Annotated in this window: 179 protein-coding genes, 1 tRNA gene, 1 other RNA gene, 1 pseudogene and 1 riboswitch; of the genes and pseudogenes, 160 read left to right on the top strand and 22 right to left on the bottom strand. The window is 39.8% G+C overall.

Annotated elements, in window-relative coordinates; all coding sequences use genetic code 11:
- Positions 1 to 221 precede the first annotated feature (221 nt).
- From C4S54_RS08045 to C4S54_RS07840, 41 genes are all read left to right on the top strand, one after another.
- A complete protein-coding gene (locus tag C4S54_RS08045) occupies positions 222 to 659 on the top strand; it encodes a radical SAM mobile pair system MarR family transcriptional regulator (RefSeq protein ID WP_103869064.1) in 438 nt (145 codons plus the stop codon).
- Positions 656 to 1,354, top strand: coding sequence for a radical SAM mobile pair protein A (locus C4S54_RS08040; protein ID WP_103869063.1), 699 nt, complete (start codon positions 656 to 658; stop codon positions 1,352 to 1,354). Before C4S54_RS08045 ends, C4S54_RS08040 begins: the two co-directional genes overlap by 4 nt.
- Positions 1,330 to 2,253 carry a radical SAM mobile pair protein B gene (locus C4S54_RS08035; RefSeq protein WP_022755164.1) on the top strand — a complete coding sequence of 308 codons (924 nt, stop codon included), beginning with the start codon at positions 1,330 to 1,332 and terminating at the stop codon, positions 2,251 to 2,253. Before C4S54_RS08040 ends, C4S54_RS08035 begins: the two co-directional genes overlap by 25 nt.
- A gap of 111 nt (positions 2,254 to 2,364) precedes the next feature.
- A complete protein-coding gene (locus C4S54_RS08030) occupies positions 2,365 to 3,360 on the top strand; it encodes a serine hydrolase domain-containing protein (RefSeq protein ID WP_103869062.1) in 996 nt (331 codons plus the stop codon).
- A 50-nt stretch (positions 3,361 to 3,410) separates the two neighbouring features.
- Positions 3,411 to 4,322, top strand: coding sequence for a CPBP family intramembrane glutamic endopeptidase (locus C4S54_RS08025; protein ID WP_160110726.1), 912 nt, complete (start codon positions 3,411 to 3,413; stop codon positions 4,320 to 4,322).
- A gap of 245 nt (positions 4,323 to 4,567) precedes the next feature.
- Positions 4,568 to 5,371 carry a protein-ADP-ribose hydrolase gene (locus C4S54_RS08015; protein ID WP_103869060.1) on the top strand — a complete coding sequence of 268 codons (804 nt, stop codon included), beginning with the start codon at positions 4,568 to 4,570 and terminating at the stop codon, positions 5,369 to 5,371.
- A 40-nt stretch (positions 5,372 to 5,411) separates the two neighbouring features.
- On the top strand, positions 5,412 to 6,332 hold the full coding sequence (locus C4S54_RS08010; RefSeq protein WP_200821055.1) for an SIR2 family NAD-dependent protein deacylase: 921 nt from the start codon (positions 5,412 to 5,414) through the stop codon (positions 6,330 to 6,332).
- Between the two features lie 233 nt (positions 6,333 to 6,565).
- Positions 6,566 to 7,906 carry an ATP-binding protein gene (locus C4S54_RS08005; protein ID WP_103869058.1) on the top strand — a complete coding sequence of 447 codons (1,341 nt, stop codon included), beginning with the start codon at positions 6,566 to 6,568 and terminating at the stop codon, positions 7,904 to 7,906.
- 93 nt (positions 7,907 to 7,999) lie between these two features.
- Positions 8,000 to 8,287, top strand: a complete 288-nt coding sequence (locus tag C4S54_RS08000) for a helix-turn-helix domain-containing protein (RefSeq protein WP_200821054.1) — start codon at positions 8,000 to 8,002, stop codon at positions 8,285 to 8,287.
- Positions 8,288 to 9,064: 777 nt separating this feature from the next.
- Positions 9,065 to 9,352, top strand: coding sequence for a hypothetical protein (locus C4S54_RS07995; protein ID WP_103869057.1), 288 nt, complete (start codon positions 9,065 to 9,067; stop codon positions 9,350 to 9,352).
- Positions 9,345 to 9,524: a hypothetical protein gene (locus tag C4S54_RS16155; protein ID WP_103869056.1), complete on the top strand. Its 180-nt coding sequence runs from the start codon at positions 9,345 to 9,347 to the stop codon at positions 9,522 to 9,524. Before C4S54_RS07995 ends, C4S54_RS16155 begins: the two co-directional genes overlap by 8 nt.
- A 147-nt stretch (positions 9,525 to 9,671) precedes the next feature.
- Complete coding sequence (locus tag C4S54_RS07985) at positions 9,672 to 11,207, top strand: methyl-accepting chemotaxis protein (protein ID WP_022776416.1); 1,536 nt, start codon at positions 9,672 to 9,674, stop codon at positions 11,205 to 11,207.
- Between the two features lie 391 nt (positions 11,208 to 11,598).
- Complete coding sequence (locus tag C4S54_RS07980) at positions 11,599 to 12,105, top strand: nitroreductase family protein (protein ID WP_022776415.1); 507 nt, start codon at positions 11,599 to 11,601, stop codon at positions 12,103 to 12,105.
- Positions 12,106 to 12,397: 292 nt separating this feature from the next.
- Entirely contained in the window at positions 12,398 to 13,495 is a 1,098-nt protein-coding gene (gene ychF / locus C4S54_RS07975; protein WP_103869055.1) for a redox-regulated ATPase YchF, read from the top strand.
- 15 nt (positions 13,496 to 13,510) lie between these two features.
- Positions 13,511 to 14,377, top strand: coding sequence for a prolipoprotein diacylglyceryl transferase (lgt, locus tag C4S54_RS07970; RefSeq protein ID WP_103869054.1), 867 nt, complete (start codon positions 13,511 to 13,513; stop codon positions 14,375 to 14,377).
- Positions 14,378 to 14,547: 170 nt separating this feature from the next.
- The gene (gene mraZ / locus C4S54_RS07965; RefSeq protein WP_022774142.1) at positions 14,548 to 14,988 is read left to right on the top strand and encodes a division/cell wall cluster transcriptional repressor MraZ; all 441 of its coding nucleotides are present in this window, start codon (positions 14,548 to 14,550) and stop codon (positions 14,986 to 14,988) included.
- 58 nt (positions 14,989 to 15,046) lie between these two features.
- The gene (gene rsmH / locus C4S54_RS07960) at positions 15,047 to 15,985 is read left to right on the top strand and encodes a 16S rRNA (cytosine(1402)-N(4))-methyltransferase RsmH (protein WP_103869053.1); all 939 of its coding nucleotides are present in this window, start codon (positions 15,047 to 15,049) and stop codon (positions 15,983 to 15,985) included.
- 40 nt (positions 15,986 to 16,025) lie between these two features.
- Positions 16,026 to 16,463, top strand: coding sequence for a cell division protein FtsL (locus C4S54_RS07955; protein ID WP_103869052.1), 438 nt, complete (start codon positions 16,026 to 16,028; stop codon positions 16,461 to 16,463).
- A gap of 77 nt (positions 16,464 to 16,540) precedes the next feature.
- Complete coding sequence (locus C4S54_RS07950) at positions 16,541 to 18,781, top strand: penicillin-binding transpeptidase domain-containing protein (protein WP_103869051.1); 2,241 nt, start codon at positions 16,541 to 16,543, stop codon at positions 18,779 to 18,781.
- 17 nt (positions 18,782 to 18,798) lie between these two features.
- On the top strand, positions 18,799 to 19,767 hold the full coding sequence (gene mraY, locus C4S54_RS07945) for a phospho-N-acetylmuramoyl-pentapeptide-transferase (RefSeq protein ID WP_103869050.1): 969 nt from the start codon (positions 18,799 to 18,801) through the stop codon (positions 19,765 to 19,767).
- A gap of 25 nt (positions 19,768 to 19,792) precedes the next feature.
- Positions 19,793 to 21,163 carry a UDP-N-acetylmuramoyl-L-alanine--D-glutamate ligase gene (murD, locus tag C4S54_RS07940; RefSeq protein ID WP_103869049.1) on the top strand — a complete coding sequence of 457 codons (1,371 nt, stop codon included), beginning with the start codon at positions 19,793 to 19,795 and terminating at the stop codon, positions 21,161 to 21,163.
- 36 nt (positions 21,164 to 21,199) lie between these two features.
- Positions 21,200 to 22,345: an FtsW/RodA/SpoVE family cell cycle protein gene (locus tag C4S54_RS07935; protein WP_242973764.1), complete on the top strand. Its 1,146-nt coding sequence runs from the start codon at positions 21,200 to 21,202 to the stop codon at positions 22,343 to 22,345.
- 5 nt (positions 22,346 to 22,350) lie between these two features.
- Entirely contained in the window at positions 22,351 to 23,169 is an 819-nt protein-coding gene (locus tag C4S54_RS07930; RefSeq protein WP_103869047.1) for a cell division protein FtsQ/DivIB, read from the top strand.
- Positions 23,170 to 23,277: 108 nt separating this feature from the next.
- Positions 23,278 to 24,510, top strand: a complete 1,233-nt coding sequence (gene ftsZ, locus C4S54_RS07925; RefSeq protein ID WP_103869074.1) for a cell division protein FtsZ — start codon at positions 23,278 to 23,280, stop codon at positions 24,508 to 24,510.
- A 150-nt stretch (positions 24,511 to 24,660) separates the two neighbouring features.
- Entirely contained in the window at positions 24,661 to 25,173 is a 513-nt protein-coding gene (gene nrdR / locus C4S54_RS07920; RefSeq protein WP_022774126.1) for a transcriptional regulator NrdR, read from the top strand.
- A 144-nt stretch (positions 25,174 to 25,317) separates the two neighbouring features.
- Positions 25,318 to 26,907, top strand: a complete 1,590-nt coding sequence (locus C4S54_RS07915; protein ID WP_242973763.1) for an ABC transporter substrate-binding protein — start codon at positions 25,318 to 25,320, stop codon at positions 26,905 to 26,907.
- A 30-nt stretch (positions 26,908 to 26,937) separates the two neighbouring features.
- Positions 26,938 to 27,882: an ABC transporter permease gene (locus C4S54_RS07910; RefSeq protein ID WP_103869045.1), complete on the top strand. Its 945-nt coding sequence runs from the start codon at positions 26,938 to 26,940 to the stop codon at positions 27,880 to 27,882.
- Entirely contained in the window at positions 27,882 to 28,694 is an 813-nt protein-coding gene (locus C4S54_RS07905) for an ABC transporter permease (RefSeq protein WP_022774123.1), read from the top strand. The genes C4S54_RS07910 and C4S54_RS07905 overlap by 1 nt, the downstream gene beginning before the upstream one ends.
- Positions 28,685 to 29,485: an ABC transporter ATP-binding protein gene (locus C4S54_RS07900; RefSeq protein ID WP_103869044.1), complete on the top strand. Its 801-nt coding sequence runs from the start codon at positions 28,685 to 28,687 to the stop codon at positions 29,483 to 29,485. Before C4S54_RS07905 ends, C4S54_RS07900 begins: the two co-directional genes overlap by 10 nt.
- A 13-nt stretch (positions 29,486 to 29,498) precedes the next feature.
- Positions 29,499 to 30,254, top strand: coding sequence for an ABC transporter ATP-binding protein (locus C4S54_RS07895; protein WP_103869043.1), 756 nt, complete (start codon positions 29,499 to 29,501; stop codon positions 30,252 to 30,254).
- A gap of 174 nt (positions 30,255 to 30,428) precedes the next feature.
- Positions 30,429 to 30,845 (top strand): hypothetical protein, encoded by a 417-nt coding sequence (locus tag C4S54_RS07890; protein WP_103869042.1) that lies wholly within the window; start codon positions 30,429 to 30,431, stop codon positions 30,843 to 30,845.
- A gap of 122 nt (positions 30,846 to 30,967) precedes the next feature.
- Complete coding sequence (aroE, locus tag C4S54_RS07885) at positions 30,968 to 32,377, top strand: shikimate dehydrogenase (RefSeq protein ID WP_103869041.1); 1,410 nt, start codon at positions 30,968 to 30,970, stop codon at positions 32,375 to 32,377.
- A gap of 3 nt (positions 32,378 to 32,380) precedes the next feature.
- Positions 32,381 to 33,070, top strand: coding sequence for an epoxyqueuosine reductase QueH (locus tag C4S54_RS07880; RefSeq protein ID WP_103869040.1), 690 nt, complete (start codon positions 32,381 to 32,383; stop codon positions 33,068 to 33,070).
- Positions 33,070 to 33,621 (top strand): hypothetical protein, encoded by a 552-nt coding sequence (locus tag C4S54_RS07875; RefSeq protein WP_103869039.1) that lies wholly within the window; start codon positions 33,070 to 33,072, stop codon positions 33,619 to 33,621. The genes C4S54_RS07880 and C4S54_RS07875 overlap by 1 nt, the downstream gene beginning before the upstream one ends.
- Before the next feature lie 89 nt (positions 33,622 to 33,710).
- Positions 33,711 to 35,480, top strand: coding sequence for an arginine--tRNA ligase (gene argS / locus C4S54_RS07870; protein WP_103869038.1), 1,770 nt, complete (start codon positions 33,711 to 33,713; stop codon positions 35,478 to 35,480).
- A 15-nt stretch (positions 35,481 to 35,495) separates the two neighbouring features.
- Positions 35,496 to 36,836, top strand: a complete 1,341-nt coding sequence (locus tag C4S54_RS07865) for an MATE family efflux transporter (protein ID WP_103869037.1) — start codon at positions 35,496 to 35,498, stop codon at positions 36,834 to 36,836.
- Positions 36,837 to 36,945: 109 nt separating this feature from the next.
- Positions 36,946 to 39,444, top strand: coding sequence for a bifunctional diguanylate cyclase/phosphodiesterase (locus C4S54_RS07860; RefSeq protein WP_103869036.1), 2,499 nt, complete (start codon positions 36,946 to 36,948; stop codon positions 39,442 to 39,444).
- Between the two features lie 79 nt (positions 39,445 to 39,523).
- Positions 39,524 to 40,387 carry a DegV family protein gene (locus C4S54_RS07855; protein WP_103869035.1) on the top strand — a complete coding sequence of 288 codons (864 nt, stop codon included), beginning with the start codon at positions 39,524 to 39,526 and terminating at the stop codon, positions 40,385 to 40,387.
- A gap of 49 nt (positions 40,388 to 40,436) precedes the next feature.
- Entirely contained in the window at positions 40,437 to 42,482 is a 2,046-nt protein-coding gene (locus C4S54_RS07850; RefSeq protein ID WP_160110725.1) for a SpoIIE family protein phosphatase, read from the top strand.
- Positions 42,483 to 42,650: 168 nt separating this feature from the next.
- Complete coding sequence (locus C4S54_RS07845; protein ID WP_103869033.1) at positions 42,651 to 43,130, top strand: hypothetical protein; 480 nt, start codon at positions 42,651 to 42,653, stop codon at positions 43,128 to 43,130.
- 113 nt (positions 43,131 to 43,243) lie between these two features.
- A riboswitch (cyclic di-GMP riboswitch) is annotated at positions 43,244 to 43,318 on the top strand.
- 76 nt (positions 43,319 to 43,394) lie between these two features.
- Entirely contained in the window at positions 43,395 to 44,783 is a 1,389-nt protein-coding gene (locus tag C4S54_RS07840) for a hypothetical protein (RefSeq protein ID WP_103869032.1), read from the top strand.
- Between the two features lie 199 nt (positions 44,784 to 44,982).
- Here C4S54_RS07840 and C4S54_RS07835 read toward each other — a convergent pair whose 3' ends face one another.
- From C4S54_RS07835 to C4S54_RS07820, 4 genes are all read right to left on the bottom strand, one after another.
- Positions 44,983 to 45,207, bottom strand: coding sequence for a DUF6718 family protein (locus C4S54_RS07835; RefSeq protein WP_103869031.1), 225 nt, complete (start codon positions 45,205 to 45,207; stop codon positions 44,983 to 44,985).
- Complete coding sequence (locus tag C4S54_RS07830; protein WP_103869030.1) at positions 45,188 to 45,802, bottom strand: hypothetical protein; 615 nt, start codon at positions 45,800 to 45,802, stop codon at positions 45,188 to 45,190. Before C4S54_RS07830 ends, C4S54_RS07835 begins: the two co-directional genes overlap by 20 nt.
- On the bottom strand, positions 45,799 to 46,101 hold the full coding sequence (locus C4S54_RS07825) for a nucleotidyltransferase family protein (protein WP_103869029.1): 303 nt from the start codon (positions 46,099 to 46,101) through the stop codon (positions 45,799 to 45,801). The genes C4S54_RS07830 and C4S54_RS07825 overlap by 4 nt, the downstream gene beginning before the upstream one ends.
- 244 nt (positions 46,102 to 46,345) lie before the next feature.
- Positions 46,346 to 46,419, bottom strand: a tRNA-Met gene (locus C4S54_RS07820).
- A gap of 234 nt (positions 46,420 to 46,653) precedes the next feature.
- On the opposite strand from C4S54_RS07820, the gene C4S54_RS07815 reads away from it, so the two are divergent.
- The 7 genes from C4S54_RS07815 (at position 46,654) to C4S54_RS07785 (ending at position 54,948) form a co-directional block, all read left to right on the top strand.
- A complete protein-coding gene (locus C4S54_RS07815; protein ID WP_103869028.1) occupies positions 46,654 to 47,592 on the top strand; it encodes a phosphatase PAP2 family protein in 939 nt (312 codons plus the stop codon).
- Positions 47,593 to 47,596: 4 nt separating this feature from the next.
- Positions 47,597 to 48,901: an alpha-amylase family glycosyl hydrolase gene (locus tag C4S54_RS07810; protein WP_103869027.1), complete on the top strand. Its 1,305-nt coding sequence runs from the start codon at positions 47,597 to 47,599 to the stop codon at positions 48,899 to 48,901.
- Positions 48,902 to 49,019: 118 nt separating this feature from the next.
- Positions 49,020 to 51,305 (top strand): beta-L-arabinofuranosidase domain-containing protein, encoded by a 2,286-nt coding sequence (locus tag C4S54_RS07805; RefSeq protein ID WP_103869026.1) that lies wholly within the window; start codon positions 49,020 to 49,022, stop codon positions 51,303 to 51,305.
- 326 nt (positions 51,306 to 51,631) lie between these two features.
- Positions 51,632 to 53,248 carry an EAL domain-containing protein gene (locus C4S54_RS07800; RefSeq protein ID WP_160110724.1) on the top strand — a complete coding sequence of 539 codons (1,617 nt, stop codon included), beginning with the start codon at positions 51,632 to 51,634 and terminating at the stop codon, positions 53,246 to 53,248.
- A 2-nt stretch (positions 53,249 to 53,250) separates the two neighbouring features.
- The gene (locus tag C4S54_RS07795) at positions 53,251 to 53,688 is read left to right on the top strand and encodes a hypothetical protein (RefSeq protein WP_103869024.1); all 438 of its coding nucleotides are present in this window, start codon (positions 53,251 to 53,253) and stop codon (positions 53,686 to 53,688) included.
- A gap of 1 nt (position 53,689) precedes the next feature.
- Positions 53,690 to 54,232, top strand: coding sequence for a GNAT family N-acetyltransferase (locus C4S54_RS07790; protein WP_200821053.1), 543 nt, complete (start codon positions 53,690 to 53,692; stop codon positions 54,230 to 54,232).
- Between the two features lie 197 nt (positions 54,233 to 54,429).
- Positions 54,430 to 54,948, top strand: coding sequence for a CarD family transcriptional regulator (locus C4S54_RS07785; RefSeq protein ID WP_103869023.1), 519 nt, complete (start codon positions 54,430 to 54,432; stop codon positions 54,946 to 54,948).
- Between the two features lie 51 nt (positions 54,949 to 54,999).
- Here the strand turns inward: C4S54_RS07785 and C4S54_RS07780 are convergent, their stop codons facing one another.
- Entirely contained in the window at positions 55,000 to 56,256 is a 1,257-nt protein-coding gene (locus tag C4S54_RS07780) for a hypothetical protein (protein WP_103869022.1), read from the bottom strand.
- 140 nt (positions 56,257 to 56,396) lie between these two features.
- Between C4S54_RS07780 and C4S54_RS07775 the strand changes: the two genes are divergently transcribed.
- The 13 genes from C4S54_RS07775 (at position 56,397) to C4S54_RS07715 (ending at position 66,315) form a co-directional block, all read left to right on the top strand.
- Positions 56,397 to 57,581: an alanyl-tRNA editing protein gene (locus tag C4S54_RS07775; protein WP_103869021.1), complete on the top strand. Its 1,185-nt coding sequence runs from the start codon at positions 56,397 to 56,399 to the stop codon at positions 57,579 to 57,581.
- A 16-nt stretch (positions 57,582 to 57,597) separates the two neighbouring features.
- A complete protein-coding gene (locus tag C4S54_RS07770; protein WP_103869020.1) occupies positions 57,598 to 58,314 on the top strand; it encodes an AzlC family ABC transporter permease in 717 nt (238 codons plus the stop codon).
- Positions 58,307 to 58,612, top strand: a complete 306-nt coding sequence (locus C4S54_RS07765; protein WP_103869019.1) for an AzlD domain-containing protein — start codon at positions 58,307 to 58,309, stop codon at positions 58,610 to 58,612. The genes C4S54_RS07770 and C4S54_RS07765 overlap by 8 nt, the downstream gene beginning before the upstream one ends.
- A 43-nt stretch (positions 58,613 to 58,655) precedes the next feature.
- Positions 58,656 to 59,198, top strand: a complete 543-nt coding sequence (gene ispF, locus C4S54_RS07760) for a 2-C-methyl-D-erythritol 2,4-cyclodiphosphate synthase (RefSeq protein WP_103869018.1) — start codon at positions 58,656 to 58,658, stop codon at positions 59,196 to 59,198.
- Between the two features lie 21 nt (positions 59,199 to 59,219).
- Entirely contained in the window at positions 59,220 to 60,647 is a 1,428-nt protein-coding gene (gene cysS / locus C4S54_RS07755) for a cysteine--tRNA ligase (protein ID WP_103869017.1), read from the top strand.
- On the top strand, positions 60,632 to 61,072 hold the full coding sequence (locus tag C4S54_RS07750) for a Mini-ribonuclease 3 (RefSeq protein ID WP_103869016.1): 441 nt from the start codon (positions 60,632 to 60,634) through the stop codon (positions 61,070 to 61,072). The genes cysS and C4S54_RS07750 overlap by 16 nt, the downstream gene beginning before the upstream one ends.
- An 11-nt stretch (positions 61,073 to 61,083) precedes the next feature.
- Positions 61,084 to 61,833 (top strand): 23S rRNA (guanosine(2251)-2'-O)-methyltransferase RlmB, encoded by a 750-nt coding sequence (gene rlmB / locus C4S54_RS07745; protein WP_022774081.1) that lies wholly within the window; start codon positions 61,084 to 61,086, stop codon positions 61,831 to 61,833.
- Positions 61,834 to 62,448, top strand: a complete 615-nt coding sequence (gene sigH / locus C4S54_RS07740) for an RNA polymerase sporulation sigma factor SigH (protein ID WP_103869015.1) — start codon at positions 61,834 to 61,836, stop codon at positions 62,446 to 62,448. It begins immediately after the preceding gene.
- An 89-nt stretch (positions 62,449 to 62,537) separates the two neighbouring features.
- Complete coding sequence (gene rpmE, locus C4S54_RS07735; RefSeq protein ID WP_022774079.1) at positions 62,538 to 62,744, top strand: 50S ribosomal protein L31; 207 nt, start codon at positions 62,538 to 62,540, stop codon at positions 62,742 to 62,744.
- Between the two features lie 90 nt (positions 62,745 to 62,834).
- A complete protein-coding gene (locus tag C4S54_RS07730; RefSeq protein WP_103869014.1) occupies positions 62,835 to 63,842 on the top strand; it encodes a DUF1385 domain-containing protein in 1,008 nt (335 codons plus the stop codon).
- A gap of 22 nt (positions 63,843 to 63,864) precedes the next feature.
- Positions 63,865 to 64,707: a peptide chain release factor N(5)-glutamine methyltransferase gene (prmC, locus tag C4S54_RS07725; protein ID WP_103869013.1), complete on the top strand. Its 843-nt coding sequence runs from the start codon at positions 63,865 to 63,867 to the stop codon at positions 64,705 to 64,707.
- Positions 64,708 to 64,754: 47 nt separating this feature from the next.
- Positions 64,755 to 65,819 carry a peptide chain release factor 1 gene (gene prfA / locus C4S54_RS07720; RefSeq protein ID WP_103869012.1) on the top strand — a complete coding sequence of 355 codons (1,065 nt, stop codon included), beginning with the start codon at positions 64,755 to 64,757 and terminating at the stop codon, positions 65,817 to 65,819.
- A gap of 136 nt (positions 65,820 to 65,955) precedes the next feature.
- Entirely contained in the window at positions 65,956 to 66,315 is a 360-nt protein-coding gene (locus C4S54_RS07715; RefSeq protein WP_103869011.1) for an Hpt domain-containing protein, read from the top strand.
- A gap of 1 nt (position 66,316) precedes the next feature.
- Here C4S54_RS07715 and C4S54_RS07710 read toward each other — a convergent pair whose 3' ends face one another.
- The 5 genes from C4S54_RS07710 to C4S54_RS07690 form a co-directional block, all read right to left on the bottom strand.
- Positions 66,317 to 66,814 carry a DUF5721 family protein gene (locus C4S54_RS07710; RefSeq protein WP_103869010.1) on the bottom strand — a complete coding sequence of 166 codons (498 nt, stop codon included), beginning with the start codon at positions 66,812 to 66,814 and terminating at the stop codon, positions 66,317 to 66,319.
- Between the two features lie 43 nt (positions 66,815 to 66,857).
- Positions 66,858 to 67,694, bottom strand: a complete 837-nt coding sequence (locus C4S54_RS07705; protein ID WP_103869009.1) for a DegV family protein — start codon at positions 67,692 to 67,694, stop codon at positions 66,858 to 66,860.
- A 100-nt stretch (positions 67,695 to 67,794) separates the two neighbouring features.
- Positions 67,795 to 68,532 carry a response regulator gene (locus C4S54_RS07700; RefSeq protein ID WP_103869008.1) on the bottom strand — a complete coding sequence of 246 codons (738 nt, stop codon included), beginning with the start codon at positions 68,530 to 68,532 and terminating at the stop codon, positions 67,795 to 67,797.
- Positions 68,533 to 68,559: 27 nt separating this feature from the next.
- Complete coding sequence (locus C4S54_RS07695) at positions 68,560 to 68,853, bottom strand: DUF1294 domain-containing protein (protein WP_103869007.1); 294 nt, start codon at positions 68,851 to 68,853, stop codon at positions 68,560 to 68,562.
- A complete protein-coding gene (locus C4S54_RS07690) occupies positions 68,850 to 70,079 on the bottom strand; it encodes an argininosuccinate synthase (RefSeq protein ID WP_103869006.1) in 1,230 nt (409 codons plus the stop codon). Before C4S54_RS07690 ends, C4S54_RS07695 begins: the two co-directional genes overlap by 4 nt.
- Before the next feature lie 197 nt (positions 70,080 to 70,276).
- On the opposite strand from C4S54_RS07690, the gene argC reads away from it, so the two are divergent.
- From argC to glyA, 17 genes are all read left to right on the top strand, one after another.
- Entirely contained in the window at positions 70,277 to 71,329 is a 1,053-nt protein-coding gene (argC, locus tag C4S54_RS07685) for an N-acetyl-gamma-glutamyl-phosphate reductase (protein ID WP_103869005.1), read from the top strand.
- Between the two features lie 27 nt (positions 71,330 to 71,356).
- Entirely contained in the window at positions 71,357 to 71,800 is a 444-nt protein-coding gene (locus C4S54_RS07680; protein WP_022774066.1) for a GNAT family N-acetyltransferase, read from the top strand.
- A 10-nt stretch (positions 71,801 to 71,810) separates the two neighbouring features.
- Complete coding sequence (gene argJ / locus C4S54_RS07675; protein WP_103869004.1) at positions 71,811 to 73,034, top strand: bifunctional ornithine acetyltransferase/N-acetylglutamate synthase; 1,224 nt, start codon at positions 71,811 to 71,813, stop codon at positions 73,032 to 73,034.
- Between the two features lie 12 nt (positions 73,035 to 73,046).
- Positions 73,047 to 73,919 carry an acetylglutamate kinase gene (argB, locus tag C4S54_RS07670; protein WP_103869003.1) on the top strand — a complete coding sequence of 291 codons (873 nt, stop codon included), beginning with the start codon at positions 73,047 to 73,049 and terminating at the stop codon, positions 73,917 to 73,919.
- 47 nt (positions 73,920 to 73,966) lie between these two features.
- The gene (locus C4S54_RS07665) at positions 73,967 to 75,166 is read left to right on the top strand and encodes an aspartate aminotransferase family protein (RefSeq protein WP_103869002.1); all 1,200 of its coding nucleotides are present in this window, start codon (positions 73,967 to 73,969) and stop codon (positions 75,164 to 75,166) included.
- Positions 75,163 to 76,653: a sugar ABC transporter substrate-binding protein gene (locus tag C4S54_RS07660; protein WP_103869001.1), complete on the top strand. Its 1,491-nt coding sequence runs from the start codon at positions 75,163 to 75,165 to the stop codon at positions 76,651 to 76,653. Before C4S54_RS07665 ends, C4S54_RS07660 begins: the two co-directional genes overlap by 4 nt.
- A gap of 78 nt (positions 76,654 to 76,731) precedes the next feature.
- A complete protein-coding gene (locus C4S54_RS07655) occupies positions 76,732 to 77,349 on the top strand; it encodes a helix-hairpin-helix domain-containing protein (protein ID WP_103869000.1) in 618 nt (205 codons plus the stop codon).
- A gap of 23 nt (positions 77,350 to 77,372) precedes the next feature.
- Complete coding sequence (locus tag C4S54_RS07650; protein WP_022774058.1) at positions 77,373 to 78,053, top strand: response regulator transcription factor; 681 nt, start codon at positions 77,373 to 77,375, stop codon at positions 78,051 to 78,053.
- An 89-nt stretch (positions 78,054 to 78,142) separates the two neighbouring features.
- Positions 78,143 to 79,582, top strand: coding sequence for an ATP-binding protein (locus C4S54_RS07645; RefSeq protein ID WP_330405634.1), 1,440 nt, complete (start codon positions 78,143 to 78,145; stop codon positions 79,580 to 79,582).
- Entirely contained in the window at positions 79,579 to 80,526 is a 948-nt protein-coding gene (locus C4S54_RS07640; RefSeq protein WP_103868998.1) for a GerMN domain-containing protein, read from the top strand. The genes C4S54_RS07645 and C4S54_RS07640 overlap by 4 nt, the downstream gene beginning before the upstream one ends.
- 13 nt (positions 80,527 to 80,539) lie before the next feature.
- Entirely contained in the window at positions 80,540 to 82,822 is a 2,283-nt protein-coding gene (locus C4S54_RS07635) for a DNA internalization-related competence protein ComEC/Rec2 (protein ID WP_103868997.1), read from the top strand.
- Between the two features lie 56 nt (positions 82,823 to 82,878).
- Positions 82,879 to 83,895 carry a DNA polymerase III subunit delta gene (holA, locus tag C4S54_RS07630; RefSeq protein ID WP_103868996.1) on the top strand — a complete coding sequence of 339 codons (1,017 nt, stop codon included), beginning with the start codon at positions 82,879 to 82,881 and terminating at the stop codon, positions 83,893 to 83,895.
- 104 nt (positions 83,896 to 83,999) lie between these two features.
- The gene (locus C4S54_RS07625) at positions 84,000 to 84,653 is read left to right on the top strand and encodes a DUF1653 domain-containing protein (protein WP_022774051.1); all 654 of its coding nucleotides are present in this window, start codon (positions 84,000 to 84,002) and stop codon (positions 84,651 to 84,653) included.
- Positions 84,654 to 84,657: 4 nt separating this feature from the next.
- Positions 84,658 to 85,683, top strand: a complete 1,026-nt coding sequence (locus C4S54_RS07620) for a glycosyltransferase family 2 protein (protein ID WP_103868995.1) — start codon at positions 84,658 to 84,660, stop codon at positions 85,681 to 85,683.
- A gap of 115 nt (positions 85,684 to 85,798) precedes the next feature.
- Positions 85,799 to 86,509 (top strand): serine/threonine protein phosphatase, encoded by a 711-nt coding sequence (locus C4S54_RS07615; RefSeq protein WP_103869072.1) that lies wholly within the window; start codon positions 85,799 to 85,801, stop codon positions 86,507 to 86,509.
- Positions 86,510 to 86,588: 79 nt separating this feature from the next.
- A complete protein-coding gene (locus C4S54_RS07610; RefSeq protein ID WP_103868994.1) occupies positions 86,589 to 88,577 on the top strand; it encodes a glycoside hydrolase family 31 protein in 1,989 nt (662 codons plus the stop codon).
- A gap of 164 nt (positions 88,578 to 88,741) precedes the next feature.
- Entirely contained in the window at positions 88,742 to 89,980 is a 1,239-nt protein-coding gene (gene glyA, locus C4S54_RS07605; protein ID WP_103868993.1) for a serine hydroxymethyltransferase, read from the top strand.
- Positions 89,981 to 90,021: 41 nt separating this feature from the next.
- Here the strand turns inward: glyA and C4S54_RS07600 are convergent, their stop codons facing one another.
- Positions 90,022 to 90,978 (bottom strand): diacylglycerol/lipid kinase family protein, encoded by a 957-nt coding sequence (locus C4S54_RS07600; protein WP_103868992.1) that lies wholly within the window; start codon positions 90,976 to 90,978, stop codon positions 90,022 to 90,024.
- Between the two features lie 860 nt (positions 90,979 to 91,838).
- Between C4S54_RS07600 and C4S54_RS07595 the strand changes: the two genes are divergently transcribed.
- Genes C4S54_RS07595 through C4S54_RS07550 form a run of 10 tightly spaced genes read left to right on the top strand, consistent with a single transcriptional unit; the run spans position 91,839 to position 105,467 of the window.
- Positions 91,839 to 93,128, top strand: a complete 1,290-nt coding sequence (locus tag C4S54_RS07595) for a glycoside hydrolase family 3 N-terminal domain-containing protein (RefSeq protein WP_103868991.1) — start codon at positions 91,839 to 91,841, stop codon at positions 93,126 to 93,128.
- Positions 93,129 to 93,175: 47 nt separating this feature from the next.
- Positions 93,176 to 95,281 carry an NAD-dependent epimerase/dehydratase family protein gene (locus C4S54_RS07590; RefSeq protein ID WP_103868990.1) on the top strand — a complete coding sequence of 702 codons (2,106 nt, stop codon included), beginning with the start codon at positions 93,176 to 93,178 and terminating at the stop codon, positions 95,279 to 95,281.
- A complete protein-coding gene (locus C4S54_RS07585) occupies positions 95,278 to 96,171 on the top strand; it encodes a hypothetical protein (protein ID WP_103868989.1) in 894 nt (297 codons plus the stop codon). The genes C4S54_RS07590 and C4S54_RS07585 overlap by 4 nt, the downstream gene beginning before the upstream one ends.
- The gene (locus C4S54_RS07580; RefSeq protein ID WP_103868988.1) at positions 96,168 to 97,991 is read left to right on the top strand and encodes a DUF2194 domain-containing protein; all 1,824 of its coding nucleotides are present in this window, start codon (positions 96,168 to 96,170) and stop codon (positions 97,989 to 97,991) included. Before C4S54_RS07585 ends, C4S54_RS07580 begins: the two co-directional genes overlap by 4 nt.
- Before the next feature lie 3 nt (positions 97,992 to 97,994).
- Positions 97,995 to 99,410, top strand: coding sequence for a GT4 family glycosyltransferase PelF (gene pelF / locus C4S54_RS07575; RefSeq protein WP_103868987.1), 1,416 nt, complete (start codon positions 97,995 to 97,997; stop codon positions 99,408 to 99,410).
- The gene (gene pelG / locus C4S54_RS07570; RefSeq protein WP_103868986.1) at positions 99,411 to 100,862 is read left to right on the top strand and encodes an exopolysaccharide Pel transporter PelG; all 1,452 of its coding nucleotides are present in this window, start codon (positions 99,411 to 99,413) and stop codon (positions 100,860 to 100,862) included. It abuts the gene before it with no gap.
- Positions 100,863 to 100,875: 13 nt separating this feature from the next.
- A complete protein-coding gene (locus C4S54_RS07565) occupies positions 100,876 to 102,672 on the top strand; it encodes a CotH kinase family protein (RefSeq protein WP_242973762.1) in 1,797 nt (598 codons plus the stop codon).
- Between the two features lie 26 nt (positions 102,673 to 102,698).
- Positions 102,699 to 103,427 (top strand): polyphosphate polymerase domain-containing protein, encoded by a 729-nt coding sequence (locus tag C4S54_RS07560; protein ID WP_103868985.1) that lies wholly within the window; start codon positions 102,699 to 102,701, stop codon positions 103,425 to 103,427.
- Positions 103,424 to 104,095 carry a DUF4956 domain-containing protein gene (locus C4S54_RS07555; protein ID WP_103868984.1) on the top strand — a complete coding sequence of 224 codons (672 nt, stop codon included), beginning with the start codon at positions 103,424 to 103,426 and terminating at the stop codon, positions 104,093 to 104,095. The genes C4S54_RS07560 and C4S54_RS07555 overlap by 4 nt, the downstream gene beginning before the upstream one ends.
- Positions 104,088 to 105,467 carry a DUF4832 domain-containing protein gene (locus C4S54_RS07550; protein WP_160110723.1) on the top strand — a complete coding sequence of 460 codons (1,380 nt, stop codon included), beginning with the start codon at positions 104,088 to 104,090 and terminating at the stop codon, positions 105,465 to 105,467. Before C4S54_RS07555 ends, C4S54_RS07550 begins: the two co-directional genes overlap by 8 nt.
- A gap of 126 nt (positions 105,468 to 105,593) precedes the next feature.
- Here the strand turns inward: C4S54_RS07550 and C4S54_RS07545 are convergent, their stop codons facing one another.
- A complete protein-coding gene (locus C4S54_RS07545) occupies positions 105,594 to 106,475 on the bottom strand; it encodes a YitT family protein (RefSeq protein WP_022776385.1) in 882 nt (293 codons plus the stop codon).
- 87 nt (positions 106,476 to 106,562) lie between these two features.
- Positions 106,563 to 107,540, bottom strand: coding sequence for an AraC family transcriptional regulator (locus C4S54_RS07540; RefSeq protein WP_103868982.1), 978 nt, complete (start codon positions 107,538 to 107,540; stop codon positions 106,563 to 106,565).
- Positions 107,541 to 107,695: 155 nt separating this feature from the next.
- On the opposite strand from C4S54_RS07540, the gene C4S54_RS07535 reads away from it, so the two are divergent.
- The 10 genes from C4S54_RS07535 to C4S54_RS07490 all read left to right on the top strand — a co-directional run bounded on the left by C4S54_RS07535 (position 107,696) and on the right by C4S54_RS07490 (position 119,932).
- Positions 107,696 to 108,946, top strand: coding sequence for an L-rhamnose isomerase (locus C4S54_RS07535; protein ID WP_103868981.1), 1,251 nt, complete (start codon positions 107,696 to 107,698; stop codon positions 108,944 to 108,946).
- A 31-nt stretch (positions 108,947 to 108,977) separates the two neighbouring features.
- Positions 108,978 to 109,826 carry a rhamnulose-1-phosphate aldolase gene (rhaD, locus tag C4S54_RS07530; protein WP_103868980.1) on the top strand — a complete coding sequence of 283 codons (849 nt, stop codon included), beginning with the start codon at positions 108,978 to 108,980 and terminating at the stop codon, positions 109,824 to 109,826.
- 12 nt (positions 109,827 to 109,838) lie between these two features.
- Entirely contained in the window at positions 109,839 to 111,263 is a 1,425-nt protein-coding gene (gene rhaB / locus C4S54_RS07525) for a rhamnulokinase (protein ID WP_103868979.1), read from the top strand.
- Between the two features lie 159 nt (positions 111,264 to 111,422).
- Positions 111,423 to 112,466, top strand: coding sequence for an ABC transporter ATP-binding protein (locus tag C4S54_RS07520; RefSeq protein ID WP_103868978.1), 1,044 nt, complete (start codon positions 111,423 to 111,425; stop codon positions 112,464 to 112,466).
- Positions 112,467 to 112,486: 20 nt separating this feature from the next.
- Positions 112,487 to 113,365, top strand: a complete 879-nt coding sequence (locus C4S54_RS07515; protein WP_103868977.1) for a carbohydrate ABC transporter permease — start codon at positions 112,487 to 112,489, stop codon at positions 113,363 to 113,365.
- A 10-nt stretch (positions 113,366 to 113,375) separates the two neighbouring features.
- Positions 113,376 to 114,215 (top strand): carbohydrate ABC transporter permease, encoded by an 840-nt coding sequence (locus tag C4S54_RS07510; protein ID WP_074884049.1) that lies wholly within the window; start codon positions 113,376 to 113,378, stop codon positions 114,213 to 114,215.
- A 101-nt stretch (positions 114,216 to 114,316) separates the two neighbouring features.
- Positions 114,317 to 115,639, top strand: a complete 1,323-nt coding sequence (locus C4S54_RS07505; protein WP_103868976.1) for an ABC transporter substrate-binding protein — start codon at positions 114,317 to 114,319, stop codon at positions 115,637 to 115,639.
- 179 nt (positions 115,640 to 115,818) lie between these two features.
- On the top strand, positions 115,819 to 117,129 hold the full coding sequence (locus C4S54_RS07500; RefSeq protein ID WP_103868975.1) for an MBL fold metallo-hydrolase: 1,311 nt from the start codon (positions 115,819 to 115,821) through the stop codon (positions 117,127 to 117,129).
- A 213-nt stretch (positions 117,130 to 117,342) separates the two neighbouring features.
- Positions 117,343 to 118,230 carry a ParB N-terminal domain-containing protein gene (locus tag C4S54_RS07495; protein WP_103868974.1) on the top strand — a complete coding sequence of 296 codons (888 nt, stop codon included), beginning with the start codon at positions 117,343 to 117,345 and terminating at the stop codon, positions 118,228 to 118,230.
- A 31-nt stretch (positions 118,231 to 118,261) separates the two neighbouring features.
- Positions 118,262 to 119,932 (top strand): TMEM164 family acyltransferase, encoded by a 1,671-nt coding sequence (locus C4S54_RS07490; protein WP_160110722.1) that lies wholly within the window; start codon positions 118,262 to 118,264, stop codon positions 119,930 to 119,932.
- Between the two features lie 158 nt (positions 119,933 to 120,090).
- On the opposite strand, the gene C4S54_RS07485 is transcribed toward C4S54_RS07490, so the two are convergent.
- Positions 120,091 to 121,449 (bottom strand): MATE family efflux transporter, encoded by a 1,359-nt coding sequence (locus C4S54_RS07485; RefSeq protein WP_103868972.1) that lies wholly within the window; start codon positions 121,447 to 121,449, stop codon positions 120,091 to 120,093.
- 132 nt (positions 121,450 to 121,581) lie between these two features.
- Positions 121,582 to 122,394, bottom strand: coding sequence for a hypothetical protein (locus tag C4S54_RS07480; RefSeq protein ID WP_103868971.1), 813 nt, complete (start codon positions 122,392 to 122,394; stop codon positions 121,582 to 121,584).
- Between the two features lie 118 nt (positions 122,395 to 122,512).
- Here C4S54_RS07480 and thrC point away from each other — a divergent pair, with 118 nt between their 5' ends.
- Genes thrC through C4S54_RS07465 form a run of 3 tightly spaced genes read left to right on the top strand, consistent with a single transcriptional unit; the run spans position 122,513 to position 125,749 of the window.
- On the top strand, positions 122,513 to 124,006 hold the full coding sequence (gene thrC / locus C4S54_RS07475) for a threonine synthase (protein ID WP_103868970.1): 1,494 nt from the start codon (positions 122,513 to 122,515) through the stop codon (positions 124,004 to 124,006).
- 4 nt (positions 124,007 to 124,010) lie between these two features.
- Positions 124,011 to 124,352, top strand: coding sequence for a hypothetical protein (locus C4S54_RS07470; protein ID WP_103868969.1), 342 nt, complete (start codon positions 124,011 to 124,013; stop codon positions 124,350 to 124,352).
- Between the two features lie 26 nt (positions 124,353 to 124,378).
- On the top strand, positions 124,379 to 125,749 hold the full coding sequence (locus C4S54_RS07465) for a citrate/2-methylcitrate synthase (protein WP_103868968.1): 1,371 nt from the start codon (positions 124,379 to 124,381) through the stop codon (positions 125,747 to 125,749).
- Between the two features lie 91 nt (positions 125,750 to 125,840).
- Here C4S54_RS07465 and deoC read toward each other — a convergent pair whose 3' ends face one another.
- Positions 125,841 to 126,500 carry a deoxyribose-phosphate aldolase gene (gene deoC / locus C4S54_RS07460; RefSeq protein WP_022775309.1) on the bottom strand — a complete coding sequence of 220 codons (660 nt, stop codon included), beginning with the start codon at positions 126,498 to 126,500 and terminating at the stop codon, positions 125,841 to 125,843.
- A gap of 93 nt (positions 126,501 to 126,593) precedes the next feature.
- Here deoC and C4S54_RS07455 point away from each other — a divergent pair, with 93 nt between their 5' ends.
- The 11 genes from C4S54_RS07455 (at position 126,594) to C4S54_RS07405 (ending at position 137,659) form a co-directional block, all read left to right on the top strand.
- Positions 126,594 to 128,417, top strand: a complete 1,824-nt coding sequence (locus tag C4S54_RS07455) for an aminopeptidase P family protein (protein ID WP_103868967.1) — start codon at positions 126,594 to 126,596, stop codon at positions 128,415 to 128,417.
- Between the two features lie 95 nt (positions 128,418 to 128,512).
- Positions 128,513 to 128,721, top strand: a non-coding RNA gene (gene ssrS, locus C4S54_RS07450) — 6S RNA.
- 69 nt (positions 128,722 to 128,790) lie between these two features.
- Positions 128,791 to 129,708, top strand: a complete 918-nt coding sequence (locus C4S54_RS07445) for a YihY/virulence factor BrkB family protein (protein WP_242973761.1) — start codon at positions 128,791 to 128,793, stop codon at positions 129,706 to 129,708.
- A gap of 24 nt (positions 129,709 to 129,732) precedes the next feature.
- A complete protein-coding gene (locus C4S54_RS07440) occupies positions 129,733 to 130,905 on the top strand; it encodes an AI-2E family transporter (protein ID WP_103868966.1) in 1,173 nt (390 codons plus the stop codon).
- A gap of 10 nt (positions 130,906 to 130,915) precedes the next feature.
- Positions 130,916 to 131,125 (top strand): hypothetical protein, encoded by a 210-nt coding sequence (locus C4S54_RS07435; protein ID WP_103868965.1) that lies wholly within the window; start codon positions 130,916 to 130,918, stop codon positions 131,123 to 131,125.
- A 77-nt stretch (positions 131,126 to 131,202) separates the two neighbouring features.
- Complete coding sequence (locus tag C4S54_RS07430) at positions 131,203 to 132,306, top strand: endonuclease/exonuclease/phosphatase family protein (protein WP_242973760.1); 1,104 nt, start codon at positions 131,203 to 131,205, stop codon at positions 132,304 to 132,306.
- A gap of 93 nt (positions 132,307 to 132,399) precedes the next feature.
- Positions 132,400 to 133,659: a 6-phosphofructokinase gene (locus C4S54_RS07425; RefSeq protein WP_103868963.1), complete on the top strand. Its 1,260-nt coding sequence runs from the start codon at positions 132,400 to 132,402 to the stop codon at positions 133,657 to 133,659.
- A 24-nt stretch (positions 133,660 to 133,683) separates the two neighbouring features.
- The gene (locus tag C4S54_RS07420; RefSeq protein ID WP_103868962.1) at positions 133,684 to 135,060 is read left to right on the top strand and encodes a GGDEF domain-containing protein; all 1,377 of its coding nucleotides are present in this window, start codon (positions 133,684 to 133,686) and stop codon (positions 135,058 to 135,060) included.
- Between the two features lie 117 nt (positions 135,061 to 135,177).
- Entirely contained in the window at positions 135,178 to 135,456 is a 279-nt protein-coding gene (locus C4S54_RS07415) for an HU family DNA-binding protein (protein WP_013280467.1), read from the top strand.
- 169 nt (positions 135,457 to 135,625) lie between these two features.
- The gene (locus C4S54_RS07410) at positions 135,626 to 137,284 is read left to right on the top strand and encodes a GGDEF domain-containing phosphodiesterase (protein ID WP_103868961.1); all 1,659 of its coding nucleotides are present in this window, start codon (positions 135,626 to 135,628) and stop codon (positions 137,282 to 137,284) included.
- 126 nt (positions 137,285 to 137,410) lie between these two features.
- Entirely contained in the window at positions 137,411 to 137,659 is a 249-nt protein-coding gene (locus C4S54_RS07405) for an HPr kinase (RefSeq protein ID WP_022775297.1), read from the top strand.
- A 61-nt stretch (positions 137,660 to 137,720) separates the two neighbouring features.
- On the opposite strand, the gene C4S54_RS07400 is transcribed toward C4S54_RS07405, so the two are convergent.
- A complete protein-coding gene (locus C4S54_RS07400) occupies positions 137,721 to 138,608 on the bottom strand; it encodes a DegV family protein (protein ID WP_103869069.1) in 888 nt (295 codons plus the stop codon).
- 210 nt (positions 138,609 to 138,818) lie between these two features.
- On the opposite strand from C4S54_RS07400, the gene C4S54_RS07395 reads away from it, so the two are divergent.
- The 6 genes from C4S54_RS07395 (at position 138,819) to C4S54_RS07370 (ending at position 147,982) form a co-directional block, all read left to right on the top strand.
- The gene (locus C4S54_RS07395; protein ID WP_103868960.1) at positions 138,819 to 139,883 is read left to right on the top strand and encodes a substrate-binding domain-containing protein; all 1,065 of its coding nucleotides are present in this window, start codon (positions 138,819 to 138,821) and stop codon (positions 139,881 to 139,883) included.
- Complete coding sequence (locus C4S54_RS07390) at positions 139,880 to 141,406, top strand: sensor domain-containing diguanylate cyclase (protein WP_103868959.1); 1,527 nt, start codon at positions 139,880 to 139,882, stop codon at positions 141,404 to 141,406. Before C4S54_RS07395 ends, C4S54_RS07390 begins: the two co-directional genes overlap by 4 nt.
- Before the next feature lie 472 nt (positions 141,407 to 141,878).
- The gene (locus C4S54_RS07385; RefSeq protein ID WP_103868958.1) at positions 141,879 to 142,523 is read left to right on the top strand and encodes a manganese efflux pump MntP; all 645 of its coding nucleotides are present in this window, start codon (positions 141,879 to 141,881) and stop codon (positions 142,521 to 142,523) included.
- A 393-nt stretch (positions 142,524 to 142,916) separates the two neighbouring features.
- A complete protein-coding gene (pheS, locus tag C4S54_RS07380) occupies positions 142,917 to 143,963 on the top strand; it encodes a phenylalanine--tRNA ligase subunit alpha (protein WP_330405633.1) in 1,047 nt (348 codons plus the stop codon).
- A gap of 17 nt (positions 143,964 to 143,980) precedes the next feature.
- The gene (pheT, locus tag C4S54_RS07375; protein ID WP_103868957.1) at positions 143,981 to 146,401 is read left to right on the top strand and encodes a phenylalanine--tRNA ligase subunit beta; all 2,421 of its coding nucleotides are present in this window, start codon (positions 143,981 to 143,983) and stop codon (positions 146,399 to 146,401) included.
- Positions 146,402 to 146,482: 81 nt separating this feature from the next.
- On the top strand, positions 146,483 to 147,982 hold the full coding sequence (locus C4S54_RS07370) for an aminopeptidase (RefSeq protein ID WP_074883996.1): 1,500 nt from the start codon (positions 146,483 to 146,485) through the stop codon (positions 147,980 to 147,982).
- A gap of 54 nt (positions 147,983 to 148,036) precedes the next feature.
- Here the strand turns inward: C4S54_RS07370 and queA are convergent, their stop codons facing one another.
- Positions 148,037 to 149,086, bottom strand: coding sequence for a tRNA preQ1(34) S-adenosylmethionine ribosyltransferase-isomerase QueA (gene queA / locus C4S54_RS07365; RefSeq protein WP_103868956.1), 1,050 nt, complete (start codon positions 149,084 to 149,086; stop codon positions 148,037 to 148,039).
- Between the two features lie 200 nt (positions 149,087 to 149,286).
- Between queA and nudC the strand changes: the two genes are divergently transcribed.
- The 8 genes from nudC to C4S54_RS07325 all read left to right on the top strand — a co-directional run bounded on the left by nudC (position 149,287) and on the right by C4S54_RS07325 (position 158,846).
- A complete protein-coding gene (gene nudC / locus C4S54_RS07360) occupies positions 149,287 to 150,186 on the top strand; it encodes an NAD(+) diphosphatase (protein WP_103868955.1) in 900 nt (299 codons plus the stop codon).
- Between the two features lie 132 nt (positions 150,187 to 150,318).
- Complete coding sequence (locus C4S54_RS07355; RefSeq protein ID WP_103868954.1) at positions 150,319 to 151,254, top strand: MetQ/NlpA family ABC transporter substrate-binding protein; 936 nt, start codon at positions 150,319 to 150,321, stop codon at positions 151,252 to 151,254.
- 93 nt (positions 151,255 to 151,347) lie between these two features.
- Complete coding sequence (locus C4S54_RS07350; protein ID WP_103868953.1) at positions 151,348 to 154,626, top strand: glycoside hydrolase family 2 TIM barrel-domain containing protein; 3,279 nt, start codon at positions 151,348 to 151,350, stop codon at positions 154,624 to 154,626.
- Between the two features lie 80 nt (positions 154,627 to 154,706).
- Positions 154,707 to 155,678 carry a methionine ABC transporter ATP-binding protein gene (locus C4S54_RS07345; protein WP_103868952.1) on the top strand — a complete coding sequence of 324 codons (972 nt, stop codon included), beginning with the start codon at positions 154,707 to 154,709 and terminating at the stop codon, positions 155,676 to 155,678.
- Positions 155,679 to 155,702: 24 nt separating this feature from the next.
- The gene (locus C4S54_RS07340; protein WP_330405632.1) at positions 155,703 to 156,365 is read left to right on the top strand and encodes a methionine ABC transporter permease; all 663 of its coding nucleotides are present in this window, start codon (positions 155,703 to 155,705) and stop codon (positions 156,363 to 156,365) included.
- Positions 156,366 to 156,530: 165 nt separating this feature from the next.
- Entirely contained in the window at positions 156,531 to 157,265 is a 735-nt protein-coding gene (locus C4S54_RS07335; protein WP_160110721.1) for a lysophospholipid acyltransferase family protein, read from the top strand.
- Positions 157,262 to 157,993, top strand: a complete 732-nt coding sequence (locus C4S54_RS07330; RefSeq protein WP_146059971.1) for a hypothetical protein — start codon at positions 157,262 to 157,264, stop codon at positions 157,991 to 157,993. Before C4S54_RS07335 ends, C4S54_RS07330 begins: the two co-directional genes overlap by 4 nt.
- A gap of 1 nt (position 157,994) precedes the next feature.
- Positions 157,995 to 158,846: a 2-oxo acid dehydrogenase subunit E2 gene (locus C4S54_RS07325; RefSeq protein WP_103868949.1), complete on the top strand. Its 852-nt coding sequence runs from the start codon at positions 157,995 to 157,997 to the stop codon at positions 158,844 to 158,846.
- Here the strand turns inward: C4S54_RS07325 and C4S54_RS07320 are convergent.
- A complete protein-coding gene (locus C4S54_RS07320; RefSeq protein WP_103868948.1) occupies positions 158,832 to 159,392 on the bottom strand; it encodes a M48 family metallopeptidase in 561 nt (186 codons plus the stop codon). The genes C4S54_RS07325 and C4S54_RS07320 overlap by 15 nt on opposite strands.
- 161 nt (positions 159,393 to 159,553) lie before the next feature.
- Between C4S54_RS07320 and C4S54_RS07315 the strand changes: the two genes are divergently transcribed.
- Both C4S54_RS07315 and C4S54_RS07310 read left to right on the top strand, forming a co-directional pair.
- Positions 159,554 to 160,492 carry a phosphatase PAP2 family protein gene (locus C4S54_RS07315; RefSeq protein WP_103868947.1) on the top strand — a complete coding sequence of 313 codons (939 nt, stop codon included), beginning with the start codon at positions 159,554 to 159,556 and terminating at the stop codon, positions 160,490 to 160,492.
- On the top strand, positions 160,489 to 161,565 hold the full coding sequence (locus C4S54_RS07310) for a DUF3089 domain-containing protein (protein ID WP_103868946.1): 1,077 nt from the start codon (positions 160,489 to 160,491) through the stop codon (positions 161,563 to 161,565). Before C4S54_RS07315 ends, C4S54_RS07310 begins: the two co-directional genes overlap by 4 nt.
- Before the next feature lie 74 nt (positions 161,566 to 161,639).
- Here C4S54_RS07310 and C4S54_RS07305 read toward each other — a convergent pair whose 3' ends face one another.
- The gene (locus tag C4S54_RS07305; RefSeq protein WP_242973759.1) at positions 161,640 to 162,998 is read right to left on the bottom strand and encodes an MATE family efflux transporter; all 1,359 of its coding nucleotides are present in this window, start codon (positions 162,996 to 162,998) and stop codon (positions 161,640 to 161,642) included.
- A 121-nt stretch (positions 162,999 to 163,119) separates the two neighbouring features.
- Here C4S54_RS07305 and C4S54_RS07300 point away from each other — a divergent pair, with 121 nt between their 5' ends.
- The 11 genes and pseudogenes from C4S54_RS07300 to C4S54_RS07250 all read left to right on the top strand — a co-directional run bounded on the left by C4S54_RS07300 (position 163,120) and on the right by C4S54_RS07250 (position 173,970).
- Positions 163,120 to 163,590: a methylglyoxal synthase gene (locus tag C4S54_RS07300; RefSeq protein ID WP_103868944.1), complete on the top strand. Its 471-nt coding sequence runs from the start codon at positions 163,120 to 163,122 to the stop codon at positions 163,588 to 163,590.
- 265 nt (positions 163,591 to 163,855) lie between these two features.
- Complete coding sequence (locus tag C4S54_RS07295) at positions 163,856 to 164,953, top strand: radical SAM protein (RefSeq protein WP_103868943.1); 1,098 nt, start codon at positions 163,856 to 163,858, stop codon at positions 164,951 to 164,953.
- An 82-nt stretch (positions 164,954 to 165,035) separates the two neighbouring features.
- Positions 165,036 to 165,851: a nitroreductase family protein gene (locus C4S54_RS07290; RefSeq protein ID WP_103868942.1), complete on the top strand. Its 816-nt coding sequence runs from the start codon at positions 165,036 to 165,038 to the stop codon at positions 165,849 to 165,851.
- Positions 165,852 to 166,007: 156 nt separating this feature from the next.
- Positions 166,008 to 166,634: a GDSL-type esterase/lipase family protein gene (locus C4S54_RS07285; RefSeq protein WP_103868941.1), complete on the top strand. Its 627-nt coding sequence runs from the start codon at positions 166,008 to 166,010 to the stop codon at positions 166,632 to 166,634.
- Between the two features lie 285 nt (positions 166,635 to 166,919).
- Positions 166,920 to 167,738: pseudogene (locus C4S54_RS07280) on the top strand (ABC transporter ATP-binding protein); the annotation flags it as partial.
- A gap of 65 nt (positions 167,739 to 167,803) precedes the next feature.
- Complete coding sequence (locus tag C4S54_RS07275) at positions 167,804 to 168,556, top strand: ABC transporter permease (RefSeq protein WP_146059970.1); 753 nt, start codon at positions 167,804 to 167,806, stop codon at positions 168,554 to 168,556.
- Between the two features lie 45 nt (positions 168,557 to 168,601).
- On the top strand, positions 168,602 to 169,402 hold the full coding sequence (locus tag C4S54_RS07270; protein WP_103868938.1) for an ABC transporter permease: 801 nt from the start codon (positions 168,602 to 168,604) through the stop codon (positions 169,400 to 169,402).
- 151 nt (positions 169,403 to 169,553) lie between these two features.
- Complete coding sequence (gene cysK, locus C4S54_RS07265; protein ID WP_103868937.1) at positions 169,554 to 170,489, top strand: cysteine synthase A; 936 nt, start codon at positions 169,554 to 169,556, stop codon at positions 170,487 to 170,489.
- 94 nt (positions 170,490 to 170,583) lie between these two features.
- Positions 170,584 to 171,771 carry a MalY/PatB family protein gene (locus C4S54_RS07260; protein ID WP_103868936.1) on the top strand — a complete coding sequence of 396 codons (1,188 nt, stop codon included), beginning with the start codon at positions 170,584 to 170,586 and terminating at the stop codon, positions 171,769 to 171,771.
- A 37-nt stretch (positions 171,772 to 171,808) separates the two neighbouring features.
- On the top strand, positions 171,809 to 172,981 hold the full coding sequence (locus C4S54_RS07255) for a trans-sulfuration enzyme family protein (RefSeq protein WP_103869066.1): 1,173 nt from the start codon (positions 171,809 to 171,811) through the stop codon (positions 172,979 to 172,981).
- A 92-nt stretch (positions 172,982 to 173,073) separates the two neighbouring features.
- Positions 173,074 to 173,970 carry a LysR family transcriptional regulator gene (locus tag C4S54_RS07250; protein WP_103868935.1) on the top strand — a complete coding sequence of 299 codons (897 nt, stop codon included), beginning with the start codon at positions 173,074 to 173,076 and terminating at the stop codon, positions 173,968 to 173,970.
- A gap of 62 nt (positions 173,971 to 174,032) precedes the next feature.
- Here C4S54_RS07250 and C4S54_RS07245 read toward each other — a convergent pair whose 3' ends face one another.
- Positions 174,033 to 174,386 (bottom strand): PilZ domain-containing protein, encoded by a 354-nt coding sequence (locus tag C4S54_RS07245; protein WP_160110720.1) that lies wholly within the window; start codon positions 174,384 to 174,386, stop codon positions 174,033 to 174,035.
- Positions 174,387 to 174,548: 162 nt separating this feature from the next.
- Here C4S54_RS07245 and C4S54_RS07240 point away from each other — a divergent pair, with 162 nt between their 5' ends.
- The 12 genes from C4S54_RS07240 to C4S54_RS16105 all read left to right on the top strand — a co-directional run bounded on the left by C4S54_RS07240 (position 174,549) and on the right by C4S54_RS16105 (position 187,985).
- On the top strand, positions 174,549 to 175,733 hold the full coding sequence (locus tag C4S54_RS07240; protein WP_103868933.1) for a nucleotide sugar dehydrogenase: 1,185 nt from the start codon (positions 174,549 to 174,551) through the stop codon (positions 175,731 to 175,733).
- A gap of 445 nt (positions 175,734 to 176,178) precedes the next feature.
- On the top strand, positions 176,179 to 177,195 hold the full coding sequence (gene trpD, locus C4S54_RS07235; protein WP_103868932.1) for an anthranilate phosphoribosyltransferase: 1,017 nt from the start codon (positions 176,179 to 176,181) through the stop codon (positions 177,193 to 177,195).
- Between the two features lie 26 nt (positions 177,196 to 177,221).
- A complete protein-coding gene (trpC, locus tag C4S54_RS07230; protein WP_103868931.1) occupies positions 177,222 to 178,001 on the top strand; it encodes an indole-3-glycerol phosphate synthase TrpC in 780 nt (259 codons plus the stop codon).
- 13 nt (positions 178,002 to 178,014) lie between these two features.
- A complete protein-coding gene (locus C4S54_RS07225; RefSeq protein ID WP_103868930.1) occupies positions 178,015 to 178,623 on the top strand; it encodes a phosphoribosylanthranilate isomerase in 609 nt (202 codons plus the stop codon).
- A gap of 22 nt (positions 178,624 to 178,645) precedes the next feature.
- A complete protein-coding gene (gene trpB, locus C4S54_RS07220; protein ID WP_103868929.1) occupies positions 178,646 to 179,836 on the top strand; it encodes a tryptophan synthase subunit beta in 1,191 nt (396 codons plus the stop codon).
- On the top strand, positions 179,829 to 180,596 hold the full coding sequence (trpA, locus tag C4S54_RS07215; RefSeq protein WP_103868928.1) for a tryptophan synthase subunit alpha: 768 nt from the start codon (positions 179,829 to 179,831) through the stop codon (positions 180,594 to 180,596). The genes trpB and trpA overlap by 8 nt, the downstream gene beginning before the upstream one ends.
- A gap of 29 nt (positions 180,597 to 180,625) precedes the next feature.
- Positions 180,626 to 182,092, top strand: coding sequence for an anthranilate synthase component I (trpE, locus tag C4S54_RS07210; RefSeq protein WP_103868927.1), 1,467 nt, complete (start codon positions 180,626 to 180,628; stop codon positions 182,090 to 182,092).
- On the top strand, positions 182,089 to 182,655 hold the full coding sequence (locus C4S54_RS07205; protein ID WP_103868926.1) for an anthranilate synthase component II: 567 nt from the start codon (positions 182,089 to 182,091) through the stop codon (positions 182,653 to 182,655). The genes trpE and C4S54_RS07205 overlap by 4 nt, the downstream gene beginning before the upstream one ends.
- Positions 182,656 to 182,722: 67 nt before the next feature.
- Positions 182,723 to 183,490 (top strand): ZIP family metal transporter, encoded by a 768-nt coding sequence (locus C4S54_RS07200; protein ID WP_103868925.1) that lies wholly within the window; start codon positions 182,723 to 182,725, stop codon positions 183,488 to 183,490.
- Positions 183,491 to 183,570: 80 nt separating this feature from the next.
- Positions 183,571 to 184,266: a response regulator transcription factor gene (locus C4S54_RS07195; RefSeq protein WP_103868924.1), complete on the top strand. Its 696-nt coding sequence runs from the start codon at positions 183,571 to 183,573 to the stop codon at positions 184,264 to 184,266.
- Positions 184,263 to 185,516, top strand: coding sequence for a sensor histidine kinase (locus C4S54_RS07190; protein WP_103868923.1), 1,254 nt, complete (start codon positions 184,263 to 184,265; stop codon positions 185,514 to 185,516). The genes C4S54_RS07195 and C4S54_RS07190 overlap by 4 nt, the downstream gene beginning before the upstream one ends.
- An 84-nt stretch (positions 185,517 to 185,600) precedes the next feature.
- On the top strand, positions 185,601 to 187,985 hold the full coding sequence (locus C4S54_RS16105; RefSeq protein WP_200821052.1) for a hypothetical protein: 2,385 nt from the start codon (positions 185,601 to 185,603) through the stop codon (positions 187,983 to 187,985).
- Between the two features lie 67 nt (positions 187,986 to 188,052).
- Here the strand turns inward: C4S54_RS16105 and trxA are convergent, their stop codons facing one another.
- Positions 188,053 to 188,370, bottom strand: a complete 318-nt coding sequence (trxA, locus tag C4S54_RS07180) for a thioredoxin (RefSeq protein WP_103868922.1) — start codon at positions 188,368 to 188,370, stop codon at positions 188,053 to 188,055.
- Between the two features lie 222 nt (positions 188,371 to 188,592).
- Here trxA and C4S54_RS07175 point away from each other — a divergent pair, with 222 nt between their 5' ends.
- The 9 genes from C4S54_RS07175 to C4S54_RS07135 all read left to right on the top strand — a co-directional run bounded on the left by C4S54_RS07175 (position 188,593) and on the right by C4S54_RS07135 (position 201,007).
- Entirely contained in the window at positions 188,593 to 188,841 is a 249-nt protein-coding gene (locus C4S54_RS07175) for a GlsB/YeaQ/YmgE family stress response membrane protein (RefSeq protein WP_022774913.1), read from the top strand.
- A gap of 63 nt (positions 188,842 to 188,904) precedes the next feature.
- Positions 188,905 to 189,462 (top strand): chromate transporter, encoded by a 558-nt coding sequence (locus tag C4S54_RS07170; RefSeq protein ID WP_330405625.1) that lies wholly within the window; start codon positions 188,905 to 188,907, stop codon positions 189,460 to 189,462.
- On the top strand, positions 189,459 to 190,025 hold the full coding sequence (locus tag C4S54_RS07165; protein ID WP_103868920.1) for a chromate transporter: 567 nt from the start codon (positions 189,459 to 189,461) through the stop codon (positions 190,023 to 190,025). Before C4S54_RS07170 ends, C4S54_RS07165 begins: the two co-directional genes overlap by 4 nt.
- Positions 190,026 to 190,150: 125 nt before the next feature.
- Entirely contained in the window at positions 190,151 to 191,866 is a 1,716-nt protein-coding gene (locus C4S54_RS07160; protein ID WP_103868919.1) for an MATE family efflux transporter, read from the top strand.
- 25 nt (positions 191,867 to 191,891) lie between these two features.
- Positions 191,892 to 194,849 (top strand): AMP-binding protein, encoded by a 2,958-nt coding sequence (locus C4S54_RS07155; RefSeq protein ID WP_103868918.1) that lies wholly within the window; start codon positions 191,892 to 191,894, stop codon positions 194,847 to 194,849.
- Between the two features lie 22 nt (positions 194,850 to 194,871).
- Positions 194,872 to 195,222 carry a DUF1622 domain-containing protein gene (locus C4S54_RS07150; protein WP_103868917.1) on the top strand — a complete coding sequence of 117 codons (351 nt, stop codon included), beginning with the start codon at positions 194,872 to 194,874 and terminating at the stop codon, positions 195,220 to 195,222.
- A 226-nt stretch (positions 195,223 to 195,448) separates the two neighbouring features.
- Positions 195,449 to 198,226 carry an FAD-dependent oxidoreductase gene (locus C4S54_RS07145; protein ID WP_103869065.1) on the top strand — a complete coding sequence of 926 codons (2,778 nt, stop codon included), beginning with the start codon at positions 195,449 to 195,451 and terminating at the stop codon, positions 198,224 to 198,226.
- A gap of 22 nt (positions 198,227 to 198,248) precedes the next feature.
- Entirely contained in the window at positions 198,249 to 199,238 is a 990-nt protein-coding gene (locus C4S54_RS07140) for a helix-turn-helix transcriptional regulator (protein WP_103868916.1), read from the top strand.
- 41 nt (positions 199,239 to 199,279) lie between these two features.
- The gene (locus tag C4S54_RS07135) at positions 199,280 to 201,007 is read left to right on the top strand and encodes a GGDEF and EAL domain-containing protein (RefSeq protein ID WP_103868915.1); all 1,728 of its coding nucleotides are present in this window, start codon (positions 199,280 to 199,282) and stop codon (positions 201,005 to 201,007) included.
- Positions 201,008 to 201,338 lie beyond the last annotated feature (331 nt).

The raw sequence follows: 201,338 nt of genomic DNA, 5'->3' as shown, positions 1-201,338 counted from the left end.
ATATGAGAGACGAGGATATTCGCTTATTGACAACTATCCTCCGTATGATTGTCTTGAAGGCGCCATATGCATGGCATTAGTATTGTAAATCAGAATATAATATTAGTGAGTAGGATGATTTTTGATGACGCAGTCACTCCAATAGGCATCCCATTATAAGCGATTGACATAATTACTCCTATATAGTAGAATTCAAAAACTACTATATAGGAGTTTTTTATATGAAGGCAAATGGTGGATTTTTAGTTACAAAAGTCAAACAGCTTGGAGATCGTGTTTTCCAGAAAATTCTTTCGGAGAAAGATGTTGATGCTTTCAACGGTCCTCAGGGGAGAATTCTATATGTACTTTGGCAGGAAGACGGAGTTCCAATAAAAACAATTTCTGAAAAGAGTGGCCTTGCAATTACTTCTCTTACCACAATGCTCGAACGGATGGAAAAGAGTGAGCTCATCAGCAGAAGACAGGATGAGGCAGATAGAAGAAAGACACTACTTTTTCTGACCCAAAAGGCACGGAATCTAAAACAGGATTATGATTCAGTTTCTGAGCAGATGGGAGAGATCTATTATGATGGCTTTACAAAAAAAGAGATCATTGAATTCGAGTCATATCTTGAGAGAATCATGAACAACCTGGAAAAGTGGAGTGAACAATGAGCATTTGTATAAAAGACCAGATACAGAATATGAACCTTGTTGTCGGATGCAACGTTGGATGTGCATATTGTTATGCAAGGAATAACACAAGGCGTTTTCATATTACTGATGATTTTGATAAACCGGTTTATTACCCCTCAAAGCTAAGGATGATGGAAAAGAAAAAGCCGCAGAATTTTCTGCTGACCGGCATGAGCGATCTCTCGGGCTGGCATGAGGAATGGAGAGAGGAAGTCTTTAAAAAGATAGCAGAGAATCCTCAGCACCAGTTTCTTTTTCTTACCAAACGACCGGATCTTCTGTCTTTTGAAACAGATCTTGATAATGCATGGTTTGGCGTTACAGTTACGAGAAAGTCTGAGTTATGGCGTATTGATGCACTGCGGAGCAATGTGAAGGCAAAAAAATATCATGTTACTTTTGAGCCTTTGTTCGATGATCCGGGTAAGGTTGATCTTACAGGCATTGACTGGATTGTGGTGGGAACCATGACAGGTGCAAAGAGCAGGACTGTTAAAACAGATCCCGGGTGGGTTTATTCATTGACAGAACAGGCTCATGAACTGAACATTCCTGTATTCTGGAAAGAAGATCTTGTTCCGATTATGGGAGAAGAAATGATACAGGAAATGCCGGATGCTTTTAACAAAGTGCTGGAGGAACAGAGGATATGGAACAACCAGAAATCAAAGTAAATCATATAGAAACAAAAAGTGTAATGACAAAATCGAATACTCCTATTGGAGGATATTCGGTGAATCCTTATGTGGGGTGTCCCCATGCCTGTAAATACTGCTACGCATCTTTTATGAAACGCTTTACAGGGCATACAGAGGAATGGGGAACTTTCATGGATGTGAAAGACTGGCCTGAAATAAAGAATCCAAAGAAGTATGCCGGCCAGAAGGTGATCATTGGAACAGTTACGGATGGTTATAATCCGCTAGAGGAAACATATAAAAATACAAGAAGACTTCTGGAAGAACTAAAGGACAGTGGTGCGGACATACTTATCTGCACAAAGTCAGACCTTGTACTAAGAGATCTGGATCTGCTAAAAGAAATCAATGAAAATAGCAGACTTACGGTATCATGGTCAATCAATACTCTCGATGAAGAGTTTAAAGATGATATGGATGCGGCAGTAAGCATAGAAAGAAGGCTTGCTGCAATGAAAGAGGTATATGCGGCAGGAATTCGTACAATTTGCTTCATTTCACCCGTGTTCCCGGGGATTACGGATATAGAAGCAATCATAGACAGGACAAAAGATCAGTGTGACCTTGTATGGCTTGAGAATCTGAATCTTCGCGGAGGTTTTAAGGCAGATATCATGAAATACATTTCCGATAAACATCCGGATCTGGTGCCGCTGTATGACGAAATTTATAACAAAAAGAACCGCAGCTATTTTGAAGCGCTGGAAAAGAAAGCTGAAGAGCTGGCTAAAAAGTATGATTGCAGGTTTGTTGATAATGAAACTCCGTATGAGAGAGTAGAGAAAGGACATCCAACAATCGTAGATTACTTTTACCACGAAGAAGTAAGAGGAACTGCCAATAGTGGAAAGAGAAATGTAATACATAATCCTTGATGGAAGAATAAATAGGAATATAAAGATTTTTAAGATTTTTCTTGAAAACAATTTTTAATCATATTAGCCTTTTCTTAGGACGTCCGAATCATTCCTAAGAGGAGGCTTTTAATGACGAAAGAACAACTTCATAAATACGTTTCTGAAAGCACCAAAAACGAGAGTAACATTTGCCAGATTTATGCGATTAAAGAGGGGCTGGATGTTTATGACGACTGCTGGCACGGATTTAAGACCTTAAATGCTATGAATGTCAATTCTGTTACCAAAGGAATTATGGCGTTACTTGTGGGAATTGCGTTGGACAAGGGCTTTATCAAAAACGTGGATCAAAAGGTGATAGATTTTTTCCCTGATTACATTGTAAAGCGTGGGGAGAAGACCATATATGATGTCACAATCAGGAATCTGCTCACTATGACAGCTCCTTATAAAGGCAGGTCAGAACCCTGGAAGAAGGTGTGTACTTCACAGGATTTTACGTATGCGATACTTGATTATCTCGGAGGACGTAGCGGAATTACAGGTGAGTTCAGATATGCTACGCTTGGTATTCAGATTTTGGCAGGGATAATCGAGAAGGCAGCCGATGAGAAGTGCATAGATTTTGCCAACAATAATCTGTTTGTGCCGTTGAACCTTCCTGAGCGAATAGCGCATGGAGACAGTTCCAAAGAAGATCAGTTTGATTTTTTCATGAATAAGAATCCAAGAAAATATGAATGGTACAGCGACCCTCGGGGCTGCGTTACTGCGGGCTGGGGATTATGTATGTCAGCGAAAGATATGGCTGTAATCGGCGCTATGGTGTTGAATGATGGCCTGTATAACGGAAATAGAATCATCTCAGAAGAATATCTGAAAGATATGCTCTCTCCCCACCTCAAGCTAGGTGAACGGTTTGGCTTCATGAACTATGGCTACTTATGGTACAAACCCTATGATGATAAAGAGGTATATGCGGCGATTGGTGACAGCGGAAATATCATCTATATAAACAAAGAGAAAAAAGTGTCTGTTGGAGTGACAGGTACGTTTAAGCCGAGGATATTTGACAGAGTGGATTTTATCGAGCAAAAGGTCTTGCCTGCCATTGGCGTAGGATGACAATTTTTGAATTCCGGCATGGGATTTTGGTGAGCTTGAAAGGAGTGAAATTGAAAACACAGAAGATTGTAAATCATATGGATAAAACTGCAAAAAGCAGAAGAATACTCATTCTGTACTTAATCATAACGATCCTGTTAACCTGGCTCTTGCAATTCATGCCGATGATCCTTGGTCTGGATATTGAGAACACATCGATATCTTCATTTGATTTTGCTTCGCTGTTCTTTGGAATCGGAGGTGTAATGCCGACGCTGACCGGAGTAATCTTTGTACTCGTTTTTTACACGAAGGACGGGATAAAGGATTTCCTGAAGAGATGCTTTGTTCCCAATAAGGGATCATTAATCGCCATTTTGCTCTCGCTTGGACTGATCTGTGCGGAAGTATTTGTGACACAGATGATCTCAAGAGGATTGGGTGCTGAGAAGCTCGGTTTTGAGGGATTGAAGCTGATCGCCAAGAACCCGTTGTATCTCTTTTATTTCCTGTTCTGGGGGATAATCTCAGGTCCTTTTTCTGAGGAATTCGGTTGGAGAGGTTTCCTTACAGACCGCCTGTTCAGGAAAGAAAAGCTGATGCAGGTATCGCTGCTCATCGGATTTATCTGGGGTATCTGGCACTTTCCGCTGTACTTCTATCCGGCACAGATCCAGCATGACTGGTTTATGATCACCCCGTTATTGGGATTGCTCTTTATTGTCAGCTGCATGTCGGCAGCACTTGTTTATATGACGATTTATGTGATCGCGAAAAGAAAAGTATTTCCGATTTTCTTTTTGCATATGTTCAAGAATATCATCCTGACCGGCGCGATGATCTATCCTTTCTCAGAGACCTATAGTGTGGTCGTTGTTTTCGTTGAGATAGTAATGGATACATTGTTCTACGTTATATTCACGAGAACGCTTTTCTACAAAAAGGCTTTGGAACAAACCCCGGAATTTGATTATCTGAAGTAGGCAGGATCGTTATCTGTCCTCTGAAGCACTGTACTATGATCGCAGTACAAATACTGCTAAGTCTTCACTGCTTTCCTATGTGGAGGAAAACGCAAAAGAACTCTGGGATGCAAGCATGAAACTTTCAGGATTTCGATAAATTCCAGTTATCAGAGGAACAGGCGGAATAGAGCTTACAAGAGATCTTAAAGATATAACTTTTTATGATGTGTATCAGGCAATTGAGCCTTTGGAGGATGTGTGATATGTCTAATAATAAAACACAGGAAGAACGTCTTGATTATCTTGTAGAAGGATTCAAGGCAGATTCTGATGAATATAAGGAATTACAGACTCCAAATAGTACGGAAGATAAAAGACGAATCTTAAGGTCGCTTATGAACATCCGTATGCCAAAAGAATTGTCCTCTGAAGTAATGAAAGTACAGGATGAATATCTGACTGAAAGAGCGGCTGAAAAGGGTGTGGTGAATCTGTCAGACATCCCGGTTATCAGGGACGGACTTTCTATCTGGCAAGGAGATATCACAAGACTTTCGGTGGATGCTATTGTTAATGCCGCTAATTCGCAGATGCTGGGCTGTTTTGTTCCGATGCACACCTGTATAGATAACTGTATCCATACTTTTGCAGGAGTGCAGCTTAGAGCTGAGTGCAACAGGCAGATGAATGAACTTCGAATAAGATACGGAAGAGACTATGAACAGCCTACTGCCGATCCAATGCTCACTGATGCGTATAATCTTCCGGCAAAGAAAGTTATTCATATAGTAGGCCCAATCGTACAGTACAAACTTACTCCTGAATTGGAAAAGGATTTGGAGAACTGCTATAGAAACACTTTGGATATGTGCGCTGAAAATAGCTTGAAGAGCGTTGCTTTTTGCTGTATTTCAACAGGAGTATTTCATTTTCCTAACAAAAAAGCAGCTGAGATTGCCGTTAAGACTGTGTCAGAATGGCTCAGTGATAATCCTGGTAAGGTAGAAAGAGTGATATTCAATGTTTTCAAAGATGAGGATAAGGCCATTTATGAAAAACTAATATGATGATATGCCTAATGGTTATCAGGAAACTATAGAGAAAGGAATGAATGCTGTGAGATACTTTACTAGAAGCATGTCCTATGGTAAAGGAAGCAAAGAAGAGCAAATAAAAAGGCTTTTGCAAGAAATCAAGGAAGCAGACGCAATTGTCATTGGAGCAGGAGCTGGACTATCAACATCTGCTGGCTTAACATATAGCGGCAAGCGTTTTGAAAAATACTTCTATGACTTTGCCAAAAGATTTGGAATAAGAGATATGTATTCAGGTGGATTCTATCCGTTTCCGAGCGAAGAAATACGCTGGGCCTGGTGGGCAAGACATATTTATTTTAACAGATATATTGATGCTCCAAAGCCAGTGTATAGGGATCTTCTTAAGATGGTTTCCGATAAGGACTATTTTGTGATTACCACAAATGTAGATCACCAGTTTCAAAGAGCAGGGTTTGACAAGAAAAGACTGTTCTATACTCAGGGTGATTATGGTTTGTTTCAGAGCGTGAATCCTGCTATTCAGAAAACCTTTGATAATGAAGAGTGGGTAATGAAAGCTATGGAAGCACAAGGTTTTGTAAGAGATGATCAGGGAGTATTTCAGGTACCGATTGATGGTAAGCTACTGATGGAAATTCCTTCTGAGCTGATTCCAAAGTGTCCTGATGACGGCTCTGATATGACTATGAATTTGAGAACTGATGATTCTTTTGTTGAAGATGAAGGATGGCATAGGGCATCTGCAGCATATTCTGATTTTATTCGCAGACATGAGAATCTTCATATTCTTTATCTTGAATTGGGAGTAGGAGCTAATACGCCCGTCATTATAAAGTATCCGTTCTGGCAGATGACGCTGGCAAATGAGAAGGCGGTATATGCCTGCTTAAATTATGGTGAATCATTCTGCCCAGAGGAAATTGCAGATAGAAGTATCTGCATTGATGGTGATATTGCAGATACTTTTTAACAGTCCGATTGCCCGTTTGGCATTATGTGATCAAAGTATCAAAAATATAACGAAAAAGAACCTGCCGAAGAAGTTAATTCATCGACAGGTTTTTTTATGGAAAAATCTACGGTTATATAATCGATAAAAAGCAGAAAACTTTGAAAAAAATCGATTTAACCATGGCATATATTCTGACATGTGCTATAATGTAATCGATAAAAGTCAAAGTACTTTGAAAAAATGAGGTTTGTATGGAGTATTCTAGAGAAATATATGTTAATAGATTGATTGCGCGTAAGGAGAATGGGTTAATAAAGGTAATAACAGGAGCTAGACGTTCTGGTAAATCGTATTTGATGAATGAATTGTTTTTTAAACATTTGCTGAATACAGGTATTCCAAGCAAAAATATAATTAAGTTTGCATTTGATTCGGACGAAGATATAGATTTACTTGATGCATACTTTCCTGAAGAGCCGACAAAGATTGTTATTAATCCAGATGTGTTTTATGTGAATGCTAAGAAATTTAGGGCATACATGAAGGATAGAACAAACGATGCAGAAAAATACTATTTACTATTAGATGAAGTGCAATTGCTTGATAATTTTGTTGGAACCCTTAATGGCTTATTAAGACATACTAATTACGATGTCTATGTTACAGGCTCTAATTCAAAGTTTCTATCTTCTGATATAGCAACTGAATTTAAAGGCAGGGGTTCAGTAGTCCATGTGTTGCCGTTAGCTTTTTCGGAGTATATGCAAGGGACAGACCTGTCTCCAGAAAAGGCTTGGAGGGAATATGTTGTAACTGGTGGCATACCTCTTGTGGCACAAATGAAAAGCGAAGAAGAAAAAGTCTCATATCTGAAAGGCTTATGTGAAGAAACATATTTAAAGGATATCATTACTCATAACAAGATTAAGAAAAAAGTTGAACTTGGAGATACATTTGATATTTTGGCGTCTATGATCGGTAGTCCTGTGAATGCAAGGAGAATTACAGATACCTTTAGAAGCGTTTTGGATAAGAGTATCACTGCTGATACAATTGGTGATTATGTTGACTACTTCCAAGATGCATTTGTTGTGTCGAAGGCTAAAAAATATAATATTAAAGGCAGAAAATATATTGGTTCCCCATTCAAAATCTATTTTGAGGATATTGGTGTGAGAAATGCCAGACTCAACTTTAGGCAGATAGAAGAAACGCATATCATGGAGAATATCTTATACAATGAATTGCGTTTTAGAGGATTTAATGTTGATGTGGGAGAACTGAATGTTAGTGAAAAAACAGACAGAGTGGATGTAAATGGTAAGGCTATATATGCACAGAAATCGCTTGAAGTCGATTTTGTAGCATCAAAAGGAGGTCAGAAATTTTATATTCAATCAGCTTTGACAATGGAATCTCCTGAAAAACAGGCACAAGAAAAAAGAAGTTTGTATTATATTGATGATTCTTTTAAGAAAATAGTCGTTGCAAAAACAGGGTTGAATCCGACATATGATGACAATGGCGTAATGACAGTTGATTTATTCGACTTTTTGCTTAGTGATAAAATATTGGAAACAGAGGCGGTTTAACTGTTTTTGAGAAATATGTCTGGATAGTTGAATTTAAGGCAGACTTGGATTTAACGCAAAAATATAAATCTGATTATGAACGGAGGTATTGTCATGAGTAGTTATAAAGATTATAAAAAGAAAACTCTGCAAAATCCGGAAGTGAAAGCGGAATATGATGTATTGCAACCGGAGTATGATATAATTCAAGCGATGATTGATGCGCGCAACAGTCAACATATTACGCAGAAAGAACTTGCTGAAAAAACAGGCATTACTCAAGCTGATATTAGTAGGATTGAAAATGAAACACGAAATCCCAGCCTTGCTATGATGAAAAGGATAGCAGAAGGATTAGGGATGCAGTTGAAATTAGAGTTTGTACCAACCGTTTCAAAATGAGCCCTAATACTTGAAGAAAGTGTCACTTAGCCCTAAGTACCTTGATTAACACAAAACAAACCCGTCCGGGGATGTCAATGACAGAGAAGATTGCTCTGGTGATTGACGTGCCAGGGCGGGTTTGTTATTACATAGAGCAGTTATCTCAAACGAGGTAGCTGCTTTTTTGCGCTCATTTTGAGCCTGAAACTATTTACTTTCAGAAGGAGGTAGGCGATGAACTACGAAGAATTCAAAGACAAGGTAGTAGAAGATGTAAGAAGAGAGTTAGAGACAAGAACCGGACAAACATCATTTAAGAACCCATATCATTTATGACTCCGTCCACTAGGTCCATTCCAATGTCATTTAGATAAGAAAATGCAGTAAATGCGGAATAGGCACGCTACGTTTTTCAGATTATATAGTAGCGTGGACATCTACGTGACACCGCTTTATTTTTAGACTGTTATCACGTAGTTTCGCAATGATTTTCTGGCATTCTACGTGATACACCTCCGTTAACAAGCCTCTCCTCACGTATTTTTTCCAAATATCTGTTTAGTTTTACGTGTTCTACTACTAATAAAGAGCAGCATCTCACGTAGACGCTATAGATATCATGCTTGTTGCTCTGTCACATGGAGAAGGAAAGGGGGAACCTATGATGACAGCATTATGAGATGTTTAAAATGTTGAAAAAATAGCTCATTTATTATAATGTTGATCTGAGCGAGAGCTCTTTGGATCACCGCAGACGGGAAGAATTTCCCGTCATTTTTTTTGGAGTTAACCACGATGAGAGAACTTAGCATTTTTATAGATGAGTCAGGTGATTTTGGAGAAACAAGGGATGTAAGAGATTACTATTTAGTGACTTTTGTTTTTCATGATCAAAGTAATGATATCACTGAAAAAACTATACAACTAGAAAAAAGCGTTAAAGAATCCGGTCTGGACATCGAGTATATTCATGCGGGCCATGTTATTCGTAAGGAAGGAGTTTTTAAAGAGTATTCTTTAGACGAAAGAAGACAGAGTTCAGCTTTCTGGCAAACTGGGAAAAGCTATAAATGCAATGCTTAAAGAGCATATGGATTATCTTAAAGAATATGATAAGGTGATTGTATATTATGATAATGGGCAGAGAAAGCTTGGTTCGATTCTTAATGCTATATTCTCTATTCAGTTATCAAATGTTGAATTTAGAAAAGCCGAACCACAGAAATATGCAATTAAATGCTGGAAAGACAGGTAATACAAGGTGAAATAAATAATTCATTTCAACGCAGAGTTTTTTAATAATAATTTCAGAGATATTTTCTTATGGGAATTTGCGGAATTTAGTAAAATGGTTGTGGTAATCTAGTTAACATAAACTATTTATCTCAGGAGGTAATTATCAATGAATAAAAAATCTGCTTTTGAAGTATACCTGTCTGCGGTTTTTAAATGGGGTATTACTGCACTGGTATCGGCCTGTATGTTTGCTACAGCAATGTTCATAGTAGAAAAGACAATTGGCTTTTATCAGGTTATCCCTTGGATCGCAGTAATAATTTTCGGTATCATGGATGTGTGTTTCTTTATTACAGGAATGCTGATTCTTAAGTCTTCATTTGATGAAGATGGATATTTAAAAGATGGAAAACTTCAAATAGGAAAGATTTTCTGCTCAGTTGTTCTTATCCTTCAGTGGAACTACATTATTTACATGGTTCCGACCAGAACATTCTGGGGATTTTTATGTTTCTTCCTGATACTTATCGGATTCTTTATGGATATTAAGCTACTGTCCGTTACCGGCAGTATTTGTATTGGTTCTATGTTTATTGCATGGTTTGTCAGAGGCACAGCTCTTTTGCCAGTAAAAGACGAACTCTTTATTACAGATGTAATCATGTGTGTTGTAGGCCTTGTGCTTTCGTTAGCCGGCCTTGTAATGTTCTTATTCTTTGTTTCACACTTTTTGATTACTGCCAAAAAGGATGAGCTTGAAGAGAACAACAGGCGTGTTACAGGTGTTATGGATGCTGTTCGTTCAATATCTTCCAAGATGGTAACTGCAGGAACAACTCTTTTGGATATCTCATCAAGTGAGAGCGCTTCAGCAGAAGAGCTATCAGCAACAAGTGATGAGCTTGTTAAAAACAGTAATATTCTTGGTAATAAAGCAGATGAGAGTATGGCAAACTTGTCAGAGCTTAATGATTGCGCAAGCATTGTAGAAGAAAATGTTGAGACTGTTGAGAAGACATCTGACAACCTTCTTAAGAAGTCAAAAGAAAATGAGAAATCATTAAATGATCTTCAGGGAATAAATTCTGAAGTTTCTGATTCTATGGCAGTTACAACAGATATTGCAGACAGACTTCTAAAGGCAGTAGAAGAAATTGGAACAACGCTTGAACTTATTCAGGGAATTTCGTCATCAACAAGCCTTCTTGCTCTTAATGCTTCAATTGAGGCCGCAAGAGCGGGTGATGCTGGAAAGGGATTTGCTGTTGTAGCAACTGAAGTTGGTAAGCTTGCAGAAAACACGCAGAGCTCACTTAAGGACGTTGGCGCAATAATTGAAAGAGTTCAGAAGAACGTAGAAGAGATTACAGGACAGGTTGAGATAAATGCCAATAAGCTTGCTGAACAGAATGAACAGTTTAAGACAGTATTTGGCGACATAAGTGAAATGACTACAATGCTGAATGATTCGGTTAATGCAATTGAAGAGATGAATGAGGCACATAAACGCCAGTCAGAAATCATCAAAAAAACTGTTGAGATTAACCAGAATATCGCAGAGAGTATCAGAAGTGAGAACGAGCAGTTTGTGGCTATCAGTACCATGGCTGGAAATAATGCTACAAATACTGAGCATGTTGCACAGCAGGCTAGTGCAATCAATGACATGGTTGATGAGATTAATCGTCTTCTAAATAATTAAAAAGATGTGAGTGTCAAAAGACTGTGCCTTCTAAAAAAGAGGGCACAGTCTTTTTTATTTAATACGAGGAAATTGCGCCTTGCCGGCGCAACCTTGAATTAAAGGCCCGGACAAGACCGGGCCATGCAAAGCGGAGGTATGCAGAGTATTATTATCAGTCTACCTCATCAAAAAATTCATCATCTTCGTGCATAAAGTAAGAAATTTTTCACTGACATTTTTAAAATTCATCCCGTATAATTGAGGATGAGTTATTTAACTTATACTTAGTAAATTCGCCGGAGGAACGAGATTCATGAAATTTGCTATGTTACTGTGGAGTTTTGGATTTTTTGAATAACTGACATATCTTTTAAATAACAGAATCAATGTAGCAAAGGAGATTATAGATATGGAATTTAATAAAGTTATTCAGAAGAGAGAGTCTGTTCGTAAGTACAGCGATACAAAGCCAACAGAAGATCAAGTGAAATATATTCTAGAAGCGGGGCGCTTAGCACCAACAGCTTTTAATAAACAACCACAACGAGTGTATATACTAAAAAGTGGAGAAGCTCTTCAGAGGATGGACAGTGTTCATCCATGCCGTTATGGAGCACCGATGGTAATTCTAGTATGTTCCGATAAAAATGCTGCAAGTAATTTTCAGGGTGGAAATAGCTATTTGACAGATGGTGTTATTGCAGCAACACATATGATGCTGGCAGCAACAGATATAGGATTGGATACATGTTGGGCTGGAGTGAATGATGTTCTTAAAACACAGAAGGCTTTTGACCTGCCAGAAAACATCTATCCTATTTGTTTCCTGGATTTGGGATTTCGCGCTAGCGATTTCAAAGGTGTATCTAGCGATAAAAAAAGGAATCCAATTGATTCAATGGTAACTATTTTATAAAAAATTGCGGCGTAGCCTTAGGACGATTGTAAAGCAGGAGTCATAACCTGCCGCCGTATTTACTCCTGAAGAGGAGTATAGCGGAAAATTCCGCGTTAATTAATGCAGCGCTGTGCTGGAAAAGTCACTGCATGTTTTTACAAATCCGTCCTGACATGGTAATATATATTCGCTGTGTCAGGACTATTTTTATGTCATAATAGATAAATGGTGCCCGACGTGGTACTCGGTACAATAAGCTGAGATAACAAATGGCTTAAATAAAGCATTTTTAGAAGGAGATACATAGAAAATGAAACTAGGCATAGTAGGTTTACCAAACGTAGGTAAGTCAACACTTTTTAATTCACTTACAAATGCAGGAGCGCTTGCAGCTAATTATCCTTTTGCAACAATTGATCCTAACGTTGGAGTTGTTGCAGTTCCTGACAAGAGACTTAAACTTTTGGGGGATCTTTATCATTCCAAGAAGGTTACACCTGCAACAATCGAGTTTGTTGATATAGCAGGACTTGTAAAGGGTGCATCAAAGGGTGAAGGACTTGGAAACCAGTTCCTTGCAAATATTCGTGAGACAGATGCTATCGTACACGTTGTTAGATGCTTTGAGGATCCTAACGTAGTTCACGTTGACGGATCAGTTGATCCTGCAAGAGATATAGAGACAATCAACCTCGAACTTATTTTTGCGGACCTTGAAGTTCTTGAGAGAAGAATTGCGAAGGTTGCTAAGACTGCACGTATGGATAAGACTGCAGCAAAAGAGCTGGATCTTTTGAACAAGATAAAGGCAACTCTTGAAGAAAATAAGATGGCCAGAGAACTTGAGATCACTGATGAAGATGAACTTGCTCTTATGAATGGATATGATCTTCTCACATGGAAGCCTGTGATTTATGCGGCTAATGTTAAGGATGAGGATCTCGCCGATGATGGAGCTTCTAATAAATATGTTGCAGCTGTAAGAGACCTTGCTTCAAAGTCAGGTAGCGAGGTATTTGTTATCAGTGCTCAGATTGAGGCTGAAATTTCAGAACTTGAAGCTGATGAGAAGGCTGAGTTCCTTGAGAGCATGGGACTTACAGAGTCTGGACTTGATAAGCTTATTGCAGCAAGCTACAAGACACTTGGTCTTATGAGTTTCCTTACATCTGGTGAAGATGAAACAAGAGCATGGACAATCAAGATCGGAACAAAAGCTCCTCAGGCAGCTGGTAAGATTCATACAGATTTTGAGAGAGGATTTATCAAGGCTGAGGTTATCAATTACGAGGATCTTCTGAGAGAGGGTTCACTTGCAGCGGCAAGAGAAAAAGGTCTTGTCCGCATGGAAGGAAAAGAGTACGTGGTTCAGGATGGAGATGTAATTCTCTTTAGATTTAACGTATAAAATGTGGAGGATGTTATGCCGGATATAATGGGGAAGATGGATATTGCGTTTCCACACTTAAATATCTATTTGGAGAATGTCCCAAAGAGTTTTACTGTTTTTGGTTTTAGTATTGCTTTATATGGAGTGATCATTGGACTTGGCTTTTTTCTGGCCCTTATTCTTATTTCAAAAGTTGCCGGGGCAACTGGTCAGAACCCTGATACATACTGGGATGTGGCAACTTTTATAATTGTTTTTTCGATTATTGGAGCCAGAATATATTATGTGTTTTTTGCCTGGGATTACTATAAAGATAATCCTATCAGTGTGTTTAACATCAGAAATGGCGGCCTTGCAATATATGGCGGCGTGATTGCAGGTTTTCTTACAGCATTTATATACTGCAGGATTAAAAAAGTTAATTTCTTTTTGCTTACAGACACTATTATGCCGGGGCTTTTGCTTGGTCAGATAATGGGAAGATGGGGCAACTTTACCAACAGAGAAGCTTTTGGTGAATATACAGATAATCTTTTTGCTATGAGACTTCCTGTGGAAGCGGTAAGAAGCGGAGAGATAACTGAGCTTATGAAGGCTCACATGGTGGAAGGAACAAACTATATTCAGGTGAGTCCGACATTTCTTTATGAAAGTATGTGGAACCTGTGCCTTCTTATAATAGTGCTTTTGTATATCAAACATAAGAAGTTCGATGGTGAGATAGTTCTTTTATATCTTGGTGGCTATGGCCTTGGAAGATTCTGGATAGAAAGACTTAGAACTGACCAACTCATAATGCATACCACAGGACTTCCGGTGTCACAGATGCTTGCCGCATGTCTTGTTGTGTTTTCAGTGACGGCTATGATCATTAAACGTCTTAAAATGCGCGAAAAGTAATAAACAGAATATTTTTTTCAATGAAAAATGTCTTCTTGAATTTTTGATTCAGGAGGGCATTTTTTTTCATGGATTTTTAATAGACAGTAAGAAAAAAGTGTTCTATAATGTGTTTAGGTGGTAAAAAGTGGCAAAAAGTGGTTAAAAGTGGTAGAAAAGTGGTAAATTAAGTGGGAGCAGCATTTAAAGGCGAATATAGTCATTCCATAGATGCTAAGGGAAGACTCATAATACCTGCTAAATTCCGCGAGCTTTTGGGTGATCAATTTGTGGTTACCAAGGGCTTTGACGGATGCCTTTTTGTGTTCGCAGAAGAGGGATGGAATCAGTTTGAAGAAAAACTACAGTCCCTGCCCATGGATAAACCTGAAGCCAGAATGCTTGGCCGTTTCTTCATCGCAGGAGCAATTGATGCGGAAGTCGACAAGCAGGGAAGAATTCTTTTGCCAGCAAATCTCTTGCAACATGCAGGAATAGAAAAAGAAGCTGTTATAGCAGGTGTAGGTAATCGAGCTGAAATCTGGAGTAAGGCAGAGTGGGAGAAGGCAAGCACCTTCGATGACATCAATGGAATTGCAGCTAAGATGAGTGAGTACGGTTTAAGCATTTAAGCTGAACCTAGAAGCTTTTCGAGTCTGGTGTATGGTTTAAAAACAGTAAGGAAAAAGTATGGAATTCAAACATTATTCAGTACTCCTTGATGAGTGCCTGGACAATTTGAATATTAAGCCTGATGGAATTTATCTTGATGGAACTCTTGGTGGCGCAGGACATTCTTCACATATAGCTGAGAGACTTACGGATGGAGGACATCTGTACGGCACAGATCAGGATGAAGACGCTATCCGTGCAGCGACAAAGAGACTTGAACCTTATGAATCCAGAGTCACTATCATCAGAGATAACTATGAAAATGCTGTGGAGAGGCTGAAAGCTCTTGGAGTTACCGGAGTTGACGGTATACTGCTTGATCTTGGAGTGTCATCATACCAGCTTGATAACGCTGAAAGAGGTTTTACCTATAAAGAAGATGTTCCTCTCGATATGAGAATGGACCAGAGACAGACACTGACAGCCAGAGATATTATCAATGACTATTCTGAGATGGAACTTTTCCATATCATAAGAGATTTTGGAGAAGATAAATTTGCCAAGAATATTGCAAAGCATATCTGTATAGAAAGAGCTAAATCTCCAATAGAAACAACGGGACAGCTCAATGACATCATTAAGGCGGCTATACCAGCCAAGATGAGAGAAAAGGGAGGGCATCCTTCCAAGAGAACATATCAGGCTATCAGAATAGCCCTTAACAGAGAGTTGGATGTTTTGCAGAACTCTTTGGATGGATTTATTGATTTCCTTAATCCCGGAGGAAGGCTCTGCGTTATTACTTTCCATTCATTGGAAGACAGAATAACCAAGAATAACTTCAGGAGAAACGAGAATCCTTGCACATGCCCACCTAATTTTCCGGTCTGCGTATGTGGTAAGACATCAAAAGGCAAGGTAATAACAAGAAAGCCTATTTTACCAAGTGAAAAAGAGCTTGCTGAGAATAAACGTTCTCAGAGTGCAAAGCTTAGAGTTTTTGAAAAGATTAAATGAAATTAACTTAACTGCAATAGCAGTAAGAAGGGAGGCTAACATGGCAAATGAATACATTCGCGGAAATACCGTAAGAAAGATCAATGAACAACCAAATGAGAAAAAAGACCGCTTCCATGTGCAGGAGCCTCAAAAGAAAAATAGAAGGCGCCACCACATGAGCCTTGGATATCTTGTGTTTTTATCAATGGCAATGGTGCTTATGGTGGGAACGCTTGCATGGTACATCAATTTGCAGTCACAGATCAAGAACAGCGTTAAACATGTAGCTCAGCTTGAGAGCCAACTTAATGCATTAAAACAGGATAACGATGAGGCTTACAACAGAGCTAACGGCAATGTTGACCTTGATGAGGTAAAAAGAATAGCAATTCAGGAATACGGAATGACGTATGCCAGTGAGGGACAGATCATAACATATTCTGATGGCGGCGGAAACGACTATGTACGCCAGATTGCGCCTATCCCGCATGAATAACTTCTTAAAAAAATTTGCCCCTGGTACAAAATATGACTATAATTGAAAGGGTGTAATTGGAAGGATTTTATGTTTAGATGAAAAGGCGTAAAGAAAAAAATAAGCAGAAGTTTACTATAGGAATGAGAAAAAAGCTGGTGGTGCTATTTGTATTGGTACTACTGGCTTTCGTTGGGTTAGGGGTCAGACTTATCCTTATAACTAAGAACAACGGTGAGGAGTATCAGAAACAGGTTCTTTCTCAGCAGCAATATGATTCGACAACTATTCCCTTTAGAAGAGGCGAGATCCTGGATGCCAACAATACTATTCTTGCCTACAGCGAGAAAGTATACAATGTCATCCTTGATGCAAAGATTCTTTTAAGGGATTCCAAATATCTTGATCCTACGATAAAAGCGCTTGTAAGATGCTTTGGGCTTGATGGGGGTGATATAAGAAATTACCTTTCAGAGCATCCATCATCTCAGTATTATATTTTGGCCAAAAAACTTACTTACTCAGAAATCAGTGAGTTTCAGGGACTTATTACTCCCGGCTCTGAAACCTATGATGAAAATATTCAGGGCATTTGGTTCGAGGAGAGCTACATTCGTAAATATCCAAACGGTTCTCTTGCCAGTGACATAATAGGCTTTACTTCAAGTGACAACACTGGTATGTATGGACTTGAAGAGTATTACAACAGCACTCTTAGTGGAACTCCCGGAAGAGAATACGGATATCTTGACGATGATTCCAATCTTGAGAGAACAACTATTTCAGCTACAGACGGTGATAGCATCGTCACAACTATTGATGGTAATCTTCAGACAATAGTTGAAAAACATTTATACGAGTTCAATGAGCAGTATAAAAACAATGCCAGAGAAGGCAACGGAGCCAATAATGTAGGCTGTATCATTATGGATATCCATACTGGTGAGATCCTTGCTATGGCAAGTTATCCAAACTTTGACCTGAACAACCCAAGAGATACGGCGGCCCTTATCGGAATGCCTGCGGTTGATGAAAAAGGAAACAAAGTAAAAGGTGAATCAGTCTATGATTCCGGTGTGTACATCACTGAGGAAATGCTTCAAAACTTTACTGATGAGCAGCTCTATCAGAACTACAATGCATTGTGGAAAAATTTCTGCATTGCAGATACATACGAGCCCGGATCTGTTGCCAAGCCTTTTACTGTAGCTACTGGACTTGAGAGCGGCTCTATAACAGGTGACGAAGTCTATAACTGCCTTGGTAAGCTCGAAGTCGGCGGTTGGGAGATCAAGTGCCATAACACCTACGGTGACGGAGCTGTTTCAGTATCAAGAGGAATTGAGATCTCCTGTAACGTAGCTATGATGTATGTAGCGCAGGCTATCGGGGTTAATACTTTTACCAAGTTTCAAAAAGATTTCGGATTCGGACTTAAGACCAATATCGATCTTGCCGGAGAAGCCAGAACTGAGGGCCTTACCTACAGTGCTTCCAATATGACATCTACTGACCTTGCCACTAACTCTTTTGGACAGGGCTTTAACGTAGATATGATCGAGATGATAACAGCCTTTAGCTCGCTGATCAACGGTGGCTACTATTACGAACCTCATGTTGTAAAAAAAGTTGTGAGCAGCAGCGGAGCAACAATTAAGAATATTGAACCGAGAATTTTAAGACAGACAATATCACAGAGCACATCTGATAAGATAATAGAGTACTGTAATCAGGTAGTTGCAGGTTCGGAAGGTACAGGTAAAACTGCAAGGCCTGCAGGATACATGATCGGCGGCAAGACCGGAACAGCTCAGACTCTGCCCCGTGGAAACCATCAGTATGTTGTTTCATTCATGGGATATGCACCGGCATCTGACCCAGACATAGCAATCTACGTTGTTGTTGATAGACCCAACGTGCTTTATCAGGATGATGCCAAGTTTGCAACCAGAATAGTAAGAGCTATTCTTACAGAGGCTCTTCCTTATCTCAACTATCCTATGACAGAGGAGCTTTCTGAAAAAGAAAAGGCGGAACTCGAGACTCTTCGTGAGCAGCTTGTTACAACAGCCGTAGCGGAAGAAGAGCAGGAGGAAAATCCGGAGGAAGTTACAGAAGAGGCAGGTGAAACTGAGGAGGAGACCACTGAAGCCCCAGAGGAAAAAGAAAGAAATTCAATCTGGGAGTCATTTGACAAAGATCCTACTACGGGCTATTATGTAGACCCAAGTAACGGAAATCTTATAGATCCGGACAGCGGAAGCGTAGTTGGAGGAGATGAACTTCCTGATTTTGAGGGAGTACCGGAAGAGGCCGCTTCAGCAAGCAGTAGTAATTAAAATTTGAGGATGTAATTATGGAAAACTATTTAACCAGAACACTGATACCTGTTCTTGTATCATTCATTGTAGCAGTTGTGATCGGACCTTCAGTAATAGGCATGTTAAAAAAGCTTAAGGCAGGTCAGACAGAGCGTGAAGAGGGACTTGAGTCCCATCAGAAAAAGACCGGGACGCCAACAATGGGCGGCTTAATATTCCTTATTCCTTTCTTTATTATAGGAATATTGTACGGAGCAGCTCATAAGGAAGTTATTCCGGTGCTTATTCTCACCTTTGGTTTTGGACTCATTGGTTTTATTGATGATTATATCAAAGTAGTAAAAAAGCATAATCTGGGGCTTCGCGCATGGCAAAAGATCGTTGGTCAGCTTATTATTGTAGTTGTTTTTGCTCTTTATGTTGAGAAATTTACTGATCTTTCACTTGCTATGAAGGTTCCATTCACAGATATAATGCTTGATTTTGGATTCTGGAATATTCCAATACTGTTCTTTATCGCACTTGGAACAGCCAACGGAACAAATTTCACAGACGGAGTTGACGGTCTTTGTGCGTCAGTAACAGCAGTTGTGGCAGGATTTTTTGCGATAGCTGGAATGGTGACAGGAGCAACAGGAGCTGAGGTTATGTCTTCAGCTATGATGGGAGCTCTTTTGGGCTATCTTGTATATAACGTATATCCCGGAAAAGTAATGATGGGAGACACAGGATCCCTTGCTATAGGCGGATTTGTTACCGGAATAGCGTACGTTATGCAAATGCCTATATTCATTGTGATAGTTGGCTTTATTTACGCTTTGGAAGTTGTTTCAGTCATTATGCAGGTTTCATATTTTAAGATAACACACGGTAAAAGAATCTTCAGAATGGCCCCTATTCATCATCATTTCGAAAAAGGTGGCTGGTCTGAGACTAAGGTCGTGAATGTGTTTACTACAGTAACAATACTCATGTGCCTTATTGCTTATGCCGGTTTGAGATAATTAATGATATACGAAGGAATGTAAAATGAAAGCAGCAGATATTATTGGAAAAAAAGTACTAGTAATTGGTTCAGGTCTCTCTGGAGTCGGATCAGTAAGACTTCTTCATCAGGTTGGTGCAGTGCCAATCGTATTGGAAGAGAATACAAAGGTGACCGAAGAGGATATCAGGAAAAAACTCCACGAAGAAGATAGGGATAATACACAGATCATTATTGGAAATATCGAAGATGATGTATTAGATGAACTTTCTCTGACTGTTCCAAGTCCTGCAGTACCTCTTGATGCACCTACAGTTATGAGAATTAAAGAGAAAAATATACCTATCTGGAGTGAGATTGAGCTGGCTTACAATTTTTCCAAAGGTAAGCTGGTTGCAATAACAGGAACAAATGGTAAGACTACCACTACAACTCTTGTGGGCGATATTATGAAGGCTCATTTTGCAGATACATACGTAGTTGGAAATATAGGCGTATCCTACGCTGAAAGCGCACTTAAGATGACTGAAGACTCTGTTACTACAGGTGAGATCAGTTCTTTCCAGCTTGAGGCTGTTGATAATTTCCATGCAAACGTATCAGCAATCCTTAATATTACGCCGGATCATCTCAACAGACATCATACAATGGAATGCTATGCTTCCATGAAGGAAAATGTCACAAACAGACAGACAAAGGATGATACCTGCGTTCTTAATTATGACAATGAATATACAAGAGATTTTGGGAACAGATGCCCATCTAAGGTGATCTTTTTCTCAACAAAAGAAAAGCTCTCTGACGGATTCTTCCTTGATGGCGATGAGATCTTTATGAGTACAGCAGGTAATGCAACCAGGATCATGAACATTCATGACATGAATCTGGTTGGCCTTTGCAACGTTGAAAATGTTATGGCAGCCATAGCAATAGCTCTTTCTATGGGTGTTCCGCTTGCTACAATTCTTAATGTTGTTCGTAATTTCAAAGCAGTAGAGCATAGAATTGAGTTTGTTGCTACCAAGAATGGCGTTGACTATTACAATGATTCCAAGGGAACCAATCCGGATGCGGCTATCCAGGGTATAAGAGCCATGAGCAAGCCAACAATCCTTATCGGCGGGGGCTATGATAAAGGTAGTGAATATGATGAGTGGATTGAAAACTTTGGAGATAAGGTAAAACTTCTGGTACTTATTGGCCAGACAAAAGAAAAGATTGCAGAGTGCGCTAAGAAGCATGGATTTACTAATTATTGTTTTAAAGACAGCTTTGAAGAGGCACTTAAGTTCTGTACAGAAAGCGCTGATGAGGGTGATGCAGTTCTTTTATCACCTGCATGTGCAAGCTGGGATATGTTCCCAAATTATGAGACCAGGGGAAAGAAATTCAAGGAATACGTAAATGCGCTGTAATGTGTTCTTTTACGGTATTTGTTATGAGGGATTAAAGTGGAGAGAGTCAGGACACTAAGAAAGCCAAAAGTTGAATCATATATAGACTATAGTCTGGTTTTCATAGTTCTGTTTTTGCTGGCATTTGGACTTGTTATGCTTTATTCAACAAGTTCTTATGAAGCTAATCTGGACTATGGAGATTCAGCCTATTACTTTAAGCATCAGCTCGGACCAACAATCATTGGACTTGGAGCTATGCTTTTTATGTCCTATTTTCCATATAGGATCCTTAAGAAATTTGCTTTTCCAATTTATGTGATTGCAGCTGGAATGCTCCTTCTTCTGATTCCTCTTGGAAAAACCATCAACGGCGCTAAGAGATGGTTGTATGTTGGAAGCATATCAATACAGCCTGCCGAGGTTGCCAAATTTGCCGTAATTGTTTTTTCTGCGACACTTGTTATTTCACTTAAAAAGAAATTACTTGATCCGAAAGGCTTTGGAACAATGCTTGCGTTCCCGGCATTTCTTTCACTTTTAGTCTATGGAATTACAAAGAACCTTAGCTCTGCGATCATTATCATGGGCATAGCTGTAGTAATGCTTTTTGTGTCTACGCCCGGATATAAGAGATATGTTATCGCAGCTCTTTCTGTTTTGGCTTTGGCCACTGTAATAGTTCTTATTGTTGCTAATTCGGCAGATTCAAGTGGAATGAACTACAGATTTAAAAGAATACTTGTATGGCTTGATCCTGCTGCTTATGCAAGTGGTAAGGGATTCCAGACTATTCAGGCTCTTTATGCTATTGGCTCAGGCGGAATTTTTGGTAAAGGCCTTGGCGAGAGTATGCAAAAAATGGGCTTCATTCCAGAAGCTCAGAACGATATGATCTTTTCAATTATCTGCGAAGAGCTGGGACTTTTTGGAGCTATCGCAGTAATGCTCATGTTCCTTCTTCTTATCTGGAGATTGATGGTAATAGCCAATAATGCTCCGGATATGTTTGGAGCACTTTTGGTTATCGGTGTAATGGGTCATATTGCTATTCAGGTTATTCTTAATATCGCGGTTGTAACCAATACTATCCCTAACACCGGAATCACACTACCCTTTATAAGTTACGGTGGTTCCGCAGTTATTGTTCAGCTTGCAGAAATTGGTGTGGCGCTTAATGTGGCCAGAAATATAGGAAGATGATATAGATGGCAAAGAAAAAGCGTAGAAAAACCAGACCAAGAAAAAAGAATAATATAGATATCAGAAGTTTTTTTGAAAAGATCACAGACTCCTTAAGATATAACAGGAGTCTTTATATTATCATCGGCATAGTCATAGCTCTTTTTATTGTGGGACTTCTGGCATTTACTTACATAAGGGATAATTACACCATTACAAACGTTTATGTGACAGGTAATACACATTACACGAACGAAGAAGTCATAGATATGGTAATGACAGATAAGTTCTGTCACAATTCACTGTATCTTTCACTTAAATACAGGAATAAATCTATAGAAGGTGTTCCTTTTGTAGAAAAAATGAGTGTTGAGATAGTATCCCCTGACACTGTAAGAATAAATGTTTACGAAAAAGCGGTTGCCGGATATATTTCGTATCTTGGGCACTATATTTATTTTGACAGAGATGGAATAGTGGTTGAAAGCTCTCTGGAAGCCAGTGATGACGTTCCTGAGGTTTTAGGACTTAGCTTTTCATATGTTGTACTTTACGAAAAACTGCCAATAGATAACGAGGAGGTTTTTGAGGAAATCCTTGATATCACACAGCTTTTGTCCAAGTACAACTTAAAGGCAAACAAGATCTTTTTTGACAGTGAGTATAATCTTTACCTGTATTTCGAGGGAATTGAAGTAAGTATAGGCACAAAAGACTATATAGATGAAAAAATAATACAACTTCAGTACATTTTACCTAAACTTGAAGGTAAAACAGGTTTGCTTGAAATGAAAGATTATGATGAAGACACAAAAAACGTGACTTTTCAGGAAAAAAAGCAGTAAATTGTTGTACAAAAACAAAAATTTAAAGGAAAAAAACAGGTTGATAATTGAACAAAAAAATCGTATCATAGCTATTAGGAGTCTATGGATTATGAAGGAGGAGTTGTTTTGCTGGAGATAAAGTCAAACGAAGCAGAAAATGCCTGCAAGATAATTGTCGTTGGGGTCGGCGGTGCAGGAAATAATGCTGTAAATAGAATGGTAGACGAAAATATTACCGGTGTTGAGTTCATCGGTATAAATACAGATAAGCAGGCACTTCAGTTATGCAAAGCCCCTAAGCTTTTACAGATCGGTGAGAAGCTTACAAAGGGTCTTGGTGCCGGTGCAAAGCCTGAGATTGGCCAGAAGGCTGCTGAGGAGAGCGCAGAAGAGATTTCTGCTGCACTTAAGGGCGCTGATATGGTATTCGTTACTTGTGGTATGGGTGGCGGAACAGGAACAGGTGCTGCTCCAGTTGTTGCAAAACTTGCCAAAGAGATGGGGATTCTTACTGTTGGTGTGGTTACAAAACCTTTCAGTTTCGAAGCTCGTGTTCGTATGCAGAACGCTATGCTTGGAATATCTAATATCAGGACTAATGTAGATACACTTATTGTTATCCCTAACGATAAACTTCTTCAGATTGTTGACAGACGTACAACTATGCCTGATGCCCTTAAGAAAGCTGATGAAGTACTTCAGCAGGCAGTTCAGGGTGTTACTGATCTTATTAATGTACCTGCAGTTATCAACCTCGATTTTGCAGATGTACAGACTGTTATGAAGGATAAAGGAATTGCTCATATCGGTATTGGTACCGGTAAGGGTGATGATAAGGCAGCTGATGCTGTTAAGATGGCAGTTGAGAGTCCACTTCTTGAGACTAAGGTTAACGGAGCTACAGATGTTATCATCAATATCTCTGGTGATATCAGTCTTACAGATGCTCAGGAAGCTTCTGACTATGTTCGTGGACTTGCCGGCGATGATGTAAACGTTATCTTTGGTGCAATGTATGATGAGAATAAGACTGATACTTGCACAGTTACAGTTATCGCTACAGGAATTGATGATAAGCTTATGGCAGCTAAGCCAGCTGCAGCAAGACCGGTTCAGCAGGCAACACCTGTAACACCAGTTTCAATTCCACAGCCTACAGTTAACGTAGCACATGCTACAACTGTTACACCATCTTCAGTAGTAACTCCTATCCAGCCTTCAGTTGAGACAATTGGTATTTCTCGTGAGAACAGTGCTGCAGCTCCTAAGCCAAATCTTGGTATCAACAGACCTACAGATATCAAGAGTACAGTAGAGCCAAAGTCACTTAAAATTCCTGATTTCTTACAGAGAAAATAAAAGTTAACGAAATAGTATTAAAAAGCCTTTTGCAAATTATGCAAAAGGCTTTTATTTTTGCCAGAACAATGCTACAATAGTTTGTGTGGTTGTTTGATTTTTTCACCAATATGTAGTGGACATGTCAAATCGGGAAATGGAGGAAAAGTTATGAAGTGCCCATTCTGTGGGAAAGATGATACCAGAGTAATTGATTCAAGACCGGCTGACGATAATACGTCAATTAGGAGAAGAAGGGTCTGTGATTCCTGTAGCAAGCGTTTTACTACATATGAAAAAGTTGAGACAATACCTCTTATTGTTATCAAGAAGGGCGATGTGAGAGAACCATATGACAGAGCCAAGATTGAGGCAGGAGTGTTCAGAGCGTGTCATAAGAGACCTGTAAGTGCTGAGCAGATCACTAAAATGGTTGATGCAGTAGAGACAGAAATCTTTAATATGGAGCAGAAGGAAATCCCCAGCAGATCTATAGGTGAGATTGTTATGGACAAGATGAAGAATCTTGATCCTGTAGCTTATGTCAGATTTGCATCTGTTTATAGAGAGTTTAAGGATGTGAACACATTTATGGATGAGCTGAAGTCAGTCCTTAAGAAGGAAGCTGAGGGGACTATTACAGACAGCACAGACAAGAACACACCTCTTTTAAAGAAAGAATAAAAAGTACAAGTATTAGCCTTGACAACTTATTGTCAAGGCTATATATTTACATACGTATTGCTGCGTTGCTTTATATCATGCGCATACGTAGCGAAAAAAACAATTTCATAGGAGGAAGATTTTAGCATGATTAGAGGAGATGTTATGAGAAAGGGAGTATCATCACTTCTGATGATCGTGTTAACAACACTGACTGTTGCATTGAGTGGATGCTCAAGTGACAAGGCAGGGGAATCTGCTTCTTTGGACCAGAGCGCAGGGGCGAGCACTGAAACAGTGACTGGCACAGCTGATACAGCGTCTGAAGCGGTTGCAGATGATCTTTCTAAGCTTATCGTAGGTATACCTCAGGATATAAGCGATCTAGACCCTCATTACGCAACGGGGGCTGGAATCAAAGAGGTATTATTTAACGTCTTTGAAGGCCTTGTAAAGCCTGACGCTAGCGGTAATCTTATCCCAGCTGTAGCAAGTGAAGTTAACATTTCTGATGACAACAAGGTTTACACATTTACACTTCGCGATGGAATCAAGTTCCATGATGGAAGTCTGGTTACAGTGGAGGATATCAAGTATTCTATCGACCGCAACAGGGGCGCTGATGGAAGCGAGCCACTTGTTTCTTCATTTTCCAATATTGAAAGTGTAAATATTATTGACGACAGTCATGTGGAGATTGTTCTTACAACTCCAAACTCTGAGTTTTTACCACTTCTTACAGTGGCTATTATCCCAGAGAGCAATACAGATCCTGCTACTAATCCAATTGGTACAGGCCCTTACAAGTATGTTTCAAGCTCACCACAGGAGAACTTTATCGTTACTAGATTTGATGACTATTGGGGTGATAAGGCATACATTAAGGATGTAGTATTTAAGGTTGAGGCTAATTCAGATGCCATCGTACTTGACCTTGAAGGCGGCTCACTTGATATGGTTGCCCGTCTTACAAGTGCTCAGGTAGCTCAGCTTTCAGATAAGTTTGATATTTACGAAGGCACAATGAACCTGGTTCAGGCTATGTACCTTAACAACGCTGTAAAGCCATTTGATGATGTTAGGGTGAGACAGGCTCTGTGCTATGCAATAAGCCCTCAGGAGATTATGGATTTCGTTTCTGATGGCGCCGGAACAGAGATCGGTAGTGCTATGTATCCTTCATTTACAAAGTACTATGATCCGGCTCTTAACGACACTTATAATCAGGATGTAGAGAAAGCGAAAGCTCTTTTGGCTGAGGCTGGTTACCCTGATGGATTTACATTTACAATTACAGTTCCATCAAACTATGCGCAGCACGTTGATACTGCACAGGTTATTGCAGAGGAACTTAAGGCTATTGGTGTTACAGCCAATATTCAGGAAGTTGAATGGAATACATGGCTCAGTGATGTTTATTCTGACAAGAACTATGAGGCAACAGTTGTAGGTTTTGATGCGTCTACTCTTTCTGCTTCAGCTCTTCTTGCAAGATATTGCTCAGATTCAAGCAAGAACATGTTCAACTTTAAGAGTGATGCATATGATGCAGCTTATGCAAATGCAGTAGCAACTTCTGATGATGCTGAAAAGACCAAGTACTATAAAGAGTGTCTTAAGATTCTTTCAGAAGAGGCAGCCAATGTATATATTCAGGACCTTCCTGAGTTTGTTGCTCTTAATAAGAAATTTACAGGATATGAATTCTATCCTCTTTATGTACAGGATATAGCAAAGATCAGACCTGCACAGTAAAGATAAGTAAGATATAGCGAGGAATGCGATATGAAATATATCATCAAAAAGTTTTTTTCAATGATTGTGACTTTGGTGGTGGTTTCGTTTTGCGTATTCCTCGCTTTTAACGTTATTCCGGGTGATCCGGCCCTTAGAAAACTTGGAACAGAAGCTTCACAGGAGCTGATTGAACAGACCAGACAACAGATGGGATTAAATGACCCGCTTCTGGTAAGATATGCCAGATGGTTTGTTGCTTTTCTTCATGGAGATATGGGAACTTCCTATAACTACAATGTTCCGGTTTCGGGCATGATCATTGATAAGATCCCGATTACTCTGACAATGGCTATTATGTCATTTCTGCTTACGATTTTGGTTTCAATTCCTCTTGGAATCACTACGGCTAAACATGAAAACGGTCTTCTGGACAAGACGATCACCATAACTAATCAGATAATTATGGCGATTCCGCCTTTCTTTTCCGGAATCCTGATTACTTTCATATTTGGAATGATCTTTAAGCTGTTTACTCCGGGAGGATTCGTATCTTATACAGAAGATATGTCTAAATTTATCAGGTATCTGATTTTCCCTTCAGTTGCCATCGCACTTCCTAAGATTGCAATGACAGTTAAGATGCTGAGGTCCAGTCTTCTTGATGAGGCTGAAAAAGATTACACGAGAACGGCCTATAGCAGAGGAAATAATACAAGTGGTGTGCTTTACAGGCATGTACTTAAAAATGCCATGATACCGGTTATCACATTCCTTGGAATGCTTCTTGCAGACATGGTGGCAGGCAGTATCGTTATTGAACAGGTATTTAGTATTCCCGGAATCAGCAGGATTTTGCTGGCGAGTATCAGCAACAGGGATTATCCCGTTGTACAGGCGATCATTATGGGAATTTCAGCCATAGTTATCGTGATAAATCTTTTCGTAGATATAATTTACAGAATAATCGATCCAAGAATTGAGATAGCAGAGTGATGAAGGATTTCTTAAAAAAGCTGAAAAAAAATCCCTACATGATTGCGGGATTAATAATAACAGGGCTGATAGTACTCCTTGTAGTAGTGGGAATATTCTGGATGCCCTATGAACCTACCAAGATGAGTGCAACAGAAAAGCTTCAGGGCATTTCTTTTAAGCACCTTATGGGAACTGATAACATGGGACGTGATGTGTTCAGCAGAGTTATGTATGGAAGCAGGATCACGCTCCTTATAGCTATTGGAACCGTTTTGATAGGTGCAGGTGTGGGAACCATAATAGGCGCACTTACAGGTTACTACGGAGGAGCCTTTGATGAAGTTATCATGAGAGTTATAGATGCTCTTTTTGCCTTCCCAAGTATTCTCCTTGCACTTGTTATTGTCAGTGTATTTGGAACCGGATGGTCACAGCTTCTTTTATCCCTTGGAATTGCCTTTGTACCTAGCTTTGCAAGGATAGTAAGAGGCGAGGTTTTAAGAGTAAAGAGCATGGACTACATAGAGAGTGCCAAGCTTCAGGGAGTGTCTGATATCAGAATGATATTTGTTCACATACTTCCTAATATTAAAAATGTTTTAGCTTCTTCAATCCTTATTGGATTTAACAATGCAGTTCTTGCCGAGGCCGGTCTTAGCTACCTTGGAGTAGGTTCACAGCCTCCTTTTGCAAGTCTTGGAAAAATGCTTTCAGATGCGCAGCAGTACATGTTTACAGTGCCCAGCATATGCCTGTGCCCGGGAATTGTAATTGTACTTATGGTTTTAGGATTTTCCTTTTTGGGAGAAGGTATCAGAAGATGGAAATAATACTGGATGTAACAGATCTTCATATAGAATTTCATGATCATGAGCTTCCTGAGACTGTAGTAGAGGACTTTGATCTGATGCTTGGCAAAGGGGAAATTGTGGGCATTGTGGGTGAGTCTGGTTCAGGAAAGAGTATGAGTGCCCTGGCAATTGCAGGTCTTTTGAACAGACATTCCATGGAAAAAACAGGAAAGATAATGTTTAACGGCGACAATCTTCTTACCTGTAACAGAAATAAGCTAAGGACCTATCAGGGCGATGAGATATCGATCATTTTCCAGGAGCCGATGACTTCTCTTAATCCGGTCAAAAGAATCGGTTGGCAGGTGGAGGAACCTCTTTTTATCCATCATCCGGAGATCAGTAAGGCTGACAGGAAAAAGAGAGCTATTGCGATGCTTGAATCAGTTGGCCTTGAGAATGCAAGCGAGGTTTACAACATGTATCCTCATGAGCTTTCAGGTGGAATGAGACAGAGGGTTATGATTGCATCCGCAATGATAGGTAATCCACAGATCCTGATAGCTGATGAGCCGACCACAGCGCTGGATGTCACTGTACAGGCTCAGATTGTAGAACTTCTTAAAAAGCTTAACAGAGAAATGGGAACTTCAATTATTTTTATTTCCCATGATCTTAGTCTTGTCAGACAGCTTTGTCAGCGAGTTATTGTTATGCAGAAGGGCGTGATCGTGGAAACAGGAAATACAGAAAATGTATTTAGAAATCCGAGGGATCCCTATACAAAAAAGCTCATAGCTGCCATACCCAAAATTGATCTTGGAGATTGAAAGGTCTGCGAATATGGAAGAATCAAAGGTACTTAAGGTAGAGAACCTTAACGTATATTATAAAAACAGAAAAAGAAAGCCTTTTTCAGGGCAGAGGAAGATCCATACTCTCTATGATGTCAGTTTTGAGATGGAAGAGGGTGAGGTCCTTGCTATAGCAGGTGAGAGTGGTTGTGGAAAATCAACTCTTGCCAGGGCAATAGTGGGTATCAATAAGGATTACACCGGCACTTTATGGCAGAAATATGACGGACCTCAGATGGTGTTTCAGGATCCGTACAGTTCACTTAATCCGGCCAAAAAGATAGGATGGCTTTTGGAAGAACCGCTAAAGGTTGATAAAAAGCGTAAGTGGACGAGTGAGGAGCGCAAAAAGAAAGTCGAAGAAATCATGGGGGAGATAGAGCTTCCTCTGGAGATGCTTGACAGGTACCCTTCTCAATTGTCAGGGGGACAAAGGCAGAGAATATGTATCGGGATAGCACTTATGAGATCGCCGAGGTTATTGATCGCTGATGAGCCTGTATCAGCTCTTGACGTTACGATCCAGGCGCAGATAATGGAACTTTTGCAGAACCTTCATAAGAGACTCGGAATTTCCATTATATTCATTTCCCACGATCTTAGAGTCGTGTATCAGATAAGTGATCATGTGATGATCATGAAATCCGGAAGAGTCGTGGAATATGGAAAGACCCGCGATGTTTATAAGAATCCGCAGGATGAATACACTGTTCAGCTTCTTAAAGCTGCAGGAATCCGCCAGTAAAACGGCAATTTATTTATAAAATATAAAAAGAATTAAATTAATCTTAAATAACGTTCTGACCGCCTAAAATGGTACTTTATTCCCATATAATGGTATTAAGAGATTCAAAAAAGTATCCGATATTCTTTTTGGAAGTAATTGTGGGAATAATTACAGGAAAGGAGGCAGGACGTTATGGCATTAAATAGATTAGGAAATGGCCTTTCAGGATATAATGCATATAATATCCCGCCGGCCAGCGACAGGAGCGCGCAGATTGCTCCGGTAAAAGAAGCACAGGATACCAGCGTAGATCTCGGCGAACCTAAACAGCAAGAGAAAAAGATGGATCTTACTGTTGAGGTACCTAAAAGAGATAATGCATCCATTGAAAATGTTGCAATTTCTTTAGGAGTGTATGATGGCATTTCAGTTGATCTCTTTGGCAGAGACGGAATCGCATCAAATGATATGAAACAGGCAATTTCAGGAATGAAAAAAGATCATATCCTTCATGAGTATCAGTATTTTGTAGGAAACAAGGATATGACTGGCAAGGCAGCCAATGTTATTTCAGGGACAGAGGATGGACTTGTTATTAAACTTAACTGATATAGTTGGAATGTTGAAGCTACCGCTTGCGGTAGCTTTTTTTCGTTACTCTGACTCCCTTGCGTTACAGGTGAATAAAAGGTAAAATTTACTGAATAAGATAAGCGCGCGGGGTGAGAATTATGAACTACACAGATGGATATACAAGAACATGCGGACTCATTGGTAATCCTGTAAAACATACCATGTCACCGCTTATACATAATTCACTTGCTTCTATGACAGGGATAAATATGGTATATGTTCCCTTTGAGGTAAAAGAAAAAGAACTTAAGAATGCCATAAAAGGAGCAGTGGCTCTTGATATTCAGGGAATGAATGTCACTATACCTTATAAAACGGATGTTATTCCATTTCTTGAGGATGTTGATCCGCTTGCCAAGGCTATAGGAGCTGTTAACACTCTGGTAAGGACGGCAAATGGCGGTTTCAAGGGATATAATACAGACATGACTGGTCTTTATCATGCCATGCAGGATGAAGGAATAGAACTAAAGGATCAGACAGTGGTTATTCTTGGCGCCGGCGGTGTTGCAAGGCCTACAGCCTTTTTGTGTGCCAATAAAGGGGCAAAAAAGGTATATATACTAAACAGGACCTTTGAAAAGGCTGTCGATGTGGCAGACGAAGTAAACCTTGCGCTTGAACTTACTGATAGTGATGAAAAGGTAGTACCTATGCTTCTTGGAGACTATCGTAAGGTTTTGGAAACAGAAGATAGCTTTATTGCTATCCAGTGTACTTCAGTAGGTCTTTTCCCTGATGTTAACAGTGCTGTAATAGAGGATGAAGAGTTTTATAAGAAGGTATCTTCAGCAATGGATCTTGTGTACAGACCCCTTCAGACAAAGTTCTTGAAGCTTGCAAAAGAGGCGGGAGCCAAGACATTTTCAGGTCTTAAAATGCTTCTTTATCAGGGAATTGATGCTTATGAACTCTGGAATGAGGATAAAGGAATTAAGATATCAAAAGAGCAGGCGGATGAGATCTACAAATCTATGATGCTTGAAGTTGTGGGAGCTTCCAATATTGTGCTTGAAGGCTTTATGGGAAGCGGTAAGAGCACTGTTTCTGAACTTCTATCTGAAAAGCTGATGCTTGAGCTTATTGATACAGATGAAGTCATTGAAGACACTGAAGGCAGAACTATAAACGAGATCTTTGAGACAGAAGGCGAGGCTTCATTTAGAGAAATGGAGACAGATCTTTTGGAGGCTATAGATTCCGATCACTGGAGAGAATTTGTTATCTCCCTGGGAGGCGGAATGCCTGTAAAAGAGGAAAACAGAGAGCTTTTAAGAAAAATTGGAAAGGTTGTATACTTAAGGGCAAAGCCTGAAACAATTTTTGAGAGAGTAAAAGATGATGATAAAAGACCTCTTTTAAAAACCGAGGATCCGCTGGCAAAGATCGAGGAACTTTTAGAAAAACGCGCATCATTCTATGAAGATGTGGCTGATGTGATAATTGATACAGATGGTAAGACTCCTTTAGAGATTACAAAAGAGATAATAGATAAACTGGGTTTATAAAGAATGAACAAAAGAAATTATTCAAAAGAGCTTGAGGGAAAAATAGAGTATTTTCAGAAAAACGGTGAATATCCCAAGCTCTTATTACACGCCTGCTGTGCTCCGTGTTCTTCATATTGCCTTGAGTATTTGAGGGAGTATTTTGACATAACTGTTTTTTTCTACAATCCCAATATTACTTCTGAGAATGAGTACTCAAAGCGTGTTATTGAGGAAAAGAGACTTATAGCTGAATACAACAGACAGGTTGAGGAAAAAGACTTTGATGGGATGAATTCTGATGAGAAAGCCCGAAAGATTGAGATTCTGGAAGGCTTTTACGACCCAAAAGAGTTTTATGAAGTTACAAAAGGTATGGAGCATTTAAAGGAGGGCGGTGAAAGGTGCAGAAAGTGCTTTGAACTGCGACTTGATGAAACGGCCAGGGTGGCAAAAGAAAAAGGCTTTGATTATTTTACTACTACACTTACGATCAGTCCTTTGAAAAATGCGGAAGTTTTGAATGAAGTGGGAGAAAAAGCTGCACAAAAGGCCGGAAGCAGATTTTTACCATCGGATTTTAAAAAGAAAAACGGATATAAGCGTTCAATTGAGCTGTCACATAAATTTGATCTGTACAGGCAGGATTTTTGCGGATGCAGTTATTCAAAGGCTCAAAGGGAGCAGGAAAAACGGGAAAGAGATGGGGAGTAATGGATACAGGTATAAATGAAAATGATTTACCGGATTCACTGGTGCTTCACGATCCGATAACTGGAGAACCTATTCAAAAACAATATGATGAGAGCAGTATTGTTCTTGATCCTTTGACTGAAAAGCAGATTGCTGATCAGGAGCGATTGTACCAAAACAGGCAAATGCAGAAATGGCAGCAGACTTATGGAAAGTACTATGATTATCCTGCTGCAAAGAACTCTGCTGATAATCATGAAGTACCTATGGAGTCAGGCTATAAAATACTGTGCTTTTTGTCTCTTTTGGGATTTATGATCTCCAGGTTTGGCGGCTTTGGCTTGCTGACGAGTCTGGGCTTTTTTGGTGTCCTGAATATTATCATGGTTCCATTGCTTCTATGGTTTGTAGGAGTTATTGGATTCATCTTGATGATAGTTGCAAGAGTCAAAAACAAAAAAAGCATATTTGGTAAGATCGTCATGTGGTTATACATCATTGACTTTGTTTTGAAGGGACTCTTTGTACTCCTTATTGTTTTGGAAACATCGGGATTTTTTTGGCTTTTTTAACCATTGATAGAACAGCTTTATTCTGTTAAAATTCATTAGTCTGATTTTAAATTATGATTATTTTTTTATTATAGAAAGAAGGGTAAGTTTTGGAAAAAGTACTTGAACTCATATCAAAAGAAGTTTCTGATGCTTTTGAAGCAGCAGGATATGACAGGGAACTTGGAAAGGTAACTATATCCAACAGACCTGATCTGTGCGAATACCAGTGTAATGGTGCAATGGCCGGTGCCAAAAAGTATGGCAAGGCTCCTTTTATGATCTCTGATGCTGTAGCCGAAAAGCTCCAGGGAAATGAAATGTTTGAAAAAGTAGAGTCTGTTAAACCGGGCTTTCTTAACATCACTGTAAGCGGAGATTTTGTAAGAGGCTACATTGTAAGAATGCTCCATGAGAAGCACATGGGAGTAACTCTTCCGGGACACGAGCCTACATTTATGCTTGATTACGGCGGACCAAACGTTGCAAAGCCTCTTCATGTAGGACACCTTCGCTCAGCAGTTATTGGTGAGAGTATAAAGAGAATCTTGAAATACAACGGTTACAAGGTAATAGGCGATATTCACCTTGGTGACTGGGGACTTCAGATGGGACTTGTTATCACAGGTCTCAAGGAGAGAAAACCTGATCTTTGCTATTTTGATCCTGATTATGAAGGTGCATATCCTAAGGAAGCTCCTTTCACTGTCAGTGAACTTGAAGAGATATATCCTGCAGCCAGCAAGAAGTCAAAAGAGGATGAGGCATTTAAGGCCGCAGCCATGGAGGCTACAAAGCTTTTACAGGATGGCTACAAGCCATACAGAGCTCTTTGGCACCACATTTTGAACGTATCTGTTGCTGATCTTAAACAGAACTATAAAAAACTTAATGTAAACTTTGATCTCTGGAGAGGTGAGTCTGACGTTCATGACGTTATTCCGGGAATGGTTGACTACATGAAGCAGCACGAGTATGCATACCTCAGCCAGGGAGCACTTGTTGTTGATGTTGCTAAGGAGACTGATACAAAAGAGGTTCCTCCATGCATGATCCTTAAGTCTGACGGAGCTTCTCTTTACAATACAACAGACCTTGCTACTATCAAGCAGCGTATGGAAGAGTTCCATCCACAGGGACTTATCTATGTAGTTGATAAGAGACAGGAGCTTTATTTTGAGCAGGTATTCCGCTGTGCAAGAAAGACAAAACTCGTTATGCCTGAGACAGAGCTTCATTTTGTAGGTTTTGGTACAATGAATGGAAGCGATGGCAAGCCATTTAAGACAAGAGATGGCGGAGTTATGCGTCTTGAAAATCTCATAGCTGAGATTGATGAGAAGATGTACACAAGGATCAAGGAAGGAAACCTTGATATTTCTGATGAGGAAGCTCGTGATACAGCTCACAAGGTTGCCCTTTCAGCAATCAAGTATGGCGATCTTTCTAACCAGCCATCCAAGGATTATATCTTCGATGTTGAGAAGTTTACTTCATTTGAGGGAGATACAGGCCCTTATATCCTTTACACTATCGTTCGTATCAAGTCTATTCTTAAAAAGTACGAGGCAGAAGGAAAGAGCGCTAAGGAAGCTAAGCTTGATAAGCCTGACAGCGATGATATGAAGAACCTTATGCTTCAGCTTACAAGATTTGCTGATGCAGCAGAGAGCGCTGCAAGAGACCTTGCTCCAAACAGAATCTGTGCATATATTTATGACCTTTCAAATGCATTTAACAGTTTCTACCATGGAACCAAGATCCTTGCTGAAACAGATGAGAACAAGAAGGAAAGCTACATCGCACTCCTTGTCATCACTCTCAAAGTCCTTGAGACAGGTATCGATCTTTTAGGATTTGACGCACCTGAGCGCATGTAATAATAGAGGAATAGTATGAATAATAACCATATGTTCAGCAACAGAAAGCTTCTTCTGTTGCTGATTCCTATTATAGCTGAACAATTCTTAAACTCCCTAATGGGAATGGCTGATTCCATGATGGTCAGCAACGTGGGAGCAGCGGCTCTTTCCGGCGTTTCACTTGTGGATTCCATCAATAACCTTGTGGTGCAGGCTTTTAATGCCATGGCTACAGGCGGCGTCATTATCTGCTCAACATATATTGGACAGAAGGATATAAAAAGAGCTTCAGAAGCTGCCAGACAGGTTATCTTAGTATCTACTTTTATTTCAGTTCTTTTGATGATCCTTGGTCTTATCTTCAGAATGCCATTGTTAAAGCTCATATTTGGAACTGTTGAAGCTGACGTAATGGAAGCTGCAGGTATTTATTTCTTCCTTACAATTTTATCCTATCCAGGCGTTGCTTTGGCAGCTGCATGTAGTGCAATCTTCAGGGCACAGGCCAATACAAGACTTCCAATGAATGTAGCTATAGTATCCAACATTCTTAATGTAACAGGTAATGCCCTTTTGATCTGGGGTTTTGGACTTGGCGTATATGGCGCAGCTCTTGCGACTATGTTGTCCAGAATCTTTTCGGCGGTAGTTCTTTTGATATATCTAAGGAATAAAGAGCTTGAGATCAGCATAAGGGATTATCTTTCGATCAGGCCTGACAAAGACAAGATTCACAGAGTCCTTGCCATGGGTATTCCTAACGGCATAGAGAATTCTATGTTTCAGTTCGGTAAGCTGGCAATTCAGTCTTCTGTATCTATTTTGGGAACAACAGCTATTGCAGCTCAGTCCATGACTAATATTTTTGAAAATGTAAATGGCGTTGCCGGAATAGGTGTAGGAATAGGACTTATGACAATAGTTGGTCAGTGTCTTGGTGCAGGCAGGAAGGATGAGGCTATATACTATACCAAGAAGATGATTCTTTGGGGCTACATAGCTATTTTGAGCAGCTGTCTTTTTGCTTATGCAATCGCAAGACCTGTAACTTACCTTGCAGGAATGACTCCTGAAAGCGCGAGCCTATGTATATACATGCTTGGATGGATTACGATCGCCAAGCCTATTTTGTGGTCACCATCCTTCGTTATCCCATATGCTTTAAGAGCTGCGGGGGATGTTAAGTTTTCCATGATAGTTGCAACACTTACTATGTGGCTTTGCAGAGTAACACTTGCTACATTCCTTATCAGAGTTGTGGGAGTTGGTGCTATTGGCGTGTGGATCGGAATGTTTGCTGACTGGGCTATAAGAGGTGTTATTTTTACCATAAGATTCAGGCGTGGAAACTGGATCCACAAGGTTGTTGCGTGATCCAATAATTATGTATTCAAGATTTTATACAATTTTAATTCAATTTGATAATGAATAGAAATATAATTAAGATAGTCACTTTTTCGATAGTATTTTTAGGTAAAACCGCATGAAGAGAAAGAACTATCTTTTTTATTTAAGGTATATATTAGCTGCAATGGGAGTGGTTTGCCTTATTGCAGCTTTTGGCATGCTCGGACAACATATGCAGCAAAAAGCATTCAGGCGTATGCCGCAGATTCCTTCAGAAGTAAAGCATAAGGTGTTAGTTCTTAGTTCTTACGAACCTACGTATTTTACATTTGCAGATCAGGAAATAGGCCTTAAAGAGGGATTATATCCCAATGGAATAGAATTTGACACGGTTTATATGAATACAAAGAAATTTGGTACCGTGCAAGATATTGAGACTTTTCATGATTACTTCAAGGATAGGTTCCTCAGAGATAAAACATATGAGGGTGTTCTTTTAGGTGATGATGATGCCCTTAAGTTTGCACTGAAGTATCAAACGGAACTCTTTAACGGACTGCCTCTGGTGTTTTATGGAATAAATGATCTGCAGTTTGCCGAGGAGGCAAGCCGCAATCCTATGGCAGCTGGATTTTATGAAAAAGACTATTTGCAGGAAACTATGGAAACTGCAATGGAAAGCCTGCCTGACAGAAAAAATCTCGTCGCTCTTCATGATGAATCTGCAGCGGGAATAGCAGATATGAATATATTTTATTCATTAGCTGAAAAGTATCCTGATTATACATTTATAGATATAGACAGTTCCACCCTTTCCCAGGAGGAGCTCATACGAAGTCTCCAGAATCTGCCTAAAAACTCAATATTGTTTTATATGACTTGTTATAATGACAAGTACGGAAACAATTATTCTATGCTCAACAGAACAAGAACTGTTGTCAACAATGTGACTGTTCCTATATTCAGAAATTATTCCGGAGGCAGAGATGCGGGAGTTTTGGGTGGAACCTTTATGGATTTTAGGGTTCAGACAAAAAATGCTGCGCAGATAATGTGCGATGTTTTGAATGATGATGTAGAGATTTCGGAGTATAGTTTGATCCTGGATACTCCAAGCAGGACTGAATACAATTATCCTCTTGTTATGGAGTATGGAATCCATATAGATAATCTGCCAAAAGACACTATATATATAGACAGACCTACGACTTTTTTTGATAACTATAGTGAAATACTTCCGGTAGCATTGCTGATGATCTCATCAATGGTACTATTTATTGCTGCAATGTATGCGGCTCTTAAAAATGAGAAAAAAGTAAATGAGGCGCTTAGAGATTCAAAAGAGGAAATAGAAAATTCTCATTACAAATTGCAATATCAGGCTAGGCACGACGATTTCCTTGATGTATTTAACAGGCGAGCTATGGTTGAGTACCTCAATGACAATGTGACAATGAATCAGGTCTATTCGATAATAATGCTTGATATAGATGGCTTTAAAGATGTTAATGAAAACTATGGACATGAAGCAGGAGACAAAATTCTTAAAACTATAGCTGATCATCTGCAGAGTTTTTGTCACTCCAACGGAATGACTCTGGGAAGGTATGGCGGTGATGAATTTTTGATCTATTGTCCTTCAGAAAGGCTTGATGAGAATTCTAAGAAGATATGTGATCTGAAAAAGCTCTTTTCACAGTCTTTTACCTCAAACGGGATAAATATTGCTCTTTCTGCCAGCATGGGTATTTCCAATTCGGATGGCCTTTCATATCCCGAGCAGCATATTATAAATGCTGAGATTGCAATGTATGAAGCAAAAGAACGCGGAAGAGGCATGATATTTGTCTATGCCGACGTGATGAAAGATAAGGTAAATAACGAGGAGAAGATAAAGACGCAGTTTATAAAAGCCTTTGAAAAAGACGGCTTTTATATGAAATATCAGCCAAAGGTTTCGGCTGATACAAGGGAACTTGTGGGATTTGAAGCGCTCATCAGAATGAAAGATGGCTCCTATGAACCAAATCTTTTTATCCCTGTTGTCGAAAAGAGCGGGTGGATCACGAGACTTGGCAGACATGTGACGTTAATGGTTGTTAAACAGTTGTCTGAATGGATGGCACAGGGGAGAAAACTATATCCTATATCAATCAACTTCTCGAGTAAGCAGATACATGATGTTGGATATGTTTCTTTCTTAAAAGAGCTTTTGGATATCTATGATATAGATCCAAAGTACCTTCAAATTGAGATTACCGAGAGCCTTCTTTTGGAAAACTCAATACAGACTGACGACCTGTTCGAAGGTCTGAAGAGATTAGGAATTAAAACTCTTCTCGATGATTTCGGAACCGGCTATTCATCACTTGCTTATCTTATCTATGTCCCTGTAGATGACATAAAGCTTGATAAATCATTGGTAGACGCTTATTTGATTGATGGCAAGGATAGCTTTATTGAGGATGTTATAAAGCTTGTTCACGATATGGGCAAGACTATAACTATAGAGGGAGTGGAGTATGAGTGGCAGTATGAGAAGCTTCGCAAGTATGGAGCTGATACTATACAAGGGTATTATTTCAGTAAGCCCCTTGATCCCAATGATGCTATTTCTTTTGAGGTAAAGAAATAGAAACGGGATAAAAACGCGCAATTATGCCTTTTTCATGGTATAATAAAGTTTACAATAAATTTTTTTACGAGGAGCTAGTATGTCTTTTGTTGTATTTACGGATGGGTCGGCAAACCTTCCGGGGAAAATGTCTGAGGGGATAACTATATTGCCGTGTAGTTATATGTTAAACGGAACTGAAGTTGTGTACGAGGGAGATGTTGAGGAATTTGATGCTCATTCTTTTTATGAGGGACTTAAGAATGGCGATAAAGTTAAAACCTCGCTTTTAAATACACATCTTTTTATGGAACATTTCAGACCTGTACTGGAGAATGGGCAGGATATTGTATATATAGCTATGGCAGCTGGTATTAGCGGAACTTACAATGCTGCTATCAATGCCGCTGATGAACTTATGGAAGAATTTCCTGACAGATTTATCCATATAGTTGATTCTAAGGGCTGTGGATTTGGAAGCGGTATTTTAGCGATTAAGGCCGCTAAGCTTTCAAAAGAGGGCAAAAGCTGCAAAGAGGCAGCACAGATCTTAGATGATGCAGTGCCTCATGCATGTCAGTACTTTACAGTTGATGATCTTAATTTCCTTAAGAATACAGGACGAGTAAGCGGAGTAACTGCAAGTATCGGAACAATCCTTAATATTAAACCGATTCTTTTTGGCGACAGCACAGGTCACATTATTTCCTGCAGCAAAGTAAGAGGCAGGAAAAATGCTATAAGTGCCATAGCTGCTAAGTACTCTGAAAAGAGGATGGAAACTGAAGACAACATCGTGTGCATTTCTCACGGCGATTGCTACGATGATGCTGTTAAGCTTTCTGAGCTTGTAAAAGAGATAAATCCAAAGGCAGAGATCACAATCTGCCAGCATGAGCCTTTCTCGGGAGCCCATGTGGGACCGGGAATGCTTGGATTGTTTTTCTGGGGGAAAGAAAGATAAATAATCCTTGTTGATCATGTATGTATTATCTATGAGGGGATTTGCTTATATGATTCTTATGTTGATGAAAATGTCAGGGATATCAGCACTTTATATAGTGTTGACGGTGTTCCTGTGGAAACTTCTAAAGGACAGGAGGCAGACTTTTGTCATAAAGCTGTCTCTTGGACTTATCTATGGTATGTGTTCTGTGTTATCTACCCATTGTGCGGTGGATTATGGAGACATGCTTCTTAACCTCAGAGATGTCGCTCCACTTGCGGCGGGACTTTTTTTTAATCCTGCTTCAGGTATCATTGCAGGTCTTATCGGCGGAATAGAAAGATATATTGCGGGAACATATTTTGGTGTAGGGTCATATACGCGAATTGCTTGTAGCGTATCTACCTGTCTTGCCGGTTTTGTTGCCTGGCTTATGCATTCAAAAGTATTTGAAGGAAAAAAGCCTTCTCCTGTATATGCTCTGTTCATGGGCGCTGTTATGGAAGTTTTCCATATGTACGTGGTTTTCATAACCCACAGAGATGATATGCGAATGGCTTTCCATGTAGTAAGCATCTGCTCTGTTCCTATGATTGTATTTTCAGGAATAGCCCTTTCTTTTATGTCTATTATTCTTCAGATTCTATCCGGCGAATGGAAGAATCCTTTAAAGGATATGACGGGAGAGAAAGTATCTGTTTCCCAGAGATTTCAGCGCTGGCTCTTTTTGATAACCACAATTGTTATTGCCGGCAATTTTGCCTTTTCTTACATTATCCAGACTCAGTCTGCCTCTCAAAATGGCAGAAACAGCATAATAGAGACTTCTCAGAGCGTAAAGAACCGCTATTTTGAAGTGTCAAAAAGACTTACCGCAGAAGGAAATGAATTCTTTGAGATCATAGATTCCGACGGAGATATCATTGCCGGAAGGCACAAAGAAGATAAGCTTAGTGAAAGCACTCTTAATGCACTTTTGGAAAAAAAGGATGCGGAACTCTTTGAGGGACAGTTCTTTGAAGAGGTGTCACTTAATAAAGTCGATGGTATTGGCGTTGATATGATTCTTTTGACATATATACCTTACAGTGAGCTTTATTGGTATAGAAATGCCCAGGCATACGAATCAGCGCTGGCAGATATCCTTTTATTTACTGTTATCTACGTGCTCATTGCATTTTTGGTAAAGCAGATCGTTATCAGTAATATTGATCTTATCAATGCTTCACTTGATAAGATAACAAATGGCGATCTTGATGAAGTTGTTCGGGTAAGAAACTCATCAGAGTTTGCTTCACTTTCAGATGATATAAATCAGACAGTTGAGACACTAAAAGGATACATAGCTGCTGCGGAAAAGAGGATAGAACAGGAGCTTATCTTTGCAAGGACGATACAGGAATCGTCTTTGCCAAGGAACTTCCAGTTTGCTACTTTGAAGGATAATATCGAGATATTTGCTTCTATGAAGGCGGCAAAAGAGGTCGGCGGAGACTTCTATGATTTCTTTTTTGCCGGCCCCGGGAAACTTGCTTTTGTAATTGCTGATGTTTCGGGAAAAGGAATTCCAGCAGCTTTGTTCATGATGAGAAGTAAGACTGCTATCAGAAGCTTTGCGGAGCTTGGAAAAAGTCCTGCAGAGATAATCTTCAAGACCAACAATACTCTTTGCGATGGAAATGATGCAGAGATGTTCGTAACTGTGTGGATCGGAATCCTGGATGTGGCAACAGGCGTTATGAAGTGTGCTAACGCCGGCCATGAGTACCCTCTTATCAAACATGTCGGCGGTGATTATGAGCTGTTTAAGGATAAACACAGCCTGGCTCTTGCAGCAATGGAGAACCTGCAGGCAAGGGAATATGAGATAACACTGGTGCCTGGGGATAAAATATTTGTTTATACAGATGGTATTCCGGAGGCAATCAATGAAAATATTGTCCAGTATGGCACTGACAGACTTCTTACTACTATCAATTCTGTAAAAGACAAACCGTTTACAGAAGTTTTGCCTGCAATTTCCCAGGATATTGCAAACTTTAGAGGAAAAGCCGAACAATTTGATGATATTACAATGCTTGGTTTTGAACTAAAAAGTTTACGGAATCACTAGATATAGTATTTTTACTTTATAAATGTAATTAAATATTTACTTTATTTTATAGTTTCTTAATCGTTTTCGTGCGAAATCCCGTCTATACTAAATATAGATTTTTTGCTTTTCTTAAGTTTGGTTCGTATAAATTATAGAAGACTAAACTTAAGAGAACGGGAGGTTTGTATGAAAAAGATTGTTCGTATTAAAGAGATAAATGATATTACTTTGGCTTTTATGATGCTTGGATTTGCTGAGACTATATTTGGTGCAGCAATGCTTGGCGCAGGCCTTTGGAGTTATAGCAGAGAGATATTTTTGACAAATATAATGGTAGATGCTCTTATTCACGGAAGCGCACTTGTTTTAAACGGAAGCCTTCTCGTAACACTCTGCCTTATGTCAACATTATTTGCAGTAAGTAAGGCTAAAGTAAATATTCTTTTTTCACTATCATCATTATCTATGGCAATAGTACTGATCGGAATCATTCGTGAGCTTTGCATTGGAGAAAATGGTTTTGGACTTATCTTTTCTGTGATAGAGCTTGTAATCTGCGGAATTGTTCAGTTCGTACTCTTTACCACAAAGCGTTACCTTGGAAGAAGATCAGGCGCAGAGAACTATTCCTGGTCAAATGAAATGGTGCTTAAGAAGGTTGGATAAACCAAAAATCGAAAGTTGTTTTATTCATTTTTTATATATAATTTCTTTACAACAGGGAAATAATCTGTTATTAATGAGTATCAGTTATATAGATATCTTTTTACGTTATGAAGTTTATATATCAGCAAAGCCGGAGCAATCCGGTGACGCAAAGCTATAGGGTCTTTATGAGACAGCCAGTTGCATTTTTTTAGTCGGGAAACTGCTTGTCTTTATGGTAAGCAGTTTTTTATATTCATTTTTATTTCATGGAGGTGGATTTTAATGAAAGGACATTTAGTAGCTGCCAAAATTTTGAGTGGGCTTGTTGCAGCAAGTCTCATCGGTTCTCCGATAATTGCTTATGCTGGAACATCAGGATATGTTGGTGAAGAATCCAATGCATTTAATGATGAGACTGAAAGCGGCGAAGGGTTTACCTGGAATTCTGGCGATAGCATACTTACTTTGACAGACGATGTTGATGGTGATGTCGTGGCTGATAATGATATTACTATTACAACAAATAATGACCCTGTTACAGTTTCAGGAAATATTGAGGTAAGTACATCTGATTCGTCAACTAATGCCGATCTGACAATAAATAATGCGAACATTACTTCAGACGGTTCTATTTCTGCTGATGGAGATTTGAGGATAACAGAATCAACTGTATCTGCTGATGGCATAAATGGTGGTAAAGACGGTAAAGGAACAGATGGAGATGTTATTATCACTGATTCAAATGTAACAAGTACAGGCAGCATCGAAGCTGGAAGACAAGACCAGATGTCTTCTCATGCGCAGGGCGAATACGGAAACCATAATGTTGTTATCAACAATTCAAATGTTTCTGCTGAAAATTCTGGACGGTTTCCTATTGCTGCAGTAGGTGGCACGATTACTCTTAATGATAGCTATATATCTTCTCCTTCTGATGGGTCAATTCTTAATCAAGGTTATTATGGAACGGATATTCATGCAGGCGAAATCGGAAGAATCATAACTTCATCTGAAGACTATGCATACAAAGGAAACGTCACTATTACAGCCGGTACAAAGCCTTCATCAGAGTCTTCATCAGATTCAGGCGCTTCTAGTACAGATAGTGGAAGCAGTGCATCTTCAGATGACAATAATTCATCAAGATCAAATATAACAACCACGTCAGACTACGCTAATGTATACACATCTGATATATCAAATGGTTATTTTGCAGCTGTATCAAATGGTTCAGGTGCGGCTACTGTAGCAGTAAAAGATTCAAATGGAAAGTCAGTGAACGTTGTTGTTGACCTTAGTTCTGCAAGTGCTTCTGCGGGCAATTCATCAAAGATAACAGCAACAATAGTTCCTGCTCTTGATAGAAACGGAAATGAAAGCAACGGACTTGATAAAAACGCACAGGCTCTTAATACAGTAATAACAGAGTCCGGAAAGACTCCAATTGAAGGAGCTCTCTTTATCAGAGCATATGCAGCAGGAGTAAGCCTTACTAAACTTGAAACACCTGCAAAATACACATTTACTCTCGATAAATCTTATGAAGGAAAGACTGTAACAGTATATGTTAGAACTGTCACAGGTGAGGTTCATTCCTATGATGCAGTAGTAACAAACGGCAAAGTTCAGGTAAGTACAGAATTCTTAGGAACAGTTGCCTTTGCAATGTGAGATTGGATGGCCCTACAACCCCGTCCCTTAGGGCCATTCCTGGGGACAACAAAAAAGGAAAGCATGAATGCTTTCCTTTTTTTAGTAGCGAGAGGGGGATTTCACCCTTTAACGAAGTCCTAGAAACCACAAGAAAGGAGGATTCCAGGACTGCCAATCATCAAAGTAACCAATGAAAAAATAAAAAGTAACCAAACAATTACATATTTATTACAGCTTCTTTGAGTTCTGATTCAGTCTTTACAAAGCTGTATGGCTCATATTCACCATAAGCAGAAGGTCTGCTGATAGTCACAAGCTGTATTCTATCAAGTCCTACTTTTGAAATGAGTTCTTTTTTAAGTGCAACAAGTTCGGGACCGTGTTTAGTCTTTAATGCTACACAACCTCTTTTATTTATATCTTTAGCTACGAGATAGCACATCTTTTAACACCTCCTCAAAATCTATATCGGATTTTATATTTCCAAGTTCATACTCTTTTCGCATTATCTTACCGACTGAATTATCATATCCCTTCTTATACAGGAATGAATGTAACCAGTTATTTAATTGTCTATCATAATATGTGTTGTACTGAATTTCAATAGGATAATGGTAGTGGTCTATCTGAAAGTATACGTGAACTCCTCTGTATCCGTCATCATTTGATTTACCCATAGACATATCTGCAACTCGGAAGTTCTTTTCGTTACTTAATGCCAATATATCTGAGTATGAATCACATAGAGACCTAAAACCCAGCAAATCATTGAATACCTTTTCTGCAAGAGTATCTGGATAGTATCTTTCATATTTGTGATGAGCAGATTGTTCTGACTTTATCCTGTAGTCTACAGCTATGCTATCAAGGATTTCTCCCTGAGTGTCATAAAAGCTTATGGCATTATCTACATCCTTGAGCAGTGATGATTTATCAAAGTGATGCAGATTCTTTTTTAAGCTTATATCTAGCTCTGATTTATATGAAAGTATGCTAAGTATCTCAGTTGAGAGACCATCTTTTTCGAGCAGATTCAAATTCTGATACCATCCTTCAATATGTTTTTATAAAACTCAGAAGATTTATCAATTTCTCGTTCTTCATAGACATCCACATCCTTACCAGACAAGTCATATAGCTCATCAGCTATGCAAAAAACATCCGTAGGGTCAAAGTCTTTGCCTCCCAATACCACAATATCGATATCAGATTCTTCAGTAGCTTCTCCTCTGGCATAAGAACCAAATAGGATAGCTCCTTTGGCTGAATACTTTTTAAGGAGAGGTTTGACTAGCTCTTTGATATCATCAACTGTATATTTTTCTAATACAACCATCCTAAAATCCTCTTATCTAATAACAAGGAAACATAATCTTTACAAGCCTATTATAGCATTTCTACGGGTTTATGTCTTTTTTGAATTCAGCAATCAAGGAGAGGGAATTTTTGCTTCAAAGAAAGTAGAAAGAAGTGATTGAAAGGAATCTCTTTTAAGAATCATAAAAATGGACCATAAACTCCGTCCCCAGGTCCATTCCGGGGCAACAAAAAAGGAAAGCAAATTTGCTTTCCTTTTTTAGTAGCGAGAGGGGGATTCGAACCCTCGACACCGCGGGTATGAACCGCGTGCTCTAGCCAACTGAGCTATCTCGCCATATGGGCTTTGTCGTTCTGTCTGTCGCAGCCGACTCGTATAATATACCTCAGACTAACCGATGTTGTCAACACAATTTTTTAAAAAATCTTGGAAAAATATCTCTTAAATTTTCTGATTTATGCTTATTCAAGCATAAGTTACCCAAACACCGATTTTGAATTGTGTTAAGATATAGTAAAGTGCTATGTTTGCACTCAAGACATCATTTGTGAACGTGCGAGGAAAATTTTTATGAATTTAGTTGTTGGGAGATCATTTTATTTTGACTTTGAAGTGGCATTTATGCAATGGCTCCAAAGTGTTCTGGGAGAAAAAGGAGCAGGAATAATTTCACATTTTTCTGCTTTTGGCGAAGAAATGCTGCTTATAGGTATACTGGGATTTATATTCTGGTGCTATGACAAGAAATATGGAATTTATATTGGAATAAATGTTATGGTTGGCCTTGTTCTTAATCCTCTTATCAAGAACATTTTTTGGAGGAGAAGACCATATTTTGACCATGGTGCCATAAAGTGTTTCAGACCGGTGGAAAAAGATGCTGATCTTTATGATATTGCAGCGCAAGGATTTTCTTTTCCCAGTGGCCATTCTACAAATTCAGTTACAGCGTATAGCTCGATAGCTATGTACAAAAAGAAAAAGGCTTTTACTGTACTTGCTTTTGTTATTCCGCTACTGGTTGGCTTTTCAAGAGTGGCAGTTGGTGTACATTACCCAACTGATGTTATTTGTGGATGGCTCTCAGGGCTTTTGATAGTTCTTTTGATTCCATTTATCTTCAGTAAGGTAAATGAAAAGAACCACTGGATTGTTTATATTGTGATCTTTTTGATTTCATGTCTTGGACTTTTTTATTGTAAGACCAGCGATTATTTCACTTCTTTAGGTCTTATGGGCGGATTTTTTGTTTCTATCGAATTTGAAAAGAAATTTGTGAATTTTGAAAATACCAGAAATCCGCTTTTTTGTGTAACAAGGATAATTGGCGGCTTTGTGATCTATTTTGCAGTGAATACTCTTTTGAAACTTCCATTTAGCAAGGAATTTTTGGATTCCGGAGTTTTTCTTGCAGGACTTGTAAGAAGCATCAGATATTTTTTGGTTTCTTTTGCTGCTATTGGCTTATACCCTTATGTTTTCAGATTGGAAAAGAAGTTTAGGAGGTAAACTCATGTGGGCTTATGAAACATCTTTTTATCAGATCTATCCCCTTGGATTTTGCGGGGCACCTTTTGAAAATGACGGTGTGCTGGAGCACAGAATATTAAAGGTCATAGATTGGATTCCTCATTTGAAAAAGCTTGGCGTGGGCGCAGTTATTTTTAACCCGGTGTTTGAGTCGGATACTCACGGCTACAATACAAGGGATTATAAAAAGATCGATGTGCGCCTGGGGACAAATGCTGATTTTAAGAAGGTTTGCAAAGCACTGCATAAGGAAAAGATACGAGTTGTGCTTGATGGTGTGTTTAACCATGCAGGCAGAGGTTTCTTTGGCTTTGAAGATGTTAAGGAAAAGAAGTGGGATTCTCCCTATAAAGACTGGTTTAACATAAGCTTTGACGGAAATAGCAATTATAACGACGGATTTTGGTATGAAGGCTGGGAAGGCAACTACGATCTGGTAAAGCTTAATCTTAAAAATCCTGCCGTTACCGATTATCTTTTGGAGAGCATTAAATTCTGGATTGATGAATTTGGAATTGACGGACTTAGGCTTGATGTGGCTTATTGTGTGGATACTGACTTTTTAAGAAGGCTTCGCCATGAGACTACAGTATGGAAAGAAGATTTCTTTTTGATGGGTGAGATGATAGGCGGCGACTATAACCGCATCATGTCTGATGAACTTTGCCACAGTGCCACTAATTATGAGTGCTATAAAGGAATGTTCTCTTCTTTTAACAGCATGAATATGTTTGAAATAGTCCATTCACTTCTTAGGCAGTTTGGACCTGAGAATTGGACGCTTTATAAGGGAAAGCACCTTCTCTCTTTTGTGGACAATCACGATGTGAGCAGGATAGCAAGCACGCTTTCCAGGCCGGAGCATTTAAAACTTATCTATACGTTGATGTTCGGAATGCCTGGTATTCCCACGATCTACTATGGCAGTGAGTGGGGTGAAAAAGCTGATAAATCCCAGGGGGATCCTGCGTTGCGGCCATGCTTTGACAGCCCTGCCTGGAATGAGCTTACTGATGTGATCGCGGCGCTGTGCAAGGCAAGAGAAGGCTCTAAGGCGCTTAGCTACGGCGGTTTTTCATCGCTTCTTTTGACTAACAGGCAATGCATATTTGAAAGAGAGGCAGATGGAGACAGGATGATAGTTGTGATAAATGCTGACGAGAATAGTTTCCATGCTGATTTCAATGCAAGAGCCGGCAGGGGGAAAGATATGATAACGGGAAAAGACATTGATTTTGGCGGAGGACTTGATATACCTCCTTACACCGGATATCTTATCCAGGTTTAAATAGACACAAGAATAATATTTTGAGTCTCCATGCCACAAGCAAAAATACTTTTTCAGAGTGCTTATAAGATAATATTTATGTAGTACAACGAAAGAGTATAGGGAGGATGCTTAGAACATGAAAATCCATTTTGACAAGCTTTATAAGGATGATAGAAAAAAAGAACTGTGCGGGCTTGGTATTCCATTTCCAAAGGGCGAAGTTTCCTTGGAAAAGTATGAGTCTTTGTGCGTTATGGATAAAGACAAAGCGATACCTTCCCAGTTTAAGATAACTTCTACCTGGGAGGATGGGACTGTAAAATATGTTTTTTCAAGGTTTTTAGCTGATCTTCCGGGCAATGCAGATAAGGATTTTGAACTTGAGTTTTCAGGCAAAAAAGCTGATCTGGATGAGAAGATTGATATATGTAAAGATGAGGAACTGATATCTGTTTCTAATGGAGTTTTAAGCTTCAAGTTAAAGAATAATACAGATAATATTTTTGAAGAATTTTTTTATCAAGGTAAAAAAATAGACAGGGAGAGATTTGTGGGCCCTGTTTTATGCACAGAGGATGAAAAGTTCAAGACAGTTTTTGATGATCTCAAAGTAGTTGAAAAAGGCGAAATATACGCTGTAATCGAAGCTTGCGGCAGGTTTATAGAAAAGGAAAAACACATTTCTGGTGAGGGGATAAAATTCACCTTCAGGATATATGTGACTGCCGGAAAGCCGTGGCTTGAGTGCGCTATAAGACTTTTTAATTGCACTGATGGTGATTTTGAACCAAAGTCACTTACATTTGAAATAAAAAACAGCTCCGAGGATAGAAAAGACAAGATCAGAACAATGGTTGCAAGATCCAATTACAAGACTGCCATTACCACTGGCAATGAGGGCGAAGAGGTATCTTTGCAGATCATGGCTGAGATGCTTGAAAAGGAAGCTAATGAGCATTTTGCAGAAGTGTTCTATGGTACTTTTTTTGCTGACTGTACAAGCTATGATTCAGGAATCGGAATGTGTGCAACTGTATTTCAGGCACAGCAGAACTTTCCAAAAGCAGTAAAGGCGTCAGCTGACGGAATATGCATTTCTCTTATTCCTGATCAGGAAGAGACAAAAGCAAAGTCACAGAGTGAACCTGTGGTATTTAGCTCAGGAATGGCAAGAGAGCAAAGAATTCTACTTCATTTTCACGAAGCTGATCTTGATGTATATGAGATAAATAACAGAAGTCTTATTTATCAGATGCCTGATACACCTCAGCTTGCTCCTGAAGTTTTTGAAAAAGCAGGGATCATGCCGGATATCTTTTTACCTGAAGATAAAAAGGTTGATGACTATGAACTGGCACTTATCGACAAGGCAGATAATCATGTGCGCTGCTATGGAATGCTGAACTGGGGGGATGGACCAGATCCGGGATATACCAGCCAGGGCCGCGGAGGCGGAAGGCTTGTCTGGACCAATAACGAGTACGATTATCCTCATGCAATGTATATGATGTACGCAAGGAGTGGAATAAGGAGATTTCTGGACTACGCCAATGTGGCAGCTATGCACTGGATGGATGTAGATGTTTGTCATTACAGCAAAGACGATCTCCAGATTGGCGGGCAGTGGGAACATATAAATGGCCATACCGGAGGTTCAAAAGATGGGAATGGATGCACCGGCGTTCTGGCCTGCAGCCATGAGTGGGTCGAAGGCCTGTTGGACTATTATCATTTCACCGGTGATGAAAGAGCCCTTGAAACGGCAATTGGAATAGGCAAAAACGTTCAAAAACTCCTTGATACTCCCATGTTCAAGACTCCGGGAGAGAGCAGTGCAAGGGAGACCGGTTGGGCCCTTAGAAGCCTGTCTGCTCTTTATGTTGAGACTCATGATGAGAGGTGGCTTGAAAAGTGTGATTGGATCGTTTCTCAGTTTGAAGAGTGGAATAAAAAGTACGGGCACTGGCTTGCGCCATATACTGACAATACAACCATCAGAGTGGGCTTTATGATCTCTGTGGCTGTCGGCTCGCTTATGCGCTACTACAGAGTTTTCCCTTCGGATAAGTTAAAAGAGATGATCATGGGCGCTATAGATGATATAGTCGAGAATCAGATGAATCCTTACGGACTTTTCTATTACAAAGAACTTCCGAGCCTTGCCAGAAATGGAAATAATCCGCTGCTTCTTGAAGCAATGGCTATTGCCTATGAGCTTACAGGAGATGCTTCATATCTGGATAAGGGAATAAAGACATTCAAAAAACATATGGCATCTGCCGGATACAGTCTGGGGCAGAAAAAAATTATTGAAGATACTGTAGTTGTTGGCAGTGGAGCACCTAAGGCTTTCGCACAGGGATTTTTGCCACTTGCCTTGTTCTATACCAAGGTTGTAAAAGCAAATAAGTTGTTGTTGTAAAGAAACTATATTATAATTAATATATGGAAATACGTACCCCTATTGTTGCAATTATAGTACTTTCTATATTAATCATCATATACCTGCGCAAGACAAAACCGCAGCTTAGTTCATCGCGTGTTTTTTTGGTCTTCCTCATGATGGCTTTTATAAATATTCTCTCTGAGATAACAGAATGCTATGTATTTGTGTATCTCGGAGGATCTTATAATGTCTTAAGACGCGGTGTTCAGAATTTTTATATAGGATCACTTTTGATATGTACATATGTGATGACATTATACGTCTGTTCGAAAGTAACTATCAGAAGAGGCTTATCTGCAAGGATGAGCGCAATACCTTCTATCCCGCTTGTGGTCGGATTGATTTCGATACTTACCGGAAAAGCAAGGTATGGAAGAACTCAGACAGGCTTTTATTACAACTATGGAACTATGATAATAGTTTGTTATTTCATAGGCTTCTTTTACCTACTTGCCATGGTGCTAGGTCTTGTGGTTCATAGAAAACGTCTTAGGCGAGAAGAGTTTATAGCTCTTTTTTCAGGAGCATTAGCATGGCTTTTCCTTGCGGCATACCAGTATTATACAAAGGGAATTCAGGTGTCTTCCATAGCCATGATGGTCATGGCTCTTGTGGTATTTTTAGTCATTGAGAATCCTAAGGAACTGTTTGAGAGGGCACTTCCTAATGTGAAAAATAAGGATGCCTTTACACTGTATCTTTTGGAGAAGTATGGACTCGGGAAGCCGTTTTTCATTGTCTCTGTCATTTTTACCGGAAAGACAAGTGTTCAGACTGCAGCCAACAGAGATGAGCTCTATAAACTTCAGGCCAATGTGGCTGAGCTTGTTCAGGATAAGCTTGATATAGACAGTTATCTTTCAAACTGGAACACATTGAGCTTTGTGGTTGCTTCTCCTGAAAAGATAGAAGAGTTTATGAACATCATAAACAATTACAAAGTGGATGGTGGTAATTATAAACTTACCTTTGCTGTAATAGATGCTCTTAAGTGTGCAAAAGACGCCAATGAGGCTCTTCAGATCCTGACATATGTGTCCGGTGAATATATTTACAAACAGTCAGCGCCGAATTTGGTAATTGATGAGAGTGTCATCGACAAGATGAGGTACAGAAACACTATCGAGGATGTGGTAAGAGAGTCAGTGAGGAATAAAGCTTTTGAAGTTTATTACCAGCCAATCCTTTCGGTTAAAGACGGAGCTTTTTCATCAGCAGAAGCGCTGGTAAGACTTAAAAGACCTGATTCGGCGAATTATATTTCTCCTGAAGATTTCATTCCGATAGCTGAGAAATGTGGCCTTATCCAGCAGATTGATGATCTGGTGTTTGAAAAAGTGTGCTCTTTCATCGCAAAAGAAAATATTTCAAGCTTTGGAGTAAAGACTATCGAGGTCAACCTTTCAGGCAATGAAGTTGTTGATCATCAGGCGTTTGAAAGACTTAGCCGGAAAATGGAAAAGTACCATATCCCACCTAAGTTTATCAATTTTGAGATAACAGAGACGGCCTACATAAATAACGATGAGGCTTTCAGAGAAAATGTCAGAAGGCTCAAGGAAATGGGAAGCACCTTCTCAATGGATGATTTTGGATCGGGGTACTCTAATCTCCTTGAAATACTCAAGATGGATTATATCCTGGTCAAAATGGATAAGGAATTCATATGGAACTGTCTTGATAAGGACAGGCCGGAAAACCTGAAAATGCTTCAGTATACCATAAATTTCCTGAAGGAATACGGACTTCATATTCTGGCGGAAGGTGTTGAGACAATGGAACAGGCAAAAATCCTTATAGATAACGGAGTCGAGTATTTACAGGGATTTTATTATTCAAGACCTATTCCGGAAAAAGAATACATAGAGTTTTTGAACACACAAAAAGGGCTTTTTGAGCCAAGCATGAAAGGAGAATGATTATGAACGAGGCGTTATATGATGCAGTTTTTTGTTATGGTGAGAACAGGATAGATCCTTTTGAATACACTAATGTTGATTTTCACAGGATCATTTCTGACATGCGTCTTGTGGGCTATGAAATCTCAGCCCTGAATATTGTTCATCAGATCATGCTGGAACAGCTTGATAACCTTCTTAAGATAAAATCCAATATTATCGAAGCTACAATGGATATGGAAAATAAGGATGATTACTGCAAAGAAAAGTATGGTCTTTCTTTTAAGGATATAGATGCGCTTGATCCTCAGCATGATATTGAGTGGGATATAAAGAGCGGAAAAGTTATCTTTTTCCTTTCTCATGATGCACAGTATAAGGAGGAAGCTTATTTTATCCTGTTCAAGAAAGCGTTTGATGTGTTCACTGAAAAAACTGGTTTCAGTTACATGAGTCACTAAAATGGGAATAATACTTGAGACAAACAGGCTGATACTTAGAGGCTGGCAGGATAGTGACGCTGCCAGCCTTTTTAGGCTTGCAAGTGACGAGAGAATAGGCCTTTCTGCCGGGTGGCTTCCCCATGAGAGTGTGGGCTATAGCAGGGCGGTTATAAGGACTATTTTTAATAAAAAAGAAGTGTATGCCATTTGCCTTAAAGGTGGCAACGATGAACCTGTTGGAAGCATAGGTCTTACGCTTACGGGAAGTAAGGAGAGACCTCTTTTGGAAGGCGATGCTGAGCTGGGATATTGGGTCGGTGTCCCTTTCTGGGGAAGAGGAATAGCTCCGGAAGCGGCAAAAGAGATAATAAGACATGGTTTTGAAGATATAAAACTAAGACGCATTTTTTGCTGCTATTTTGATGGAAATGAACAGTCAAAAAGAGTTCAGGAAAAGTGCGGATTTGTGCCCTATACAATAAACGATAAAACGTACATTCCGATGCTTAAGGAAACTAGAAAAGAATACGTGAATGTGATACGCGCATCTGAGCGTATGTAGCATAGATACTGAGAATTGCACATAAAAAAGACACAAAATTATCAAAATTTTTAAACGATTAACTATTACAAAATTTGTAATAATATGTTATAATTTAGTCACGTTCGAAAAGTGCCAAAGGCACTTTAAAAAAGTCCATAGATGAAAGCGCTTTCAGACAGATACAGCAGGTTGTTTTTTTCAGAAGGAGGAACAATATGTTAAATGTAGGAGAGTGCGTTATTTACGGTAGTCATGGTTTATGTAAGGTTCGAGAGATTCTCGTACCGTCGTTTCTTGAGAGGGGAAATGAAAAAGAGTATTACATGATGATTTCTGCTGTAGATGCGGGCAGTGTCCTTTATGTTCCGGTTGACGGAGCTGAGGATAAGGTTCGAGATGTTATGAGCGCTGACGAAGCTATGGGACTTATAGATGATATCGAGGATACACCGGAGATTGAACTACTCGAGGGAAAAAAGGCTGAACCGGCCATCACCAGTGTCATCAAGCGTAACGTTGTGGAAGAGATGATGAGCCTTGTAAAGACACTTCGCAAGATCAAGGCGATGCGTGAGGCAGAGGGCAAGAAATTTGCTGCCCTTAATGAAAAGTACCTTAATATCGCTGAGAAACTCCTTTTTACAGAAATGGCTTTTGCACTGGAGACAGAAAAGGATGTCGTAAAAAGCCGCGTGATCGAGGAACTATCACATTTACCACTAGAGACTGCATAAAGCAGTCTCTTTTTTCATATCATAGGAAAGTGCTTTGCACTTAGGGGGATTTTACTGCTTAAAAAGATCGCTTATATCTAAGTACTCTGTCGAGAAATCGTATGAAGGGTTCTCTTTACAAGACACTGAAAGTGTGAAGAAAACTTTTTTGCCGGTCAGATCTTCGATTGTGCTATCGTCTGAATGGATAAGGCGTGATACATACAGGTAATTGGATGGCAGGTAGTCTTTGTAGAGTCCGTAAGAGGATGTGATTTCTCCATCAATATTAAAATCTATTTTTTCCAGATATAATCCGCTTTCGCTTTTGTTCTTGATGTACAGATAGAAGCCGTCTTTGTCATCTTTCTTGGTATAGGCGTAGATATCTGCCTGCTCATTTGAGTAGACGAGAGTCGAAGCATTTATTTCTTCGTCTGTAGGATTGCTGAGTCTTTTTGTGTCTGCTGTGGTGCTTATGGTAACCGGTTGTGACATGATCTTTCTGTAATTATAGTCCTCAGATCTTACAGCGATATCATTAAATACCATTTCTGTTATGAGGCTGTCTGTAATATAGTACATATCCTCATATATCTGAGTGGTGCTTTTTTTCTTAAAAGAATCGTACATATAAATGTAATCGTTTGATGTGGCAATGCCATTTATGGAATTACAGGAAAGGCTGAGCTTTATAGCTTTATCCAAAGTGTTTTCTACTAAAAGTCCTACTTTGACAATTTCAGATCCATCCTCTGTATAGTAAAAGCCATTCACTGTTACCTTTACTTTTCCATCATCATAGATAATTCCGTCGCCGCAGGCTGCATAGTCAGCCGGAACAAATTCATAATAGGGTTTGTCATTTAGTTCTTCATTTTTGCGATAGCGGGTATGGCTGTCAGCTATACTTATTGCAAGGCCAAGTACTAATATGCCTGTAAGGGTACCAACAAGAATAAAGATTGTTTTCTTTAACTTTTTAAGTACTTTTTTACTTTCAATTTCAGCTTTTCTTTCTCTTTGGGAAATTACTTTTTCAGTACTTTTTGAGATAAACTGTTCGCTTACATTAAATCTTGCTGACCATTCATCGTCCTTATCATAGGGCGCGCCGCAGTGAGGGCAGACCTTATTCTTTTTTGTATCGATTGAACAGCCGCAGTAGTCGCAGGAAATCACAGGTTCTTTATATTTTATTTTTTTGGCCTGTTCCTGTGCGGCCTTTCTGACCTCTTCTTCGCTGAATGCGTTGGCCTTAAGCTTGTTATATTTGACTATTAGTACAATTATGTATATCAGAATTCCTGTGAATATTAACCCCAACATTATTATCACCTTTCAGAACAATTTTTAGAAAAACAATGAATATTGTATACGCCTTTAACCATATGTTCAAGTTAATCCCGGCATGACCACAGTGACCGTTTCTCTTTATTTCTACACTTTAATGTGCTAAAATTGGGGCTATGGAAAAAATAGTGGAAATTTATTATGAAAGTGCATATATAAAGGAGTTTGATGCAGCGGTCATCTCCTGCGAAAAGAGAAAAGACGGGAAATATGATTTGATCCTTGACAGAACAGCTTTTTTCCCTGAGCAGGGCGGACAGAGCTCTGATATAGGTACAATTACAGATGCTTTTAAAAGCCATGATGTCACTCATGTATCAATAAAGGATGGCGTGATAAGGCATGTGATTGATGAGCCTTTAAATGAAGGTGAAGAGGTTCACGGCATTATTGATTGGAAACACAGATTTTCCAACATGCAGCAGCATACCGGAGAGCATATTTTTTCAGGAATCGTGTCATCAGAATATGGCTATGATAATGTGGGATTTCACTTAAGCGACACTGAAGTTACCATGGATTACAATGGCCTTCTTACCCCTGACAATATCAGGGATATTGAATTAAAGGTAAACAGGGCAATTTGGGAGAATGTCCCTGTTATATGTGAATTTCCGGATGAACAGACTCTTAAGTCATTAAATTATAGAAGTAAAAAAGAACTGTCTGGTGATGTCCGTATTGTTACAGTACAAGGTTATGATGTCTGCGCTTGCTGTGCTCCACATGTAGAGCACACCGGCGAGATTGGAATCCTAAAAGTTACGGGGCTTCAGAATTACAAGGGCGGCGTCAGAATCAATATTTTGTGCGGAAGGCGTGCGCTTGAGTATATAAATTGCCAGCAGCAGATCGTAGATGAGCTTTCAAGGCAGTTTACGACATCTTTTGATAACATTATTCCTTCGGTAAAAAAACTTTCATCTGAAAATACAGATCTTAAATCCGAGCTTTCAACTGTAAAAGAAAAGCTTATAGAATATGAGCTTAAAGAGATTCCTTCTGATAAAGAAAATGTAATTCTGGTAAAAGATGAATCAACAGATGGAAATTCTATGAGAAGGATTGTCAACTTACTTGCGCAGGGCCATGATGGATTCTGCGGAGTGTTTGCAGGATCTGATGAGAAGGGGTATAAGTTTGTCTTTTCATCCGGCCAAAAGAAAAAAGATCTGAATGAAGTTATCAAAGTTCTAAGAGAGGTCTTTGGAGCAAAGGGCGGTGGAAATGCCCAGATGATCCAGGGAAGCTTATCAGGAATAGAAATATCAGATGTTTTAGAAAAAATAGAGGAGTTGTAATGGAGATTATGAAAAAATGAGTGCTGGAACAATTAAGGATTTCAGGGATGGATGCAGGGATGCCATTCCAATCTGCCTTGGCTATATGGCAGTTTCTTTTGCTTTTGGAATAGAGAGTTCCAAAATCGGAATGTCTGTTTTTGAGGCAGTTATGACGTCACTTCTAAATGTCACAAGTGCAGGGCAGTTTTCAGCCCTTGATGTTATCGCCAGAAACGGTAGTTACATCGAACTAATCATGCTTCAGATCGTTATCAATCTGCGCTACAGCCTTATGTCTACAGCTCTTTCCCAAAAACTGGATACGCATCTTGGCACGCTCCACAGACTGGGAATATCCTATGGAGTAACGGACGAGATATTTGGTGTCAGCATATTGAAACAGGGTACGCTTTATCCTATGTATTCCTATGGCCTTATTGTCACTTCTGTTTTTGGCTGGGTGCTGGGCACAGGACTTGGAGCTACGGCAGGAGCAATAATGCCTGCCAGGATAATCAGCTGTCTTGGGCTTGCCATATATGGTATGTTTGTTGCAATCATTATTCCGGATACCAGGACTAGCAAGGCCGTTATGTATGTTGTAATATCAGCGATGACACTAAGTACAGTATTTACATATGCCCCTTTGTTAAAAGAGATTTCATCGGGCTTTAGAATAATAATCGTAACTGTTGTTGTTGCAGCTTTAGCAGCAATCATCGCGCCGGTAAAGGAGGAAAGCCATGAATAATGTTTTTTCCTACATCATTGTTATGGCGCTTGTGACATACCTTATCAGAGCGCTGCCTTTGACTCTTATCAGGAAAGAAATAAAGAGCAATTTTGTTAAGTCTTTTTTGCACTATGTTCCCTACGCCACCCTGGCAGCTATGACTTTTCCTGCAATACTTCATGCCACAGACTATATGTTATCGTCGGTAATAGGCTTTGCAGTTGCACTTGTACTGGCGCTTAATAAAAAGAGCCTTCTCACAGTTGCAGGTGCTGCCTGCGCTGTTGCATTTATAGTGGAAATATTTCTTCATTGAGATTATTATATAGTTCATAGATAGAAAGAACGAGGTAATAAACATGCGAGTTGGAATGGGATATGACGTCCATCGCCTGGTTGAAGATAGAGATTTGATCATCGGTGGAGTAAAGATTCCTTATGTTAAAGGGCTTCTTGGTCATTCAGATGCTGATGTACTTTTACATGCGATCATGGATGCACTTCTTGGAGCGGCAGCTCTTGGAGATATTGGCAAGCATTTCCCTGACACAGACCCCAAATATAAGGGAGCGGATTCATTATTTCTTTTAAAAACAGTTGGAGAGATGCTTTCAGAAAAGTGCTTTATGATTGAGAATATTGATGCTACAATCATAGCTCAGGCTCCAAAAATGAGACCACATATAGACACTATGAGAGAAAATATAGCAGATGCACTTGGAATTGATATCTCTCAGGTCAATGTCAAAGCTACAACAGAGGAAGGGCTGGGCTTTACCGGAAACGGTGAAGGAATATCCTCTCAGGCAGTCTGTATGATCAGTAGCTTTTTTGAAAAAGGAGCTACTGTATATGACAGTGAGGCAAAGTGCGCAGGTTGCGCCGGCTGCCCCAAAAATTGAGAGAATAATTGGAGAGAAAAGATGGCACATTCATTTACTTTTTATAATACTTTATCAAGAAAAGTTGAAGATTTTATACCAAGAGAGGAAGGCAAGGTATCAATGTATACCTGCGGACCTACTGTATATCATTACGCTCATATCGGTAATATCAGAACATATATCATGCAGGACGTGCTCATAAAGGCCCTCGAATATGCGGGATATGATGTAAAAAGAGTCATGAATATCACAGATGTAGGACACCTTTCTTCAGATGCTGATACAGGTGAAGACAAGATGCTTGCAGGAGCAAAAAGAGAGCACAAGACAGTAATGGAAATTGCAAAATATTATACAGATGCTTTCTTTAAAGATTTTGACGCTGTTGGAAATAAGCGTCCGGATGTTGTGGAACCTGCAACAAACTGCATTCCTGAGTTTATTCATATGGTTGAAGTTCTACTTGAAAAGGGCTTTGCATATGTAGCAGGTGGAAACGTATATTTTGATACCAGCAAGTTAGATGATTATTATGTATTTTCTTCAGATATTGAGAAAGAGCAGCTTCAGGTCGGTGTTCGTGATGATGTAGAAGAGGATGTCAACAAGAAGAACAAGACAGACTTTGTGCTCTGGTTTACAAAATCAAAGTTTGAAGACCAGGCTCTTAAATGGGAGAGCCCATGGGGAGTTGGATACCCGGGATGGCATATCGAGTGCTCATGCATTTCAATGAAACACCTTGGAGAATATATTGATATTCACTGCGGCGGCGTGGATAATATCTTCCCACACCATACAAACGAAATTGCCCAGTCAGAGAGCTATCTTGGCCATGAGTGGTGCAAATACTGGTTCCATAGCAATCACTTAAATGACAGAGCAGGTAAGATGAGTAAGTCAAAAGGCGCAGTTCTTACTGTTTCTGTATTAAAAGAAAAAGGATATGATCCTCTGGTTTACAGATTCTTCTGCCTCCAGTCACATTACCGTAAGCCTTTAGAGTTCTCTTTTGAGGTACTTGACAGCACAGCTGTTGCTTTTGACAAGCTGGTTAAGAGAGTTGCTGAGCTTAAGGAAGAGGGAGCAGTTGACGAAAGCGTACTTAAGAAGTTTGAGGACAACTTTGCAGATGCTATCTGTGGAGACCTTAATACTTCAATGGCTATAACAGTTCTTTATGATGCATTGAAAGCTGACACTAATGATGCTACAAAGCTTGCAATCGTGAAGAACTTTGATAAAGTTCTTTCTCTTGATCTTATTGGTCATGCTAAAAACATGAAGGAATCAGCTGCAAGCGTTGATCCTGAGCTTGAGGCATATGTTCTTGATGCAATCGAGCGCCGCAGCCAGGCCAAAAAAGAAAAGAATTTTGAACTTGCAGATGCTATCAGAAATGAACTGCTTGAAAAGGGTGTTGAGATCAAGGATACCAGGGAAGGTGTTAAATGGCAGCTTCGTTAAATGATTATTTTAATGAACAATTTGGAATAAAAGGGCAGGATATAAGAACTTTTTCTCCTTTGACACTGGCCTATATAGGGGATGCTATTTTTGATGTAATAGTGCGCTCTATACTTGTCAATCAAGGCAATACAGCTGTAAATAAGCTTCATTCCAGAGCAAGCTCCATTGTTAAGGCCGGAACTCAGTCACTTATCATAAGGACTATAATGGATGACCTTACAGAAGAGGAAAAAGAGATCTATAGAAGAGGACGCAACTCAAAACCACATACCAAGGCTAAAAATGCGTCAACTATAGAGTACCTTGATGCCACGGGCTTTGAAGCAGTAATGGGATTTCTTTATCTCAAAGGAGATATGGACAGAGCCTGCGAAATAGTTAGATTGGCGATTGAAAAAGCTGATCTTGATATCTTGAAATAAAGAGGAAAAATATGGAAGAAAATTTAGAAAGCAGAATCGTTGAGGGCCGAAATGCCGTTCTTGAGGCTTTTAGATCCGGTAAAGTAATAGACAGACTGTTTGTACTTGACGGATGCAAGGATGGTCCGGTTCAGAGCATTTTGCGCGAAGCAAAAAAACACAAGGATACAGTTATTTCTTTTGTCAAAAAAGAAAGACTGGATCAGTTGTCAGAAACAGGCAAACATCAGGGTGTGATCGCTTATGCGGCAGCCTATGAGTATGCTGAAGTCGATGACATTTTAGATGCAGCAAAAAAGAAGGGTGAAGATCCTTTTATCATCATTTTGGACAATATTGAGGATCCACACAATCTTGGCGCTATTATAAGAACAGCTAACCTTTCCGGAGCGCATGGAGTTATAATACCAAAGCACAGAGCAGCATCACTTACAGCAACTGTTGCAAAGGCTTCGGCGGGTGCTATCAATTACACACCTGTTGCAAAGGTTACAAATATAGCCCAGACCATCGAAGAACTTAAGGACAAGGGGCTTTGGTTCGTTTGTGCAGATATGGGCGGTACGACCATGTATGACCTTAATCTTAAGGGACCAATCGGACTTGTGATAGGTAATGAGGGCAGCGGCGTATCAAGGCTTGTCAGGGAAAAATGCGATATGATCGCTTCAATTCCTATGAAGGGCGATATTGATTCTCTTAATGCTTCAGTTGCAACCGGAGTACTTGCTTTTGAGATAGTGAGACAGAGACTTAAATAAATGAAGAATTATAAAGACTACACTGATGAGCAGTTAGTACTGAAAATTCATGATGACAACGAATCTGATGCCATAGACTATGTCATGAACAAATATAAGAATCTTGTCAGGAAAAAAGCCGGGTCCATGTATATTCTCGGCGCTGACAGGGATGATCTTATCCAGGAGGGCATGATAGGCCTTTTTAAGGCAATCAGGGACTATGATATTGGAAGAGATGCCAGTTTTATGACCTTTGCCGATCTTTGCATTTCGAGACAGATGTACTCTGCAATCGCATCCTCTGCCAGAAAAAAGCATGCACCGCTTAATTCCTATATTTCCATCTATACCACCAGGGAAGATGATGAAAATAGTGCGACGGCTATAGAAAGTATTCTGGAGTCTGATTCAAGTTCAATTCCGGAGCAGCTCATAATAGAGCAGGAAAATATCAAAGCCCTTGAAGATGCTATCGATAAAGAGTTAAGTAATCTTGAGCGACAGATACTTGATCTGTACATAACCGGAATGAGTATAAGGCAGATTTCTGCTGTGCTTGGCAGGGATCTTAAGTCTACAGACAACGCAATGCAGCGCATTAGAAAGAAATTAAAAAAATACTTGCGAAAGTAACTTTATTATGTTATATTGATATAGCTGTGCAAGCAGCGGTAACTATAGTTAATTATGAAGATTTTTTGTATATAGAGAGGTGAGAAGAGATGAGACAGGACATTCAGCCAGAATTCCATCAGGCAACTGTTACTTGCAACTGCGGTAACACATTTACAGTTGGATCAACAAAGAGTGAGATTCACGTAGAAATCTGCTCAAAGTGCCATCCATTCTATACTGGTCAGCAGAAGGCTACAACTGCTCGTGGACGTATTGATAAGTTCAACAAGAAATACGGCATGAACAATCAGTAATTCATAAAAGTGTAGAGTTAAGAGGTTGAGGCTTTTGGCCTCAGCCTCTTTTTTCCGTAATAAGCATTATCACTTAAGCGCGAGGTGAGTATGAAGAAAAGAAAAGTTAAACACTATTCAGGTATAGGCGGACAGGCTGTTCTTGAAGGTGTAATGATGAGAAATAAAGATATGTATGCTGTTGCGGTCAGAAAGCCCGATGGTGATATAGCTGTTGAGGTGGATGAGTTTCATGGCATTGCATATGGCAGTAAGCTCTTAAACATCCCATTTGTCAGAGGTGTGTTTGTTTTTATTGACTCTCTTATTTTGGGCCTTAAATCTTTGAATTATTCTTCTACATTTTATGAAGAGGAAAAAGAAAAACCATCAAAGCTTGATGAGGGCATTGATCAGGTTTCGGGAGGTCATGAGGATACATTTCTTATGATCCTTACAACGGCTATATCTTTCATTTTTGCCATAGGTCTTTTCATGATCCTTCCCTATGCACTTTCGGAAGTTATCAGTAAGTACATCAGAAATACATCTCTCGTCGCTATTATAGAGGGTGTACTCAGGATCCTTATCTTTATCCTGTATATTCTTTTGATCTCGCAGATGAAAGATATCAAGCGCTTATTCATGTATCATGGCGCTGAGCATAAGTGCATCAATTGCATTGAAAAGGGCAGACCTCTTACTGTTAAAAATGTAAGAAAGAGCTCAAGACTTCACAGAAGATGCGGCAGTAGCTTTATACTATTTGTAATGCTTGTAAGTATTATCCTGTTTTTCTTTATCAGGGTTGATTCATATTTATGGCGAATCGTGGTAAGGATCCTTCTTATTCCTGTTATTTCAGGAATATCCTATGAGCTTATAAGACTGGCAGGAAGATATAATTTCTTCCTTGTAAGAATGATCTCTGCTCCGGGGCTTTGGCTTCAGAGACTGACAACCAAGGAGCCTGACGATAGCATGATCGAAGTGGCGATAAAGTCTGTTGAGGCAGTATTTGATTGGAAGGCTTATCTTAAGGATTCTTTTGGTTATGAGATAGATGACAGCTGGCTCAATGATGAAGAGGAAACTGAGGAGCTTGAGTCCGCTAACTGATATTCTTATTTGGTGATACTTTATGAATTATAAAGAGGCTTATGAAAACGGAATAAATGAACTTTCCAGAGTCGGAATTCCAGACGCAGGTCTGGATGCACGGCTCCTTTTGGAATATATATGTAATACTAATCACAGCACTTTGTACGCCCATCCTGATAAGGAAATTACTGAGGAAGAGGAGAAAGGTTACAAGGCTCTTATAGCAAGAAGAGCAAATCGTGAACCGGTAGCCTATATTCTTGGTAACCAGGACTTTATGGGGCTGAATTTTAAGGTCAATGAAAATGTCCTTATTCCTGAGCAGGATACAGAAACTCTTGTGGAGGAAGCTTTGAGGTTCTGCGAGGATGGTATGAGGATTCTTGATCTGTGCACAGGCTCCGGCTGTATAGCTTTAAGTATTCTTAACTTTACAAATGATACTAAAGCGGTCTGTACAGATATTTCAGATAAGGCTTTAGAGGTTGCTACTTTAAATAGTGAGAATTTAGGCCTTAAGGAAAGAGCAGAATTCGTTCATGCAGATCTTTTTCCAAAAAAAGATGGAAGTAAATATGACCTTATAGTGTCCAATCCTCCCTATATAGCAAGCAGTGTAATTGAGACTCTTGCGCCTGAAGTTAAGGATTTTGAGCCCAGGCTTGCCCTTGATGGAGATGAGGACGGATTGTCTTTTTACAGGAGAATTGTTAATGAGGTTCCGGAGTATCTTTATTCTAACGGATATCTTATCATGGAAATAGGATATGATCAGGGACAGGCTGTAAAAGAGCTTTTAGAGCAGGATAATAGATATCACGACATAGAGGTAATTAAGGACTATTCAGGTAATGACAGAGTGGTAAGAGCATGCTTTTATTAGCTGAGCAGTTCTTTTGACCATGAGACTAAATAGGAATAGAGGAAGCTATGTTTGATAAGATAGAAGATATATTAAGGCGATATGAAGATATAACAATGGAACTTAATGATCCTTATGTTGTATCTGATCAGAATAAATTCAGAAACCTGATGAAGGAGCAAAAGAGCCTTGAGGCTTTGGTTGAGTGCTATCAGGAGTACAAAAAGTGTAAACAGACAATTGATGATAGTTTGCAGCTTTTAGATGAGGAGTCGGATCCTGATATGAAGGAAATGCTTCGTGAAGAGCTTTCAGAAGCCAAGTACAGGATACCGGAGCTTGAGAACCAGCTCAAGATACTTCTTTTGCCTAAGGACCCTAATGATGAAAAGAACGTTATTGTTGAGATACGTGCAGGTGTAGGCGGAGAGGAGGCAGCTCTTTTTGCTGCAGATATGTACAGACTCTATACAAGGTATGCTGAGAGGCAGAACTGGCGTGTTGAGACTATGAGTGTCGAGGACACAGGCATAGGCGGTATCAAGGATGTCAGCTTTATGATAAAGGGTGCCGGGGCATACTCAAGACTTAAATTTGAGGGTGGAGTTCACAGAGTTCAGAGAATTCCTGCCACAGAATCAGGTGGAAGAATACATACTTCAGCTATCACGGTAGCAATTATGCCGGAAGTTGAGGATGTTGAAGTTGAGATTGACATGAATGATTGCAAATTTGATGTGTTCAGAGCATCAGGTAACGGTGGTCAGTGCGTTAATACAACTGACTCTGCTGTAAGACTTACCCACCTTCCAACAGGTATAGTTATTTCCTGTCAGGATGAGAAGAGCCAGCAGCAGAATAAGGCTAAGGCCCTTAAGGTCTTAAGAGCCAAGCTTTATGAGCTTGAAGAGCAAAAAAAGCACAACAGTGAAGCGGCACTTAGAAAATCTCAGGTTGGAAGCGGAGACCGTTCTGATAAGATCAGAACATACAATTTCCATCAGGGACGAGTTACAGACCATCGCATTAATTTGACTTTGTACAAAATTGATCAGATTATGGACGGAGACCTTGATGAAATCATCGATTCACTGATTGCCGCAGACCAGGCTGAGAAGCTTGCTGCAGAGTAATTTTAAACTCAGTCTAAAATAATAATAAAATAGATAAGTCCCCGATTGAAGGGCAGTGTTAAATGGTGTACAATTATTCTAAATAGTTGATTTGTGTATTTAAATACGTTAATTCTTTTCGGTGAAAAGGAGAACTATGGACGCAGGTTTCAAGGCAGAATTAATTGAATGGGGAGTAGATTGGGACGAAATACTTGACCGATTCATGGGCAATGAGGACCTTATTGCCAAGTTTATGTTTAAGTTCCTTAATGACCAGAGCATGAGCGATCTGACTAAATATCTTGCAGAAGAGAATGTATCTGAGGCTTTTAAGGCTGTTCACACACTTAAGGGTGTGGGAGCCAATTTGGGGCTTAAGGGTTTTCTTACACCTGTTTGCGAGCTTACTGAAATCTTAAGAGCAGGTTCCATGGAAGGCTACGAGGAGAAGTACAACCAGATTAAGCCCAAATATGATGAACTTATTACAATCCTTACAAAATACAATACGTAAATTATAAGAGCTCGTATTCAATATTGTTTTTGTCAAGAAAGCTTGGGATATAGGTATCCCAGGCTTTTTCTATTTCTTTATCAAGAGTAAAAATATTGAAGGCAGTTCCGGTAGTAAGAACCATTTCTCCACTTGAGTATTTGATATTAAGCCCAAGACTTACCTGCTCGGGAAGAATATCACTGCCGGTTGTGACTATCAGTTCTTTTTTGGAAGAATTATCAAGATAGAAGATGAATTTAAATCCAAGAGGAGTTCTTTTCCCTTTTATGAGATCAAGACAAATGGGACGAAGCTCCTTCCAGGAGGAAAATTCATTTACAGGAATATCATCGGACTGGGCATCTCCTCTATAGAAATCCTTATGGATTTTCCCATCGATATGGAAAGTGTTGAAGGTTTCTATAGTGGCTTCATTAACAAGAAAAGCATCAAATACTTCGCTTGTAAGAAGTTTGCCCATAAAATCTTTTTGACGTTGTATCTTTATAGCTATCATTTATTACTGTTTCCTTTGGTATATGCAGTTTATATAGCTGGATTTAGCATGTTACTACGATTCCGCCGTCTCCTGCATATGCTGTGGCAACGCCTGCTGCGTCAACGATAAGAGTCTCTTTAAACGGAACTTTTTTAAGGATAAGGTCGCGGACTACGCAGGCTCTTTCGTAGCAGTTTACGTGTGTGATCATAAGTCGCTTCTCTTCAGGATTTTCAATCTCTGAAGCAACTATTTCTGTCATTTTAACAAGAGCCTTTCTGATGCCGATTCCCTGGCTCCTTTGCATTATCTCGCCCTTTGCGCCGATACATACGGGTTTGATGTTTAGTGTTGTCGCAACAAGAGCTTTCATTCCGGTCAAGCGGCCATTTTTCCTAAGAGTATCAAGCGAGTCCAAAACAAAGTATGTAGCCATCTCATCTCTGTATTTTTCAACTTCAATAACAACTTCGTTAAATGAAAGACCTGATTCAGCAAGCTCCATGGCTTTAAGTGCTATATTTGCCTCTCCACAGCAGGCAGAAAGGGAATCTATGATGTGGATATTCTTGTCACCTTTTTCTTCGTGAAAAAGATCTTTGCCTAAAAGCGCACTGTTGTAGCTTCCGCTGAGCTTGGATGAAAGGGTTACAACGTAAACATCATCTGCATCGCAATCATATGCGTTCATATAAAGCTCAGGTGACGGGCAGGCTGTCTTTGCACAGTTTTCAGATGCTGCAACCTTGGCAAGGTAATCTGCCTGGTCAAAGGTGTCATCATCAACAATAACGTTACCGTCTATCTCAAGAATAAGAGGAACCACCTCAAACTTAGGGTTTTTCCTATATTCAACCGGCAGGTCGCAACAACTGTCTACTACAATTTTATAACTCATAGATCCTCCCCAAAAATATACATAATACAAAATGTAGTATCGATTACTACATCATGATGATACCACGTGCATAACTGCCAGTAAACAAACGGATTATAGGTTACTTTTCTTTTGCTATGCGATCACATATTTCTCGGGCCTGTTTAATGGAGTTTCTATAGGTCAGGGTGACAGGATAGGTGCTCTGGTTGTCCATAGTAACCCTCATAAAAGCAGTTTTGGCTATATGATTTATGTTGATCAGTGTGGTATCGGCAACAGGGCAGATCTGCGGGAAAATTGCGCACTGGTCATAGAAGTTATAAATATCATCCATAATGACCTGAATTCGTCCGTCTGCAAGGTGGACGCAAAGCTCTGCACCCTTTTTTATGACGCATATTATATCGTCACCCTTGGCATAGATTGTCCCGTGTTGTCCTCTAAGCTCCAAAGTCTGAATGGGATCCCCCATCCATCTTCTTATTTCATCCATTGTAGCTGTGAGATCAGCTACTTTTATTGGTTTGTCCAGAAAAAAGATATTTGGTTCATTTATTCCCTCATCTGCAATTCTTTTTCTATAGTCAATAGTAGAAGAGCAGAGTACGATTGGGTTAGTAACGCCGTCAGCAAGCAGCATTTTTGCCACCTGACAGCCATCTACATCACTATTTACCATGTCAACAAACAGACCGTGATACATCTGCGGGTGCTGCATAAAAGCGTCAATGTTGCCATAGGAGTCGATATAGATCCTTTCCCCAAGATCCTTGAAAAACCTGTCTGATTGCCTTCCCAGAAGTCTTTCAGTCTGCTTTCTGTCTGCAATGTTGTCGTCACATACTGCTATATGCATTTTTCCTCCCCATTCCCCAAAAAACAATTAAATGAAATCAATACTGATCGGAGCTATAAATAATAATACACCAACCAATATCTGAAGCAAAAGAATAACCGGCATCCCAATCTTAAAAGACAAGTGCGCTGTCTTGTGCCTGAATAGCTGCATACCTAGGATGGACCCCAAACTTCCACCTATTATTGCAACTGAAAAAAGGGTTGCCTCAGGAATGCGAAAGGCGTTTTTACGCGCCCTTCGCTTGTCTATTCCCATTAAGGCAAACCCAATAATATTCACTAAAATGAAGTAACCTATTAAACAAGTGAGTGAATTCATTTACAACAGTTCTTTTCGGCTTCCTGCATCTTCATAGCACGTACCTTTGAAGAAAGGCCAAACAGATTTATGAATCCTTCAGCATCATGGTGATCGTAAAGGTCACCTGTCTTGAATGATGCGATGCTCTCGTTGTAGAGAGAGTATGGAGAAGTTGTGCCGGCTTTAATGATGTTGCCCTTGTAAAGCTTAAATGTAACTTCGCCTGTCACATATTTCTGTGTGGACTCGATAAATGCCTGTTCTGCTTCACGAAGAGGAGTAAACCATTTCCCTTCATATACTATATCAGCAAACTTGTTGCCCATATCTTTCTTCATTGTATAGGTATCGCGGTCTAAAATCAACTCCTCAAGCTGCTGGTGTGCTTCGTAAAGAATTGTTCCGCCAGGTGTCTCATATACGCCACGGGACTTCATTCCAACTACACGGTTCTCAACAATATCAACGATTCCGATACCGTTTTCTCCGCCAAGCTTGTTGAGTGTGCGGATGATGTCTGAAACCTTCATTTCTTTTCCGTTAACAGACTTTGGAACGCCTGCTTCAAATGTCATTGTTACAGTTGTTGGTGTGTCAGGAGCCTCTTCAGGAGTTTTGCCGAGTACTAAGAGATGCTTGTAGTTTGGCTCTAAAGAAGGATCTTCGAGTTCAAGACCTTCGTGTGAAATGTGCCAGAGGTTTCTGTCACGGCTGTAGCTTGAATCTGCAGAGAATGGAAGATTGATGCCATGAGCCTTGCAGTATTCAATCTCAGATTCACGTGAATCCATTGTCCACTTATCATTTCTCCAGGCTGCGATAATCTTTATATCAGGAGCAAGAGCCTTGATACCAAGTTCGAAACGGATCTGATCATTTCCTTTACCTGTTGCTCCGTGGCAGATAGCTACAGCGCCTTCCTTTCTTGCTACTTCAACGAGCTTTTTAGCAATGAGAGGACGAGCCATTGATGTGCCAAGAAGGTACTTGTTCTCATAAACTGCGTGAGCCATTACACATGGAACTATGTACTCATCACAAAATTCATCAACAACATCTAATATGTAGAGCTTGCTTGCACCGCAACTTAATGCTCTTTCATTCAGTCCGTCAAGTTCTTCTTCCTGACCGCAATCTATGCAGACGCACACAACATCATAATCGAAGTTTTCCTTAAGCCAGGGTATGATAGCAGTAGTATCCAAACCACCTGAATATGCAAGAATAACCTTTTCTTTTGCCATTTTTCTCTCCTCGTCTTTCTTTAATGTTTTCTCGAATTTGTTTTATCATAATATAAACCCTTTATGCACAAAATGCAACCAAAAATGTATAAATATTTAAAAATAATTAAAAACATGCATAAATATTTACATTTCCTGTTGCATATTTTTTTTATAGGTCGTATACTGAAAAAAGTTTATAGGAGGTTTCAAAAAAGATGATAAAAGTAGGAATCATTGGTGCAACCGGATACGCCGGCGCAGAAATTGTAAGACTACTGCAGGGACATCCTGAAGCAGAAGTTGTTTGGTATGGGTCCAGAAGCTACATAGATGAGAAGTACAGTAGTATATATGGAAACCTTTTTAAATTGGTAGATGCAAAATGCATGGATGACAACATGGATAAGCTTTCAGATGAGGTAGATGTTATTTTTACAGCAACTCCTCAGGGGCTTTGTGCATCACTGATCAATGAAACAATATTAAATAAGGTGAAGGTAATAGATCTTTCAGCTGATTTCAGGTTAAAAGATGTATCTGTATATGAGAAATGGTACAAGATAGAACATAAGGCTCCTGAATATATAAATGAAGCTGTATATGGTCTGTGTGAAATAAACCGGGAAAAGATAAAGAATGCAAGAATCATTGCAAATCCGGGATGCTATACAACCTGTTCGATCCTTACAGCATACCCTCTTATTAAAGAAGGACTGATTGATCCTGACTCTCTGATAATTGATGCCTTAAGTGGTGTTTCGGGAGCGGGAAGAGGTGCTAAAGTAGCAAATCTTTACTGTGAAGTCAATGAGAGCTGCAAGCCATATGGAGTTGCTACTCACAGACATACTCCTGAGATAGAAGAGCAGCTTGGATATGCTGCGGGAAAAGAGCTTGTGTTAAACTTCACACCTCACCTTGTTCCTATGAACAGAGGAATACTTGCAACAGAGTACGCATCTCTTATAAAGAAGGATGGAAAGCTTCCAAGTGCTTTGGATATAAGAGCTGCCTACGAAAAGTATTACAAGGATGAGTATTTTATAAGACTTCTTGAGGAAGGCGTTTATCCTGAAACAAGATGGGTTGAATGCAGTAATTTCGTGGATATTGGATTCAAGATCGATGAGCGCACCGGCAGAATAATCATGATGGGAGCCATCGACAACCTTGTAAAAGGTGCTGCAGGACAGGCAGTTCAGAATATGAATATTGCCTTTGGTCTTAAAGAGAGTATGGGACTTGAAATTGTTCCCTGCTTTCCATAATAAATAAAAAGTAAAGCTGGTGAAGCTATGGTTCGTACAATGACGATTGATGATTATGATGAAGTATACGCACTCTGGATGTCGATACATGGTTTTGGAATCCGTTCAATTGACGATACTAAAGAAGGTGTAGAGATGTTTTTAAAAAGAAATCCCACCACGAGTGCAGTTGACGTGGAGGATGGAAAAATAGTCGGTGCTATTTTATGCGGCCATGATGGAAGAAGAGCCTGTCTTTATCATGTATGTGTAAGTGAAAAGTACAGAATGCATGGAATCGGCAAAAAGATGGTGGAGTTTTGCTGTGAACAGTTAAAAAAGGAAAAGATCAATAAGGTCTGCCTGAATGCCTTTGTTACAAATACAGTCGGCAATAAGTTTTGGCAGAAAATGGGATGGACATTAAGAACTGATCTTAATTATTACGATTTTGCATTAAACGAAGGTAATCTGACTATATTTAATAAATGAGGGAAGATATATGAAAGAGATAACAGGTGGTATTACAGCAGCAAAAGGATTTAAGGCAGCGAGCTGCGAAGCAGGTATCAAGTATAAAGACAGGACTGATATGGCACTTATATATTCCACAGAGCCCTGTGTGTGCGCAGGGACCTTTACTTCCAATGTGGTAAAGGCTGCATGTGTCCAGTGGGATAAAAAAATAGTTGAATCCGGTAGTACTATGCAGGCAGTTGTGATCAATTCAGGAATTGCCAATGCATGTACAGGGAAAGAGGGATTTGACGCATGCGAGGCAGTGGCAAAGGCAGTTGAAAAGAGCCTAGGAGTTGAATATTTATCAGTTGGCGTCGCATCTACCGGTGTAATTGGAATGCAGCTTCCTGTAGATAAGATGACACTTGGGGTATCTAAGATGAGCGAGAGCCTTGATGATAGTATTGAAGCAGGAACTGCAGCTTCAAAGGCCATTATGACAACTGATACGGTTAACAAAGAGATTGCCGTAACCTTTGATATTGATGGAAAAGAGATCACTCTTGGAGGCATGAGTAAGGGCTCTGGAATGATCCATCCAAATATGTGCACCATGCTTGCTTTTTTATCTACCGATCTTAAGATTGAGAAATCTCTGCTTCAGGAAGCGGTAAAAGATGTAGTGGCAGACTCTTTTAATATGATAACAGTTGATGGTGATACCTCAACCAACGATACTCTCTTGTGTATGGCAAACGGTCTTGCAGGAAATGACTGTATTAGCGAGAAAAATGATAACTATGAAAAGTTTAAAGAAGCTCTTTCCTATGTCTGCACATTTCTTGCCAAGAAGATGGCTTCCGATGGCGAGGGAGCAACAAAGCTTTTTGAAGCAAAAGTTGTAAATGCTAAAAGCAAAGAAGACGCAAGAATTCTTTCAAGGGCAATTGTTGGATCAAATCTTTCAAAAGCAGCTATCTACGGCTGCGACGCCAATTTCGGAAGATTTCTTTGTGCCATGGGATATTCCGGCGCTATCTTTGATCAGAACGATGTGGAGCTGTTTTTTGAGAGTGCAAATGGAAAGATAGAAGTTTTTCATATGGGAACACCACTTGATTTTGATGAAGATAAGGCACTTCAGATCATGAAGGCTGATGCCGTAACAGTACTTGTGGACATGCATGAAGGTAACGAGTCTGCAACAGCATGGGGATGCGATCTTACATATGATTATGTGAAGATCAATGCAGACTACAGGTCATAAGGAGGATTTACTATGGATAAGGATATGGAAAGCGTATTAAAGAAGGCAGAAGTACTGGTTGAGGCCCTTCCATATATTCAGAAGTTCAATAAGAAGATCATCGTTGTAAAATATGGCGGGAGTGCCATGAGTAACGAAGAACTTCAAAAGAGTGTAATAACAGATGTTACGCTTTTAAAGCTTGTAGGACTTAAACCTATCATTGTACATGGCGGTGGAAAGGCCATCAGTTCCTGGGTTTCAAAAGTGGGAAAAGAAGCCCAGTTCGTAAACGGACTTAGAGTGACTGATGCAGAGACTATGGAGATAGCCGAGATGGTCCTTGGCAGGGTCAATAAGCAGCTGGTGACAATGGTTCAGGAGCTTGGTGTTAAGGCCATAGGAATAAGCGGAAAAGATTCAGGTCTTTTGCATGTAAAAAAGAAATATTCTGATGGCAAGGATATTGGCTTTGTTGGTGAGATTGATAAGGTTGATCCGAAGGTCTTGTTTGATCTTATTGATAATGAGTACCTTCCTGTCATTGCACCTATTGGATTTGATGACAATTTTGATACCTACAACATCAATGCAGATGATGCGGCATGTGCCATCGCAAAGGCTGTTGGCGCGGACAAACTCGCATTTTTGACTGATATTGAAGGCGTTTATAAGGATATAAACGATCCATCATCATTCCTGTCAAGACTTACATGTTCGGAGGCAGATGCCCTAATTGCCGGTGGAAATATAGGCGGAGGGATGCTTCCAAAACTCAATAACTGTACAGATGCCATAAGACAGGGCGTTAACAGCGTTCATATCCTGGACGGCAGAATAGCACATTGCCTGCTTTTGGAAATATTTACCAACAAGGGTGTTGGAACAATGTTTACAGCTGACTAAGAAGAGGCAGCAGTTAAAAAACATAATAATAAGGGAGAACTTAAGCTATGAGCGAAAAGATGAAATCATATATCGAAGAGGCTGAGAAAGCACTGCTTCATACCTATAACAGATATCAGATTGTCCTTGAAAAGGGCGATGGAGTCTATCTATATGATATCGATGGAAAAAAGTACCTTGATTTTGTGGCAGGTATTGCTGTTTTTGCCCTTGGTTACAATAACAAGGAATACAATGACACCTTAAAAGCTCAGATTGATAAGGTTCTCCATACATCCAATTATTACTATAATGTGCCGGCTATAGAAGCGGCAAAGAAATTAAAAGAAGCTTCTAAAATGGACAGAGTCTTTTTCACAAACAGCGGTGCAGAAGCAGTTGAAGGCGCACTTAAGGCTGCCAGAAAGTATGCATTTTTAAAGGATGGAAAAACTGATCATGAGATAATTGCCATGAACCATTCCTTCCATGGCAGAACTTTCGGAGCGCTTTCAGTAACAGGAAATCCTCACTACAGAGAGGCCTTTGAGCCAATGATCGGAAATATAAAGTTTGCTGATCTTAATGACTTTGAAAGCGTTCTTTCACAGGTGAATGATAAGACCTGCGCGATAATTCTTGAGACAGTGCAGGGAGAAGGCGGAATATATCCGGCAACAGAGGAGTTCCTTACAAAGGTAAGAAAGCTCTGCGATGAAAGAGATATCCTTCTTATCCTTGATGAGATACAGTGCGGCATGGGCAGGACCGGATATATGTTTGCCTGGCAGAAATATGGAGTAAAGCCTGACATTATGACAACAGCCAAGGCTCTTGGCTGCGGAGTACCTGTAGGAGCATTTCTTTTGACTGAAAAAGTTGGGGCTAATTCTCTCGTTGCAGGTGATCATGGCACTACATACGGCGGCAATCCTTTTGCATGTGCGGCAGTGGGCAAAGTACTTGATTTATTTAAGCAGGACAATATAATAGAGAATGTGAATGAGGTGGCTCCATATCTTGAAGAGCGCTTGGATGAGCTTGTTGGACGCTATGACTTCATTACGTGCAGAAGAGGAATGGGACTTATGCAGGGACTTGTCTTTGACAGACCTGTTGCAGATGTGATCAATAAGGCACTTGAAAATGGCCTTATCCTGATAAACGCCGGACCTAATATTATCCGTTTTGTGCCTCCTCTTGTGATAACCAAGGAAAATGTGGATGACATGATAGGTATACTTGATTCATGTCTGAGGAGTCTATGAGATTAAGAGTTAAGGTTTTTTCTATTGTTTTAATACTTTGTATGTTATCTGGTACGATTCTTTACGCGCAGTCCAAACAGAGCGTGTTTGAGGATTATTCTCTTTTTAACCTGAACAAGACAACTGTAAGAATATGGTACACGGACGATGCGCTTACTCCATACCTTCAGAATAAGGCGGTTGCTTATTCTGAATCACGTAGCAGAGTGCGTATCGAGCCTGTACTTGTTTCAGGTCTTGAATATCTTGAAGCTATCAACAAGGCTTCTCTTGAAGATGATAATTATCCTGACCTTTATATAATAACAAACGATTCTCTTGAAAAGGCCTATTTGGCAGGACTTGCTCTTGAGATTGACAACGGCGTTGACTTCCTTGATGAGGAGACTTTCCCTACATCTGCAGTTAATTCCGTTACTTATAATGGAAGACTTATAGCTTATCCTTTCTATTATGAGACAAGTTCACTGGTCTATAACAAGACATATCTTGAGAATATGGTAAGAGAAGAGCTCCAGGCTGAAGCTGACATGGCAGAGGGCGAGGAAGCAGAAGAAAGTGCAGAAGAGGATAGCTCTGCAGATGCTGTGGCTGAGGCTGAAGCCAGCGAGGACTCTGCTATTTCAGACAAAGAGGTTCAGGCTAGAGTTGAGGAAAAGATTCCTCATACTATTGCAGATATTTTGAAATTCGCTCAGAGCTATAACGCTCCTGATCAGGTTGAAGCGGTATTTAAATGGGATGTTACAGATATTTTCTACAACTATTTCTTTGTTGGAAATTACATGAATGTAGGCGGTAAGGCCGGAGACGATGTAAGTCTCATAGATATCTATAATTCAGATACCATCAGCTGCATGAAGATATATCAGCAGCTTAACCAGTTCTTTGCCATTGATGCAAAAGAAATTGATTATGACCAGATCGTTCAGGACTTTATTGATGGAAAAATTGTATTTACCGTTGCTACAACAGATATCCTGTCTAAGATTGAAGCAGCTAAGGCTTCAGGCGAATGTGAATATGATTTTGAAGTTGCTGACATTCCTGATATAACTTCAGATTACAAGACAAGAACCATGTCAGTTACAGACTGCATTGTTGTTAACGGATACTCTGAGCACCCTACAGAAGCTAATTCTTTTGCAAGATATCTCTTAAATGATAATTCAGGTGATATTTATAAGCTTGGAGGAAAGCCGGCGGCTCACTTTGGCGTAAACTATGGGGATAAAAACCTTGATACCTTTACTGAAGTTTATGCAGATTCAGTACCTATGCCAAAGACTATAGAGACAAGTAACCTCTGGATGGAACTTGAAATCGCATTTACCAAGATCTGGAATGGAGAAGATTGTAATTCTACTCTGAAAAGTGTATCTGAAAATATCATGACTCAGGTTACAGGTACAGCTTTTGAGGAAGAAACTCTTCCTGATCCTACAGATCTTGATGTTACAGACGGCCTTACAGAAGAGAGCGATTAATTTTTGTTTGTGCTTGCGTAATTTTTTTTAATCGACTAGAATAAAAAAGCATGGCGGGGTTCCTCTTAGGAGGAAAACATGCGTAGGTTTATATTTATACTTTGTTGCACTGTGGCTGTTATTTTGGCTGGGTGTACAAATGCCGGATATGATTCGGATATAGTTCTTAGTGATACTATGAATGATGAGGGGTCTGAAGATATTTCTGATGGGAATTGCAGCACGGGGGATTGCGCTACAGTTGCTCTGACAGAGCAGGAAAATATTGTGGTGTATGTTTGTGGTGCAGTTGTTTGTCCTGGTGTTTATGAATTACCTCCTGCTTCGAGAGCAGATGATGCAGTAAAAGCGGCAGGTGGTTTCGTCGATGGCGCAGATGATACTTATGTTAATCTTGCTGCCGTAGTCGAGGATGGCACCAAACTCATGATTCCAACTAAAGACGAAGTTAAAAATGGCCTTGTTGCAGAAAATACTGACAGCACTGATAGTTTTAGCAGCAACGGACTTATAAATATTAACAAAGCCACAAAGGAGGAACTTAAGACTATTCCTGGAATTGGGGAGAAGGTTGCCGGTAAGATAGTCGATTACCGGGAGCAGAATGGGAATTTTGCCTGCATTGAAGATATTATGAAAGTGTCAGGCATTAAGGATAAACTTTTTTCTAAAATAAAGGAATATATTACAGTTTAACAGTTTTAGAAAGCGGAGAAGTAATGAGTAAGAAAGCACTTGTAGTAGATGATGAAAAAGCAATAGTTAAAGGTATTAAGTTTAGCCTGGAGCAGGATGATATAGTCTGTGACTGTGCCTATGATGGTCAGACAGCGCTTGAAATGGCCAGAACTAACAATTATGACATTATTCTACTGGATGTGATGCTTCCCGGACTTACTGGCTTTGAAGTATGTCAGCAGATCAGAGAGTTTTCTAATGTTCCTATTATCATGCTTACAGCAAAGGGCGATGATATGGACAAGATACTTGGTCTTGAATATGGCGCAGATGATTATATGACCAAGCCTTTCAATATTCTTGAAGTTAAGGCAAGGATCAAGGCAATCATCAGAAGAACCAGCAGATCACAGGCACCTGAGAAAACTTTGACCTTTGGTGATCTTAAACTTAACGAGGCTTACAGAAGAGTCTTTGTAAAAGACAGAGAGATAAATGTTACCAGCAGAGAGTATGAGCTTTTAGAGCATCTTGCCTCTAATGCAGGAAGGGTGTACTCAAGAGAAGAGCTTTTGCACACTATATGGGGAACAGAATACCCGGGTGATGAGCGAACTGTTGATGTTCATATCAGAAGACTTCGTGAGAAACTTGAGAGTAACCCAAGTGAACCTAGATATGTACGTACAAAATGGGGCAGTGGTTACTATTTTCAGGGATGATTTAAAATAAAAGTATGAATCTTTTTTTATCTAAAGTAAAAGATATAGCTATTCAGCTCAAAATAAGAAATATTTTCAAGAGTCTAAGAGTGCGATTTTTCATAGTGGTTTCTATTACGGGATTGCTTTCTTGTTTGGTTATGCATGCCCTGATATTACAGAGCTATGAAGATCGTGCTGTCAACGTTAAATCAACGGAAGTTCAGACACAGCTTCGAATACTGGCGAACCACCTTATTACTTATAATTATCTGCAGGACACTTCTTCAGAGGTTATAAATGCAGAGCTTGATATGCTTGCAAACCTTTACGATGGCCGTGTAATGGTAATCAATGACGACCTTAAGGTTGTGAAGGATACCTACAATATAAGTCAGGGTAAGACCATTATTTCTGAAGAGGTTGTTAACTGCCTTAAGACAGGATCCAAGGGCACATTGTCAAAATATGACAGCGCAAATGGTTATATTGAGATGATCACTCCTATAGTAACAACTGAACTCATTGAAGAGGGTGATATAGCGGTGGCAGGGAATTCCAATGAGGTTGTAAGAGGAGTTCTTTTGACAAGTGTATCAACGGAGACTATTGCCAATACACTTGAAATCTTAAGCAGACGTGCCACAACCCTTGAAACTCTTATCGTAACAATTATTCTTGTATTTTCTGCCCTGGTTTCATATGCACTGCTTAAGCCCTTTGACAGGATTACAGCTGCTATCAATGATGTTAAAGCCGGTTATACAGATAAGCCCGTTGTTGGACCAAACTACCTGGAGACAGAGCAGATCATCAATGCTTTTAATGCTATGTTAAGGCGTATGAAGGTGCTTGATGACTCAAGACAGGAATTTGTTTCCAACGTGTCACATGAGCTTAAGACCCCTATAACATCTATCAAGGTTTTGGCAGATTCTCTTTTATCTCAGGAAGATGTTCCTAATGAAGTATATAGGGAATTTATGACAGATATAGGCGAAGAGATCGACAGGGAAGACAAGATAATCAACGACCTTCTTGCACTTGTTAAGATGGACAAAAAGGCGTCAGGTCTTTCTATCACATCAGTTGATGTTGTAAGCCTTACAGAAGTAGTGCTAAAAAGAATGCGTCCTATAGCAAGAAAACACAATATAGACCTCACACTTGAGAGTAACAGGGCTATCACAGCTGAGATTGATGAAGTTAAGATATCACTTGTAATCATGAATCTGGTTGAGAATGCCATAAAGTACAACAAAGAGAACGGCACTGTTAAGGTTGAGCTGGATGCGGACCATCAGTATTTTTCAATTAAGGTTATAGATACCGGAATAGGTATTCCTGAAGATAGTCTTGACCATATTTATGAGAGATTCTACAGAGTTGACAAGTCTCGTTCAAGGGAGATTGGTGGTACAGGTCTTGGACTTGCTATCGCCAGAAATGCAGTTCTTATGCACAGAGGATCAATTGATGTTCAGAGTACTTTAGGAGAAGGAACAACCTTTACTGTGAGAATTCCGCTTATCAGCGTAGGTTCAAAATGATTAAGACTATGAATAAAAGACAATTATTATACAAAAGAATAATGCCTGTTTTCATTGGAATGCTCATCATGGTTACATCTGTTTCATGTGAGAAAAAAAGTCGTGATGATTCCAGTGCTTTTAAAGTTTACTATGTAAACAGCAGCGAGACTGGGATTGTTTCGGAAAACTATGAGATACAATCTGATAAGTCGGATTCCAAAGCAGTTATAAATGAGCTTGTTACGGCACTTGAAACCATGCCTGACAGGCTTCAGTACGAGGCACCGATTGCAGGTGATATCAAGCTTTTAAACTATTCTTTGAAAGATAAGCTTCTTACGCTTAATTTTGACCGCAAGTACAATGAGCTTGGGAGAACTATAGAAATCCTTGACAGAGCTGCAATCGTCAGGACCTTTTGTCAGCTTGATGATGTGGAATATGTCACATTCCAGGTAGAGGGGACACCTATTACAGATCATTATGGAAGCGTGATTGGCAATATGTCCGCTGATACATTTATCTATAATGTGGGAAAAGAAATAAGTACCTATGAAAAGATTGAACTGAAGCTGTATTTTGCCAACGAATCAGGAACAAAGCTTGTTCCTGTCTACAGATCTGTTGTTTACAACAGTAATATTTCAATGGAAAGGCTTGCTGTAGAACAGGTCATAAGCGGACCTAATACAGATGTGGCATTTCCTACAGTAAATAAGGACAGTAAGATAAAAAGTGTAAATATTAAGGACGGAGTCTGCTATATAGACTTTGATTCAACCTTCCTGACTCAGACACAGAATGTATCTGCTGAAGTTGCGCTTTATTCAATTGTGAACACAGTTACAGAATTTTCTGATGTCAATAAGGTAGTTCTTTCCGTGAACGGAGAGCCATCATTTACCTTTATGGATTTTATGATCTCAGGTCCTTATGAGAGAAATCTTGATATTGTCGAATAATTAGGAGTTTTACATGAAAAGGCCGCTTTGCGCAGTTGCGCTTTTAATGGCGGCGATTGTCTATATTTATCTGGAATTTTCTATTTCTAGACTGACTGTATATGAGCCGGAAGAGAGTTTTACAGAGACTACCAAAGTAGTTGGAGTGGTGATCCAAAAGGAACAAAAGAAAAACTCTCTCGGCGATATATACACAGCTCTTTATCTGGTTCCAAGAAAGCCTTTAAAAGGAAAATTTGAATATATCGAATGTTATTTATCTGCGGACTCCTATGAGCCCTCTATTGGAGAGACAGTTCTTGTCTCAGGCAAGGTAAATGAATTTGCAACGCCGCGAAATCCCGGTGAATTTGACTCTCGCCTCTATTATTCAACTTTAAAAATTGCATATCGAATCAAAAATGCTTACATAGACAAAGCCAATGGTAAAAAAGATTATTTCAAAGAAAGTTTGTATAAACTAAGGCTGGTATTTGAAAGAAATCTTGATAAGACTCTTGGTGAAGAAGATGCAGCGATCATGAAGGCAATGCTTCTTGGAGATAAATCTTTTATGGATGAGGAGATAAAAGACCTGTATAAAGATTCCGGGATCATGCATATTTTGGCGGTGAGTGGGCTTCACATATCAATAATCGGAATGGGAATTTACCGCTTATTAAGGAAAATAAAGGCTCCCGGGGGATTCTCTGTGGCAATAGCACTGACTATCATGTTTTGCTATGGGGCAATGTGCGGAATGAATACATCTGCTTTTAGAGCTATTCTTATGTTTTCACTGCGGCTTTTGGCACCGCTTTTAGGAAGAACGTATGATATTTTTACAAGCCTTTCATTGGCTTTTATGCTCTTAATTTTAGAGCAACCTCTATATTTATATAGCAGCGGATTTTTGTTTTCTTTTGGAGCAATCATAGGAATTGCTCTTGTAAAGCCCCTTTTAAAACCTGAAGTTTTAAGATATGCGCCATTTACCATGAAATTTGCTGATGATAGTGAGGAAAGTCTGAGCAAAAAGGTACTAAATAAGTGTCTTGACTGTGTCTCTACATGTCTTGCGATAATGCTTGTTACTCTTCCTGTGTATACATCCTTTTATTACACATATCCAATAGGATCGATTGTCTTAAATCTGGTAGTTTTGCCGCTTATGGGTGTGCTTATGGTAATTGGAATAATCTGTATGAGTGTTGGAGCTCTCATTATTTTTGTTGGAAAAGCATTTGGTTTTGGCGCTCATATTATCCTTTTATTTTATAAAGTGTCCTGCAATATAAGTAAGGTAAATGGAGGGCTTACCTGGTACGTAGGGCACTCCTCAAAAATACAGGTTGTTATTTATGTGTTTCTCATTACCGCGTTTATAGCGTTTTTGTATTTTGAAAGGGATAACCTTGCTGGTAAAAAGTATACTCGCAGGGAGCTTATTAAGTTTGATGCATTCAAATTTTTATTTATTCTCTTTTCTGTTACAGTACTTACCTTTAGAATTCATCCGGATCTTGAAATAAATATGATAGATGTGGGGCAGGGAGATGGAATACTGATATCCTCAGGCGGGAAAAATATCCTGATTGATGGAGGAAGTACCAGTAAAAAGAACGTAGGAAAATATCAGATCATACCTTTCCTAAAGTATAAGGGAGTCGGCAAAGTTGATGTGGCCATCGTAACTCATGAGGATGAGGATCATATAAGCGGACTTTTGGAAATAATGGATGATATGGAAAAGGGAGGAATATGCATAAAAAGACTTATTCTTCCTGAAGCGTCAGTAAAATCAAGGGGAGAGAACTACGACCATATTGAAAAGAGAGCTAAGGCACTTGGCATTCCAATTTCTTATATAAACACAGGTGAAAGCTTTAATATGTCAGATATATCTTTTTTATGTCTGAATCCTCAAAAAAATATGGTCACAGAAGGGGCAAATGCCTATTCTACAGTTCTTTATATGAAGTATGGAGATTTTACAGCTCTTTTTACGGGAGATATGGAGAAAGAGGGGCTTGATAATGTTAAGAATATGCTAAAACTTAGCAGGAAAGAGGTGGCTCTTTTGAAGGTGGCCCATCATGGTTCAATGTACACCACAGATGAGGAGTTTCTTAAGCTGACGAAACCTGAGCTTGCCCTTATTTCCTGCGGAGAAAACAATAAATACGGTCATCCTCACAAAGAAACTCTTGAGAGACTAAAGAGTATAGGAGCTGCTATATACAGAACAGATGAAAAGGGCTGCATATCAGTTGAGGTAAATAATGATCATATAAAACTAAGGGGCTTTTTGGAATGAGCATTATTGGCTTTTTATACATGCTTCTGCTAGAATAGTCTACGGAGTGTGATTTTATGGCAGCTAAAACAACAGATTTTCCTGTTAAACAGAGACAACTTAATGAAGATATAAAAAATGGGGTGTTTAAGAAATGCTATCTTATCTATGGCGAGGAAGCATATCTTAGACTCCAGAACAGAGATAAACTTGTGAAAGCTTTGGGGGGCGGAGCTTCTTCCATGAATTTCACAAAGTATGAAGGAGACCAGATAAATCCGGCCCAGGTCATAGACATGGCTGAGACTATGCCTTTTTTATCTGATAAGAGAGTGATCCTGGTAGAAAACAGCGGCTTTTTTAAGAGCGGATGTCCTGAACTTGCTGATTATCTGAAATCGCCCTCAGAGACTACTTATTTCATATTCATAGAAAAAGAGGTCGATAAAAGAAAAGATATTTTTAAGGCTGTCAGCAAGATCGGCCTTGAAATGAACTGCGACACTCAGGACGAAGATACCTTAAAAAGGTGGATAGCAGGGAAGTTTGCTTCAGAAGGGAAAAATATATCTCCAAGGGCAGCTGCTTTTTTCCTTGAGAGAGTTGGAACGGATATGTCCAATATCAGTACAGAAATAGAAAAGCTTGTTTGCTACTGCATTGATAGAAACGAGATAACTGTTGAGGATATAAATGCTGTGTGTGCAGGATGGCTTACAAGCAGGATATTTGCAATGACTGATGCAATAGCCTCTCAGGATCAGAAAAAAGCCATTGATCTTTACTATGATCTTTTGGCTTTGAAAGAACCGCCGGCTAAAATACTTGCGCTTATTACAAGGCAGTTTAATATTATGCTCCAGGTAAAGGAGATGAGCGTAAACCGCAAGGACAGATCGCAGATAGCTTCAGGCGCAGGAATAGCTCCATTCCTTGTTGGAAAATATGAGAGCTGGGCAAGGGCGTATACTTTTGAGGAACTTAGAAGTGCCCTTGAACTTTGCGCTTCCAATGATGAAGCTGTAAAAACAGGCAAGCTTGATTACATAATAAGTGTAGAAATGGTCATTATAAGTGCAACACGTAAGCACTAATTTGAAAATATAGTATTTTAGGGTTATACTATACAACATATTGGCTAAATAGTTTGTAATTAAAACTATATTTAGAGGATTGATTTTTATTAATGGAGAGACGTATGGAGAGAAAAAGACCTGTACCTTATGAACTGTTCAGGCATTTTAAGGGGAATATGTATCAGATCGTTTCTATTGCGATCCATTCCGAGACAAGAGAAGAGATGGTTGTTTATCAGGCTCTTTATGGTGATTACAAAGTATATGTAAGGCCACTGGATATGTTTATGTCTGAAGTTGATCACGTTAAATACCCTGATGTAAAACAAAAATATCGTTTTGAGAGGATAGAGAGAAATTCAGAGAATGCAGAAAGGCTTGATAATGTTGAAGCTTCATCTGAAAAGATCGGATCAAATGTTATAAGCCCTGAAAAAACAGTAGAAAATAATAGTACCGACAGGGAAGAGATAAGAAAACAGTTTAGAAGCGAGCCCTATAAGCATTCTGAAGTTATGGATAAGTCCATTGACACAGAGGCTAAGGAACTGAATCTGAATCCACTTGTTATAGAGTTTATGGATGCAGATCTTGCTGTAGATAAAAACGATATTTTAACCAAGCTTCGTCCTATAATAACAAATGATATGATAGATATTATGGCCATGTCACTTGGCGTTGTTGTTAACGAAGGAGATGTGTACGACAGATACAATGATCTTAGAACCTGTCTTACAACAATGGAAAAATTTGAGAGTACCAGATTAAGGAGTTAAGAAAATGAAATTACTTTCTGTTGCAATCCCTTGCTACAATTCAGAAGGATATATGTCTAAATGTATTGAGTCCCTTCTTGTGGGCGGCGAGGATGTAGAAATTCTTATAGTAGATGACGGATCAAAGGATAAGACAGCTGAGATCGCTGATGAGTATGCTAAAAAGTATCCTACAATCTGTAAAGCTATCCATAAGCCAAACGGTGGACACGGCAGTGCTGTAAATGCAGGCCTTGAAGCTGCTACAGGTTTGTTTTTTAAAGTAGTCGATTCAGATGACTGGGTAAAAGAAATAGCTTACAGAAAAATCCTTTCTACTCTTGCGGAGCTTGCGGGAGGAGATAAGCAGCTTGATCTTCTTATCAGCAACTTTGTTTATAATAAGGTTGGTGAGAAAAGACATAAAGTTATGCGCTACAATTCAATGTTCCCAATCGAGGAGCTCTTCACATGGAAAGATATTAAGAGAACTCCAAAGGGACATTATCTTTTGATGCATTCTGTTATCTTTAGAACAAAGCTTTTGAAGGATTGTGGACTCAAGCTTCCTGAGCACACATTTTATGTGGATAACATCTATGTATTTAACCCACTTCCTTTTGTTAAGACTATGTACTACCTTGATGTCAATTTCTATTATTATTACATTGGCCGTGAGGATCAGTCAGTTAACCAGAAGATCATGCTTTCACGAATTGACCAGCAGCTTCGCGTAAATAAGCTCATGGTTGATTACTATGTAGAGAATTATGGAATGATCCGCTCTCAGAGAGAAAGACATAAATATATGTTCAATTATCTTGAGATCATTACAGCTATTTCATCAGTTCTTTTGATCACGGAGGATACTCCTGAGAACCTGAAAAAGAGAAAAGAGCTGCTTGAATATATTAAGGACAAGAACTACTGGCTTTATCTTAAGATCAGATACAGTATCGAAGGAACATATATCTACCTTCCTGGAAAAGGCGGACGAAAGATCACACTTGCAGGATACAAGCTCCTTCAGAAGATATTCCACTTCAATTAAAGATCTGAGTTAACAGATTCTTTATAATTTGTTCGGCTTGTATTACTGAAATTAAGTGATAAAATAATACGAAGTTGATATGTGTTCTTTCTAAATTGAGGAGTTTATGAAAAACATGAAAGTAAAAATTGAAGAGTGGATAGGAAGGCCACTAAACAGGGACTATTGGCATGATATGCTAAAGCTTTCAACACCTATTTTAGTGTATGGACCTATTTATCTGATGTGGTTTATCTGGATCGAGAATCACAGATTTTCACATTATGCAGTTATCCATACTGTTATCGATGATATGATCCCTTTTGTAGAAGCCTTTGTTATTCCGTATTATATGTGGTTTTTATATGTTTCACTTACGCTTTTGTTTTTTATGTTTTCCTGCGATGTAGAGGATTATTACAAAAACTTCGCGTTTTTAGCAACAGGTATGACAATTTTTCTCATTATCTCGACTTTGTTTCCAAACATGCATCAGCTAAGACCTGCTGTTATGCCAAGAGATAATGTATTTACTCATTTGGTAGCGATTATTTATAAAAGTGATACAGCTGCAAATTTATGGCCAAGTATTCATGTATATAATTCAATTGGATCCATGATAGCTATTCATCGCAGCAGACGCTTTAATAAAACAGGTAAGATAGTAAGTGATATCATAGGAACATTGATCATTCTTTCTACACTGTTTATTAAGCAGCATTCCATGTATGATGTGATCACAGCATTTATCATGGCGATCATTCTTTATCTTGTTGTGTATCATACTTCCATCTTGGAGGCTTTCTGCAAGAGAAGAGAGAAAGAGCTGGCTGTACGTTATAATTAAAAATATGACCTCAATTTCCAAAAGTATTGGTAATTGAGGTCTTTTTTAAAACTATATATATGTGTTAGGGGAGGCAGCAATGGTTTTTACTGATGAAAATGGGGCATTAGTAGCAAAAAGACAGGGTGAGACCCTTAGGATCGAAGGATGGGGAGAAGATTCGCTCAGGGTCAGAAGTACGATGTATCCGGATTTTACGGGGAATAACTGGGCTCTTGAAAAGAAAAGTGCCAGGCCTGAAGTTGTTATTTCTCAAAGGGAAGATGGACCTTTTGCAACTATCACTAATGGGCGCATTAAGGCAACTGTCAATTTTGCAGGAGTTATTTCTTTTTACAAGGATGATTCTATGATCCTTAGGGAGTATTTTAGATGCTATGGCGGCACAGAGTCCAAGGAGTCGAGGTGTCTGAAATATATTAACCGTGATTACAAGCCACATGTAGGTGGTGATTACAAGATAACTGTTAAGTTTGAGAGTAATGACGGGGAAAAAATCTTTGGTATGGGTCAGTACCAGCATCCATATAGCAATTTAAAGGGCTGTATTCTTGATCTTGAACAGCGCAATTCCCAGGTATCGATTCCTTTTGAGGTATCAAGTCTGGGATATGGATTTTTATGGAATAATCCTGCTGTTGGAAGAGCAACATTTGGCATGAATTATACTGAATGGGTTGCAGAGGCATCAAAGGAGATGGACTATTGGATCACTGTGTCTGATACTCCTAAAGGTCTTTTGGAAAACTATACAGCTGTAACCGGAAGAACTCCACAAATGCCGGAGGATCTGATGGGGCTTTGGCAGTGTAAATTAAGGTATCGCACCCAGCAGGAAGTTCTTGAAGTTGCCCATAAGTGTAAGAATGAGGGAATACCTATCGACTGTATTGTTATCGACTTTTTTCACTGGACTGTTCAGGGAGACTGGAAATTTGATGAGACCTATTGGCCTGATCCAAAAGCCATGGTAGATGAGCTTCACAGCATGGGAATAAAAGTGGTTGTTTCTGTATGGCCTAGTGTTGATAAGAGAAGCGAACATTTCTATGAGATGCTTGAGAAAGGTCTTTTGGTAAAAAATGAGCGCGGCGGTCTTCAAAATTATGATTATCAGGGCGACTGCACTATTCTCGATGCGACTAATCCTCAGACACGAGAATATGTATGGAATATCTGCAAAAAGAATTATTATGACCTTGGAATAGATATGTTTTGGCTTGATAATTCGGAACCGGACCTTGTTAAGTATGATTTTGACATGCTTAGGTATTACCTTGGACCGGGACTTGAAGTCAGCAATATCTATCCCCAGTATTATAGCAGACTCTTTTACGAGAACATGAAAAAAGAGACTGATAAACCCGTGGTAAATCTTTTAAGATCTGCCTGGGCAGGAAGCCAGAAATATGGAAATGTAGTGTGGTCAGGTGATGTGCCAAGTACCTTTGAATCCCTTAAGGATCAGATTGCAGCGGGGCTTAATATGGGGCTTAGCGGAATTTCCTGGTGGACTACAGATATTGGCGGTTTTATGACTGATGATGTAAATGCCCCTGACTTTAAGCAGCTTCTTGTAAGATGGTTTGAATTTGCAGTATTTTCTCCGGTACTCAGAATGCATGGTGACAGAGGCCCTTATGATATTGAACCTCTTGATAACAGAGATTTTGGAGGAGGCTACCTTCACACAGGCCAGCCTAATGAGCTTTGGAGCTATGGGGAGGAAGTCTATGAGATCCTAAAGAAGCAGCTGCAGCTTCGTATTGAGCTAAAGCCTTATATCAAGAGCCTGTTTGAGGAAAGCAGCGAAAATGGTTCTCCCCTTTTGAGAACTCTTTTCTATGAGTTTCCTGAAGATGAAAAGTGCTGGGAAACTTTTGATGAATACATGTTTGGCAGTTCATACCTTGTTGCACCCGTCACTGACTTTAACTGTTTTGAGAGAAAGGTATATCTTCCCGAGGGCAAGTGGAAGGATATCCGCGATGAAAAAGTTTATGAGGGCGGACAGATAATAACAGCAAAGGCGCCACTGGAATCAATTCCTGTTTTTAGTAAAATCTGAAATTGAATTTAAGAACAAAAACTCTCTGTATGCAGTTTAAAATAGCATATTGGGAGTTTTTTGTTTAGAAAAACACCTAGATTTTTTAGGGGTTATATGTTACGATATGCCATGTGTGTAACTTTAACACATTAAATTGTAAAAATGTTTAGGAGGAGCGAAAAATGTATTCACTGGAAGAAGTCAGGAAAGTGGACCCGGAGATTGCATCTCTCATCGAAAAAGAGGTTGCAAGACAGAATGATCACATCGAACTTATTGCGTCAGAAAACTGGACAAGCAAAGCTGTTATGGCAGCTATGGGTAGTCCATTAACTAACAAATATGCAGAGGGACTTCCCGGGAAAAGATACTATGGTGGATGTTTTGTAGTCGATGAAGTTGAAAAGCTTGCAATTGAGAGAGCAAAAGAACTTTTTGGCTGTGACTATGCAAACGTTCAGCCTCATTCAGGCGCACAGGCAAACCTCGCTGTTCAGTTTGCTCTGCTTCAGCCCGGAGATACCATTATGGGTATGAACCTCAATCAGGGCGGACATCTTACACATGGAAGTCCGGCTAATATTTCGGGAACATACTTCAATGTAGTTCCTTATGGCGTTGATGAAAACGGCTTCCTTGACTACGACCAGATGTACAAACTTGCTGTAGAGCATAAACCTAAACTTATCATTGCCGGTGCATCAGCATACTGCAGAACAATTGACTTTAAGAAGTTCAGAGAAGCTGCTGATGCATGTGGAGCAATACTTATGGTAGATATGGCGCATATCGCAGGACTTGTTGCTGCAGGAGTTCATCCAAGCCCATTCCCATATGCAGATGTTGTAACTACAACAACTCATAAGACACTCCGTGGACCAAGAGGCGGACTTATTCTTTGGAATCAGTCAGCTCAGGATAAGTTTAAGATCAACAAGGCTGTATTCCCTGGAATTCAGGGCGGCCCGCTTGAACACGTTATTGCAGCTAAGGCTGTATGCTTTAAAGAAGCTCTTTCTCCTGAATTTAAGAAATATGCAACAGATGTAGTAGAAAACTGCAAAGCCCTTTGCGATGGACTTATGCAGAGAGGAATCAAGATTGTTTCAGGTGGAACAGATAATCATCTTATGCTTGTTGACCTGACAAACTTTGGCCTTACAGGAAAAGAAGTTGAGGCTTGGCTTGATGATGCTCATATCACAGCTAATAAGAATACTATTCCTAATGAGCAGCAGTCACCATTTGTAACTAGTGGTATCCGTCTTGGAACAGCAGCTGTTACAACAAGAGGAATGAACAAAGAGGATATGGATCAGATTGCTGAAGCTATATCAATTGTTATTAAGAATAAGGGCGAAAAAAATGATGAAGCAAGAGCTATCATAAAGAGCCTTACAGACAAGTATCCACTTGACTGATAATAAAAAGCTTTGGACTTATAATAAAGTCCAAAGCTTTTTTAGCACATGAGCTGGAGTTTTTTCTGTAAGCATTCCAGTGTAATGTTGTCAGATTTTACTGAAACTTCACCATCGGTGTGGACCAACATGGGGAGCAGAGGTTTGATGGTGACTTTTTTAACTGTATGATGTCCGATTCCTTTTATCCAATAGTAGTTGCCAAAGAATGAGAAGGGAAGGGCAAACATCATTCGTAGTGGTGGCATGTCGCCTGCATAAACCAGATCGAACTTGCCGTCGGTTAAGTCTGCCTTTGGAGCGAAATTAAAGCCTCCGCCTTCATAGTGATGGATCATGGCAGCAATGAAAATAAAACGCTTTAAATGTATAACTTCACCGTTATCAAGCTCAATGTCACATGGTATTTTATCTGCCTTTAGAAGCTGCCTGACAGCTATAAGACCGTAAGTGAGCTTTCCAAGACCAATTCTGTTTAGAAAGTTCTTTGTACCTGATGAGAGAGCTTCTTCACAAACCGCAGCATCAAATCCGATTCCGGAACTTACGTCAAATATTCTTGTTTTTGAGATTTCTTTTTCATGCAGCCTGGACATTGGAGCTGTCATAGAATTATAAGTCAGCTTTCCAAGATCAAGCTTTCGTAGAACTTTTCCCTCAAGGATGGCATCCAAAAGAGTATCTATATTCTGGGGATAGGAGAGATCTCTTGCAAAATCATTGGATGAACCAATTGGAATGTAGCCGACTATAGTTTTGTCAAAGTCGGTGATACCATTCATTACTTCGTTAAGAGTACCGTCTCCGCCAAGGACAACTATTTTTGTATTGCTGTTTGAAGATGTTATGCTTTTAGCAAGGGCTGTCGCGTCACCTGGGCCTTTGGTCATATGAGCTGTGTAATCAATTCCTTTTTCGTGGAACTTAAGTTCTAACTTTTTCCAGATATCCTTTCCTTTTCCTGAGCGTGCTGATGGGTTCACAATGCAGTGGTACATGTCACATCTTCCTTCGTGTATTATTGGGCTATATAAAGAAGCCCTTTTATTATCATAATTATTTTATCTGATTATGTACAGAGACTTGATCCAATAATCATAAAATTCAGAGAATAATACAGATGTTTGGGTGCTTTGATATGAAAGTGTATGAGAATTGATCACTATGGAATAACACAATATATAGGCATCTTTTTGTAAGGTGAAGTAATATACAGAATTGTGCATAATGAATATACAATTAGAATAATATGCAGAATATTCAACAATAACACGCAAGATGTCAAAATAAATAAAAGAAATTAATAAAATGTGTTGACAAATCAGACGGATATAAATATAATAAAACCATCAAGTAAGAGTTACAAAAATACTTCTCCAATCAATATATAGTGAGATCGTAAATTGGAGAAAGAAAGGGAGGTACGGTCCAAAGGGATAGTTAATTAAAATATTCAGAGAAAGGATGGTACGGTCCACCAGCATACTAAGTTTTGTTTTATAAAAAAGTTTTAAGTTCGAAGTTCAAAGAAGTATCAGAATTACAGCAATTCAAGTACATGAGAAGTGGTTAGGGCATATTTAAATCTTGCAACCACAGCATATGAATGCAAATGTAAATGGAACGATGAGCTGAGAATCGGAGGAAAAGTCCATTGGACGCAGAAAATTTCAATTTAGATGATGAGTACTCGGTATAAGGGCAGAAGCAGGTAATACGATGAAGCTTCTGCCCTTGATTTTTATTTATCTGAATTTTTTGTGAATAGTGTGGAAAGTGAACGGATTGGTTCTTCATTGGGTACACAAATTATGATAAAATAAGGGATAGAAAAAGTTTTGGATTTAATGGGGATTTTATGAGTAGATTGGAAGAACAGGATTTTGATGAGAAGCGAATGGCTCGCAGGAACAAAAGAAAAAGGAGCCAGCTCATTGCATATATATCACTGGCAGTTGTAGTTATACTGATTGTTTTAGCTATTGTTTTTGGAGTTATTTTTATAAAGAGCTTATTAGGCGGAGGGAAAACGTCTGATCCTTCAGAAGAAGGCGATGAAGCTGCAACTTTGGAGAGCAGTCAGGAGATAGTCATAGAAACTCCGGAAGCTATTAGCGAACCTCAGGAAATGTCTGAAGAGGACATAATGGATGAGGTTGTATCAGATGTGATAGAGACAATGCCTATTGAGGATAAAGTGGCAGGCCTTTTTATAGTTACACCTGAACAGCTTACAGGTGTTGCTACTGCAGTCAAGGCAGGAAGCGGAACACAGGATGCTCTTTCACAATATGCTGTAGGCGGAATAGTTTACTCCGCCAAAAACATCAAGTCAGAGGATCAGATAACTGAGATGCTTTCAACCACAACTTCCATGAGTAAGTATCCACTCTTCACTATGGTAAGCGAGTGGGGAAAGGGAGCTATCAGCTCATCAATCGGTATTGATGGAATAGTGGATTATACAGATGCAGAGGCTGCTTCAGAAAATGGGGCAACAGTTGCAGCTTCTATGTATAAATATGGTTTTAATTTTGATCTTTCACCGAATATGGATATTACAGAAAATGGAGTATTTGGCACTGATGCTGATACTGTCAAAACCGTGACAGCATCACTGTCACAGGCACTTAGAAGTGAGGGAATATGGTCTTGTGCATATTCTTTTCCTAAACAGGGGAATACTTCTGATAAGATGGAACAGATTGATGACTCCACTGAAATGCTTGCAACGGGGGAATATTCATTATTTAAAAATGTTATAGATGATGGAAATGTCACAGCGATTATGATTTCAAATGCATCATTCCCGAATGTGGTTGGAGATAATACTCCGGCTTCGCTTTCATCAGTGATCATAGAAGATGAACTGAGGGGAGTGCTTGGGTTTGATGGCATAGTAATAACAGGTGCTCTGGATGATGGGGCCATTACAGAGTACTACACTTCAGATCAGGCTGCAGTCATGGCAATAAAGGCCGGAGCAGATATGATCTACCTTCCTGAAGATTTTGAGACAGCTTACAATGGACTTTTAGAAGCTGTCAATAATGGGGAAATATCTGAGGAAAGGATTACAGAATCTCTTAGCAGGATATACAGAATTAAGTATGCTGACAGGGTGGAGGAGATAACTAAGGAAAACTAAGGCGAATGTATGTGGGGAAGAAAAGTATTTAGGGAGAATAAACCGTAATGGATACCCTTGTAGTAGGTAGTAATGGTTATTTTTCGAAGGAATCCCTCGAAACTGCATTTGGAACAGACAATATAATACTTTGCGGACCAAAGCTTGAAAGCCAAAAAGAAGGTAATATCAGGTGGTTTAAAAAGTCTATCATGGGTGATGACTTTAAAACTTTGTTCTTTACCTACGGCTTCGAGCGGGTTGTATTTGTGTCGCATTTTATAAATAAGGACAGCTACGAAGTAGGTGAGATTGAGCAGCTTCGTAATGTCCTTTCACTTTGCAGAAAGACAAAAGTAAAACAATTTGTTTATGTGACATCTGATGAGGCGCTGCTTGATGTGGAAAACAGTGACTCTCTCATATACAGTTCTGTGGAATCTATCTGCAGATATTACGCTGAACAATACCAGATTTCAGTAAGAATAATATATTCTCCTCACCTGATAAGCGGGCACTATAAAGATGATTTTTGGTGCCGTATTTTTGATGCTCTTGAAAAAGGCATAATGGTTGATATAAAAGCCAGAGGCGATGAGATTGCAGACTTTTTATCTATTGATGATCTTGCTGCATTTTTGGAAAGGCTTTTTGACGGATGGGAAGAGGATGAGTATGGCTATGGATCCTATGAGACTATCTATTTGAGAAGTGGTGCAAAAACCACTTACGAAGAGGCTTTTTCTATTATCAGGAAGTTTTACCCAAAGGCAAAAGTATCTTTTACCGGATCATCTATAAAAGGACGTCACGATTACGGACAGGATGTGGCCAGGGAGTTCTATGGATGGTTTGCCAAAAAAGATGCTGTAGCTGAAATTGATGAGTATATCAGGCAATATCGCGACTTATATCATGAAAAAAGAAAAATATCAGATGTTATAAGGGAAAAGTTCAGGATAAACGGAAAGATAATGATGGTGCTTGAACTGATCCTTGGAGCACTTTTTGTGGAGGCTTACAATTATTATTCCGGCGGCAGCGTGCAGTTTAGGATGATCGATGTAAGACTTATATTTGTTGTACTTATGTCCTCTGTATATGGCACCCACATTGGCGCGATAACTGCTTTTATTGAGATTGCATCGCTGGTGTTTGCATACTACAGACAGGGTACCAACGGAATGCTGTTGTTCTATGATCCAAGCAACTGGATTCCTTTCATTCTTCTTTTGGTGACGGCAGCTGTCTGTGGATATATCAAGCAGAGAAAAGATGAGGACATTGCTTTTATAACAGATGAGAACAGGCTTGTAAAAGAGGAAAAGGATTTCGTTAACAGGCTCTATGAAGAAGCCATGGAATACAAAAATCAGTACAAGCAGGACCTTATTGGCAGCAGAGACGGTTTTGGGCGAATCTTTGATGTGGTTCAAAAGCTTAGTACCACAGTGCCTGAAGAAATCTTTGCAGAATCTATTCCTGTTATGGAAGATGTACTTGATAACAGGACAATTGCAATTTATACGATAAATGACAGCAATGCAAGGTTTGCAAGACTAAGCGTAGCATCTGAACAGATAAGTTCTACTCTTAAAAAGTCAATAAATCTTGATGACTACAGACCGGTTATAGATGAAGTTTCAAAAGGAGAGATCTGGTTTAACAGAGATGTTAAAGAGGGCTTTCCAACTTATGTTGCAGGAATAAAATCTGAAGGTACCTTAAGTGTTTTGATAATGATCTACCACGTAGAATATATTCAGATCAGTACGTATTATACGAACCTTATCAGAATTTTAAGCGGACTCATGGAGAACTTCATTATCAAGGCATGGGAATATCAGAAAGCAGTTGCTGATAAAACATATGTTGAGGGAACCCAGATCACGCAACATGAGTATTTTGTGCAGCAGTTCAATATTCAGAAAGAAATGGCTGATAATAAGCTTACTGACTTTAGGCTCTTTAGAATTATGCGAGAGAACAGGACTCTTACGGAAATTGATGAAATGCTTCAGACCAAGATTCGTAACAACGATATTGTGGGACTTGGCAGTGATAACAATATATATCTTTTGGCATCGCAGGTGGACGACAGCAGTGAAGCTATTGTATTAAAGAGATTTCAGAATATGGGGCTTAAGTGTGATGTAGTGGAGAGCGTAGGATGATAGTGTACATTTTTCTGCTCATACATTTTGTATTATGCCTTGCTGTATTTGTACTAATGAAGCTTGGCGTATTAAAAGTTGATGGTCTCATGATGATCATTGTGGTATGCATTCCGCTTTGGGGTGCTCTTTGTGCTGTAATAATCACTGTCATGATAAAGCTTGGAAAAGATGGCAATAAAAATGGTGACCTGGAGCTTATGAGAAGTAATCTTATAGATCAGTCTCTTTTGCCAAGGCAGGCAGAAGAGGCTAATAATATCGTGCCCCTTGAAGATGCTCTTATCATGAATGATCCAACGGTTAGACGATCAGTTATGATGGACGTTCTTATGACAGACGTTAAAAAATATATTCCTGTAATCAATCAGGCCAGGATGAATGATGATGTGGAAGTTGTTCATTATGCCACAACAGCCATGGTTGAACTTTCAAAAGAATATGAGCTAAAGCTTCAGGAATACAGCAGTGAGTATGCCACAAACCCCGGAAGGGAAGGACTTCTTGATGATTACATTTCTTTTATAGCGCAATATATATCAAGTGGTATGGTTCAGGGACAGCTCCTTGAAATACAGCGTAATACCTACCACCAGCTGCTGATATCCAAGCTTGCCATTAACCCCAATATCGATGATTATGAGAGACTTGTTAAGAGTCTTTTGGATTCAAAGCTCTATATCAGGGCTGACGTGGCTCTTTCTACTATGGAACATAACTGGCCTTATGATGAGAGAAACTGGCTCTTGCGCTTTAGGTATTATTACGAGACAGGTGCCAGCACTAAGCTAAAAGAAATGATAGCAGAGACAGCAAAAAGCGGTAATTATTACTCAAGAGATATAAGAGAAATAGTTAAGATGTGGGAGAAAGAGGAGATGGAAGCATGAAGAAAAAACGCTTTAATGTTTTGACAAATGTGGCCATCGGCTTTTTCGCCATGTTTTTGCTTCTTCTTATAGAGAGAGTCGGAATCCTTTATAAAGGAAGCAATGAAAGTGTAACTCTTTTGCCAACTGATAATGTTGTGCACATGAAGGAATTGCCCAGGGAAAAGAAATGTCTTTTGATAATAAACAAAGATGATGCCACAAGTAAACTGATCTATCCTCAATATGTTCAGATACTTACAGATATGAGGGTGGGTTTTGATACTATCGATATTTCGGAAGTAAAAATAAATAAGTGGCAATTATCGGGAAATGGCACAAACTATGAAACTGTCGTCATAGCGACAAGTGATTATTCTGCTATAGGAGAGGATATTCTTGTACTGACAGATTGGGTTAAGGAAGGCGGAAGGCTGCTTGTTGGTGTTACACCTGTAAGATCGGAAATCTTCGATATCATAGGCCCAAAACTTGGAATTGTTGAAATGGGAGATGAGCTTTCGGTTGTAAACGACTTTATCTCTGATGAAGATTATATGCTTGGGGCGGGAAAGACATACTATGTAGACGATGCATATGAGTCATCCTTAGTGGTGCAGCTTGATTCATCCGCCGCCGTTTATGCGCATACATCGGACAATACACCTCTTGTATGGAGCTACAAATACGGCGCTGGAAAGTTCGTTGTATGTAACTTCAGCTACGTTTCCAAAGCTTACAGAGGTATCTATTCAAGTGCCTATACTCTTTTAGAGGATGTCTTTGTCTATCCTGTTATAAATGCTTCTACATTCTACCTTGATGATTTTCCATCACCAACTCCGGCCGGTGATGGTGAATACATAAAAAGAGATTATGGAATGGGAATTGCCCAGTTTTACTCAGCTGTGTGGTGGCCCAAGGTACTTGCTCTTGGAGATAAGCACAATATTCCATATACAGGGCTTATTATTGAAACCTATGAAGATGATACCGGCGAAGAACTTCCTACCAACAAGAGCACTGCGGATTATTACTACTACGGAAACATGCTTTTAAACAAAGGAGGAGAAGTTGGTTATCATGGCTACAATCACCAGCCTTTGTGCGGCCCTGACTATGTTTATGAAGATGACATAGGATATAAGGTCTGGGAGAGCTATACAGCAATGTACAACTCCCTCGATGAACTTACAAAGTTCTCTACCGGAGTTTTTCCGGGGACTGAGCTTTCAGTATATGTTCCACCTTCAGATGTTTTATCACCTGAGGGAAGGCAGCTTATTGGCGATGAATTTCCGGGTATCAAGACTATAGCAAGTATATATTTTGAAGGCCCCGATGCTTATTCGCAGGAATATGAGGTTTCTGAGGACGGAATTGTTGAGACTCCTAGAATTGTGTCCAGCTGTATCATTGATGATTACATGAAACTGGCAGCTTTTTCTGAACTTAACTTCCATTTTGTTACTTCGCACTTTATGCATCCTGATGATCTTTTGGATGAAGACCGTGGAGCGGCTATAGGCTGGAAGCAGCTAAGTCAAAATCTTGATGACTATATGACATGGATAGATGAATCTGCTCCTGATATTAGACATCTTACAGGCTCAGGAATGGCCGGAGCAGTTCAGCGCTTTGTAAATGTTATCCCAAAGACACAGGTCGAGGACAAAAAAGTTATCATCACAACAAAAGGACTTATAGATGATGTTTATTATCTTATAAGAGTGCCGGAAGGCGGGCTTATAAGTGCAGATGGCGGGAAACTAAAAAAGTTAAACGGGACATTGTATCTTCTTGATGCATATGAAGATACTGTTACTATAACAAGGGAATAGTATATGAGAATTTGTCTTATTTTGGAGGGAAGTTATCCCTACACATATGGAGGAGTTTCATCCTGGATGCATGGCTACATCCAGGCACTTCCCGAGCACACTTTTATCCTGTGGGTAATTGGTGCTCATTCCAGAGATAAAGGCAGATATAAATATGAGTTGCCACCTAATGTTGCTGAGGTTCACGAAGTTTTTCTTGATGATGCATTAAAGGTCAGAGCAGGTAAAAAAGACAGATTCAAGCTTTCCGAGGCTGAAAAAGAAGCTGTTGAAAAACTTATAGACTGCGAGAGCCCGGACTGGAACATTCTTTTTAATATGTACCAGGACAGACATTACAATCCGGCAAGCTTTCTTATGAGTGAGGAATTTTTGGAAGTTTTGACAAGGCTTTGCAAGGAAAAATATCCATATGTGGCTTTTGCTGAAACTTTCCACACCATAAGGTCGATGCTGCTTCCTGTGCTGTATCTTCTTGGAAGTAAGGTCCCAAAGGCAGATGTCTACCATACGATTTGTACGGGGTATGGCGGCCTTTTGGCATCTCTTGGCAACTATAAGACAGGAAAGCCCATAATTCTTTCTGAGCATGGAATCTACTCAAGAGAAAGAGAAGAAGAGATAATTAGAGCCCAGTGGGTTATTCCGGACTTTAAGAGGCAGTGGATCAAGTTCTTTTACATGCTTTCAGATGTTGTGTACAAGAGATCTACGTTTATTACATGCCTTTTTGAGAATGCCAATAAGATACAGGTTGACCTTGGCGCAGATCCTGAAAAGTGCAGAGTGATACCAAACGGTATAAGGTTCGAGAGATTTTGTAACATTCCCTATAAGGAAGATGACGGCTTTGTGGATATAGGAGCAGTAATAAGACTTGCCCAGATAAAAGATGTAAAGACTCTTATATATGCTTTTCATGAGCTGACAGGAATGCGAGATAATGTAAGGCTTCATATTCTTGGAGGAGTTGACGACGAGGAATATGCAGAGGAATGCTATCAGCTTGTTGAGAGTCTTGAACTGAAAGGCATTAAATTTGTAGGACAGGTCGATGTGGTGAAATACATGGAGAAACTGGATTTCACCATCCTTACTAGCATTTCTGAAGGGCAGCCTCTTTCGGTTCTTGAGTCCTTTGCAGCCGGAAGGCCTGTTGTCACTACGGATGTTGGATGCTGCCGCGAGCTTATAGAAGGTACAAGCGGAGACTTCTATGGAAGTGCAGGCTATGTTGCCCCTCCAATGCACAGAGAAGGTCTTGCCAAGGCTATGGACAGGCTATGCAGTGACAGGAAAAGACGAATTGAAATGGGACAAAACGGAAAGAAGAGAGTAGAAAAATATTTTCAGCATCCACAGATGATGTATAGATATAATAAGTTGTACAACCTGATCGAATATGGAGTTGATTTGTAAATGGCAGGAATAGGATTTGAGTTAAAAAAGCTCTTTAGAGCCACAGGTGTTTTATCCATGCTCAAGGCTTACGGCTACACGGGCATGGTTACAGCAGGTCCTATGCTGCTTGGGGTGCTGTTTCTTTTGAGTATTAACTATATAGGGAGAGTGGCAGGACTTCAAAAGCCGGAGCAGGACCTTTTAGTCTGCATGATCACCTATTGCCTTTTGGCATCCATGATGCTGAACAGTGTCTTTTCCATGGTAATGACCAGGTATATTGCGGATCTTTTGTATGAGGAAAAAGAAAAGGATGTTCTTCCGTCAATGGAAGGAATACTTGGATTTGAGATGCCCTTCGGCGGCATTTTGTGGGGCATATTTCTGGCAAATGCAGGTATTGATCTTATGCTGTGTATTTTGAATTTTATTTTGTTCATGGAGCTATTAGTGGCCTGGACGCAGATGAGTTATCTGACTGCAGTAAAAGATTATAAAGGAATCCTTTTGTCCTACGTTTATGCGATTATCTTTTCGGTGCTCACGGCTCTTTTTGGATGTGCTTTTCTTGGAGTGTCACTCCATATACTTATGCTCAGTGTAAGCGTTGGCTATGGAGTAATGATAGTCTATGACATGATACTTTTGTATGGATATTTTCCTAATTCTATGGAAAATCACTTTGCTTTTTTACCATGGTTTGACGAGTATAAAGACCTGATGCTTATTGGCTTTTTTACAAATATAGGTCTCTTTTCACACCTGGTCATAGCATGGATGAGCGATGTGGGAATAAAGATAAAAGGCCTTTATTATGGAGCACCACAGCACGATGTGGCTGCACTCTTTGCATTTATTACCATCCTTGTCACCACCATAAACTTTGTGGCATCGGTAGAAGTTAATTTTTATCCAAAGTACAGAAAATATTATGACCTGTTTAATGGAACGGGATCTATTGTTGAAATAGAACAGGCTGAAAACGAAATGCTCACAGTTTTAGAGCATGAGCTTGTCTATACTGCAAGAAGGCAGTTCTATGCGACGGCACTTATCCTCTCGGTAGGACTTGTGCTTTTGGAAAGACTTCCTTTGGGATTTGATTCACTTATGGAAGGATATTTCAGAGTCCTTAGCGTTGGGTACGGAGCTTATGCGGTTGGAAATGTTCTTATGCTTATCCTTATGTATTTTACAGATTATGAGGATGCAAGAAATTCAGCAATTTTATTTGGAATATCTTCAACTGTTTTAAGTGCTCTTTCTTTGATGCTTGAAGTAAAGTTTTATGGCTTTGCGTTTGCATTTAGCTGCATCATATACCTTGTTTTTACACTTAACAGACTAATGAGTTATACGACAAAGCTTCCATATCATATTCTGAGCACTCAGCCAATAGTGGCGGAAAGACGTTACGGCTTTGGATGTAAGCTTTATGCATTTATAAGCAGAAATTCAAAATCTGCATAAGAAAGGTCTTTTTATGAAGAAGAAAAAGAAAAAAAGTATAGGAATATTTTTTGCTTTTATCATCATTGCTGCGGCCATCGGAGGCAGTAATTTGTACAATCTTTATTATGGCAAAAACAGTCAGTCCGAAACTGAGACCAACACCATGCTTCAGGTAATTGATAATAAACAGGAGAATGATCCGGAAGATAGCATTCATATTCGTGATGTGGACTCTTTATATGAGGATGACGGGATGGATGTTGTTACAATGTATCTTACTGTCCGAACCGGCAATGCCACTGAAGGAACCAATCACACCTGGGATGAGATAAACAGTCATTCTGCCTATTACTATGATGAGCTTGGAATAGACAGATATAAGGTGGAAGCTCTTTTACAGGTTGGAAATGAAGAGGGGATTCCTGCCGGAAGTCTGGGCTTTGGAAAGACTGCTCCCAATGCAACAGTTCAGATCAGAGGGCAGACATCCAGCAGAAGCCAGCAAAAGAACTATAAGATTGAGCTAAAAGAAAATCAGGGGAACTGGAACGGACAGACCACAATTAATCTTAATAAGCATCAGACTGACGGACTCAGATTCAGAAACAAGCTGGGATTTGATCTTTTGAAAAATATAGATCAGCTCCCGAGCCTGAGAACTCAGTTTGTCCATTTATATGTCAATGATCTCACGGATGGATATGATGATGGATTTGAGGATTATGGTCTTTACACTCAAGTTGAGCAGCTTAATAAAACGGCTTTGAGAGCCCATGGACTTGACAGATATGGTCAGCTTTATAAGGTGAATTTTTTCGAATTTTACAGATACGAAGACGCCATAAAGCTTTCTACTGATGCGGGCTATAATGTTTCAAAGTTTGAAGAATATCTTGAAATAAAGGGAGATGATGATCATACAAAGCTCATTGATATGCTTGATGATCTGAATAACTATTCGCTTTCTATAGATGATGTTCTCGATGAGCATTTTGACAGGGAAAATCTTGCTTATTGGCTTGCGTTTAACATTCTTACAGGAAATGCTGATACACAGAGCAGAAATTGTTATCTTTATAGCCCTAAGAATGAAAAAGTATGGTATTTTATTAGTTGGGATTTAGATGGCCTTTTCAGAACAGATGAGAACGAAGTTCTTGGACGTACTGACTATGGCAGTTGGGAAACAGGTGTAAGTAACTACTGGGGCAATGTTCTTTTTAACAGGTGCCTTAAATCAGAAAGCTTTAGAGATGAGCTGGATGCTGCAATTGAGGATCTTAAGGCCAATGTTATAACCGGCAGCAGAATTGCTGAGATGGTTAATGAATATACGGCAGTTGCGGATAATTATATCTGGCAGCAGCCGGATGTTACATATGAGTCACTTACTCCTGATGAGTACAAAGAGATTGCAGATAAGCTTCCGAATCTGGTAGATGCTAATTATGAGAATTATAAAAAATCTCTTGAAAAGCCACTGCCTTTCTATACCGGCACTCCTGTGATCGAGGATGGAAAGCTGACTGTGAACTGGGATGCATCCTATGATTTCCAACAGGATGATCTGTCTTACAAGGCTTATATTTCAAGAAATCTTGATGGCAGCGATATCGTTGCTTCCTATGAGGGAATTTGGACTGAGTTTAGTTGCGATGCTCCTGAGCCCGGTGAATACTTCCTCAAAGTAAAAGCTTACGATGAGAATGGCAATTATCAGGACTGTTTTGATTACTATACATCTGAAGATATTGGTAAAGTTTACGGAACATTATGTTTTTATGTGAATGCAGATGGTACAATAGACAGGTATACTGTAGAAGAATGATATTTAATAAGTGAAGCGGTGTATATATGGAAAAAACCTTTAGACATGAGTGGAAATACCTTATCAGCTATGGGGAGTTTGAAGCCTTAAAACCAAGGCTTTCTCCGTATTTCAAACTTGACCCCAATGCGATAAATGGAGAATATCTCATAAGAAGCCTGTATTTTGATGACTTTTTTAACAGTGCTTATGAAGAAAAAGATATGGGTGTATTCTTCAGAAAAAAATACAGGATCAGAATTTACAATTTTTCTGATAAAGGTATTAAACTCGAAAGAAAAATTAAAAACGATAAATATATTTATAAAGAAGCAGCAAACCTCACAAAAGATGAGGTATACAGGATAATTGACGGAGATTACGGATTTCTTTTGCAAAAGGACAATAACCTGTTAAAAGAGTTCTATGTTGAATGTGTAAGTAATGTTTTAAGACCAAGAGTTATTGTTGATTATGACAGGGCACCATACATTCATGATGGAGGAACCGTCAGGATAACCTTTGACAAAAAGGTCAGGGCAGCAATCGGAAGCTACGATATATTTGATCCCACACTTCCGACTCTCAATGCACTTCCTTCAGATAAGCTGATCATGGAAGTGAAATACACAGAGTTTTTACCGCAGCTGGTAAGGGATCTGTGCCCGCCTGCATCAAGCGAATTTACGGCTGCATCCAAATTTGTTTTGTGTTGTGATAAGACCGCTTACCTTAAAGGAAGCGATAATTATGTAGATGAGAGGTATATTATATGAGCGTTAAAGACATGATTAAAAAATCAATTTTAAATTCCGATGCGTATTCGACATACGATGTAGGAAGTATTGCAATAGCACTTTTAATTGCACTTTTGTTAGGAATTTTGATCTACCTTGTATATAGAAGATTTTATGCAGGTGTTATTTTTTCAAAGAGCTTTGCGGTAACCCTTATTGGTATGTGTGTTCTTACATGCATGGTTACTTTGGCAATCAGCACCAATGTTGTTATTTCCCTTGGTATGGTTGGTGCTCTTTCAATTGTAAGATTCAGAACCGCAGTTAAGGATCCACTTGATCTTTTGTATCTGTTCTGGTCCATAACTACCGGTATTACTGCGGGTGCTGGGATGTATGCACTTACTCTTGTAGCAGCAGTCATCATGATAATCATGATTGCTATTTTCTATTCAAGATCATCAAATGGCAAGATATATATCGCTGTTATCCATTATGAGGGAACAGAAGCCGGAGATGAGATTTTAAGAGCATTTGGTAAAAAGAAATACTTCGTTAAGTCCAAGACTATGCGCGGCGATGTTACAGAGCTTGCTGTAGAAGTTAATGTTAAGGGCGATGACTTCTTCTTTGAAGAAAAGATTAGAGACATTGACAATGTAAAAGATGTAACACTCATTCAGTACAATGGGGAGTATAATGCATAAAAGAAAGCTGATATTGCTGCTTGTATTGACTATACTTGCAGGAGTTTTAGTTGGAGCATTCTATATGTTCTTTAGTTTCAGAAAAGAAAAAGTTTTTTATTATAAGGCGGATGATGGCGTTTATCCCAATCCATATGTGGGATTTGCGCCTGATTGTGACAGCGTTGAATTGTGCCAGAACAGCACTCTTGTTTATATGAATCTTAAATGGAGTGACCTTGAGCCCGAAGAAGGCGTTTATGCCTGGGATGATATAGAGGCAGACAATCATCTGGATGAATGGAAAAAAGAGGGCAAGCACCTTGTCCTTAGATTTGTTTGCGATTATCCGGGAAGTGAAGAACATATGGACATTCCGGACTGGCTCTATGAAAAAACAAAAGACGGAGAGTTTTACGATATAGAGTATGGCCGTGGATACTGTCCTGATTACAACAACCAGATCTTTATAAGTGAACATGAAAAAGTTATAAATGAGATAGGAAGGCATTTTTCTGAAGATGGATTCCTTGCTTATGTTGAGCTTGGAAGTCTTGGACACTGGGGAGAGTGGCATACCTACTATCCTGCAGGTATTCCTAAAATGCCTCTTACAGAGACAAGGAGTATTTATGTACAACATTATGTAAATGCTTTTCCTTATGCCAGACTTTTGATGAGAAGGCCCTTTGCAGAAATGCCAGAAGACTTTGGTGTGTTCAATGATATGACAGGCGCAGAAGAGGATACTCTTGAGTGGCTTGAATGGATAAATGAGGGCGGCGTTTATAATGAGACTAAAGAGGAGAATGGCCTTAGAAGTGCTCCTGATGTATGGAATACTGCACCTGTTGGCGGAGAATTTACAAGTTCCATTCCTATGAGCACAATGCTGGGAATAGGCCTTGGGAAGACCTTATCGCTGCTTGATGATTCTCACATGAGTTTTATAGGCCCCAAAGTTCCTGAATGTCCAAGGGGGAACAACCTTCTTTCAGCATCTTTTGATGAAGTGCTTAAAAGAGTTGGTTATAGATACAGAGTCAGCTCGCTTAGCATGAAAAATGCAGCAAATAACACTACAGAAATTGAAATATCAATGACAAATGATGGCGTTGCACCGGTGTATTTTGATCTGGTGCCGTACATTTATATAGAAGATGAAAATGGCAATCTCCTGGAGAAACATCTGATCTCAATCGATCTTAAAGAACTTTGCCAGGACCAGGAGAAACAGAGTACCATAAATGTATCCAGTGATATTTTAAAGGAAACCGGAATAAAAATTTATGTTGGAATAGAAGAGCCCGGAAAAGATGCTCCTTCAGTTTATCTGACAATGGAAGCTGAGCGCGAAGGAGCAAAATCCCTTTTGTGGAGTAATCAGAAATAAAGAATAATGAAGAAGCTGTTTCATGGACTAAATTCATGGAACAGCTTTAAAATGAAGGTGTCTGCTTATCAATTAAGGATGAGCAGGCACCTTTTTTACTGATACACTTTTGGGTGTTCAAAGATTTTAGTCTCTTGGTCTCATATAGAAGTTACCCATTACTTCTTCTGTACGGATAGAGTTGATAAATGCGTTTGGGTCAATCTCTTTTATCTTAGGAATAAGCTTTCTGGTATCAGAAGCGCTTACGATAGAATACACGATCTTTTTATTCTTGTGGGCAAAAGAGCCTTCTCCGTCGATCAAAGTCGCGCCGTGACTACAGGTTGAATATATCATAGAGCAAACTTTGTCGGGCATATCGGTAATGATAAAAAGTGTTCTCTGCTGATAAGTGCGGTAAAGTACGTGCAGAGTCTGTGTTGAAACATACTGGAATATCATTGAGTAGAGGGCTTTTTCCCATCCAAACATAGCTCCGGCAATTGTGAGGACTATGACATTTCCTGCAAGGATAATAGGGAATGCATCGATTCCTTTTCTCTGTGATAAGAATATAGAAATAAAGTCCGTTCCACCGCTTGTTGCATCAACTTCAAGGCACATGGTGATGGCAACTGCATTTAAAATACCACCGAAAACTGCAACCAGAAGAGGATCATGTGTAACAGTGTGGATTGGAATGATATCTACAAAAATACCATTTGCCAAAACCATTATCATTGAAAACAATGTGAATTTCTTGCCTATGTAGCGAAAACCGATATAAACAGGAATTGCGTTCAGGCAAATATTGATAGGAGAGTAGGCGATCTGAAGCCCCAGGTATTTAAGGGCTGCCCTTTGGATAACAATTGTAAGTCCCTGTGCACCTCCCGGGATAAGTCCGCCACCATTAATGAAGGTCTGGATATTGATAGCCATTAGCATTGCGGCAAGCAGCACTACTACAAGTCTGATACAATCCCATCTTAAAGTGGTTACGATTTTCTTTTGCTTATCTGACATGAAAAAATACCTTCGCTATTTAAGAATAAAAAACTCATATGCAATTTATGTAAACAACAAATGCTCTAATAGTATATACGGAATAAACTACGAATTCAACCTGAAATCTCTAGGACTGCAACCAATTTTTCTTCTAAAGAGCCGGTGAAAAAAGCTTGTGTTGTCATAACCCACCATCACAGAAATATCAGCTATTGAAATATTGGTGTTTTTTAAAAGCTCCTGAGCCTTGTTCAGCCTTTTTGACTGCAGCAGCTCCTTGAAGGTGCTTCCCGTATTTTTCTTTATGATCCTGCTAAGAACGTAGGGGTCTTCGCCGACAGATCCCGAAAAGGAACTAAGTGAAGCATCCCTGTAATCTGTGTCTATATATCTTAAAAGCTTGAACATTATCTCCTGATCATAGGAAGTTCGCGACACGCCGATGGACTCTGTATGTTTTAGGAGATTTAAAAATAAAAGACCAATGGTTACCTGATTTACACTCTGGTAATCGGTGCTGTCTGTTCCTATCATATTCCAGATCATGTTTTCCATTATGTTCTGAATCTGTGGAATCTCAGATACTTTAAAATATAGAAAGTTTCCGTCTGCATTTTTCTTTGTCAGGCAGCTTACCAAAAAGTCTCTCAAAGGACTTTCGTTTTTTTCTAGCATTGAAAAGGCAGTGTCAAAGAATTCAGGAAGGATCATGAAATTAACAGCAATATCGTTTTCGCCTGCAGGAAGTATCTCCTGTCTGGCATGCTGGTTCATGAAAAGAAGGTCGCCCTCCTTTAAAACAATGCGCTGTCCGTCGATGATATGCGTGGTTTCACCCTGACACATATAGATGAATTCCACGTAATTGTGTGTATGAAGAGGAAAGTGAATAAAACGCACATGAGGACGCATATCTATTAATTTACCATCCTGAAGCACTCTGGAGGAATCAATTTCGTCGTGGGGAGAAGATGTCTTTTCATCACTGTAGTAAAGAGTTCTGTTGATGTGCTCCTCACCGCCTAGTATAGCCTCTTCTTCTTCTGTTATTGGACTTAATATATCAAGTATTTTTTTATTCATATTTTCATTCTATATAAAAATTTTTGCGTTTGCAAGAAAGGACGTATTTTTTGTTTTTATCAGACCTTAAATTCCTTTTGGATTTCAATTAAGCTTTATTTAGTAAAAAGGTAGTATGTGCAAGCATGCAAAGATCACGAGAAGGAGAAGGGGAAATGACAGTTAAAGAAAGATATGAAGAAGCTAAAATGCGCTATTCAAAGATTGGCGTTGATACAGAAAAAGCCATCAGTGAGCTTTCAAAAATTAAGCTCTCAATGCACTGCTGGCAGGGTGATGATGTAATAGGTTTTGATCAGAAAGGACCTCTTACAGGTGGAATCCAGACAACAGGAAATTATCCTTACAAGGCAACAACTCCTGAAGAACTCATGGCTGATATAGATAAGACACTTAGCCTTGTTCCAGGTAAGCATAAGATCAATCTTCACGCTTCTTATGCTATTTTTGAAGATGGCGAATGGGCTGACAGAGACGCTCTTGAGCCAAAGCACTTTAAAAAGTGGGCTGAGTTTGCAAAGGAAAGAGGACTTGGCATTGACTTTAACCCAACATATTTCAGCCATCCAAAGTCTGATAATGGAACACTTTCAGCTGCAGATGAGGATGTAAGAAAGTTTTGGATAAGACATGGTCAGGCATGCCTTAGAATTTCTGAGTACCTTGCTTCTGAGACAGGCCAGGTATGTATGATGAATATTTGGATTCCTGATGGACTTAAGGATGTACCTGGTGACAGAAAGGCTCCAAGAGAAAGACTTAAGGCTTCTCTTGATGAAATTCTTGCTACACCTTATGACAAGAATAAAGTTGCAGTTGCTGTTGAGTCAAAGGTATTTGGAATCGGAGCAGAGTCATATACAGTTGGAAGCCACGAGTTCTATATGAATTATGCTGCAAAGAATAACGTTATGTGTCTCATTGATACAGGACACTTCCATCCTACAGAGAATGTAGCTGACAAGCTCAGCTCAATGCTTCTTTTCTATGACAAGATGGCACTTCATGTATCACGTCCTGTTCGCTGGGATTCAGACCACGTTGTTATCTTTAATGATGATGCAAGAGACCTTGCTCAGGAGATCGTAAGAAACGGTGCTGACAGATTCTATATTGGTATGGACTACTTTGATGCAAGCATTAACCGTATTTCAGCCTGGACAAACGGAATGAGAAATTTCCTGAAGGCTCTTTTGTATGCAGAGCTTCAGCCAATGGAGAAATATACTGAGCTTCAGAATGCCCAGAACTTTACAGAGCTCATGTCACTTACAGAGCAGATCAAGATGCTTCCTGTTGGTGATGTTTGGAACTATTACTGTGAGAAGAACGGTGTAGCTCTTGAAGAGGACTGGTTCAAAGACTGCATGGAATATGAGAAAAATGTTCTTTCAAAGAGAGCATAAGTAAATATTTGGATTAAGGAGATTTTTTGAAATGAAAGTATTAGATGCTAAGTTTGCAAAGGGATTCTGCCGTATGTGCGTTGACGGTTTTTACCAGGGATGGCATGAGAGAAACGGCGGTAATCTCAGCTACAGGATCAAGCCTGAAGAAATTGAATCAGTAAAAGAGGAACTTGACGAGTCTTCAGAGTGGAAACCAATTGGAACAACAGTAAAAGATCTGGCCGGCGAGTATTTTATGGTCACAGGTTCAGGTAAGTACTTCAGAAATGTAGAGATTGATCCTGCAGCAAATGTCTGCATCATAAAGGTTGATGATCAGGGCGAGAACTACAAAATCTTATGGGGACTTGTTGAAGGAGGAAGACCAACATCAGAACTTCCTTCACACCTTATGAATCTTGAAGTGTGCAAAAAGAGAAATCCTGAGATCAGAGTGGTATATCACTGCCATCCTGCAAATACAATTGCTCTTACATACGTTCTTCCTCTTGACGGAAAAGTATTTACAAGAGAGATCTGGGAAATGGCTACAGAGTGTCCTGTAGTATTCCCTGATGGAATCGGCGTAGTACCGTGGATGGTTCCGGGCGGAAAAGAAATCGCTGTTGCAACTTCAGAGATCATGAAGAAGCAGGATGTAGCTATCTGGGCTCATCACGGAATGTTTGCCTGCGGAACAGATTTTGACATTGCATTCGGACTTATGCATACAGTAGAAAAGGCGGCAGAAGTTCTTGTTAAGGTTATGTCCATGACAAATAAAAAGAGACAGACAATTGAACCTGATGATTTCAGAGCCCTCAACGGACCATTTGGAATCAAGGTAAATGAAGAATGTCTTTATACAAAAAAGAGCGATATTATCGGCGAAGTTTAATGGAGACTTACTATGAAATACTATTTAGCAGTTGATATAGGAGCGTCATCCGGCAGACATATCCTGGCGCATATGGAAGACGGCAGGATAGTACTTGAAGAAGTTTACCGCTTTTACAATGGCATGGAAGACAAGGATGGGCACAAAATCTGGAACGCTGAAAAACTTTTTGATGACATTCTTGAAGGTATGAAGAAGTGCAAGGAGATTGGCAAGATTCCTGTGACTATGGGAATTGATACCTGGGGCGTTGATTTTTGTCTGCTTGATAAGGATGACAAGAGGATTGGAGATCTGGTTGCTTACCGTGATGACAGAACTGCGGGAATGGATGAAGAAGTCTATAAGATCGTTTCCGAAGATGAGCTTTACGAAAGAACCGGAATCCAGAAGGCTATTTTTAACACTATTTATCAGCTTATGGCCCTTAAGACAAAAGAGCCTGAGAAGTTAAAGGAAGCAAGGACCCTTCTTATGGTTCCTGACTATTTCCATTTTCTTCTGACAGGAGTCAGGAAACAGGAATATACCAATGCTTCAACGACACAGCTTCTTGATGCAAAAACAGGCGAGTGGGATCACGAGCTTATCAAAAAGCTCGGTTTTCCTGATGAACTTTTCGGAGAACTCTCCATGCCCGGAACAGTAGTTGGACCATTAAAAAGAGAAATAGCTGAAAAAGTTGGCTTCGATCTTAAAGTTGTTCTTCCTGCCACCCATGATACGGGTTCTGCGGTTATGAGCGTGCCATGCACTGAAGAAAACACTCTTTATATTTCTTCTGGAACATGGTCACTTATGGGATGCGAGCTCCCAAAGGCAAATTGCTCAAAAGAAGCTAAAAATGCCAACTTCACAAATGAAGGCGGATACGAGAAAAGATACAGATTCCTTAAGAATATCATGGGCCTTTGGATGATCCAGTCTGTGAAAAAAGAATTTGAAGCAGGATTTGATTATCCTGGAAAAAATAAGGATGATGATTATTCTTTTGCAAATCTTTGTGACAGGGCAAAAGAGGAGACTATAGATTCTATTGTTGCAGCCAATGACGGAAGATTTTTAAATCCGGAATCTATGGTAAAAGAAATCCAAAATGCCTGTCGTGAAGGCGGTATGCAGGTTCCTGTAACTCCATGGGAAATATCAAGAGTAATTTACAGAAGCCTTGCAAAATGTTACAAAGAGACAACGGAAGAGATAGAAAACATCACCGGAAAGAAATTTGACTCTGTAAATATAGTGGGAGGCGGGTCTAATGCTGTTTATCTTAATGAACTGACAGCAGCAGAAACAGGCCGCGCAGTAAATGCAGGTCCCGGAGAAGCCACTGCTATAGGCAATATTGGAGCACAGATGCTTTCAAATGGCGTATTTACAAATCTTTCGGAGTTTAGGGAGTGTGTATACCAGTCATTTGGCGTAATTAGATACTAATGATCATAATTTTTCAAAGCCCATCAGATTTTCTGGTGGGCTTTAAATTTGACATTAAAGAAAATTTTAATTTTTTATTAATAAAGTTTTTATTTTTTTGGGTTTTAATGTATAATGAAAGGCTGCACTGTAAATTTAGTTTAATTAGGGTAGGTAGAAATGGATATTAGAATTGAAAACTTAACAAAAACATATGGCAACCTTAATGCTGTAGATCACATGAATCTGAGTATTAAGGATGGTGAACTCGTAGGTCTTCTCGGACCATCAGGCTGCGGTAAGTCAACAACTCTTTTCATGCTCTCCGGACTTACAACTCCAACAGAAGGAAAAATTTATTTTGGTGATAAAGATGTTACATCTATTCCTCCAGAGGATCGTGAAATTGGACTGGTGTTCCAGAACTATGCATTGTATCCACATATGACAGTAGAGGATAATATCACATTTCCTTTGATCAACAGAGGTATGAAGAAGGCTCAGGCACGTGAGGAAGCCTTTGAAATTGCCAAAGTTGTAAAGATCGATGAATATATGAAGAGACGTCCAAGCGAGCTTTCAGGCGGACAGCAGCAGCGAGTTGCAATCGCAAGAGCACTCGTTAAAAAGCCTCAGGTTCTGCTTCTTGACGAACCTTTATCAAACCTTGATGCAAAACTTCGTGTTGCTACAAGAGAAGAGATCAGACGTATCCAGCAGGAAGTTAAGATCACAACTATTTTCGTTACACATGACCAAGAAGAGGCTATGAGTATTTCAGATCGTATCGCTGTTATGAAGACAGGTGTTCTTCAGCAGTATGAGGTTCCTCAGACAATGTATCTGAATCCTGCAAACTCATTTGTAGCTAATTTCCTTGGTATGCCTGAGATCAACAACATTGAGATCGATGTTAAGGATGGTGTTATTACTGCAGATGGAATAGTTCTCAGAAAGGGAGTATCTCTTGCTGATGGACATTACAAGGCTGGTATCAGACCTGAGTCATTCTTTGTTGATGATAACGGAGCATCTCTTGAAGTAGACAATATTCGTATGACAGGCCGTGACCTTCTCATCTTTACCAAGCTTGGAAACACTAACGTAAGAGTACTTGTACATTCATATATGCAGGTAGCTGTTGGCGACAAGTTTGGAGTATCTGTTCGTGATGGACATATTCTTGTATTTGATGACAATGAAATGCTTCTTGGCAGATTCTGATTTGGAGAAGGGAGATTATCATGGACAAAAAGAGCTTTAAGGGGTATCTCTACCTCCTTCCATCAATAATCATCATGATCTGCTTTACTCTTTATCCTTTGGTAAGAGCGATCATTATGAGTTTTTTAGGTAACTACAGTATTATCAATGATGGTTACACTTCAATTGGCTTTGAAAACTATCAGGCTTTGTTCTCAGATCCTGATTTTGGAAAGTCACTTATGAACACAGCAATCTACGTTATCTGCGTAGTGCCTGCTTCAATTATTTTGTCACTTCTTTTTGCAGTTCTTATCAATAGCTGCAAAAAGCTTAAGGCTTTATTTCAGACTATATACTTCCTTCCATATGTTACCAGCGTAATTGCTATCGGTATTGTATGGAGATGGATGTTTAACAGTAACTACGGTCTTATAAATTATGTGCTTAGTATTTTTGGAATTGAGCCTATCCAGTGGCTTAATCTTCCTGAATATGCAATGCCTGCACTTATTATCTTTGCTATCTGGAAGAGCATGGCATTTAATATTTTGATCTTCCTTGCAGGACTTCAGACAATTCCTGAAGACCTTTACAGAGCAGCAAGAATTGATTCCACACCACGTTTTCGTGTATTTACAAGGATCACCGTTCCTTCACTTGCACCTATGATCGTTTATTCAAGTGTTATCGGTATGATCGGAGCATTTAAGGTTTATAATGAAGTCTTCTCACTGTTCCAGGGCAAGGCAGGCCCAGCCAACAGTGCAATGACAATTGTTTACTACATTTATGACAAGTTCTACAACAGCTATAAATATGGCGTCGCTGCCGCAGGTAGTGTTGTATTGTTCCTGATAATACTTGCGCTTACACAGATCCAGCTCAGAGTAACTGGCGGACGTAAGGGCAAAAACTAAGGAGGGCGCCATGAAGAATAATAGAAAAGTTGTAAATATAATCGCGGAAGTTTTAAAATATGTGATCCTGGTTGCTGGTTCAGTATTTACTATACTTCCTTTCATCTGGATGATATCTTCATCGCTTAAGACACCGGCTGAACTTGTTCAGGTTCCACCTGCACTTTTCCCGGAAGTACCTCAGTGGCTTAACTATAAGTCAGCCTGGGAGGCAGCACCATTTGCAAGATATCTTGTAAATACAATCATCGTTACAATTTGCACAACAGCCGGAGTTTTGGTTACAACAGTTCTTTCTGCATTTGCATTTTCAAGATTGAACTTTCCGGGAAAGAAAACAGTATTCTCACTGTTTTTGGCAACACTTATGATTCCTGGTGAAATGCTTATCATCACAAACTACGAGACAATCATAAAACTTAAATGGATAGATTCCTATAGGGCTATGATCGTGCCATGGATCTCAAGTGCGTTCTACATTTATCTGCTTACAAGATTCTTTATGCAGGTTCCTGAATCACTTTATCTTGCCGCTAAGGTTGATAAGTGCTCAGATTTTAAATACATGATAAAAATCATGGTACCTATGAACAAACAGGCTATTTTCTCAATTGCAATCCTTAACATTATCAGTTCATGGAATGCATTCCTGTGGCCACTTCTTGTTACTAACTCACAGGAGATGAGAGTTCTTTCAAATGGTCTTGTTCGTTTCCAGACAGAGGCAGGCTCTTCAACAGAACTTATAATGGCTGCTTCATGTATTTTGGTAATGCCTATCATTATTATCTATCTGTTCCTTAGAAAGTACATCATTGAAGGTGTAACAAGAAGCGGACTTAAGGGATAATACATGACCTAAAGGCAGATATTAAGTCAGGTCAACATGGCGTAAGCCGTTGATGATACAATGTTAAGCGCCCATATGGGCAAAGAAGGGAGAATTTTCAAATGAAAATGAAAAAGTTAGGTGCAAGTATTCTTGCTACTATCATGGCAGCATCTATGCTTGCTGGCTGCGGACAGAGCAGCACACAGACATCTGAGACCGCATCTGACGCACAGGTTTCAGAAGCTACAGAGGTAGCATCTGACGCTGCTACAGCCGCTGATGAAGCAGCTGCTACAAAGTCTATCGAGCCTACAGAGATCACATTCTGGCATTACATGACAGGTAATCTTGAAGAGACTCTTACAGCACTTACAGATGAGTTCAACTCAACAAACGAGTATGGTATCACTGTTACTCTTGTAAACCAGGGATATGCAAGTGACCTTCAGACAAAGCTTCAGGCTAGTGCTGCAGCTGATGCACTTCCAGATCTTACACAGGCTTATAACAACTGGCTTACACCTTACCTTGACAAGATCGTTCACCTTGATGATTTTGTTGCAAATGATTTCGACAACTGGGATGACATTGTAGAAGCTTACCGTGGTGAGTGCTCAGAATTCGGATTCGTACACGCTGTACCATTCAACAAGTCAACATACGTTCTTTTCTACAACAAGACACTCTTTGATGAACTTGGAATTGAAGCTCCTAAGACATGGGCTGATGTAGAAGCTGACGCTAAGATCGTAAACGATGCTAAGGGAATCGCTTTCATCGGATATGATGACAGCACAGGTGCTATCGAAGCTACTCTTAAGCAGAACGGTGAGAACTTCGTTGATGAGACAGGTGCTTTATTCGATACAGACGGTGGCCGTGAGGCATTTGAGTATCTTTCAAACCTTTACAGCAACGGATATGCTCGTCTTGTTGGTGAAGACGGATACTTCTCAAACGTAATCAGCAACCAGAACATTGCCAGCTACGTTGGTTCTTCAGCAGGTGTTTCTTACATCACAGCTGACGGATGGGAACTCGGTGTAGCTCCACTTCCAGGAAACAAAGTAAACGCAGCTAACATGGCAGGAACAAACATCGTTATGTTCTCACAGGATACAAACAAGCAGCTTGCAGCTTGGGAGTACCTCAAGTTCCTTACAAGCACAGAGTCAACATCTAAGTGGGCTGTTTCAACAGGATACCTTCCAGTAAGACAGTCAGCTTATGAGACAGCTGAATACAAGGCTTACATGGCAGAGAACATCTGCGCAGCAGCTTGCTATGAGCAGTCTAAGGACTTCTTCTACTCACCAACATTCAATGCATCAAACGACATCAGAAACAGCGTTGCTCCTGCATTCGAGCAGCTTGTTCTTGACAAGGCTGATGCTCAGACTTGGTTCGACACAATCCTTAGCACAATTAACGCACAGTATTAATGATATTTGGTCATTGACCAAGGCGTATATCATTAATAATAAAAAGCATACAAGATTCACAGGGCCTTCTACTTTGTAGTAGGAGGCTTTTCTTATCTAATGGAATAAGTAATCCATGGGATAAGAAAGGCTTTCTTCATGAATGTCCTGAAATGTATTTTAGTTAAGGAGAAAGAGTTATGACTAATCTAAAGTTTTATAGTGGATTACGTGAGATAGGCGGTACAGTTGTTGCTGTAGAGACTGACAAGGCAATCTGTATCTTTGATTTTGGCTATGCTCACGCTGACAGGATAGATGATAAGGTTAAAGTCAGAAAAGACAAGGAAACAATTGACCTTGTAAGACTTGGAGTCCTTGACAGAGTTGATGGAATATATGAGGAAAAAGATGCTCATGAGCTTGGACTTAAAGCATATGGGGAAATTGATAAGGAAGTGTTTGTCATCATTTCTCATATGCATATTGATCATATGGGAGGCCTCGGAAGCCTTGCAAGTAAACTTCCTGTATATATGAGTAGAGAATCAGCAGTTCTTTATCATGAACTTGGAGTTATGGGAGAACTTGAGCTTAGAGAACATGAGAACGTTCTTCCTATTGATTATGATGCTTCTATAACCGTAGGAGATATCAAGGTTACCTGTGTTCAGGTAGATCATGATGTAGTAGGTGCCTGCGGATTTCTTATTGAGACGGGTGATGGAAAATTATGCTATACAGGTGACTACAGATATCATGGACATCATCCTGAGATCAGTAAAGCTTTTGCAGAAAAGTGCAAGGGCGCAGATTACATGATCACTGAGGGAGTTACCATAAGCTTTGGCGATGTGGATATGCTCTCACTTGAAGGTCCTGTAAGAGATAACAGTGAGTGGACTTTGTTAGAGGATATGAAAACTCATGCTAAGGAAGAGAGCGGCCTTATCGTTATCAATAATTACAATAGAAATGTTGAACGAGTTCACAGAATGATCGGAGCATTAAAAGAGTGCGGAAGAGTATTTGCTCTTGAACCAGCCCAGGCCGATTATGTGGCAGCCTTTTATCCTGAAGATTATTTTGAAGTATATCTTCCTGAAGGTGGAGAGCTTAACACTCCGTTATTAAAGGGCAGAAAAGTTGTTACAAGAAAAGAACTCATGGCTAGTGCCGGTAAATATATCCTTCAGCAGGATTATAAGAATGTATACGAGCTCTTTGACCTTAAAGACTGTATTTCTTTATACCTGCATATGGATGGAGCACCACTTGGTGACTATGATCCTTCATTCAAAAAGTTCTATGAGCTTTTGGATGTTCTTGGGCTTAATTACATAAAGTGTGGACTTGGCGGACATGCTGAGCCATATTATCTCAGAAGAACAGTTGATGAGATTGCCCCAAAGACGCTTATACCACTTCACAGCTTTAGACCTGAACAGTTTAAGTCTGATAAAGTTGAAAAGATTATCCTTCCACAAGAGGGAGAGACAATTTCATTCTAAACTATAAGACTTCACAAATTATGGATTCTTAAATCCAACATTTGTGAAGTCTTTTTATTATTCTGCACTAAAAAGGTATGAGAAACCTTTTGTTCTGCTAATTTTCATAGTAATTTAATCGCAATTTTATATATGTTAACGAGGAAAAAAGACCTATATGTTATAATGATGGCGTCAACTAAAAAACGTGCTTTATTGTATGGAGTAATGTGAATGGCGAGCAGTAATTCTTTTGATCAGTTTATTAGTGATGAAATTGAAAAAGGTAGAGGCCTGTATGTCCCTGTAAAAGCTAGCCGTTTTGAGCGTATGTTTGTGAAAAGGCATGATTGCAAGGACCTTCATCCCAATCCGGATGATGAGTTTAGTGATCCTGCCATAGGCCCAAGCTATAGAATAATATCTGACTATGAAAAAGAGTTCAGGGACAGATTAAAAAAGGGAGAGGAGCCAATAACTGAGCCGCTTATTGTTGGCAAAGTTCACCCTGAAGGCTATATGCTCATCAATGGCCATCATAGATGGGCAGCTGCATTGAAAGTTGAAATAAAAAAGGTTCCAATAAAAATCATCAACATGATGAGTGATGAGGAACTTCAAAGAATAGTTGAATCATCACAACATGATAAGCGAGTAACCATGGACCTTGACGAAGTCGTATTCAAGAGCAAATGGGACAACTATGTTGAAAAGGAGACAGGATTCCACTTTGGCTCTAAGATAAAAAAGAAAATGATGCTCGGAATTCCCGCGCTTTTCAATTATCTTACGACTCATGGCTATGACATATTTGTATACTCGTCAGAGTTCTATTCTATTGATGATATAAGACGTTACTTTGACAGGTTCTTTGTTCATGTGGATGGAATCATAACAGGAACAGGGAAAAAGAATGTAAAGTTTTCCGAGACCCAAAAGAACGTCCAGAACCTTATCAAAAACAAGTACGCCAAAACAATACACATCGACAATGACTCTGTTATTTGCACCCACAGTGGCACAGGTGAATTCGAAGAATACGACCTCGAAGTCCCAGGCTCTCTATGGTCCAAAAAGGTCATCGAGATCATCGAAAAGATTGATGCACCACCCGCAGAGTAGGCAGTCCACCCTTCAAGGAGAAAACAAAACTATGGATCTTAGATTCCCGGAAAGACCTGAAATGTTTGGTGCTTTACATTTTTCTTATATTGCTCTGACAGTATTTTTCAGCAGTATTGCGATTTATCACATCAAAAATAAGAGCGAAAAATATCTCCTGAAGCTGCTTCATTATATTGGTCTTTTCATGATCATCTCCGAAATTATCAAGCAATTATTTTGCTATTTTTACATTTATGGAAAAGAGCCCAATCTTACTTATTTTCCGTGGCAATTGTGCTCAATGGCCATGTATTTTGCATTCTTAGTTCCATATCTTAAAGGGAAAATGCAAGATGCTGTTCTTGTATATCTTAGTACGTTCTCATTTTTGGGTGGCATAATGGCTATCATACTTCCCAAAAATATGCTGCTTAGTGAAGTGTTCTTTACAACTCATTCCTTCATATATCATATTCTTATCATTATTACTTCCTTTATTGCAATGATAATTCTTAAGGGGAGAAATCTCCCGATTTTCCGTCATGCGCTTATTCTTTTCTTAATAACAGCAGTTATAGCTGAAATCGTTAACGTTCTGGGAAAGGTGTTGATAGGCGATCCTTCCCGCGAACCAAATATGTTCTACATCAGTCCTTTTTATCCGACTAAGCAAGCAATTTTGTCTGATATTGCCAGGATTTTTGGAATAATTCCTGAGGTGATTCTATACCTGCTTTTAATTGTTCTGATTGCTTATATGATTTTTATAATTGAATCTAAGACAATTTGGAAAAAGAGTGCTCCGATTCCTTCGCCACTTGTGCAGTCGAGAGCATACGTGATCAATTTTCAAAGAGGAAGAAGTATCATTGCTTTTATCGCTTGCGTGATTGTGTTTATCTTTTGCTCTTATGCGGTTATTTGCGGGCTGCTTGATGATCCGACAGAACTTCAACCTGAAAGGAGAGGAGCTCTTTTCCACTTATTCACAGTAAATGCTAATGTTTTTTCGGCGCTTGGTGCAATCATGATGGTTCCCTATGCCGTGGAGGGTATCAGGAAAAAGCATTTTACATATCCAAAATGGATTCAGGTCGTTCAATATTCGGGAGCAATTTGCACTACCCTGACAATGATCTTTGTTCTTTTTCTGATATTTCCTGTTGCAGGTTCATTCGTTGCTTTCGGTGGTATTTATGTTTGGTTGCATCTGGTATGCCCGATCATGTCGTTGATTCTTTTGTTCAGTGTTGACAGCAGTATCGAGATCACAAAGAAGGATGCTCTTATCGCAGTCAGCCCTTTCTGTTTTTATGCCATAGTTTACTTTATCCAGGTAGTCGTCATGGGTGAAGCTAATGGAGGTTGGCGAGATATCTACCGTCTTGTAGCTTATTTGCCTCCATATGTATCGGCTCCTATTATGCTGGCATTCGCACTGGGGATTGCTTTTGTTATCAGATTCTTTTACAACCGCCTCTCAAAAAGGAGGCAGCAGGCTCTGCGCCAAATGTGGGATGATTCGTTATCGCCGGTTGAAATCCGCATAGAGATGTATGGGCTTGGTCATTTTAATGGAAAAAACAGCGATATTAATAACGTTATAATTCCTATTGATATAATCCGTGATCTTTCATACAAATATTCAATTGAGATGACAGATCTCTTAAAAGCCTATAACAAAGGCCTGGTTGACGGTCTTGAAGAAAAGAATTTGTAACGAGATTCAATGTACTTACATTATTTGATTTAGACGTATTCAATAACATCCAGCTTGTTGCCATAAACTTCTAAACTCGAAATGTCACGCAAATGGTTCTCTGCGGGGACCACCTACTCTGTGGGTGGGGCGCTACTGTCAGGGATGGAGCGATGGCGTTAGAAGAGTCCTTTGCGCCAGGACTTTTGGTGGTAGCGGATGAAGGCGGTGACACCCACTATTGTCCAGGTGATGCCGGTAGATATCCATAGGCCCCAGGCTCCGAGGAAGGGAAGGGAGCAGAAGAAGGCTGGGAATATTACTCGGCCGACCATTTCTGAGATGCCGGAGATCAGTGGGAACTTTGCGTCGCCGGCTCCGTTGAGTATTCCACGGCAGACGTAGATTGTTCCTAGTGGGAGATAGAAGCTTGAAAGGATCCTCATGGCTGTTTTGCCAAAGGCTATTACTTCAGGTTCGTTGACAAATACTCTCATGAGGAAATCGCCGAATATCCACATAAGAGGGATCATGATAAGGGCGTATGTGCCCATCATTGTCATACCGACTCTATAGCCTTTCTTTACCCTGTCACCTTTTTTGGCACCGATATTCTGGCCTGAGTAGGTGGATAGAGAATCTCCAAGGGCTTTGAACTGCATATTTACAAGGTTTTCGATTTTGCTTGTTGTAGTGAAGGCGGCGATAACAACTGCTCCAAAGGAGTTGATTACTCTTTGAAGTATGACAAAAGAGAGGGCAATAAGTCCGCTCTGAAGCGCCATTGAGCCGCCTAGCGTGTAGCATTTGATTATTATATTTTTATCAAGTACAAAATCTTTTTTTTTAAATTTAAAGACCGGATTTTTTAAAAGGGCATATCCAATTGAAAGGGCTGCGGATAGAGCCTGAGCTGTTATGGTTGCTATAGCAAGTCCTTTTACCCCAAGATCAAAGTAAATAACAAAAGCAAGATCCATCAGGATATTAAGAAAACTGGAAACAATAAGGAAATATAGAGGCGTTTTGGAATCGCCGATTCCTCGCATTATGTAGGAAATTGTATTGTAAAGAGCTGTGCCTATAAAACCAATGCAGGTTACAGACATGTATATAACTGAACTTTCAAGGATCTCATCAGGAGTTTTCAAACCGTAGATTAGTACCGGACGGGACAAAGAAGCACCAAGGCAACCCACAAATATAGATGTGGCGCTTACCATAAAAAAGGCGTTGGTAATTGTTTTTCTTACACCGTCTTTATCGCCTGAACCAAAGAACTGAGAAACAATAATACCTATTCCGGTGGCAAGTCCGTTTCCAAGTGCGAAAAAGAGATTTGTTATGTGACCGGTTGAACCTACTGCGGCGAGAGCGTTGGAATCGATGAACTTTCCGGCAATAATAGTATCTACTATATTGTAGAACTGCTGGAAAATATTACCTATCATCATGGGTACCATAAAGCTTATGAGAAGGCTGAAGGTATCGCCATTTGTCATGTCTTTTGAATACTTTTTTGGGATGGGATTTGCCATTGAAACTTGTTTCTCCTAAATATGATAAAAAATGCTGCCGTGGGGAAAGAAAGAAAAACCCAGGCAGCTATTTTAGTTTAGTACATTATACTAGTATAATCTAATTAAAATGTGATATATCCATATGAAAAATTATGATTTAATGCCATTTTTTTTCAGTGCATATATCTTCTTAGGAATTTTTACCTTCACATAAAGGTCAGCATACTGCGAAGCGCTGAGATCTTCAATATAGTTTAGCTGATATTTTTTATTTACCCCGTTTTTTATAAGGATATCTGCTGCCTTATTATAGGCAATAGCAGCTTCGATTTCTGAATTGTAGACACCTACAACATAATTACTTTTAATATGTATGAAGGTCTTGTATCTGATAAAACCCTTGTGGGCAAACTGCCTTACACCGTGGTAGCGGTTTAGGATAATTATATTTTCATATCTTAGATCATAGGGATCATCATTGGCAAAAAGATAGTCTCTGCCGGATACAGCATAACTTTTTATCCCATAGCGCTGCAGGATAGAGAGCTGGCTTCCATAATCTGCGACAAAAAGATGCCCTCCGCGCTTCATGATCTTGTGGGATGAGTAGTAAAAAAGATCATCAATATCAAATTTCAAAATTTCATCAGGAGATAAGTAGTAAAGAAAATATTTTTTTTCAAGATAGATCGGATTTGGGATATATATGCCTTTGTCCCGGAAATTGATCAGTATCACGCACTTTTCAAAAGGAAGGTTCATTCCTTTTTTGTAGGAAGAAATTACAAAGTTTTCACTGTGGAGAATATAGTAGCTTTCATCATAAACAGCACTGGCTTTTTTCAGAGTCGGATATGAGCCAAGTGATATGTGTTTTCCATTAAAAACTATGGATGTTCTGTAAGACGGTGTGCCGTTTTTTAAAGCCGTCTTATACACTCCGGTATGTTTTCTTTGCTTCAAAAGTAGTCCCCCGCTATTTACTTTACTAATTCAAAGTGCTAAATTATTATGGATATACTGTTTGGCGTTATGGTATACTAACCATATCTATTTTACCAACAAAAGAGGAGTGAAGGCAATGGCAAAGGAAGTTTTGTACAGTAGCACAAGAGGAGCTTTAGGTAACATTCATGCATCTGAAGCTATCTTAAAAGGTCTTGCGGGCGATGGCGGTTTATATGTTCCGGACCATATTCCACATCTTGAAAGATCACTTAGAGAAATTGCATCTTTAAGCTATCAGGAAACAGCTTATGAAGTAATGAAGTTATTCCTCACCGACTATACTGAGGAAGAACTTAAATACTGCATATCACATGCATATGATTCCAAATTTGATACAGAGGAGATAGCTCCTTTAACAGAAGCAGACGGAGCTTTCTATCTTGAACTTTATCATGGCTCAACTATTGCATTTAAGGATATGGCGCTGTCAATTCTGCCTTATCTTATGGTTACAGCTGCTAAAAAGAATAACGTTAAAAATGAGATAGTTATTCTTACAGCGACAAGTGGGGATACAGGAAAGGCTGCACTTGCAGGTTTTGCAGACGTTCCCGGCACCAAGATCATTGTCTTTTACCCAAAACACGGTGTAAGCCCTATTCAGGAAAAGCAGATGGTCACACAAAAAGGTGATAACACATGCGTTATAGGTATCGAGGGCAATTTCGACGATGCGCAGACAGGTGTTAAAAAGATATTTACAGATCCTGAGCTTGCAAAAGAAATGGACGGCAAGGGATTCCAGTTTTCATCTGCCAATTCTATCAACATTGGAAGACTTGTTCCTCAGATTGTTTATTATGTTTATTCTTATGCAAAACTCCTCAAAGAGGGCAGAATTGCAGATGGCGACAGCATAAACGTAGTAGTTCCTACAGGTAACTTTGGCAATATCCTTGCAGCTTATTACGCAAAAAATATGGGTGTGCCAATTTCAAAACTTATATGTGCATCCAACTCAAATAAGGTACTTTTCGACTTCTTTAAGACTGGTGAGTATGACAGAAACCGTGACTTTGTACTTACAGCCTCACCTTCAATGGATATACTTATTTCATCTAACCTTGAGAGACTTATCTACCATATTTCAGGTGATAATTCTGCAAAAGATGCTGAGTTCATGGAAAAGCTTTCTAAGGATGGAAAGTATGAGATCACAGATGAGATGAGAGATAAGCTCACAGATTTCTTTGGAGGCTATGCTTCTGAAGAGGAGACATTTGAGACTATCAAAAATCTGTTTGATAAGACAGGATATCTCATTGATACTCATACAGCTGTAGCAAGCTGCGTATACAATAAATACGTAAAAGAGACAGGTGATAAGACTGTTTCAGTTATTGCTTCCACAGCAAGCCCATATAAGTTCACAAGAAGTGTTATAAATGCTCTTGGAATTTCAGAAGAGGGCAAGGATGACTTTGAACTTGCTGATAAGCTCAGTGAAGTATCAAAGGTTGAGATACCTGAGGCTGTAACATCTATCAGAACAGCTGACGTATTACACAAGACAGTAGTAGATAAAACAGAAATGGAGAAGGCAGTAAGGAATTTCCTTGGCCTGTAAGTAAATGGACACATTTAGTAATATTTTTGATATTTTGATTATTTTTGGCGGCGCTATCATAATTTATTACGCCGAGCAGATGAAAGCTAATGATATAATTAAAGTAGGAATAATGGTTCCTCCTTCAGTTAATGTCAAGAAGATGAAGGATAGGGAAGGCTTCAAGGCTTATGCTTTTCCGAGACATTTTTTACAGGGACTGATACTGATGGTATTAGGGCTTGTAGGAATCGGATGTGACTTGTATTCAAGGCCTGACCTGCATGCCATCGTTTACATTGTTGTTCTTGCTTTCTATATCATCGGAAATCTCTTTATAGAGAAAGGAAAAAAGAAATTCTACTAAAAATGCTTATATAACAGGAGGTGCGTATGGATTTAGGAAAAGGGTACTACTCGGATAACACACCGGAAATTGTTGAGTTGTCTAAGCTTTCAGAAGCAGCTGATCAGATTGAGAATGATCTTTTTATCAAATATGACGTAAAAAGAGGATTAAGAGACTTAAACGGTAAGGGCGTACTTACCGGCCTTACAAGGATTTCAGAGATCATTGCCAAAGAGGTTGTTGATGGCAAAGAAATTCCTAAAGACGGTGAGATATACTTTAGAGGCTATGATGTCCACAACCTGATAGATGCTGCAGTTAAAGAGAACAGATTTGCGTTTGAAGAATGCGCATACCTTCTCTTATTTGATAAACTTCCTTCTGGAAAAGAGCTGTTTGAATTTGAAAAACTACTTGGAATATATAAGAGTCTTCCGCCTAGCTTTGTGAGAGATGTCATCATGAAGGCTCCAAGCCGCGATATGATGAACACTCTTGCAAGGAGCGTTCTGACTCTTTATTCCTATGACGATCATGCTGATGATGTTTCACTTCCTAATGTGCTTAGGCAGTCACTTCAGCTGATCAGCATGTTCCCGCTTTTATCAATTTACGGGTATCATGCCTACAACCATTATCATGAGGGCAATTCCCTCATTATCCATCCGCCAAAGGAGGAGCTTTCTACTGCAGAGACGATTCTTTATCTCCTTAGACCTGACAGCAAGTATACAGAACTGGAAGCAAAGCTTTTGGATATTTGTCTGGTGCTCCATATGGAGCATGGTGGCGGTAACAATTCATCTTTTACAACCCATGTGGTTAGCTCAAGTCTTACAGATACTTACTCTGTTATTGCAGCTGCCATCGGCTCTTTAAAGGGACCTCGTCACGGCGGTGCCAATATCAAGGTTGTACACATGTTTGATGACATCGAAGAAAATGTAAAGGACTGGAAGGATGAAGAAGAGGTAGGAGCGTACCTTGATAAGATCCTGAATAAAGAAGCATTTGATAAATCGGGACTGATCTACGGTATCGGTCATGCTATTTATTCTAAATCTGATCCAAGGGCTATGATCTTAAAGAGCTTTGTTGAAAAACTCGCTGTTGAAAAGGGAAAAGAAGATGAGCTTGCTCTTTATGAAATGGTAGAGCGACTTGCACCAAAGATCATCAGCGGTGAGAGAAAAATGTACAAAGGCGTAAGTGCCAATGTGGATTTCTATTCAGGTTTTGTTTACAGAATGCTTGAGCTTCCTGAAGAACTTTATCCGACCATCTTTGCTATAGCAAGGATTGTTGGCTGGAGTGCTCACAGAATGGAAGAGCTTGCCAACAACGGCAAGATCATCAGACCTGCTTATATGGCTATAGAGCCCAGAAAAGAATATGTTCCTATGTCGGAGCGATAATTTGAATAACATGTAAAAAACTCACGCAGACCAAACTGCGTGAGTTTTTTATTGGCATTCTCCCAAGGAGACATGTATTTTCTGATTAGAATTAGAGGTTGTATTTTGCTGCGATAAGTGGAGCAACCTTTGAAGAACCGATACGGCTGCAGCCTGCATTTGCATAAGCAAGAGCATCCTCTATTGTGCGGATTCCGCCAGCAGCTTTGATCTTAACATCAGGACCGATGTGCTTTTTGAAGAGCTCTATGTCTTCAAGAGTAGCACCTGCGCTGCCGAAGCCTGTTGAAGTCTTGATATAGTCTGCCTTAGCTTCTGTAACGATCTTGCAAAGCTCAATCTTTTCCTCTTCTGTAAGGTAGCAAGTCTCGATGATGACTTTAAGGAGCTTGTCTCCACAAGCCTCACGGATCATCTTAAGCTCTTTTCTTACTTCATCGTATCTGTGATTTTTAACATCACTGATATTTACAACAGTATCAATTTCTTCTGCACCGTCAGCGATAGAATCCTTTGCTTCTACAACTTTAGATGAAGCTGAGTTGTAACCAAGAGGGAAACCAATAACTGTGCAGAGCTTTAAGCTGTCGCCATATTTATCGTGAACTCTTTTAAGATATGTCTGTGGGATGCATACGGTAGCAGTTCCGTATTTAACTGCTTCATCGCAAAGTGCAACGATCTGCTCCCATGTGGCATCAGCCTGTAAAAGTGTGTGGTCAATAAGCTTTAAAATATCTTTTTCTTCCATAACAACTCCTTTTTTAATAAAACAAGAATGTATTGATAATTATATACTTAAATCATAAAATATAAAATAGTGTTTTGCAGGAGGATTTATTAAATGGCAAAAGAGAATACAGTTATAAAAGACAGACTTGAGAAATTACGCGCTGCAATGGCAAAGAACGGCATTGATTACTATATTATGCCAACTTCAGACTATCACAATTCTGAGTATTCTGCAGATTTCTTCAAAGTAAGAGAGTATTTCTGCGGATTTGACGGATCTAACGGAACACTGGTAGTATCACAGAATTTTGCAGGAATGTGGACTGATGGAAGATATTTCATCCAGGCAGAGAATCAGATGAAGGGCACAGGAGTAGAACTCTTTAAGATGCTCAATCCAGGTGTTCCTACAATTGCAGAATTTCTTTTTGACAATATGAAAGATGGAGAGACATTAGGCTTTGATGGAAAAGTTATATCAACCAGTGTTGGTGAGAATTATGAGAAAAAGCTTTCCGGCAAAGCTGTAAAATACAAGATCGATAAAGATCTTGCTGAGGATGTCTGGACTGACAGACCTGGACTTCCTTGTCACGATATGTATGTACTGTCTGACGAGCTTTGTGGCAGATCATTTAAGGAGAAACTTGCAAATGTCAGAAGCAAGATGAGAGAGTTCGGAGCAACTGCTCATCTGTTGAGTAAGCTTGATGATATCATGTGGCTTACCAATCTTCGTGGAAGCGATGTTGAGTGCAATCCTGTTGCACTTGCTTATGCATATATTACTTTTGACAGATTTGTTCTCTTTGTTCAGGAAAAAGAGGTGACAGATGAAGTAAGAGCATACTGCGATAAAGAAGGCATAGAGCTAAAAGATTACCATCAGGTAATGAACTTTATCTCAGAAGTTAAGCTTGACGGAAATGTTCTTTGTGATAAGAGAAACACTAATTTCCTTACATATAAGACACTTCTTGACAGAACAAAAGAGGCAGGAGTTCTTTTAAAGAATGAGAAAGATCCTACTGAGATCATGAAGGCTGTTAAAAATGACACTGAGCTTAGAAATATCAGAGAAGTATATTTAAAGGACAGTGTTGTTCTTACTAAGTTTATTTACTGGGTAAAAAAGAATGTAGGAAAAATTCCTATGACTGAGTATACTGCAGCTGAAAAGCTCGATGGTATGAGAGCAGAGCTTCCCGGATTTATAGAGCTTTCTTTCCCTACTATCAGTGCTTACAAAGCTAATGCTGCAATGGCTCATTATGAAGCTACTAAAGATAACGCAGCAGAAGTTAAAGCTGATGGAATGCTCCTTGTTGACTCAGGTGCTACATACATGGGCGGAACAACTGATGTTACCAGAACTATTGTAGTTGGTGAGATCTCAGATGAGATAAAGAAGCACTACACAGCAACTGTAATGGGAATGCTAGGTCTTGCATCTTCCAAGTTTATGGAAGGCTGCACCGGCAGAAATGTAGATACTTTTGCAAGAATGGCACTTTGGGAAATGGGCATTGATTACAACCACGGAACAGGTCATGGAATCGGATATATGCTCAATGTTCATGAGGGACCTCACAGCATCAGATGGAGATTTAACGAGGGCATGCATGAGGCAGTTCTTCAGCCGGGAATGATCGTTTCTGATGAGCCTGGTGTTTACATTGAGGGAAGCCATGGCATACGAATCGAGAACATTGTCGAAGTGGTTGAAAGAGAAACTAACGAGTATGGAAGATTCCTTGGATTTGACCATCTCACTTATGCCCCTATTGATCTGGAGGCAATTGACAAGAAATATATGCAGCCTAAGGACATCGAAAAGCTCAATAATTACCATAAGATGGTCTATGAAAAGGTGTCTCCTTTCATCGATGATGAAGATGTAAAGAGCTGGTTAAAAGAGGCTACAAGGGCAATTTAATAAGTTTAAGTTTTCATAAAAATACTGTTAAAAAACGCGTAGACCCTTGAAAAATAAGGCATTTTGAATATAATAGAGTTAGAAGTACATAAGTACTTCTCCTGGGGTGTCCGACATCTCCTGTGTAATTTGAACCTACATTACTTTAAACGGGACTCCTACATCACCATTTTTTATGTCACGCCTTCGGCTCTGCGCATGCGCAGAACAAGCTTTGGGAGAGGAAGACAGCGATAATGGTTGCGGTAACCCACCTGGCGTTAGCTAGGAGTCAAATAACAGGAAACGGCATTTTGGGGTAAATTAGGAATCAAAAGCAGCCATGAAATATTGGCTGCTTTTTCCTTTTGTACTACAAACAGGGAGATCAGTTATGAATGTAAAAGCTGCACTTATAGCAATGGGAGTGGACTTTGCTACAAAGATGCAAAAAAAGAATATAGCAGCGTTTGCAAGCAGCACAGCTTTTTTTCTGATACTTTCATTTATCCCCCTTCTTCTTTTGGTTACATCAATACTGCCATATACCACAGCTACCAAAGAAGATCTGGTGCGAGCCATTATTCAGGCTACGCCTTATTTTGCCCATGATATCATTGTAAGACTTGTGGATGAAGCCTACATGCAGTCTCCGGCCATATTGTCGTTTTCTGCTATTATTACTATCTGGGCGGGATCACTTGGTATGCTGGCTCTTATCAGAGGTCTTAACTGTATCTACGACATTGATGAACGAAGAAATTACATCTATTTAAGACTTATTGCTTCGGTTTATACACTGGTAATGATCGTTATCATGCTTCTGATGCTGGTGCTCATGGTTTTTGGAAAACTGATAGAAAGCTTTTTTATAAATTTGTATTTGCCGGTTTCATATGTTTTCACGTTTTTAGTTAATTTTAGGTTTATACTTGTTATAGGAATTGCGCTTTTTATGTTTGCGCTTATATATACCTATGTTCCAAGTGCAAAATTTAAATTTATATATCAGCTTCCGGGAGCAGTTTTCTCAGCAGTTGTCTGGTATGTCTTTTCATGGATATTCTCTGTTTATGTTGATATGACTGACAGCTATTCTCTTTACGGAAGTCTGGCTACGCCTGTGATCATGATGTTTTGGCTGTATTCCTGTATGTATATTTTCTTTATCGGAGCTTTTATCAACAGATTTTTCCATCCCGCGGTTAAAGTCCTGTATCAGGACCATCATCAGAAAACAGTCAGGAAAAAGGCTAAAAAGAAGAGCACAAAACAACTGAGAAAACCGAAAAAGTATGATGAATTTGGATGATCATTTTCCTTTAAGGAGGTAGTTATGAAGTTCAATGGTAAGTGGTTTAAGAAAAGGTGGGTTTCCTATTCGATTGCTACCTGTTCTGCAGTTTTATTTTATATGCTGCTGTCACATCTTTCTGAAATTCTTTGTCTGTTTGAGGATTTATATGGATTTATCAAACCGGTGGTCGTAGGAGCTGTAATAGCATATATTTTTGATCCCTTAGCCCGTACATTTAACGGATCGATCTTTAAGAAGATTAAAAACGAAAAGACAAAGTGGAAACTTTCAGTTGCAACGACGATAGTTGTTATCATAGCTGCGGTAGTTCTTTTGTTTGTGGCGCTTATTCCACAGGTTGCGGACAGCGTAAGTACTTTTGCTTCGAATCTGGGATCGTACATTGCTTCATCACAGCAGTTGCTCGACAGTTTTGAAAATCAGTCCGGTAATAAGATTTTTGGAATTGATGTCAGTGGAATTGCAGATTTGGGCGAAAGAGCACTTGATAATATCAGTAAGTATTTTACAAATCAGGAGAATATGCAGAATTTTTTAGATGGATCTGTCAGCGCAGGAAAAGGCGTATTTGATTCATTGATTGCATTTATCCTTGCAATTTATCTTATGCTTGATAAGCATAGACTTATAAATGGAATATCCAGGGTAATGAATCTGATACTGAAGGAAAAGACCTATGTAAATGCTGGAGATTTCCTTGCAAGATGTAATCAGATCCTTATCAGATATATAAGTTTTGACATTATTGATGGAGTTATAGTAGGTGTTATCAACTTTATCTTCATGCTTATTGCAGGAATGAACTATTCTGTACTTATTTCTGTCATCGTTGGAGTTACCAATCTTGCTCCTACATTTGGACCTATAGTTGGTGCGATTATTGGCGGTTTTATCCTTGTCCTTGTTAAACCATGGCATGCTTTATGGTTTTTGATATTTACAATTGTGTTACAGACAATTGACGGATATGTCCTTAAGCCCAAGCTTTTTGGAGAGAGTCTTGGCGTATCACCTCTTATGATCCTGATCTCCATCATTTTGGGAGGCAGACTATTCGGAGTTGTAGGTATTCTTTTAGCTATTCCTTTTGCGGCAATCATAGATTTTGTCTGGAAGGATTACTGCCTTAAAAAGCTTGAGGAAAGAAAATTAAAGAGTTACAATAAGGATATAAAAGAAAAAGATGTATAGGAGGGGGACTATGACAGAATTTGTAGATGCTGCAATTGAATTTGCTAAGGACAAACTTGATCAGGCAATGGAAATATGGGACAGCTTTGATGAAGACAAAAAGAAACTCTTGATTGGATGTGCTGTTGCCGGCGTCTGTGTTATAGTCGTGGCTTCAGTATTCTATGGATTAGGAAAAGCAAGAGGTAAAAAACTTGCCCTTATGGAAGAGGATTTTTAAAAGAAATTTTTTAGACTTCCGTTTGCCAGGCATTCGTGAGATTCCTGGTGACGGAAGTTCTTTTTTTAGGAGGAAATGTGAAAAAGATCATTAAACCACTAATCATTACAGTTTGTTCATTGCTTGCCTTTATACTGCTGATATTTGCTACGGTACTGGGATATCTTACTTTGGATGAGTATAATCCTGCTGCTGTGGAAAAGCTCGAAGTTGAGAATTATGGCGAAAAGACTTTAAAGACAAATAAGTCCATAAGGATAATGACCTGGAATATTGGATATGGAGCCCTTGGCGACAATGCTGATTTCTTTATGGACGGCGGACAGATGGTTAATACTGCGACTCATGAAAGAGTCGAGTACAACCTTGATGGTATTGTGGACAGAATAGATGAGATAAATCCTGATATTTTAATGGTTCAGGAGATGGATCGCAATTCTACAAGGTCTCATTTTGTTGATGAGTATGAGTATATAAAAAAGAAATCCGGAAGCTATGTTGCCAAGAATCAGAGTACTTTTGCTTACAACTTCAAGGTTTCTTTTGTTCCTTATCCGATTCCTCCTATAGGAAAAGTTGAGGGCGGAATTGCTACTTACAGCTCATTCATAATAGATGAAGCTGAGAGAGTACAGCTTCCGTGTCCGTTTTCATGGCCACTTAGAACAGGTAACCTTAAGAGATGTCTTCAGGTAATGAGACTTCCTATTGAGAATTCTGAGAAAGAACTTGTTCTTATCAATCTTCATTTGGAAGCCTATGACGATGGCGAAGGTAAGATTGCCCAGACCAATATGTTAAAAGAGATTATGAAAGAAGAGTTTAATAAAGGCAATTATGTAATAGCCGGTGGCGATTTTAATCAGGTCTTTTCCAATATTGATACAAGTAGCTATCCTGTGCTTGAAGGTAACTGGGAGGCAGGCGTGATAGATGTGTCAGATTTTGGTGTCGATTTTCAGTTTATGACAGATGTTTCCAATCCTACATGCAGATCTCTTGACAGAGTGTATGCTGATGCCCAGGATAAGTCACCGGAAGCTTTTCAGTATTACGTGATAGATGGTTTCATAGTTTCAAGCAATATTGACGTTCAGAGCCTTAGAACGCACAATACAGTATTCCAGTATTCAGATCATAACCCGATCAGTATGGATGTGGTTCTTTTACCAGATACTTAAGAATAGTCGATAATTTGATATAAATAGTGACAGTTGACGTTTTTTTGAATATAATAAGAGTACATGATATTTCGTGAAAGGGGACTGGAGGAAATGGTACAGAAAAAGAAACGTAACGTTATTGTTGGACAGTCGGGAGGTCCTACAGCAGCTATCAACTCGTCACTTGCCGGAGTTTACAGAACTGCTAAGGATCGTGGATACAACAAGGTTTATGGAATGATCCACGGCGTCCAGGGACTTATGGAAGGCAGATATGTTGACCTTTCAGATCACATTCAGAGCGGACTTGATATTGAGCTTTTGAAGAGAACCCCATCTGCATATTTGGGATCATGCAGATTTAAACTCCCAGAAATCTTTGAGAACAAAGAGATCTATGAGAAGATATTTGATATCCTGACAAAACTTGAAATTGATTGCTTTATCTATATTGGCGGAAACGACTCTATGGATACGATCAAAAAGCTTTCAGATTATGCTATTATTTCCGGATCTGATATAAGGTTTGTTGGTTGCCCTAAGACAATTGATAACGACCTTGCACTTACAGATCATACACCGGGTTATGGCTCAGCAGCCAAGTATATCGGAACCTCTGTTAAAGAGATCATCAGAGACAGCTGGTCCCTTGAAACCAGTCATGGACAGGTTATTATCGTTGAAGTAATGGGAAGAAATGCCGGATGGCTTACGGGCGCAACAGCACTTGCAAGAGGCGAGGACTGTGACGGACCTGATGCAATCTATCTTCCTGAAATTCCATTTGATATGGATGCATTCCTTAAGAAAATCAAATCCCTGCTTAAAAATAAAGCATCCATCGTTGTTGCTGTATCAGAAGGTATCAGAACAAAAGATGGTAAGTATGTAAGTGATATGGACAACAACATTGAGTATGTTGATGCATTTGGACATAAGCAGCTTACAGGAACTGCAAGATATCTTTGCAATGTTGTTGCCAGCGAGTGCGGTTGTAAGACTCGTGCTATCGAGCTTTCAACACTTCAGAGAGCAGCAAGCCATTGTGCATCAAGAGTTGATATTCTTGAAGCTTACGAAGTTGGCGGTGCAGCGATGAAGGCTGCGGACGAAGGTGACAGCGGAAAGATGGTTGTTATCGAGAGACTTTCTGATGACCCTTATCAGGCCGGAACAGAAGTTAAGGATGTTCATAAGATTGCCAATGACGAAAGAACAGTTCCAAGAGAGTGGATCAATAAAGAAGGCACATATGTAACTAATGAGTTCATCACCTATGTAAGACCTCTTATTCAGGGTGATGTCGGACCAATCATGGTTGACGGTATTCCAAGACACCTTTACAGACCTGGATTCCAGGATATTTTATGATTAGGCCACCTTTTAGGAGGAACTATGGCTTCAGATAATGCAGGAATTGCGATAGTTGATGAGGAACTAAATATTATCGACGCTGATTTTGCTTTTTCTGATTATGTTTCAGACCCGGATCAAAAGAGCTTTCTATCTAATGTTTATCCGGATGACCAGCATTTATTGTATGAAATGGTAGAGCATCTCGCCAGTACAACCGGCGAGACGCTCTGCTTTCGCGTTTTTGGGAAAAACAATAATCTGTTCTGGGTGATTGCTGATTGTAAGAGAGCAGATGGCAATCCAAAGAATATTTCCATTTCATTAAAAGATGTTGAGACACTTAATGGTGGGAACAGTCGTTCCATCGACTATGGAACAGGTCTTTTAGACAAACAGGCTATAATTGATTATGCCAAATCCAGGATGGTCGAAGGAAGTGATGGCTTCTCACTATGTATCATGGACATTGATAACTTCAAGAAGATAAATGACACCATGGGTCATTCCTTTGGAGATAAGATCCTGTTTGAGGTTGGAAAAATAGTCCTTGATGTTTTAAAAAATGACGGAAAAGCCGGAAGAATCGGTGGCGATGAAATCATGCTTGTCATAAATGGCAAGACTGATTCAAATGGACTTAGAAGTTATTTAAAAGCAATCCGTGAACGTGTAGAGAAAATGCGGTTTGATAAGGATGGTTATCCACTTGTTACAGTGTCAATCGGAACGGGCAATTATCCTAAAGATGTAGATTCCTATGATAAGCTTTTTAACCTTGCAGACAAGATGCTTTATAGAGCCAAGAACAGAGGAAAAAACAGATATGTGATGTATAACCCTGAAGTTCATGGCCCTATAATAGATGGTGAGCTTGATACGATCGGAGGCATCGTGGGCTATGCCAAGCCGCAGGATAAGACTAAGCTGGTATTGGGATTTTTGGATGGATTCTTCGGGTTTGGCAATAAGACTATTGTAACTTCATTCATGCAGCTTATCGTCACCTATGAAATTGATGAAGGATATATTTTTTTCAAAAATGTAAAAGAAAGTTACATTGGCTTTAAGCGCAGGACTGATACAGGTAACGAAAATGACCAAAAGCTTGGAATGATCGAGGAACATGTAAGCAGCCTTGCATATGCGACTGACAGAGCATTTGATGAAAAATTCGATGACAACGGAGTGTTTGTTGTAGATACTCCGGAGAATCAGTTGAGGTCAACAAGTGCCTTGGAGTTCTTTAGGGACAATGGAATAAAGCATGCTTTCTTTTATAAGATGAATGAAAAGTATCAGATGGGCTACATGGCACTGTATAATACTCGAAATAATTCGCGAAAAATGCCTCAATCCGACATAGCTGACTTCACTTATCTGGGTAAAATGATCGAAATCGCCATAAATTCTAGGTAAAAAAGGATAAAAATCAGAAAAACATAGTATTTTTCTGCATTTTACTGTTGTTATGAGTACATATTAGTGGTAAAATGGGCTTTGTAATAAATAATTTCTTTTTGGAGGGAAAATTAAATGAACAAGACAGAACTTATCGATGCAATCGCTAAGGAAGCAGGACTTTCAAAGAAGGACGCTGCTGCAGCACTTAACGCATTCACAGACACAGTAACAAAGGAGCTTAAGAAGAAGGGTAAGGTTCAGCTTGTTGGTTTCGGTACATTCGAGACAACAAAGAGAGCTGCTAGAACAGGTAAGAATCCTCAGACTGGCGCAGCTATCAAGATTCCTGCATCTGTAGCACCTAAGTTCAAGGCTGGTAAGGCTCTTAAGGATCTTGTAAACAAGAAATAATTTTCTAACGAAGCTAAAGGCTATGCCATAATATGGCATAGCCTTTTTCAGTGTAATTAATTTTCAATATTTGTTATTTTATGGTTTGTATGTAATTGAAAAAAAGTATTTTTTTTTATAAAATTATATTGTGTCACACTTTTACAAAAAACATTATGAGGATGTGTCCATGACATTTGAAAGAAGTTTTGAAAATTACGTACAGATTTTATCTGAAGAGGATGTGACTCCCGAGATTTCGCCGGGAGCTCTTTCTGATGTTGCCAAGGAATTTTCTTTGCGCTCAATTGTCGCAATAGTGTCTGATTCCAAGGATTCTGATAAAGCCGGCGAACCTGATGTGGTAATACCACTATTTGGACCTGTGCCTGAAAAAGAAGCACCGGCATATCTTTTTAAACATAAAATGGCTGGACGCAAGGAAGTTACATATAATGTTTTTCTTTATGGTGATAAGGGCTGGTCAGAGGAAGAATATAAGGCTTTTGCTGTTATCATCGATATACTTTCTTTCCATATGGAGCGTTTTCTTTTATCACAGGTGGTTGAAAAGAGCGCCCTTACTCAGTATCTTACAGGTCTTCCAAATTCAGGTGGATTTGTTCAGTACGCCACTAAACTCTTTGGCACCAAAGCTATATATGAATATGATTCATTCTATTTTAATTTAAAGAGCTATGGCCTTATCAGCAGGAGATATGGGCTTGCTGAGGGTGATGAGATAATGAAGCGCTACGCGAAAAAACTCAGGGAATTTTGTGGACCTGATGAGATTGTTGCTCATTTTGGCGGCGATAATTTTACTGCGCTCATCAAAAAAGAGAGGACAAAAGAATTCCTTAAGTTCTTGTCTGCAGTACCGGTTTATGGCGAAAAAAACGGCAAGAGGGATGAATTTACCATTGCAGCTGTTATAGGTGTGTATGCTGTGGATGAGTCGTTAAAAGAGCCGGGACAGCTCATTTCAAGAGCTATCATGGCTTGTAACTATGCCAAGAATGTAGCAAATAAGCCTTATGTTTTTGTTAATAAGGCTATGAGTACCAGAATTTACAGACAGAAACAGATAGAGGACAGATATGAGGAAGCTCTTGCAAATGAAGAGTTCAGGATATATCTTCAGCCGAAGGTAGACACTATCACAGGAGAAATTATTGGTGGTGAATCTCTGGCAAGATGGTTCTGCAATGGAGTTGTTCTTTATCCTACAGAGTTTGTACCTATCCTTGAACAGGAGGGAATGGTTGCATCTCTTGACTTGTATGTCCTTAAAAAGACATGTGAATTTATTAATGACTGGAAACAAAAGGGACTACTCCCTGTGCCTGTTTCCGTTAATTTCTCAAGGAAAGACTTAAGTTATAAGCACCTTGCAAAGGAAATTATAAGGATAATCGATGAAAGCGGAGTTGAGCGCAAGATGATCCAGATAGAAGTTACAGAAACTTCAAGTGAGGATGAGAGAATACTCATGACAGCTTTCCTTGAAAGACTTAAAGAATATGGAATCGCAACCTCAATTGATGATTTTGGAACAGGATTTTCATCTCTTTCAACTCTTCGTGATTTTCCGGTGTCAGAGATAAAAATCGACAGATCATTTATAAATAACGATAATCTCAATAAAAGTGACGAAATAGTGTTAAGAAATATTATCACAATGGCAAAAGAACTAGGAGTGAGTGTAATTGCCGAAGGCGTTGAGAGAGAAGATCAGATTGAACTTTTAAAACACGTTGGATGCCACGTGGTTCAAGGCTTTTTGTATGATAATCCAATGCCGAAATCAGACTTTGAAAAACGTCTTGAAAAGAGATTTTATTCTTGATTTAATAATTTATACTTTTTTTATTCTTTTTCTGTTCACATTTTGTACACAAAGTGCTATCATATATCCTGTTGTTGCTTTTGTTGAGGCTGCGGCGTACTTATGAGATAAAAGGGGAATAAAAAAATGAAAAAAGAAGTTAGGGTTTCACTAGGGTGCAAATCACAGATTGTTCAGTTTATCAATATGAACTCAAAATCTGCTTGTGAAATCGATGTGCAGGATGGGCACAGCTACATCGATGGGAAGTCTATTGTTGGTTTATTATCACTCAATTTATTCAGACCACTTGATGTAACACTTATAGGCGACGACAAAAAGATCACTAACCTTATTAACGATTATGATGTACATCATTTACTTCTTGCTGAGTAATATCAGATGTACGGATAATTCACAAAAAGGGCCATGGTAGAAATACCATGGCCTTCATTTTTTAATCGATTCTTTTGCTTCCCCAGAAGAAGAGTGCAACTGTACCTGGGCCTGTGTGGCTTCCGATAGTTGTTCCAATACTGAAGATCTTTACTCGTCCCTTTAATTTAGGGAACTTTTCCTCAACCATATCTGCAACAGCTTTTGCATCTTCGTAACAGTCTGAGTTGGAAATGTAGCATTCTCCATCATAATCTGCACCATTTTCTGCAAGCTCAACCATCTTCTGTACCTGAGCTCTCATTACAGCATTTTTGCCACGAATCTTGGATCTTACGATCAGATGTCCCTGATAATCTACATTCATAAGAGGGCAGATATTAAGTACATTGCCAATTGTTCCGGCAACCTTTGATACACGGCCGCCTCTTACAAGGTACTTGAGGTCTGATACAAAGAACCAGTGCTGGCAGTTGAGCTTGTGCTCAATAACCCACTCATAAAGTGAATCAATTGACATGCCCTCATCTCTTAAATCTGCAAGCTTATCCATAAGAAGACCATATCCTGCTGAAGCAGCAAGTGAATCTACTACGTAAAGCTTTCTTTCAGGATATTTTTCTTTTAACTGTTCCTTTGCAATAGTAGCTGAATTAAGAGTACCGGATATTCCTGAACTAAGTGTCAGATGAAGAACATCCTTTCCTTCTTTGAGGAACTTTTCAAAGTATTCGAGATATTCACCTACACTTACCTGAGATGTTTTTGTCATTGAACCATTTGCCATCATGGTATAGAACTCTTTGAATGGAATTGATTTTCCGAGATCATCCGGAAATTCTGTTCCGTCAATTTCGAAGTGGAAACAGATATAGCTGATGTCTCTTTTGCTGAAATGCTCGTTAGTCAGATCTGCTGTAGAACAGCAGCTTAATATGTAATTGCTCATAAGCGTCCTTTCAAAATAAAAATAATCTACAAACATAATACATTATTAGCCTTGAGGTATCAAACATTTTTAGCTAAAAAAAGCGGATTGAATAATATCTAAATTACGCATTAGTTTTCTTTTATATAATTTTAAGATTAAAAAATAGCGAAATATAGTATCATTTAGTGTAGGGACATAGTGAGTATTTATGTGAGCAAGGAGATAATTATGCTCGGAAAATATAGAATATATATTCACAAATTGATGATATTGGCGCTTACTTTTGCTGCAGCCTGTGTATGTAGCGGATTTTCAAGTGGCAAAACAAATGATGAGGAGCTTGACAGCGTCGTAGACTTTGTTCATGAGTTGGATGATTATGTTCCCAAAAAGGAACGCTATAATTTTTATTTTACATATAAAATAGTTCATCCTTGGTGGGATGCGGTTGCACTTGGAATGGAAGATGCCCAAAAGAAATATTTGGAAAAAGGTATAGTGATAACCTACGAATATATGGCTCCAAAGGCAGCTTCTGAAGAGGATCAGAGAAAGAGATTAGCTGCTGCAGAGCATGGAAACTATGATGTGATCGGAGTGGATGTTGCAGATGCAAAAACCATAACACCTGTTCTTGATAAGATGGTGGATTCTGGATATAAAGTCATGACTTTTTCAAGTTCCGATGCTGAAGATGGATGTAAAAGGATCGCGTATGTTGGAAATACTCACAACTATAAGGATGGAGCTGACTTAACAGAAGAGCTTTGCCAAAAACTTGGCTATAAGGGAAAAATCGCAATACTAGTAGGAAGTCCCGGGGCTCCATGCCATGAGGAACGCGCTCAAGGGGCAAAGGATACAATAGCAAAGTATGAAAATATGGAAATCGTGGCGGTAGAATACGACATGGATTCCATAGAAAATGCATATGATCTGGCAAAACAGATTTTAAAGGAGCATCCGGATGTTGACGGATTTGTATGCTGCAATATGAGTAATCCCGTAGGTACAGCCAGAGCCGTTACCGAGCTTGGCAGTAATGCAGTGATCGTTGGAATGGATCATGACCATGAGGCTCTCAATTATCTAAAAGACGGAGTTATTTACTGCCTTGGAGTTCAGGACTGCTACTCAATTGGTTTTGATACATTACAGGTAGCGGTAAAGATTGCAGACGGAAATGTTCCGGGAGATCTTTTTCCGGAAAAGACTAATGAAACAACAACCATTATATATCAGGAAGATGCACCTGCAATGCTTGAAGTTTTATATGGAGATGCTTTGCAATGAAGAAAATAAGGATAACGGAGAAGACGTTTGCTACTACTGCTGTGGTAGGAAGTATCCTGATAGTTATCATGTTACTTGCAAATACTTACTGGGCCTATATTGAATCTGTCTCATCAACTAACCAGGCAGTTTCAGCAGTAAGTGCTTTCTATCTGAAGTCAATGGCGGACAGACGATCCAAAACTATCACAAACCTTATAGAAAACAATTTCGATTACATGGAAAAGGCAGTTAGTGTCATTGACGATGAAAAAATCGAAAATCAGGAAGATTTAAGAGCGGCGATTGGTCGAATGAAGAAGCTTCTTTCTCTTAACAGGTTTGCGCTGGTTGATGAGGATAATATTGTTTATACACAGTATACTACCTATACAGGTGGTAGCAGGCATCCTTTCCTTGCCCAGGATACTATGTCAGAGAAGATGATGATAAGTACAGTGTATGTATACGGCTCATCCAAAGAACTGTGTCTTGCTATTCCCATAGACAGATATTTTATGGGCAAGAAATTTAAGGCCTGTTTTGTTCAGATAGATATTAATGATATTGTGAATCTGCTTGCTTTTGATGATCAGGAAAGTACTAATTTTGCTCTTTATTCTCAAAATGGAGGAAATATATCCGAAACAGACCTTGGACCGCTTATTGGAAAACAAAACATTATAGAGGCAACTAAAGGGACAGTTTCTGAAGAGGAATGGAATGCATTTTGTAATGATTTTGCATCGGAAAAGGGAGGAACTCTTAATTTCACAGTGGATGGAGTTGTGGAGACTTTGTGCTATGAACCGGTAAAAGATACCGGTTGGGAACTGGTGGTTATGATACGAGAGAGTGTTATCCAGTATCACATCCAGGAGATAAGTGATAAGAGCCTTCAAACTAATCGTGCCCAGATTATTTTTTTATTAGTCATAGTCACATTGTTCTCAGGAATTCTTTTTGTAATGTTCAAACAAGTTGCTAAAGAACAACTTGATGAAGAAAAAGAAAACAGTAAAGTCCTAAAGACCATGGCCAATACAGACTCCATGACCGGCGTAAGAAATAAACATGCGTATATGGAGGCAGAATCGCAATTAAATAGCAAAATACAGGAAGGAACAATGGAAAACATTGCTCTCGTTGCCTGTGATATAAACGGTCTGAAATATGTTAATGATACAAAAGGACATGCTGCAGGAGATCAGCTGATAAAAGAGGCCAGCTCGCTTATTTGCGATGTTTTTAAACACGGATCTGTATATAGGACCGGTGGTGATGAGTTTGTGGTTCTTTTGCAGGGAAAAGGTTATGACATTAGGCTTGAGACAATAGAAGCATTTAACAAAATAACAGAGGAAAACATTAAGAATAATTCTACAGTAGTTTCAATCGGCTATTCAACGCTGATGCCTTCAGATGAACAGTTGCATGATGTATTTGAAAGAGCTGATCAAATGATGTATGAACGCAAGAAAGAGCTTAAGCGAATGGGGGCTAAAACAAGAGAATTTGCAGATGAAAATAATGAAAATACATAAAAATTTTGAGCAAGAGTTTGAATGGTGAATTGTGTATCAGTATTGACGCGAATTGTTTGAATTGTCTGATAATAAATACAATTAATAGTGAGTTGTTGACAAAATTATCATCAGATGGTATATTATATATACAATCACATTGTAGATAAAACCTATGTAGTCCAAGTGGCTTATGCTTCACGAAAGATGAACGAAGGTTTTCGGAGCGGCTGACATTCACAGCGACGGTGGCTTAAGCTTCACATTAGCCAAGGAGTGTCAAGGAGTCGCTAAAGGATGTGATTAACATAGATTCGCAAAATAAACAATTGCAGAAAGAAGAGGATAGTCCCTTGGAAATTTCAGAGTAAGGGCGGGCGTTCATAAAAGTATGGATGCCCGCCTATTTCATTTCCCAGAGCAGCGCATTTAATATAGTAATATAAGTTACATAGTGTTATAATGGTCAAATATTCGGTTAGGAGAGAATATTATGGCTAAGTATATATTGTTTGTATTTAATAGTATTCTTCTGGGTTTTGGACTGGCGATGGATGCTTTTTCAGTTTCCCTGGCAAATGGTTTTATAGAACCCAAAATGAAGAAGGGCAGAATGAGTTATATGGCTGGGATCTATGCGGGATTTCAGTTTCTCATGCCTGTAATAGGATGGTTTCTGGTGCATAACGCGGCACATCTTTTCAGCGGATTTCAGATGTTCATTCCGTGGATAGCGCTTATTCTTTTAGCTTATATTGGTGGAAAAATGCTTCTTGAGGGTATTAAGGAAAAGAAGTGTGACAGGGACGGAAAGTGTGATGGCTGCACCAATAAAGAATGTCCTAAATTCGGAAATGTTGCAGGAGAGAGTTCTCTTTCTTTAAAACTTTTGTTGGTTCAGGGAGTGGCAACATCTATAGATGCCTTATCTGTTGGATTTACGATTGCGGATTATAATGCTTTGATGGCTATTGGAAGTGCTACAATAATTGCTGTTGTGACTTATGTTGTATGCTATATAGGAATAGGTCTTGGCAAGACATTTGGAACAAGGCTTGCCTCCAATGCCAAGATATTAGGCGGAGTTATTCTGATTGCTATTGGCCTTGAGATTTTTATAAAGAGCTTTTTGGGCTGATTTTTTTGTTACGAAATTTGTGTCATTTGCTTGACTTTTATAATATCGAAACATAGAATAGTTAAGAGTATTTTTAATTTAATAATTCAAATGCAATGATGGTGTCAGATTTATATCTGAAGATGTCATATTATCCTTTGAGAGAGCAAGGGTCACTGGCTGAGAGCCCTGCAGGCTATGGTATGTACGGAAGTTTCGCACCGGAGCAGTTTTGGTGAAGGCTTTTTGCTTGTAGTCAGGATCGTAAGTCTACGTTACAGATAAAACCATTATGGTTGAGAGCCTGTTTTGACAGGAACATGGGTGGTACCGCGGTGATTGATCGTCCCTTGTATAGTTTTACAGCTATACAAGGGATTTTTTTATGATATAGGAAAACAGGAGGAAGAAATTTTGGAAAACAGCGTATTACGTCAGCAAATTGAAGCAATTCGTGAAGAAATCAAAGAAAATTCAAAGTTGCTTGAAAGCTCAAAGCATGTTTATGAGCAGAGAAAGGTCTTTTTGGATAACAAAAGCGGTAAGATTTCTGCACTGATGAAAGAAATGAAGAACATCGCTGCAGAGGATCGTGCTGAATATGGTAAGAATGTAAATGAACTTAAGCAGTGGGCTCTTGAACAGTTTGATGAACTTGACAAGAAGATGAAAGAAAAAGAGCTTAAGGCAAGATATGAAAGAGAAAAACAGGACGTTACAGAGCCTGCCAAAATGCGTTATCAGGGCAATCTTCATCCTGTAACACAGATGAGAGAGACTCTTATCGATATCTTTGAAGGAATGGGCTTTGAAATATATGAAGGCACAGAAATTGAGAATGATTACTACAATTTCACTGCACTTAATACTCCTGCAGATCACCCTGCAAGAGATATGCAGGATACATTCTATCTTAGCCCTGAGTTCCTTTTAAGAACCCAGACTTCATCAGGTCAGATCCATGTAATGGAAAACAAGAAACCACCGATCAAGATTCTTTCACCTGGTAAGGTTTTCCGTTCAGATGATGATGCAACTCATTCACCTATGTTCTCACAGATGGAAGGACTCGTAGTTGATAAGAATGTTACACTCTGTGACCTTAAGGGAGCTTTGGAGACCTTTGCACAGAAGATTTTTGGAGAGGGAACAACAACAAGACTTCGTCCTTCTTACTTCCCGTTCACAGAGCCTTCTGTAGAGGTTGACTGCAGCTGCTTTGCATGTGGCGGCAAGGGATGTAATCTCTGCAAGGGTACAGGCTGGATTGAGGTTCTTGGTGCCGGTGTTGTTAACAAGAAGGTTTTAGAGAACTGTGGAATTGATTCAGAAGAGTACAGCGGATTTGCATTTGGTATCGGTATTGAGCGTGCTACAATGCTCAAATACGGCATTAACAACATCAAGCTTTTATATGAGTCAGACCTTGATGTCCTTAAGCAGATCGATCACTACGAATAATTCAGGAGGAGAATGAAATGTTAGTACCTTTAAGTTGGCTTAAAGATTTTGTTGATATAGATTTAGAACCAAAGGAACTTGAGAAAAAGCTCTTTGACTGCGGTTTTGAAGTAGAAGAGTGCTGGGAAGTAGGAAAAGACATATCAAATGTCGTAGTTGGACAGGTAGAGAAATGTGAACCTATTCCTGATACTCATCTTCATGTTTGCCAGGTGAATGCAGGAGAGCACGGAACATTCCAGGTATGCTGCGGTGCAGACAATGTTCAGGCAGGAGGTAAATATCCACTTGCGCTTGTTGGTGCAACAGTAATTGAAACAGAGAAAGATCATGTAACTGTTATCGGTGTTGCAACTATCAAAAAAGGCAAGCTTCGCGGCGTAGATTCAGAGGGTATGCTCTGCTCAGGTGTTGAGCTTGGTGTAACAGAGGATATGTATCCGGGAGCCGGCTACAACGGACTTTTGGTATTCCCTGAGGATACAGAGGTAGGCGCTGATGTTAAGCCAATACTTGGCCTTGATGACTGGATTTTTGATGTTTCAATCACTGCAAACAGACCTGACTGCCAGAGTATTTACGGCCTTGCAAGAGAGGTTGCAGCTGCACTTGATAAGCCATTAAAAGAGATTGATCTTAGCTACACAGAGACAGATGTTGAGAACGAAGGATTTAGTGTAACTGTAGAAGATCCTGATCTTTGCCCAAGATATATCGGTCACTATGTATATGATGTAAAGCTTGGTGAGAGTCCTCTTTGGATGAAGAGAAGACTTGCTATGGTTGGTAATAACTCCATCAATAATATCGTTGATATCACTAACTATATTATGAGAGAGCTCGGACAGCCAATGCACGCATTTGACGGCAATTTCCTTGAAGGTAACAAGATTGTTGTTAGACGTGCCAAAGCAGGAGAAAAGATTGTTACTCTTGATGAGAATGAGTTTGAGCTTACAACAGACAATCTTGTTATTTGTGATGGTGCAAAGCCTGTAGCTCTTGCAGGTATCATGGGCGGCCTCAATTCAGAGATTCGTGATACAACAACAACTGTTACATTTGAAGCTGCCAAGTTCATGCGTGACAACATCCGTAAGAGCTCAAGAGCTCTTGGACAGTCATCTGATTCATCAGCTGCTTTCGCAAAGGGCGTTTACGAATATACAACTGTTATAGCAATGAAAAGAGCTCTTCATCTCATTGAACAGCTTGGAGCAGGCAAGGTTTCCAAAACTCATGTTGATATAAATACAGGAAACAGCCTCGATAAAAAGGAAATGAAGGCATCCATAAAGAAGGTTAACGGAGTACTTGGTATCGAAGTTCCTACTGAAGAGATCAAGAGAATCCTTACAAATCTTAATTTTGAGCCTGAAATAAATGGTGATGAACTTACTATTAAGATCCCTGCATATCGTGAGGATATGGAAGATTATCCTGACATTGCAGAAGAGCTTATCCGTATGTACGGATATGAGCATGTTGAGCCAACATTCCTTAAGAATTGCAGCGTTACCGTTGGTGGCAGAAACCTGAAGCAGAAGACAGAGCTCAGGATCAAGAGAGCTCTTTGTGCACAGGGAGCATATGAATGCATGCACTACTCATTCTTCTCACCAAGTGACCTTGACCTTTTGAGATTTGCCGAGGATGCACAGGAGAGAAAGGCTATAAGGATCCTTAATCCTATAAATGAAGATCTCTCACTTATGAGAACAACACTTGCAGCACAGATGATCCATGCTATTGCAAGAAACCAGAAGAAGGGTACTCTCGAGGGAAGATTATTCGAGCTTGGTAACAGATTTGTTCCAAAGGCTCTTCCACTTACAGAATATCCTGATGAGAAAGCAACTCTTTGCATCGGTATTTTCGGTGAGGGAGAGGATATCTTTACATTAAAGGGACTTGCTGAGAACGTAGCTGATGCTCTTCACATAAGCTTCAAGTATGAGCCTGCAACCAAGACTTATCTCCATCCTTACAGAACTGCAAAGATCTTATGTGAAGGCGAGGAGGTAGGATACCTTGGACAGATCACTTATGAGATCCAGGATGAGACTGATATGAGAATACCTGCTTATATCTGCGAGATAGATCTTTCAGTACTTGAAAAGTGGTATGGCAAGACTCCTACATTTACACCACTTTCAAAGTTCGCGGTTGTTAAGCGTGATCTTGCGCTTATCATGGATAAGACAGTTACTTGTGGAGAAGTTGAGGATGCTATCTATGGATCCTGCAAGTATGTAACTGATGTGCATCTCTTTGACGTATATGAGGGACTTCCTATTCCTCCTACAAAGAAGAGTATGGCATTCACGATTACATTCACTCCTAAGGATGAGGAACTTACTGATGAAGCTGTAAGCGGATATGTAGACAAGATGCTCAGAAAACTCTCATTCACAATGGGAATTGAAATTCGTTCTTGATTTGCCTGATGGCACAGTAGGTGTTAAAATAGTCATTGCTTTAGTTAGCAATGGCTATTTTATTCTCGAAAGGAGCTTAATATGAATAGAAAAAATGTTTGGGCAAATTACAATGCCACACAGCTTAAAGCTGTAGATAAGTTTGCTGAGGATTATAAGAAATTCCTTGATAATTCAAAAACAGAGCGTGAAGCAATTGATACAATTGTTAACGAGATTGAGGAAGCAGGATACAGAGAACTCAATACTTTGATCGGTACAAAGACAAAGCTTAAAAAGGGCGATAAGGTATATAGCGTATGGATGAATAAGTCAATCGCTATCTTCCAGATCGGATCAGATCCTATCGAGGCTGGTCTTAATATCCTCGGTGCACACATCGATTCTCCAAGGCTTGATGTTAAGCAGAATCCTCTTTATGAAGACAACGGATTTGCTTACCTTGATACACATTACTACGGCGGAATCAAAAAATATCAGTATGTTGCTATGCCACTTGCTATTCACGGCGTAGTTGTTAAGAAAGATGGCACAACAGTACAGCTTAATGTCGGTGAGGATGAGGATGATCCTGTATTCTTTGTTTCTGATCTTCTTATTCATCTTGCTGCAGATCAGATGAGCAAAAAGGCTTCAAATGTAATTGAAGGTGAAGCTCTTGACTTAATCGTTGGTCACAGACCATTTGTTGTAGAAAGCAAGGAAAAAGAAAAGGCTGAAAAGGCTGATAGCAAGCTTTCTGCAGGTGAGAAGTATGCAATTGCTGCTGAAAAAGAAGAAAAGGCTGAGAGTGGAAAGCTTTCAGGAGCAGTTCGCCGCGGAGTCGTAGCTCTTTTAAATGATCTATATGGAATTGAAGAAGAGGACTTCATTTCAGCTGAACTTGAGATCGTACCTGCTGGTAAGGCAAGAGATGCCGGATTTGACAGATCAATGATCCTTGGCTATGGTCATGACGACAGAGTATGCGCATATCCTTCAATGCGCGCTATTCTTGAAGCAAAGAACCTTAAGAGAACAGCTTGCTGTATCCTCGTTGATAAAGAAGAAATCGGAAGCGTTGGAGCAACAGGTATGCGCAGCCACTTCTTTGAGAATGCTGTTGCAGAGCTCATGAATCTTACAAAAGAAGGATATAATGATCTTTCACTTAGAAGATGTCTTGCAAACTCATGCATGCTTTCTTCAGATGTAAGTGCCGGCTTTGATCCTACATATGCATCAAGCTTTGAGAAGAAGAACGCTGCATTCCTTGGAGAAGGACTTGTATTCAATAAATTCACAGGTTCAAGAGGAAAATCAGGTTCCAACGATGCAAATGCAGAATTTATTGCTGAGATCAGAAGAGCATTTGAGAAGGATGGCATCATCTATCAGACAGCAGAACTTGGCAAGGTAGATGTTGGCGGTGGCGGAACTATCGCTTATATTCTTGCTCTTTACGGAATGAACGTTATCGATTCAGGCGTAGCAGTACTTAACATGCATGCACCATGGGAAGCAATCGATAAGGCTGATCTCTACGAAGCAAAGAGAGGTTATGTATCATTCCTTCAGAATATCGATTTTAGAAATGAATAAATAAGAAGACAGAGGGACGGGGTCAGACCCCGTCCCTCTGTCTTAGAATAATTATTATTTAAAGAAACATGCATCTCCAAAGGAGAAGAAGCGGTAGCGTTCTTTGATGGCCTCTTCGTATGCGGCAAGAACGTGCTCTCTGCCTGCAAGTGCTGAAACAAGCATTACAAGTGTTGACTCAGGCAGATGGAAATTGGTGATAAGCTGGTCAAGAACCTTGAATTTATAGCCTGGATAGATAAATATTGATGTATCTCCACTGCAAGCTGATAGATGTCCATTTTCATCAGCGGCACTTTCAATTGTTCTGCAGCTTGTGGTTCCTACACAGATAACACGGTGACCGTTTTCTTTTGCCTTGTTGATCTTGTCGGCAGCTTCCTGTGTGACCTGATACCATTCTGTGTGCATATGATGCTCTAGTACATTGTCTACTTTAACAGGTCTGAATGTTCCAAGACCAACATGAAGAGTAACAAAGGCCATATCTACGCCTTTGGCTTTTATATCTTCAAGGAGCTTTTCTGTAAAGTGAAGTCCCGCAGTTGGTGCGGCAGCTGAACCTTCATACTTGGCATATACAGTCTGGTACATGTTTTTGTCCTGAAGCTTATGTGTGATGTAAGGTGGGAGAGGCATCTCACCAAGTCTGTCCAGAACTTCCTCCCAGATTCCGTCGTAATAGAACTTAACAAGTCTGTTTCCTTCATCAACAATATCAAGAATCTCAGCTTTTAAAATTCCACCGCCAAATGAAACTCTTGCGCCGGGTCTTAGCTTTTTACCGGGTTTAACAAGTGTTTCCCATACATCAGCTTCTTTCCTTTTAAGAAGGAGAATTTCTACTGCAGCGCCTGTTCCTTCTTTTTCGCCCAGAAGCCTTGCAGGAATGACCTTTGTGTTATTGAGTACGAGGCAGTCACCGGGCTCGAGGTAATTTATGATCTCGTTAAACTTATGATGCTCTGTTTCTCCTGTTTTTTTGTCTACCACAAGGAGTCTGCATTCATCTCTTTTTTCCATTGGATCCTGTGCGATCAGTTCCTCAGGAAGATCAAAATAGTAATCTGAAGTTGATAAACCTAATTCTTTATTTTCCGCCATTTCTATCTCTTTTCTATATATTATTATTTATCAAATTGAAGTTTTTACTTGGAGCAATATACTTATCGTGCCACGTTATTATAGCAAAAAATTAGTGAAATACAACCTTGGAAGAAAGGATTGCCGGTGATAATATATGATGTAATATTTACAATTGAATTTTATCAGACCTAAAAGTTTTTACGTGAGAGGATATAATTATGCTACAGGATATTAAACCTTTGGAACTTAAAAATCACTATGATCCGACAATAAAGCCTGCAAATGAGGATCTTGTCATTGCGTTTGCCTGTTCTGATAATGGAAAAGAGCTACTGTTAAAAATCGATGAACCTACTAAAAAAATAGCTTATCCAACTGTGTCAGAGATTCAGGATATTTTAGGTAAGCGCAGTGCCGATGAAACTCTTATCTATATATTTAGCATAGGAAAAGAAAGGTTCTTTTTACTAAGACCAGAAATAGCAGATAAGGTTTTTGTAAAAGACGAAGTTAAATTTGTTCTGATGGCGATCTTTCGCAGAGAGTACTATAATCCTCAGCATTATGTTTATGCTGCTTATACGGCGTTTCAACTCCATGAATGGTACCAGGTGACCAAGTTTTGTGGTAAGTGCGGGGCACTTAATGAAGACCATAAGTCAGAGCGTGCAAGAATATGCCCAAAATGCGGGAATGTGATCTATCCAAGAATAAATCCTGCGGTTATTATCGGAGTTACCGACAAAGAGACAAACAAAATGATCCTGACCAAGTATAGAACCGGCTTTGCGCATAACGCCCTCGTAGCAGGATTTACAGAAATCGGTGAGACCCTTGAAGAGACGGTTAAGCGCGAAGTAATGGAAGAGGTTGGACTTGAGGTGACCAATGTCAGATATTACAAGTCACAGCCATGGGGCATTGTAAGTGATATTCTGGCTGGTTTTTTCTGTGATGTTGCAGGTAAAAAAGAAATTACAATGGATCAGTCTGAACTAAAGTATGCCGAGTGGGTCAGTCCCGAAGATGTTCAGCTCCAGCCGCTTGAATATAGTCTTACTAATGAAATGATGAAGATTTTTAAAGAAAAAGGTTATGAAGGGACATTGCAAAAATAGGACAGTGAATGCTAATGGAGATATAAGCGGGAGTTATAGCTACATACAAATCTTGGATATTTCCAATTTAGACTTTCCATTGCTATAATTTGTTTTATAATAAATAGAAAAAATTGTTGAGGAGGAATTATTATGAAGAAGAGATTTTTGACAAGTATTGTACTTGCCGGTGTTCTTGCTTTTGGAGCTCTTACAGGTTGCGGAAGCAGCGCTGAGAATGCATCACAGGCGGCACAGGACACACAGGCTGCAGAGACTACAGAACAGACCCAGGAAGCTGCACCTGCACAGACAGAGGATGGAGACAAGACTATCAGAGTTGGTGCTACACCTGTACCACACGCAGAAATTCTTGATAACATCGTAAAAGAAGTACTTGCAGAGGATGGTTGGACACTTGAAACAGTTGTGTTCTCAGATTACGTACTTCCTAATACATCACTTGAAGCTGACGAGCTTGATGCAAACTATTTCCAGACACTTGGTTATATGAATCAGCAGAATACAGACGCAGGTCTTCACCTTGCAGCTGTAGCAGGCGTTCACATTGAGCCAATGGGAATCTATTCTCAGAAATATACAGCACTTGCTGATATTCCTGATGGTGCTTCAATCGGTATTCCTAACGATCCTGATAACGGAGAAAGAGCTGTTGACCTTCTTGTTCAGAAGGGACTTCTTGCTTCAAAGGGCGGCTTTGGAACAGATGCCAACTACACAGAAGATTCTTTGACAAAAGATAAAGAGGCTAACCCTCACGGATATGTGATCACACCTCTTGAGGCAGCAAGCCTTCCACTTTCACTTCCTGATCTTGATGCAGCAGCAGTAAATGGTAACTATGCTCTTGAAGCTGGTCTTCCTTCATCATATCCTGCACTTGATATCGAGGAGTTTGACGATGAGACAACAGTTAAGAGAACAAACTTCCTTGTAGTTAAGCAGGGCAACGAGACATCTGAAAAGACACAGGCTCTTATCAAGGCTCTTCAGTCTGACAAGGTTAAGGCTTATATCGATGAGACATATAAGGGAGCTGTAATTGCATCTTTTATTGACGCACAGTAATAAGTATTAAAAACTAAAAAATATAAACAAACATAAGCCTCTCTGGTGTATGATTAGTAAGTGGTTTGCTAAAACATCGGGGAGGCTTTTTGTATGAAGGACAAATTTGTAACAGGATGGAAGTTTTTAAAAACTGATTTTGGAACAGAGCTTGAAGATGTAAGAGACAGGCTTTCTGAGTTTAAAGAGGTGGAGATACCTCATGATTTTCTGATAGATGATGCAAGAAACTTTTATACAGATGCCACAGGCTGGTATTATAAAGGCTTTGTGACAACACTTAAGCCAAGGCATTTTCTTGTTTTTGACGGAATTTATATGGACAGTACTGTGTATATAAATGGTCAAAAGGCAGGCGAGTGGAAATATGGCTATTCACAGTTCATTCTCGATATTACGGACTTTTGCAAAGTTGGAAGTAACGATGTCCTTGTAAGAGTCAATTACCAAAACCCCAATTCAAGATGGTATTCAGGAGCAGGAATATACAGAAATGTCTGGCTTTGCAGCTATGAAGATACATACATCCCTGAAAACGGAATTTATGTACATACACTTAAGGGAGATATGGGATATTTCCTTGATATTGATACAGAAATAAAAGGAGAAATAAGTAAGAATACAAGCGTTTCCTACAGACTTTTTGATGATAAAAAGAGAGAAGTTTCGCTAAATGCCACCGGCAAGAGCTTTTTTGCACGGAATGTAAAAGAGTGGTCGACAGATGAGCCAAACCTCTATACGCTGGAAGTTACTCTTTTTGATGGTAGTAAAGAGCTTCAAAGGGAAGAGGTATTAATAGGATTCAGGAGTATTTCTTTTGACCCAGATAAGGGATTTTTACTAAATGGAAAGGTCACCAAGCTAAACGGTGTTTGTATTCATCATGATCTTGGTGCTCTTGGCGCAGCCTACAATAATAGCGCAATGAAGAGAAGACTCATACAGCTTAAAGGTATGGGGGTTAATGCCATAAGGCTTACCCATAATATGTATGATCCTCAGACAATCGAGCTTCTTGACAGAATGGGCTTTATGGCCATCTCTGAAGGCTTTGATATGTGGGAAAGATCAAAGACTGAGTTTGACTACGCAAGATTTTTCCCAGAGTGGCATGAGAGGGATGTTGAGAGTTGGGTAAAAAGAGACAGGAATCACCCTTCAGTCATCATGTGGAGCATAGGTAATGAAATCTATGATACCCATGCGGATGCGAGAGGGGCGCAGATCACCAGTATGTTAAAAGAACTGGTTGAGAAGTTTGATTATATGGGAAATGCCCATCCAACCTTTGGCTCCAATTATATGCCTTGGGAGAATGCTCAAAAGTGTGCTGATATCCTGAAAGTAGTAGGCTATAACTACGCAGAGAAATTCTACGAAAAGCACCACAAAGAACATCCCGACTGGGTTATATACGGGAGTGAAACCTATTCAATAGTTCAGAGCAGGGGAATCTATCATTTCCCTTTGACAGAGGGGATTCTCTCTGACGATGACCTTCAGTGCTCAAGCCTTGGAAACAGTCAGACAAGCTGGGGCGCAGAGAGCATTGAGAGCTGCATTTGTATGGACAGGGATATGCCTTTTTCCATGGGACAGTTTATCTGGACAGGCTATGACTATATTGGAGAGCCTACACCATATCATACCAAGAATTCTTACTTTGGACTTATTGATACTGCTGGTTTTTACAAGGATGCATACTATGCCTGGAAGTCTGCCTGGGTGAGCGCTGATAAAGATCCTTTTGTTCACGTGTTCCCGTATTGGGACTTCAACGAAGGAGAAGAGGTTGATGTGAGAGTAGTCAGCAATGCTCCATTTGTTGAACTGTTTGTAAATGGAAAAAGTCTTGGAAAACAGGAGCTTACCCATGAGAGGGGAAGCGGAGACCACATCTTTGCTGATTATAAGTGCATTTATGAGAAGGGCGAGATAAAGGCCATTGCGTATGATATTTCCGGAAAAGAGATTGCGGAGCAGGTGCGCAGGTCTTTTGAAGATACGGACAGGTTTGAGATAGAATACGAAAACATTGATGAGCTTGTTTTTGCCCAGATAAGTGCTGTTGATAAGACTGGTAATCCTGTAGAAAATGCCTGCGACAGAGTAAAGGTAACTGTGACAGGAGGAAGATTAATAGGCCTTGATAACGGTGACAGCACAGATTACGACAGCTATAAAGCAAATGAGAGAGCTCTTTTCTCAGGAAAACTGCTGGCAATAGTCCAGAAAGACGGAAGTGCGGGGGATGTTTCTGTAAATGTCCAAAAAGTAAGTGACATTGTCCCTGTAAGAAAGGTTGAGCTTGTCGCAGATTCTGAGACTAAGCTTTCTATGCAGAATCCCAAGGCGAAAGTTACAGCAAAGGTCCTTCCTCAGGATGCTACAAATAAGGAAGTCTTTTATAGGATACTTGATTCCAAGGGCAATGAGTCCAATATTGCCAAGCTCTTGGTAAAGGGCAACGAGGCGGAAGTGGAAGCTCTTTTTGACGGAGAATTTATTTTAAGGTGCGAGACAAAAGATAAAGAGGGTGTTGTAAAGACTATTTCAACACTGAAATATACTGTAAGTGGCATGGGCAGATCCTTCCTTGATCCTTACAGCCTTATTCCAGGCAATGTGTTTAGTTATAGCAAGGGAAGGACTGCTGCAGGTAATGAGCACGGCGTTGCCACAGACAGAGGAAACGAAACACTTATCTCTTATGACGGCGTAGACTTTGGAATTGAAGGCTCTGATACTATTACTATTCCTATCTTTGCACTTTCAGGCGATGCCTATAAGATACAGATCTGGGATGGAATAGCAGGAGATGAGGGAGCTCTTTTGCTGGACGAAGTCATCTATCAGAAAAAGTCAATCTGGAACACCTATCAGGAGGAAACCTGGAAGCTTTCGAAGCGCCTTTGCGGTGTCCACACTATAAGTTTTGTGACCTATGACAAGATGCACATTAAGGGCTTTTATTTTGAGAAACAGCTCCGCGCCCTCTGTGAAAACATGGTTCTTGATGCTGACAGCATATATGGAGATTCTTTTACCAGGTCTGAAGGAGCGGTTGAAGGGATTGGCAATAATGTTACGCTTGGTTTTAATAACATGAATTTTGGAGATGAAGGGGTAAAAGAGATTATTCTCACAGGAAGGGCAATGGCTGGAAGCAACACTATCCATCTTCGAATGAAGAACGAAAGTGGAGAGACCAAAGAAATACTTGAGTTTCCACAAAGCAGCGAGTATACAGAGGTTTGCTTCCCAATAGAGCATAAAAAAGGCAGCTATGATATATCTTTTGTTTTTTTGCCGGGAAGTAATTTTGACTTCAAGAGTTTTAGATTTAGTGAGAAAAACTCAAAAATATGATATATTATTACATGTGATTGCAGAAAAACCGCATTTTTTGCGGGTTTTGTATGAATATGATACAACAGGAAGTTAGGAAAATGATAAAAATTCAAAATGTTAAGAAGTCTTTTAAGAACAATGAAGTATTAAAAGACATTTCTCTTGAAATAGAAAAGGGAGAGATTTTCGGAATAATCGGACAGTCAGGAGCCGGAAAGTCAACGCTGCTCAGATGTATAAACGGTCTTGAGTCCTATGATCAGGGAGAGATACTTGTAGATGATCAGAAGGTTGATATCAATGATAAAAAGAACCTTCGCCTTCTTCAGAAGAGAATGGGAATGATCTTCCAGGGCTTTAACCTTCTTGAGAGGCTTGACGTGTATGGAAACGTGGCTCTTCCTATGAAATTCTGGGGCATGAAGACCAACACTCCTGAGGCAAAAGAAAAGATCTTAAACCTCATAAAGCTTGTAGGACTTGAAGATAAGGTCCATGCCAAGCCAAGGGAACTTTCAGGCGGACAGAAACAGAGAGTTGCCATAGCAAGAGCGCTGGTGCTTGATCCTGAGTTTCTTTTATGTGATGAGGCAACAAGTGCACTTGACCCTGAGATCACAAAGGGCATACTTGCGCTTTTACAGAAGATCAACAGGGAGATGGGAATTACAATTATCATCGTAACCCATCAGATGGAAGTAGTTAAGCAGATATGTCAGAAGGTAGCTTTCCTTAGCAGCGGTAAAATGCTTGCAGTTGGTAAGCCTGAACAGCTCTTTGTATGGCCAAAAGAACGTGAGATAAGAGATTTCCTAAGAGAAGAGAGCGATAAGCTTCCAACTACAGGAGTTAATCTCAAGCTCTTTTTCTTCGGAGAGGGCAATCAGAGACCTATCGTTACTCAGATGTCCCAGGAGCTTCACACAGATTTCAACATCTGTTGGGCCAAGCTTGAGGACTTCAGAGAAGATGTTTATGGAAGCCTTGTTCTTAATATGGAGGAAAAAGACCTTGATAGAGCCTGTGCTTTCCTTGATTCCAAGGGCGTTACATGGGAGCGCATTAACTAAATTGCTTATATAGGAGAATTACAAATGTCAGGAATTTTATCAACAACAGGCATGGGAGCAGTTGTTTTCACTGCCTTTAAACAGACACTTTACATGGTGTTCTGGTCTACACTTTTTTCGGTGATACTGGGTTTTATACCGGCAATCATTCTTACGCTTACAGCTCCCGACGGACTTAAGCCCAACAAATTAGTATATGAGATACTTAGCTTTATTGTTAATGTTTTTAGAAGCTTCCCTTTCATCATTCTTTTGGTAATACTCATTCCTTTCACAAGAATGGTTGTAGGAAAGTCTATTGGAACAACTGCTTCGATCGTACCTCTTACAGTATCAGCAATTCCTTATATTGCAAGGGTATTTGAGACAAGCCTTAGAGAGACTAATCCAGGAGTTATAGAAGCTGCCAGATCATTTGGTGCGTCTAACTTCCAGATACTTATGAGAGTATATGTAAAAGAATCTATTCCAAGAATGTTAAACGGTGTAGTACTTCTCATCATTTCCCTTATTGGATATTCAGCAATGGCAGGTACAGTAGGCGGTGGCGGAATAGGTGATATAGCGATCCGTTATGGCTATCAGCAGTACAAAACAGATTATCTGATCGTATGCTCAATCGTACTTATCGCATTTGTTCAGCTTATTCAGATGATTGGAAACCATATGTACAAAAAGATGAGCTGATCATCTTAAAAATTGGGCAGTTAGAAAACTGCCCAATAAATTGAAAGCATGCCGAAAATGACATGCTTTTTTATTTGGAATTAAGACAGTTTATGTATGGCGAAGAAATAGAAAAAGAGTTATACTAATAACTTGGTTTGACTTAAAGCTATGTTGGAGGAAGATGTGAAAAGTCCTGTTTTTTGTGTGATCAGAAAAATAGTTGCTATGGTGACTCCGGTATTTAAGGCAGAAGGTGTAGAAAACCTTCCCGATGGGCCGTCGATAGTTGTGGGGAATCATTCTCAGGCCTTTGGTCCGCTTGCGGCAGAGCTGTATTTTCCCAGGAAACATTATACCTGGTGTATTTCTGAGATGATGGAAAAAGATAAAGTTGCTGATTATGCATACAAGGATTTTTGGTCAAAAAAGCCACTTCCTTTAAGACCTTTCTTTAAACTTTTTTCCTGTATTATTCCTCCGCTTTCAGAGCTCATATTTACCAATGCAGACACCATTCCGGTGTACAGAGATAAGCGTGTCATGAAGACTTTTCAAATATCAGTTGAGAAGCTTGATGACGATGCATCCGTTGTTATTTTTCCTGAGGATTACACAGAATACAATAACATCGTTCATGAGTTTCAGAGGGGCTTTGTCCATGTTGCCAAGTATTACTATAGACAAACAGGTAAGAGCGTTCCTTTTGTTCCTATGTATGTATGCCCGGAACTTAAAAAGCTCGTTTTTGGAAAGCCCATCATGTATGATCCTAAGGCAAAGTCAGATGTTGAAGCTGATAGGATCTGCACCTGTCTGCAGGAGAGCATCTCTGAAATGGCATATAGCCTGCCAAGGCACAGGGTTGTACCATATCCTAATGTGTCAAAAAAGTATTATCCGTATAATGAGAGAAAATGATGAAAAAACCAGTTGTTGATTATAGAAAACTTAGAGTATCCAATATTACAGACAAAGAATACAGACATTTGCTGCTTCTTTTAGGATGGCTTGCTTACTTTTTTATGTACTTTGTTACGGAGAGATTCATTCCCGAAAGCAGATGTCATGTAGTTCATAGCGTTGTCGATGACATAATACCTTTTAATGAGTATTTTGTACTGTTTTACGTATCATGGTACTTATTCATGGTCATCTCACTTCTTTGCTTTGCTCTGTACGATATAAAGAGCTTTATAAGAGCCGAAAAGATCATAGTGGGAATGCAGATAATATCGGTTATAACCTATATAGCCTGGCCATCTGTTCAGCATCTTAGACCTGAGCATTTTGAACATGAAAATTTCTGTACCTGGCTTCTTGGAATAATATATAAAGCAGATACGCCAACCGGCGTGTGTCCGTCCCTTCATGTGGGATATACCCTTGCAGTACTTTCGGCATGGATCGTTAGAAAAGATGTTAAAGCCTGGAAAAAAGCTCTTATAGTGCTATGGGGCCTGATGATATGCGTTTCAGTTTGCTTTGTAAAACAGCATTCATTTGTTGATGTATTGGCGGCAGTAATAATGTATTTATTTCTTGAACTTCTTTTATTTGGGAGTGAGATATCACTTGCGACCGTATTCAGGTCGGTTAAGGTATCCACATCCGACAGTTCTAAATCAGAAATAAAGGAGAACTATTAACATGGGAAAAAGAAGAATAGGCGACAGATCTGATGGAACACAGATAAGGGATATCGATGCAATGCATTATGTGATGCCACTGATGTATCCGAACAGATGTGATAACGAAGCTTATATGAAGGTCTCTGTTGATATAACTAAAACAGAAGATTATATAAAAAAGTATAACGAGGAGCATCCTGATAACAGGATTGCTATTTTTGATATCATTATCGCAGCAATGCTTAAGACCTTAAGACTTCGTCCTCAGATGAACCGCTTTATCGCCAATCAGACTATGTATCAGAGAAACTGCATAACAGCGGCATTTACAGTAAAAAAAGAGTTCAGGGATGACGGTGATGAAACTCTTGCAAGAATCGTTGCAGAAGATACTGATAATCTCGAGAGCATAAGCTTTAAAGTAAGGGAACAGATAGCGAAGTGCAAAGTTGAGGATGACGAGTCTACAGATGCTATGAATTTCATCAAGAGACTCCCTGCTAAACATGTTATTGGTGCAGTGGCAAGATATCTTGACAGGCATGGATGGATGCCAAAGTCTGTAATAGCAACGGATCCTTATCAGTGTTCTGTGGTACTTACAAATCTGGGATCTCTTGGAATGGATATTGGATATCACCATCTTATGAACTGGGGAACAAATTCCATATTTGTCATCGTTGGAACCAAAAAATTCAAGCCATTTTACGACAAAGATGGAAATGTTACCATGAAGAGAGTTATAGATCTTGCGGTTACTCTTGATGAGAGAATATCTGATGGATTCTACTATGGAAGATCACTCAGGCTTGTTCAAAAGCTCATTGAAAATCCGGAGCTTATGGAAGGAGCTTTATCAAAAGAAGTATAATTCATTCCCGTGATCTTTCAGCCATTTGCGGCGCTCTTTATAATCTGGAAGTACTTCTTCCACATGGGCCCAGAAACGAGGAGAGTGATTCATTTCTTTTCTGTGGCAGAGCTCATGAACAACGACGTAATCTATTATTTCATCCGGGGCATTCATAAGAAGACAGTTGAAGTTCAGGTTTCCCTTAGAACTGCAGCTTCCCCAGCGACTCTTTTGCATTTTGATAGTGATGCGGCCATAATCAACTCCGATTATGTCCGCATATTTTTTTACCTTAACAGGAATTATCCTTTTTGCTTTTGTGGTAAAGAGCTTTATGTCAAGTTCGTTTAGCGGTTTTAGATTGCTGTTTTCTTCAGCTTTTTTGCTTTGTCTGAGTTCCATTTTGGATAGGCTTTTTTCTATCCAGTCAGCTTTTTCACCTATGAATCTGTTTATTTCTTTTTCAGATACCCTTAGCGGTGCTCTTACAATGACTTCGCAATTTGTGGTTACTTCTATACATAAAGTTTTTCTTTTGCTTCTTACAAGTTTGATTGGTGGCATGTGTCATTTTGGCCTTTCATTTATGTCACATATAATTTAGCAGATAATTTATGAAGAGAAAAGCGGAAGTCATGTTTAATACAATTTTAATAATTTGCTTACCAAAAAATTGTTAAACTGAATTGTGTAAACAATTATGAGGAGAGGAGAAATAAAGTATTATGGACATTCAGTATTTATTATGGCTTCAGGAACTAAGAGGAGCGACAGGAGGCTTGTTTGACGAGTTCTTTAATGCTCTTTCAAAGTTTGCTGTAGAGATTCTACCGTTTTTACCCTTTGTTATCTTTTGGGGCGTTGACAAGAAATGGGGTTATATTTTTATGATCAACCAGTGGTTTAGCGAGGTTATCAATGGACTTATTAAACTCACAGTGTGCGCATATCGCCCATGGATAAGGTCAGATCTTATAGAACCGGCAGGTGATTCAAAAGTTGCAGCCACCGGTTATTCTTTTCCAAGTGGCCACACAAAAACGGCAACAACAGTTTATGGCTCAATAATTGAATGGCAGATGGATAAGAGGAAAAAAATCTGTATTCTGTGCGGAGCGCTTATTCTGCTCACTGCCTTTTCAAGGAATTTCCTTGGCGTACACACACCGCAGGATGTACTTGTTGCAATGATAGAATCAATTATCATCATCTGCGCAGTTGCTGCAGTTTATAAAAAAGTTGAAGGAAATGAAAAGGTAATTGATATTCTTACACTAGTAGGACTGATCTTCATAGTTGTATCCCTTGTCTATGTGCATTTTAAATCATATCCTATGGACTACGATGCTTCAGGGAATCTTTTGGTTGACCCTCAAAAGATGATGAATGATTTCTTTAAAGCATGCGGAGCTTTTGTTGGATTCCTTGTTGGAAGCTTCATAGAGCGCCACTATATTCACTACGAGATTCCGGTTGGTTCAAAAAATCTTCCACTTCTTGTCAGTATCGGTTTTGCCCTTACTTTTGCCTGGAAAGAGTGGTTTGCACCTGCAACTGTTGTAGCAGCTTTCGGATCTCACTGGGGGCACTTCATAGCACGTTTCATAATGATTGCGTTTGTAATGTGTATATGGCCAATTGTGATAAAGAGAGAAAGTAATTGATTGAAACATTTATGAAGAAAGAAGGGAGCATGATGAAAAGAGCTATTTCTATATTTGGAGCAATGTTGTTTTTAGTACTCGGATTACACATGAGTAGCATGGAAAGCCAGGCTGCCAATGTTCAGCCCTTTACAAGCACCCTTGATTACTCAAAGGCTGAGAACTGGCTGTATGATGGTGCGTATCCTGAAAATGGAGTTGATGTATTTATGGTAGCACCTTCTGTGGATACAAAAAGCGAGAACAATTCTTCTATGACTGACGGATATAAAAAGGCTTTTCGAAACGCAATGAACCAGCAACAGGCCATTTACGCAAACACTGCAAGAATTTATGCTCCATACTACAGGCAGGCTTCGCTGAATGCATATAGTATGACTGACACTGCGGCAAAAAAGCAGGTTTTTGAAAATGCTTATATGGATGTTTCTGCTGCATTTAAATATTATCTTAAGAATAAGAACAATGGCAGACCACTTATCATTGCCGGATTTTCTCAAGGTGCAGATATGTGTTACAGGATCCTTGAAGAGTACTATGGTGGTGATGGGAAAGAGGCTGTGGCACTGAGAGATAACCTTATAGCAGTATATGCTATCGGCTGGCCTATGACAAAGGAGATGATAGAGAAATATCCCCAGATTGTTCCGGCAAGCGGCGAAACAGACACAGGAGTAGTTGTAAGCTTTGAGTGTGAGGATGGAAATGTAACAGATTCTCTTACAGTTCCAGCGGGAACAAAAATGATCTCTATCAATCCACTTAACTGGAGAACTGACTCCAGGGTTGCACCAAGATCTTTGAACAAAGGAAGCGTTACTCAGGATTCCAAAACCGGAGCAATAACTTCTGTGGAAGTTGGAAAGCATGGGGCATATATTGATCCAAACAGGGGAACACTTATAGTTTCAAACTTAGGCAATATAGATGATTATTTTACCATTGGAGGATTATTCCCTACAGGAAGCCTTCACTTATATGACAATTTCCTTTTCTTTGTAAATCTTCAGGAGAATGTTCAAAAGAGAACAAATAGTTTCCTTCAGCAAAAAGCTGTAGATGATGCGGCTTAAATATAAAAACCGGCCAAGGACTTGAAATCCAGGCCGGTTTTTGAATTCAGGGAAGGAAGTCAGGATGACTGTACTCAAGCATGCTCTTTGAATACCTTGGCACGTACAATGAAGTATACGCTAATAGTGATGGCACCGGTAAGGAACCATGACAGCGGGTATACATGGAAGAGTGAACTGAAGTTGTGGTGCTTTGGTATGTATGTAAAAACGTAGATCAGTCTGAATACACAGGTTCCAAATATAGAAATAAGTGCAGGGAATAGTGAGCGGTTCATGCCTCTTAGGCATCCACCGCTTATTTCATAGGTTCCAATAAGGTAGTGGAAGTAGAAGGCGCTGCTTATTCTTATCATGGCATATTCGATAACTGCAGGATCAGTAGTAAAGAGATTTATCACCTGATACCTAAAGACAGACAGTATGAGGACCACAATGACTGAAGCACCAACACCGCATCCCATGCAGATCCTGAATACTTTTTTGCACCTGTCATAGCGTTTTGCACCGTAGTTTTGACTGGTGAAGGTTACAGCGGCCTGAGCAAAGCCATTCATTGCGCAGTAGGAGATGAAGTCAAAATTGGCTGCGGCAGTGGCTCCTGCAATTGCATCAGCACCAAAGCTGTTAACTGTTGACTGAATAACTACGTTGGACAATGAGAAAACTGCTCCCTGTAGTCCTGCAGGAAGACCAATTTTAAGCATCTTTATAAGATAATCCTTGTTGACACAAAGCTTTTTGAAGCTAAGTCTGAAAGTTTCTTCCTCTGTCAAAAGGAAGTAAAGAACAAGGCCGGCACCAAACATGTTTGAAAAAACGGTGGCAAGGGCAACACCTATGACATGAAGGTGGAAGATTATTACAAATATCAGGTTAAGGAAGATATTTATGATTCCGGAAAGTACCATGGCGTAAAGGGGTCTTTTTGAATCACCTTTACTTCTAAGTATAGCTGAGCCATAGTTGTAGATCATAAGTGCAGGCATGGCAAAGAAATAGATGCGCAGATAAAGTATAGCCAGATTCATTACCTCTGCCGGAGCAGCCATTAGTATCAAAAGAGGCTTGGAAACAAAAAATCCGATCACTATAAGAGAACACCCTGCGATAAGAGATACTGTAATCACAGTGTGTACGGTTTCATTGATCCTTTCTTTATGTCCGCTGCCGATTTCCATAGCTATAAGGGCATTGGCACCTACAGATAATCCCACAAAGAAGCTGATGATAAGGTTTATGACAGAAGAATTGCTGCCTACTGCGGCCATGGCCTGAGGTGAGGCAAAACGGCCTACAACAGCAAGATCCGCAGCATTAAAAAGCTGCTGGAGGATACTTGTAATAGCAAGCGGCAACGCAAAAAGGACGATCTTATCAAGAAGCGTCCCTGTCGTCATGTCAGTAATTGTTTTATTAGTTTTTTTACTCATAGTATTCATAAGTTTATTATAACATGGTAAAAAGATGGAAATTATGAATTAGTGTGTATTTTACGTGAAGAATTATTGATATATAATTAGTAACAGCGACATTTCATAAGGAGAGACTAACATGGCAGAAACAATAACGCTTACTATCAAAAAACAAAAGAACATTGCACTCATAGCGCACGATGGCAAAAAGGCAGAGCTTATAAAGTGGTGTAAGGATAACGCAGAAATACTAAACAAGCACTTTTTATGCGGAACAGGAACAACAGCCCGTATGATAACAGATGCGACAGGACTTCCTGTAAGAGGCTACAACTCAGGACCACTTGGTGGAGACCAGCAGATCGGTGCCAAGATTGTAGAAGGTAAGGTTGATTTTGTAATATTCTTCTCGGATCCTTTAACAGCAGCACCTCATGATCCTGACGTCAAGGCACTTATGAGAATTGCACAGGTATATGACATACCATTTGCCAACAACAAGGCAACTGCAGACTTCCTTCTTCATTCTTCATATATGGATGAAGAGTATGATCATGATGTTATCAATTTCAAACAGAATATTGAGCACAGGGCAGAAACATTGAAATAAAGACTTAGGAATGTAATGGAGAGTATTTTGGCGAAAATTTTTGATTATACCAAAATACTCTCTTTTTGGTTTTAGGCATAGACTATATTTCTTGTTTGATTTCCTTTTTTCATTGAAGCACGCGTATAATAGCGAGCCAAAACATTGACAACAATATAATTGCAAAAAATGTAAAACGTGTTATAATTGAAATCACCTGATTATTTACTAAAATTTGTTAGAGGACAGTAACATGATATGCTGTCCTCTGATAGGAGATTGTATTATGGCTAATGATTTTAATATCCAGGAATATATGACAAAAGGTGTAGAAAGAGTTGTTTCAGACGCAATAAAAGCAACTCTTAAAAATCCTAAGGAAAGTGCGTACATGGCAAAGTTCGCACTTGCATCCAAGGCTGCTTCCAAAAAAAGAGCTGGGCTTGAGAAGGAGGGAGAGCATATTCCACCATTTCTTATTGCCAGCATAACAAGCAGCTGTAATCTCCACTGCGCCGGCTGTTATTCCAGATGCAATAATGCAACTGAGGATACAGAACCGGTTCAGCAGCTTTCTGATGAAGACTGGCTCAAGGTTTTTGATGAAGCGGATGACCTTGGAGTCAGCTTTATTCTTCTTGCAGGTGGTGAACCACTTCTTAGAAAAGGCGTGATTGAGGCTGCAGGCAAAAAGCAGAATATTCTTTTCCCTATATTTACGAATGGAACTTACATGGCTGATAAGTATTTTGACATGTTTGATAAGAATAGAAATCTTGTTCCAATCATGAGTATCGAGGGCGAAAAAGAAGCCACTGACAACAGAAGAGGTGAGGGCGTTTATGACAAGCTTGTCTCAAATATGGACGAGCTCAATAAAAGAGGCCTTATATATGGAGCATCAGTAACTGTTACAACAGAGAATTTAAAAGATGTTTCTTCTGAGAAGTTTATAAGCATGCTCTCTGATAAGGGATGTAAAGCAGTTATTTTTGTTGAATTTGTTCCTGTTACAGAAGACTCAAAGCATCTGTCACCAGGAGATGAAGACAGAGAGTATCTGAAAAAAGAAATCGCAAGGCTAAGGGTGGAGCATCCGGAGATGGTATTTGTTTCATTCCCGGGAGATGAGAAGAACTCAGGTGGTTGTATCGCTGCAGGAAGAGGATTTTTCCATATCAATTCACATGGCGGCGCAGAGCCTTGTCCGTTTTCACCTTATTCTGACATAAATGTAAAAGAAACATCATTAAGAGAAGCAATTAATTCAAAACTCTTCAAGGCTCTTCAGAGCGAAGGAGTTCTTTTGGATGATCATGATGGAGGATGCGTTCTTTACGAAAAGAGAAAAGAAGTAGAGGCGCTCCTTGGGAATGCTGTATGAAATGTGCTTTGAAAGAATAAAAAGAGTAAATGCAGTATTCTTTATGTTGATAGAAAAAGATTAGTAGAGAGGTGTGTTCAAAATGAAAAGTTTTGTGGAACTTGTAAAGAGTAGAAAAAGCGTCAGAACATTCGATGGCAATATGCCTGATGCAAAAGTTATTGAAGAACTTAAGGCTTTTGCGCAGACTATTTCCAATCCGTACGGAGTAGATGTAAGATTCATTTTCCTTGATGCTGCTGAGCATAAGCTCTCAAGCCCGGTTCTTTCAGGTGAAAAGCTCTATGTAAGTGCTGTTGTTAAAAAGCAGGAGCATGCAGAGGAAGCTTATGGCTATAGTTTTGAGAAGCTTTTGATGAAGGCTCATGAGCTTGGACTTGGAACAGTTATGATAGGCGGAACAATGCCAAGAGAAAAATTTGAAGAGGCATCAAATCTTGGAGAGGATGAGGTTATGCCATGTGTAAGTCCGCTTGGTGTTACAGCCAAGAAAATGGGCTTAAAAGAAGTACTTATGAGAAAAGGAGTCAAGGCAGATACAAGACTTGATTTCAAAGAGCTCTTCTTTGACGGAGATTTCAACACCCCTATTGATGAGCAGTACGCTAAGACACATGGTCTTTTTGATGATCTTGAAGTTGTAAAATATGCTCCATCAGCAGTAAATAAGCAGCCATGGAGAATTGTTATAGATGGTAAGAAAGCTCATTTTTATGAGCACCATGATAAAGGCTTTGTTTCAGCCAATTACGATCTTCAGAAAATTGATATGGGAATTGCAATGTATCATTTTGAAACTCAGATGATATCTGAAATGAGAAAGCCTGTATGCAAGATTGAAGATCCGGGTATAAAGACTCCTGATCAGGTTGAATATGTAATGACATATGAATTCTGATAAGTAAATAGAAAGAGGAACAGTTTAGCTGCTCCTCCTTTTTGTTGAGTAGAAAAGCTTATATCTGCCGATAAGTTTCATGTCTTATACAAAAGAAATCACATAGTAGATAATTATTATAGAAAACGTTAATGGTGATTTTAGGGGAATAGTGATATGAAACAGATAATGGCATTTGGTGATTCCAATACATGGGGACTTGTACCAGGCTCAAGGAGTAATGAAAGATATCCCTGGGGAGTAAGATGGACAAGCATTCTTCAAAATAAGATAAGTGATGTGAGAGTTGCAGAAGAGGGGCTTTGCGGAAGAACTACCATATTTGAAGATGAGCTTCGACCGGGACGTAAGGCAGTGAGCATACTTGATCCGCTTTTGGAGAGTCAGTACCCGGTGGATGGAGTTATTCTCATGCTTGGAACCAATGACTGTAAGAGCTTTTACAATGCATCGGCCTATGTAATCGGAAAGGGAATCGAGAGATGCCTTGATATATTGGAAAAATATGTTGAGCCTGAGAAGATTCTTTTGGTATCGCCAATTCATCTTGGAGATGATGTCTGGCGCCCAGAAAAAGACCCTGAGTTTGACATGGATTCTGTAACTACAAGCAAGGAGCTTAAAAAGGTTTATGAGACCATCGCGCGCAAGAGAGGAACCGCCTTTCTTGCAGCATCTGACTATGTTCATCCAAGCTCTGTTGATGACGAACATATGGACCAAGAAGGACACAAAATATTTGCTGATGTTGTATACAGAAAGCTCGAAGAGATGATAGCGTGATTATATGGTCTTGTTGTGAGTAAGGATTTCCCTGGCAGGAATATATTTAGCAGCGTATGATTCGGATTTTGGATTGTACGCTGCTTTTACTATGTATATAATAGATACTTACCAGCCACTCACCATCAAGGAGCTATTATGAGCTATATAGAAGTCAATAACTTAAAGAAGAATTTTACAGTAAAAAAGAAACGTGAAAAAGGAAAGCTTTTTAGGGAAAAAGAAATTGTGAATGCCCTAAAAGATGTTTCTTTTTCTGTCGAAAAAGGGGAACTTGTAGGATATATAGGGCCTAACGGAGCAGGAAAATCAACCACGGTAAAGATTCTTTCGGGAATACTTACGCCGGATGGTGGCGATGTAAAGGTCGGAGGTATAGTTCCCTGGAAGGAGAGGAAAAGTCACGTTAAGAATATAGGAGTTGTGTTTGGACAGCGAAGCCAGCTTTGGTGGGATGTTCCCATAATCGACAGCTATATGCTTCTTAGGGATATATACAGGATTCCCAAGGGGGATTATGAATCAAGGTTAAAAGAGCTGACAGGCGCCCTTGATCTTGAACCCCTCTTAAGAACACCGCTAAGGCTCCTTAGTCTTGGACAAAGGATGAGGGCAGAGCTGTGCGGATCACTTCTTCACAGGCCGGAGCTCTTATTTCTTGATGAGCCGACAATCGGCCTTGATGCGGTAAGTAAGCTCTCTCTAAGGGATTTTCTTAAATGGGAAAACAGAGAGTATGGTACAACCATCATGCTCACAACCCATGACATGGAAGATATTGAGGCACTGTGCTCGAGGGTTATGGTTCTTGGGCACGGTAAAAAACTATTTGACGGAAAGCTTCAGGATCTTCTTGAGCGTTACGATACAGTTCGCAATGTGAATATTAAATATGATGGAGAGATGGCAGATCTTAGACTTCCTGAAGGAATTAAATGGAAACAGACTGAAGATGGATTTGAACTAAGCTACAATCCATCTGATTTTCCGACATCAAACCTTTTGGGAATGCTGCAGGATGCCGGGAATATCCGGGAACTTACTTTGCAGCCGGAAAATACGGATCATCTGATTGCTGCAATGTACAAGGAACTTGATCTGTAAAAAGTAAAATCAACTAACAGAGGGTGACCATGTCATATTTTACAGTTTTTAAAATGAGGCTTCGTATGGAGCTTCAATATAGAGGGGCAATGATCGGAGGAATCGCTTGTCAGATGTTCTTCGGTCTTATTCTGGTTGCGCTGTACAGGGCGCTTTATGCAGGAAAGCCCCAGTCTTTGCCTATTGAAAGTGTTGCAACTTATGTATGGTTGCAGCAGGCTTTCTTTAGAATGATGCTGGCTTCTGATTCAGAGCTGGTGGACAAGATAAAATCAGGGGATATAGCCTATGATATGTGCAGGCCTGTAGATATGTACGGATTTTACTATGTCAGGATCATGGCTCAGAAACTAATGGGAAGTATCATGCGTGCCGTTCCTATGCTGGTGATGGCTTCTTTACTACCCAAGGGATGGGGAATAAGTCTTCCTGCATCTTTACCGGGATTTTTAGCTGCTATACCGGCTCTTTTTTTGGGACTTTTGTGCGTCTGTGCTCTTGAAAATATCACTGTTGCTTTTACCATGAAGACCCTTGATCCAAGAGGAATGCAGGGACTTCTTAGTCTTTTGATGATGACCTTTTCAGGGAATCTTCTTCCACTGACTCTTTTTCCGGAAAGCTGGCAAAAGGTTATTACTTTTTTACCATATGCGCAGCTTCTTGATGCGCCCATCAGGCTGTATACGGGAAGCTTCATGCCAAACGAGGCTTTAAGGATCTATGCCATTCAGGCCTTTTGGGTGGTAATTCTTATTGCATTGGGCGAGGCTATGTGGAATGCAAACAAGAAACGCATGATAGTTCAGGGAGGTTGAGATAAGGCTAATATCAGCCTTAGCAGTTATTAGTTTGGAGAAAAAATGAATACACTACGACTATATTTTAAATCAATAGGAATGCTGCTTAAGAGCCAATTGCAGTATCCGTCTTCTTTTATCATGCAGACCCTCGCGCAGCTTGTTATGGAGGGCGGCGAGATGATGGTTGTCATCCTTATAGTTGACAGATTTGAGAGCTTGAAAGGATGGAGCGGAGGAAATCTGTATTTCTTTTTCGGGATAATGTCTGTATCCTTTTACCTTACGGAGCTGTTTGGAAGAGGAATTACAGGAGACTTCCCCTCTATGGTAAGGACTGGGAAGCTTGATACATTTCTCATAAGGCCAAGAGGAGTGCTTACCCAGGTTTTGTGCGGTGGAACAGACCCAAGAAGAATTACCTGCATAGCAGTGGGCGTGGCGGCGCTTATTATGGGAAGTAATCTTTCAGGAATTGCCTGGAGCCCCCTTAAGGTGCTTGCTTTGGTTGAGTCCATAGCCATGAGCTGCCTTCTTATATTGGGACTTTTTATGATCGAGGCAATCTTTTCTATTTTCAGTGTAAAATCCGTGGAACTGGTAAATGCTATAACCTACGGAGGGCGGAGCGCCTGCCAGTATCCAATTGATGTTTATCCTTTGCCCCTTAGAGCTCTTTTTACTGTTATTGCGCCATTTGCGCTGACAATGCACGTTCCGGCGTCCTGGATATTGGATAAACCGTTATATGGCTGGCCTGTCTGGACGGCTTTTGTTACGCCCCTTGCCGGAGCTGTTGTTTTTGCGGTGATGACAGCACTTTTCCATTTAGCCATGAGACATTACAGATCAACAGGCAGTTGAAAAAACAGAAATCTGATCCGGGATGATAAGTAACCTTTAACCCTGCCTATAACCTTTGTTTAATTTCACTTTATTTTTTTCTGTGCTAATATCAATTTATCAAAACAAACAAAGAACACAAATACATTAAGAATATATGGAGGAAATCATCATGGCAGACATCAAAGAAAGCGCATTAGAACTCATTGGGGGAACACCACTTCTTAAACTTAACAATTACAGCAAAAAGGCAGGAGCTACAAATGCAACACTTCTTGCCAAGCTTGAATACTTAAATCCAGCCGGATCAGTAAAAGACAGAGTTGCTCTTAGCATGATCGAAGATGCTGAAAAGAGCGGAAAGCTTAAACCAGGAGCTACAATTATCGAGCCTACTTCAGGAAATACCGGAATCGGTCTTGCAGCAGTTGCAGCAGCAAAGGGATACAGAGCAATCCTTACACTTCCTGACACAATGAGCGTAGAGAGAAGAAATCTTCTTAAGGCTTATGGCGCAGAGATCGTTCTTACAGAAGGCGCAAAGGGAATGAAGGGAGCCATTGCAAAGGCTGATGAATTAAACGGTCAGATCGAAGGTTCAATCATTCTTGGACAGTTTGTAAACCCTGCAAATCCTGCAGTTCACAAAGCTACAACAGGTCCTGAGATCTGGAAGCAGACAGATGGAAAAGTAGACATCTTCGTAGCAGGTGTAGGTACAGGCGGAACAATTACAGGTGTAGGCGAATACTTAAAAGAGCAGAATCCTGATGTGAAGATCGTTGCTGTAGAGCCAGCTACAAGCCCTGTACTTTCAAAGGGTGAGGCCGGTGCACATAAGATTCAGGGAATTGGCGCAGGATTTGTTCCTGATACACTTAACACAAAAGTTTACGATGAAGTAATTGCAATCGATAACGATGATGCTTTTGCAGAAGGCAAGAAATTTGCAATTTCAGAAGGAATCCTTGTTGGTATTTCATCAGGCGCAGCACTTAAGGCTGCTACAATCTTAGCAAACAGGGAAGAAAACAAGGGAAAGAATATCGTAGTTCTTTTACCTGATTCCGGTGACAGATACTTGTCAACACCATTATTTGCCGACTAATGGTTTTGCTTCATAATAATCTTCTTTCAAATATTGCTCCGGGGCTCATTTGCTTCGGAGCAATAATCATAATCAGAAATGGTAAAAAGAGCGCATGGGAAAATATAACTTTGATGAAATAATAGCAAGAAAAGGCACAAGCAGCCTTAAGTTTGATTTTGGACCGGAGAGAAAAGGAAGGGATGATCTGCTTCCACTGTGGGTTGCAGATATGGATTTTAAGCTTCCTGAAGAGATACTTTCGGATATTCAGAAAAGAGTAGCGCATGGGATATTCGGATACACAGATCCTAAGGATGCTTATAAAGCTTCACTAAGACACTGGTTTGAAAAAAGACATGGCTTTGTAATAGAGGATGACTGGAATACCATAGAACCTGGCATGGTTCATTCCATTTCGCTTGCCATAAGGGCTTTCACTAAGCCTGGGGATGCTGTCCTTATCCAGCAGCCGGTTTATTATCCTTTTATGGAATCAATAGCTTTAAATGGCCGAAAAGTGGTCAACAACCAGCTTGTATATAAAGACGGGCACTATGAGATTGATTTTGATGACTTTGAAAAAAAGATAGTTTCAGAGGATGTAAAGATGTTTATTCTTTGCAGTCCTCACAATCCTGTGGGAAGAGTCTGGACAAAAGAAGAACTGCAAAAAATGGCAGATATTTGCCTTAAAAGAAATATATATGTTTTTTCTGACGAAATACATTCAGACTTTGTGTATAGTGGTCATAAGCATGTTTCCTACATTACCCTTGGGGACAAGTATTGGAAGCGCCTTATTTTGGGAACTGCCCCAAGCAAAACTTTCAATATAGCAGGACTTCAGCTTGCCAATATAATTATTCCGGATGAAGAGACCAGAGCTGTTTTTAAAAGAGAAAACGAGGCAGCAGGCTATAGTCAGGGAAATGTCCTTGCTATGACAGCAACAGCTTCTGCCTATACAAAGGGCGAGGAGTGGCTTGATGAGCTTATCTGTTACCTTGAGGGGAATGTCAATTATCTGAGGAGCTTTTTAAAAGAGAATCTTCCGGAGGTTAAGCTCATTGAACCGGAAGGAACTTACCTTGTATGGCTCGATTTTTCAGGTATTACAGATGACCCAAAAGAACTTGAAAAGCTTATAGTTGATGAAGCGAAGTTATGGCTTGACTCCGGAGCGATCTTTGGAAAAGAGACAGCTCTTTTTGAAAGAATTAATATAGCATGCCCAAGGGCAGTGCTTGAGCAGGCTCTTTGGCAGCTATATAAGGCAGTAGAGAAGCATGGAAAAGCATGATGGATTGACGGATATTTTAATGAGAGGATATGAAAAAATGGATTGTAGTGGTTGTAACAAATGTACAGAAGTTAGATGCAGCATAGAGACTAAGTGCCAGCAGCTTGATAGAAATCTTATGGACAAATGGGGAGCTATAAGCTATCCGATCTATCAGACGGCAACTTTTGCCCATGACGGATTTGGGCAGAGCACGGGCTATGATTATACCAGAATGCAGAATCCTACCAGGCAGCAGCTTGAGTCAATTGTTGCCTATCTTGAAAATGGAAAAGATGCATTGGCTTTTTCTAGCGGAATGGCAGCAATTGCTACTGTTATGGAGCTTTTTAAGCCGGGAGATCACTTTATTATTGATGAGGATCTCTATGGAGGAAGCATCAGACTTTTTAACGAGATCAGCAAAAAGAACGGGCTCACTTATACCGCAATAAGTTTAAGTACCGAGGATATCACACCTTATATAACTGAGAATACAAAGGCAGTATATCTTGAGACGCCAACCAATCCTATGATGAATGTTACTGATATCAGGAAGCTTTCAAAGATTACTAAGGAACATGGCCTTCTTCTTATAGTAGACAATACATTTTTGTCTCCTTATTTCCAGAATCCCCTTAATCTCGGGGCTGACATTGTGGTTCATTCAGGAACCAAGTTCCTTGGAGGTCATCACGATACTATTGGAGGTTTTGTTGTTGTTAAGGACGAGGAACTTGATGAGAGACTTCGCTTTATCTATAAAACCACAGGAGCGGGACTTTCACCTTTTGACAGTTGGCTTATCCTTCGCGGTATCAGGACTTTGGCGGTAAGACTTGACAGAGCACAGCAGAATGCCCTTGAACTTGCGCAGTTTCTAAAGGAACAGGACCATGTCACAAGGGTTATTTATCCGGGACTTCCAGAACATCCGGGATATGAGATTATGAAAAAGCAGGCAAGGGGCTTTGGTGCAATGCTTACTTTTGAAGTGGACTCAGCAGAATTTGCCAAAAAGATACTTAATAATGTTCAGCTAATTTACTTTGCAGAGAGTCTTGGGGGAACGGAAACTCTGATAACTTATCCTATTACTCAGACTCACGCAGATGTGCCAAAAGAGCTTTTGGAGAAGAATGGAATAAATGACAGAGTGCTCAGACTTTCAGTGGGTATTGAAGGAATAAGAGACTTAAAAGCGGAACTTACAAGAGTTTTTTCAATCTAAATACAGCATTTATCTCTAAAAAAATATGTTGTGACATAGAGTGATTGTGGTATGATATAGCAGTACTTTTATACTTTAAAGGAGTAATGTGTATGACCATACTACAGCTAAAATATGTGATCGCTATTGACGAAGAGTGCTCCATGAGAAAAGCAGCAGACAGGCTCTATGTATCCCAGCCTGGTCTTTCAAGTGCTGTAAGGGACTTAGAGAGCGAGATTGGTATTCAGATCTTTGAGAGAGTACATAACGGAGTGGTTACAACGGCAGCAGGTTCATCTTTTATTGCTTATGCAAGGAATGCTGTTGAGCAGTTTGAGAAGGTTGAAAATAAATATTTGAATGCAGGCAGTCACAGGCAGACCTTTGCAGTATCAATGCAGCATTACACAATAGCTGTAAACGCTTTTATTGACACAGTAAAAGAGTTTGATCTTGAGGAGTATCAGTATTCAATAAAAGAGACACAGACCAGCGAAGTAATTGAAGATGTGAAGACATTAAAGAGTGAAGTTGGCGTTATAGCTCTCTCAGATTTTAACAAGAATACTTTCAAAAAAGTATTTGCAGATGCTTCAATTGAGTTCCATGATCTTTTTACAAGAGATACATATGTATATCTTCGTAAGGACCATCCACTTGCTTCTGAAGATGAGATATCCCTCGAACAGCTGCAGGATTATCCATGTATGGTATTTGATCAGGGAGACAATACTTCTTTTTACTACAGGGAAGAGGCACTTGCTACCTACGATTACAAAAAGGTTATCAGCACCAATGAAAGAGCTACTTCAATAGAGCTAATGCTTGGACTTAACGGCTATGCTGTTGGTGCCGCGATGCTCGGTGACAGCTTAAATGATTCTGAACTTACTGCAGTTAAGTTAAAAGAGGAAGAGAAGCTCACTTTTGGATATATAACCAGAAAAGGCAGTGAACTTAGTGAAATGGGAAAGGCTTTTGTCAAAAAGCTTGAAGCCTATAAGTAGAAAATAAAAATCCCTTATTTATCGTGACCATCACTTTGGGGCGGATAAATAAGGGATTTGTTTTATTTTTCGCCAAGCTTTGCTTTTTCGTCCTCAATGATCTCATAGACATCGATACGCTGCTTAAGATCCTCTGGCATTCCGATGAACAATCCGCCATAATGGTATCCGTCTTCATCGACATTGGCTCTGACGATCTTTATAAATACATGCAGAACTTCTTTTGTCCAGATGGCCAGATTAGCTTCATAGTTGTCGCCGATGGCAAGCTGTTTGTCTGTAACAAAACCTACTCCGACACTTGATGCGTCAGTGATCTTGATATCAACTGTCTCTCCATTATCTGGACCGCCTACTTCTTTGATGATAATTTCGCCGGTAAGGTCAAGTCTTCTACTACGTCTTTTTTCTTCCATAATTACCCCCGTATATTGGTATGAGAATGAAATAACGCATCTTTTTATATGATTCATTATACACTATTTATCGTGATAAGTGAAATTGTAATGAATGGGCCGCTGGTGTATAATAAGAGCTGCTTTTATATTTGAGAGCATAACATTTTTAAGGAGATCAAAATGAAAATTGCAGTAGTTGGAACAGGCTATGTCGGCCTTTCTAATTCCATTTTATTATCACAATACAATGAAGTTGTTGCCGTTGACGTTATTCAGGAAAAAGTTGATATGGTCAACAACAGAAAATCACCTATAGTAGACAAGGAGATAGAGGAGTATCTTGCAAATAAGACGCTTAATCTTTTTGCTACAACAGATGCATCATCAGCTTATGATGGAGCTGATTTTGTAATTGTTTCTACACCTACAAATTACGATGAAAAGATGAATTACTTTGATACTTCATCTGTTTTGTCAGTTGTTGAGCAGGTAAGAAAAGAGAATCCGGATGCTTATATAGTTATCAAATCAACTATCCCTGTAGGATATACTGAGGAGCTTATGGAAGAGTTCAATACAGACCATATTATGTTCTCACCTGAGTTCTTAAGAGAGGGGCATGCTCTGTACGATAATCTCTATCCATCAAGGATTATTGTTGGTTACAACACAGACAGCGAGGAAGCAGAACAGAAGGCTCATCTTTTTGCAGGAATGCTTAAACAGGGCGCTCTTAAAGAAGATGTTCAGACTCTGTTCATGAATACTACTGAGGCAGAATGTGTTAAGCTTTTTGCCAATACATTCCTTGCTCTTCGTGTTTCATACTTTAATGAGCTTGACACATACGCAGAGGTTAGAGGACTCAACACCAGAAATATCATCGATGGTGTCTGCCTTGATCCCAGAATTGGCAATTTCTATAACAACCCTTCTTTTGGTTACGGTGGATACTGTCTTCCAAAGGATACCAAGCAGCTTCTTGCCAACTATGAGGATGTTCCCAATAACCTTATCAGCGCGATAGTTGAGGCCAACAGAACCAGAAAAGATTTCATTGCTGACAGAATATGGGCTCTTCAGCCAAAAAAAGTTGGTGTTTACAGACTTACCATGAAGGCAGGCTCAGATAACTTCAGACAGTCAGCTATTCAGGGAATCATGAAGAGAATCAAATCCAGAGGCATTGAGTGTGTGGTTTATGAGCCAACACTTAAGGATGATTCATTCTTCAATTCAAAGGTTGAAAGAAACCTCGAGACCTTTAAGAAAGAGTGCGATTACATCATTGCGAACAGAATCACACCTGACCTTGAAGATGTAGTGGATAAGGTATACACAAGAGATCTTTTTGGTAATGAGTAAAAAGTTTTCAGACTTTTTTATAAAAATGCATTGACGCGTAGGAACAATCGTAGTAATATTTTATCAATTTAATAATTTAAACCAGTGAAGCGGAAGAAAAAGCGCATTTTGCACCGAAAGAATTATCTTTCCAGAGAGTCCGGGATGGTGGAAGCCGGATGGTCGCGGGGCGCGTGGATGAGCACTTGTCCTTATATGGCCCGCTGAGGGCATGGGGAAAAAGAAACTAGTTTCTCTAGTATCCGTGACGTGAGGCTTACGTTAGTAGTCGGGGATATGTAGGTATCCTGCAAGAGCACGAAGTCATTTTCGTGAATCAAGGTGGCACCGCGGATAGTGTATAAATATTCGTCCTTGACAGAAAACAATAGGTTTTTCTGTCAAGGACTTTTCTTTTGCGTGAAAAGCAGAGCCCTTGGCAGAGGCAACGAGAGGAGAATGCAAAATGATCAAAGAAGCAATCGTAAAAATCGTAAACAAAGAGGACTTATCTTATGACGAAGCCTACTCAGTAATGAATGAGATCATGAGCGGTGAGACTACACCTACTCAGAATGCGGCTTTTCTTGCAGCTCTTTCTACTAAGAGCGCAAGGGCAGAGACAACTGATGAAATTGCAGGTTGTGCTGCAGCCATGAGAGATCATGCTACAAGAGTAGATACAGGTATGGATGTGCTCGAGATCGTAGGGACAGGTGGAGACAATGCAGGAAGCTTTAACATCTCTACTACAACAGCCATCATTGCAGCAGCAGCCGGAATCAAGGTTGCAAAGCACGGAAACAGAGCAGCGTCATCACTGTGCGGAACTGCAGACTGCCTTGAAGCACTTGGAGTTAATATCGATCAGAGTCCTGACAAGTGTATTGAGCTTTTAAAAGAGGCAGGAATGTGCTTCTTCTTTGCTCAAAAGTACCACACATCAATGAAGTATGTTGGTGCTATCAGAAAGGAACTTGGCTTCAGAACAGTGTTCAATATCCTTGGACCTTTGACTAATCCGGCATCACCTAAGATGCAGCTTCTTGGAGTATATGACGACTATCTTGTTGAGCCTTTAGCTCAGGTACTTGTAAACCTTGGCATCAAGCGCGGAATGGTTGTATATGGAATGGACAAGCTCGATGAGATCTCACTTTCAGCTCCAACCAAGATTTGTGAGATAAATGATGGATGGTATAAGACATTCACCATAAAGCCTGAAGACTTCGGTTTTGAGACTTGCGATAAAAATGATCTCAAGGGTGGAACACCACAGGAAAATGCCAAGATCACTCTTGATATCTTAAGCGGAGTTAAGGGGCACAAGAGAAATGCAGTTCTTTTAAATGCTGGAGCAGCTCTTTATATCGGAGGCAAGGCACAGTCCATGGCAGATGGAGTAAAGCTTGCAGCCGACATAATTGATTCAGGTAAGGCAAAAGAGACACTGGAGAAGATCATAGAAGTCAGCAATAGATAAAAAGAGCAATGAACCGGGAGCCAAAGATGAATATCTTAGAAGAAATTGCAGAGTACACAAAGACAAGAATTGAAGAAGAAAAAAAGATAAAGCCCTTTGAAGAAGTAAAAAAGAAGGCGCTGTCACTTCCAAAGGGAGATTTTTCTTTTGAGAAGGCACTGAAAAAAGAAGGAATTTCTTTTATCTGCGAATGTAAAAAGGCATCTCCCTCAAAGGGAATAATAGCAGAGGAGTTTCCTTACGTTCAGATAGCCATGGACTATGAGAAGGCCGGGGCAGACGCGATATCTGTCCTGACTGAGCCCAAGTGGTTTCTTGGGAAGAATGAGTATCTGAAGGAGATATCAGAGAAGGTCAGTATTCCTATCATTCGAAAGGACTTTACAGTTGATGAGTACATGATCTATGAAGCCAGGATATTAGGGGCATCGGCAGTTCTTTTGATAGTATCGATACTTTCTGAAAGCCGGATAAAAGAGTACTTGAATATCTGTGATGAACTTGGTATTTCAGCAATCGTTGAGTGCCACGACGAAAAAGAAATTGAGACAGCCCTTAAGGCAGGCGCCCGGATCATTGGAGTAAACAACAGAAACCTAAAGGACTTTAGCGTTGATATAAGTCTTGGAAAAAGATTAAGGGATATGGTTCCAAAAGATCTGGTCTTTGTTTCAGAAAGCGGCATTAAGTCAAATGAAGACATAAAAGCGCTCAAGGAAATAGGGACTGATGCAGTCCTTGTAGGTGAAACGCTTATGAGAGCAGAAGATAAAAGTAAGGCTTTGGCGACACTTAAAGGAGCCTGAAGAGAGAAGAGAAATGACTAAGATTAAACTTTGCGGACTTAAAAAGAAGGAAGACATTGCTTCCGCAAATATATTTAAACCTGATTTCATCGGGTTTGTATTTTGGAAAAAGAGTAAGCGCTATGTTGATCCTGAGACAGCGAGGGACCTTAAGAATGGCCTAAACAAAGAGATAAAGGCAGTTGGCGTTTTTGTAGATGAGGATTCTGACGAAATAATAAGGCTGATAGGTGAAAAGGTCATAGATGTGATACAGCTTCATGGTCACGAGAATGAGAGCTATATAAGGCATTTGAGACTCCACACGGATAAGCCAATAATCAAGGCGTTTATCATAAAAAATGAAGAGGATATTGGTATTGCCAATGAAAGCATAGCGGACTATGTGCTCTTAGATGCAGGGCTCGGAGAAGGGAAGAACTTTGACTGGGAGCTACTTAAAAATGTTAACAGACCATTCTTCTTGGCGGGAGGTCTTTTCCCTGAAAATGTCAAAGAGGTGGTACTTAAGATAAAGCCTTTCGGAGTTGATGTGAGCTCCGGGATAGAGACGGACGGACATAAGGATGCTTCCAAAATGGGGAGCTTTGTAGCAAACGTAAGACTTGCAGCGCAGCTGTGAAAAGAGATTTAAGGAGTAGACAATGGAAAATACAAAGGGAAGATTTGGAGTTCACGGAGGTCAGTATATTCCTGAGACTTTGATGAATGCGGTAATTGAACTTGAAAATGCATACAACAGATTTAAGGACGATCCTGAGTTTAACAGGGAATTGACAGAGCTCTTAAATGAGTACGCAGGCCGCCCTTCAAGGCTTTACTATGCTGAGAAAATGACAAAAGACCTGGGCGGAGCAAAAATCTATCTAAAGAGAGAAGATTTAAATCATACCGGCGCCCATAAGATCAACAATGTTTTAGGTCAGGCACTTCTTGCCAAAAAGATGGGTAAGACAAGACTTATCGCAGAAACGGGCGCAGGTCAGCACGGCGTTGCAACTGCCACAGCCGCAGCCCTTATGGGGATGGAATGTGTAGTATTCATGGGAGAAGAGGACACAAAGAGGCAGGCACTCAACGTCTACAAAATGAAACTCTTAGGAGCAGAAGTCGTGCCTGTTACAACAGGAACTGCAACCTTAAAGGATGCGGTTTCTGAGGCAATGAGAGAGTGGACAAGGCGCATTGATGATACCCATTACTGTCTTGGATCAGTTATGGGGCCACATCCTTTCCCAACTATTGTAAGAGATTTCCAGGCAGTTATTTCAAAAGAGATAAAGGAGCAGATGCTTGAAAAGGAGGGAAGACTTCCTGATGCTGTTGTAGCCTGTGTCGGAGGCGGCTCAAATGCTATAGGATCTTTTTACAATTTCATAGAGGATAAGGAAGTAAGGCTTATCGGCTGTGAGGCTGCCGGAAGGGGAATTGATACTTTTGAAACTGCGGCTACCATAGCTACAGGAAGAGAAGGCATTTTCCACGGAATGAAGTCATATTTCTGCCAGGACGAATATGGACAGATAGCTCCTGTTTATTCTATTTCCGCAGGACTTGATTATCCGGGAGTTGGCCCTGAGCATGCTTACCTTCACGACATAGGAAGAGCAGAGTATGTGCCTGTTACAGACGATGAAGCTGTTAATGCTTTTGAATATATGTCAAAGACAGAAGGCATCATTCCGGCTATAGAATCTTCACATGCTGTAGCTTACGGAATGAAGCTGGCAAAAGAACTTTCACAGGACAAGATAATAGTGATAACAATTTCAGGAAGAGGCGACAAGGACTGCGCAGCAATCGCCCGCTACAGAGGGGAGGATATCAATGAGTAACATAAAAAAAGCTTTTGAAAACGGAAAGGCATTTATTCCATTTATAACCTGTGGAGACCCTAATCTTGAGACCACAAAGGCCTGCATATATGAAATGGTAAAGGCAGGCGCTGACCTTATTGAGCTGGGAATTCCATTTTCAGATCCAACAGCCGAAGGCCCTGTTATCCAGGAGGCTAATGTGAGAGCTCTTTTAGCAGGGACTACTACAGACAAGATATTCGACATGGTAAAAGAGGTAAGAGAAACGGTCAGCGTGCCTATGACTTTCATGACTTATGCCAATGTAGTCTATTCCTATGGGGCTGAACGATTCATATCAAAATGCAGGGAGGTTGGGATTGACGGTCTTGTACTTCCGGATATTCCTTTTGAAGAGAAGGGCGAGTTTATAGACTTGTGCAACAAATATGACGTTGACCTTGTTTCACTTATAGCACCTACATCTGCAGACAGGATATCCATGATCGCCAAAGAGGCAAAGGGCTATATTTACCTTGTATCAAGCCTTGGAGTAACAGGAACCAGAACAGAGATAACAACTGACCTTGATTCTATTGTAAAAGTCATCAGGGACAATACTGATGTTCCATGTGCCATAGGCTTTGGAATATCGACTCCTGAGCAGGCTGCTAAAATGGCTTCTGTTTCGGACGGTGCCATTGTAGGTTCCGCTATCATCAAGCTCATTAAAGAGCATGGAAAAGATGCGCCCAAGGTGGTTGGAGAGTACGTACGGAAAATGAAGGAAGCTGTGTAGAGCAAAAGCATACATATGGAGAAGACGACATGAAGATATTTCCAAGCTATGAACAGGTAAAAGAAATCGCGAGGGAAGGAAAGTATAAGGTTGTTCCGATCAGCACCGAGATCCTTTCTGATTTCACGACACCAATAGAGACTCTAAAGAGACTAAAAAACGTATCAAAGCACTGCTACATGCTTGAGTCTGCAAGTGCAGATATGAAATGGGGAAGATATACATTCCTTGGATATGAACCAAAGCTTTCCATCACTTGTATGGATGGCGAGATCAAGGTAGGAAGCCTTGCTATAAAAAGTGATAATCCATCAGATTATATAAGGCAGATATTAGATGATTACAAAAGCCCAAGACTTGAAAGGCTGCCTTCATTTACCGGCGGCCTTGTGGGATATTTTGCCTATGATTATTTAAAGTACAGTGAGCCTGAGACAAAGGTAAAAGTAGAGGATTCAGAGGGCTTTTTTGACGCAGATCTTATGCTTTTTGATAAGGTAATTGCCTTTGATCATGTAAAGCAGAAAATTGTTGTAATAGTAAATATGTTCCTGAATGATGAGGAAGAGGGTTACAATAGCGCTGTAGCTTCCATTGAAAACCTTGTAAAGCTCATCCGTACAGGTGAAAAGAAAGAAAAGCAATCAGGAAGACTTTTGGGAGATGTGACAGCTCTTTTTACCAAAGATGAGTACTGCAGCATGGTTGAAAAGGCAAAGGGCTACATCAGGGAGGGCGATATTTTCCAGATAGTTCTATCTAACAGGCTTTCTGCCCCATTTGAAGGAAGCCTTCTTGATACCTACAGAGTGCTTAGAACAGTGAATCCATCGCCTTATATGTTCTATTTTTCAGGGTCGGATATAGAGGTTGCAGGGGCTTCTCCTGAGACCCTGGTAAAGCTTGAAGATGGCGTGCTTCACACATTCCCTTTGGCGGGAACCAGGAAAAGAGGCGCCACAGAAAGTGAGGATATTGAGCTTGAAAAAGAGCTTATTGCAGATGAGAAAGAGCTTGCAGAGCACAACATGCTTGTGGACCTTGGCCGCAATGATATAGGAAAGATAAGCAAATTTGGAACTGTGGAAGTTGAAAAGCTCAGAGAAGTTGTGAGGTTTTCCCATGTTATGCATATTGGCTCAACAGTTAAGGGAATAATAAGAGATGATAGGGATGCCTTAAATGCCATAGAATCAGTGCTTCCTGCGGGTACTTTATCCGGTGCGCCCAAAATAAGAGCCTGCCAGCTTATTGGAGAACTTGAGAACAATAAAAGGGGCATATATGGCGGCGCCATTGGTTATATTGATTTTACCGGAAATATGGATACCTGCATTGCTATCAGGATCCTTTATAAGAAAAATGGCAAAGTTTTTGTAAGGAGCGGAGCAGGGATAGTAGCAGATTCAGTTCCTGAGAATGAATATGAGGAGTGCCTTAACAAGGCAAAGGCCTGTCTTTCAGCCCTTAATCTGGCACAGGAGGAAGAACTATGATCTTACTTATCGATAATTACGACAGCTTTTCTTACAACCTGTATCAGTATGTTGGAGAGATAAATCCGGATATTAAAGTTATCCGAAATGATGAAAAGACAATTGAAGAGATTAGGGCTATGAAGCCAAGCCACATCATTCTTTCACCGGGGCCGGGGAGACCTGAAAATGCCGGTGTGATAATTGACGTGGTAAAAGAGCTCTCGGGTGAATTCCCTATTCTTGGCGTATGCCTCGGGCATCAGGCAATCTGCGCAGCCTTTGGGGCTGAAATCACCTATGCAAACAGACTCATGCATGGCAAACAGTCGCTCACAGAGCTTGATGTCACATCCCCTATATTTTCAGGATGTGATGAAAAGACTAATGTAGCAAGGTATCATTCTCTTGCTGCAAATGAAAAGACATTGCCGGATGAGCTAAAGGTCATTGCAAAAACTGTTGAAGGGGAGATCATGGCAGTAAGTCATGTGTCAAAAGCTGTTTATGGACTTCAGTTTCATCCTGAATCTATTCTGACTCCGGAAGGCAAGAAGATGCTCAAAAACTTTTTGGCATTATGATAAGCTTTAACTTCTTGTTATTGTGCGAATAATAGCGGATAATGGAATAGAATAGGAGGACTGTTTTATGTGGCCAATTATAGTTATTCCGTTTTTAGGAACAAGCTTAGGCGCAGCCTGTGTTTTCTTTTTTAAGAATTCAATTGGTGAGAATCTTCAGAGGGCATTTACAGGGTTTGCTGCTGGAGTCATGGTTTCAGCTTCATTTTTCAGCTTGCTCATTCCTGCGATCGATCAGTCACAAAATCTTGGAAAGCTTGGCTTTTTGCCTGCATCTATAGGATTTGCAGTTGGAATGCTTTTCCTCTTGTGTCTGGATGTACTTGTACCTCATATGCATATGGATAGTAGTGAAGAGGGTGTAAAGTCGGGACTTAAGAGAACGACAAAGCTTGTACTTGCTGTAACTCTTCACAATATTCCCGAAGGAATGGCTGTCGGTGTAGTATGTGCAGGTTGGCTCTATGGAAGTCAGACAACAAGCTTTTTAGGAGCCTTGTCCCTTGCCATAGGTATCGCTATTCAGAACTTCCCTGAGGGCGCAATTGTGTCGATGCCACTGCTTTCCGAGGGTGAATCCAAAGGCAAGACGTTTTTGTATGGTGTATTATCGGGAATAGTTGAGCCTATCGGAGCGCTTTTAGTTGTTATGGCAGCTGGACTGTTTGTGCCATTAATGCCATATTTCTTAAGCTTTGCCGCAGGAGCCATGATCTACGTTGTAGTAGAAGAACTCATACCGGAGATGGCAGAAGGAAAGCACTCTAATATTGGAACCATTTCTTTTGCCCTTGGATTCATCATCATGATGGCTCTCGATGTGGGACTTGGCTGATTAAACTTAACAAAATTCAATCTTTTTTAAAGCTTCATTTAGTATAATATCCTTATAGCAGATATATAAGGAGATACTGGATGAAGCTTTTAATTGTTGAAGATGAAAAAAGAATGGCTGAAGCTGTTTGCGCTATTTTGAAGCAGGAGAAGTATGATGTCGATGCGTATTATGAAGGATTTGGCGGGCTAGAGGCTGCCAGGAGCAATATCTATGACCTGATAATACTTGATGTGATGCTTCCCGGTATGAATGGTTTTGAAATTGCCAGAAACATCAGAAAAGAAGGTATACAGACGCCGGTGCTCATGCTTACTGCAAAGGCTGATACAGATGACAAGGTAGAAGGGCTTGACAGTGGTGCGGATGATTATCTTACAAAGCCCTTTGAGACAAAAGAGCTTCTGGCCAGAATACGCGCTATGCTCAGAAGAAACAATATACAGAGCACGGATGATACAGGAAAGCTATCTGCCGGAGACCTTAAACTTGATCAGGGAAAATCCATGCTCATTAATACTGAAAATGGAATGGATGTCAGACTCTCAGAAAAAGAGCTTCATATCATTGAGATATTTATGACCAATGCGGGCAATATCATAAGTAAAGAGCAGCTGGCAGTAAAAATCTGGGGATATGAAAATGAGGCAGAGTACAATAACGTGGAAGTATATATTTCTTTTACCAGAAAAAAGATCCAGTATCTTGATTCAAAAATGGAGATAAAGGCAGTAAGAGGACTGGGCTATGAACTTCGCCAAAAGGAGACGTCATGATAAGACAAAACATGAGTAAACTTTTGAAGTCATCAAGAAATAAGATAATTGTGACAATCATGGGGGCTTTAGGTCTTATTCTGCTTGGCACGCTGATAATTATTTACTTTACTACTTACAGTGCTGTCTATAGGAACAGTCAGAATATTCTTAAAGTATTTACCAGTGACTACATTAAGGGGAATGGTCCCAAAGGTATTCCTGAGGATAATGCAAAGGTACCTGAGATGAGAATGATTGAAAACTCTTCAGTTATGTACCTTGTTGGTTTTTCGCAGGACGGTGAAGTAACAGATATCATGAATGACGTAAAACCTGTTATGAGTGATGAAGACTTTACGGCACTTGCAAAATCTCTTGTAGACGCCAAAAAGACAAGTGGTGTTATAGGAAGACTTATTTACTGCGTTACGGAAACTGAAGGAAACACCTATGTAGTTATGATGGATAATTCCCTTATCACCAGCAGTATGAAAGCACTTATCTTAAATACTATTATTTTTGGCTTTATAGCGCTTGTCATTTTGTTTTTTGTTTCGTTAAAAGTTGCAGACAAGATAATGCAGCCTATTGACGAAATGTATCAGAAACAAAAGCTTTTTATTTCTGATGCAGGTCATGAACTAAAGACTCCAATATCAACAGTAAGTGCCAATGCAGAGCTATTAGAACGTGAAATAGGGAAAAACAGATGGCTTGACAATATAATATTTGAAAATAAGAGGATGAAAGAGCTTGTAAAGGAGCTGCTTGACCTTTCAAGAACAGAAAATGTAAGTATAGTCAGAGAAGATGTGGACTTGTCTAAGCTTGTAACAGGCGGGATGCTTCCTTTTGATTCTGTTGCTTTTGAGAAAGGTCTTTTGATCGAAAGTGATATAGCTATGGATATCCATGTAATGGGAGATGCAGGCGAACTCGGTAAACTTATTTCTACTCTCATTGATAACGCTATATCTCATGCTGAGATTTCTGAGGCAAAAGAGAAAAATGTAGTGATCAGCCTTTCGCGAAATGAAAAAAATGCTGTTTTTAAAGTTTCCAATCCCGGAAAAGAAATCCCTAAAGAGGACAGAGAAAGGATATTTGAACGCTTTTACAGGACAGACAGTTCCCGTAATCTGAATGGTCATTATGGCCTTGGACTTGCAATAGCTAAGGCAATAGTAATGAACCATAATGGCAGCATAGAAGTTGAGTGCAGGGATGGGATAACAGCTTTTGTTGTCAGGATACCAATTGCCCGATAATACTTTTTTTAAAAATCCTTCAAGCTTTCTTAAAGCTTTATTATTTATCATATGACCATCAGATGAAAACATATGGAGGTCAAAATGAATAGAAAGAAAATTCTTGCACTTATTGCAACAGCAGCTGTTACAGCACAGGTGATAGGCTGTGGCAGTACTGATACAACTACTTCAACTACCAGTGAAGCTACTACCAGTGAAAATACGACAAACTCAGAATCAGAGGAATCTCAAGCAGAAAGTACTGCTGATACTAAAGGAGCAGAGAGTGAAACAAAGGTTTCTTCATTGCAGGCTACTTCACAGGAAGAGAGAGAGCAGATAGAGGCAGCTCTTGATCTGGCAAATAATGAAGAAGTCACCTGGACTTATGATGCTGATGCAGATGCCTGGGTAATGAGTATTGTAACTGCAGTTGCCAATGCGGAAATTGAAGACGAAGAAGGCGTTTCAGTTTGCATTCCCGGAGCATATATCAAGGGAATCGATACAGACGGCGACGGAGCTGCAGATATTACTTCACAAAACTATACTGATGCTGTTCATGGACAACTTGTAATTGATTATGAAGCACAGGTCACAAGCTCTAACGGACAGGTTTATACAGCTTCTACAGCTCCGGTTATTTTAAATACAGGTGCTGCAGGTTATAGCTCTTCAACTAACACCACAGCTGCTACAAGTTATGCTTCAGAGGGCTACATAAATGTTTCCTGCGGTAACAGAGGAAAAAATGATACAGCCACAGATGAAAATGGTGAAGAGTATTACACAGGTGATGCACCATCCTGCCTTGTGGATCAGAAAGCAGCAGCCAGATTTGTAAGATATAATATTCTTCTTGGAAATCTTCCGGGAAGTACACAGTACTGGGTATCTACAGGAGGAAGCGGCGGTGGAGCGCATGCTACAATGTTTGCCGCAACTTCTGACAGTTCAGATTTTTATGACTACCAGGTCGCTGTTGGCGCTGTGGGTGTATATGTAAATGAAGATGGAACATATGACACAACAGTAACGATAGATGGAACAACCTATGATCTCTCTGACGGAGCATGGGGTGCTGTAGCATATTCTCCGATCACTTCACTGTATGAAGCAGATATGGCCATGGCTTTTGAATATTACATGGATGTGGACTATGACTTTAATACTTCATTCCAGGAGCAGATGGCAAAATATCTTTCAGAAGAATACATGGAGTATATCAATGGCCAGAATCTGTCAGTAAATGAAAGTGATGTAGCGCTTGATATCAATGGAGATGGCGATACAGATGATACTATTGCTCTCAGCATCGAATATGATGAGCAGAAATATGCTGATACCAATGGATATGGCGGAACTTATGTAGATTTCTATCTTGCTGAGTTTGAATCTAACCTTCAGTGGTACCTTGATAACCTTGATTATGCTGAAGACTGGACATGGTTTGACAGCGACGGAAATGCTCTTTCTGATGAAGAAGTTGCAGCTATGACTTCCGAAGATAAGGCAAAGGCATTTATAGAAGGCAGATATGCTAAGAGCACGTCCTCAAATGGTGGAATGGGCGGACCTGGTGGAGCACCCGGTAATATGGCTGGCGGCCCTGGTGACATGGCTGGAGGTCCCGGTGGAGAAGGCATGCCAAATGGAGCCGGCGCACCTGGCGGTGATATGAACGGAGAGACCGCAGATGCAGAAGGTGGTACAGAAGACAGAAGCTTTGCCAATTCTGATGTTGCTGCTAACTCAGCAGGAGACACTATGGATGTAGGAACTCCTGATGCAGGAACAACCCAGTCAGCGGGCAGCACAACTGATTCCTCCAACTATGCAACTTATGATGAAATGCTTGCTTCTTATCAGAGCGATGTTGAGGAAGTATATTCCGGCGATAAGTACGGTAATGTTATAGTAGAGCTTTATAATCCGCTTAATTATATCGGCGACACAGATGGCTCAGATCCAGCCTGGATAAGAATGGTCTGCGGAGCAGCTGAAGGTGACATATCAATGTTTAACTCACTTAACCTGCAGCTCGCATTCCTTTCAGCAGGAGTGGATGCAACAATTGAGTGGCAGTGGGATGGTGGACATGTTCCATCTGAAGTACTCGGCGAATCACTTGCCCTTACTGTTGATACAATGTATGGCGAATACGTTGACGGAGCTGTTAAGATCACAAAACAGGCAGCAGAAAAGCAGACAACTAACGGAGATGCAACAGAAGCTACAGGAACTGACATCAGTAGCTGGGTAAACTATGACGATACAACAAATGTTTCATTTACACTTGCTGATGCAGTAAGTTACAGAACAAAGGGAGCAAGTAAATCAACTCCTGGATTTGATGTTATAGATTATGGCCAGGAAGATTATGTCTTTGGCGATTCTGAAACTGATGCAAGACACTGGAGTAAATGGGTACTGAAGGTTCTTGAAGAACATAAAGATGAGTTGGAAGCTCTTTTTAACCAAGGCTAAAGAATGACAAACTAAAACACTCCATCCTGTAATATGCAGGATGGAGTGCTTTAAATTAGAGGAAAAATTATAATAAAGAATCAAGTTTGCTAGCCAAAATATCTGCTGGCATAGCACCGGTAAGTGTATCAACAAGCTCGCCGTTTTTGAACAAAAGGAAACTTGGAATTGACATTATGTTATATTTAGCTGCAAGCTGGTTTTCTTCGTCGGAATTAACCTTACCAACCTTGATCTTTCCATCATATTTCTCTGCCATCTTATCTACGATTGGCATCATCATTTTGCAAGGACCGCACCAGTCTGCGTAGAAATCTACGAGAACAGGGATGTCACTCTTTATAACTTCTTCTTCGAAATTTGCTGCTGTAAATTTATATTCCATAGTGTATTACCTCCGTTTAATCAATCATTTGTTTTCGATAAATTAAATTTAGCACAATTTAATTTGATTGTCAACAATTAAATTGTTAAAGAAAAATAAACGTTGGTAAAGTGCCATAATATGCGATTATTTCAAGCTTTTTTGGCAAAAAAGAAATATGTATATTGGGAAGTATATGTTATACTAGGTTTTGAAAAAAAGTAATTGAAAGGGGATATTGATATGATCAATGGAATGGGACTTATCACAGGTCTTATTATTGGTGCTATTGCAGGATGGATTGCAGGAAGATTTATGAAAAATGAAGGCAGCCTTTTAAGAAACATCATTCTTGGTGTTGTAGGTGGCTTCGTAGGAAATCTTGTTCTTGGCCTTGTTGGTATCCATGGAAGCGGCATCATTGGTAACCTGATCGTCGGTGTTATCGGTTCCTGCATCGTTATCTATGCAGGTAAAAAGCTTTTAAAGTAATTTTGGAAAGCTCCGGAAGAAAAGTTCTTTCGGAGTTTTTTCTTGATGTTTGGAGGTCTTGTTTTGAAAGACAAGTTAAAGACACTTTTTTTATCAACCCTATATCTTAGTGCGTTTACCTTTGGAGGCGGTTATGTGATCATAACCCTTCTTAAAAATAAATTTGTAGATGAACTGAAATGGATAAGTGAAGAGGAAATGCTGGACTTTGTTGCCATCGCCCAGTCTTCACCGGGCCCTATTGCAGTAAATGGAGCAATAGTAATAGGCTATAAAATATGTGGATTTCCGGGAATACTGGTTGCGGTTTTGGGAGCAATAATCCCACCTTTTGTTATTCTTACGGTTGTATCTGCTTTTTATGCGGCCTTTAAGACCAATCCATATATACAGTCGCTTTTGTTTGGTATGAAGTCAGGAGTAAGCGCCGTTATTGTTTCAGTAGTATGGGATATGGCCTTTGGAATTGTGAAAAAGAAAGATCTGCTCCTCATAGTTATCATGGCTGCGGCATTTATTCTCAATTACTATCTTAAGGTGAATGTGATACTCATTATAGTTGCTACGCTCATAATAGGTATTTTCAGGTCACTTATAAAAGCAAGAGGTGAAAGAGTATGAGTATATATTTAGAATTATTTTTTGCCTTCTTGCAGGTGGGAGCCTTTAGCTTTGGGGGCGGCTATGCAGCAATGCCACTTATCAGTTCGCAGGTAGTTGAAAAATATGGTTGGCTCAGTGCAGCTGATTTTGCAGACCTTGTAACTATAGCAGAGATGACACCGGGACCAATAGCTGTAAATGCGGCAACATTTGTAGGTAATCAGACAGCAGGAATACCAGGAGCAATAGTGGCAACAGTAGGAGTTGTACTTCCTTCATGCATATTTGTTACTATTCTGGCGCTCCTTTATACCAAGTACAAAGAGCTTCCGGTGTTAAAAGATGCACTGTTATCCCTGCGCCCTGCTGTTGTTTCCATGATTTTTGCAGCCGGCCTTATGATCTTGATCCCGACTATATTTAAATCAGGAAGTGTTGAATTTACAGATGGAAATTTTTCGGTAAGACCCTTTGTTTTGTTTGTCCTTTCTATTTTTTCTTTGAGAAAATGGAAATTAAATCCCATCCTTGTGATGGTTCTATGCGGAGTTGTTGAAGTCATAGCTTCGCTTGTATTTTAAATAATTTATCCTTATTACCAATGCTTACGCCCCAGGTGCGTAGGCATTTTTTAATACATGAAATAACGGCACAAATAATATGATATAATGATATTGAATAGGAAGCTTTAGGAGTAAAATGCGATATGTTAACAAAAAAGACCTTTATATCATCTAAATTTTATTCCATGCTTGCGGGTGGAATAGTAACATCTTTTTTGGTGGCTTTTACGGTTATGGCCGATGCATTTATAGCAGGTATCAAGCTGGGAGAGGATGCAGTTACAGGCATAAATCTCGTTCTTCCGGCGTATTCTCTTGCGAGCTTTTTTGCCCTTTTGTTTTCATTGGGAGTCCCAATACTTTATTCAAAGGAAGTTGGTGCTTTTGAAAGAGAAGAAGCCAACCGGACTTTTGGCGTAGGTATCCTCGGAACCAGTATCTCAGGAATCATGCTGTTTATCATACTGATCTTTGGCGGTAACATTTACCTTGAGTATATGGGAGCTGAGGGGCAGGTCCTGTTACTGGCTAGAGATTATCTCTATTGGATAAAATATGTCGTTATAATCCTGCCACTAAGAACACTTCTTTCCGAGATGGTTTTTTCTGATGGAGACGAGGCTATTAGTACATTGGCAAATGCGGTATCGGCTGTCACTAATATCATTTTTTCGATTTTGCTTGCTTCACTGATGGGGACATCAGGTTTGGGGTTGGCTTCATTTTTGAGTCTTTTTTTATCTATAGTTATACTTCTATTTCATTTTGTAAAAAAAGGAAATTCACTTCATCCCAATCTTTACTTTTCTGCAGCTAAGTTAAGAATAATCATCAGATATAGTATTGTTGATTCCAGCACATATTTATTTCTGATGATATTCATTTCGATTATGAATAGGTATGTTGTAAAAAATTTTGGCAGCGGAATGTTGATTCTGATTGCTATTGTGTCATTTATTAAAGAAGTGCAGTTTGTCTTCGATGGGGTAGGGGCTGCCCTAACTCCGATAATAAGCGTGTATCTTGGTGAGAAAACATATCAGGGAGTGAACGAGGTGTGGAAATTAGCCAGGAAGACAGCTGTGATTGAGAGTATTATCGTTACGGCTGTAATAATTATTGGCGCGCCCGTTATCGTTGGTTTTCTTGGAATAGTTGATCCACAAAAGGTTCAGATTGCTGTGTGGGGATTACGCATTATGTCTCTTACACTAATATTTACAAGCAGGATGTATCTTGACTCCTCCTATTTTATTCTTATAGATAAAATTCCTTTGGGTGTTCTTATATGTGCATTAAGAGATCTGGTTATCGCTGCTCCGCTTGCTATTTTTGGAGGATGGCTTTGGGGCATTTATGGAATGTTCATAGGGCTTATGATTGCCCCGGCATTGGGCTATCTTTTGTCATACATATACATATGCCTGAGATATGATAAGGACAGTTATGTATTGTTTATTCCTCCAATGGAGAAAGAACGCCACATATGGATGTATGAGTTTGAGGTCAGGCCTGAGCTGATTACTGCAACAAGAGATCAGATAGGTAGGACACTTAAGGATAACGGTCAGAGTAGTAGTACCGTAAACAGAGTAATGGTGCTTTTTGAAGAACTCTTTATGCTCGTATATGATCTTAATCCGGGAAAGACTGTGCTTGCGGAGTGTATCGTTGAAGTTGGAAACAATGTACATATCATAACCAAGGATAACGGTGTGTACTATGATCTCACGGATACAGATCATAAGGTGGATTCTTTTAGATCATTTGTTGTTTCAGGGCTCACTGAGAAGCTTGTTTATAAGAAGATCAATTTTGCGTCACTTAGCTTTAACCGTAATGCATTCGAGATAGAATAATGTGACATGGAGACTACAGGCAGTTATGGAATTTATTGAAAGACTAAAAAGAATAGCTAGACAGCATCCGGATCGCATAGCTGTCGTGGATCATGATGGAGCGCGCAGTACATCATATAGGGAGCTCTTTTGTTATGCAATGAGAGTCAATCGGTATCTTCAGAGTAAAGGTATCGGTAAAGAGGATACGGTAGGGATATACTATCCTAAAGGAATGGAGTATATTGCTACACGTATTGGTGTCATGATGGCTGGCGCAGCATGGGTTGCGCTTGAGGACCTTATGGGAAAGGAACGCATAGACTATGTTGTAAATGATTGCAGCTGTGTTCTGGTAATGAGTGGCAAGGAATGGGAAGAAGCTATGGAGCTTTCTGAGTGTCAGGACTTTAGAAGGGCAGATCCGCATGACCTTGCCTTTTATGTTTATACTTCAGGAAGCAGTGGCAGACCTAAGGGAGTTATGCAGGAATACGGGATATATGATCCTATGGGGGCTGGGTTTTGGAAAGGCCTTATGCAAGAGTATATATATCCTGAGGGAGATGAAAATAGAGAAGAATTAATGAGATTTGCTAATGTCATTCCTGAATCCTTTGTTGGCGGGGTGTATATGACCGTAGGGCTTCTTGGATTTGGATGTACGCTTCACGTCCTTTCGTGGGAGACAACTAAGGATCCCGTAAAACTCGGGGCATATTTTAACAGACACATGATTGACTCAACATTTATGACCCCGACTTTTTTTAAGGTACTGCAGCAGCTTGGAATAGAATCAATGCGTGTCGGATACACCGGTGGAGAAATCGTATCGGATGTTGAGGACAGCAAATTTGATGTCATAAATATTTATGGTCCAAGTGAGTTCGGATATCCGGCGTGCCACTTTAAACTTGACAGGGGATACGACAATACTCCCATTGGATATCCTGAAGAAGGCAGTGAAATAGTGCTTCTTGATGAAAATGGCAAGGCATCAGATGAAGGAGAGCTGTGCATATATCTTCCATTCTTTCGCGGATACAATAAGCTTCCCAAAGAAAATGAGAAAGTATTTGTTATGATACAGGGAAGGCGTTTCTTCAGAACGTCTGATTATGCTTCTGTGGATAAAAATGGCAGATATACTATCCTTGGCCGAATCGATGAAATGGTCAAGATAAACGGAAATCGTGTGGAATTAGCGGAAGTGGAAAGTGCTGTTAAAAAAGCTCTTAACATAGAGTTTTGTTCCGTAAAGGCGTTTAAGAAAAAGAATGGTACACCACTTATTTGCGCATATTATAAGGCTGAGAGTGAGCTTTCATCTGAAAACATTTCCAGGATTCTGACTTCCTACCTTCCGGGCTATATGATACCACAGCGCTTTGTTAGAATTTTTGAAATACCTCTTAATCAAAACGGAAAGGTTGATAAATTAAGACTTCCGAATCCTGATGATTCTGATATATGCGACACGTATGAGAAACCTGAGAATGATATACAAAGGACCATATGTGAAGCATTTGAGTCAGTTCTTGAGAACAATAAAAAAATCGGTATAAACGATGATTTTTTTGAGCTTGGCGGAGATTCTGTAAAGGCCATGCTTGTAATTATTAAGTGCAGTCTTAAGGACTTATCTGTTCAGAATATATATGAAGGAAGAACCGCAAAAAGAATAGAGGAGCTCATAAAAACTTCAGTTAAAAAAGATGTGGCTTTATCTGATACAGAGGCTCCTTTTGTGCGGGTTAATGCATCGCAGGATTATTTGCTCCGTGTTCAGGCCCAAAATCCTGAATCCTCAGTATTAAACCTACCGGTAAGATTTGTTTTTGACCCTTTAGTTGATCTTGATAGAATGGCGAATGCTATAGAAAAGGCGATTCTTTTGCATCCGTCGCTTTATAGTACCATAGAGGAAACAGCAGAAGGTTTTATACAGAAATTTGATAAGACCATCATTCCAAAGATTGTTCCGGAGAAGATGAGCGAAAGCGAGCTTGAGCTTACGGTGAATGACTTTGTAAGGCCGTTTCGTTTTGATAACACTCCCATGTTTCGCTGCAGGCTCATAGAAACTTCAAAGACAAAGGAATGTCTGTGTGATATCTGTAATGCTATATGCGATGGAGAATCATATCATAAGCTTCTGGAGGATATCGGAAGTATTTACCGGAATGAGCCGGTTGAAAGAGATGATTATATAGCCATCTGCCTGGAAGAGAATAGATACGGGGCCTCAGATGCTTTAAGGGATGACATAGAGTATTTCAAAAAGAATTATGACAAGGCCGGATGCGTTACACTTCCAGCACCTGATCACAGTGGCCGAAAAAATATTTATGGCGAGTTATTTCTTGACTTTTCGTTTAAAAGAAAAGAAGTAGATATGATCAGTGCTATGTACGGGCTTGGCAGGAATGGATTCTATATTGCTGCGGCAGCCATTGCACTGGCTTTGAACCGAAATAACGGAAATGTTGCTTTGACATGGACCTGGAACGGAAAATCAGATATTCGCAGGATGAACGCTGTTGGCTGCTTTTTAGTTGATTTGCCGGTGACGATTTCTGTTGAAGAAGGAGTATCCGTAGAGAGCTTTCTGAAGGAAGTTTCTTATCAGATCAAAGACGGAATTGCACATGGTCGTGTATCATACTGGGAAGAGGTAGGATCATATTATGGAGAGGATCTGCTTTGCCTTATTTTCCAGGGAGATATATATAACTATGGGGAATATGACGAAATTGTACGGGAAATATCTGAACTGCCAAAAGAGGGTATGGCCTGCAACAATAAAATGAATTTGCAGATACTTGATAGTGCAGAGGATTTTGGAATAATGGTAGATTATGATGCCGGAGTCTATGAAAGAAGCACAGCAGAGGCATTTGCTGATACATTCTGCAAAGCCTGCTGTGAGCTATTAAAAGTTAAAGACAATTCCGCATCTGTCTCAGTTATGGAAGTTATAGAAAAGATAAAGAAGACTACTTAAAAAATGAGTAAAGGGGGCACTTATGGAAAATGTATATCTTGCTTCAGAAAACATCCTAAGATATATCGTAGAGTTTTCAACTCTTATCCTGGAAATGTTTGGCATATGTATCCTTGTCTTCACTGCTGTAAGGAGCTTCGTATTCTGGATTAAAAAAGATGATTCCATCAGGCTTCAACTTGCACAGGGTATAGCACTTGCCCTTGAATTCAAGCTTGGCGGCGAGGTTCTTCGAACAGTCGTAGTCAGAGAGTGGGCAGAACTCGGAATCCTAGGCGCTATCATAGCTCTAAGAGCAGCCCTGACCTTCCTCATCCACTGGGAAATCAAAAACGAAGAAAAGGCCCTTGAACCCAAGAAAAGCAATCAATAGCATAAAAACTCCTCAATCGGGACAGACACCTGCCACTGCTTGGGGAGTTTTTTTACGGCTATAAGAGCATTTCAGACAAAAAATAGCGTGAATATTTATGGAAAATCTCGTCTAGTCATGCAGTTTCCTTTATTGTACAATGTTAAAAGGAGATTAATTTTTTGTTAGAAGGGGATATCTTATGGCTAAAGTAAAGACTATGGCTGATTGGAAAATCGGCGATCCAATGATCAATGAAAATGATTATTGGCAGGATCCAAATTATAAGGCAGAGGATCCGGAAAAAGAGAAACTGGTTCTTGAGCTTGCTAAGCTCATTACTGACCGTTATGTAAAAAAACTCACAAATAAGATCAACAACAGAGATCCGGAGTATTGGATGCTTGATCTTATTCTTAATAAGGAACAGGTGAAGTTTCTTTTGAACTTTAAGAAGACACGTGTTCCATATTCTATTGAAGAACTCGCAACCATGAACAATATGAGCGTGGAAGATACAAAGAAGATGGTGGAGCGTCTTAGATGGATCGGTATCATCGAGCAGAATCGTGCCAAGACACCTGACAAGCATCTTCAGTATGAGCTTCCTATCTTTGTTCCGGGCTCAGCAGAGTTTATGATGATGCAGGAAAAGCTTACTGATGAATTCCCACAGCTTGCTACATTCTTTAACCTTATGACACAGCTTCCACTTGCAGGGATCACACAGATGGTTCCACCCGGAGGAGCTGGAATTGGAATGCATGTTATTCCTGTTGAGAAGGCTATTTCACTTGAGAATCAGTCAGTTCCTGTTGAACATCTTTCAAGATGGATCGACATGTATGATAAATACGGTATTTCAGAGTGTTCTTGCCGTAAGCAGCAGGCTATGCGTGGTGAAGGAAGCGGAGAGATCCGTGGTGATTACTGCATAGGTATGGGCGACATGGCTGAGTACATGGATGATCGTGGAATCGGTCATTATATCTCCAAGGAAGAAGTTTATGAGATCCTTGAGAGAGCAGAGAGACATGGATATGTTCACCAGATCACCAATATCGACGGTGAAGGCAAGATTGTTGCTATCTGTAACTGTGCTCCCGGAGTATGTAATGCTCTTAGAACATCCCAGCTCTTTAACACACCTAATATGTCAGCATCTGCATACAGAGCACATGTTGAAAAAGATAAGTGTGTTGCCTGCGGTAAGTGCGTAGAAGTTTGTCCTGTTGGTGCTGCCAAGCTTGGCCAGAAGCTTTGCAAAAAAGACGGATCAGAAGTTAAGTATCCTAAGACAGAGCTTCCTAACGCTAAAAAGTGGGGCCCTGAGAAGTGGAACTACAACTACAGAGATGATGCAAAGATTAATTGCTACGACACAGGTACAGCTCCATGTAAGACAGCTTGTCCTGTACACCTTTCAGTTCAGGGCTATATCAAGATGGCTGCAGAGGGCAGATATGAGGATGCTCTCAAACTTATAAAGCAGGATAACCCATTCCCATATATCTGCGGCGCTGTATGTAACAGACGCTGTGAGGATGCCTGCACAAGAGGAACTATCGATCAGCCTCTTGCTATTGATGAGATCAAGAAGTTCATTGCTTCTTTAGACCTTAAGAGTGATAAAAAATACATTCCACTTTGCGAGAAGCATGATGGCGGAATGTGGTCTGATGATTATAAGGTTGCTGTTATCGGAGGAGGCCCTGCAGGACTTGCTGCTGCTTACTTCCTTAGAAGAGACGGCTATCCTGTTACAGTTTTTGAAAAAGAGAAGAGACCAGGCGGAATGCTCATGAATGGTATTCCAAGCTATCGTCTTGAAAAAGACATAATCGATGCTGAGATTGATGTTATTCGTCAGATGGGCGTTGAGTTCAAGTGTGGAGTTGAGGTAGGAAAAGACATTACTATACAGAAACTCCGTGAGGAAGGCTACAAGGCATTCTTTATCGCTATTGGTATGCAGGGCGGAAGAAAAGCCGGAGTTCCTGGCGAGGATGCTGAGGGCGTTCAGACAGGTGTTGATTTCCTTAGAAACATAAATCAGGATCATTCCATTAAGTTAAATGGCGACACTGTTGTTATCGGCGGCGGAAATGTTGCTATAGACGTAGCCAGAACAGCTGTAAGAGCAGGAGCATCTAAAGTTACAATGCTTTGCCTTGAGGGTGAAAAAGAGATGCCTGCAGCAGCTGATGAAGTTGCAGAAGCAAAAGAAGAAGGAATTGAAGTTAAGAATGGATGGGGACCAAAGGAAGTTGTTACTGAAAATGGTCATGTTAAGTCCGTTATCTTTAAGAGATGCGTGAGTGTATTCGATTCAGAGCATCGCTTCAGTCCTAAGTACAATGAGGAAGAGACAATAGAGATCCCTTGTGAGAATCTTCTTTTGTCAATTGGTCAGTCAGTTCAGTGGGGTGGCCTTCTTGAGGGCACAAAGGTTGAACTTAACAGAAATGGCACAGCAGTTGCTGATAAGCTTACAAGACAGACAGCAGAACCCGATATCTTCGTTGGCGGTGATGTATTCACAGGTGCAAGATTTGCTATAGATGCTATTGCCGGTGGTAGAGAAGGAAGCGTTTCCATTAACCGTTTCGTACATAAAGGAAATCGTCTTGACCTTGCTCGTGACAGAAGAGAATTTATTGAGCTTGATAAGGACGATATAAAGGTTGAAGGCTTCGATGATGCAAAGAGACAGATTCCAGGTAAAAAAGCCGGTGTTGCAAGCAAGACCTTTGATGATCTTCGACTTGTATTTACTGAAGATCAGGTTAAGGCCGAAGCAAACAGATGCCTTGGCTGCGGAGCTACAACTGTAGATGAGAACCGCTGTATCGGATGCGGACTTTGCACAACAAAGTGTGAATTTGATGCTATCCATCTTACAAGAGATATGCCTGCAGCAAGCACTATGGTCAGATCTGAGGACAAACTTAAAAAGGTTGGACCATATGCAGCAAAGAGAGCAGGAAAGATTCTTATCAACAAGATTGTTGGTGACAAAAACTAATAAGCTTCAGGGGTAAGTCAAAATGCCAAAGGGTGCCAATCAAAAATTAAAACTGTATTATCTCGCTAAAATAATGGTCAAGATGACTGACGATGAGCATTTTCTAACAATGCCTCAGATAAAGGAACGGTTAGAAGAGTGTGGGATAACTGCGGACAGGAAGAGTCTCTACGATGATATGGAGGCTCTCCGCACCCTGGGCATTGACGTTATCCTGGAACAGGTTGGAAGAAATTATTACTACCACGTTGGCAGCAAGCACTTTGAAATAGCAGAGCTTAAGCTTTTGGTGGATGCGATACAGTCTTCCAAATTCATTACAGAGAAAAAATCCAATGAGCTTATCAAAAAGCTCACAGGTCTTGTCAGTGAATATGAGGCAATGCAGCTTAAAAGGCAGGTGGAGGTTCAGGGCAGAATAAAGACAATGAACGAGAGTATCTACTACATTGTAGATGAGATACATACTGCCATATCCACTAACAGACGCATACAATTTGAGTACCTTAAATGGAATCTGAATAAAGAACTTGTTCCGAGAAAAGAAGGCTTATATGAAGTGAGTCCATGGGCGCTTACATGGGATGATGAGAATTATTACCTCATTGCATTTGATGCTGAGGCTGATAAGATAAAACATTACCGTGTTGATAAAATGAGAAACATCCGTATCATGGATGACAGGAGACTTGGAAAAGAGCATTTTAAAGCTTTTGATATGGCTGCTTATTCCAAGATGAATTTTGGAATGTTCGGGGGAACAGAAACCAAAGTAAAACTGAAATTCAAAAACGACTTAGTTGGAGTTTTGATAGACAGGTTTGGCAAAGACATAAGTATCAGAAAGTCAGATGAAGAGGGATGGTCAGAGACAAGCGTTGATGTTGCGATAAGCGATCAGTTCTTTGGATGGCTCTTTGCCCTGTCGGATGGGGTTATCATAGCTTCTCCGGAGGACGTGAAAGACAGATACAGACAGGAACTTCTTAAGATAACAGAGAGGTATTCTTAAACGGCTTAAACAGTATCTGCTTTGCTTTGAGGGGTATGTAAATGAGAGAAGAGTTCTGTGATACTGGTATGTGTGGTATTGTTCCCAATAATCTTCCCGGTGGATTTTTTATCTATGAGGCCGAGGGAGATGAAAAGATACTTTTTGCGGAGAACAATATCGTTGAACTCTTCGGATGCAGATCATTCGAAGAGTTTAAGGAATATACCGGCGGTACTTTTTCGGGAATGGTCCATCCTGATGACATCCAAAAAGTTCAGACCCAGATAAAAGCACAGACTATTTTTGGTGAAAAACGCCATGATTATGTGCGTTACAGGATAATCACCAAAAAAGGTGATGTCAAGTATATTGAGGATTTTGGTCATCTTCTTCACTCCGAGGGGGGAAGAAGCTATTTCTATGTATTTATAGTAGATGTGGACCAAAATGAGTATTTCAATAATAGCCGGAACTCTTTTGCTGAGGCGGAGCTATTGTCAAGAAGCAAGGAAACAGATCAGCTTACTGGTCTTTTTACCATGTCTTTTTTCTACCATATTGTTCAAAACATGCTCAATTCTCCTGAGTTTTGGAGAAAAGAAGTAGCATTTATCCATTTTGATATTCCGAATTTTAAACTTTATAATGAGCGCTTTGGCTTTAAAATGGGCGACGAGCTCTTGGTGAGCCTTGCAAAGATAATAAGAGAGGTCTTTTCGGGAGCAACAATTTCTCGTTTTTCAGACGACCATTTTGTTGTATGTGTATCGGCATCAAGAGACGAAGTAATCTGTAAGGTTGAGACAGTTTTTAAACAGATGCTTTTATCTGAGGATGTGAACAAAAAGGTAAGAGTTAAAGCCGGAATTTATATACTTGATGATGCCAGAGCAGAAATAGGTCTTGCCTGTGATCATGCAAGACTTGCCTGCAATAGTATTAAAGGCAGGCACGATGTAAATTATTGTATTTACGATGATATGCTCAGAAATAAGATGATAAGACAGCAGTATGTCGTTGATAATATTGATGAAGCGGTGGAAAAAGAGTATATAAAGGTCTTTTACCAGCCTGTCATAAGAGTAAAAACAGGTGAAATATGTGGCTATGAAGCGCTTGTTCGATGGGTTGATCCGGAAATAGGAATGATAAATCCGGGAGACTTCATTGAGACATTAGAGCAGTTCCATCTCATACATCTGGTTGATATTTTTGTTATCAGAAAAGTCTGCGAAGATTATGCAAGACTTAGAGACAAGGGAGAAGTGATTGTTCCTGTTTCAGTAAATATTTCGCGACTTGATTTTGAAATCTGTGATGTTTTCGAAACGCTGGAGAAATGGCGAAAGAAGTATGATATGCCCCGCAATTTGATCGATGTTGAGATCACAGAGAGTGCATTTAATGACAACTCCGGCCTTATCAAACAGGAATGCAAAAAGATAAGGGATGCAGGTTATCAGATCTGGATCGATGATTTTGGAAGTGGTTATTCATCACTTAATACGATTGCGGACTATGAATTTGATGTGCTAAAGCTTGATATGGTATTTTTAAGAAGTCTTGATAATAACCCTAAAACCGGAGATCTTATGCGCTTTATTATAAAGGGAGCAAGGGTACTTGGAATCTATCCTCTTTCAGAAGGAGTGGAGACCCAGGAACACTTTGATTTTCTAAAGAGAGCAGGCTGTGAAAAAGCGCAGGGGTATTACTTTGGAAAGCCCATGCCAATGGAAGAGAGCAGGGCATTTACCAGGGAAAAAGGACTTAAGTGGGAAACATGAGGAAGACAGAGGGAAGACAGAGGGACGGTTCCAATGTCATTTAGTTAAGGAAATTCATATATACTTTCATATCAAAAACATTATTGCAAAAGAAAAAGTGATTCTACAAAGAACGTAAGAATCACTTTTTTATTTGAAAATTTTTAAATTAGGGCTTGACACAGGCCTCAAAAAGTGCGGCCGCCTTTGCTAAAGAAGCTTTAGCAAAGGCGGCCCCTTAAATCAAAGGTATCCGACCACACATTGATTTAAGGAGGCACTCATGAAAGCATCATACATCAAAAAGAAGTTTTTTGAAACTATTGATTCTATTGTTGCGGATCCATCACCG

It is taken from the genome of Butyrivibrio sp. Su6 (assembly GCF_900108105.1).
GTDB lineage: Bacteria > Bacillota > Clostridia > Lachnospirales > Lachnospiraceae > Butyrivibrio.
The sequence above is the reverse complement of the archived record's forward strand: the minus strand, read 5'-3'. Positions and strand labels throughout refer to the sequence as shown.

Bases quoted from the DNA above. Each gene is read 5' to 3' on its own strand.
- C4S54_RS08045 (WP_103869064.1), top strand. From the start codon at position 222: ATGAAGGCAAATGGTGGATTTTTAGTTACAAAAGTCAAACAGCTTGGA.
- C4S54_RS08040 (WP_103869063.1), top strand. From the start codon at position 656: ATGAGCATTTGTATAAAAGACCAGATACAGAATATGAACCTTGTTGTC.
- C4S54_RS08035 (WP_022755164.1), top strand. From the start codon at position 1,330: ATGGAACAACCAGAAATCAAAGTAAATCATATAGAAACAAAAAGTGTA.
- C4S54_RS08030 (WP_103869062.1), top strand. From the start codon at position 2,365: ATGACGAAAGAACAACTTCATAAATACGTTTCTGAAAGCACCAAAAAC.
- C4S54_RS08015 (WP_103869060.1), top strand. From the start codon at position 4,568: ATGTCTAATAATAAAACACAGGAAGAACGTCTTGATTATCTTGTAGAA.
- C4S54_RS08010 (WP_200821055.1), top strand. From the start codon at position 5,412: ATGAATGCTGTGAGATACTTTACTAGAAGCATGTCCTATGGTAAAGGA.
- C4S54_RS08005 (WP_103869058.1), top strand. From the start codon at position 6,566: ATGGAGTATTCTAGAGAAATATATGTTAATAGATTGATTGCGCGTAAG.
- C4S54_RS08000 (WP_200821054.1), top strand. From the start codon at position 8,000: ATGAGTAGTTATAAAGATTATAAAAAGAAAACTCTGCAAAATCCGGAA.
- C4S54_RS07995 (WP_103869057.1), top strand. From the start codon at position 9,065: ATGAGAGAACTTAGCATTTTTATAGATGAGTCAGGTGATTTTGGAGAA.
- C4S54_RS16155 (WP_103869056.1), top strand. From the start codon at position 9,345: ATGCTTAAAGAGCATATGGATTATCTTAAAGAATATGATAAGGTGATT.
- C4S54_RS07985 (WP_022776416.1), top strand. From the start codon at position 9,672: ATGAATAAAAAATCTGCTTTTGAAGTATACCTGTCTGCGGTTTTTAAA.
- C4S54_RS07980 (WP_022776415.1), top strand. From the start codon at position 11,599: ATGGAATTTAATAAAGTTATTCAGAAGAGAGAGTCTGTTCGTAAGTAC.
- ychF (WP_103869055.1), top strand. From the start codon at position 12,398: ATGAAACTAGGCATAGTAGGTTTACCAAACGTAGGTAAGTCAACACTT.
- lgt (WP_103869054.1), top strand. From the start codon at position 13,511: ATGCCGGATATAATGGGGAAGATGGATATTGCGTTTCCACACTTAAAT.
- rsmH (WP_103869053.1), top strand. From the start codon at position 15,047: ATGGAATTCAAACATTATTCAGTACTCCTTGATGAGTGCCTGGACAAT.
- C4S54_RS07955 (WP_103869052.1), top strand. From the start codon at position 16,026: ATGGCAAATGAATACATTCGCGGAAATACCGTAAGAAAGATCAATGAA.
- C4S54_RS07950 (WP_103869051.1), top strand. From the start codon at position 16,541: ATGAAAAGGCGTAAAGAAAAAAATAAGCAGAAGTTTACTATAGGAATG.
- mraY (WP_103869050.1), top strand. From the start codon at position 18,799: ATGGAAAACTATTTAACCAGAACACTGATACCTGTTCTTGTATCATTC.
- murD (WP_103869049.1), top strand. From the start codon at position 19,793: ATGAAAGCAGCAGATATTATTGGAAAAAAAGTACTAGTAATTGGTTCA.
- C4S54_RS07930 (WP_103869047.1), top strand. From the start codon at position 22,351: ATGGCAAAGAAAAAGCGTAGAAAAACCAGACCAAGAAAAAAGAATAAT.
- nrdR (WP_022774126.1), top strand. From the start codon at position 24,661: ATGAAGTGCCCATTCTGTGGGAAAGATGATACCAGAGTAATTGATTCA.
- C4S54_RS07915 (WP_242973763.1), top strand. From the start codon at position 25,318: ATGAGAAAGGGAGTATCATCACTTCTGATGATCGTGTTAACAACACTG.
- C4S54_RS07910 (WP_103869045.1), top strand. From the start codon at position 26,938: ATGAAATATATCATCAAAAAGTTTTTTTCAATGATTGTGACTTTGGTG.
- C4S54_RS07905 (WP_022774123.1), top strand. From the start codon at position 27,882: ATGAAGGATTTCTTAAAAAAGCTGAAAAAAAATCCCTACATGATTGCG.
- C4S54_RS07900 (WP_103869044.1), top strand. From the start codon at position 28,685: ATGGAAATAATACTGGATGTAACAGATCTTCATATAGAATTTCATGAT.
- C4S54_RS07895 (WP_103869043.1), top strand. From the start codon at position 29,499: ATGGAAGAATCAAAGGTACTTAAGGTAGAGAACCTTAACGTATATTAT.
- C4S54_RS07890 (WP_103869042.1), top strand. From the start codon at position 30,429: ATGGCATTAAATAGATTAGGAAATGGCCTTTCAGGATATAATGCATAT.
- aroE (WP_103869041.1), top strand. From the start codon at position 30,968: ATGAACTACACAGATGGATATACAAGAACATGCGGACTCATTGGTAAT.
- C4S54_RS07880 (WP_103869040.1), top strand. From the start codon at position 32,381: ATGAACAAAAGAAATTATTCAAAAGAGCTTGAGGGAAAAATAGAGTAT.
- C4S54_RS07875 (WP_103869039.1), top strand. From the start codon at position 33,070: ATGGATACAGGTATAAATGAAAATGATTTACCGGATTCACTGGTGCTT.
- C4S54_RS07865 (WP_103869037.1), top strand. From the start codon at position 35,496: ATGAATAATAACCATATGTTCAGCAACAGAAAGCTTCTTCTGTTGCTG.
- C4S54_RS07860 (WP_103869036.1), top strand. From the start codon at position 36,946: ATGAAGAGAAAGAACTATCTTTTTTATTTAAGGTATATATTAGCTGCA.
- C4S54_RS07855 (WP_103869035.1), top strand. From the start codon at position 39,524: ATGTCTTTTGTTGTATTTACGGATGGGTCGGCAAACCTTCCGGGGAAA.
- C4S54_RS07850 (WP_160110725.1), top strand. From the start codon at position 40,437: ATGATTCTTATGTTGATGAAAATGTCAGGGATATCAGCACTTTATATA.
- C4S54_RS07845 (WP_103869033.1), top strand. From the start codon at position 42,651: ATGAAAAAGATTGTTCGTATTAAAGAGATAAATGATATTACTTTGGCT.
- C4S54_RS07840 (WP_103869032.1), top strand. From the start codon at position 43,395: ATGAAAGGACATTTAGTAGCTGCCAAAATTTTGAGTGGGCTTGTTGCA.
- C4S54_RS07835 (WP_103869031.1), bottom strand. From the start codon at position 45,207: ATGTGCTATCTCGTAGCTAAAGATATAAATAAAAGAGGTTGTGTAGCA.
- C4S54_RS07825 (WP_103869029.1), bottom strand. From the start codon at position 46,101: ATGGTTGTATTAGAAAAATATACAGTTGATGATATCAAAGAGCTAGTC.
- C4S54_RS07815 (WP_103869028.1), top strand. From the start codon at position 46,654: ATGAATTTAGTTGTTGGGAGATCATTTTATTTTGACTTTGAAGTGGCA.
- C4S54_RS07810 (WP_103869027.1), top strand. From the start codon at position 47,597: ATGTGGGCTTATGAAACATCTTTTTATCAGATCTATCCCCTTGGATTT.
- C4S54_RS07805 (WP_103869026.1), top strand. From the start codon at position 49,020: ATGAAAATCCATTTTGACAAGCTTTATAAGGATGATAGAAAAAAAGAA.
- C4S54_RS07800 (WP_160110724.1), top strand. From the start codon at position 51,632: ATGAGCGCAATACCTTCTATCCCGCTTGTGGTCGGATTGATTTCGATA.
- C4S54_RS07795 (WP_103869024.1), top strand. From the start codon at position 53,251: ATGAACGAGGCGTTATATGATGCAGTTTTTTGTTATGGTGAGAACAGG.
- C4S54_RS07790 (WP_200821053.1), top strand. From the start codon at position 53,690: ATGGGAATAATACTTGAGACAAACAGGCTGATACTTAGAGGCTGGCAG.
- C4S54_RS07785 (WP_103869023.1), top strand. From the start codon at position 54,430: ATGTTAAATGTAGGAGAGTGCGTTATTTACGGTAGTCATGGTTTATGT.
- C4S54_RS07780 (WP_103869022.1), bottom strand. From the start codon at position 56,256: ATGTTGGGGTTAATATTCACAGGAATTCTGATATACATAATTGTACTA.
- C4S54_RS07775 (WP_103869021.1), top strand. From the start codon at position 56,397: ATGGAAAAAATAGTGGAAATTTATTATGAAAGTGCATATATAAAGGAG.
- C4S54_RS07770 (WP_103869020.1), top strand. From the start codon at position 57,598: ATGAGTGCTGGAACAATTAAGGATTTCAGGGATGGATGCAGGGATGCC.
- C4S54_RS07765 (WP_103869019.1), top strand. From the start codon at position 58,307: ATGAATAATGTTTTTTCCTACATCATTGTTATGGCGCTTGTGACATAC.
- ispF (WP_103869018.1), top strand. From the start codon at position 58,656: ATGCGAGTTGGAATGGGATATGACGTCCATCGCCTGGTTGAAGATAGA.
- cysS (WP_103869017.1), top strand. From the start codon at position 59,220: ATGGCACATTCATTTACTTTTTATAATACTTTATCAAGAAAAGTTGAA.
- C4S54_RS07750 (WP_103869016.1), top strand. From the start codon at position 60,632: ATGGCAGCTTCGTTAAATGATTATTTTAATGAACAATTTGGAATAAAA.
- rlmB (WP_022774081.1), top strand. From the start codon at position 61,084: ATGGAAGAAAATTTAGAAAGCAGAATCGTTGAGGGCCGAAATGCCGTT.
- sigH (WP_103869015.1), top strand. From the start codon at position 61,834: ATGAAGAATTATAAAGACTACACTGATGAGCAGTTAGTACTGAAAATT.
- rpmE (WP_022774079.1), top strand. From the start codon at position 62,538: ATGAGACAGGACATTCAGCCAGAATTCCATCAGGCAACTGTTACTTGC.
- C4S54_RS07730 (WP_103869014.1), top strand. From the start codon at position 62,835: ATGAAGAAAAGAAAAGTTAAACACTATTCAGGTATAGGCGGACAGGCT.
- prmC (WP_103869013.1), top strand. From the start codon at position 63,865: ATGAATTATAAAGAGGCTTATGAAAACGGAATAAATGAACTTTCCAGA.
- prfA (WP_103869012.1), top strand. From the start codon at position 64,755: ATGTTTGATAAGATAGAAGATATATTAAGGCGATATGAAGATATAACA.
- C4S54_RS07715 (WP_103869011.1), top strand. From the start codon at position 65,956: ATGGACGCAGGTTTCAAGGCAGAATTAATTGAATGGGGAGTAGATTGG.
- C4S54_RS07710 (WP_103869010.1), bottom strand. From the start codon at position 66,814: ATGATAGCTATAAAGATACAACGTCAAAAAGATTTTATGGGCAAACTT.
- C4S54_RS07705 (WP_103869009.1), bottom strand. From the start codon at position 67,694: ATGAGTTATAAAATTGTAGTAGACAGTTGTTGCGACCTGCCGGTTGAA.
- C4S54_RS07700 (WP_103869008.1), bottom strand. From the start codon at position 68,532: ATGCATATAGCAGTATGTGACGACAACATTGCAGACAGAAAGCAGACT.
- C4S54_RS07695 (WP_103869007.1), bottom strand. From the start codon at position 68,853: ATGAATTCACTCACTTGTTTAATAGGTTACTTCATTTTAGTGAATATT.
- C4S54_RS07690 (WP_103869006.1), bottom strand. From the start codon at position 70,079: ATGGCAAAAGAAAAGGTTATTCTTGCATATTCAGGTGGTTTGGATACT.
- argC (WP_103869005.1), top strand. From the start codon at position 70,277: ATGATAAAAGTAGGAATCATTGGTGCAACCGGATACGCCGGCGCAGAA.
- C4S54_RS07680 (WP_022774066.1), top strand. From the start codon at position 71,357: ATGGTTCGTACAATGACGATTGATGATTATGATGAAGTATACGCACTC.
- argJ (WP_103869004.1), top strand. From the start codon at position 71,811: ATGAAAGAGATAACAGGTGGTATTACAGCAGCAAAAGGATTTAAGGCA.
- argB (WP_103869003.1), top strand. From the start codon at position 73,047: ATGGATAAGGATATGGAAAGCGTATTAAAGAAGGCAGAAGTACTGGTT.
- C4S54_RS07665 (WP_103869002.1), top strand. From the start codon at position 73,967: ATGAGCGAAAAGATGAAATCATATATCGAAGAGGCTGAGAAAGCACTG.
- C4S54_RS07660 (WP_103869001.1), top strand. From the start codon at position 75,163: ATGAGATTAAGAGTTAAGGTTTTTTCTATTGTTTTAATACTTTGTATG.
- C4S54_RS07655 (WP_103869000.1), top strand. From the start codon at position 76,732: ATGCGTAGGTTTATATTTATACTTTGTTGCACTGTGGCTGTTATTTTG.
- C4S54_RS07650 (WP_022774058.1), top strand. From the start codon at position 77,373: ATGAGTAAGAAAGCACTTGTAGTAGATGATGAAAAAGCAATAGTTAAA.
- C4S54_RS07640 (WP_103868998.1), top strand. From the start codon at position 79,579: ATGATTAAGACTATGAATAAAAGACAATTATTATACAAAAGAATAATG.
- C4S54_RS07635 (WP_103868997.1), top strand. From the start codon at position 80,540: ATGAAAAGGCCGCTTTGCGCAGTTGCGCTTTTAATGGCGGCGATTGTC.
- holA (WP_103868996.1), top strand. From the start codon at position 82,879: ATGGCAGCTAAAACAACAGATTTTCCTGTTAAACAGAGACAACTTAAT.
- C4S54_RS07625 (WP_022774051.1), top strand. From the start codon at position 84,000: ATGGAGAGAAAAAGACCTGTACCTTATGAACTGTTCAGGCATTTTAAG.
- C4S54_RS07620 (WP_103868995.1), top strand. From the start codon at position 84,658: ATGAAATTACTTTCTGTTGCAATCCCTTGCTACAATTCAGAAGGATAT.
- C4S54_RS07615 (WP_103869072.1), top strand. From the start codon at position 85,799: ATGAAAGTAAAAATTGAAGAGTGGATAGGAAGGCCACTAAACAGGGAC.
- C4S54_RS07610 (WP_103868994.1), top strand. From the start codon at position 86,589: ATGGTTTTTACTGATGAAAATGGGGCATTAGTAGCAAAAAGACAGGGT.
- glyA (WP_103868993.1), top strand. From the start codon at position 88,742: ATGTATTCACTGGAAGAAGTCAGGAAAGTGGACCCGGAGATTGCATCT.
- C4S54_RS07600 (WP_103868992.1), bottom strand. From the start codon at position 90,978: ATGTACCACTGCATTGTGAACCCATCAGCACGCTCAGGAAAAGGAAAG.
- C4S54_RS07595 (WP_103868991.1), top strand. From the start codon at position 91,839: ATGAGTAGATTGGAAGAACAGGATTTTGATGAGAAGCGAATGGCTCGC.
- C4S54_RS07590 (WP_103868990.1), top strand. From the start codon at position 93,176: ATGGATACCCTTGTAGTAGGTAGTAATGGTTATTTTTCGAAGGAATCC.
- C4S54_RS07585 (WP_103868989.1), top strand. From the start codon at position 95,278: ATGATAGTGTACATTTTTCTGCTCATACATTTTGTATTATGCCTTGCT.
- C4S54_RS07580 (WP_103868988.1), top strand. From the start codon at position 96,168: ATGAAGAAAAAACGCTTTAATGTTTTGACAAATGTGGCCATCGGCTTT.
- pelF (WP_103868987.1), top strand. From the start codon at position 97,995: ATGAGAATTTGTCTTATTTTGGAGGGAAGTTATCCCTACACATATGGA.
- pelG (WP_103868986.1), top strand. From the start codon at position 99,411: ATGGCAGGAATAGGATTTGAGTTAAAAAAGCTCTTTAGAGCCACAGGT.
- C4S54_RS07565 (WP_242973762.1), top strand. From the start codon at position 100,876: ATGAAGAAGAAAAAGAAAAAAAGTATAGGAATATTTTTTGCTTTTATC.
- C4S54_RS07560 (WP_103868985.1), top strand. From the start codon at position 102,699: ATGGAAAAAACCTTTAGACATGAGTGGAAATACCTTATCAGCTATGGG.
- C4S54_RS07555 (WP_103868984.1), top strand. From the start codon at position 103,424: ATGAGCGTTAAAGACATGATTAAAAAATCAATTTTAAATTCCGATGCG.
- C4S54_RS07550 (WP_160110723.1), top strand. From the start codon at position 104,088: ATGCATAAAAGAAAGCTGATATTGCTGCTTGTATTGACTATACTTGCA.
- C4S54_RS07545 (WP_022776385.1), bottom strand. From the start codon at position 106,475: ATGTCAGATAAGCAAAAGAAAATCGTAACCACTTTAAGATGGGATTGT.
- C4S54_RS07540 (WP_103868982.1), bottom strand. From the start codon at position 107,540: ATGAATAAAAAAATACTTGATATATTAAGTCCAATAACAGAAGAAGAA.
- C4S54_RS07535 (WP_103868981.1), top strand. From the start codon at position 107,696: ATGACAGTTAAAGAAAGATATGAAGAAGCTAAAATGCGCTATTCAAAG.
- rhaD (WP_103868980.1), top strand. From the start codon at position 108,978: ATGAAAGTATTAGATGCTAAGTTTGCAAAGGGATTCTGCCGTATGTGC.
- rhaB (WP_103868979.1), top strand. From the start codon at position 109,839: ATGAAATACTATTTAGCAGTTGATATAGGAGCGTCATCCGGCAGACAT.
- C4S54_RS07520 (WP_103868978.1), top strand. From the start codon at position 111,423: ATGGATATTAGAATTGAAAACTTAACAAAAACATATGGCAACCTTAAT.
- C4S54_RS07515 (WP_103868977.1), top strand. From the start codon at position 112,487: ATGGACAAAAAGAGCTTTAAGGGGTATCTCTACCTCCTTCCATCAATA.
- C4S54_RS07510 (WP_074884049.1), top strand. From the start codon at position 113,376: ATGAAGAATAATAGAAAAGTTGTAAATATAATCGCGGAAGTTTTAAAA.
- C4S54_RS07505 (WP_103868976.1), top strand. From the start codon at position 114,317: ATGAAAATGAAAAAGTTAGGTGCAAGTATTCTTGCTACTATCATGGCA.
- C4S54_RS07500 (WP_103868975.1), top strand. From the start codon at position 115,819: ATGACTAATCTAAAGTTTTATAGTGGATTACGTGAGATAGGCGGTACA.
- C4S54_RS07495 (WP_103868974.1), top strand. From the start codon at position 117,343: ATGGCGAGCAGTAATTCTTTTGATCAGTTTATTAGTGATGAAATTGAA.
- C4S54_RS07490 (WP_160110722.1), top strand. From the start codon at position 118,262: ATGGATCTTAGATTCCCGGAAAGACCTGAAATGTTTGGTGCTTTACAT.
- C4S54_RS07485 (WP_103868972.1), bottom strand. From the start codon at position 121,449: ATGGCAAATCCCATCCCAAAAAAGTATTCAAAAGACATGACAAATGGC.
- thrC (WP_103868970.1), top strand. From the start codon at position 122,513: ATGGCAAAGGAAGTTTTGTACAGTAGCACAAGAGGAGCTTTAGGTAAC.
- C4S54_RS07470 (WP_103868969.1), top strand. From the start codon at position 124,011: ATGGACACATTTAGTAATATTTTTGATATTTTGATTATTTTTGGCGGC.
- C4S54_RS07465 (WP_103868968.1), top strand. From the start codon at position 124,379: ATGGATTTAGGAAAAGGGTACTACTCGGATAACACACCGGAAATTGTT.
- deoC (WP_022775309.1), bottom strand. From the start codon at position 126,500: ATGGAAGAAAAAGATATTTTAAAGCTTATTGACCACACACTTTTACAG.
- C4S54_RS07455 (WP_103868967.1), top strand. From the start codon at position 126,594: ATGGCAAAAGAGAATACAGTTATAAAAGACAGACTTGAGAAATTACGC.
- C4S54_RS07445 (WP_242973761.1), top strand. From the start codon at position 128,791: ATGAATGTAAAAGCTGCACTTATAGCAATGGGAGTGGACTTTGCTACA.
- C4S54_RS07440 (WP_103868966.1), top strand. From the start codon at position 129,733: ATGAAGTTCAATGGTAAGTGGTTTAAGAAAAGGTGGGTTTCCTATTCG.
- C4S54_RS07435 (WP_103868965.1), top strand. From the start codon at position 130,916: ATGACAGAATTTGTAGATGCTGCAATTGAATTTGCTAAGGACAAACTT.
- C4S54_RS07425 (WP_103868963.1), top strand. From the start codon at position 132,400: ATGGTACAGAAAAAGAAACGTAACGTTATTGTTGGACAGTCGGGAGGT.
- C4S54_RS07420 (WP_103868962.1), top strand. From the start codon at position 133,684: ATGGCTTCAGATAATGCAGGAATTGCGATAGTTGATGAGGAACTAAAT.
- C4S54_RS07415 (WP_013280467.1), top strand. From the start codon at position 135,178: ATGAACAAGACAGAACTTATCGATGCAATCGCTAAGGAAGCAGGACTT.
- C4S54_RS07410 (WP_103868961.1), top strand. From the start codon at position 135,626: ATGACATTTGAAAGAAGTTTTGAAAATTACGTACAGATTTTATCTGAA.
- C4S54_RS07405 (WP_022775297.1), top strand. From the start codon at position 137,411: ATGAAAAAAGAAGTTAGGGTTTCACTAGGGTGCAAATCACAGATTGTT.
- C4S54_RS07400 (WP_103869069.1), bottom strand. From the start codon at position 138,608: ATGAGCAATTACATATTAAGCTGCTGTTCTACAGCAGATCTGACTAAC.
- C4S54_RS07395 (WP_103868960.1), top strand. From the start codon at position 138,819: ATGCTCGGAAAATATAGAATATATATTCACAAATTGATGATATTGGCG.
- C4S54_RS07390 (WP_103868959.1), top strand. From the start codon at position 139,880: ATGAAGAAAATAAGGATAACGGAGAAGACGTTTGCTACTACTGCTGTG.
- C4S54_RS07385 (WP_103868958.1), top strand. From the start codon at position 141,879: ATGGCTAAGTATATATTGTTTGTATTTAATAGTATTCTTCTGGGTTTT.
- pheT (WP_103868957.1), top strand. From the start codon at position 143,981: ATGTTAGTACCTTTAAGTTGGCTTAAAGATTTTGTTGATATAGATTTA.
- C4S54_RS07370 (WP_074883996.1), top strand. From the start codon at position 146,483: ATGAATAGAAAAAATGTTTGGGCAAATTACAATGCCACACAGCTTAAA.
- queA (WP_103868956.1), bottom strand. From the start codon at position 149,086: ATGGCGGAAAATAAAGAATTAGGTTTATCAACTTCAGATTACTATTTT.
- nudC (WP_103868955.1), top strand. From the start codon at position 149,287: ATGCTACAGGATATTAAACCTTTGGAACTTAAAAATCACTATGATCCG.
- C4S54_RS07355 (WP_103868954.1), top strand. From the start codon at position 150,319: ATGAAGAAGAGATTTTTGACAAGTATTGTACTTGCCGGTGTTCTTGCT.
- C4S54_RS07350 (WP_103868953.1), top strand. From the start codon at position 151,348: ATGAAGGACAAATTTGTAACAGGATGGAAGTTTTTAAAAACTGATTTT.
- C4S54_RS07345 (WP_103868952.1), top strand. From the start codon at position 154,707: ATGATAAAAATTCAAAATGTTAAGAAGTCTTTTAAGAACAATGAAGTA.
- C4S54_RS07340 (WP_330405632.1), top strand. From the start codon at position 155,703: ATGTCAGGAATTTTATCAACAACAGGCATGGGAGCAGTTGTTTTCACT.
- C4S54_RS07330 (WP_146059971.1), top strand. From the start codon at position 157,262: ATGATGAAAAAACCAGTTGTTGATTATAGAAAACTTAGAGTATCCAAT.
- C4S54_RS07325 (WP_103868949.1), top strand. From the start codon at position 157,995: ATGGGAAAAAGAAGAATAGGCGACAGATCTGATGGAACACAGATAAGG.
- C4S54_RS07320 (WP_103868948.1), bottom strand. From the start codon at position 159,392: ATGCCACCAATCAAACTTGTAAGAAGCAAAAGAAAAACTTTATGTATA.
- C4S54_RS07315 (WP_103868947.1), top strand. From the start codon at position 159,554: ATGGACATTCAGTATTTATTATGGCTTCAGGAACTAAGAGGAGCGACA.
- C4S54_RS07305 (WP_242973759.1), bottom strand. From the start codon at position 162,998: ATGAGTAAAAAAACTAATAAAACAATTACTGACATGACGACAGGGACG.
- C4S54_RS07300 (WP_103868944.1), top strand. From the start codon at position 163,120: ATGGCAGAAACAATAACGCTTACTATCAAAAAACAAAAGAACATTGCA.
- C4S54_RS07295 (WP_103868943.1), top strand. From the start codon at position 163,856: ATGGCTAATGATTTTAATATCCAGGAATATATGACAAAAGGTGTAGAA.
- C4S54_RS07290 (WP_103868942.1), top strand. From the start codon at position 165,036: ATGAAAAGTTTTGTGGAACTTGTAAAGAGTAGAAAAAGCGTCAGAACA.
- C4S54_RS07285 (WP_103868941.1), top strand. From the start codon at position 166,008: ATGAAACAGATAATGGCATTTGGTGATTCCAATACATGGGGACTTGTA.
- C4S54_RS07275 (WP_146059970.1), top strand. From the start codon at position 167,804: ATGGAGCTTCAATATAGAGGGGCAATGATCGGAGGAATCGCTTGTCAG.
- C4S54_RS07270 (WP_103868938.1), top strand. From the start codon at position 168,602: ATGAATACACTACGACTATATTTTAAATCAATAGGAATGCTGCTTAAG.
- cysK (WP_103868937.1), top strand. From the start codon at position 169,554: ATGGCAGACATCAAAGAAAGCGCATTAGAACTCATTGGGGGAACACCA.
- C4S54_RS07260 (WP_103868936.1), top strand. From the start codon at position 170,584: ATGGGAAAATATAACTTTGATGAAATAATAGCAAGAAAAGGCACAAGC.
- C4S54_RS07255 (WP_103869066.1), top strand. From the start codon at position 171,809: ATGGATTGTAGTGGTTGTAACAAATGTACAGAAGTTAGATGCAGCATA.
- C4S54_RS07250 (WP_103868935.1), top strand. From the start codon at position 173,074: ATGACCATACTACAGCTAAAATATGTGATCGCTATTGACGAAGAGTGC.
- C4S54_RS07245 (WP_160110720.1), bottom strand. From the start codon at position 174,386: ATGGAAGAAAAAAGACGTAGTAGAAGACTTGACCTTACCGGCGAAATT.
- C4S54_RS07240 (WP_103868933.1), top strand. From the start codon at position 174,549: ATGAAAATTGCAGTAGTTGGAACAGGCTATGTCGGCCTTTCTAATTCC.
- trpD (WP_103868932.1), top strand. From the start codon at position 176,179: ATGATCAAAGAAGCAATCGTAAAAATCGTAAACAAAGAGGACTTATCT.
- trpC (WP_103868931.1), top strand. From the start codon at position 177,222: ATGAATATCTTAGAAGAAATTGCAGAGTACACAAAGACAAGAATTGAA.
- C4S54_RS07225 (WP_103868930.1), top strand. From the start codon at position 178,015: ATGACTAAGATTAAACTTTGCGGACTTAAAAAGAAGGAAGACATTGCT.
- trpB (WP_103868929.1), top strand. From the start codon at position 178,646: ATGGAAAATACAAAGGGAAGATTTGGAGTTCACGGAGGTCAGTATATT.
- trpA (WP_103868928.1), top strand. From the start codon at position 179,829: ATGAGTAACATAAAAAAAGCTTTTGAAAACGGAAAGGCATTTATTCCA.
- trpE (WP_103868927.1), top strand. From the start codon at position 180,626: ATGAAGATATTTCCAAGCTATGAACAGGTAAAAGAAATCGCGAGGGAA.
- C4S54_RS07205 (WP_103868926.1), top strand. From the start codon at position 182,089: ATGATCTTACTTATCGATAATTACGACAGCTTTTCTTACAACCTGTAT.
- C4S54_RS07200 (WP_103868925.1), top strand. From the start codon at position 182,723: ATGTGGCCAATTATAGTTATTCCGTTTTTAGGAACAAGCTTAGGCGCA.
- C4S54_RS07195 (WP_103868924.1), top strand. From the start codon at position 183,571: ATGAAGCTTTTAATTGTTGAAGATGAAAAAAGAATGGCTGAAGCTGTT.
- C4S54_RS07190 (WP_103868923.1), top strand. From the start codon at position 184,263: ATGATAAGACAAAACATGAGTAAACTTTTGAAGTCATCAAGAAATAAG.
- C4S54_RS16105 (WP_200821052.1), top strand. From the start codon at position 185,601: ATGAATAGAAAGAAAATTCTTGCACTTATTGCAACAGCAGCTGTTACA.
- trxA (WP_103868922.1), bottom strand. From the start codon at position 188,370: ATGGAATATAAATTTACAGCAGCAAATTTCGAAGAAGAAGTTATAAAG.
- C4S54_RS07175 (WP_022774913.1), top strand. From the start codon at position 188,593: ATGATCAATGGAATGGGACTTATCACAGGTCTTATTATTGGTGCTATT.
- C4S54_RS07165 (WP_103868920.1), top strand. From the start codon at position 189,459: ATGAGTATATATTTAGAATTATTTTTTGCCTTCTTGCAGGTGGGAGCC.
- C4S54_RS07160 (WP_103868919.1), top strand. From the start codon at position 190,151: ATGTTAACAAAAAAGACCTTTATATCATCTAAATTTTATTCCATGCTT.
- C4S54_RS07155 (WP_103868918.1), top strand. From the start codon at position 191,892: ATGGAATTTATTGAAAGACTAAAAAGAATAGCTAGACAGCATCCGGAT.
- C4S54_RS07150 (WP_103868917.1), top strand. From the start codon at position 194,872: ATGGAAAATGTATATCTTGCTTCAGAAAACATCCTAAGATATATCGTA.
- C4S54_RS07145 (WP_103869065.1), top strand. From the start codon at position 195,449: ATGATCAATGAAAATGATTATTGGCAGGATCCAAATTATAAGGCAGAG.
- C4S54_RS07140 (WP_103868916.1), top strand. From the start codon at position 198,249: ATGCCAAAGGGTGCCAATCAAAAATTAAAACTGTATTATCTCGCTAAA.
- C4S54_RS07135 (WP_103868915.1), top strand. From the start codon at position 199,280: ATGAGAGAAGAGTTCTGTGATACTGGTATGTGTGGTATTGTTCCCAAT.